The organism is Vibrio agarivorans, from assembly GCF_030409635.1.
In the GTDB taxonomy this organism is placed as follows: domain Bacteria; phylum Pseudomonadota; class Gammaproteobacteria; order Enterobacterales; family Vibrionaceae; genus Vibrio; species Vibrio agarivorans.
On the sequence record NZ_JAUFQF010000001.1, the window covers coordinates 980,415 to 1,211,100 of the forward strand.

The following is a 230,686-nucleotide window of genomic DNA, read 5'->3' on the forward strand; positions in this document are numbered from 1 at the left end:
GTATTTAGCGTCATTAGTTTCATTTATTATTCGCTCATTTACTATTTAGAGATAAAACGCAGCATGAATGCTGCGTTTATCGATATTGTTCTTTGTTAGTCAATCTAACAGAGAGAACGAATTACGCTGGTTGCGCTGAATATCTATCAATTAACTTAGATTTAATTCTATCTACTCCAGGGCCATAAATAACCTGTACGCCCTGCTCTTTAATTACAGCGCCAAGTGCACCCGTTGGTTTCCATAGTGAATATTCAGCCACCAATGCAGGGTCATTAACGGTAATACGTAGACGAGTCATACAAGCATCGATCTCAGCAATATTGCTGCGGCCGCCTAGATTTTGAATGATGATGTCAAGCTTCTCATCTTCCGACATGCCCTCTGAACTTTCGTCTAGGTAGTTACCCTTACGACCCGGAGTTGGCAGATGGAACTTCACAATGAGCACGCGGAACAGCGTGTAGTTAACTACAAAGAAAACAATACACACCAGTGCGAAACGAATTAAATCACCGCCAATGCCCGCTGAAACCATCATTGGGATACGAGTAAGTAACTCAATTAAACCAAAGGAATGTATACGCAGGTCCATCACATCCACTAATGCAAAAGCAACACCAGTTAACAGCGCATGAGCAATATACAAGACAGGAGAAATAAACATGAACATGAATTCAATCGGTTCAGTCACGCCGGTCAACAAGACTGCAAGACACGCTGACAAAAACATGGGTTTATATTGCTTCAGCTTATCTTTATCAACACAGTGGTACATCGCAAGGCCAATACCAATCAATGATGATGCTGCGATAATAACCTGACCCGCTTTAAAACGTGCAGGGTGAACAGTATCCAGTAGATGCTGATAAGTTGCTGGATCGCTCAGTTTAAGGTTGTTCAAATCACTTACCCAAGCAAGCCACAATGGATCTTGACCATAAACACTTGTGCCTGCATTCGCGCCTGTTAGAAGCTCATAAGCACCACCCAACTCGGTATAGTTCATTGGAATGGTTAGAGTGTGATGCAAACCAAACGGCAGTAGTAGACGCTCTAATGTACCGTATAGGAACGGAGCCACGATAGGCGCAGTGTCTTTAGAGGTTGCAATCCATTGACCAAAGTCATTGAGTGCACCTTGGATTAAAGGCCATACAATCGACAAAATGAGAGCAATGATTACCGAGTAGTAAATCACAACAAAAGGTACAAAACGCTTGCCATTGAAGAAGGCTAATGCCTCAGGTAGGCGAGCGAAATCGTAATAACGGTTGTATAAGTTGGCACCTAGATAGCCAGACATAATACCGATGAACACACCCATATTGAGCGCCGGTGCGCCTAAAATATTGGTAAAGAATTGGGATACAGGGAGTTCAGTGCCAAACAAGCTCATCACAATCGCATCAGGATCAGCGAGCATAGCGTTATCTACGCCCAATATAACCCCAGTGATACGGTTAATCAGTATGAAGGCGATAAGCGCGGCAAATGCGCCACCCGCACGCTCTTTTGCCCACGAGCCACCAATAGCGACAGCAAACAAAAGGTGAAGGTTAACAATGATGCCCCAACCGATGTTTTCCATAATGGCGCCAAGGGTTTCTACGGCTCCAACACCACCGGCATACATTGCGACAACTTTACCTAGCGATATCATTATACCCGCTGCAGGCATCACCGCGATTACAACGATTAGGGATTTCCCAAATCGTTGCCAAAAATCAAACGACAGTAACTTACTCACAAATAACTCCTCGATTTAAAAACTGGCGGACGTTTTTTAACGCCTTGCCATAAATACTATTTAGTGCGTCCTTACAACCATTACGCCAAACATACTTAAAGCTATCATTGTTCTCTTGAGACTTGATGAACCAGGGGTGCTCATCGTTAGCGTGATTGTTCACTGAGTCCATGATAGTGCGAATGTCACCATTAGCGCTTTGGTTTGTATCATTAAAACTACGGGGATAGATTTGGTGGTCGGTTGCTTTCTTCCACCACGCGAGTGGCTTTGAGCGCATATTATTGGTGCGAGTCATTTATGCTGCTGTGCCACTTCATGTGTTATCGTTAACACAAGAGGTTAAATGGAATTTATTTTGACTCAATACAATTTTGAAGAAACTGTGAGGTATCCCTCACAACCTCAAAGGAGTTGTGAGCTTTCTCTCATTTTTAATTCAAAGGTGCCTTCAACTGAACTGAAGTCGCGCTTGATCAATTTTTTAACCGCTTGATAGCCCACTTGATAATAATTAAAGGCAACAGTAGTCAGGCTAGGGACTAATAGATCGCTGTAGTCATAGTCTCCCATGCCTACAATCCATATGTTATGACCAATCTTTAATTGCTGCTCTTTGGCACGACGATATAAACGAATAGCTATATTATCAGTGGCACAAAAATAGACATGATTCGGCTGTAATTGAATCTCTTGGTAGCAGGATTTTTGCTCCGAGTTGGCCAGTGCTTGTAACGAAAAATCCAACTCTGGGACGGTGTCAGTTATGGTGGTTTGCATCAATTGAGTACGGCTCGACAGCATACGTTCATCATAAATGTAATGTGCGGCTGCGAGCGGTGCCTGCTGCTGTTTTAACTGAGTGATGGTTTGTGATACCAGTGCTTGAATCGCATCATGCTCAGGATAATGTAAACAGCAATGGTGGGGGCTGTTTTTACCAATAAATAGCACGTTATCTAAGCTTTGATAAAAAGTCTCTTCAACACTGTGCTTTGAAGCGATGATGATAGTGCCCAATGCATTGAGGCCATTAAATTCTCTCACAGCTTGGCATTCTGACTCATGGTTAAACCCTGAGGCATGAAAGAGCATTCGCACTTGTGATTCATTAGCAGCAGCAAGCGCGCCTTTAATCACCAAGCTAGTTGTATACGACTCAATACGAGGGGCGACGAAACCAATAATATTAGATTGGCTACGGATTGAACGAGCAAATATATTAGGTGTGTAATGACTTTCTTTGACGATAGCATCAATTTTACGGCGGTTTTCTTCCGATACATAACCGTCATTAAAGTAACGTGACACGGTCATTGTCGAAATCCCAAGTTGTCGTGAGATCTCTGCCATAGTCATTTTTTTACTCATCAATATTTCCTTCAATAATCCATCATTGCCATATTATCCAATAATATTGGCAGACAACACAGTAAATTAAACATGGCAATGGCATTGGTGTTTAATTTTTAGCCACCATATTGAAACTTCATTCAAGACGTCCACTGATATCGCTGTGTTCATCATGCTATGCCTCTGTATGCCTCTGCTTTGCAACGATGCTAAGTTTCGTTTGTACGGCGCATGATACCACGTGAAGAGTATAAAATGGGCTAAGCTAATGGGAAGTAAAGAGTTTGCACCCTCTCTATTACTAATCCCTGATGTTAGGTGATACCTAACGATAAAGGCAGTTGAACTAATAACACTTAAAAGATCCACTCACCAAAATCCTATTTTGCCCAAGACCCGCTATCCTTAATAGTCAATTAACGGCTTTTCAATGAGTTGCTATGGATCCAATAACGCAAGGTGTACTTGGTGCGACTTTGTCACAATCTGTCAGGGATAAACGGCACGTGGTTGTCGCTGGGGCACTTGGTTTGCTTGCAGGCATGTCGCCTGACTTGGATGTATTGATTCGTTCATCCACTGATCCGCTGCTGTTTCTTGAATATCATCGCCAATTTAGCCATTCACTGATTTTTATTCCGTTTGGGAGCTTGCTCTGCGCGTTAGTTTTTTACCCTCTGTTTGCTAAACGTTGTGGCCTCTCTTTCAAGGCAAGCTGGCTTTATTGTGCGCTTGGTTATAGTACTCATGCACTGCTCGATGCTTGTACCTCTTACGGGACACAATTACTGTGGCCTTTTACTGATGAGCGATACGCTTGGAATATTCTTTCTGTGGTCGATCCGCTCTATACCCTGCCGCTTGTTGTTCTTATTTTGCTCGCTACTCTGAAACGAGAGCCCAAGCTCGCCCGCGTTGCTCTTGTTTGGGTGCTTATTTACCCAATGTTCGGCATGATTCAAAAAGAGCGCGCAGAGAACGCTGGATGGGAATTAGTGAAATTGCGCCAACATGAGCCTGTTCAGCTTGAAGCGAAACCGAGCTTTGGGAATTTGCTGGTTTGGAAGGTTGTGTATGAAACTGAGGACCACTATCACGTTGATGCGGTGCGTGTGGGTATATCGATGAAAACGTACTCAGGCGATACGATCAATAAGCTGGATATCAATAGAGACTTAGCCTGGCTTAATTCCCAATCGCAGCAAGCGGAAGATCTTGAACGATTTCGACATTTCTCTGATGGTTTTTTAGCCCAAGATCCGAACAATGAATTACGCATTTTTGATGTGCGGTATTCGATGGTGCCAAATCAGATAAGCCCGCTTTGGAGCATTACACTTTCACCGAATGCTGAGGATAATGAGCATGTCGAATACGCGACACATCGGGATGGTGATACTGAATCTAGGCAGGTGTTCTTGGATATGTTGCTCGATAGAATGTAGCCCCACTGCCTGATGGCATCAGCTCTATTTCGAACACCATCACTGTACTATCAAGTTTTGAAGAGTGCTCATTGCTGTCTTTGCACTGACTAAAACACCCATATCATTGCTAATTTCACCTGCGGAAACAACGCTCTCATCAGCCCTAGCACTAACCGACCAGCAAAGACACACAAAAGCACAGAACGAAATTATTTTTGTTAGATTCATTTTAATGCCCCCCGAATAAGACTGAATCAAATTTTTTAAGCCCTACAACGACGCCTAGCGTGCTAAGGAATAGAGAACCAAAAATAACCTTCATCAATAGCCAATCAATATCAGCAGCACCACTGAGATACGTTGCGCCGACAGTCATAGAGATAACTACAGACATTAGGATGATAATACCTTTCATAAGTGAGCCTTAATCGCTAGGGAGTATGGGTCAATAATATGGCTCAGTCTAAAGGAAATAAATAAGGTGAAATTAGGAAAACATATAAATCTAGTTGAGGTGAGTCTGGGTTATTGTTGCTGATATCTTAACTACTGAGTGATTTTGGTCGATAAACTAAAATAGATCTCCCCTATTTTACAAGCCATTAGCTTAACGGCTCAACGCTTAGAAAAAGGTGATAGAGCCAATATAGGTAAATTGGCTCTATCACCTTCACTGTCTTCAAAAATTGTTATCAAAAGCTCGCAGGATATGGGTCTACTACATCCAGCTCTAGCGACAACTCGGGTTGCTTGAGATAACGCTGCCACTGCTGGGCTTTGGCACTCCCTACATGAGCATCATGGTCATCAAGCAAACATTTGTCTAATTTGCTCTCTGCTCGTGTTTTACGCTCCAGAAAAGAGGCAAGCTGGTCTTCATCAAACGAGTGCTCTAGATACGGAAAGCTGATCTTCAGCTCTCCCTGCTGCCCTTTTTGATACTGCCGGTTAACCTTACTGAATAGTCGGTCTAATCGTCCAACCCTTTGTTCATGATCGCCAGGGCTACCCGCAATGCCGTAGTGATGAACCTGATTACATTGTAGGTGAAGATTCACCCCCTCTTGGAAAACAGAGGTCGCCACCAATACATTGGGATAAAACGGTGAGTTGAAACTTAACTGCAGACCCTCTCGGTTTGAGGTTTCACCACTTGCAAACGCCGCTGGTGAAGTCTGCCCTTTAAGGGCCCGCCACTCGTTGGTGTAATCATCTAGCTCTGCCCCTGCGATTTTTTTGCAAACATCCTCAAAAGTTTCTAGGGCCGATTTGAAATACCACAGCAACAGTGACTGAGATAGTTTGGGCGCAGTATATTGAATAAAATCAAGATATCGAGCGTGTGCGCCTTCACCACTGACGTGCAGCTTAGGATCATTGTCAAAACGATAGAACCAACAAAACAATTCCACCATGACTGGACTTGCGAATAATACACCTGCCTTAAAATAGTTCGCAAAGTTCTCTTTGGTGGCCTCACTCCATTGACGAAACTTCGCTTGCTCTTGATCTGTTAATTGCTCAAACAAATGCGACCAAATAGTTGGCAGGTATTCAGCAACGGGCTTCTCTTCATCAAGCATGATGCATTCCAGTCTATGTCGCTCCGCTCTTTGAAACTGTGCAGAAGTGGAATATGTCGCACGTTTACGATCGCCCGTTTGATGCTCAAAGTGATAACCATAAGCTTCACGTTCATAATCCAATGCGGGCTCTAAATATAAAGAAAATATGCTGTCTGGCTTTCGAAAACGAAGGCCGACATTGGTGCACTCGGTGTTACGTGTTTCTGCCAACGCATTGGGGTCGCGCTTCTTAACAACAAACAGCTCTGTAATACGCGAGCGCAGTTGGTTGTCATCAACACTTAGCTCGTTGGCTTCATCATCATCTTCTGCAACAAGATCTTCTCGCTCTTCAGCATGGTTGAAGAAACCGTTAAGCCACACTCGGCTCCAGTGGCTTTGTTGCCACGCTTGCTGTTCGGCTTGCGTCAAATTGAGGGCATTCGCAATTTGCTGACCTAATACATTATCGTAACGCGTGTTGACGCGTTTGGTCAGCTCTCGCACAGAAGGGATACGACGCACAAACACTAAGTGTTTAATCTCATCGAGGTTTGAGTGTTCTAAAGTGGTAGGTACGAAACTATCCACCAGCGCTTTATATTTGGGATGCTCTGGGAACTGATTGAAACAGCGATAATACTCTTGGCTCAAGCCATGTAATAACTCCGTATCCGGTGCTTTGCTGAATGCGTCTTTGCTGTGTTCGCTATTCGGTTGTTCAACCTCATGCTGTGCTGTCTCTTGGTCATGTTCACCAAACGATTCAAAACCCTCTAAATAGCCATAAAGAAACTGTCTATTTGACGCTTTAGCTTGGAACTGTTTCACCAACTGGCGCTGATACAGTCCAAAAAACAGCTCTGCATTTTGATTTTCTGCAAACGATACTGGGTGAGCTATTTCTTTACGATATTGCTGCTTGGCGTAGTGAGCGCCATTGTGGCCTTGCAAAAGGCGTAAACGTCGCAGACCATAGCGTTGAAGCAATTGAGCTGCATCGAAAGCCGCTTGCGTAGTGCTCTCTTTCAGCTCTTCTTCCGATGCAAAATATCGCAGTATATTCGCCACATCATTGACTGACGAATGCGTTGGCGTGGCTGTCATCAGCAGGACACGTTTTGCCAAAGACTGTTCGCCTTCCCCTTCTCCAAAAAAGGCTTGGGCTGCGGCGACTTTTTGTGAGCCGCCATCGCGTGCGCGTAGATAATGGGCTTCATCAATCACCAACAAGTCGAACCCTTGCTGATCAAGATAACTCATGACACGTTGCTTGAGCTCTAGTGCCTGTTTGCGTGCTAATCCAGCCTTGTCGCTACTTTCAGACTCTTTGGTTAACCCACTCAACGCGTGGATAGTAGTGAAATAAACGTGATGTTGCCCTTCGCTGACACGAGAGATCATATCCGCTAACTTGGATTCGGGATCGGCCACTTTAACTGGCGTTGATGATTTGTCACACCAATGATCTTTATCAAAACTGCCGAACTCCTTAACCCACTGTTTGCAAATAGTTTTGTTCGGGCCTATCACCAGCACTTTGGCATCAGGCTTACGTTGGTGCAACAACCTAATAATACCAATGGCTTGAAAGGTTTTACCCATGCCGACTTCATCTGCAAGCAATGCAAGGCGATGTTTTTGCAACAAGCGACAAAGATAGGCAACACCCTCAGCCTGCTTAGCAGCCATAGTGCCATTTTGATCCACTTGATAGCGCCAAGAGTAATCCCCTTCCACAAAGCTCATCTGTTGTGACACCAACTCTGGCGTAATGGTGGCCCAATTAGATAGAAACATAATCACACTTACCTTTGATCAGTTTACGGTATTCACCACTGCCGATGCGTTTTTGCAGCCCTTGTGAACGAATAACGCTATCACTGCTTTTGAATCGCAGTTCACTTAAACGCTCTTTTAACTGCGGATCTGTTGCTTGTTTTTTGACGTGATCAACCAACAAGTTGAACTCTTGCTTCATATACCAGTTAAAAACATTGGCATTTTCTGCCAGCTCTTTACGAATTTTTGCTCCCATCTCCACCAAGCAGCCGGGGACGACAAACGCATATTGCTCAATCATGCGATCGGATTTAAGTGCTTGTATACGTTGTTCAAAGCTGTCCATTGCCTGAAACATTCTAAAGTAACTCAAGGTTGGCGACGGCGTTGGCTCAGAAAGTGACCCTGCCTCTTGCTCATCCAGCCAATCATGGTCGTTTTTCAATATCTCACCGCGTAAAGAGGCGTTAGGATTACTTTCTAGTGCGCGCCCCTCAATTAAGCTATTAAAGATATCATCCAAAGATTCAAACTCTTCGACCCGGCGCATCATGCTGTTTCGTTCAACAATAAAACCTCGATAGCGTTGCCCACTGGTTATGACCAGCTCATAGGCATGATTAACCAATAACGCTTGTGGCTCTTGGCCGAGCTTGATGCCACAAGTTACAATGTCACTTGCATTTTCTGTAAAGCGCAATGGTGTATCAAGGTCTGGCAGGTGTAGTGCGATCGTTTGCCAGTTTATATCACTATCCATTTTGCCCAGCTCAATATGATAAATCAGAGTTTGCCAATCAAATACTACACGCGTTTCTATTGGCATCAACTCAGGTACTTCCAGTGCGTCTTGCGTCAGCTCATTGCTGTGCATAAAGTTATCTTGAGTGATACTCATGGGTTTAGAAATCACTTGCTCTATAGGCTGCTTATTGGCAAGGATAATCCCTGCTTCTATGTTGACCTGCCCTTTGCCTTTGGCATCCAAGTCTATATTTGAGCCCGGAGCAGTAAAGTTCCAAGAGCCGATGGCTAATTTGTCTTTGGTCATCCAAATTTTGGCATGACACAGCTCACTTCTGTCATCTTTTTCGATTGGGCTGCGATAAATGCGCACCGATTCATCGTTAAGGAGCGGCTGCAAGTTCTCTGTCCACTCGGTTCGCATCCGTTGGTTTTCGACCAAATCAGGCACAATGTGTATGTTCAATTGATTTGAAGATACAGCACTTTGTAAACGATGAATAAAGCCCGCTAAGTCTGACGGGAAATAAGGCGACCAAACGACTAAATCCTGTTGGTCATGGTCTGATGTATCAAGCATATGACCGAGCAAGGTTTTGTGTCTTCCGTCGCTACTATTTTTTGTAAACGTGTGGACAAAGCTCCAGTCTGAAGGCGTCATATCCGTACGTATGTTGCGAGGAAAGCTGATTTTAAGCGGGCGATTATTTTCATCAACAAGGTTGTTTGCCTCAAATAGTGGCCTAAAAAAAGCGCGAATAGCCTCTACCTGATGCTGACACTCAACCCGTTGAAAGGTAAAGACCTCTTGGTTAGTTGACCAGCCACTGAGTGTTAAGTTTGCACTGCCTGTGCCCAATATCGCCTGCCCCTCTTCATCTTGGAGAAAGATCACTTTAGGGTGAAATAAGGAGCTCTTATTCAATGCTTGTTTACGCCCACCATCGAGCAAAGCAGGGTTAACGCCAAACACTTCAACCACTGTGCGTTTTAAATCACCGGCATCATACATTCGCTGATCAGCAAACACTTTTACATCCATGCTTGAGTGAATCATCGTTTTCCCTTTGCGGCCCTGTTTAATATTGCCGTTCAGTTTTTGCTGCATGAGTTCAAAATCGATGCGGCTGCGCGGTTTTTCCATCTGCAACAGGGTTGATAAAACATGGCGCTCAAAGAAGTCCATGTTGAGATTGAATGTGGTGAACCAAGCGTGCTTGATTTGGCCAAGAGATTGAATTTGCTTCGTGAGCTCCTCGGCCAATTTAAATGGTTTAGTCATTCGATGTGCCCTCTAAACCGCGAATTAGTTGACTGAACTGGTCAAGGTAGTAGCGATTGAACCAGGATTTATACGGTCTTTGCGTGGCCGTGGGTAGCGTTCGCAATTTGATGTGACAACGGTATTGCCCTTGATTATCACGTTCCACCCACGGGCTTTGGCCCCGTTGATTCATAATGACGCGATGGTATTTCAGTAGCTCTTCGACCAACAACATCATATTCGCTTGAGAGTCTTGATCATCCAGTTGTGCTAGAGCTAACAACGTTTCATAACGCTGTTTCGCGACACCTGCAAACTTGCTTTTAACACCCGCCTCGTTTTGCAACTCACGTGCGAGCTGGATAATTGAGCCCACATGGCGGTCTAAACCAAGATAACGTTGATAAATCTCTTCTTCTGTCTGAACACGTTGACTCATTAATACCGAAAACAGCAGCTCACACTCGGCAAGCAGTGGCTCAACACGACAGATATCAATTAACTTCTGTTTTTCAAACTCGTTGTCTTCGTTTGCGATCGCTTGCTCGAAGAATGGCTGTGCTGTCTCTGCCTCTTGCGTTTGATGATAAATGGTTTGGTAGAGAGAGCCTGCTGCGTTTTGATCAAGCTCAGTCACGTTGAGCCAAAACGCTTTACTCTGCGAACCGACAACAGCAGGTGTAGCAAAATGTTCGGCATACGCTTGTTTGATATGATGAGACACCTCTTCCCATGACGTTAAAGGCATCTTTGAATCTTGCTTCATCACTTGCTGAACATGTGCTACCAAGGCAGCGGCCAAACCGTTCAGGCCTACATTTTCGTGTATAAAAATCGTAGCTTTGTCCCAAACCGGCGTACTTTGCGGCTGGTGATAGCGATACTCTTTATCAAAAAACTGCATTTCGGTGAAAGGCGTTTTGTATCGACCACTGACGCCTAACGTCAATTGTCGAACTAACAGCTGACCAGATGGCTCTCGGGTAAATTTTAACGGCTGGCTTGGCTTACCATTTTGGCTAAGCAAGCGCGCCTTGGATGTCCCCAATATTCCTTGAGTCTTTACGTTCGATTGTTGCTGCTCTTCCGCTTGTAGCATTGAATAAACAAACAGGTTCTCAAGATAAATCAGACACGTCTGCTTAAAAGCCAGCGTATCGGTGTGCCCAAAAACCGTCTGTAAACCACGGCTCAACTCTGTCTGTGATTCGACAATTTGTTTAATGACAAAGTGGTGCAATAAGTTCAACGTGTAGTTGCGTACATCGTTAGAGATAGAGCTTACTCGGTTATGAAAAACATCCTGACCTAGACGCGACCAAATCATCGTCATCCCCAAAGCATCAATGTTCAGAGATTGCGTCATTGTGTCATCAAATTCAGTAAAATATTGCTTAAGGTACATACTCACCAGTTCAAAATGTAATAGGCGACTCGCCGCTATTGTAACGGATATCAATATTCTAAATGGAATACTCGCTATTCCGTTATACTTTCCTTTCGGAAGTAATGCAATTATAACGTACCAGTTACGCATAACAAGTAAAAACTATGTATTTTACAAGTTGAAACCTTTGGCTTAGCGGCTCAACGCTTCACCCAGTGGATGAAAATAAGCCAGCAAGGCCTCTTTAATGATGGTTCGGTGATCCAAATCTGGAAATACCGCAATCGTGCCTTTCTTTGCTGTACCAGAGACTAGGTAGCTGTTCTCAATACCGGAGCATGATTCGACAACCGCTTCAAACGCGCGAGCCATCATCTCTGTGGGCTGTGAGAAGTATTTTGTTCCGGCGGCTTTATCTGCTTTCACGCTACGGCGAACAAAGTCGTGCACGTCTTGGCCATCTTCGCTAAGTAACGTTGAATCAAAAATCTTGAGCAGTTTCACATTGAGCGGATGTGGTAAGTGGGAGACGTTCGTTAACCAGCAATCACTGGCAAACATCACCTTGCGTTGTGAGCCCGAACGATCACCGATGTCAAAGGCCTTCTCTGCGATGTAGTGGTCAAATGCATGCCAGAACTCGTGAGCGAGTGCGCCCGCTCCTGCGTTCTTCGCCAGTGCTAATTCTCTTAGATTCGGGGCGTAGTGCGCTTGGACACCTTTTCGGCCACCCGTGCCGAACGCGAGGTTTAGGGTGCCTCGTAATCCCATCGCTTTTGGAGGCAGCGCTAAGATATAGGCAAGGTCAGCGAATGAATCGAAAATCAGGTTTGCTGCGAGATCTTTTTCTTCTGCATTCACCCATTTCCCCACACGAATACTGCCTAAGCCGAAGGTTTCTTTGATATCCATAAAACTCACCTGGTCACCATGTCGATAGTCAGGGCCAATTCGGGTTTTATGTTTGAAGCGGGTGAGTTGCAAAGTAGGCCTTAGGTGTGGTCGTTGTGTAGTGGTTTCTGGGGGCTATATCGTTAATAGCCCGTGAATGCAAAGGTGATTATACCAGTGAAATCCCTTCTACCCTATTCGTTGTCGTATCAGTCTTTTATGGTCTATCCGTTGTGTTTGCACCGGCCTGCTATACACCTATGCTGGCGGCCAATTACCCATTTAGAGTGAGTTGTGTTAACATTTGCGCCGATTTGGTGTGAGTCACCAAATTTATGTGTAGACGCACAATGGTCTAAACCGTCAAAGCTTGGGTAATGTAATACTCGGAGATTAGCTGCTTTACCCCTGGGTTTAAACTCTAGATTGTGCCTCTATTTTGTACAATGAACATGGAGATATCCCATCTGTATTTTTAACCAACAAACTCATTTTTCTGCTATTCCTCTCTTCTCAAAAGATACTGTCTTCACAGCTGTCACCCGTTCCTGCTCCTCCTTTCGCTGACGACACTACTACACGTCGTACTCAACTATAAAAACATAATATTGGCTTACATAGTCAAGAAAAGTAGTACGCATAATTAACGTGTCATCAGGTACTTAAGCCAAATACAGACAACGGCTTATATCTGTAACTTCCCCTATACCAACACTAAATTTCATTCACGTTTTTAAGAGGAGTTAAATCGTGAGCAGTATGAATAACGGCGGGATCCAGCGTCCCGACGGAGAAGTTAACCCAATCAATACTGATTATCAGATTGGTCAAGACAATGTCGCACTAAAAGTCGGCCCATTTGGTCTTGATATTCATAACCGAGTTTTTGCGATCTCTGGTGTGGCAATCATTTTGTTCGTTGTTACAACGATTCTATTCCGTCAGAGCGTTGAACCGCTCTTCAACAACCTAAAAGACTGGCTATTGACTCACATGGATTGGTTCTTCCTTTTGTCAGGAAACCTATTCGTGATTGTTTGTCTGGTACTGATTTTTACACCACTAGGCCGAGTTAGAATTGGTGGTTCTGAAGCCACGCCTGACTACAGCTATGCTGGCTGGATGGCCATGCTATTTGCCGCTGGCATGGGCATCGGATTGGTCTTTTTTGGTGTTTCTGAGCCCATTTCCCACTTTGGTACTGCACTGGGCGGCACCACATTTGAAAACGGCGTCCGTACAGACTGGGCTCCACTGGCTGGCGCAGAAGGCGACATTGCAGGTGCATCTGCATTAGGTATGGCGTCAACCATTTACCACTGGGCACTCCACCCATGGTCAATCTATGCATTATTGGGCTTAGGCTTAGCGATCTTCTCTTTCAATAAAGGTCTGCCTCTCACTATGCGTTCAATCTTCTACCCACTGCTTGGTGAGCGCGTTTGGGGTTGGAGTGGTCATATCATTGATATTTTGGCAATTATTGCCACTGTGTTTGGTCTTGCCACCTCTTTGGGCTACGGCGCATCGCAGGCAATGACAGGTCTAAACTTCTTATTTGATGTACCTATGACGACGTCTGTGCAAGTGGCTCTGATCGTTGCTATCACCGCACTCTCTTTGGTATCTGTAGTTGCTGGCCTCAATGGCGGTGTTAAACGCCTGTCCGAAATAAACATGGGATTAGCAGTCGCGCTGCTGCTCTTCGTGATAATAGTTGGCCCTACTCTGGCGATTGTGCTCGGTTTCTTTGACAATATCAGCAGTTACCTAATGAATCTGCCTGCTTTGTCGATGCCATTTGGTCGCGAAGACGTGAACTACTCACAAGGTTGGACAGCGTTCTACTGGGCATGGTGGATCTCATGGTCACCATTTGTTGGTATGTTTATCGCTCGTGTTTCTCGCGGCCGTTCAGTGCGTGAGTTTGTTATCTGTGTGATTCTAATTCCATCAACTGTTTGTGTGCTTTGGATGACCGCATTTGGCGGCACGGCCATCAGCCAGTATGTGAATGACGGTTATGAAGCAGTATTCAATGCCGACCTACCTCTTCAACTGTTTGCCATGCTTGATGTGCTTCCTCTTGCAAGTATCACATCAATTATTGGTATCGTTTTGGTGATTGTTTTCTTCATTACCTCTGCAGACTCTGGCTCATTGGTTATCGATACGATTGCAGCGGGTGGTAAAGTCGATGCGCCGACACCTCAGCGTGTATTCTGGTGTATTTTCCTTGGCCTGGTAGCGATTGCCTTGATGCTAAGCGGTGGCTTGGCAGCAGCGCAGGCTATGGCGATTACAACCGGTCTCCCGTTCACTATTGTCTTGCTGATCGCAACGGTTTCGTTGATTAAAGGTTTGATGGACGAGCCGCGTGCCAAAGCAACCAAGCTTATGAAAAGCTCCAACGCGTAATGCTGTACTGAGCTTTATCGCATCTAAACGATGTCAATTGAGCTTCATTAACAGATAGGTCAACGGCACTTATTGAGTGCCGTTGCTTATTTCGTCGCTAGGCTGTTTGCATCAGCTAGATTTAATTACAGCACAATAAAATCATTTGTATCATTAAGTTAACTAGAGTAGCGTAAGTAATTAGTTTGATCGTAGCTAGAGAAAGGATGTCTGATGCTGCACTTAACATGCGCTATCGCGGCCGTAGCAGCCACTCTTCACCATAAGTTAACACCGAAAGAAGAGCACGATGAAAAAATACATCGGCTCCAGACTGTAATTAGAATCTTTACCTGGGTTGTTTTTCTTGTGTTTGTCTCATTTGAAGGCACAAACCAAGCGTTAACAGTGGCACTACAGTTATCACTACTCACCACGATTGCCCATGACTTGTCCGAACTTTGCTGGCACAACGCACTATCAAAACTGGCATGTTTGATACTCGCCATATTATCGGTTGTTTTTCGAGCCGGTGGGATGTGGTTTATCGTTGCTGGAGATCCGACTTACGAACTCGAGCTAGTCTATATAGCGACAATAACATCGGTCATCGTGCTCACCTGGCTAATAGTTACCCCCACAATCGACAAAAAGCCAAAACTCCCGCTTTACCTCTTCTCATTTGCTACGCTTATCCAAACTTGGCTCGCTATTGAGGTTGTTATTCACGAAGACAACAGCTGGCATCTTTTGCTTATCGTTGCGAGTGCTATCTATGTTTACTCATTTTGTAGGTTCTACTTATTTAACTACTATAGAAGAAACCGCCAGCATCTCTCGTGCATACCTAGCAGCTTGATTGTCGCCAATCTGGTTATGGTCGTTACTGCCTCGCTTAGTGTGTAAAGACGGTTTTGGAAATATACAGCTTTGCTGTTGCTCGTTTTGACTGGCTTGCTGAACCACATGAAGTCGACAAGTCGCGATCAGAATGGTGCTTCTGGAGATAGCTAAATAAAAAGCAGCCATTTCGCTGCTCTTTTTTGCTTACCAATTACATGTGATTGACCAACATCGTCTTTATAAGTTCTGCACTTGGGCCTCTAATTGCTTTGCGGTTTTCTGGCTCAAAAACTCTTTGTACATAGCAGCCTTGTCTGTCGGATCAATTTTTGCTGTTGTGGGAATAGCTTGATTAAATAGCTGCTCTGATTCAATCTGCGGCATTACAACTAGAGCACACACCTGATCTTTCCCAGCAATATTCACAAGTGCGATTTGCTCAATTTCACTCTTCTTGATAGAAGTATTCGTCACTTGTTTTGCAACTTGTTCGAATGACGATCCTGTTGTTGTTCCATCAATAGACTGGTTAAGTTGTTGATAGGTTTTCTCTAGAACACTAACTTTCACATCTAGATTTTGAGCCAACGTGTTTCTAGATAGCGCCACCGCATGGTTACGATCTAACGAAAAGTTACCTGAAGCTTCAACGCAATTTGATGCAGCCAGGCCATTCGCTGATGCAGGATTAAGGACCCAAGCCGGTACATCGATTGCACTATTAGTTTCGATTTTTGCCGTGCTGCTTTCGTCTTGGTTACTTGCACATCCGCCGAGCATAATTGCGCCAATCGCAGTAACTAGAAATTTATTAGTCATGATTACGTCCTTTTAAATCGTTGAATTGTTGTGAGCTTGGTAGCTTTGCATTCGATTGTTTACTTTTTTCAGATAGTTACGTGTTTCGTCATAAGGTAAATTCGTTATAAGCTGCTGATACACTTGGTCAGAGGTCATCGAGTTGATCTTCTTGATCGCCGCTGAGACTCTGCGTTCACCAAATGCTTTAGCTACGTTACCAGATCCAGTGTTGTAAGCTGCGATAACGCTATATTTAGCACTTTTCGGGTCTTTAATGCCCTTTAAATAACGATTATGCAGAATGTTCAGGTATTCAGTACCTGTTTCAATATTGATTTCTGGATTATAAAGATCCGTTGCGCGCATTGGAGCGTCATTACCGCGATAAAGCTTATTAACATCATGTCCTGCTGTTGTAGGGACAATCTGCATTAGACCATAGGCAGGTACATGCGAACGGGCCTGAGGATTGAAATGCGACTCTTCGTGCATAATCGCTAGGACAAGTGCTGGCGATAACCCTCGTTTTGCGCTTTCGATTTTGATTTGGGGAAGATAACTGCCTGCACGCTCTGATAGTGCTGACGATGGTATTTTTACCTTATATTCCACCATTTTTGTTGGCTGTTGCTGATGAACCGTTTTCTGTTTTTGAATATTCGCCTGCGCAGTAATAATGCGTTTCTGTTTATTCGCTTCTAAAACTTGCTTTTGTTGCTCAACGATACGTTCTTTTTGTGGCGGACTTACCATCACCATATTTTGTTCAGCGTAGATATCCAACTGGCTCATTTGACGTTCTGTTTGAGCAATGATCTCTTGACGCACCTCTTCAAAGGTTTGCTCTTGAACTTTAACCGGCTCGACATAAACCACTTGGGAGGTCGCCGGCTCCGGAATACGAAAGCCAACTTGTTGCCAAAGCTCTTTGTTATCAGTAATGACTTTATTAACGACTAACAAATCAGCATCTGCGGACTCAGAAGTGCTATTTGACGGTGCCGGATAGTTAATCGTAATTTCACCTTTCTCCAAGTCAACGACCGTGCGAGACTCGGTTTCTTCATTGTAAACCACCAAAGTATCTTGTGATGGTGTTTTGGCATCCCCCCATTTTTCGATAGAAGATACTTGCTGTTTATCCCATTGCTCAAGGTAGGCCATTTGCCACTTATTGAACTCACTAAGGTGTTCTGCATACCATTGCTCGAACTCAGCCGTATCATCGACGTAGAGCTGTTCGACTTCATTATCTAACTCTGCGAATGGATCATTAGCAATGACAGCCGTAGAAATTAAGAGTGGCAAAGTGACGGATAACACCGTCATCGAAATTGTTTTCAAAAGACTGCTCCCGATAGCGATTAGTTAAAATAGGATGACAAATCATCCGCAGAGTCTTGTTCAATAACCATCAATTCGTCTTCTAACAACGACGAGAAACGCGCACAATCTGAGCTAGCGCAAGATTGAATGATCGCGTAACTTTGTTGAATATTCCCCTGCTGATATTGCCATTCAGATAGCCAATACTTGATTTTTTCGCTTTGAAGTGACGTGATATCAACATAGCGCTGGAAATATTGGTTTGCTTTTGATTGGTCATCCCTGGCCAATAGAAGTGTCACCAATGCAGCAGCATCGATAGCAACAGCAGGCTTTTGCATCAGATGAGGGAGTAGCGGCTTAATAAGGCCATATTGTCTTGTCGCATAATAAGCCAAAGCATAATTCAGGGCTGATGAATCTAAGTTGTGCTCTGGGTCGGTATCCACAACCGTCGCTGAACACTTAGCATCCGTTTTTGATACCTGGATATACTTAATATCACTCAGTTCATAGTTTAAGCTCGCCATTGGCCAGTCAGAAAGTGGTTCACTTATCCACTGTTTATCTATGAGGATATTTTCGTAATTGGCCCTTAATTGCAGGCCTAGCCCGCGACGACATAAAGCTTTAATCTGACTATTCGCCATTTCAACGTCACGAGAAACCGACGCTGTTGTTGTTTGTTGCTCGAGAGAAACAGAATATATGGCTCCCCCGTATGCCCATTGATTGGAGGTACTCGCGGTAGCAGGAAGGCTAAGCCCTCCTGCTAGCATGATCGCAAGCGCAGGCTTATAGATCATTCGCATTGCTTACCTGACCTGATGGGCCCTGATTGCCACTCGTATCATTGGTTAAACCATTCGATGTAGACACTTTATGATTGGTACCCTGTCTTACTCGTTGCTTTGTTTCTGCGCCAGCTTGAGCCGATGCCGCCTCTAAAGATGGTGCGTACACAGCAACCGCAAGCATCCAGTCACCATCTGTACTTTTGAAGGTTTTGGTTGATACACCCGGTGGCACCTTACCAGAAGCAAAAGACTTATATGAATCAGAAGCTTTTAGGTTGTTAATGAACTCATGCTTGTTGTCCGCCAAAATAATTGCTTCAGCAGGGTCTATGCTTTCTGGTGGATACTCAAACTGTTCGTTCTTTTCTAGCTGGTCTTCGCTAAAGCTACCTTCCCAATACACTTGTTCGCCTTGCATAACGGCAATCAGGCCATTTCGAGCTTTGGCTTGAGCCTGAGATTTAGACATACTTGCAAGCTTGCGTTGAACAGAAGGCGTTTTGTTCTCTCTGATAATAGATGAGCCAAAGCCAAGAACATAAGACTCACCAGTCTCTGGGTTGGTGATAACTTTTGCACCGACGGGAGGCATAACTCCGGCTTGTAAATCGCCTACAATCTGTTTGAAGATATCATTAGGGTTAGTCGTTTGAGTGAGTGCACCGACTTTCCTTTGGGTTTGCTGACGTGTTTTTGGTGTAGAAATAAGGCTGACCCGAACAAGTTTGTCTTCAGGGCTATCGTATACATCGAACGTCACATACCCAGCAAGGGCACCCTGTACAGATTCAGCACAGCTGTCTGATGTTAAGCTGGTTGTATTGGCCGCAGAATCTGTACCAGTGTCAATCACATCTATCGACTCTGTGACAGCAGTCGTACACATATTGCTCATTCCTTCCATATTTTCTACCAGTTGTTTCTTGGCGATTTGGAAGGCTTTCATATATGCCGCACGCTTAGACAGTAACGTAGCATTACGATTTTCATACGACTCGTAACTACCCGACCCGCTTGATAGGATACCGACACCAGAACCGACAGTGATCATTTTGATGCCATCGCCTTCATCCTCAATGAGGCTTTGGTGTGCAACTAAAACCGCAGCAGCAGGGTCTTGTGCGATAACCACATCACCGACGGTCTTTACATCATTTGTATCAATAGCCACAACACTTTCGTTCGGGCCAGTTGCCGGAACAAGGTCATTGAGGTCAAAGTCAACATTGGCGCTGGCTGTGCCGAATACTGAAGCAAGAGATAGTGCAAGTAGAGATTTTTTAAGCATGGAAATTCCTTTTAGGCATCTTAAAGCACGTTAATTTGATAGTCATTTAAGACACTTAACCGAGAAGAGTAGTTAGGTTGATGAATACGCAGTGTAGGCTCGATATATTGAGCGAGTTCATTAGCGTTGCTCATAGATCGAAGTTGTACGACAACTTTGTTTGGATAGGATTGGATCTTAACGTCAGAGACTCCGTTGATAGAGCTAAGCAATGTGTAGAGCTGACCTTGCTTTCCTGCTGCTGGTGTTGACAGAATGACTTCGCGAACCGGTCCACCACGCATCGCCATTGTTTGCACCGATTTGTGCAAAATATCCGTTAAAGCGATTTTGTTGCTCTCGAGAGCGAGATGAACGGTAGCAAGTTCATTGAGCATGCCCTCTTTGTTCGGCAAAGTAATTAATGAGGGATCATTGCTCCACTCACCATATTGGTTGCCTGCCCTATCAAGAACACGAGTGGCCAATGCCAGCTGAAGCCCAGAAGGCGTCACTTTTTCGACTTCATCAATTTGCATGATCACAGTAGATTGCTCCACTGAATGTGCAAGGTCAAAACCCATTTCTGAAAATGCAGCGTTAAATCGAGATTTAACCGCAGGTAATTTAGCATCGACATAAATCGACGGATTGCCCAACTGATCAATGAGGCGCATGACTTTTTCATTCACTTTTTCTCGCTCAACCGTCACATCGAGTGTCAAAAGAAACATGCCGTCGTCACGTTGTTGGCTGGAGATTTCGTTCCACCCAGAAATCATACCTTGAGAGTCTAATGACAGAGATTGGATAGCCACGTCATGTAGATTGAATTCGTCACTATCTGCGCTCGCAGACATCACCGAATGTGACTGGTTGAGGTAACCCGATTTAACCATCACCCCAAGGACTTGGCTAATTGCCCGTCGAAAAGCATCTTGCTCCGCTGCTTGTCGAGCCGTCAAACCGCGATTAGCGTCTGATTTACCCTCACCGATTACGACAATTGAGACAATACCCTCATCATCCCATTCAATTTCGAAACCGTCATCACTTGATTCTGAAGGTGGTGTCAATCTGACATTGACACATGTATCATCCCCAAGAATTTCTGGCGCATCAAAATTAGCATGAATCACACCCTGTTCAATTCCAGAAACGAGGGCTTCACGCTGAGATTCAGAAAAGTGTTCATTAACCAGCGTTGACTCTTGGTCAGTCAACGATAAAGAAGTCTCGCCATTTAAAAATAATCTAAGATTAGAGAACGCCTCCGCTTTGGCGGATTCGATTGCGAGGGCGCCTCGTCCATATGCGCATCCTTGCTCGACAAGAGCCAGGGTATCCTGGCTCAAATCTAACTCAAGGGCAGTAACTGGCGTAATAGAAAACAAGCTACTTAGCGCGATACTCGCTTTTAACCCTCTTGAGCCCATGTGCTACGTTCCTTCATGAATTCAATAGGAACCCCGACGCTCACCGCGAAAATGCGACGTTGACGATCAGGGCGGTAAATTCCTGCTTCGGCCTCATCTTTTACATTCTCAGCAAGCTTGCTGTCTTTCCAACGAACAATCTTGCCTTGTGCGCTTTGCATACTTGGGTTTACTGTTGCGACACCAATAGGCTCTACAAACCCGGCACTGTACTCGAACACCACCATGGTTTCATTCGGTAACACGCCTGCGTTTTGACCACGGTCTAGTGAAATGCGGTCGCCTTTAATTCCCATAACTTGGGCTGTGGCAGGCATTTCTTTAAGTAAGCGGGTTAACATAATGTCGAATCCACGAGAGGCCATCTCGTTCATAACCGAATCGACATCTTTGCCACTTGTATAGTTGAATCCGCGGTAGTATTCGCCATTTGCGATAACAGTAGTGAAGGTGTCTTTTGCACGAACATCGAAGTTCGAAACACGGATTTTACCGATGTTTGGATAGCTAATTTTTTCACGCGTGTATGGATCGATGACTCCGGTAGACATCTCCATTGAGGTTTGGAACAACGATTGTGTCGAACCAAATAACATGTCACCCGTTTTCAGCACATCTACTTTCATAATGTAGTCTGTCGATAAAGGAGTACGACTCCCCATTTTTTCTGCTACTTTCGACGCACCTTCATCAGCGAGAATCTCTTCCATTGCCGCATTAACTGAATCAGTGTCTCGAGTGAGAATTCTGAAACGATTCACGCCAGCAAATTGATTTTCTAGAGTGTTTTCTAGCGCTTTGGTCTGGAAGGATCCAATACTCGAATGCATTGCATTAAAGACGTCAGACGATTTTCCCTCTAGATTCTTGCTCACATCTGTGGCTACATCACCGAAATAGAGTCGAATGGTCTTTTTTGCAAGAGGACAGCGACTGTCTTTTTCTTCAGGCTCATAACTACAAAACTGAAGACCTTGGGTATTAAAATATGCGGGTACTTCAATGTCGTCGTTCTTAAAATCATACGCAGATTTACCGATGATTAGAGAAGAATTTCCAGCATTGCTCTGTTTAGACACCGTTTGTTGACTCGGAGTAGAGTTACACCCCACAAGGCCGATCCCAACAGCAACCAATGTCGCAAGTTTTGTTAATTTCATATTAGTTCACTTGCTCAGATAAGATTTTATCTAGGTTTTCCAATTGTTTAATCGTATTTTGATCAAGAGAAATCAGGTTATTTGCTTCATACGCTAGTGCTGAACGCGAAGTTAGCTCATCGTAGGCAGCAACGATTGGAACGACATCTTTTGCTTCTTCGTCTTCTTCAACAGAGGCGGATGCTAGAATGTTAGAGAACATAGCTAAGCCTGTTTCTTGAGCAAGTACAGTTGCATTATCCGCTGCAATCATGCTGATTTGAGCAGCTTGAACCGCAAGCTCAAGGCCTAGTTCTACGTTGCTATCAAAAATTGAGTCTGATGCTGTTTTATATGCATTCACTTGAGGGGCAATTTTCTTATCTTCAGGCTTATCAGCGTCAAACTCTTCCATTGCAGCCAACAGTTCTTCGTCAGTTAGACCAGAGTTCACAGCCAAGAAGCCAGCAACATCACCGTGCTTTGACGCCAAGACGTTATAACTTTGGAATACTTTACATTGACGATCTTGGATGGAAACCATAACTTCTGATGCTGTATCAACAGCAACAGAAACTGGTGTGTAACTATTACCAAGCTCCTCACACGTTTGCGTAAGTTTTTCGTTCATCTCAGTGCGATTTAATGTCGCTGCATCCTCACCTGAGATAGAAGAACAACCTGCCAGAGCAGTCACGAATAAACTAGCCAAAACTGTTTTCTTAAACATCATTAATTCCTTAATTTAAGAATGAAAAAAGTGACTCATTGGTTAGAGTCTTTATAATTTTTTGCTGCGCTAACTTAGTTGCATGCGCAGCGCTTTTCGAAGATGTCGCTGTTTCAGACACTTCCTTTTGACTGACAGCTGTAGTTGGACTGCTCGTGTCAAAAACTTTGAGAGAGACCGTTTGTTTGGCGATAAACTTATTGGCCTGTTTACCGTTGCGATTGGTCCCTTTGATATAAATGCTGATGCTACCGTTAGCACTAGCAATTGACGTATTGGATAAAATGCTATTTAACTCGGCAGAGAAAGGATCATTTGATGTTAAGAAAGTGACCCTAAATTGACTTTGTTTCTCCTGAGATTTCAACTCAAGCAAATGTTGTTGCGGAGCCAATAGATTGAACTGCTCAAAATCAACCGCAGATAGAACGGTCAACCATTCTGCAGACTGCTCCAAGAGATGTTGTGATTCCCAAAAGCGACGTAAGTCTCGCCATTCAGTTGCTTCCCCAGTGAAACCAATCTCTGATTTTGCATGGTTATTCGATATATCTTGGCTTAGCTTTTCTGCCCATTCTGATTTGTTGATAGTAAAATCATATCGACAGGGTTTGGAGGAACAATCAACGCCCGCAAGTGACAAGTTTTGTATAGCGACCGGAAGAGAGTCAATTTGGCTAGTTTGTTCGTAAGAGGATAGCGTAGATTTTTGGTTATGATATTGATGTGTTTTTTCTGACACTTCAACCTTACTGTATATGTTGAGTGCAAGCTGTTGTTTTGCATCAATTCTAGCAATTTTCTCAGAGTCACCATAACCAGAAATGGCAATGAATGATTCTTGTGCCGATGCAGTAATAGGAAAGCAAACAATCACTACTAATAAGTTGAGATATCGATAGAACAAAAGTTAACCTGTACAACGTTGATCAAATTAAGTTCATTGAAATTACAGTTACTTTTGCTCTATCTCAAGTCTGAGAAACAACCACCAAAGCCATCATGGAATGCATATTTATGCGCAAAACCAAAAAAGTGTGATTTCGATTCAAAATGCACAATACCAAGCTCATCATGCTTTACAGTGCGCTGACATACCTTATTGATTAATCTGATAATAACGCGAATATGAACAAAACCGACCGATATTATGAATATTGATTTCTTTGTATGAATTGCATGTCAATCATCTCTTTTGTGAATCAGATCACCTTGCGTTCATAGTTTGAATTAATCGTTAGCAGCTATCGCTATCTGTACGTGATCCTCTCTTCTATCTTACCTAAAGCGGTCTAATAACCTATTTAGGTGACAGCAATAAACCCTCAAGAAGAGTTCTAGGTAATAGTCAGAGCTTAGGTTGGTGACACTTGTTATTAGAAAGAACGAGCTAAGTCCGTTGTCATATAACTAGGTAGAAAACGCGTAATCTGGTTGGTGAGCGTGTATATAAACGACATAAACCATGTCACCTAATGACCTACACACAGAACATCTGCTTGTTACAATATTCAGCTAAAGAACCTAATAAGCAACTTTAATCAGCATTACGAATTCATAACAACATGGCATACAGACTCACTCTACCCACAATGCTACCTCACTATCAGAATATCTAGGCGCTAGGTGTTTTTGACCCCAAACATTCTTTAGTTGATAGATTCAGACTTCCTGCGCATTACAACGATATTGACTAAAACAACGATAAATCACTCACCCTTCGCCAGAGTCATGATTGGCATATTAAAAAGTGATAAATTGACCTTCATTAGAGACTTATATTTTGACCAACAAGCTCATCAATCATCTTGTACCACTTACCATACTTGCGCTACTCAGTGGTTGTAATAGTGATGCAAATAAAGAATCACACTCAACCGTGCCAGAGAGTTCTACTGTACAATACCAGCATTTCGAAGTTCAAGAAGACAGTTGGATCAGGCGTTATCGCGAAAACAACTACGGCGATGATTTCATGATTTACCTTAACAAAGATGATAGCGGTAATGATAACTGGTTTGCCGATGGAGTCATGAAATTCGATATAAAAGAAATCGCAGATAAAAGCACGATAGAACGTGTCGAACTGGTATTTGATATCTTCTTTGTTAGATATAACCCTATGACCATGGATGTGTTTGTTATTGACGGTGAGTGGGAGGAAAATACCGTCAATGGCCTCACAAAGCTTGAGCGCAAAGCTCACCTAGACAGAGTTCTCCCACCTCAAACCAACTATGGTTTAGTCAACATTGATATTACTCAGCATATCTTAGAGACTGAATCTGACGTTATATCAGTCTTAATTACAGGAGAAGAATCACCGTCTGAAGCTGTAGTTAGGATTCGATCACGTCATATCGAAGATGGCTTGCAACGTGCTCCTCACCTTTCTGTCGTATTGAAACCTGAATTTGTTGAACAGCCGCAAACACACCCAGACATTTTAACGAGATATGAAAATCAAGACTATAGCAGTGATTTCTATCTCAATGACTGGTCATTGGCCGGTATTATTGAACCGGTTTCACAAGAAACTTTAGATGCACTCAAAGTATTCTCGGTTGATGCTTATGGCGCACAACCTAACAACGAGAATGTTGACAATATTGCAGCCGTTCAAGCGGCTATCGACGCTGCTCAAGAAAATGGTGGTGGTATTGTTTCATTTGGCAAAGGCACCTACCATTTCAATCTCTAGTGTAGAAAATGCGCAAGCGTTATATATTACTCAATCAAATATCATCTTGCGAGGTCAAGGCAGCGATACCGTTTTGCGTCAACATCATTCAATGATTGATAGTGAGCTTGTCGCGACAAGAACGCCCCATCTCATCAACATTTTCGGTGATACTAAGTCAAAAGTGTCGAATGTCCTTCTTGTGGATACTCAGCCAGGTGATACCCAGATATTGGTCAACGATCGCGTTGGTTTTACTCAAGGCGACCTCATCAACATCAGTCACTTTAACAAGGATGGTTCAATCTCAGCCGGACAAGAGGTCATCTATCCGTTACTTGCTCGCGATCCTTGGACTAACTTTGGGCGCTTTGTCGCTATGACACACATAAACCGCATAAAACAAGTTCAAAAGGTGAGTGACGGCACTCTATTAACACTCGAGGCCCGTCTGCCCTATGGGTTTAAAGCTGAATATGCCGCTGATATTCGATTGGTGGAAAAGTCGATTAATCACTCGGGAGTCGAAAACCTGACTGTCTCTATGGAGATGCCAGAAGGCTATACATATACCCACTCTTCACCTGAGCCACTTGCCTATAGAAATGCAGCTATCAAGCTCGAGAACGTAGCAAATAGCTGGGTAAAAAACGTTGAGGTCGAAAACTTTACTCAGAGCGTTACATTAGGTAACTCTCACTTTAACCACATCGATAACGTGACTCTCTCAACCGTGGGCGGGGGCGGCCACCACGGGATAGGGCTATATCGCAGTTCTCAGGGTAACCTCGTTTCCAATATCTCCATGAATGCTTATATGTCGCATCACATTTCTTTTAATAGTAATTCAAACGGAAATGTCATCACAAATGTCAGCAATCCAAACTTAAAGCACCCTACTATGATTGATTTCCATGGCGCGGGACTGCCTTCATTTAACTTAGTGGAAGCATCATCAAACATTTATGTTCAAAGCTCTGGAAGTACATTCAACATGCCCCATGCCGGCACTCGAAACACATTCTGGAACCTAGAAACAAGGGGCGGTGAGTTCTTCCCTGCATCGTCTGGTTGGAATAGTGATAGCGACTATAATAGCAACGGGTTTGATCACTATATGCTGCATCCTCGCTCTATCATGGTGGGTCTACGCTCAGAGCGCTTTGGCACCATGATGGAAAAACAAACTCAGCAACACTCTAGTGATTGGTACTACTTAGAAACCTATAATGAAGGGGCAGTTACACCCGATTCCTTGTATGAGTTTCAACGAGGTTTCGCTGATTCTGAGAAACTTGCCAACGAGTAAAATGTGGGGTCAGAGTTATTTTGGGTAAATTGACTCTGATCCCATTGTTCAAAAAATCATAGGCAGCGGTGAGACCGTAATAAGAGACCCTCAATATGTGTTTGTCGTAAGCAATGCTTAATGACAGAAATAACAAAGCGAAGTAGATAACTTTGTTGTTCGAAGAGCATTGGCTGCTCACGTAGCCAACAGAGTGTTATTGCTTATTGACAGGCAGAAGGCTCATATGTGTTATGGCTCGTACACGAGACTGTCCTAAATTCTGTGTAACTGTCTAAACTTAAAGCCTTAATGGCTAAGGATAGGCACATGGATAAGAAAGCACTTGAAGCTTTTGCTAAAGAAGCTGCAAAGGGAATTAAAACTCCCGATGACTTAACTGAGTTCAGCCAGATGCTCAAAAAGATCACTGTTGAGGCGGCGCTCAACGCTGAAATGGAAGAGCATCTTGGCTACGAAAAGCACAAACCCTCAAAATCCCAAAATAGCCGTAATGGAAAGAGCACCAAGCGTGTAAAAACAGAAGACGGCGAATTTGAACTCGATACCCCTCGCGACCGTCTTGGTTCTTTTGACCCCAAGTTAGTCAAAAAGCATCAAACACGATTTACCTCTATGGATGACAAGATCTTGTGGCTCTATGCGCAGGGCATGAGCACACGCGATATAGTGAATGCTTTTGACGAGTGGTACGGAGCAGAGATATCACCCAGCCTAGTTTCGCGCGTCACACATGCAGTGATGGAGGAAATCGTGGAGTGGCAATCTAGACCGCTTGATGCCATCTATCCTATCGTTTACCTCGACTGCATTGTGGTCAAAATCCGCCAAGACAAACGCATTATCAATAAATCGATCTTCCTTGCTTTAGGCATTAACACCGATGGTCAGAAAGAACTCATGGGCATGTGGATAGCCGAAAATGAGGGGGCTAAGTTTTGGCTGAGCGTTCTAACCGAACTCAATCAACGTGGCGTTGAAGATATTCTTATCGCTTGTGTCGATGGCTTGAAGGGTTTTCCCGATGCGATCAACACCGTCTTCCCGCAAACACATATTCAGCTTTGCATCGTCCATATGGTGCGGAACTCATTGAAGTATGTGTCTTGGAAGGACTACAAGGCGGTCACAGCCGACCTGAAGCGAGTGTATCGCTCTGCTACCGAAGATGAGGCTCTACTTGAACTGGAGCGCTTTGGTGAAGTCTGGGATAGCCAGTATCCGCAAATCTCCAAGTCTTGGCGCAATCACTGGCAAAATCTCAACACCCTTTTTAGCTACCCAGAAGATATTCGTAGAGCAATTTACACGACCAATGCAATTGAGTCCCTCAATAGCGTGATCCGCAAGGCACTTAAAAAGCGTAAGATCTTCCCGAATGATGAGGCCGCAACCAAAATGGTATATCTAGCAATCAAAGACGCCAGTAAGAAATGGACAATGCCTATTCAAAACTGGCGCCAAGCTATGAGTCGGTTTATTATCGAGTTCGAGGAACGCCTGGAGAAACACATTAACTAAACGGCAGTTACACAGAATCTGTTACAGCCTCCTCGTACACTGCTTCAAAGTCCATGTGAAACTTCCGATGAGATAACTTCATTTTATAAACTGGGATTCCCTTACCTTTACCGATTTCAATAAGCTCTTTCTCTGAGTCCGACTCTGCTAGGGCGCCAATATATATAGCTTTTACTTTTGGACTTGGTTGATTAAATGATGCTTCATTTGGGCTACTGAGCATAATTAACCTCCACTCCTGTTCATATGCCCAATCTAAAGCCTTATGAATTGATGCGATCACTCCCAACATGTTACTTGATAATCCACCATCAAGACCATGCTCAAAAAACTCTGACGCATCAAACAACTTATCATCATAAATTACGGGCCAGAGCATTCTTGTCAGTATGTTTTCATTAGGTAACTCACTAAAATCATACTCCATTGCAAAACCACTATGTTCTTTTGCATAGTGTGACCACATGAGCATAGAGTCTTCTCGCTCACTCAAAGAGCACACTTTATAACCTGCTTTCAGGACACGGTTGAAGTCAGCAACCATTTGCTCTGTGTTCTTCTCTGTACTTGAATTTAGGAACTGGAACAGCTGTTCCTCAGAGAGTCTTCCTTCTGTTTTTTATGTGCAATGTGAGCCAAATATCTCGTAGGTTCAGCCGACTGTTTAAGTTCGTTAATCTCGGAATCAGTCAGAAACTTAAACTGACCATCTTTTGCTTGCTCTTCAATTGAGTGAATGAGTTGACGATCAAGTATTTCTTTTGAGTATTCAAAATGAATGCTCGTATCATAAGGGTCATTGAACCCGTTTGCAGAGGCGCACCAGAGTGTATTATTTTTCAAATTGTCCAAGCTATATTCATTAAACTCACGATATTTGAACAACTTCGTCGGAATATAACCATATTTCAGGGAAATGGCTTCGTTTACATATACATCATCAAGTTTAGGCGAAAAGAATAATTCTCTCAGCTCGCCTATCCATTGTTTTTTTTCATTCGACCATCCTATTTTAGAGCCATAACGCCTGCTTAAGGGGTGAGTGGACGTGTGCCATGTTTGAGCGAAGCGAGTTCGGCACGCGTTTACGAATCCCTCTTGAAGCACTTGTTATGTTTGTTCTAACGCACTCACTGTATCTAAAAATTCGTCTAGGTCAGATGGCATTACGTCAGGGTACTTTTTCCTAAGTTCTTTTTTATTAGTACCTTTTAGATCTTGGAGCTGAACAAGTTTAGGTCCTAATGTTGCTATACGAAATATAGCCATGCTCAAATTCCTTTCTGATTGCTTTTCGGTAATTGTGTCAGAAGGTAGCGTAAAGGTTCCGTCTTGCCAGTCCGTGTATAAACAAGAGTTTTTCCGGTTATTCTTAAAATCAATACCAGCGAAAAGCCCCTCAAGAGGCAGACCTTGCCTTTTCCATTCGTGACCAAATAACGCTGTTGATATTGCAGAGTCATTAACCAATTTCTGTTTATGATCTCGGAACCTACGGTTGAGCTTTTTCCAATCGACCTTTACTCCGGCAGATACATCGACCAATACTCGAAATAACATGACGCTCTTGCCAAACTCTTCGCGAGCGAAGTGACTCAAAGCAAAGGAACGAGCATATTTGCCATGTTCATGTAAGATTTCTGCCTCATCACACAACTCTTGTGCATTGCGCAAACATTTAATTGCACCGTCAAAAATCGTGTCAAATTTTAGGTTATTTATCTTTGGTTGATTCAATTTTCCCCCTGAAAACATAACGCTTTATACACGACTGCAAGTCGGCATTACCAAACTCGATTCAATTGAAAGAGTTACAGGCTAATTCAATCAGGAAAATATGCAAGTTACCTTATATCTCCAATATAGCGGTAAGACTAGCTTGAGAACAGCAAATCAGCCCCACCAAACTCACATCATCAAACGCAGAAACTGCGGATTAGCCACCTGAATCTGCAATGTGCCTTTATACTCGGTGATCTTGCCTCGTGCGCAAACTCGCTCGTTCTCCATCTCTCGCAAATCACCGAAGCGACGCTCAAAATCAGGTAGATAATTATCCCAAATAAGAATCCCTAAGGTTTGATTTGGATAACGATTATCCATATTCAAATAGGTCGCTTTTCGCCCTTTGGAGACTTGCGCGACTTCACCACAAGCCATTACCGTTTCACCAACGTGAAATGGTGCTTTATAGGCGGGTATTCTCTGTTCTGACGCAGTTGTAATGCCGCTAATTGAAACCAGCATTACCAAAAGTATATATTTCATCTTAATTCTCATAAGTCATTGATTTGGGATGTCTTGTTTAGAGTAATCTGAGCTCTATTGCGATACTCTTCGATCTTGCCCGTCACACAGACGTCAGAATGCACTAATCCCCTTAAATCCCCGTTGGTCTCGGTGATTTGTTGATAGTCAGAATCCCAAATCACGGCAGAAAATGTATGGTCTGGAAATGGATATTCAAAGTTGAGGTAAACCCCTCGGGAAAACCTTGTGACTTGTGCTAAACGGCCGCATACGGTTTGATAGGTGTCTGTATATTCTCTCGCGTCTCTAGCTGAGATAGTCGAGGATTGAACAGTAATAGATTCGTCATAACGATCAACAGAGGCTTGGCTAGCGTCTTGCCAATCACTCACGTCATAAGATAGTGACTCTTCATGAACAATCGTCTTGTTATCCTCAACATGTATTTCTGGTGTTTTGGTAACATTGATAACTGTTAACTCATCCTCACTGCGTATGCTGTGAACACGCGCTTCTGGTTTTACCCCATTGGGTGATGACCGGGTTTGTAGCGTTTGATTTGGCTTACTATCGGTAATAAAACCAAACACAAGCACTAAACCCAAGGCGAAGCATGCGCCAATCCAGAAATTGCTTTTGTCTGATTCCTGCTTTTCTAATCGTTCACCAACAGGCTGATGAGACTTACGCACTTCATCAACGAGTTGTCTCAACTCTTGAATCTGTGTTGCTACTTGTTCGCTGCCCTTGTTCTCTTGTTCAATTGCAGTCAGTTTTTGTTTGTACCAAACCACTAGCGCATCGCGCTCTTTTTGTTTTGTAGATTCAGTCACTTTATTGTTGGCTTGTATATCGAGCGTGTGACGAATCTTGTGGATAACGTTTTGTGGCTCATTAAGCATTTGCATATTGCTAAAACGGAGTACTACGCCAAATTTGGTGATCAGCGAGTTCTGCCTAACCAGAAAATCCTTCCATTTGGCATGCGTTGTATCTTTAGTCGTGCCATCAAGCTCAATTGGTAAATAGTACCCTTTAGACTCATTACGAATCATGAAATCAATGTATCGATTGCCGCCGTTATCATCTTTAAAGTGAAATTGAGGTATCACATCTGAAGGCGTAATTTCTGGAATACGAGCTAACACCCGATCGACAAACTTCTCTTCAAAATTGACGGGATGAGCTATTTTGTCGGCGTAACGAATCTTCCAACTTTTCCAAGTGAGCATAGTGACTTAATCATGGTTACTGGCTTTATCTGATTATCCCTGATCTTGCTAATTTATTTGGAATATTGACTATTCCAAATAAACCAATGCCTTGTTCACAAAAAACAGCTGTGATTGATGATAGTTCCTAGCTTAATGATTATGGGGTCAGAGTCATTTCAGCGAAATAGACTCTGACCCCAATCTCGACTGTATTTGTTACGATAACCAAATACGCGCCAAGATGCCTAGTGGCGTTGTAAAACCGGTAGTGACTGACTGAATTTCCCCCTGATGGATAATGTAGGTGGTCGGTGTAACGGCGATTTGCCACCGCTTCATCCACGACCCATCTGAGTCATTAACAGTCTCAAACTGATAATTATGTTGTTGAACGTACGCACTGACTCTTCTATCACTTCCAGAGTTCAATGCGACGGCATAAGTGGGATAATGGTTCGATACCCAACTTAGTGAGGGGCTCACAAATCGGCACACCGAGCACCACGTAGCCCAGAAATAGATCACGACCGGTGATTCAAAACTCTGTGCAACCAAGTCCACGCTGTCACCATCAAGCATTGTGGCCACCATCGAAGGCGGTAACGTTGATGGGCTATTCGATGTCCTATACCAATCCACTGCGGTCGATAGGGCGATAAACAGCAAACCGTAGACCGCCGCTTTCTTTATCCAGCTTGTCAATTTGATCAATCTTTGCATTAAGACTCTCCTCGCGCTTGCTTGAGAGCGGCAAGTACGGCTTCATCCGTCAGTAGAACGGGAAGAGGAATGCCTTGCGGGGCTCCTGGGCCATAAACCATATTGAACGGCACACCATAGCGCTGATGTTCACGTAAATAGTCCGTGACGTCAGGATGAGCTCGGGTCCAGTCCCCTAGCATTGGGACCACATCGGCAGATTGCAGATGGCTATAGACTGGGTCTTGCAGTAATACCCCTATCTTGTTGGACTTGCAGGTAATACACCAGTCGGCACTCACATCAACAAATACCGTCTTCCCTTGTTTCACAGACTGTTCGATAGTGCTTTGTGAGAGAGGAACCCAATCAGGCTCTGGTGGTAACGGTGTGACCCAATGGTCAGCGGTTACACTCCCCACTAACATTGCGCCTGCAAATAGCGCAATCCCGCCTCCTCCGAGACCGAGTAACCACTTATCGCCGTAGAGTGTTTTCACTCTTGCTAACACCCAAACAAACGTAGCTAAAGCAACTACAGCAACCCAAAACACTGGGATATGGTGTCGCAATAGGGATAACAACCAGAGACTCGTCACCATCATCATCACGCCAAGAGCGAGTTTAAACCACACCATCCAGCGACCCGGCTTAGGCATGTAGCTGACCATGCGTGGAAAGCTGGCAATTAACAGCCAAGGCATCGACATTCCGAGCGCCAGTGACGTGAAAATGACAAACATTGTTGGTATATCAGCACCAAAAGCATACGCAATTGCCGTAGTGAGAAATGGCGCACTACAAGGTGTAGCCAATAAGGTGGCAAACATACCTTGAACAAAGTGCCCCAAGTGTGAACTATCCCCTTTTTGCGCCGCCCAGCTAGACAGTGAACTAGGAAGAGAAATCGTCACCAGGCCTAACATATTAAATGCAAATAGCATGGTTACCGACATCATGAGCAGCAAGAACCAAATGCTTTGGAACTGCATCCCCCACCCAATGGCATGGCCACTAAGTTTCAATACCGAAAGGACAGACGCGATCAACCAGAAAGACGCCAGTATGCCCGCACTGGTGAATAGAAACTGTGTTCTAATCTGCTGTCGAGCCACACCTTGAGCACTGGTGATTGAGCTAAGCTTCATACCCAATACGGGTAGCACACAGGGCATAATATTAAGAATCAAACCACCAATAAGGCCCCACGCAAACACTGTCAGCAGAGAGGCTCCCTGCAATAGCGTTGAGTCGACTCTCACCGCTCCAACAACAGGCTCCACATCAAGCTCTAAAAGCTGATCCCCATCTTTGATATGGAAATAGACCAGCTCATTGGCTAAATCGACCTCCCCCATCCATGAGGAAACATCATAAACAACGCTATAAACCTCAGCCAGGTGTGATTCTGTTAATGGCTTAAAGAGTAACTCTTCAAACTCACTAGACAGAGTGAAAGGTAACACCTCTGGCGATTGCCATAGGCGGTCTTTCTCAATCTCCACCTTCAAGCGCTGCTGTTGTTGATCCCAGATCGCAGACACTGTTGCGGCGTCATTACCCGCAGTAGGTACGAGACTCATTGCTTTTGCGTAATGGTGCGCAGACGATTCAGATCTTACCAACTCACTCGGTTCAAACTCAAAATCTATCGGATAGTCAGTAAGAACACATATTGTGGTACAGGTCGGTAGTGTCAGAATCGAGCGAAAACGTACTGTCTCATTAAGATCTGACAACTGAATATGTACAGGGAACGTCGTATCACCTTGATAGCCAATCGTGCGTATGCCAAACAAACTAAATTGCTCTGGATATGGCCAATACCAATCGATATTCGTTATGTTCTCAGACTGCTGAGCCCAATTCAGTGATGGCGCAACACCACCTTCTCCGGGCTCTCTCCAGTAAGTTTTCCAATCGTCATCAAGACGTACATCAATAAACCCTAATACGGTTTTTTCAACCGTATTCACATCACCGGTCAATGTCATTTTGACCTGTACGGGGGGATGATCTGAGTGAGTCATCCATTCTGTCCCTGCGATTTGCGCATGTACAGAAAGGCTTAATGCCATCAGCATTAAGGTAGCGGCGCAGTATGCCCGCCAAATAAATTTTTGCATAAAGCTATTCCAAAAAAATTGACGATAGAATGCACTGACCTTATGTCAGTTATTCATACGCGGTTTATTCTCTGAAAACGCAATGCCTCGCGTGAAGCCGCACGGGATAACCAATCGGCTCAGTGAAATGAGGAGTAGGATTAGGCAGAGCTTTCAGCCAAGCAACAATCGCAAGGACGATAGCAAAGGAGAATAGAGCGACCCACTCAAGCTGTGAAAACTGTTGTTGCAGTAGCTTACCCGATAGCTCGCAATGCTCACTCACTTCTGAGTGTTCCGCTAGTTCAAGTTCAGCACTGTGATCTCCCTTAACCTGCATTGGACACCCGGCATGACTCACACCCATGTTCTTGGCTAAACACAATAGCACCACCCACCCGACTAGAATCAGGCTAAATTTGGTTTTGGTGTTGTGGTCAAAAGTCATTCAATTCAGCAAGTAAGGAAAGTTATATTCTGGTAACCATAGCGTTATAGAATGCTCACGACAAGTCTTGAATAGGTTGATTTAAGTAATGTTACAAATCCGGTTTTCATTGATGTACATTTTCTTGGCTGATAAAGCACGCGGCAGAAAATACATCCCGTCTTAATTAACCTTTTCCGACAACGATTGTAAAAAGTCAGTAATAAGCACCTCTAACCCATCATTCGACTCGGGCGACAACACATCCCCAGCCAACATATGCTGCATTGGGTCGTTCGAATCCTCAAAGGCAATAATTTGGTTTGCTGGATTGCTCATTCGATTGACGTGCACAATCGTCAGTTCGCTATCCACTACTCTATCTTGCGGTGAGTAGAGGGTTAAAACCGGCACTTCTACTTGGTCTAACAGCTTCCGAGTCGTTTCAACGACACCCATCATAGTGACTAGTGAGCGAGAGTCGTAACTTTGTGTCCAATATTTCGCTTGCAGTACGTTATGAGGTTCAAAAGTGCGGTATTTGCCTAATACTAAACGGGCTAGCTGCTCACCCCATGGGAGAAGCAGTAGTTCGCTGTTGGTATCGGCTGGGCCGAAGTTTGGTGAAATCAAAATAATGGCGGCAACATGATCACTGCACCAAGGTTGGGAGCCCAACCAACTAGCAAGTGTTCCGCCTGTAGATGTGCCAATCAGTATGACCTCTTCGCCTAATTGTTGCGCGACTTTACAGGCTTGTGCAGCATCATTAAGCCAATCTTTAACACTCGGTTCGCCCATGGCGTCGCGGTCACGTCCGTGACCCTTTAAGCGGGTTTCGATTAATGTCGCGTTTATTCGATTGGCGATCCGCTCTGGTACTGGGGCTAAATCTTGTCGAGAAGAGGAAAAGCCGTGTAGATAGACGACTGAGTACTTAGACTTTTCGCCACTCTCATTAGGTTTAAGGATACGCTTTTCGGTGCCCTCAACGAGTTTTAATGAGTCTTGCTCGCTGGCCAATAACGTCTGCTCGGTGATGGAGGGCTCAGAAATGTCGTGTATGGTAGAGACTTTGGGCCCAAAAGCCACTGTTGCTGAGACGACGAGACAAAAAATAAGAGCAGATCTTTTCACTGTGAACCCCTTCAACAACCACGCTTAATGCCCGGCTAAGTCTTTTAAACTTAAAGTAAACCTCATTCAAGGTTACAGCACCCTGATGTCACAAATAATATGCACTACTCAAAGCCCAAAGGAAATAAATATGAAATCTAGGTCATCTCATTTTAGACTGAAAACACTGGAGAAATCCCCGACGCATCCCCACCCAATAGCAACAAACCAATCAATATCAGTAACACCCCGCCAAACAGCTGTGCGTAGTATCCTGCAACTTTCATTGACTTGCCTTTGGCATCATTTCCAGCGGTTAGGTAGCGCTTAACGATCTTCTTGCCTGTCAGAGTGAGAACGGCAATCAACGAAGTGGTCAGTGCTGTACCACCTGCCATAGCGAGTGCTGAGATCACGCCCATCCAATACATGCCGACAATGTTTGCAAACAGCAACACCATAATGGCACCAGTACAAGGCCTTACACCGATGGTCACGACAATACCGATGTATTCACGTAGCGTTGAGGCTTTATTGATCGCTTCTGGATCAGCTACATGCTGGTGACCACACCCGCAATCAGTATGTGAATGTTCTGTTGTATGCTCGCTGTGTGAATGAGTGGGGTTTGCAGTCATAGAAAACGACGTCACTGGCTTCATTGCACTCATATTTGAAGGCTGCGCAGAAAGCGCGGTTAAGGTTTTTATCTTCATCTTCGGTTTGCGCATGACTTGAACAATCTGCTTCAATGCTTTCCAGCACAGCAGTAACCCCATAACGACAACAAGCAGAAAGCTCAGAGAGACAAAACTGGTCGCTTTCTCGTTAACGGTTTGCATTGATGCCTGAAAACCCCATACGAGAATACTCACAAGTGCAATCGCCACCAGCGCTTGAGCAATTGCAGAAACGATTGTGAGCACCAAACTCGCCTTTACCTTTGTTGGGTGGGTCGCGAGGTAGGTCGAGACAATGACTTTGCCATGGCCAGGACCGAGCGAGTGCAGCATGCCATACACAAAGCTGAATGCAATCAAATAGCCACCAGCGACCAAAGGGTTGGCTTTGGCGTCATAAAGTAAATCAGCTAACTCTGCATTCACATCACGCTGCCAGCGCCCGGTTTCGATGACCAGAGAAGGCCACATTTGCCACAGCTGATAGGCGCCCAAAGACAAAACAAGCATTACCGCCAGCGCGACCCATCTTTGATTGCTCATCATTGATTTTTGTTTCATGGATTCATGGCTCCTAAACGTTAAATCTCAAATCCAAGGTTATTGAATGGCAGTCACAGCTGCGCAATGAATTTTGGCGGTTTGGGTGAACAGCTCGCCTAAGGTGTTATCCGGATCAGCATCCTCTGGCAGGTTGAAAGCGTAGCTCATCTGCTCGGCAGTTGGGTTAGGTTCAACCATTTCTAGGGCACATTGCTTAGCCAGCTCGGCAGATAAAACCACGTCGCTGTTTGCACGCCAAGACATATCAACAAAGTGGGTTTTGTCGTAAATCATTAATCGTAAAGAATCGCGTGTGACTGCTTTGGGTTCAGCTAGTGGCAAATAAAAACTCAATACGAGCTTGGCTCGGTCTCGCTCCAAGCTTTCACTATGGCCCACGCTGTATCGAATCGGGGTTTCACCGTCATAGAAGTAAGTAAAGTAATGCTCATACATGATGTTTTCCATCAGTGATGCCGCGATGGTGCGAAAGGTCTCTTCTTCATTTTCGGGTGAGACATCTTCACCATCTAATACATACGCTGATGTCATGGCGTCGAACGCCCATTCCATGTTTAACCCCGTAATTACACCGTTCTCACCTTGAACCGTGGTTTTCATCTCTATCCATGAATGCGGGTGTGCCTGAAGGCTAGACGATAGAAATAACGCCATCAGCCCGAAAAGGGGCTTCTTGACAGCAAAAAAAGGAAGTCTTTTGTAAAGATGCATTGGAAAATACGCGTTACGAATTTGCCAGGTGTTATAACATAACAATATCGAAATTGCATGTTAGCTTTGAAGGCCTAAGCTCAATATTCCATTCACCACCTCATGCATATCTTTTCCACGTACATCGGGTTGTCTATAAAGAGGATGATAAAATGCGTTACTTCGCTCAATAAACGCGGCATTAAAGCCACAGCTCATTGCCCCGTGGGTATCCCAATCATGGGTAGCGACAAGCAAAAGCTGTTGCGGGCTGCGCTGAAGTTGCTTGGCGACAAAATGGTAGACCTTGGGGTCGGGTTTGAAGCTGCCTGTGGACTCGACTGAAACTATCTCATCAAAGTGCTCAAGCAGTCCTGCCTGCTCAATTTGTCGCTCTATCAATGATTGAGATGAGTTGGAGAATGCGATGGTGCGGAATCCGCTTTGGCGCAGCTTAGTGAGTGCGGGTTTGATATCGGGGTAAGGTTGAAGACTAGCAAACCCTTGCAGCAGCAAACTTCGCTGCTCTTCACTAACATCCACTTTATAATGCGTTGCTAAGTTATCAATCATACTGCTTGCAAGACTAGCAAAATCACTCGTCACTCCCGTTACAATGCAAACATTTGAGGTGTGTAGTAAGCGCGCAAACCAAAGTGACAGCGCTTCTTCAGAGCCAAATACTGTCGTAAATTCCGTTTTGAGTGAGGACAGATCTAAAACGGTTTCATTGATATCAAAGAGAATGGTTTGAGTTTGCATCGCAAGTTCCTGAATAGTAAAAGAGAGCCTCGCATTCACGTAGGCTCTCTCTATTTATAGCTTAATGCGGGTTATTTGTAATTTGATGGGAATAGAGCACGTTTTGCACTCTCATCAAACTCACTCTTGAACTCGACATCCTGCCCAACTTGACGGGCGCGCTGAACAGCAGGGCGACTATTAATGGATTCAAACCAACGAGCAAGGTTTGGATATGGCGCTAGCCCCTCTTCGCCCAATACGACTTGAGCTTTATCAATCCACCCCCAAGCCGAGATATCAGCAATGGTGAATTGGTCACCAACAATGAAATCTCTACCTTCCATATGGGTTTCAAGCACTTCATAGTGGCGTTTTGCTTCGTTCAAATAGCGATTTACCCCATAGTCGTTGCCTGCTGGCGCCACGTTACGGAAATGCACAGATTGACCAGAGAACGGCCCTAAACCACTGGCAATGAACATCATCCAAGACAATAGCTCTGCACGGTCTTGTGGCTTTCCACCCAGCTTGCCCGTTTTTTCAGAGAGGTAAAGCAAGATAGCGTTAGAATCGAAAACGCGCTGTCCTTCATCTTCGATGGCTGGCGTTTTACCGTTAGGGTTAATCAAACGATATTCTGGCGTGTGCTGCTCCCCTTTGAGGGTATCGACCGGCACTAGCTCAAAGTCGAGTTGCGCTTCCTCAAGAAACAAAGCCACTTTCATTGGGTTTGGGGTTTTATGAAAATAAAACTTTAGCATCGTAAACATCCTTTCCTTGTATGTTGATGAGGTACACCTAAAAACGCTGATTTGTTCCGCAGCTATTCGCTGGTATCTCAAGATTTATCGTTGATACAAAATAAAAGTAACCCAGCATGAACAATCGCTCAAGGTTAATTTGAACATTTGTTCAAAATGACCTTAATCAAGAGAATAACCAGCACCGCTCTGCCCCCTTTTCAAAGCCGGATAAAACAAAAGTCTCGTTGAAAATGAGACCTTTGTTGTTGTGCTAACGAGCTGTCACTTGTGTGCGCTGCCCTTATGGAATCAAGACCTCAACATGATAGGTCTTGCCCGGTTCAATAGAGTCAATACGTGTTGAAGCCAGGGTTTCTCCATCAACAATCACTTGTGTATGCATAACGTCTGTGCGGGTTATTGATACCTCAAATGTGGCCCCTCGGAAGTGACGTACTGCGCTGGCTTTTTGCCAGTCGGTTGGCAGTTGTGGATCTATTCTCAGCCCACTTGCATCACCTTTAAGACCAAACAGACCCTCAACGATGCAGCGATAAACCCAAGACACCGTTCCCGTGTTGAATAGCTGGCTTGAGCGCCCTGCTGTGCGCGGGTGCTGATAATAAGCGCCACGATAGTAGTTAGGTATAAATACTGGAAGCTGACCGCGTTGAATGTAGTCCGCTTCATCAGGACCGGTAAGCATTTGCGACATCAGTTTGAAGGCGCGATCGGTTTCACCAGCTTGATAAAGGCTGAAGATATAGAAGATCGCCGCGTGGTTATACACACTGCCATTTTCAGCGGAGCCCGGATGCTTTTGAGTCACTCGCCCTACGTCATCACGCATCGCGGTAAAGCTTGGTGCGAGCATCATCACACCGTAAGGCGTCTCTAGCTGCTGCTCTACCTGCTTGATCATCTTCTCGCGCTTATCGCTGTCTGCGGTTTGCGCCAATATTGCCCAGCTTTGCGGGTTTAAGAAGATTCGCCCTTCTTCGTCTTTACTCGTACCAAATACCACACCGTCATCGGTAATGCCACGGGCATACCAATCACCATCCCAAATATGCTTATTGATGGCTTCATTAAGCGCTTCTGCATTAGATCGGAACTCTTGAGCCAACGCCGTTTCACCAAGATGAGCACAGATGTCAGACCAAATATTCAAGGCATAGGCAGCGGCCATAGATAGCCAACCCGACACACCTTTGCCTTTGTAACCCACCATGTTCATCGGGTCACACCAGTCGCCTTGCGCGATGAAGCTCAAACCGCGATGGTCACGCTCGTTGAACAGCCAGCGCATCGCTTTATTGATTCGCTCAAACACTCTAGCCGTTTGTGTGCCTTTAAACTGCTCCACTTCCTCGGCAAAAATAGAGTAATCATTGGTTTCATCAAGGTATGCACGCAAGCAAACTGGGAACCAAATACAGTGGTCTGTATGCGGGATTTGGTTGATGTATTTCAGTTCTGCTTCTTCTGTCAGTAAGATCCCGTCAGGAATGGCACCTGACTCCTCTTGTTGCGCTAGCGCATGAAGAAACGCGTTGCGGGTGACCGCTGGTTTGATATACACCATACCCATCGCATCTTGTAAGTAGTTGCGGGTTTGTGGGTCAGTACTGAGTCGGTTCACGTCACCATGATAGAACATCTGCCTTGGCAGCCAGCTGTTTACAAACTCATTCAGCTGTTTGTCTGGCGTTTGTATTTCAATGCTGCCTTTGCCTTGCGCGACATATTTGCTGTAGCGAGCTTTGGTTTGAGCAAACTCTTCATCTAAGAAATAGTGGTCGCGTATGGCTGCAATTTCTATATCACTGAAGGCAGGACCAAGCAGGAATCGGTAGTCTTCTTGTTGCTCGTTGACGAGTTCGATTTGATATTGCAACGCAGCGGTCGGCGTTTCGTAAAGCGCATCGCCGTTTTCTAGTGTTGCTAACTGCACGCCGGTTGGGTTATGCAGCCCCCCTTCACCTTCAAATTGTTCACGAATAGTTTCGTAGGCGGTTGGCTCTCTATCATGAAGGAAGAAGGTTTTATCTTTTAGGTCTTTATTTTTAAAGTAGTCAGCCACTTTTTGGTACGGCGTGACACAGCTTGCTACCACCCCTCCAAGATCTGAGCGGTATTTCGCAGACTGATTCATCCAGCTCATGTAGCCAATCGGGAAGTACGGGTAAACGCTTATCTTTCGCTCACGACCTGAGACATTTTTTACTTTTAATTGCCACAGCTCCACCACATCATTCTCAGGTAGGCTCAAGCATAGCTCTACTTCAATACCTAAATGCTCGATATGCCAACGAATATCCGACTGACCTAATGAGAAACAGTACTTATCCTGCTTCTGTCTGACTGGCTCATAAGGCGCTGAAAAAATTTCGCCCGTTTCTTCGTCTTTGATATAGAAGAAACGACCAGGGTGATGTGCAAAATATGGCTGCTCTGGTTGCATGAAACTCTTAGCTTCAAGATTAGGAGCATGCATGTATTTCGCAGGCTCAGGCTGCATAAACTGGGCAGTGGCATAACCACGGCAGTTCACCTGAATCATCATTTGTTTGTTCCAAAGAAAACCAGACGCTCTTGGCATTTTTGTCGGGCTCAGTAACTCCACACGTCTTGCCTGTTGTTTAGTTTCTACTAGCACTCTTTGTCATCCTTTGATCACGTTTAACGTATGCTTCAATCAGTCCACTTTTATCTATTCCGTATATTGAAACAAATGGACTCGATGACGTTTCTCATACGATATTGAATTCTTTAGGTATTAGCTTACGCGATAAGATGCCCCAAAAGCGGCCGAAAAGAGAATTGTGTTGGTGGTATCAAACAATTTCTCACCGTGCAGAAACTCAGTGAAACTCTGCAAATTCGTAGCTTCACTTGGTGGTTATCTGCGCAAAAATGATCACTGACAGGTTTTGTACGAATATAAATACCCTTATCTGCAACAAGGTATAACTCCCCTATTTTAAAGGCTATCCATAAGGGGTAGAATGCACGCCAATTTTATATTGGCACACGTAGCACGCATTAAGGGGCTTCTTATGACTACACCTACCCAGTTCGAACTTTATGATATTCTCAAGACTTACGAGGATAACTACCAAAATGGGCCTTTCTTCGATGCTAAAATGCCGACTCGTCCTGCGATCAAACAAACTCATAAGGTGTTTGATTTTGAGGTGAACTCTCGCCTAGGTGTTCCAGCCGGCCCACTGCTAAACAGCCACTGGTGTGATGTCTACGCGCAGCTTGGTTTTGATATTCCTGTTTATAAAACGGTTCGCAGTGTTGAGCGTGCATGTCACCCAGCACCAAACTGTATTTTCCTAGATACAGACAAGCAGTTTGGTAACGGCGACATCAATACCAACATTCACCCTGGCTTGCGCCCAGCACGTGACGAGCAAATCACCATCACTAACTCTTTTGGTGTGCCATCACTTGCACCTTCTGTATGGATGAAAGACATCGAAGAAGGTAACCGTAAGATGGGTAAAAACCAGCTTATGATCGTATCTGTAAACGGTACTCCAGGTCTTGCTGAGCGTGACCTTGTTGAAGACTACGGCTACGTTTCTGCAATGGCCAAAGAAGCGGGTGCGAAAGTAGTAGAAGTAAACTACTCATGTCCGAACCTTGGCGGCAGCAAAGAAGGTGCACTGTTCTCTGACCCAGAAAACTCAGCGCTAGTATCGAAGAAGATTCGTGAATCTATCGGTGATACGCCACTGATGATCAAACTCGGTTGGATGCCAGCAGAGCAACTAGAAAAAGTGATTGAAGCGAACCGTCCATACGTTGATGGTTTTGCAGCAATCAACACGATTCCTCGTAAAGTGATCACGTCTGAAGGCCAAGCAGCGCTACCAGGTGAAGGTCGTCTTTCTAGCGGTACGTGTGGCTTTGCTATCGGTGACCTTGCTGAAGAAGTGACGAGCAACCTTATTGACCTGCGCACAAAATGGAAGGATGACTTTGTTATCTGTTCTGTAGGCGGCATGATGAATGCTGAAGATCTGCACCGCCGTCTTGATATGGGTGCTGATATGGTAATGAGTGCAACTGCAGCAATGTGGGACCCATACCTAGCGCAGAAATTCCACGAGTTCAAATAAGCGCTAAGCGAAACACTATGATGTTGGTCTGACAGTCTGCCTGCAGGCCAACTTTCAATCTATTGTTATTCCCGTCACTCAAATCACTATACCTTTACTTAGACGCTACTTCTTATGCCTCTTACTTTAAAGTAAGGGCTAATTGGCCTATCAACAAAATACTCCCAAACATGCTTAAATACCGCGTGCTGATTGGGAAACGGCGCAAGCTCAAGTGCCTCCTCTAAAGAGCACCATTGATAATCCGTATGCTCTTCATTCAATACGATGACTTGATCAGGGGGGCACATCACCACAAAAACAGGGATCAACTGCATTACATTCACTTGGGGTTCGAAAAATCGCTGTATGTAATCGGAATTGTAGAGCTCTGAAACTTGGATTTTGGTCTCTTCTTCAAATTCTCGAATGATGGCGTCAACCCCAGTTTCGCCTGACTCGATTGAACCTCCTACATGACACCAATATCCGCCCTTTACTCGCTTCATGAGTAGCATTTTCATCTCGCCTTGGATACGTGACAACGCAACGCCAGCGACTATAGCTGTACTTAGTGGGATCACGATTTTCTCCTAAAGTCGGTTTAGATAATCGTACGCTGTAAGACGTAAACAATCTCTTTTGGCGTAAAATGGTAAATATTTACCCCACAGAAACGCCATAATATCGGTCTCATTTTCGCACCAATAACACTCTGAATTTATTAAAAATGTAGTCTAATTTTTTCTTAATGCCCTGTTATTTTCGGTCTTAAAGACTTTCCAAGTAACTAGGCATCAAGGATGGGTACATTTATAAAAGGTTAACTGATGAAAAACGACGTCGATTTAGAAGCAGCGATTTCCAAAGCTTTCACCAAGTCATTAATACGATTTTCAACACTGGCATTTATTCTGATTGTCTGTTGTTGGGCATTTTTACCCTTTTTGCCTATTTTGCTCTGGGCATTAGTGCTGGCGATTGCACTGTATCCAGTGCGACTCTTTGTTGAGCGAAAAACCCAATAGACCCCTGCAAGAAGTTCAACGGTTATCGCTATTGTGGGTGTTCTAGTGCTTGGCGTACCGACCGCTCTAGTGGGCAATGCATTTGCTACCAATACTATGGTGGCGTTCGAAGCCTATGAAGCGGGGACATTAGCTTTATCTGCTCCAAAAGAGACGATTAAAGATCTGCCCATCATCGGTGAGAGCCTGTACCTATCATGGCTTGAAGCCAATGGTGCTCGGCCGTGGCTTAGCTGTGCCAATGCCGATTGTTTTGATTGGTGCTATCGGAGGCATAGCAGCCGGAGGAATCCTGGGTATGTTTATTGGTGCTGCGTTCTTAGCTGCGGGTTACCAAGTCTTTATGGCATGGGTCGAATCAGAAAACCTCAATTCTGAAGGCCTAGGCTCTGAAAATATCAGCCCCGAAATCATAGAGCCTAAGCATGCTGAAACTGACAAGGCGCAACCTAAAGACGATGCCCTAAGTCATACTCAAAGTTGAGTTATACTTTCGCCATCACATTTAACTCACTAAACACTGCCCCATAATGGCAAACGAACACCCCATTGCGATAATCCAAGACAGAGAACGCAGTATGCCAAAATTGAGCAAATACAAAACATGATAAACAAGCCGAAAGGCGATGTGAGTCCAAGCGAGTAGTTGTATGTTCTCATTGATCGTTCCTGTCGCGATAGCGAGCAAAATTGCGGTTGCGAATATGATCAATGATTCAAACGCGTTTTGATGGGCTGCAAGTGCTCGTGCGCCGAAGCCCTGTAATCGAGCTTGTTGATCGCGGGGATGGTTATTGTCGTATCCACCCGCTCGACTCATCGCGATACCCAGCGGTATTTTTGCGGCAAAGGGTAAAAAGGCGGCGATAACCAAGCACACGATTAGTCCATTCATCTGTCATCTGCTCCTTGAAAAGTGATTAAAGGTCGTCAAAGTAAAGACTACACCATAATCAAAAGCAGCTCAGGTTTGATCTTCTTGTTGATTGTTTCAGGTCGTAGCAGAACAAGATAGATTGATTGATTACGAATCATTATTAGTAACTCGGAATCTTCATTACCCCTTTCACAACCATAACAGCAGACCCTATCAACTTAGTGCGTCTATCCGACAATTGTTGAGTTGTCACATAACCACCACGTTTTGACGCTTGGTAACCACGTAGCTCTGTCTTTTTGAGTTTTTCTGACCAATACACACTTAGCGCACAGTGCGCTGAACCCGTTACGGGATCTTCATTAACTCCGACCCAAGGTGCGAAGTAGCGAGAGACAAAATCGACATCTTCACTGTGGGCTCGAGTGGTGATAACAACGCCCCGCCCTTTGAGTTTATTCAATGCATCAAAATTAGGCTGTAGGCTGATAAGAGTATGCTCACTATCAATTTCAATAAACTGTTTATTATCAAAGATGCCATAAGCGATGACTGCTTTAGTGTCGATACCCAGATGCTCCAGTAATTCAGCCACAGGCGTCACCTCAAAATCGATAATTGGTGAAGGAAAGTCCAATTCAATTGAAGACTCGTTGATGAAAGCCGTTAGCTGTCCCGATATGGTATTAAAATGAACTTGCTCCCCCTTCTCGACTAAACCTCGCTCCTTGAGTACATGGGCTGCTGCCAATGTGCCGTGACCGCACAATTTCACTTCAGTTTCCGGCGTAAACCATCTTAACGTCATATCCGAAAGCGATAGAAAGGCCGTTTCAGAAACCGCCATCTCTTCAGCAATCGACAGCATCAAGCTTTCGGTCAGTTGGTGGTCTGTTATACACACACCCGCTGGATTGCCTTTGAATGGTTCCGTCGTAAATGAGTCTACTTGATAGATGTCGATATCCATTGGGTGCCCTATGTATGATGACGTCGCTGATCGACGTTTAGAAAAGCTGATGAGGCACAGGTTATTTTCTTTCTATTGATAGGACAAGCGTAACTTAAATAGAAATTACACCGATTTTTTATATACTTAATTTCAACATACTGGCTAAGTTGAGGTGAAAGCAATGAGTAAGCTTGATAAATGGGTTTCCAACAACATTACACTGACCAGCATCATAATGATGGTGGTAGGCATTACACTTGGGTATGTCCTTTTCTGATGGCTCTTTCGCTAGTATTCTATTGAGCTAGCCTTCTATTGATACGCTATCCTTTCGTCATCAGACAGACACAAATCTCTTGTATTCTTACTGCCCTCTCAAGTTAACCATACAAAGTTCGCGACATAGTCCTTACTAAGGCGTTAGTCCTACTCTTTGGTAGCTCGCAGCTTTACTAGAACACATACTTTGCATCAATGATAAAACTAGACGAAAACTGGAACTCTGTTGAGTGGGTTCTCACCGATGTTGACGATACGCTCACCTGTCATGGTCACCTGCCTCCTGAAACATTAATCGCATTACAGGCACTTGGAGACGCTGGGAAAAAAGTCGTTGCTGTAACCGGTGCTTGCGCTGGTTGGGGGGATCATATTGCTCAACTATGGCCTGTTGATGCTGTGCTCGCCGAGAACGGTGCGGTGATCATGGAGAAGCAAAATGGCTACTTAGTGACTGATGGCCTCACGACTATGGCTGATTTAGCAAGTAATCAACAGCGTCTAAAAGCCCAAGTAGAAACCATTCTTATCGATTATCCCGACTTGAATTTTACGCTTGATCAAGCCTATCGAGTGTGTGAAGTCGCGATTGATATTGGTCAGAACCGCCCTGCAGTTGAGAGCGCCATCGTAGATGAAGTCATCACTAAAATTCACCAATTAGGTGCTAACGCTACGGCTAGCTCTATCCACATTAATGCTTGGTATGGGCAGCACTCAAAGCGCATTACCGCTGAATACTTTTTGAAGAAGAAAGGCCTCAGTGATGAGCAAATCCAATCACAATGTTGCTATGTTGGTGACTCTCCTAACGACACTGAGATGTTTGGCTGGCTGCCAAACAGTGTTGGTGTCGCGAATATCGAAAAGTACTGGGATAAGTTAGCCCACAAACCATCATTGGTGATGAGCAAGCCCGGTGGGTATGGGTTTGCGGAGTTTGTGGATTTGTTGTTGTGTAAAAATCAGTAATCATTCTGGCTAAAAGTAGAGCTAAGTAGACTGAGATGAAAAAACCTCTAGCTTACGAAGCTAGAGGTTTTATTTTTATACTACGATATAAATTAATCTTCGTATTTATCGTGAGACACGTCTAGTTGGTAGAACGTTGCCTGTGAGTAGTCATCTAGATCGCCGCTGATGTTTTGGTTGTAAACACCGGCTTTGAAGTACATGTACTTTCCACCAACATCGTATCCGCTATCGCTCATATCCACGACTTGAACTACGTCGTCATGGCCTTCGCGCATTAGAGTGACTGTCATTGTGTTGCCTTTCACTTCAATGCGGTAGCTGAACACTTCGCCAAGTGCGATGCCATCTTCACCAACTTCAGCCGTCATGTCGCCCACTAGAGGGTAGAAATCCTCTTTTGTTGCATCTTGGCTTTCGTGCGCAAAGTAAACGGCACCTGTTGCTTGGTTTGGCAGTTTGCGGTAGTACAGACGAATTGGCTCATCGTTTTGGTCGTGGATCTGACCAATGATAAAGCGACCAACTTCGTTTGCGTTACCCGTTGTTGTTGCGTGGTCGATTTTCAGTGTTGCTTCCAACACGCCGTCGATACCTGCAGCTGCTTTTAGGTCTGCTTCCGGTGCGCTAGAGAATACCCAGTTGTTCTTGTTCACACCTTTAGTGCTGATAGACTGGTCACCACGACGCATCATTTCACGAAGCTCAGTACGCGCGTATTTAGTGTTTTTCGAAGTACGAACGCCTTTCACGTAAGACTTGAAGACTAGACCACCGTCGTCAGCTGTGTAGAAGATTTCTGGGTGTTGGTAACCGTTTGCAAGGTTCCACTCAGAAACATCATCAGGCTTGCCATTTTTGTCATGGTCGAATGGTTGAGATAGGTACCAATGCGTCAAATCAAAGTTTTCACTTGGCGCGTTACCTGCTAAAGGCTTAGCTGGTAGATTCGTTGGGACTGGAAGTGCACTGCGCGTGTCACATTTTACTGTCGTCTCACATGGGTAGACAGCAGGAGCACCGAAGTTACCTGAGCGTAGGTCTTTGCGCGCTTCTTTACGTGCTTTCTCTGCTGCTTTCATTTCAGCGATCATCGCTTGCTCTGCAGCGACAACTGCTGGTGTGATGATATGACTAGCAGGACAAGCATTTACGTTACAGTTAACCGCCGCTAGCTCTGTTAGACTGTTCCAACCACTTTTCGTGTTGCCGTGACCAACGTATCGAACATAACGAGCTTGAACGGCAGGCTCAAACTGAAAACGCTCTAGACCAATCGCTTTACCTGAGCTCATTTGGTTCTCTAGTACCGTTGTCCAGTTTTCACCATCAACACTCACTTGGATATCAAATATCGATTGGCGCTCATTACCTTTGCTAAATGCTGCCTGAACAGCGTCAAACTCTTGCACAGAGCCGTAGTCCAGCATTGCCCACTCACCGTCACCCGCTGATGACCAACGTGTTGTTAGGTCTTGGTCGAATAGACGATCTGGCCCATTGCCATCGTGACTGCTCGCGGTAATCGCAACAGGAGTCAGAAGTGCTTCACCCGTTTCTTTGTTATTAGGAAACTCGACCGTTGGTTCGCTCGTGCTGGCACAACCAACCGCAAGTAAGACAGAGGAGGCTAGTAAGGTTTTTATAGTAATTTGTTTCATATTCAATCCATGGTTTGACTACAAAAGGCAGCATTTGTACTTGAAAACAACATTCGCAATCAGGTTGTATTGGTTCGTTCAACCAACCCTGCTTTCGATGAAACAAAATATTACATAATTTAATAATACAATTGAAAGGATGCGTGAAATATATGAGATGGAGGCCACTATTTGGTTCATTCATATACCAACCAGATCACAGTTTTGTCATATTTTAGGAAGATAAGTGTGATCTAGATTGATTAACAAATGGGGGTATTTCCGCAGCAGGGCGGTTTTGCATAGGCTATGCATGACCCAACTTGATTACTGAGACACTCATGTTAAACATTGCTTTATTGAACGGCGACATTACTCAAGCCGAAGTTGACGCTATTGTAAATGCTGCAAACCCCAAAATGCTGGGTGGTGGCGGTGTTGATGGTGCCATTCATCGTGCTGCTGGCCCTGCTCTGCTTCGAGCCTGTTTCGATGTTGAAGAGAACAATGGAAAACGTTGTGGCTGGGGCGATGCAAAAATCACCAGCGCAGGAGAATTAAATGCTAAATATGTTATCCATGCCGTCGGGCCGATCTATCATCAGTTCTGTGATCCCAAAGCGGTTTTACAATCTGCATACCGCCAAGCATTAAACCTTGCGTTAGAAAACAACTGTGAGAGTGTGGCACTCCCTGCAATATCATGTGGAGCTTATGGCTATCCTCAGCCAGAAGCGGCTCAAGTCGCACTCTCTGTTTGTAGTGAGCAGAAATACAAAGGAATGCAGCTGACGTTTTACCTATTTGGTGAAGATATGCTAGAGACTTGGCAGAGTGAACTCGATAAGATTAAAGAGTAACCTAAGTCTTCACAGCGTATCGCTCAGTGATATCGCTGTTGTCGCGATGGCTTGCTTTGACTTTATCAGTCCGCAAAAAACTCTACTCACTAAACCCTGACTTTAACCACTGCTTAAACTTCAATACTTTGTATTGATGCTCACGTGAGTGATTCACAATAACATAGTGATGGCTCTGACTTTTCAAGCGGGTGGGATGGGCAACGATGAGATCTCCAGCTTTAATCGCATCCTCAACTAAAATGCTCTTAGCAAGCAACATCCCTAATCCTTGGCAGGCAGCTTCCATCGAGTTCTGAGTGTTATCAAATTCTATTTCAGGCTGAGTAAACGGCATCCCAGCGTTATGAAGATTAAACCATTCACGCCAACCTTCGCTATATCCCATGGTGGCTAGCTTAGGGTAGTTGGCAATAGTCTCTATCGATTGGCTGAAATCATGCTGACGCATAAAGCTTGGGCTCGCAACGAGAACCCACTCTTCTCGCTGTGTAATTCGCTCAAAATCACGGCCTTGCCAGTTTCCGTAGCCATTGATAATTTCGATATCAACGCTTTCACTGGCATCAGGGAACAGATTTACCGTGGAATAAAACTTTAGTTTTATATTAGGCTGTTGGCGACGAAAATCCGCCAACCTCGCCATTAACCAAGCACCACAAAAACTTTGCGAAATACGTATCGTTAGAACGTGGTCAACCTTGTTTCCGAAAAGATTTTGCGTACCAATCTGCAGGTTATGGAATGTTTCAGTCAACAAAGGCAAATACAACATGGCTGACTCTGTTAGCTCTAACTGCCCTCCTTTGCGGACAAAGAGCTGATCATTAAGAAAAGTCTCTAAGACCTTTATTTGTTGGGAGACTGCCCCTCTACTGACATGCAACTCCTCTGCCGCTCGTGACACACTAAGGTGACGAGCGGTTGATTCAAAGGCTTTAAGAGCAGTAAAAGGAGGCAAGGCATTCAGTGCCGCTTTTTCTATTTTAATCATCGTTCTAGGCCTATTCCCTATAAGCTCTGTCAACTGACGGCTTAGCTCGCCTGACTTCCTTCTATGCTATTGAAAACACAATCATCATTCGCTAGTTCACCAATATGCACTACCCGCGTACATACTTGGTGCAGCATAGAGATATCGTGACTAATCAACACCGTAGCACATCCTAGCTGTGAGACTTGTTCAAAAAATAAATTCATTGTGTTGTACCCCACTAAAGGGTCTAAACGCGAGGTAGGCTCATCAGCAACGATCAGTTTTGGCTGCATCATGAGTGCGCGTAGCATAGCAAACCGCTGCAACTCGCCACCCGAAACCTGAGCGGGCTTGCGCTCAAGCAAAGCCTCATTGAGCTTTAACTGAGTAAGCAAGGCAGGAACTCTACTCTGATCTAGCCCATGCAAGCGACATAAATCCAAAAGATTCTTACCCAACGTCAGTGTGCTAGGAAATGCCGCTGGTGGATCTTGATAGAGCTTCAATGCCTTACCTTTTACTAGTGAGCTGTCGCGCCACACTTGGCCACTATCTGCATTGGTTAAGCCAAGCAAGATGTCTGCTAACGTCGATTTTCCAGCCCCGCTGTCACCACTAATTCCGACAATCTCACCGGAAGATATAGTGAAGCCTAAATCGCTAAATAACTGCTTTCCGCCACGTTGCTTTGACAAATTAGTCGCTTTGATAAGCGCTTTCGTTGGCTTTTTCTCTGGTTGCTTGAGGTGGCTATGTTCAAGGTGTTTGGCGTGGTAGTGAGCTTGATGAGCGTCAAGCAACTGCTGGGCATACTCTGACTGAGGCTGGCTTAATATCTCATTACTTTCACCCCGCTCAACGATGACACCATGACGCATAACAATCACTTCTCCACCGATTGCTTTTGCTACGTCGATATCGTGAGTGATGGTCAGCAGTGCCTTATTGTCTCCATGCTGTTTGAGCAGCTGGGTAACCTGTTGTGCTCGGTCACGATCGAGGCCCTTAGTGGGTTCGTCAGCAATTAGAATCTCACCTCCCGCTGCGGTAGCACACACATAAGCCGCTCGTTGTGCCATGCCGCCGGAGAGCTGGGCTGGCACTTTATCGCCATCACGATGGATACCAAGCTTAGTGAGTTGACGCTCGACTCTTGTCTTAGCGTGTTCTTTCTCATGATTAGAAACTAGGGTCTCAACCAAACCAATCTGTTTTTCAATTAGCATAATGGGGTCTAACGATAGCCACGGCTCTTGTGGCAACATTGCTACCTTTTTGCCCCACAGCGATTCGATGTAAGCCTGATCTTTTACATCCTTACCATACACTCGCACCGAGCCTTTTGATTCAAGCCCCTTAGGTATTACGCCCATTATCGCCTGAGCCAGAATACTTTTGCCCGAACCCGTCTCACCAAGAATCGTGACTGGCTTACCCAGTGCTAAGGATACTGACAAGTCATCAACGATTAACGCGGATTTAGACCAGATTGACAGTGATTGTATCTCGACAACAAAATTAGACACGTTCGACTCCCGCAATCAAATGAAAACTTAACACAAGCAATACAACAGCAAAGAGTGGCTGCAACAGAACCCATGCAGCATCGCTGTAGTATGGAAACAGCTCTACCATCATTAATCCAAGTTCAGCATGAGGCGGCTTGAGACCCACATAAACAAAACCAATAGAAGCTAACGCTAGTACCGAGTTACCAGCGCCAAAGCACGCTAAAGTAAACACATCTTTACGGAAACTTGGCCATAAGTGGTTGCGAAAAATATACCAACGACCAAACCCATACAGTTGGGCAGCTTCGATCTCTGGAGTGTTAACCAATGCCATCGTTCGAGCACGAATCACTCGGAAATACTCGACCCAGAGCACCATTGATATGGCAACATAAAGAATAAAGAAAGAGCCTGGGACTAAAGCGCCCAAAAGCAACACCAAGATCAACCCGGGTAATGCAAGCAGAACATTGACGACGAATGATAAAGCAGAGTCTACCCAGCCCTGATACCAACCTGCTAAGACACCAAGCAGCACACCAAGAGATGCAGAGGTGACAACACAAAACAGTGCCATCAATAACGAGGTTTGCAAGGCGCTCGACAGGCGTGCAAGGTTACTACGACCAAACTGGTCAGTACCAAGTGGTTCAGCCAACGATGGTACTGAGAATACAGCATCAAGGTTTTGCAATGCCGGATCGCCTCCCCATAGCAGTACTTCTAGAGAAATAAATACTATTACACTGACAATGATGGCCAAACCAAATCGTTGTGAAAGCGCTAATTTGTTCATGCTAGTGCCTCTTCACGTTGTCTTGGATCAAGCGCATAGCCAAGTAGGTCAACCAGCGTATTCAACATCACGAAGATTAAACCCATAGTGAGTGCAGATCCCTGAATCATAGGTACATCACGACCAAAAATCGCGTGCGCTAAAGCATGCCCGATCCCCGGCCAAGAAAAGAGCGATTCAATCATCACGATTCCCTCAATCAAGCCGACAGCCTGGATACCAACAAAAGCGAGTACGGGTAAGGCAATATTGGGCTGAGCATGATGAGTGAAAGCTTGATCCTCAGTTAGACCTTTATAGCGAGCAAAGCGGTAGTAGGCTGAGTTTACGACATCAAAGGTCGAGTTACGGATCATTCGACTCGAAAGTGCAGCCATGGCAAGCGCCAAAGAGAGAGCTGGTAAAATGACATATTCACTGCTGCCGAATCCTGCAACAGGGAATAATTTCAGTTTGAGGGCAAACACTAATACCATCACTAAGCCAATAACGAAGACAGGCTGAGCACGAACTAGAATCGCAAACACTAGAGAGGCTTTATCCCCTTTAGAGCCCGCGTTTCGGCCGGCATAGAGCCCTAAAGGAATCGCAATAATCAGAGAGAAGAAGCTGGCAAATAGGGCCAGTTTCAAAGAATGCCCAAGCTGGTGATACAGTTCTTGAGTTACAGGATTGCCACTAACGAGTGACTCACCTAGATTAAATTGGACAAGGTTGACCAACCATTCAAAATATTGAACGATTGCAGGGCGGTCTAAGCCTAGCTCAGCCGTCACAGCCTCTGCTGCAGCCTGATTGACATAGTCGTAACCATAGCGTCCAGCGGCGATACGATAAGCAAAGTCCCCTGGTAACAAGCGCATTAAGATAAAGGTTAAGGTTCCTACCGCCCAGGCTACCAAACCTGCCTGCCCCAGTCGACGCAATAAAATATTAATCAGCAAAAGACATCTCCGATGCACGGTAGTTGTTTTCAAATGGGTCGAACACAAAGTTATTAACCCGCTTATTCACCGCGACCTGCTGGGTGTAAAAAACAACCGGGATCAATGGCATCTCTTGTGCGAGGATTGCTGCTGCTTGTTGAGATAGAGACGTATAATCTTTCCCTTGCGCTGTCATCATTTGAGCAAACATGTCGTTAAGACTCGCTGATGACCAGTTCATATGGCCCCAATCACTCCCTTTATGGCTCGCCGTATCTTCTAGTAAAATCGCTAACGGGTCAGCAATCGTACCAAAGTTACGTGCCACCAGCGCAAGCTCTAAGCTGCCATCATGATGCCTTGCTGGGATCGCACTAGAGTTATCAACGCTGATACTCACGTCAACGCCAACTTCTCTAAGCTGTGCTTGAATTGCCGTGGCAATTACCGTCAACTCAGGGCGGTCGGCATAAGTCACCATATTGAGCTCAAAGCGCTCACCTTCTCTTTCAAGGACCCCCGATCCGGTTCGATGCCACCCCTGTGCACTAAGTAATTCCTGCGCTATTTCAAGGTTGCGGTTTTGGTGCTCTATATCGCTAAGGTGCCAGTCTCCTAACGCTGGAGGAAATAGCTGGTAAGCCTGTGAATCTGGAACTCGAACGATGTGCGATGAGATACCTTCACGATCAAGCGCAAGGCTTAGCGCCTGACGTACTTCTTTAGTATCGAGGAAGCGGTGCTGGTTATTTAGCTTGATAACCACGGTTCTCGGTATCGACTCACTCACAACATCAACCTGCTCTGAGCGGTGCAACATATCTAAGCTCGCCGGGTCTAGTGTATAGATCAGATCGGCCTGACCGCTTTCTGCTTGTAACGCTCGGCTTTCTGCGCGATGCCCCGTGAGATAATGCAACTGCTCAATCTCAGGTAAATCTCCGTAATACTCGCCAAATCGTGCAACATTCAACTTATGTGGTGGCGCAAGCACAGCGACTTGATAAGGACCAGTACCATGGATATCCACAACATTGCCATCACCGTCATAAGAGCCCGGCGACAATATCGCCAATGAGTAGTGAGCCATTATCGACAACAATGGTCGAAATGGCTGCTCGAGTTCAAGAGTGACCGTATGACCGACGCCTGAAATTGATTTGAGTGGTAACTGTCGAATCACTCCCGGCTTTTCCAATGCCTGTTCAATGGCGTTGACCACTGTGCTGGCAGTCATTGGTTGGAGATCGTGAAAAAATACATCATCGCGCAGTGTAAACTGCCAAACCAAACCATCGTCACTCACGTTCCAAGACTGAGCAAGCTTGGGGGCAAGCGTGCCATCTGGCTGAACCTCAACTAAAGACTCTGCTACTTGCAATCGGGTATAGATATAACCATCTTTCGCCAAATCTTGACTGGTAAACTCAAAAGGCCCGCCAATGGTCAAGGTATTGTCTCGATCGACCGCTTGATAATCTAATAACAGCCATACCATTAATCCGAACGCTACGGCGAAAAATCCATGTTTTAACATCAAAAACTATCCAAAAATCAGACTCATACCACCAGCGACTATAAAGCCATAGCCACTAAAAATCACCCCTTGGTGATACCGACAATACTGTTTAGGCACCATGCCTAACATAACCCCAACAACATGGATCACCACCGAGCCCATAAAGAAGCCCTTGCGAAAGCCGGTCGGGTTGATTAAACCGCCAATCTCGATACCATGGGCATAACCGTGAAACACGCCAAAAAAGAGCACAATGGGAAGCATGACAAACAGTGAAGGCGTTGCTCGATAAGCTATCAATGCACCAAACAGCACTAACGAAAGCGCTATCGCTGGTTCATAGTAACGAATAACCATACCCGCCTCGCCAAGGTACAACCCCACTAGCATTGAAGCGATGAAAGCTGCCGGTACTTGCCAAATTGTTGAGCCGCCGTAGCGACTGCTCAACACGCCAACAGCGATCATTGCGAGGAGATGATCCCAACCCGTCATTGGGTGAATCACTCCACTAAGAAACCCTGCCGTGCTTTCTGCACTATGCGCGAAAGCGACCGCTGGAAAGAGGGACAATATTAAAACCAATAACCGATTCATGTTACTTCTCCATGTTTGTGGCACACGATAAAGCATCAATATGATAATTTTATTTCAACTGGAGTAGACCTGCTTAGGTACCAAGCTAACATTTAAATAAGATGACTAGACTATGTCACACTGATTAATGAATAACGTATGTGTTTAGAAAACCTAAACACAGATTAATTTCATGTTCATACACTTCACATAACCTCGCTACTCAAATTTAAGTGGATTCCAAAAACAAAGTATTCCAGAGCAAAGTTATGAGTAGTCAATTAAGAAAAAAGTTCAATGCGTTAATAAAACAGCCAATGATCATATTCTCTTTAGTAGCATTGGTTATTTTAATTGTTGATGAGACTCTATTATTTGATGCACAAAGTAGAAACGTGACTGTAAGTAATGAAAACTTGAGAAAGTATGTCAATGTTAACTATGGGTTAGATAATGTCTCTATGATCCAGTCTTATATCGACTCTCTTGATAGTGTAGATAAAGATGCATTGATTAATGAGTACCTAGAAAACGAAGCGCTCTACTACTTCGCATTAAATCGTTCACTCGACAAAGATGATGAAGAGTTGAAATCGGTGATCACATCCAAGTCTAAAAATGTCATCGAGATGATGGTTAACGCTGAGCAAGCACCGCCAAATGATCGCGAGGCCAAAGCATACTTTAATCAACATAGAGAGCGTTACGACCTCGGTCAGACATACAACTTGATGATGGTGAACCGCCATGATGAGAAAGCGGAATTGACCGAAGAGCTCAACAGTAAAAAACATACTCTCAGACAAATCGTTTCACTCTCAAACAACCACGGCTTAGATAAGGTATACCGAGATATTAATCAGCAGAATATCATTGAAATCTTTGGTGAAGAAATCGCGAAGAATATTTCTCAGCAAGAGCGTGATATTTGGCATGGCCCCTATCAATTGGAAAACAGCCATCATTGGATAAAGCTCGAAGAGAATGAATTACAATCTGTCGAATATGCAGATGTTGCAGATAGAGTAAAAAATGATCTTTACCAAGAGTTAGTCGATTTAGGTTATCAAACAATCATCAAAGATCTTATTAGTCAGATGCGCGTGAGAAAGAGTGTTTAGTATGAAGTCTCTATTTACTCATCTTCTATCAATGTTAGTGGGAACATTGATTTTAATTTCATTTAACGTTTCTGCTCATGGCTTAGAACCTATTTTTATTTCTGTCGTAACGAACAATGATAACAATTATCGCATAGAGCTAAGACTTCCCGATGAATTTAAAGAAGAAAATAGTCCCTACTTCGCCTTTCCGGATGATTGTCAGCTCACTCAATTTAACAACTATATTTCTTCAGTCAAATGTGATGAAAGTCTGATTGGCAAAAGATTAGACATTAAATTTGACTATTTTGTACCACAAACGTCAACGCTCATAAATTATTATGACATTAATGGCAACAACAATCTATATGATGTAACCGCGAAACCTTATTGGGATGTTCCGGAAAACATCGTACAAGAGCTGCAATACAGTAAGTTTCTACTTGTTGGGTTTGAGCATATTCTTGGCGGTTTTGATCATGTGCTATTTATTATTTGCTTGCTAATGGTGGTGAATTCAAAGTCTCAACTTATCAAAGCTATTACAGGCTTTACTCTCGCACACTCCTTAACATTGGTCTTAGTCAGTGTTGGTGTTTTCCAACCAGCGATAGAGCCTATCGAGTTGATCGTCGCGTTAAGCGTCCTTCTGCTCGCTTATGAGGTAGCCACTAATAGTAATAGCCTTACGCACCGTTACCCCATCGTTGTATCACTGATCTGTGGTCTATTACATGGGATTGGCTTTTCATCAGTGTTGTCCGAGGTGAATACCTTTGGAGCGCTGAATCTCAGCAGTATTTTGTTCTTCAACATTGGCATAGAACTTGGTCAATTGTTGATCGTTGCTGCTTGGCTCATTGTGATTAAGATTGGCCAACTCTTATCCTTTGACCAAGCCGAGGTCTACAAGGCAAAACTTACCTGTATCTATCTCACCGGTGGGCTCTCATTATTTTGGGTGCTTGATCGATTGTTTATATGGCTCGAGTCACGAGCTGTTGTTCTATTTGTTTAAATTCAAACCATATAGGAAATATCATGAAAAAGTCGCTTTTATATACTGCGATGTTAATTGCTCTGCCAATTCTTGGTGGCTGTAATTCTTCATCAGACGACCAACCTTCTGGTGATGGTGTTTATGACCGTGAAGGCGAGGTAGCTAATTTTCTAGCCAATCCTTACCTACAATATCCAACAACTGATGGCATGACAGTAATGTTTGAGCCTGAATTACTTGAAGGTCATAGCGCTGAGTCTACGGTTTATTACCGTGAGCAAGGGAATACCGGGCCTTACACACCGATGACAACAGTAAGCTCAGATTATGATGATTTAGGTCTAGTCCAAAGAGCGCGTATTACTAACCTAAAAAGTGATACTAAATATGACTATTTTGTCCGTAGCGCAGGTGGAGATTCCAAAGTTTATCACTTCCGCACTTGGCCAAACGAGAGCGACCTTGATCAACATAGTGAATTTAGTTTTATCGCGATGTCAGATACCCATGCCAGCGATCGCGATCGATGGGGTGAAGGCTTAACGGGTTTACGCGATATCTACGAGCACGGAATCATTAAGCACGAGTGTTTGAATGATGTCACGCTATGTAATGATTTACACGCTGGCGTGCTCATCGCTGGTGACCTCGTGTATGCATCGAATGCGCGTAAAGCTTACCGAGACTTCTTCAACTCATCTCATGAGCTAGCCTCATACTTACCAGTCCTGCCTACTCCTGGTAACCATGAATACGATGGCGGCAACATTGAGGCATACGATATCTATATGGATTGGCCAGATCAAATGGGATGGCATAAGGCTCGCTATACCTATTCATTGGATTTCCTAAACCTTCGTATGTTCTTCTTCAACAGCTTTGTTCAAAGTGACGGTGGCCAAGAGTACCAATATGATTGGACAATGGAAGAACTGGAAAATACAGCCAACGATGGTAACTTTGACTACGTATTAGGTATTACTCACGCACCATGTAAGTCTTCAATGTGGACACCAGGAGAGTCTAAAAAGTCTTGTGACTTTGTAGGTCTACTACATAACTACTCAGAAGAGACCGGCAAACTTTCGAGCCATATTTTCGGTCACACGCACTCTTACACGCGCGCCAATGAAATGGATGTACCTCACGTAGGCCTAAACGTTGCGACCTCTGTTGGTCGAATTGACCACTTCCACGAGTTTGCTCAAAAAGACTACGACACAGTGGCGGTTTCTAATGACGAAAACGGCTATAACATCATGACGTTTACCGCAGAGGGTGATAAAACTATCACCGTTACGCGTCGCACTGGTGGTAGCTTCTATCGTGGCTTCCAAATGGATTTCCCTGAACTTGAAACTATCGTGATGCATGTCAATGATGGTCCAACAACGCCTTCTATTGAGAGCTTCGAAGTTGTTGATAGCGGTGAGGTTGCTCTTGCAGCATCGGCATTCGACAGCCGTAAAGAAACCAAACACTACGAGTCTCACTGGCAACTTTCATCGAGCGAAGATTTCTCCCAAGATGTCACCAACATTTGGGGTAACACAACACGTGCCTATAACTGGTGGTATAACGAAGAGGACTTCTACGACGAAGAAGGCAATCGTCTGGGCGAATGTAACCCATACGCTGATAAAGATGATGCTCTAGAAGACTGTGTTCACTCTTACCCTGTTGACACGCAAGACGGCGTGGACATCACACAGTACAAAACGTTTGCAGCCATCAACCCTGGTCAAGACATTCATGCCCGTGTTCGTTATCGTGATGAGCAGTTGAACTGGTCTGAATGGTCAGCGCCTGAGTCTATCTTCTTTGACGGTGTTTCGACTGGAAACCTAGTCATCAATGGTGATGCGGAAGCAGGTCACGAAGAAGGCTGGACCCACTACGCAAAAACTGATGAGCAAAGTGAAAACGCACTACGTTCGCTAGAGAAAGGTGCCTGTGGTATCCCTGACGCACGTGGCGAGCGCGTGTTCCAGTTAGGCAACCTTGGTGGTTCTGATTGTAACGGCTATGGCTACGGATTTGGTGGTGTTGCTTACCAAACGATTGATGCGATTGAAGCGTTCGAGCGATACACTGGTGAAGAGCCACTTTACGTAAATTACTCTTCGTACATGATGAACTGGAACAATGAAAACGATGACCCAATTTGGATGTTCGTTGAGTTCTATGACGGTGACGAAAACTTACTAGGTGCAACGGATCATATCAAAGCAAACTCGCCAAAGGTACTCACCCGCTACGCAGGAACAACGCTTGCGCCAATCGGCACACACTTTATCCGTATCGTGATTGAGTCTGAACACAACTCAGGAACTGATACAGATTCGCAATTTGATGATGTTGAATTAACATTATCAATGCCTAATTAATTAACTGTATTGTGAATGATGAACAAACCGCTGGCATGATGCCGGCGGTTTTTGTTTCTTGATAGCGAATTTGAGCGATGATTTGATAGCATGTGTGGGATATGGCTATCTTTTGTCGGCCTTAGAAACGACAAAAGGCCTGATAAAATCAGACCTTTTTGAATGTGGCGGGAGTGAGGCAGTCGACAAACATAAATAAGCCATTGAAATAAAAGAATTATTACCATGCAAAAACCACCAATGGTACATGTGGTGGTACAAAAAATTCCAGTCAACAAATGGCATTCTTTTGACCTTTTCTACATTGCACTAATGTGACCTCCCTAAGAAATTAAGAATCACCATATAACGTACTCATAAATACTGAAGGAAGCTTATGCAGTTCAGGCTCAATAACGTCTCTATGAACTAAAGATATCCTCTTGCCAAAGTCAGACACCTCAGCGCCTGACCTAGCAATACTATCTGACACCATCGAAGCTACTGCCCTATCAGCCAAGCCAATGGCATACAGTTCCTTCGCTATGTGATCTGACAATCCTATACGTAGAGACAACTGTAGGTCATGTACTGAATCAGCAAGCAATTGGTTTCCAATTAAAGTCTCGATTAAGTCAGCGCAAGCACCAACTATCAACATCACTTCGTACCCCAAAGCACTATCACAAATGTCAGTAATGTTTTCAATTTTCAAATTTCTTTGCTGACTACCAGCCCTAAATTTAAAACCATCTCTACTGGCTTGCAACAGGATCTCGTTGTACGAAACGCCAGAACACCATTGCTTAGCGACAGACAGTGGAGCCTTTTCACCAATAAGCTTACCTAGACTATTATTCAACCCTAGGTTTTCTATCACTGGCCAGAGCGACTCTAGTGTACCTAAAACATCCGAATCTGCATCTAGAGCTTCTATGTTGTCCATTAGCCAATTTTCAAGAAACTCTAATTCATTGATACCCAAAAGGGCTTTGCCAAAACAAGGACGCTTTTCGACTTCAATTTGCTTTACTCGCTCCGCTACCATCTTAAAAACTTGTAATAGCTTTTCTTTTTCAGTATCAGAAGCAAGGTTATAAGCAAATGTTCCATAGCAAAGTTCGATCAAAGCCTCACCATCAAGCATCTCATCGCTAACGAGGTTAGCAAGTAGATAGCTTTCAAGACTTTCTATGTAGCCTACCCGTTGCTGCATTTGTCTCAATAGGCTTGTAATATCAATCCCCTGACGCTCAGCTGCCTGAATACTAAGTCTTTCATATTTTTCAGGTGACTGTATCTGCTTGATAGGATCAATGTTGAATGGGTCTTCAACAAAAGGCTGAACCAACGTCAGGAGGCTGCTTAAGCAGCTCTCTGATTGAGATGGGTCCAATAAGTTATTCATTTGGGCCCACTGTCTTCTCTTGGAGCCAAGTCGACCATCGAATAATTCGGTGTCAGCAAAAATAATACTACCTTCTGTGTGCTTTCCAGCCCTTCCGGCTCTACCCAATAGATTGTGAAAATCTCGAGTGGAGATTAACTCCTGACCTTGAAATACACCTGAAACAATTAGGTATTTAATCGGTAGGTTAACACCTTGAGCTAAGGTTGATGTGCAGACTACGCAACGGCCAAGCCCATTTTCCATTGCATATTCAACAGAAACCCTTAAACCATTTGGAATGTTTGCACTGTGTGGCAGCACCCCACGCTTTATCGCCTTCGTGACAACAGAGCTACTCCCTAAATGAAGTTCCGACAGCCTTCCAATTTTCTGTATTTCATCTTGATCGCTAAAACGTATTGGGCCATTGAGCTGCTCAATTCTCTCCAATGGCTTGAGGACTTCTCGGCAAATCTTTGTAACCGAACTTTTTTGACCACAAAAAACTGCTACAGGACCATGTTCGGATAGTTTGATACCCAAATAGGCTGCAACTAGTGATTTATCATCCTTAGGAGGAAAATACCGTTGAGCTGTTTCATTGCCTCGTTTAGGAAGCTCCAGTGATTCCATTACTCTAGGGACAAAAAATTGTTCTTCATTAATGTTGAAAGGCTCAACATAGTGGAACTGCCCTCTACCTCTTCGCCAGCTAGCAAAAGCTATACTTCGCTCTGTAGATAGGCACTCTGCACCATTAACGACACTACCTTCTCCAGCATAAAGCCAGTCGCCTATAGACTTCGCATTTGATAACACGGCGGAAATCAATACGTGCTGGGTCTGCTCTCTCAACTCTCTTTTCAAACTCGTTAGAAGTAGCTCGTAAGTCACCCCTCGGGCACCAGTATCAAATTGATGTCCTTCGTCGTATATAACTAACGAAATAGCCCCTGCTAATTCTGGTTTATGTCTTAGCAGATAAACTAACTTTTCGGGTGTAGCAACCACAATAGTTTGTGTCTCACTCAGGGTTTCTTCTGCCTTACCAAAGAGCTGTGAGAATAATTCCACATCAAAATCATCAATCTGGGGAACATCGTTAAGTTGATTAACTAACACGTCCTCGCCAGCAAACGCCAAAGAGAGTGAGGAACTAATCTCCCTACATAACGAACGAAAAGGAGCAATGATTACCGCAACAGTCGCTCTACCAGACAAAAAAGATGAGCGAATTATTAGCTCTGCTGATTTTGTTTTTCCCGCGCTGGTGGGGAGCTGAACTACCGCAGACTGCCCACTCAAAACCCCTGCCTCTCCTAGTAACCTTTGAGCAGGCCAAAACTCACTAACAAACGTCTTCTTAACCAAGGATGGAAGCCAAGCCTCAACTGGTAAACCTGTATAAGCAGGAAGTAGATTGATTGAAGCATTAATCACTTTCCGTTCGACAACCGAAGCAACTATATCTGCTATCAATAATTCTCGATCACTGCCATTTTCGTGACAGAATCTCCGAATACTCTTAGATGTATTGAGAGTGTTAGACCGAGCACTCATGTCTGAACCAATATAGGCACTAATCGACTCAGATAGTTCTAACATCAAAGGGGATAATGTGGTTTCTTCATCCAAACGTAGAGGCTCTGCAAAGCTTCCTTTTAACAACCACTCCAACAACTTCTCAATTCTTGAGGCAGTTAAATCAACTCTCAATTCATCAAGCTTGTTGGATAAAACAACGGCACTTCCAGGCATATCTGCAAGGTAGTATGATGCTGCACCTAACAGACAAAGGTAATATTCATATTCAGTTTGTAGTTTTGAACCAATCAGAGCATCGAAATACCTGGCTACATTTCGGATTTCGCCCTTTCTCAGTTCGTAAGTAGCGGCGTCTTTTTCAGCAGAAAGTTCTTCTCGACATAAATCGCCTAAAATACCAACTGTCATCAACAGTAATTTGGTTGGCGATTCAGTTAAACGAATATGGTGCTCTTCATCTAAACCAAACTCGTGCATCTTTGCTTTAGACTTAGTAATAGAGAGTAGCTTTGAAGATTGATTCTCAAATCTCATGAGCAGCCCTCTCGTAAAGTGCGTGAGCAAGTGACATCAACTCGCTTCCTTGAATAGCTAATAACTCCAAATCTTGTGCATGCGGATGTGCAGTGGTATCAGCTTCGGCAAGTAAAGTTGCATCATACGCGCTATCAGAACAGACCGCAGCAGCACCAAACCTCAATTGATAAGGCTGATTTACAGAATCCTGAAACCTATTGATCATACCAACACTAGTCAGCTCATTGCGATCAATCATCCTTTGTTTTATCCCATGCAGAGATTCCGCCAACCGTAAATGGTCTTTCGCTGAGTGATCTATGGCTTCTTGAAGCATTGATTTAGATCCCGCACTTAGCTTAGCTTTAACTTCATAGACTAACAGCGCATCATCGACTGGGCTGGTTTGGTTATACTTAAAAGCCAACACATCAGAGCCCTTGGTAGATTCATTCGGCACACCTTTTCGGTCATAACGTGTTCTAGGAACCGTGTAGTTATGTAAATACGTCAAATAATCTGCGACCAGTATTTCAGCAAAATCTCCTGCTCGAATACTAGGGCCTGGTGCGGTTGTACTACTAGGAAACCTCATCGACAGTAAATAATCAGCTCGTGATTGCCCTGGAGCCTTGAATAAATCTATTTGATTGTCATCACAATAGTGATTCCTAAAATGCTTGGCCCACGCAGCCATTTTAGTTTGATCATTTACATCGTGATGAAAACGATAAACAGGTGCTTGCTTACCACATGCTAGTGTTAAAACACTTCCTGTATCTTGTAGCCACTGAATATGCGCATTAGTCCACGGCATTTTTTATTTCCTAATAATGCTCTTCAATATAACCGTACGCCTTGGCGAACAGCTCTTTGTCCTTTCCTAAACCAAACTGGGCAAGTGTCAGTAACAATGCCTTTTGAATCTCTCTTGGGCCACTGTTCGAGCTCTGCCAGCCTTTAAAGCGTTTGGCTTTTACTATCTTGTCTATCTGCTCTACAACATCACCAATAAGCTTTGGTGTGCTTTCGGGGCGTGTCTCCAGGAACAGCTTGGTCAGTGCTTGTTTGTTATCTTCTTGAGTTACAGGAGAGTCGCCCGTTTCACGCTCCACTTGTACCGTATCTTTGGCTGTATCAAGCAGCCCTTTAAGCCAGTCGATCGCTTTGATTACACCGGCTTCATAGTCCTGGCGAAGCTTCTCTAGGCGCTCCCCCAAAGCTACAAACTTAGGATTGCCACTACCACGTAAACGGCCCATTAAATCAATTTCAAGCTGACTTGCTCTCTTCTCTTGCTCTTTTTCAGTCAGGGTGAAGATCGCATGTTCATCCATGATTAACTCATCGATATCATCGCGTATGCGGTTGATATCAGTATGTTCATGGATCATCTTAATGGTTTCTGGACCTAACGCAGCCCATACGAGAGAGCCTGTCTGACCTACTGGACGAACTGATTCATAGATTTGTACTAGCCACTTATAATCAGCTCTGTAAGGCGTAAGGAAAGCATCAGGGTTAATCGCCGACCACAACTTAGCTAACACACCAAAAGAGGCTGCAAACTCATCGCGCTTTTCGTTAGTCGGTAAGCAAGCTTGCGCTGCCATAATCCCTTCAAAGCCGTCGATGGTTCTGTCAACGTTAGGGAAGAAGCTTAAACACTTATCTAGCTGAGCTGGCAGTAGCTCTTTAAAGGCCTCAATGCCTTCTACCACGCCGTCGATCTCTTCAGGATCATACGCGAGTGCAGTACGTAGATTTTCAAACACACCAAGGTAATCAATGATGAGGCCCATTTGCTTGCTAACATTGTCAGTCTCGTACAAACGGTTAGTACGACACATTGCCTGCAACAAGGTATGGTCGCGTAATGGCTTGTCTAAATACATGCAGTAGCAGATAGGCGCATCAAATCCCGTCAACAGTTTTGCGGTAACAATCAGCAATTGAAGCGGTTGCTTTGGATCTTTGTAATCCTCAATCAAGCTCTTCTGCTTTTGGTCATTGCCATCAATCTCTTGCCAACGTTCAAAGTCTGACTCTTTGATAGGAAGCTCAAGGTCTTGCTTCCACTTACGCCAGTCTTTATTGACCTTACCTTTCTTACTTACATCTTCATCTTTGAGCGGTGCTTGGTCGACGTTCATGACCACTTCTACCGCATCAAAGCCCAGTTTCCTACCGAGTAAATAATACATCTGAACACAGGCATCTCGGTCATAGACCACAACCATGCCTTTCATCTGCTTCGGCTTTACATGACTTATAAAGTGATTGGCAATATCTTCGCTTACTGCCGCCATGCGCTTTGGCGCCTTCAACATAATCGCTAAGCGGCCAGCACGTTTTGACAATGCCATTTTCTCATCAGCGTCTAGGTCGTTGTCTTTGACCATTTGTTCAAAGGCTTCATCAATTGCGGCACGATCCACACGAAGCTCAGCCAAACGAGGCTCAAACTTCACTGCATTTGTCGCTTTATCTCGTATAGACTGCTTATAGCTGTAGCGGTTCATGTAGCGACCTTCATCCTCTTCGGCACCAAAGAGTTTAAAGGTATTGCGATCGATACCAGAAATTGGTGTACCAGTTAAGCCATAGAAGTGAGCGTGAGGTAGCGCCCAGCGCATTTTGTCGCCGAGGGAGCCCTCTTGAGTTCGGTGCGCTTCATCCACCAGCACGATAATGTTGTCACGACTATTTAGACCGTTTTCATTACTCTCATCGATATCAACATCTTTAAACTTGAAGACGGTGGTGATCAAAATACCGCGACTATCTTGTTCTATATGCTCACCAAGCTTTCTACAGCTTTGTACTTTGATGAGGTTTTTGACATCGGCCCCACCAAAGGTTTCATTGATTTGGCTATCGAGATCTCGACGGTCTACCACAATCAACACGGTTGGATTTTTCAACTTGTTATCCGCACGGAGCATACGAGCGGCATAGAGCATAAGCAAAGACTTACCAGAACCTTGGAAGTGCCAGATAAGCCCTTTCTTCGGATAGCCTTTTTTTACACGTTCAACAATTTGCTTTGCGGCTTCAAATTGCGGATAACGCGGTAAGATTTTAATGCGTTTAGGTGGCGTGTCTTTACCTGTCTTCACCGTTGAGAACAACGCGAATGATTCTAGCATTTGCAGCAAGGTTTCTGGGTTTAACAAACCTTCACAGCTATCAAGTACGGTAGCTAAGCTAGCTGGAATCTCATCTCGCTGATCGGTTTTATGCCATGGCCCCCAATCTTTCACTCGAGCATTAATTGCACCATAAGCAAAGGTGCTTCCCTCAGAAGCAAAGCACAGAAGGTTTGGCACGAAGAACGGCTCAACATTTTTCCAATAGTGCTTTTGACCACCCATAAAATCAGCAGCACCATCTTGCCAAGTGACACTTGGACGAGTGGCAGATTTTACTTCCCCCACCACCAACGGAATACCGTTTACATAGAGAACGATATCGAAGAACACCTCTGTCGCAGCAATGAAGTGAACCTGTTGAGAAACAACAAAGTGGTTGTTTTCAGGGGTATCAAAGTCAATTAGCTTGATAGTAATATGGTCGCCGCTCTCACCAAACGGTAGGCTTTTCTCTGCCATTAACCATTCATGAAAATTCTCATTGGCTTTGACCAATCCGGTATGCTTGGCTTCTTGCATCAAGCCGCGAATCTTATAGATAACCTCATCGGCATAATCAGGATTTTTACCAATATCCGGGTTTAACGAACAAAGCGCATCTTTTAGCCAAGTATCAACAAAGATATCGTGTGTTTGCTTGGGTAAGCTCTCACCGTGGCAGTAATTCCACTTTACTCCGCTTAAGCCTTTTAAACGGTCAATAATCCCATTTTCTGTGACGGTTTGTTCGTTAAACATATTACCTCAACTATTTAATATGGACTTTTGCACTTTTCTGATACTGTTCAATTTTTCATTCAAAATATCTATTACCGACGAAGCACTACGTAAAAGGCTAGATATTTCCTTTGCCCTTGCCACTGAAGGGAGCATTATTTGTTGGATTTCGAGTGACTTTTGGTTAATGTTAGAATTTGCACTAACTGTAACAAAAGCAGAAATCCTATGCTTAAATACTTTACTGTTGAATAGGAAGTTCAAAAACTCTGAATATTCGGAGTTATGAGGTCTAAATCTTATTAAAAAGCCTGAATAGACAGTTTTATCTAGGTTATTTGTAATCAATGTCGTTTTTGCAACTCCACTTGGTTTAACTGAAGATCTTACAAACAAAATGTCCCCCTTTGTCATAGAGTAACTAGTTAGCTCACTCTCAGAACACTCAACTAAACCTTTAGGTGCCTCACTTAGAACATCTGCTGCAAAGACATCGTCTAAGTTCACAAAATTATTTCCTCTACCGAAAGACTCCTTCCCTTTGTTTATTCCATTTTTGAATTCACCTAGTTTAGACAAAGGGGTGTAGCCTTTCTTGGCCGCGATTTGATAACTGACTAAACTGCCCAATAAATCTAACTCTATAGCACCTCTAAGTTCGTTCGCAGCCTTTAACTCACCATCTATAAGGTCTTGATATGATTCAATATCATCAAGAACCTTCAGCATGACTCGTTGACTTTTTTCGTCACCTAGTTTGAGTCTATACTCAGCCAAGTCTTTATATTTGGTTCGAGGCGAAAGAGAACCAGAAGATGTTTTAACTGCCCAATCCCAAAAACCATCACTTTGAACCAAGAATGGAAGTAAACGAGGATATGGTAAGTTTGATGTCGGCTCCAAAACAATGATGTCACTCGAACATATACCATCAAATTCAGCAATCGCTGCTTTCTTCAAGTAGGGACGACGTTTTCCAAAGAGTATCTGTCCCTTTTTAAACACTCGGGTAAAGCTAGGTGAATCATCAGCAATCATCCCCCAACGTTTTATTTTTAACGAACCAGAATCTAAGTGTTCAAGGCCAATGTAACGCTCGTAACCATCACCAATCGGGTCTTTAGTCGTTAACTTTACCTCTTTACAGATATCGCCGAATTTTACAGTTTGCTTATCAGTCATCGTTCATTACCTCGTAACCTAACTTCGCGAGGCTATTAAATAGTTTGTTAGTTTGCTTCTTAAGTTGTACTCGGCTCATTTTCCATGACTCAATAGCATGTTCGATATCATGTACTTCCTCACTAACCTTCGCTTTCACGTAAAGTGGAATAGATAAGTTGTATTGGTTTTCACTGATTGTGTTTAAATCAACCAGCGCAGTAATATCACTTTGGTTGTCTGGTTTGAAATAAGCTTCACAAAGCACATCTAAATCATTATCAGATAAGCGGCTGTGAGCACGCTCGCGGGTTACATGTTCTACACCGTTGATAAAGAGAATCTTGTTTTTGCGCTCAATAGGCTTATTGCAGTTAAGCACCACCACACACGATTCCATTGGCGAGTTGTAGAACAGATTCGGGCCAAGTCCTATTACCGCTTCGATGATGTCAGATTCAATCACCTGTTTACGGATCGCTTGCTCAGAATCACGGAACAACACACCATGAGGCCAAAGCATAGCCGCACGGCCAGTATCGGGGTTTAAGCTTTTAATGATATGGGTATAGAAGCCGTAATCAGCACAACCTTGTGGTGGCACACCGTACATATTGCGCCCATACGGGTCAGCGGCGAACTTTTCACGGTTCCATTTTTTAATGGAATACGGCGGGTTAGCGAAAATAACATCAAACTGTTTAAGCTGATCATTCTCAATAAACTTGGGGTCGCCTAAGGTATCACCACGCATAACATCGAACTCTTCAATGTCGTGTAGGAACATGTTCATACGTGCAATGGCAGAAGTTAGCAGATTCACTTCTTGACCGTACAAATGAACACCGCGCCACTCTTCACCTTGAGAGCGTAAATCCATAACAGCATTTAACAGCATACCCCCTGTACCACAGGTTGGATCATACGCACTCTCGCCAGGCTTAAGCTTCATAATACGGGTCATCAAATGCACAACAGTACGATTGGTATAGAACTCGGCAGCAGTGTGACCTGAATCGTCAGCAAACTTTTTAATCAGGTACTCGTAAGCCTCACCTAAGTCATCTTGAGCAACAGATTTAATACCTAGTGGTATTTTACTAAAGTGCTGAATAAGATCTGACAACAGGTGGTCAGGCAAGCGCTCTTTGTTGGTCCACTGCGCATCACCAAATACACCATGTAGTCGTTCATTCTTTGCTTCAATCAAACGCAGTGCATTTTGAATCGCTTCACCAATGTCTTTACTGGTATTGCGAACTTTCTCCCAGCTAGCTTCTTCAGGAATATCGAAACGGTGATACATTGACATCGCGGCGTACTCAGTGTCACCCTCGTGCAGCTCTAGCGCTTCGTTATACTCTTCTAGATATACATCCGATAGACGCTTAAAGAACAGCAATGGGAAGACGTATTGCTTGTAATCAGACGCATCAATTTGGCCACGCAGGAACTCGGCAGCGCCCCACAGTAGGTCTTCTAGTTTGTTTTTGTTCATTGTGTGCGATATTCCAAGTATTCAAGGCCTTCAAGCCAGAAATTGATGTATTTGTCCTTGCAAAAAGGTCCTGTTTCACTAGCAATAAAAACTAGCCTTGGTTTTTTATCCAATAGCCCATTTAGCTTTTTCTCTTGAAATAGTCGGTAAGATGTCTCTTCTATCAAACTATTAGGAATGAAAAATGAAGGGCGTACAACATTTTCGTCATGCTCTAGCCTATTTGCAAAAACGACTGAATAGCCAGCTTCATGCTTATTGAACCATGCTTTGCCAAAGTAGATTCTGAACTCATCAGCAAAGCTTTCTATCTTTTGCCCATCAATTTCAACGAACAACTCTTGAATTGGCATAGTACCAATTTCAGGCAATTGCACTAAGATGCTTTCTTCGTTCAAAAATGAATCAACCATGGATGAAAGTACTTTCGAAGCTTGCTTTTTCCTTTTGCCCTCTTCTCCATCACTTTCACGTATCGGTCGTCCTTTAGTGATAAACTCATCTTCCGACACGCCGTCTTTTTCAACAGGTCTCTTCGTGCTGTGAGGACGCAAGTTCAACCTAACTGCATTTGAAATATATTCATCAGTCTCAGAATAATCGGAATATTTAGATTTCTTTCTCTTAACACCAGAAAGATCTTTTCCTATCAAACATCGTTCGGAATGCACCTCAACAACTTTGTAGTAAGGCTCTACTTTTCTTTTTTCTTTTGGTCTATCCAAATTGGCGCATGTTACCGCTGCATTGCAATTGTCATCAGGACATTCAAATGCGAACTTGGATGTAATTTTACCTTCACGATATTTAAGATCTGCTTCTACAGGAGAAATGTTTCGTTTCAGCTCTATTGAATAAGATTTTTCTAACTTCATATTTCAAAACCTTCCTTGATCAACAAAGCTTCAAGCTCCTGTTCAGCCGTTTCTAAGGCTACTAGCTTTTGCTGGAAGTCTTTCAACGCTTCTTCTACGGTAATGGTTTCTTCTTCTAGCGGCTTTTGTACATAACGAGCGATGTTCAAGTTGAAATCGTTCTCTTCAATCTCGCTATGTGGTACCCAACGTGCAACACCTTCAACGTCGTCTGCCTTAGGGCCTTTGGTGCGCATGTTTTGATAGATGTCGTAAATTTCATCAGCTTGAGGCTCTGACAAAGTGTTTTGCGCACGACCTTTAGTAAAGATCTCTTCCGCATTCACAATCAGGACATGGTCTTTATGCTTTTCTGGTCTTGCTTTACGCAACACGAGAATACAAGCAGGAATGCCCGTGCCGTAGAACAGGTTTGATGCCACACCGATTACCGCCACAATGCGGTTCTCTTTTAATAGCTTGGTCCTAATTTTGCCTTCTGCTCCACCACGGAAAAGTACACCATGTGGCAGCACTACTGCCATGCGCCCTTTATCATTCAATGAAGCAAACATATGCTGAACCCAAGCAAAATCTCCGTTGGTTTTTGGTGCTAGGCCAAAACTTGCACGGCCATAAGGATCACTTGTCCAATAATCATGTCCCCACTCTTTTAAGCTAAATGGTGGGTTTGCGATTACGCAGTCAAAATCTTCTAGTCGGTCATTTTTTAGGAACTTGGGGTCACGAAGCGTATCACCACGCACAATTTCAAAGTCTTCTTGCCCGTGTAGGAACAAGTTCATTCGAGCAATGGCTTCGGTAGTCAGGTTCTTCTCTTGACCTTTGATTTTTAGAAGACGTGGGTCACCACCGCTCTCTTTAACATGGTGGATGGTTTCAAGCAGCATACCACCTGTACCACAAGCCGGGTCATAAACACTTTCATTAGCTTGTGGGTCTAGAATATTGACCATAAGACGAACAATGGTACGTGGCGTATAGAACTCACCTGCTTTCTTGTTTGCTTTATCAGCAAAGCGCTTGATAAGGTATTCGTAAGCACGGCCCATATCATCATTACGCACACTCGAAACGCCAAGGTTAACCTTGTTGAAATGGTTGAGTAGTGTCGATAGCAGTTCGTCTGATAGGCGCTCTTTGTTCGTCCAACTCGCGTCACCAAAAATGCCATGCAGCTGTGGGTTTTCTAGCTCAATGCCACGGAATGAATCTTTTAGGGCTTGGCCGATATCCTTGGTTTCTGCAAATACATCTTTCCAATGGCAATTAGCTGGAATTTGGATGCGGTGAAACATATCGCCTTTCGCAAGCTCTTCATCACCCACTTGCTCCATCGCGTCTTCGAACTCTTCATCGTAAACATCACAGATGCGCTTAAAGAATAGGATTGGGAAGATGTAGGTTTTGTAGTCTGAAGCGTCAATAGGCCCCGTAATGATGTGGGCCGCATGCCAAAGGTGCGCTTCTAAGTCTTTGAGATTTATTAATGTCATTGCTTGCTCTTATTCTCTTCTATCCACGCTTCAAGGTCTTCACGTTTGAAACGCCAAGAACCGCCGACTTTGAAACCAGGAAGCTTTCCTTCGCTTGCTAATCTATATGCTGTTTTTTCGGCCAACTTTAGGTAAGCAGCCACCTCTTTCAAGGTCAAAATTTGGTCTACCATTCAGAGTGTTATCTCATATTGGTTTTATTCATCAGAATCGATAGTGAGAGAATATGGGAAAATTGGGGAATGGGCAATGATGCCTATGCGTAAATGTTAAACTCATTGTCTTTTGCGCGTTCTGTGATGGAAACGACAATCCCATATTGTATTACCAACAGCGACCACTTTAGGTCTTTAAATTCAGCCTGTTAAACCACCTAAATAACTAACATGCAAATTTAAACTAAGGTGAGTCCTAAATGGGATAGAAAACGCACCAGGCAAACAAAAAACGACACTGCTTACTCTGATTCTGCTAGATCCAATTTTGACGACCCCACTATTGGTGACCGACTAAATATAGCTGAAACTTATCACCGAAAGTCCTAAGACAGCATAGAGGGAGCTAGTCGCTCCCTCTATGCTAATTTGCATGATTATCCTGCTTGCTGATCTCGCTCAGCTATTCTTTCCAAGATCCAATCTTGGACCTCCTCTTCAACCCAAGCAACCGAACGTTCACCTAACGAAACAGACTGTGGAAACTGCCTTTCATCCATGTACTTATAGATGGATGAACGTGATAGGCCTGTTACTGCGATGACTTCTTTTAGTTTGATTAATCTCATGATTCTGTCCTGTGTGGTTTCACTCATGAGATGAAGAAAAAATGCGCAAATTTACGTACTGGCAGAAGCAACTACTCAACAATTTTTCAGATACATATCACTCCTATGCATTTTCAAACATAGGAGAAGACCATGCTGATATGCCCCCTCAACATAGAGCACAAGAACAAAGCGCTATTTTGGCGTTTGATCCGACACCAGATGCCGCACAGCACAATACAATCGGCCCGCCTAAGTAAGCTTTCGGAGAGCCGCATGTACCTAAGAGCAACATTACCAACCAAAACCAGTCACCTTGCCTATTTATAGCAGGCGCTCGGCTACATGCTTCCCCTCGTATTTAGACTAACTTCAACTTAGGTGAGCATATGAGTAAAACGACTCATGTGAGCACTCGCCAGCATATGGTTCTCGCTCTAGAGCTCTATAAGCGCATTCCTTATGGGCACAAAGTCACCGCCTCCGAACTTAAAGCACACTTAGAAGAAGTCGGTATTCATCGTGATATTCGAACTATTCAACGCAACCTTGATGTGTTGCTCGAATACTTTGATATTGAACGCGATGATCGTGATAAGCCCTATGGCTACCAACGAAAACAGCATAAAGCGCTTATTGGATTCACCATTCACGAAGCATTACTGCTATGCTTGGCTGAGTCTCATATTCATTACTTAATCCCTCCAAACGTATCAAACACTCTTCATACTTTGTTCGAAGACGCAAACTATCGCCTCAGATCGCTAGCTCAAGATTCAAAAGAATCTCAATGGCTCAAAAAAGTGGTCTTCCAGAACACTGCTAAGTTAAGCAAGAATATCAGTGCTGATATCTATGCTGTCATAGGCCAAGGACTCTACCACAATCGCTGGTTAAGCCTGCAATGTGGTACGAAAGAGAGCCCACATCGAAAAAATGTCATGCCTTTGGGCCTTGTACAGCAAAGTAATACATTGATGTTGGTGTGTTATAAACAAGGAGCAAAAAACACGACTTTTATTGATATTGGCCAAGTACACAAAGCAACACTGTCAACGTTCATATTCGGCTACCCTCGTGATTTTGATCTGCATCATGAACTTACGGCATACGCTCGCAAGTATTGCGACAGTTACACGATTGAGTTCACCATTACCAAACAAGCGGGAGAACACCTCTACCATGCTCCGCTTTCTGAAGATCAACGCATCTTAGATCAATGTTCGCTCTTACATGTGACTGCGACGGTTTCAAATACATTGCCATTTATGGCCTGGCTAGAGGCACACAAAAAGCATATCACTAGTGTCAAGAAGGTAACATTGCCATCGATAGACAGGTCTCAACCTCAATCTCGACCATCAAGCACTCTAAGCTAATCACCTCTAGCTGCGACACCAGATGCCTAACCAACTGATACCCTCAGTAACTGTGCAGGCATTACATTAAATTTATTGTTTTAAACCTGACTCGTAAATTCACGTCTTCGAACTACGACTATTAGTCATTGATTCATAGATGATTAGTTAATAGCTCAATTATCCTGTTTTCCCTAAATTAAAAGGACCTTTCTATGCGAAAAACTCTCGTTTCTGCGCTTGTTACGAGTGCTCTTATCTCTGGCTGTGGAGGTAGTGACGGCGACACGAATCCTAGTGAGCCGCGCACCAATATATCGGGCCGTGCTATTGATGGGTATATCGTCGGTGCTACCGTGTTCTACGATTTCAATGGTGATAAAACATTCGACCCAACTATGCCTTACTCGATTACTACCGAGGGTGGGGCTTTCGACATTGATATAAGCAACCTGACTACTGAGCAGCAAAGCTGTTTAGATTATGTTCCACTCATTGTTGATGTCCCTGTTGGAGCTGTCGATGAAGATCTCGGTATTGTAAAAGAGCCATATACGCTGCGTTTTCCGCCCACGTTCGTATATGACAGCGATAAGCATGGAGAGTCACTCAATATCACCCCACTCAGTACCGTTCTTTGGGATAGTGCCGCTCGTAGCGTCGAAATTCAAAAAGAGGAAGCTTACAGCTGTGAGCTGGTAAAAAATGATGAGTCAATGAAATCAAGCATCAGTAGCGCTATGCGCACTCTCACTGATGATCTTGTACACAACTTCAACATGAGTGAAGAAAAACTGTGGAGTGACTATATCGCTTCTGGTCACCCTGAAGTTTACGAACTTGCGCAAGATCTGATGATTGCAATCCGTAAGTCTTTCGATGAAACCTTACAACTGGAGCAAAGTCACCCAGATGCCGATGTCAGTGTCGCATACTACATTAACGATCCTCGAAACCTCAACCAAGCCAGCGAGCTTTTATGGTACAAGTCAGCCATTATCGATGATGGATTGAACTATCGTGAACGCGTCGATATTTTAGACGATGACTGGGAGACCGTAGTTAAGTGGTATCTAAAACGGTACGATATTAATGAGCTCCATGACTTTGGAACGGTAGGGCTTCGTCGATACTTCACTCAGCACAACGACTTTTCGTCAACTTGTACTATTGGGGAAACCATCTTTACCGAAGACACCCCTCACTTCTACTTTATTGAAAACCAAAAAGCTAGGAATGGCACAACCTTAAAAGAGTGTGAAGAGTTTGGTTACAGCGACATGAGCTTTTTCAACTCTACCTTACTAGAAACTGGGATTCGTGATTTGGGGATCAATCAACTGAGGACTTGGTACTTGTGGGAGAAAGAGGCTCCTTCCGAGTATACTCACTGGACCAACTTTCATGACAACCTTGCAGGCTTAGACCGTGATGCATTTATCGCAGACATGTCTCAATTGCCTCTAGAGTGGGGTAATCAAAACAGTGTGGGCTCTGATAAATGGCAATGGGATGAGCGAGCTAACCATGAAGATGGCGGCTTTACCATCGAGCATCGCCTGAACTTTTATAAGACAATGCCCAATGGAGGCTACTCGGATTATTTCTTCTATCATGAATTTGCCGATGGCACATTCTGGTATGAGTGTACCAATGGTAATGGTGGATTCTACGACTGTACCAAATAGAGTCGCTCCACCCCGTTAAGTTGCCATGGTAATAACCAAAATTGACATAGAAAGTAGCGCAGGCTTCTTTCTATGTCGTCTACTACACCAAGTTAGAGTTATAGACAATTGAACAACATTAACCGTTGCTTTCTGTTGCCACAATTTCAACCCGATCTGCATCTACCATTTGCTTCTTAATCAACGATATAAAGCGTTTATCATTGATTAACTTCAAGAATAAATCGATATTATTCTCGTCAACGATAAACTTACCATCATCATCGACGTCGATCCTCCATTGATGCTCTGCAATGATCAGTTTCATATCTTCAATGAACTGTTGGTCTTCAAAGTAACGTGTTTCTTCCGCTGCAACTAACCTACGTAAGAGCGTTTTATTGGACCCTATTGCTATTTTCAAGTCGTCAACTGAGGTAATAATGCCGTTCTCAGCAAGAGCATCCACTAGAAGGTCGCGCTTGGCTTCAAGACCCTCTCGGATATTTAACCCTAGCTCATAGTTTGCCTTATCACGGATAAAGACATCGTCACCATATGAAACAAAATCAAAATAATCTCTAAACGAGAAAGTATTTCCAACATCAATTTTTTTAAAGTCACCATCCGCAAACGTCCAACTGGAAACTGTCGAGACCCTTTTCAGGTTCCAGCCCCCCTTGACCTTAGAAAAGGCAAAAAACTTATGCTCGCCGAGGGTAAACTCTACGACTAACGCCCAGGCATTATGAAACTCATTAATATTTGTAACTGGCTCATTATCTGCTCCTAAGCGTATCTTCTCTATAACAGTGGAAAAATCAGTGTCCATTACAGAGTGAACCAGAGCTCTGTCCTCATCAGTATCGACTGTTAGAGCGCAGTAGGCTGATAATTCTCGAATTGGCTCTACATGATTTTCTACGCCACAAAAAAACTTACGCAACGTTGAGGCTAAATCTGAGTCTAAGCCACTAATTGAGGCGCTAAGAACTCTGTATGAGTGCTTTCCCGCCTTAGTGCTTTTTTTAACCACCCACAACCTAACAGAGAGTGCATCAAAATCAATCCCTTGAATACCCTCTAAAACTTGCAACTTTTCTTGCATCTAATCACCTTTACTAGAAACGATTCCCATATAGTTGTTGAGCTTTACATAACTTTCGCTATTGCCTGCCAACAAATCATGCTTCGACAACATTACGCATTCCTTTTCATTGCCCGCCTCATTGTACTTACAGTCATACAAGCCATAGCCAAGTGCCGCCAAGATAGGGTTGATAAACACACTCTGACTGCGCACAGATAGCAAACATAAAACTGACAAAAACAAAAATAACGAAACAATGTCTTGCCACTTGCCAAGGTCAAAAGCGACAAAAGAAATCATGTATGGAATGGTATAATTCACGACTTCACTAGACCTACTTTTGGCGGCAATCACCTCTATATCAAAAGGCATTTTTGTGACATTGCGCAGTATATAGCCAAGGAAAATCAAGCTACTCACGGACAAAATTAAGAGTGAAATAACGATTCCATCATTTCCAAACTCAACGAAGTAAGGCACCTTAATCTTTGTGAGCATAAAAAATGGATTTTCCAGCACATGCTCGAACCAAACTACCTTCTTCACATCCTTGATGATCATGATGAAAAACAACGGTGTATAGCCACTAAGAAAGATAGCAACGGAAGAAAAGAGCCTGGTCTTACTTTTTCTTTTAATAACGCTCTCCCTTATAATAACCATTGTATTTTGAGGAAATCATATGCAACATAGCTACTCTAGCCCTACGGCATGGACACTAACATTTTCCCCTACCTAACTATTGACTGAAAACCGGATATAGCCGCCCCAAGGCAACGCTCTTTTCAACGCAGTAGTAAATAATGAATCGAACAACATGTTAATGTCATTACTCCACTTTTTTTCAGTCACATATTACCTGCTTGTAGTCACCATCCTGGACTACTGTTTCACACCAGATTATTTCTGGTACTATTCAAATTACCAAGGAGGTATCCATGCCTTTCGCATTTCTAGCTGGCTTTGTCGTCGGTGCAGGTTTCTACTACATGAGTAAGGAGGACTGGTATGGTCCATATCGCCGCGACTAAGAGCCTTGTTGAGCTTTTTGTTCTCGGGGTCATTGCTGGCTACAACTGGGCTCAAAAGCAGGACGGTAAGTAAACCTAAGCAGCTTTGCCTTTTATTGTACAAAGCACGCTGCTTTTCTATATCGACCCATATTTTTAAGATACACATTACCTGAGTGCAATGACCCAAAGGAAGGAAAACTCATGCACTCAGAACCTCACCTAGTTATTTTAATAGTCGGCCAACCGAACTACGACAAATTCTAGAAACTGTCGCATCTATGTTGCCTGCCAAATATACTCACCAAGACACCTTCCCGAACCTGGAATCCATCAAACTTAACCTTCAAATGAAACTGGCACACCATGATAAAGAGGTGTTTGGAATCATACTACTCGACAATCAAAACCAACTGATCTGCTTCGAACAGCTGTTTACTGGCACTATAGCCCTATTGATATCAATCCCAGAGAGGTTGTTAAAGCTAGCTTTAGAGCTAATGCGCTGCTATGGTCATTGGCCACCCATCAGTAGTACCCGAACCTTCCCAATCAGGCAAACGAATTACAACACGCTTATGTGATGAGCTCACTCTTATTGACGTTAGAACGCTGCATCATATCGTAGTCGGTGAGCAGTGCTTATCCAGAAAAGTCGCTACTGTGTCTAGCATAGAAACATAAAGCGATGATACAACAAGGCCAAAAAATAGAGCATGTAATTACTAAAACTACACTCTACGAGATGGTCATAGTGGAGGGCTCCCCTCGAATTAAAGTAATTTCTCAAAGTCAATTACAACACATGAACATCATCTTTCGACAATTAATAGTGTTGCTATTACAAAGTACATTTCCACCTTGCGATAAGACAATGCCCACCACTAGAAAGTCAAAAAAAACAAGAACAAAATCAATAACAAATATAAAAAAACTGAGGCAACACTAACTATAAATGAATATACTTTTCTTTTTTCCATAAATTCAATAGACAATTCCTTGTAATTTAATTTCAACAGTCAAGTTCATCTATTGTCAAAACCATAAATGCAACTAAATGGAAACTGGCTTGCCTAAATCAAAGTAGTATCCTTGCAAGCCATAAACATTAGAAGAAAAATATGATATTGACTTTAATACTTCCGCCGACTCCACCATCTCCAAAATCACACGTTCTTTGATATGCTCTAGACTTGAAACCACTTTACCAATTTCATAACAGGTTTTGGGAGCACGGATTTTTATATAATCATATATCCCCATACTTACTTCTTCCTCCCTAAAATCACCATTATACACATCAAAATCGTCAGCAGCTAAAGAAATGCCATTATCCTTAAGTAAAGCCAATCCAGAAAGTATTCTCACACAAGCACCACAAGTATTTCTTTCTGTAATTTCGACAACTAAGGCTGAGTTATAGCGAACTAACAAACCTTTCAACTCGATCAACCTAGCAATTAAAGTAATATCACATAAGTTACTCCGCTCTATATTAATAAATACTTTCTTGCCATTAAGATCCACAAAATCACTATTTATAACTGCGTCTTTTAACCTATCAATAAGATTATTTGCAGAAGATGAAAAAGTTATATCTTTATGTACATTCATACCCAAAACAATCTCAACTTCTATACTGGAAGAGTTATCTATAAGTAATTCATATCCTAGAACACCTCCATTAAAATCACATATACTTTGAGTTTTATATTGATACAGAGTACTTTTACTGCTAAACCCTTCAATAAATCTATTAATTTGCTGACACATTAACTAAACCTTCCTTATTAATAAGGGCATATCCCAATCCCCTGACATTAATTATTTCTAAATTACCACCATACAAGTTCCTCCTCACCAAGTGTACTACTTGCAATAAACTGCTCTCACTTATTGGCTCACCAAACCATATAAAATCCTTTATTTTACCCTTACTGAAAATTGTACCAACCACTTCATGAGACAATAAGCATAAAAACCTAACTGATGACTCACTCCACAATATCTCACTATTATTATCGATGATACGGCCATTTACCCTCTCGAGCACTAATGAAAATCTATCTTCTATTTCTTTTATTTCTGGACATACAGTACAGTCCATGCAATTCTTACATTCCATTGTACACCTTACGAACAACTAGCCAAAAATGGTTGACCTTTAACTAACCTAGCTTCCTCTAAAATGTTAGCATGACAAATATTATATTTAATAAATCACAGGGCACAATTAATAATAATTATTATTGATTGTGCCCACTACAAACCTTAAGCAAGGGCTAGAAAACAGTGTTTTTGATTGACTTAGTCTACATCTACACTTAAGCATGGTACATATATAACACTATAGCAACCACTAGAATAGGTCATAACGCGACACCAAAGCGGGAAACGAAAATTCATAACCTTGAAGAGAAAAAATTAGAATCTGCGGGAATAGTAATTAAAATGTAATATAAAGCATTTATTCAAGCGCATGTGCGCTGACTTTTTCTGCATTAAGATCCGTTTCGAGACTGTCCTAAATTCTGTGTAACTGTCTAAACTTAAAGCCTTAATGGCTAAGGATAGGCACATGGATAAGAAAGCACTTGAAGCTTTTGCTAAAGAAGCTGCAAAGGGAATTAAAACTCCCGATGACTTAACTGAGTTCAGCCAGATGCTCAAAAAGATCACTGTTGAGGCGGCGCTCAACGCTGAAATGGAAGAGCATCTTGGCTACGAAAAGCACAAACCCTCAAAATCCCAAAATAGCCGTAATGGAAAGAGCACCAAGCGTGTAAAAACAGAAGACGGCGAATTTGAACTCGATACCCCTCGCGACCGTCTTGGTTCTTTTGACCCCAAGTTAGTCAAAAAGCATCAAACACGATTTACCTCTATGGATGACAAGATCTTGTGGCTTTATGCGCAGGGCATGAGCACACGCGATATAGTGAATGCTTTTGACGAGTGGTACGGAGCAGAGATATCACCCAGCCTAGTTTCGCGCGTCACAAATGCAGTGATGGAGGAAATCGTGGAGTGGCAATCTAGGCCGCTTGATGCCATCTATCCTATCGTTTACCTCGACTGCATTGTGGTCAAAATCCGCCAAGACAAACGCATTATCAATAAATCGATCTTCCTTGCTTTAGGCATTAACACCGATGGTCAGAAAGAACTCATGGGCATGTGGATAGCCGAAAATGAGGGGGCTAAGTTTTGGCTGAGCGTTCTAACCGAACTCAATCAACGTGGCGTTGAAGATATTCTTATCGCGTGTGTCGATGGCTTGAAGGGTTTTCCCGATGCGATCAACACCGTCTTCCCGCAAACACATATTCAGCTTTGCATCGTCCATATGGTGCGGAACTCATTGAAGTATGTGTCTTGGAAGGACTACAAGGCGGTCACAGCCGACCTGAAGCGAGTGTATCGCTCAGCTACCGAAGATGAGGCTCTACTTGAACTGGAGCGCTTTGGTGAAGTCTGGGATAGCCAGTATCCGCAAATCTCCAAGTCTTGGCGCAATCACTGGCAAAATCTCAACACCCTTTTTAGCTACCCAGAAGATATTCGTAGAGCTATTTACACGACCAATGCAATTGAGTCCCTCAATAGCGTGATCCGCAAGGCACTTAAAAAGCGTAAGATCTTCCCGAATGATGAGGCCGCAACCAAAATGGTATATCTAGCAATCAAAGACGCCAGTAAGAAATGGACAATGCCTATTCAAAACTGGCGCCAAGCTATGAGTCGGTTTATTATCGAGTTCGAGGAACGCCTGGAGAAACATATTAACTAAACGGCAGTTACACAGAATCTGTTACAGCCTCTCCGTTTCAATTCTCCGATAATTCTTGTAATTGCCAGACCACAAGTTATTTGTATCAAATTGACAGAGATTAGATAACTGGATTATAGACAAAAAAATCAATGCATGTTGCGTAAGGCATTCAAATACTCAAGGTCACTAACTTGACCCAACGGAGTTATATATAATGTAACTCACTTCATTCAAATAGAATTTAATAATTATTAAATTCTATTTGAATTTTGTTATCTCAAAGACGCATTTCGCCAAGTAATCATTTTTGTACTCACAAATGTGGGCATATAGAAGACTCTGTTGCCTAATTGAACTTTGAGATTTAACACTAACTAAATCAAACATATATAAAAGAACATACTAAATTTCGAGCGTACTTATCCCAGTTAGTTTGCTGAGTGTTCTTATCATGAAGTGAATATCTACTTATTTAAGATAAGTAGATATTCACCAATGGATACCTGTAATAGTATAGAACCAATTTTATTTGCCGTTCGAGCTTAGACAGTTTTCGAATTTCTTTATAGGAAGCACGTACGTATAAGTTACGTGTACAACTCTATTCCACAGCAAAATCTCATCTGGTGGATAGTACATTGCTATTGATTTATTAATACGCATTATCGTATCAAATTAAACCTAACGCTATAATAATACTCATTAATCAACAATTAAAATCATTACACTGTATCATCAATTTGTCTTCATAAGACACCTTAAATTTTAAGACAACCTTTGGTCTTTGCCAACTCATCTATTTCAATTTTAGATGAGTTTTTTTTTGCATATAAACTATCATACGGCTTAATTGCCGACAATTTACACTAGTTATTATTAACATTTACATCAATAATCATCACACTTTTTTCGATTAGCTTTCTATAAAATGTAAAATCGCAACACTAGGCGCCTTCATGCAAAAAACTGTGGCTGATGTAAAGATTAGCCAATTAATTTTTATCTAACACTATACTTCCTTGCCATAACATTAACACAATGCGTGACTTTAAACACCCTCCCACATAGGCTTAATAACACCCACAATAAGCCATATAGTATATTTTTCTTCTATTTAACCACCCCACCCATGCGATCCCATACTAATTTATCTCTAACCACGTTGCATCTGATATAACAGGTAAGATAATTAGTCTAATCTCTTCTATATTTCCCTCTTCCGACACTCTATAGAACTTACTGTTACAATTGATACATTGACACTTTATCCAAGTGGAGAAAAATAATTTCTCTGCAATATTCTTGTCAGAAAATTTGTAGAAACTAAAATTACTACAAATTGGACAAAAAACGAAACTTTCTAATGTTAATCTCATTCAATACTAACTCGCCTCATAGTACTCCCAATAAAAAACACCAACTGAACATAGTCAATACTCCTCACGACAAAATACTCCCGACAAAAATCGATCCTACTTCTACCTTGTTTACCATCCAATTTCGCGCTTTATCACCCTTAACAAGTTAAATTATCAACCGATAAACTCACCAGCTAAATTTATACCCCCCCACATACTAGAAATCAAAGCATGAAAAGCCAGAATTATATAAACACCACATTCAAATATACAAGAACTTCATCTTAATACATGCTTAGCTCACTAACTAACGCGCTTCCATTATGTACACTTAACCTTTACCTCAGTGTAATGCTAACTATTTAACCCCCATTTATCCAATAAAATATCGAAAATTACTTTTAGAAAAACCAATGTAAAAATCCATTTAAATAAGGAAATTTTGATTATCTTAATTAGATAGAAGAAAAACACATTGTAATGACCACTGTTTGTAGTAGTAAACAAATTCCGGACACTAGTTTACGACGATTTTCTGCGGTAACTGGCGACAGCCCATCGTTTACTTGATGAGGCCGTTCCCTGTTGTAGTAATCCATTAAGTAATTGCTGATATCCTTCTTTGCTTGCGTTTGGGTCAGGTAGCCAGTTGCTGGTATCCATTCGGTTTTTAAGCTTCTAAATAGTCTTTCCATAGGAGCATTGTCCCAACTATTACCACGACGACTCATACTCTGAGTAATGCGATATCGCCAAAGCCTTTGACGGTATTTAAGGCTACTATATTGGCATCATTGGTCAGAATGGAACATCACACCGCTAGGTCGGCCTAGTTGTTCTCAAGCCATATCTAAGGTTTTGCAAGTCAACTCTGCATAGGGTTTATCTGTTAGTGCCCATCCCACTACACGGCGGCTAAATAAGTCGAGTACAACAGCCAGATAGATCCACTTTGAACCTGACCAGATGTAAGTAATATCGCCACACCAAACTTCATTTGGAGTGGTAACAGAGAACTCACGCTTCAACTTATTAGGGATATCTGGTCGCTCTAGCTTGGCCTGCTTATAGCGGTGTGAGCCAGGTTGTTTGCTCATTAGCTCTGCTTCTTCCATTAACTTTCGTACTTTGAATCGTCCCATATCGAAGCCTTCAGACTGCAGCATAAAAGTAATAGTCCGACTACTAGTTGTCCACGACTTATGTTAACGAGCTGCTTTACTCGGCTAGTCAACTGATTGCGATTGGCATCCGGTTTACGCTGTTTAAACTCGTAGTAACAGGAGGACGCGACATCGAACAGCTTACAAAGCATTTTGATCGGCTCATGCTTACTCAATTGGTCAAATTAGCGAGAACATTCTAGCTCGTCCGACATTAAGAGAGCTGTAGCTTTTTAGTATCGATTTTTCTCTTTCTAAGCGACTAATCCTAGCTTCCAACTCCTAGATCTTCTGCTGCTCAGGCTTCAGAGCTTTAACCGTTGTCGTTTTGTCATTGAACACCTAATTTGTGGTGGAAACTTTACCACCTAATTTGGTGTCCTGGATCATTAAACCACTACAGTTTTCCCTCATACAAAAGCTATAATCATAATCTGTAAGGTTATTTCTTTTTATGACTCCATTAGAACCATCTTGATAAGTAAAATATAGCGTATGTTTATACTATCAAACCTACACTCAGCTCAAAATAATAATTATTATTCGCACTTTTACTTAAGATAAATGGCTATTTTTTATTTGGGTAATGTCTATATCTGCTCCTAATTTCTTTGGCATCATACTAAGGTATCCCCGAATTCAACTGCGAAGTGCGACACTTGACTAAGTCAATTGAACCTTTTCTCAGTCCTACGATCTGAACCCACTTTGCAGAAGTATGGTGTTGTAAAGAGTAAATCTAAGAAGACGATAGCGAACTGGAGTGAGAACAATGAAGCCATGTGGAAAAGAGGCTCAGCGACATTTTGGATTGATGACTCAGCCGTTTGGGCTAGGCAATGCAAAGCCACTATGGCAGTAAACGCTGTAGAGGCTTTCAATTTTCGAACACTGCTATTGAAACAATTTGGATGATTAAAGGGATATTCTCTCTCCCGTTAAGTGCACTTCAAGGTTTTATCGACTCCATATTTACTTTGATGAATGTCCCGTTACGCTCCCCTAACTACACCAGTATTAGCATGCATTTAAAGACCGTCCCGGTAAAATACCGCTTTGTCGCGCAATTCGATGTAACCAAATCAAGAAGCTACGATGTGATCGACTAAGACAGCTAATCTTGGTAGCCGTATGCCGAAACCTCGTTATAAAACACCTAACTGGAAACAGTACAACAAAGCCCTAATCAACCGAGGCTCTCTAACTTTTGGGATTGATGAGGAAGCGATAGCTGAGTGGAAACAAAACAAACAAGGCAAGCGTGGTAGACCTCGCCAATTCAGCGACTTAGCTATTATTACTGCTCTGATGGTGAAACGCGTATTCTCTCTACCATTGAGAGCGCTGCAAGGTTTTCTAGACTCAGTATTTAAGCTGGCTAACATTCCGCTTGTTTGCCCGCACTACACCTGTATTAGTCGACGAGCCAAGGAAGTTGAGGTTTCATTTAAAACCAAAACCAGAGGAGCAATACAGCATCTAGCCATCGATGTTACTGGACTGAAGATTTATGGCGAAAACGAGTAGAAAGACAAAAAGCAAGGTAAGGGGTGCCCTTCTCAGAATAGGGGCATCCTAGCAATTTAGCAGTAGGTTGTCAGAAGCTCTACGGCTCCAACAAGAAGTGGAAAAAGCGGTATGGCTATCACAAACGCACGCTGTTAGAGACAGCAATGCATCGAGTAAAACAGTTGTTGGGTGGGAAACTCAGCCTCAGAAATTACAACGCTCAGATTTGGTGAGACTTACGCAATGATTAAGGCGCTGAACAAGCTTACAGGACTTGGTATGCCTAAAACTCAGTGCGCTGTATGAAAATCACTCAATTTTAGGCAATTTTGTTTCTCATCTGAATTACGCAACAAAGCCTGATTAAAGCTCTAAACAGTCTGAATAGGCTTGGTATCCTGAAACTCAGTATATTGTATGAATGGTCAAACTTTAGACCGTTGGGTTTCCCATCTGAATAGCACTACAAACCCTTCCACGCGCTATCTGGCTCCAAAACCTACTTACTTTTTCCCTTTAAAAATCATCCACTAAATCACAAAAAAACGTGGAGCAAGTAATTAAGTACGATATAAAAACCAGATCTGACTGATACGTTAAGCCGCATAAGACCTTGACAACTAAAATCGAAAACTGGGCCTAGCGATAGGCAAAATCATGCGTAGGCCCAAGGAGAGACTCTGCAGAGGAGTCAAAATAAATATACAACATACTTCTTCAAATTAAATTTTTAATAATAATTATAGTCGCACAAAATTTATTAATTTTGGCATCGGTGCAAGTTTCTACTACATGAGTAAGGAGGACTGGTATTGTCCAGAGCCCTGTCGAGTTGTTTGTCCTTGAGTAGTCGCTGGCTATAACTGGGCAAAGAGCAAAAGAGGCATTAGGGTAAACCAAAACAGCTCCGCTCAGCACTAGGCTGAGTCGGGCTGCCTTTTTATACCAGTCCATTTTTTTTCAAATACATATTACCCGGGTGCAATTACTAAACCAAAGGAGTTACCATGCACTCATCACCCTGTTTTAACTATCACCAAAGCACCCCTACCGAGTTACATGAAATTTTAGAAACAGCCGCATCTATGCTAGCTGCTAAATATGCTCGTCAAGGTTCGTTCGCTAATCCTGAAGCCAGTAAGCAATTCCTGCAAATGAAACTTGCTCATTACGACAAAGAAGTCTTTGCTGTGATGCTACTGGATAATCAAAATCGACTAATACGCTTTGAAGAGCTGTTTACTGGCACCATTGATGCTGCAAGCATCTACCCTAGAGAAGTCGTAAAGCTAGCTTTAGATGCTAATGCCGCTGCTGTAATCTTTGGTCACAATCACCCATCAGGAGTACCCGAACCTTCCCTGTCTGATAGAAGAATAACCTCTCGCTTATGTGATGCACTCGCTCTGATTGACGTTAGAGTGTTAGACCATATCGTAGTCGGTGAGCAGTGCGTATCTTTCGCTGAGCGAGGCTGGCTATGAGTCAAACTAAGCCGCATCAGCTCTTAGTGAGGTATCTCAATGCTCTGACTAAGCAATTAGACATCCCAAGTTTTGCAAACCGAATCGCCCTTAATTTTCGTGTATCAAGCTATTACCGAGACCGTTGTGGATTTCACCCTGTTGAGATACAGCTGTATCGCACTAGCGACCAATTAAATGACCACCCTTGGCATATCGTCTTTGTCACCAGCTTTGCTTATCCAGATGAGCAAGCCTCAAAAGTAGACGTTGAGCTCTACTTCAACTTCCTTCGTGGATGGTTTTATCAACCGGATATTCAACACTGTGAAATCCACCAGCCTCAAGTGACCGAGTTATATAAGAGCTATGAGCGTGCTTTCTTAGCACAAGTCCGAAATGGCTCATTTGACGATATCCAAGCAACGCTTGTTGATATCAACACGCCCACTCACACATCCATTCAATCTAGTTAACCCAAGGAGGTCTACAATGCCAAATGAAACCCAGAGCCAAATGATTCAATTCCAGCCTTGTTGTTTACCTGTTTCCAATCGCTTATGCAACGCTATCGATAAACACATTCAGCAAGCGCATCCATCCCCACTCTCATCCAACTCTTTAACCATTAACTTTCGTGACTCCAATTACGGTGCTGAAAGCGGCGGTTATCACCCAGTCGAGATAAGAGTTCAACGCGACGAAGCGCAACAGTGGCACTTCTGTTATATCACTGACTTTGCCTATTGCGGTGGCCCCTACCCCGAGCTAGAGGTTGAAATCGATTTTAATATTGAACAGAACAGCTTTCGACAAATGTTTCTCGCCCCTAGTCCACTGAACAAACATGAAGTGACCGAGTTCTACAAAGTGTGGGAAAGCAACTTTCTAGAGTACCTATCTGACGGAGCATTCGATCAAATCGAGGTTTCAGCCTGACTAGAAGCTCAAGTTCCCATTTTGCTATTTTGGGAACTTGCTAACCCTTGCGCTGAAAGGAAGTGTGATTTTCTAGTCTGCTGAAGATCCCAAAAACTGCATTTCAATCGAAAAAAGGAACCAGCCCATGGCAGAAGTACAAGCGGTCAAAAGTCGCGAGACTATCAAGCTCATCAGCCACCTTTTAGAAATACGGCATAGTAAGCAAATGGCCGACATCTGGAATGTCGGTTTGAATCTAGCCCTGCGTATATCTGATTTACTGTCGATTAAGTTCAGTGACATCGACGAAGACAAACTGACTATTCGAGAGCAAAAAACAGGTAAGACTGCACAGATCATCTTAAACCCCAAAAGCCAGGAGATCATCCATCGCATCAAAGAGGAGAACCCTCACCACATCTACTTGTTCCAGTCATACCGGAATCAACAAGCCATCAATAAACCAGCATCACCACTTAGCCGACGCTCAGTAAGCAAAGCCTTCGCATCTGTAGGTGAAGAAGTGAAACTGCCGCTCGGTACGCACTCCATGCGTAAAACACGGGGTTACCACCTTTACCAAAGCACCAAGGACATCGCCCGAGTAATGCGTATGCTTCGCCATAGCTCTGAGGGTATCACCCTGCGATATATCGGTGTAACCCAAGATGACATCGACAATGACTTTAGGGAGTTAGTCTTATGAAAGCGAAAACCATTGAACAGTTTCCAGTAACAAGTCGCCTCATGCGTGTGAAAGAGATTATTCGAATTACTGGTCTATCACGATCTTCTCTGTACAAATGTATTAGTGAAGGGCAGTTTCCTAAAGCAGTGTCACTTAGCGAACGCTCCGTTGCTTGGGTTGAAGAGGAAGTCCAAGATTGGATTACAGCAAAAATTCAGCAACGGAATCTCAATATCGTAGCGTAGGCCAGTGGGCCTACGAGTGCCCTTCAAAGAGGTTAAACAACCTCTTTTTTTGTGTTCTGGCTCATTTTGGGACAAAAGTTACTTAGAGCATTCACTTAAATTAGAAAAATACGGATAACTTTTGGTATGGCAAAAGCACTGATAGTAAAGTTCCACATTATTACACCGTCATAGAAACAGCTAAGTTTAGACGCTTCTTTAATTTCGCTTGCAGAAGCATTAGCACCACTGAATTGTAATACCACTTTTTTCCCTGCAAGCTCTTGTCTCAACTTTACAGAAGCCATTATCGTTGAGCTACCAGCGCCCTCGACTAAGTTCTTTGTATGAAAAGCGGCAAGGGCGATCCCTTGAACAATTTCTTCTTCGGACAGCAGTATGAAATCATCTAGCTTATCTCGGTAAAGATCAAAAGTGGTTTCGTATGCGGTACCTGTAGCGAAACCGCCAGCAAATGTGTGATTAGAGCTGCTGACTATTTTGTTTCGACACCATGATTGATAAGCAGCGCATGAAAGTTCAGCTTGAACTGCATAAATACTTACATGGGGAGCAATTGATTTTAACGCTACAACAGCCGAAGCAACTTCACTCCCCCACCTAATGGCAGCACAATTGGGTCAAGATCGGGAACTTCATCAAGTACTTCGAGAAACTCTGTACCAACTCCATTTACGAGTAGTGGCTCATTTGCTGGATGTACATAGTAATAACTTTTAGATCTGATTGATCTCAGAGACAACCTCTGCCGCTTCGTCAAAATTCCTACCTGCTTCAATAACTTCAGCACCAGCTCTTTTTATAAGGTCAATCTTTATTGGGTTTGCCCCAACAGGCACAACAACAATCGATGGCAAGTTAAACAACTTTGCAGAAGCAGCAACAGATAAACCATGGTTCCCAGTTGAAAAAGTTACAACACCGCTGACCTTTTTCTCTTTGAGATGTGACATTACATTGATGCCACCTCTAATTTTGAAACTACCGGTCATATTCTGGTTTTCGTGCTTAATATATGCCTCAAACCCTAGTTCTCGTGAGAGACTATCATACTTGATAAGAGGCGATGGTTTCATAAACTTACCAATTACCTCTCGCGCTTTATACATTTCATGCAGGTTTATCGGGTATTCTTTAAGCGTGTGCATTTTTTACCTTTTTTGACTATATCCACTAGCTATCATGAGTAGTTTGGCTTCAAGCCAACCCAATCATCCGGCTTAGCTCAATTACGACAGGCACTACCGACAAGAGCAATAGACTAGCCATCGTGATATTGAAAGCCTTTCTGCTTTTGGAAGAATTTAGTGCGTTCTTTAAGATCGACCCAAAAGCCAACCACACCCCGACACAAGGAAATGAAACGAAGAAAAAAATCATAGCTATCATCAAGTTCTGGGCAAAAAAGTTAGAATCAGCAGTTGTATATGTTGCAATAGCACCCGTAGCCACAATCCACGCTTTCCCGTTTACCCACTGAAATAGAGCGCCATTCAGAAAAGTTAACTGCTTACCTTCTTTAGCTGATTCAACGCTACCTTTAGATGTTGCGATTAGAAAAGCCAAATAACCAAGATATATAACACCGAGAAATTTAATGATTAAGTGAATGGAAGGAAACGCTTCGAAAATCGCAGAAAAGCCTAATCCAACTAGCAATAACATGACTGTAAAGCCAATACAGATACCGGTTAAAAGAGGTAATGTTTTCTTGACCCCGTGATTAACGCCTGACGTCATTACCAATATGTTATTGGGGCCAGGAGTTATTGAGGAAGATACGGCAAAAAAAACGATAGCAAGAAAGAAATCCATCCCAATACATCACAACATAAAATCAATTCATCGTTGAATTAATATGCAATCAATAACATAAAATATCAAAGCATCATATTCTGTATTGTCTTGCTTTATAGCATGTTGTCATGAAGTTAGGTTTACGACTAGCCCTTTAGAATCCAACTTCCTCACAAGTGGCAGGCATAAAGAGGTGTTAGTCAAGGAAGCTCTATCAGCCAGTAGCCCCTAGATAGCCCCAGCACATTTTGGGGCAAACATGCATTACAAGTCACTATTATCTAAAGACTGCTGAGGTCCAAGGGGTTGTGAAGATGACCAGCCTTCAGAGAATGCGCCCTCGGTATAGCTTGATATAGTCCTACGCCAAAAGCACTGAGCCACTTTGTTAGATTCTAGTTGCGAGACACTCCATCTTCCCCGGTGCTGCTCAAATACTTCTTGAGCAAAGTGAGTTGCTATACCCCTTCGCCTTTTTGAGCTCAAAATGAAGAACTCTGAGATTGAAAATTGGTTAGGAGTAATTTCTCGTACCAGAGCAAGCCCAATAGGCTCATCTTCGTGAAAACAGATATAAGCAAAACGGTCTTTGTCAGTCCAATATAGGTCGAAGTACTTTCCTAGGCTGTACAAACCTTTCTCATCTGGCCGCTCACCAGTATATGGCGACATATCATGCAAATAGGCTTGCATTAGGTCTTTGACGACATTTTTTGTCGAGTATTCAGACTTTAGCAATTTCACAGAGGTCCACCGATCTCATTTAATCCTAACTATGACTTGAACCCATAAGACTTATGAAGTCAATTTGATTACTGCTCAAAGACCACTTCCGTCGTAACTAACTTAAAAAGGGGCACAGGCTTTTCAGAAGAAAAGCCTGTAGTAGCTCCTGTCTGTCAGCAATCTGTTCTCTCAGACAGCCTCAGAGCGTCTTCTAACTCAACGCCAAGGTATCGAATTGTGTTATCTAGCTTCGAATGTCCAAGTAAGGTCTGAACGGCCCTGATGTTTTTCGTTCTGGCATAGATTAAAGTGGCTTTAGTACGGCGCATGGAATGAGTTCAGTAATAGTCAGCATTCAATCCCAGTTTTGCAGCCCACTTCCTGATGATTGAACGATAGAATGAGTAGCTGATAGATTGCCCAGAGCGTCGGATACTCGGGAATAAAAAACTGCTTGCCTCTAGGGATGCTGCAAAGATCCATCGGCTAATACTCTGCTGTGTTCTCGGAGTAATCTCATAGTGGACATCGGTACCCGTTTTTTGATGGATGCACTGAACCCTTTCATAAATAACTCCTTGCGAAGAAACATCGTAAACGTGTGTTTCAGCAAATCACTCGCTCTTAACTTGCTATCTATAGCTAGGTTCAGTAGCGCGAGCTGCATCAAATCGTTTTCAATCTCCAGCCTAGTTCTGATCCGCCATATCTCTTCAAGCTTAAATGGCCTTTTTATGCCACTGCATTTTCCAGAAGATAACTTTCTCATGATGACCTCCCCCCAGTGTTTTTGGTCAACATGAAGTTTGGGAGTCATATTTAATAGGGTTTAGGAAGAGCTGAAACGTTGGTGGACAGAAACGTTTTAGGCGTACTGATCTAAACCACTTCATTCAGATTAGAAAAAGTATCTTGAAACCTTAAACGTTTCTATGAGCGGACTGAAACACCCGCTGAACCTTACTGTTATCAAAACCAATGCTTTCGTAAAACTTGTGAGCATCAAGTCTCTTTTCGTTACAACGTACCCTGAACGTACCTAAATTTTTAGCCTGAGCATACTGGACTAAAGCTCGACCAACACCGTAACCTCGATTTTCAGGAGAAACAACTAAACCACCAATTTCAAAAAAGTTGCCTGATGCGAGACGTCTAGCATAGATAAGATGTAGCCAACCTAAAATTCGGCCTTGCCGCTCTGCTACGAACACTTAGTCTTGAGTAGAATTGAGTAACTCTTGAAGTTTTGTAGCCGATTCAGCGGAGGATAACTGAGAGTAGCCAAGGTGTTCTGAGACTTCTTTAATACCAGCCGCATCCGATTCTGAAGCAGATCTGATGATGTATTCCATGTAAAATTCCCTCCTAGCTCATAACGCTCTGTTAGCGGACGATGACAAAGTGTACTCAAAACCTGTTGTATTACACTGTTTTATAGATTTTTTATTTTTGAACGCCATCACAAACCAGCACCAAATAACACGATATTCTTTTTGCTCCTAAACCGAAGTAACAAGGAAACAAAATGTCAATTAGTGTTCAAGATCTCCATTACAAAACTCAAGCTCTAGAGGGTGTTATGTCTGTCCTTATTGCCGGACTTTCAGTAAACAACCCAGGTCTAGTGGATGAAATAAAACGCATTACTGATGAAAACATAGCTCGACCGGGTCAACCAGAAGGCTTTGTGAAAGCGCTTAAAGAGGTACGAAATTCCATGGATAATATTAACGTCCAACGCTAATGGATTACGTGATCTCATTTACGATAGGCATTTTGACAGGATGGGTGTCTAACTACCTATGGCACAAATGGCAATCACGCCGAAAAGACACACATATACAAGTTCAAGCAGATAGTGAAGGTTTCACATTCTCTGGCAGGTTTAATGCTAATGCCACGGCGAGGGATGATGACAGCAGAGACCTTTTAAGTGCCATTAACAATGCTGTTAAAGTAAACTGACCGCCTTCTGAGAAGGCGGTTTTGCTTTGAGCCCCCTATAAGGGGGCAAACGAGATGGTTAGTCCATCTTCATCTCTAACTGAGCCTCGTGCTCCAACTCTTTCTTCTCTTGGTGACGTACATACCTTCGTATAATTTGCTCGTTAACACCAATCGTGTCCACAAAGTAACCTTTTGCCCAGAAATGATTTCCCCACAATCGTTTTCTTATATGTGGAAATTTGTTGAACAATCGGATTGCAGCCCTTCCCTTTAGTACCCCCATTAGAGTCGATATCGAGACTTTAGGCGGCACTATTATTACCAGATGAACGTGATCTTCTTGGATACTCAGCTCTAGGACTTCGCAATCTTTCATATTGCACAAAATGTAGATTGACCGGTAAAGCTCTTTGGCTACATTACCTTTCAAAATCCTGAACCTATACTTTGGCGTCCATACAATATGGTATTTGCAACGCCAATATACATGTGATGAACTTCTATAGTCGCTCATGTTATTTGTTTCCTCTTACTTGTGGTGAATAAGAGATTAACTTTTAACATGGGCACTCCTTCGGGCAAGAGCCCAAAGGGACAATCACCACCGCCCTAGGCGGTGGTTTAGGGCCTATAATAAAAAGTAGCCTACAGAGTTAGGCTACACTCTTCGTCAGCTAAGGCTTAATATACGGCAATAAGCCGCCTTTTCCACTCGCATCCTGCCGCCTATTATCCATATGACGGCATAGACTGCCTTTACTTATGACCTGCAAACATGAAGATTCAATTTCCCTTTATGGAAAAATCGCTGGTTTTGTATTTGCTCCGGCTCACTGACAAACGAGCATTAGCTCCACAAACACAGCTAGCGAACCCCAAGTTGCTAGAGGTTGGATAGATAAGAAAATGTAGGTCAAACCACTTCACTTTAATTTTTGAGATTGAGTTCCGCTGACAAACAATGGGGCAAAGGCGTGTCAGGTGAGACGAGGCAATGTAAACGCGACCATGAACTTGCTAAAAACAGCGGCCAGTACGTAAACAATTTACCCAATCATTTCGACGTCTTACCGAGGCTCGCTTTATTGCTTCGCCGTAATCATAACCAACTCTGTGCAAAGAGATCTCCCAGTCTTCACCCTGCTCCCTTCTGAGAGTGGCGTAAGACGCTTCAGGTGTACTATTCTGGATTGTGTGGGGAAAAGGTTCCTCGTCAGCATACGCCTGAAGTCCGACACTGCCAGGGTTAACAATAACATGGCCTGAAGATAGGCTAAGTATTCGCGGGGTGTGGCTGTGTCCACACAGGATTATTTTCGAAGAGACTGTACCTAACAATTCAATTATCTCTTCCTCGCTTCTCAATAAGGCAGTACCTGAAGAGACATCTTCCATCAAATAAACCAAATCGTCACTGGGTGTACCGTGACAGGCATAGATGTCATTATTGACCACTAGGTCGAAAGGTAGGCTTTTCATCCACTCTATCGGTCTTTCACCTAGGTCATCTAACACAAACTTCATAGTGGGATTGGATGCAATTTCAGTCTCAGTTGACTGATAAATTTGTCTGTCTTGATTTCCGGAAATCGTCAAAACATCTAAACCACATAAATAGTCAAATGTTTTTTTTGGCTCTATCGGGCCGTAAAAGATATCTCCCAAGTTAATAAAAGTGGTAATTCCCTTTGCGTTGGCATCTTTAACAACCGCTTGTAATGCATAAATATTACTATGAATATCAGAAATAACAGCATAAGCTTTCATTTTCACCACCCTCACTAAGCTTACTTTAATGCATATAAAATACACAATGTCGTATATTTATGCAACTACTGCAGTAAGACTTCACTGTGTAGTGGCATAGTTAATTTGGCCACCTGATTAGAGGTGTTAGAATGCACCTCGTACACAACAGGTGAAACTATGACAAAACGTACAAGAAGAACTTTCAGTCCTGAATTTAAGCTAGAGGCCGCTCAATTAGTCATTGACCAGGGCTATACCGTTGTTGAAGCAGCGAAGGCGATGAACGTAAGCAAGTCAGCAATGGACAAGTGGGTGAGACAACTCAAGCAAGAGAGGCAAGGTGTCACGCCAAAAGCTTCACCACTCACCCCTGAACAGATCGAGATCCGTGAGCTCAAAAAGCGGATCGCTGAGCTGGAAGAGCACAATGAAATCATAAAAAAGGCTACTGCTCTGTTGATGTCGGACTCACTGAACAATTCTCGATAATCGAGAAACTCAAACAGAGCTACAGCGTTGCAAAACTGTGTAAAGTGTTCGGCATCCATCGAAGTAGTTTTAAATATTGGAGCAAAAGGCCCAAGAATCACTCTGCAGAAGAGGTTCGTTTACGTGCCCTAGTTCAAGAGGCTCACAGTGTCAGCAATGGCTCTGCAGGTGCTAGAACGATTGCTAGTATCATAACGAAATCGGGCATCAAGTTCTCTCGCTATAGAGCGACTAAGCTAATGAAAAAGCTGGGGCTAGTTAGCCGACAACTTCCTAAACATCGCTACAGTAAGGCAGCTCAGGAGCACATTGAAATCCCAAATCATTTAGATAGACAGTTCGCTGTGACTGCTCCTAATCAGGTCTGGGTCGGTGACGTGACCTATGTTTGGGCTGGAAATCGTTGGAGTTATCTTGCAGTTGTAATCGACCTATTTGCACGTAAACCTATAGGTTGGCTATGTCATTTTCACCCGATAGCCAACTGACAGGCAAGGCGTTGAAGATGGCCTATGAGTCACGTGGTAAACCCTCTAATGTGTTATTCCACAGTGATCAGGGCAGTCATTATACGAGTCGCAAGTACCGCCAAGCGCTTTGGCGATATCAAATAAAACAGAGTCTATCTCGTCGAGGAAATTGCTGGGATAACAGTCCGATGGAACGTTTCTTTAGAAGCCTTAAAACTGAATGGGTGCCAGCTTGCGGCTATCCAAGTTTATCCGAAGCTTGGAAAAGCATTGTTGGCTACATCATTAGATACTACAGCCAAATCAGACCGCACCAGTACAATGGTGGCCTAACACCGAATGAATCGGAGAGGCAGTACTGGGAAACTTATAAAGCGGTGGCCAATTTTAGTTGACCACTACACAGTTAACTTTGAGCAGCAAAATGTCGCTTATTGTAGTGTCCAATCTTGCTGGAGCAGATCAGTTTTATCTGCACCAGCTACACTGACCATCGTTTGACCACCAGCTATGGCCATTTTCTTAACTTCAATGCTTCCTCACCAAGACAGTTAAATTGCTAAGATAACCAACTTTTCCTTTTACTCGTTCCATAAAACCGCCTCCTCGTATTACTGCCATAAGGTTTTGTCTTGAGTTTTGCCAAATAGCTAAGTCTGAACAGTACGGCATTGATATCTTCACCAAATGTGAGAGAATTTTTATCAAGCTTATAGACTGAGTTTTTCGGAAGGTGGACAAGTCCCAAAGCATCATTTTCAGAGCATTCTATAGCGCTAGCCCAAGACGCCAATATTCTTTTGTACATATTATTATTCTTACTGCCGATTTTTCCAAAGCAGTTATATACATCATAGTTTAGCACTAATACAAAGTGGTAATGCCAGCCTTCACTACCACTTAATTCTTTGACCCAGAGATAGTTAATTACGCTATATATTGCTCTACCTCTACTTTTGCTTTTCTTCGATAGATCACGTTGAGTTCGAAAACGGAGTGAATCAATAAACTTAGATATAACCTCTGCCGTACCTATATAATCACCAGGGAATTTCAGCTCAAAGCGAAAAACCGCTAGACGCTTATGTTCACAAAATGACTTAGCCATCATCAATTCTATAGCAATCAATATATCCTGGACTAACGGCCCATGTTGATGAATCACAGGATAACCATTAAATTCCTTATCATTAATTAGAAACATACAAATCTTTCCAGCAAATAACAGCACAGTATATTGTTATATCAACAACAAACGTATTAGCATTAATCATTAGCAATCAGATTAATATATAATACTATAACCGACAATTTGAATAGTTATACAACAGAACGAAGTGGAGTATAAGACCTTAAACTAAAGTAACAGTCACCACTCTAACCACTGATTATTTGTAACTTTTCACTCTGGAGTTATAAATTAATATCAACCCGATAATTTAAACTTTTGATATGCAACTTACCAATATACTTAGCACATTAATATTCATACTATTAACCACTACTTTTTACTAAATACCAATTCCCAAATCAAACCTCAACCTTGCATCATCATATTGGCAATTTGGGTATAAGTCTATTACCCTTGTCTTAGGCCTAACAATCAATTCTTTAAGCACATAATTCGGTTTTAAGTGTTCCAGTGCCTGCTCTAAACTTTTTTTATTTCTAGTTCCACTTGGTCCGAATTGATAAATGTCGTTTCTTTTAATGTATCTAACTCCTGAACTTGCAAGTGTATTAAGCCACTGTACTAGATTATGAGCGTCTACTGCACACTTCGGCGGTGCAGAGAACACTTTAACAAACTGACCAGAGTAATAACTTACTAAGCCAATTGACTCAAGGAGTGTGCTAGAAGAAATTTCGCCATCTAAATCACCATCAAAACAATGAATTAATGCCGCCAACCTTGCGATGTTTTCTGGTAGCTTTGATGCATGATCCGCAACTTGATGAAAAATACCACCAGGCCTCATCTTTAGTTCAATATCATTGTAAATGTCCTGCCATATTTTTTTTGCTTCATTGGAGAATCTAATGATTTTTCTGTTTTTGTAATTAGACATACATTGAGATTCTGAAAGCCAATGATAAAGCTTGCCGTTAAACTCCTTTATACTCTCTCGTGAATAATCTATCCCTGAGGACTGCCTAAACCCAATATTGGATGCTGGAGCACAAACAAGAAGACGAGCCAAGAACCCGTTACCACGCACACTATCTTTAGATGTTTTAATAAACCGCTCTAGCGCGCTTGATTGAGTCATTATATGAACGGTCAATCGAGCACCTTCGACTGTATATGACCCTGCTATTTTTCTGTTGACAGTAACATCGTCACCACTCCAAATTGCATTCAGGCTAGCTGTTTTCGCCATCGCTCGACTGTTAAGTAACACTCCCCCTTCACTAGAACCAAGGAAAGCATTCGGTACATTTTCACTCAAACCACTTAGCAATGCCTCAATAGTACTGTCTTCATATGTGAGCAAATTGAGTGTTGGTTTAATTGGTTTCTTTTCCTCCAGTTCAAGTAACTGGCTTGCCATTGACTCACATTCAAGTTCATCATCCAAGTTTACTAGCTTTTTTATACGAGCGACTTTTTTGTCATGTAATTCAAGTTGAATTTGGTACTCCCTTAACTGTGATTGATAACATTCGATATTTTCTTTCTGAAACGATTTGATTCCTTTTGTGAATAGATTCTCAACCGATGATTTACGCTCTCCTGATTCAGCAATCGTTAGACCCATTAGTGAGACTGGGCTTATTTTGCCCGTGGGTATTTCTACATCAATAACGCCTTGTAATGCGAGTGAAACGGCGCTGATAGCAGTCATATAGACCATAGGATCAGGGGCTTGCGTGATGAGTCTAGCCTCCATATAAGCTTTAGTGATTAATGATGACGAAGAGGTTATAGGAAACATCTCCGATGAAATTGGAAATTGATATAGCATGAACACTCCCATCGTTCAGGACGTAAAAAGACCAAACAATAACTGTAACCGCCCACACTACTCAGACTCTGCTACAGAGTTAGTTTTCATCAAGTTTAACCAAGTTTGCATATCCCCCATCAGCCAACCTACCGCTCTTGCGCCTAGTTTGATTTTTTTAGGAAATGAAGGATCAAAACGTTTTGATGAAGGGTTTTGTTTGTCATAGATAGTCGACCGCGAAAGGCCCGTCATTAGCATGACATCTTTGAGTCGAAGAATTTGGTTTGAACGAAGGTCTGAGTGAGTAGATAACATTTAAAGCTCCTTAGTTGATTTAAGGTGCCATTAAACATTACGGGATAAGATTACCAAAAGGAGTGGCGTTAACTTTTCAGCACAAAAACTTGTCTGAGCCCTTTATACAAAAGGGCTCAAACTCTTTTAAGTTTTTACATGTTTGTACTTATCTGGTCTGATGATCAGCTCTATTGAACGAATATACGTCTCATTTGTTTTAATAGTGCTATGCAATTCGTCTAGAACATTTTCCGTTATTGCTTTTACTTTTGTCTTGCTTAGCTTGGTTTCTGGTAGCCAGTGATGGCTAAAAACCTCTTTTACACGATTAAAGTTCTTTCCGTCCCCGTCTTTGATCAAAAAGGCTCCAGCTTCATACCACCCTTTTGTTTTAAAGCTTTTCGTATTCCGTGATAGATAACTAGCACGGCCACCTGAGCCTGCGGGTAAGTTTTTAACACACAGCTCATACCCACACCTCGAGAGTTCTAGTAATGCAGTGGATACATGGTATTCTGGCTCTAAGTGATATGCACTCAGTTGATAATCTTCCTCATCGAACACTAGCTTTGAAGCGTCACTTTCTCTGATCACGACTTCTAACACGCTCACAGAGAGATTGAGTTCACATCCTATTGGAAAATTAAAACTATTGTTATTACTAATTACCTTATCACAGAGTACGAAACGCGAATTACTCACCCTGTTTCTTATTTTCTGCATTATAGGGTGACCTGAATTGCTATTGCTCTCAAGCTTAAAATCGAAAGGAGAAACAGGCACCGACTCATTTAGGACAAAGTGTTGCTCTTTTTTATCAAAAACAACCACGCCTCCGAACTGATCAGTCGTGATACTTTCAGAAGCTAATAATTTTTCCATATCACTTTCTGTTACTTTTAGGTATTCAACACCAACGACTAATGTTGATGCACCTAAAAAAAGTGTATTAACTTTAGGTGGGTCAACTCGAGAGAAGTACTCACCTCCCAAAAGATGATGCATGAGCATGATTTTTTGGGAATAATCACGTTCACTTAGAACAATATCTTGCTTTGTAAGTTTAGCTAGTTCCTTGTCGATGGCCCATACGTTATAGCCATCAGGCAGCTTAACTAACAGCGGTATATCGAGCTTAAGACACGTTCTCAGCTTATCTTTCATTGATACTTTCGTATCAATATCACTTAACTTATAGAAAACCTTATTGATAAATCTCAAACTATCATCCTTGCAAGCGACTGATAAGTAGGGCTATTAATGCTACTAATAGCAAAAATAGCAGGGTCAATCACCCAATATTTGAACACGACCGATTCAATCCCATCTATCAAACCAAACTTGCTCTCGGCAAACTACCCTATCTTGATAATGTTATTAGTAATGCTCAAACTCCCTTTGGATGCATTCTCTATATGATTCGACCACCAGTTCATCAGTTCTGTCCGATGTTTTAGGTAGTCAGATCGGTTATACGCTTTACGCACAGCATTTTTGTCAACATGAGCTAATGCTGCTTCAATAACATCTGGATTAAACTCTTGCTCATTCAACGTTGTACTTGCCAATGCCCTAAATCCATGAGCTACCAACTTATCTTGATATCCAATACGGCGAAGTACTTTATTTACAGTCTCTGTATGAATATGTTTTTTAGGATCTCGATTGGAAGGGAATAAGTATGGGCTCTGCGGGCGTTTAAACCCTTCTAATATACTCAGTATCGCGATTGTCTGCTTTGTAAGTGGAACTATATGTTCACGTTTCATTTTCATACGCTCTGCTGGAATGACCCATTGTTTTTTATCTAAATCGATCTCAGACCATTCAGCCTTAGCCGCTTCATTTGAACGTGTCATCGTATGCAACTGCCATTCAATTAAAGCACGTGTCACTATTTGTAAGTTAGAAGCGTTTAAGGTGCGTATCAGCTCAGGTAGTTCATCAGGCTTTATAGTGGGCATATGTTTAACAGCAGGCTTCTCAAATGCTGCTCTTATACCACTCAAGGGATTAGCATGAATAAGACCGGTATTGACTGCAAAAGTCATCACTTCATTTAAACGTTGCCCTAAACGCCTAACTGTCTCAAGACTTCCTGATTTTGCAACATTTTTCAAAACCGCAATTACGGTTGGGGCTGTTAGGCTAGAAATTGGATACTTACCTAGTGAAGGAAAGATATGTAAGTTGAAAGATCGCCAGATGTCCTTAGCGTAACCCTCCGTGATCGACGACTTTTTGATTGCGAACCAATTCTCAGCAACAGCTTGTAGGGTGTTACTGAATTGATCTTGTTGCCTTAGGCGTTGTTCATCTTTGTAAGCTTTGGGATCAATGTTTTGAGCAAGTAGCTCTCTGGCTTGTTTTCTTTTCTCTCTTGCTTGCGCTAGAGAGACTTCAGGATAAACCCCAAAACCAAGGTTTGTGCGATTCTTCGTGAAAGGCTTCGTGTATTTAAAGACCCACGTTTTCGAACCAGAGGGCTTGATTTTAAGCTGTAGGCCATCACCATCAGATAAAGTATATTCTTTCTCTGAAGCCTTAGCTTGCTTGACTTGAGTATTGTTTAAGGGTGCTATTTTCTTTGCCATGATGTACCACCGAAAAAGCCAGCTGTGGCACAATCCGATGTACCACCGATACATCAATGGTACATTAGAAAAGACTAGTGGTACATGAGGTAGTACAAAAAGTGTCGGATGAAAAAGAGCAATATTGGATGTTAAAGCATCTTAACTTATTGAATTGACGTATTTCAGATAAGAAAAAAGACGCTCTGAAGCGTCTTTAAACTTGAATGTGGCGGTGAGTGAGAGATTCGAACTCTCGATACGTTGCCGTATACACACTTTCCAGGCGTGCTCCTTCAGCCACTCGGACAACTCACCGTATTTTGATTTTGGTTGGCTTTGTGTGCCAACGAGGCGCTAATTTAATGATTCAGGCCTTGTTGGTCAAGGGTATCAGCGAAAAAAGTTCTAATTTGTGGTTCAAGTGGTGATAAATTAGCTATCTCGCTGATTGAGTGACCAATTTATGCCGATTGGCGCTGGTAGCCAGGAACTCGGAACCAGCGACGGCACATATCTAGGAAGTAACCGTAGAGAACGCCCATACCGCATGAAACCACGGCATTACTTGATACTGCAGTGATGATTTGATCGGTTGATGCACCTACTGCAAATAGTATTGCTGCGTAAACTGGCGATTGGAACAGAACGTAGGCAATCAAGTCAGCGATGTTACGCATAAGTCCTGATTCAGATACACGTTTTCCTTGGCGTAAGCAGAAGTCACGGAACACGCCATATGGCCATGCGATGGCGATATTTACGGGGATTGAAAGCGTTCGCGAAGCCAGCGACTGCTGGAAGGTCATGCCAGAAATCATGATTTCAATGATCATTCCGGTGACAAAACAAAAAACAACCATAGCAAACGTATCTGCTGCGGCATTGCGAATACAAAACGGCGCACGCGCTTTCATTCTGGGCTAGCTCCAATTACACGACATCTATATAAAAAAGCCTGCAAATCTCAGTAAATCACTGAATTACAGACATAAAAACGCCCGGCCATTACTGACCAGACGATGGCGCTATTAGAACATAAAAATATTGGTTTAGGATTTCAAAGTTTTAGATAAAACCAGCTTATATCACTACTTTTAACTCTAAATGCAGTGACTACCACCATCAAGCCAATAATTGTACAACCAGATTATCCATGTCATCTTTTGATGGTGCTTGCTGGTGTGTGACTTGTGATTGAATCGATTCCAACAGCTGTTTTCCTTCCAGGTTGTCTGAGGGCATCATCGGTTCAATGCTGTGCAATGCAATGAGAGCTTGATCATAGGCTTGGTTGTCAATGGCAATACTTAAATCGATCACTAGAGACTCTAGCGCATCGTCAAACTGGTTTAACTCTTGGTACGCTTTGTCGAGGTCCTGATATTGACGCAACTTATCAGCATAGAAATAAAGAGCATCATCAAACTCTTTGTCTTTTACTGGTTTGGCAATGATGTGGTCAACACCTGCAGCTAACATGCGCTGTTTGGTTTCTTCAAAAACGTCGGCTGTACAGCCTAGAATCAACACTTCTGCATTACGGGAGTCTAGTTTACGAATACGACGTGTGGCTTCGACACCATCCATAATGGGCATATGGTTATCCATTAGCACAAGATCATAGGTGTCTGTTTCTAAGCGCTCTAGCGCGACTTCGCCGTTCTCAGCGCAAAACACCTCAAAGCCTTTTCCTTTCAATAATGCTTCTAAGATGATGGCATTGGTCCGGTTGTCTTCAACGACTAAAGCCTTTAATCCGTCACAATTTTTACTGTAGGTTGCAGATAACTGCGGTGTGGTTGGTGTTGCCAGCTCAACACGTGCAACCACTTCAAAACTTGAACCTATACCCAGCTCGCTGCTTAAAGTAATACTGCCGTCCATGAGCTCGGCTATCTGCTTGACGATTGCTAGGCCAAGCCCTGTGCCTCCAAAGCGTCTTGTGGTGCTCGATTCTGCCTGTTCAAACGGAGAGAACACTTTACTCTGGGCATCTTTAGCGATACCTATGCCAGTATCTCTAACACGAATGCTTAAATAATGTTTGTCACCGACGTGGATTTCCTTGAAATACACTTCCACAAAGCCCCGTGCCGTGAACTTAACCGCGTTGTTCAATAGGTTAAACAAGATTTGTCTAACACGCGCTTTATCGGCGAAATACCAGCGGTCAACTGGCACATCCGAATGTACACGAAAATCCAGACCTTTTTCAGTACATAGCGTGTGATAAACACTGTTCACACTGCCAATGATGTTTTCCAGCGGGAACGCGCTCTTGTCTAATTCCAACTTACCCTGCTCTATCTTAGAGAAGTCGAGAATCTCATTAAGCAAGGTCATCATATGATCACCTGACTCATACAGAGTGCGCATCATTTTACGCTGCTCTGGGTTCAAATCACTTTTTAGCAAGATTTGTGCAGTGCCGAGTACACCGTTCATTGGTGTTCGTATTTCATGAGACAGTGTCGCTAGAAAAGCACTTTTTGCTTCAGTCGAGACTTCAGCTTTACGGCGTTCTTCTTCCAAATAGAAGGTTTTCTGGTTAAAGCTATCAACGAGGAACCGTATCTCATCATTGCTGTTGTATTCAAAATCGATGGTGCCACTCTCTTTTGAGTTCCTGACATTCTCAGCGATCGAGACAATAGGACGAATAACGTACTGATTGAGCATGTAGTAGCCGAGTAAAATACAACAGAGCAAAATCGGAATAAGGGCAAGTTCGACTTGCGAGACAAGGTTGAACACCTGATCACTAACAAGGTATTTCGAGTTGACGACATCCATTTGCCAGTTAAACGCACCAAATTCGCGCTGGCTTATATAGATATCTTTAACGATGTTGAAATTATAATGGGTGATGGCTTCGCCAAAGCCATCTTTTAAACTCACACCGAGGTTGTACTGCTCAGCGTGTTCTAGGATGTAAGAAACCAAATCCACTAACGATAAATCGACGGTAGCAACACCAGCAAACTCACCTTGAACGTAATAAGCGGATGAGGCTGTGATCATTTGTACGTGCGTGAATGGGTCAATATAGACAGGTGACCAAACAAATTCGCCGGGGGGTAGGTTAACGACACTTCGATACCAATCTTGCTGGTCATATCCGCCATTTTCGGGGTTATCCCACGAGTAGATCTGCTCTACTAAACCATCACTAGCACGATTGTAAAACAGGCTTTGATAGGGAGTTTCAGAATTTACGCTATAAGGCTTCGGCCATAAACCGCCACTCACCACAATACCATCGATGTGGATAAACATTGAATACAGGCTATCAGCTTGGTCTTGAGTGGTTAAACCCGCAGAACCTACACTAACTATGCTACTGAGAATGCTTAACGAGTTATTTAGTTTGTCTTCGACTTGTGAAGCTAGAAGCTGGGTTCTTACGTCCAAGTTTTGCTGTAGTTGCTTGCGAATGGGTGGCTCTACTACTTGAAATACGACAGTACCTATAACCGCAATAAACAATATCAAATAGATGGTGAGCGCAATTTTACTCTTACGACGCAGCGAGGACGTGTGCTTCATTAGACTATTGTTATCCTTATCAATACCGCAGCGTTAGGCTGCTCTTAATCAGTCCTTAATTCAAAGCTAACCATAGACTTAGGATCTGGCAAGGAATTTTCCTGATTTTTGGGCATTGGCTTGTTACACTGTGGCGAAATGTAGGATCTAACCAATCGATAATATATAACCAATGGACAGCAAATTGACTCTTTCTCAACTGATCGCAGACTATGAACTGCAAGACAAACTGCTCAGTGAAGCTCAAACTCGTGGCTTTATTACTGCGATGGCCTCTGCGCCTTATCTGCTTGAAGTAAATGATTGGCTGCCCTTCTTGTGGGGTGGTGCTGAGCAAGCACCTTTCGCCAATGGTGAGCAGCTCGAAGAGTATATCCAGCTAGTCATTAATATCTGGAATGAGACGGGCCCTTTACTCATTGAGGGTACTTGGCAGTGGCCAGAAGGCTGTGAGCTCGACGAAGAAGATATTGTTACTGAGGCAACGCGTGAGTTCTGTGAAGGCATGCTTCAGGGCTGGCAGATTTGTCGTGATGATTGGGAAACATTGATGCCTGAAGAGAGTGAAGATAACGCGCTGCTTGGCGGTGTGCTTTTGTCACTTTCTATGCTTTATGATCCACTGACGTCGCTTGCTACACTGAAAGAGCAAGGTCTTGAAGGTTTAGAGCAGTTTGAAGAGATCTTTAAGGCGATGCCAGTGATGCTATGTGGCATTGCTCAACGTGGTCAAGCGTTGGCGCAAGCTGAAGAGCAATAGGCGTTTAGGTTTAAGAGAATGGAATATAAAAACGGAGCACGATTGAGTGCTCCGTTTTTTTGTTTGTCGCTGGTGTTTGGTTCTCTAAAATATCAGCAGGGTATTTGCTGTTTTAGAGATTAACCCCCTCCCAGCCTCCCCCTTGAAAAGGGGGAGGAGCAAGAGCGAGTTCCAGAAGTTACGCGTTGCCTTTCACTTGAACATTTAACTGCTCAGCGAAATCTAGCATGCGATTCAATGGAATAAGCGACTTAACGCGTACTGCTTCGTCGACAAAGATCTCATGCTCTGCGCCGCCTTCACGTAGTGCTTGCTCAATAGCTTGGAGGCCGTTCATCGCCATCCAAGGGCAGTGTGCACAGCTGCGGCATGTGGCACCCGCGCCTGCGGTTGGGGCTTCAATCAGCTCTTTTTCAGGCACTAGTTGCTGCATCTTAAAGAAGATACCTTTGTCTGTTGCCACAATCATCTGCTTGTGCGGAAGCTCTTTAGCTGCTTTGATAAGTTGGCTTGTTGAGCCTACTGCATCAGCAAGAGCAACAACGCTCTCTGGTGACTCTGGGTGAACGAGAATAGCAGCATCTGGGTACACGTTTTTCATCTTACGTAGTGCATCTGCTGAGAACTCGTCGTGTACGACACACTCAGCATTCCAAAGCAGCATCTCTGCGCCTGTTTTGTTGGAGATGTATGAACCTAAGTGACGGTCTGGTCCCCAAATGATCTGCTTACCTTCATCGTCTAAGTGCTCGACAATTTCTAGAGCAATACTTGATGTCACCACCCAATCTGCTCGAGCTTTTACCGCTGCTGACGTGTTCGCGTAAACCACAACAGTATGGTCAGGGTGTGCATCACAGAATTCTGTGAACTTGTCTTCAGGACAACCTAAATCTAGTGAGCATTCCGCTTCTAGTGTTGGCATCAAGATACGCTTTTCAGGGGTCAGAATTTTCGCTGACTCGCCCATGAAGCGAACGCCGGCAATGATCAAAGTGCTGGCACTGTGGCGATTACCGAATTTCGCCATCTCTAGTGAATCCCCGACAAAGCCGCCAGTCTCTTCTGCCAAAGCTTGGATCTCTGGGTCGGTGTAGTAGTGCGCAATCAATACCGCGTCTTTTTCTTTTAGAAGCGTTTTAATCTTCGCTACGTACTGTGCCTTTTGCTCATCCGTTAGTGGAGTCGGCTTAGGAGGAAAAGGATACACAGTGTCGATTTTATCTAGGATATGGCTCATTGCCAGGGCTCTCAATCTTCCAGTAATTCGGGAATTGTACACCTAGAGAAAAGCGGGATCAAAGGTTGTGCGAAGGGTGGTCAATTTGGTCTAAAAAAACAAAAGGCAACCGAGGTTGCCTTTGGAATTTATCTTAAACTATGCGTTACTTAATTCGCTGCTGCGCCAAGTTAGCTGAGGCACTGTTTGGGTGCTCTGAAATAACTTGTTGGTAGTACTTGTTTGCAGCATCAGCATTGTTGTTGCGCTGTGCAATATCACCAAGCTTCAATAGCGCATCAGAGCGCTTGTTTGAATCTTCATAAGCGACAACCGCAGCAAAGCTTTTCACCGCGTCTTTGTCTTGCTTCTTAGCAAAGTAAAGCTGACCTAACCAGTAATGTGCATTAGCACTGTAAGTCGAATCTGGGTAGGTTTCTTGAAACTCTTGGAAAGCGATAATCGCAGCGTTGTAATCACGCTTTTTCAATACGAGATCAACTGCGTTTTGATACGCTTCTTGCTCACCAGCATTCGATGAGGCTTTACCGCCAGCAGGCACGTCTGGTGTCTCGTCAGGGACGATAGCCACAGGCGCTTGGTTGCGGACTTTATCAAGTTCTACATACAACTCACGCTGACGTTGCAGCATTTGTTGTAGCTCGTAACTATTTTGCTCAAGTAGACCACGAAGTTCACTGATCTCCAGTGCCATGTCGTCCATCTGTAGCTGCATGCGCGCTTGGGTGCGGTTACGGTTTTCCAGCATGCGCTCTAATCTTGCTACATCTCCTTCAGGTGCTGAAGAGACAGCACGCGTTGATGTAGAAGATGAAGTATTAAGGTCTGCGACAGGAGCAGGTTCTGCGAAAGCAGTCCCTGACAGCGCAAGAGCTAAACCAGAAAGCGTAAAAACTCGACCCGTTGTAATGATGCGTTTAACCAACATAAGCATCACTCTCCTTTTTATGTCTTGTACCTAAACGTCGTTTAGTAACTTGTATCTAGAAAACAGGTAATTAGTAAACTAGAACTGCACGACGGTTTTTCGCGTAAGCTTCTTCAGATTGACCGAAGACTAGTGGCTTCTCTTCACCGTAGCTTACGATTGAAACTTGCTCTGGTTGAACACCTAGTGCTTGCAGGTATTTAGCAACCGCTACTGCACGGCGCTCACCTAGTGCGATGTTGTACTCTGGAGTACCACGCTCATCAGCGTGACCTTCGATAGTTACGTCTTTTGTCGGGTTAGATACTAGGAAAGAGGCGTGCGCTGCAAGCACTTCTTCGTAATCACCAGCAATAGATGCATTGTCAAAGGCGAAGTAAATTGTTGATGTCTCTGCTAGTGCTTTCTCTTGTAGCTCTTGCTCAGATAGCGCGCCTTCACCGCCTTCGATAGGAGAAACAACTGTGTTGTCAGTTGTTGAACCTTCACCTGCTGGTTGGCTTGTTTCGTAATCTGTAGAAGAGCCCTCTGCGTTTACAGCATCGTCAGTTGAGCTACACGCTGTCATCGCTAGTACTGGCACTGCAATCATCAGGCCTTTGAACACTTTGCTAAGTTGCATCTAAATATTCCTTTTATATTATTTCAAAAATGGGGACCAAGCAGGCGCACGAACGCGACCGTTAGTCAGAGGTAAACGAGCTTTGAAACGTCCATCAATAGAAACCATCGATAGGACATTTGCCTGGTTATACGTTGAGCTATAAATCACCATGCTGCCGTTTGGCGCGATACTTGGTGACTCATCGAGCAACGTTTCAGTCAAGATCTGCACTGCACCCGTTTCCAAATCTTGTTTGGCGAGGTTGAACTGACCAGAGTTGTTTTGGTTAACCATAACCATAAAACGACCATCTGGTGTGATTTGTCCACTTAAGTTCTGCATGCCTTGCCAAGTAATACGTTTGGCTGTGCCGCCGTTTTCAGACATTTGATAAATCTGTGGGCGACCGCCACGGTCAGAGGTGAAGACTAGGTTGTCACCATCTGGCGTCCAATAAGGTTCGGTATTGTTTGAGCGCCCTTTCGTCAGCTGCTCAAGCTTACGTGTTTTTAAGTCCAACGTGTAAAGATGAAGGCTACCTGATTTCGACAGAACTAAAGCCAGTTTGTCACCGTCTGGAGAGAATCGTGGTGCGCCGTTATGTCTTGGGTAAGAAGTCAGTTTTTCACGTTTGCCAGTGTAAATATCCATCATGTAGATTTCTGACTGGCCATTTTGGAAGCTCACATACGCCAGTTTGCTGCCATCTGGAGACCATGCCGGAGACATCAGAGGTTGCTTTGAGCGCAAAACAAGACGTTCGTTGTAACCGTCATAGTCCGCTACGCGAAGCTGGTATGGGTAATCAGCCTCTTCTTGAACAACAACGTAAGCGATACGCGTACGGAATGCGCCCTTCTCACCTGTAAGCTCTTCGTAAATCAAGTCAGAGATACGGTGCGCGTATTCACGCATGCGGTTCTTAGGCACGGTCGCGACTTTATTAAACAAAATGTGATCACGAGACGAAACCAGTTGGCCGTCTGCAGACAATGCTTGTGCATCACCTTGGGTGAGCTGGCCGCGAACAATATCAATCAGTTGATAGTTAACACGGTAATCGCCCGTCTCTGTTGGGGTCACAGTCCCTACTACAATGGAATCAACGCCGGTATTTGTCCACTGGTCAAAGTCGACATCACTTTCACCATAAGGTGTTTGTGGCATGTCGTTGACGCGTAGTGGGTTGAACTTACCACTACGCTGTAAGTCAGAGGCGATAACCGCAGATATATCTTGAGGTAGTGCCTCTTGGCCTTCCCATTTAAAAGGGACAATAGCAATTGGACGCGCAGAATTGATGCCTTCAGTGATCACCAATTCCAATGCAGCATGTGCAGTCGAAACTGCTGCTGTGAGGGATAAGATAAATCCTAAAAATACTCGCTTTAGCACAAGCTTGTTCCTTACTGTTGTATTTTTATTCCAATCAACGCTGCTTTAAACAGCGCTTACATTGTTGAGTAAGACTGGCTTACTCTTCCCTAAACAAATGTATTTACAGCTCTACTGTTAGGTTGATGTTTTTCAACTGCTCAACCACGGCAGGCTGGTTATTTGGCATTGGGAAAGTCGAGACCTGAGTAACCGCACGTTTCGTTGCATTACAAAGTCTTGAGTCACCGTTAATAATAGACAGATTACCCAAAATCGCGCCTGTTCCAGTTGGAATTAAGCGCAGGTTAACCTGACATGACTTTCCCCGAAAACTGTCCTCCACAAGCAGGTTTTGCTTAATCAGCTGTTTATAGATTTCACCGTAGCGCGCTGCTTCAGATTGGTTATACTGAGATTGAGCCGCTTGGTTAAGCTGCGATTCTGCTTCCATGCCTGCAAAGATATCGTTCAGTGCCGCCTCTTGTTCTTGGCGCTCTCGCTCTAATCGTTCAAGACGCTCTTGCTCTTGACGGGCTTTCTCGGCCGCTTCTTTCGCTGCTCGCTCTTTTTCGATTCGCTCTTGCTCTGCCTTTTCAGCAGCTTCATGCTCTATACGCGCTCGCTCTTCGGCTTCGGCTGCAGCTTTTTCACGTGCTACTCGCTCTTCTTCTGCTTTACGAATCGCTTCTTCTTTGGCTTTTCGTTCCACTTCAAGTGCGGCTGCACGTTCTTGCTCTTGGCGAACACGCTCTTGCTGTTGACGTACGCGCTCTTCTTCTGCTTTACGCTCTTGCTCTTTTTTCTGACGAGCAGCCTCAGCTTCACGTGCCGCTTTTGCTTCTCGGGCTTGTTGCTCTTTCAGCTTACGAATACGCTCTTCTTCAGCGCGACGGTTTTTCTCTAGCTGCTCACTCTCGCGGCGCAGCTTGTCTAAACGGTCTTGCTCACGCTTCGCTGCGGCTTCACGTTCCGCGCGGATCTGTTGTGCCTGTTTACGAACAATAGCGGGATCAACCACCACGGCTTGTACCATCTGTCCTTGAGGCTCAGGTTTAGACACAGAGAAGTCAGTACCCACAAGCAGTGCAATAATCACTGCTGCATGGATACCAAAAGAGATAGCCAGTGGCTTGCCCAATCCGTGTTTCTTGGTTCGTCTCTCTCTCATGATAGACTGCATCTACTCCTTGATGTCCGTTAATAGGCCAACCTTGTCGATTCCTGCTCGGCTTAGTTCATCAAGCACGAGAACAACGTCAGCATAAGGTGTCGCAGCATCGCCACCCACGGCGACAGGTGAGTCAGGCTTGATTGCCAACTCTGCTTTGACACGGACAATAATGTCTTGAATTCCCATGCCGCGCACGACATCTTCGTCGTTGACGCTCAAGCCTAAGTTACCATCGCGATCAATTTCGACAATGATAAAGCTTGATTCTGAATCTCCAGCCAACTCAGTTGCTGGTTTGGCATTGGAAGTTTTTGGTAACTCTACATCAACCCCTTGTGTAATAAAGGGAGAGGTCACCATAAAAATGATCAGCAGTACCAACATTACGTCGATATAAGGTACGACGTTGATCTCTGCTGTCATTTTACGTTTTTTAGGTTGATAACCCGCCATGCTCTTTCCTCAGCGCTTCAGCTTACTGCTGTTCCTTAGAAGCCATCGCTTGGCGATGCAAAATAGTATGGAACTCTTCTGAGAAGGTTGCGTACGAATGCTCTAATTTACCTACTTTGTTACTTAAGCTGTTGTAGGCCATAACCGCAGGGATAGCGGCAAATAGACCCATTGCTGTTGCAATCAGTGCTTCTGCGATACCTGGTGCAACCATCGCTAGCGTTGCTTGCTTTACTTCACCCAGTGCGATGAAGGCATGCATGATGCCCCAAACCGTACCAAACAGACCAATGTATGGACTGATTGAGCCAACTGTAGCAAGGAAAGGCAGGTTAGTTTCAAGATCGTCAACTTCACGAGCCACGGCAACACGCATTGCACGGCCCGTTGCTTCCATTACGAAAGCCGGTGAATCAGGGTTACTTTTACGTAGACGAGCAAACTCAGTAAAACCAGAGTAGAAAATCTCTTCGTTACCTGAGAGTTCGTCTTTACGCTTCTTCACGCCTTGATAAATAATCGATAGGTCGTTACCCGACCAGAATTTGTCTTCGAACTCTTCAGCGTCTTTTTGTGCCTGTTTAATCGCTTTGCTGCGTTTTATGATCATGGCCCAAGAAATCACAGACATACCCAATAGGGTCAGCATCACAAGTTTTACGAGTAAGCTTGCTTGTAAAAAGAGATCGAAAAAAGAAATATCAGCAGTCACTTGCGGTTAACTCCAAAAGTAGCTCATTGGGGATGGCCTTTGGCCTCATTTTGTCGGTATCGATACATGCTATCTTAACCGTGGCTCGGCACAATGTTTTCCCCTCGGGATTGACAATCTCTTGACAGAAAGACAGCGAAACCTTCTTAAATTCACTGATATATGTCTTTACTGTTAGATGATCGTCAAGTTGTGCACCTTGCAAAAAATCAATATCCATGTGTCGGACAACAAAGCCAATCTTTTGTTCCAGTAGTACTTGTTGCGAAATATTAACAGAACGTAATAGCTCCGTTCGCGCACGCTCAAAGTACTTTAGGAAATTGGAATGGTATACGACACCACCAGCATCTGTATCTTCGTAGTAGATCGTTACAGGCCAATGAAAGGGGTTATCGACAGTATGCAAAATAACATCCGAATTTGGTTTACACGAATGAGTTACTATAACCCAAACTTTTATTGAGTGTTTAGCATTTAAGTCATTTTTTGATAAGAAATACCAACTTATCGCACTGATATTGCATAAAAAAAGCGCCAACGTGACCGTTGGCGCTTTTTTGTTAAATTAAATTTGTTACTCGGTTACTTATTAGACAAAGTAAGCGATGGTTAAATAGCCTAATACAGATAACGATAGGTATGGGCTGAATAACAGCTGCCAAAGCCAAAAACGCGGCTTAAAACCAATACCAAATACCATGCTGCTGCACAGCGCGAGGATCATCAGTGGCGCAATAATCGCGTTAAACCCACCGATAGCTTCACTATAGAGTTGAGGCTCCCACATCAACAATGCAACATGCATAAAACCGAGTAGCAAAGATAAGACTCTAAACAGAGTCTTGTCTACTGGTTGGTGCAAAGACTGAATCTGATGATTCAGATTACTCACTGTCTTTGTCCATCATTTCAGAGTGCTCTAGCCACAATGCGTTAATAATACCGAACGCACAAGCCAGCAACACACCTAGAATCCATGCAAAATACCACATAGTTCAGACTCCTTAGTACAGTGAATTTTTGTTTTCCTCGATGAATTTCTCATCAAGGCGACCAAACATCTTGTAGTAAGACCAAGATGTGTAAGCAAGGATAACCGGAACCATCACAGCAGCAACGGCTGTCATTAGGTTCAACGTCAATTCACTTGAAGTTGCATCCCACATAGTCAAGCTGTGACCTGGCATCATGTTCGAAGGCATCACGAATGGGAACATCGCAAAACCAGCCGTTAAGATAATACCGGCAATACCTAAGCTTGAAGTCAGGAATGCAAAGCCACACTTCTCAAATCGAGAAGCAACAACAGCCAATAGAGGCATGAACACACCAAGTGCTGGCGCTAGCCATAGCAATGGGTATTTCTCGAAGTTGTTCATCCAAGCGCCCGCTTCACGAATCACTTCTTTGTTCAGAGGGTTTGATGCAGCGTTAGTGTCGATGCCACCAACAATCACGTAACCTTCGATAGACTGAATCCAGAAACCCGCTAGAACGAAACATACAACAGTAAGGATACCCGTTAGCTGCGCTACATTACGTGAACGGTTGTGAACGTCTGCTGTTGTCTTCATTTGAAGCCACGTCGCACCTTGCATCACGATCATGAACACACTTACTAGACCACATAGGATAGCAAATGGGTTAAGCAGACCGAAGAATGAACCATGGTACGTCGGCATCAAGAAGTCGCTTAGCTGGAACGGTACACCTTGTAGCAAGTTACCAAACGCCACACCAAAAATAAGCGGAGGAACAAAACCACTAACAAAGATGCCCCAGTCACACGCTTCACGCCATTTTGGATCATCGATTTTAGAGCGATAGTCTAGGCCCAGTGGACGCAACCACAACGCCGCTAGCGTCAGGATCATCGCAAAGTAGAAACCTGAGAATGATGTTGCGTAAACCAAAGGCCATGCCGCAAACAACGCACCACCTGCGGTGATAAGCCAAACTTGGTTACCATCCCAGTGTGGAGCGATCGAGTTGATCATCACTCGGCGCTCATTGTCGGTTTTGCCAACGAAAGGTACTAGCGCACCTACGCCCATATCAAAACCGTCGGTAATTGCGAAACCAACAAATAGGACACCAATCAGTACCCACCAGATAAATCGCAATACTTCGTAATCAAACATAACTCTCTCCTTGTATTACGCTTCTACTTGACGGCCAATTTTGTCTTCAGAAGACGTGCCGTTCTGTTCAAAGTGGTAGCGTCCCGTTTTCAGGCTGCTTGGGCCTTTACGAGCGAACTTAAGCATTAGGTATACTTCAGCGATTAGGAACACTGTGTAGAGTGCGATAATCGCAAACAATGATGTCCATAGCTGACCAACGGTCAGTGCTGATGCAGCAACATGTACAGGAAGGATTTCACCTACCGCCCATGGTTGACGACCATATTCAGCAACAAACCAACCTGCTTCTACTGCAATCCATGGTAGCGGTAAGCTCCATAGTGCTGCTTTAAGAACCCAAGGTTTCTGCTCGATTTTCTGACGACATGTCTGAACAAATGCCGCACCGAAGACGAATAGCATCACAACGCCACATGCAACCATGATACGGAATGACCAGAATAGTGGCCAAACTGTTGGGATAGAGTCATCCGCTGCCGCTTGGATTTGATCTTCTGTCGCATCAACCACGTTGTCTGTGTAGCGCTTAAGCAATAGGCCGTAACCAAGATCTTGCTTCACTTCATCAAACGCCGCCATGTTGTCTTCAGATTTATCACCCGCACGCAGTTTTTCTAGTAACTCATAAGCGTACATGCCGTTGCGGATACGATCTAAGTGCTCATCGCGTAGATCACGCAGACCAGTCACTTCAGTGTCTAGTGAGCGAGTCGCGATAATGCCCATAACATAAGGGATCTTAAGTGCGTAGTCGGTTTCCATCGTTTCTTGGTTTGGAATACCAAAAACGGTAAATGCAGCAGGTGCTGGTTCTGTGTGCCACTCTGACTCAATCGCCGCGAGTTTCACTTTCTGAACGTCACCAAGCTCATAACCTGATTCATCACCAAGCACGATTGTAGACAGGATTGCAGCCATACCAAAAGACGCTGCAATAGCAAATGAACGACGTGCAAACGCAATGTCACGACCTTTAAGTAGGTAGTAAGCACTGATCGATAGAACGAACATTGCACCCGTTGTGTAGCCTGAAGCAACAGTGTGAACAAACTTAACTTGAGCAACCGGGTTAAGAACAACTTCAGAGAAGCTGATCATTTCCATACGCATGGTTTCAAAGTTAAATTCTGCGCCAACTGGGTTTTGCATCCAGCCGTTTGCCACAAGAATCCAAAGCGCCGAGAAGTTTGAACCTAGAGCAACTAACCATGTTACTGCTAAGTGTTGGCGTTTAGACAGGCGATCCCAACCAAAGAAGAACAGACCAACAAAGGTAGATTCAAGGAAGAAGGCCACCAAGGCTTCAATGGCGAGCGGAGCACCAAATATGTCCCCAACATAGTGAGAATAATAGGACCAGTTAGTACCGAATTGGAACTCCATGGTCAGACCCGTGGCGACGCCAAGGGCAAAGTTGATCGCGAAAAGCTTACCCCAGAACTTGGTCATGTCCTTGTAGATTTGCTTGTCGGTCATTACGTACAAAGACTCCATGATGGCGAGTAGGAACGCCAAACCTAGAGTCAATGGTACGAACAGGAAGTGATACATCGCGGTTAATGCAAACTGCAACCGCGACAGATCAACTACGTCGATATCGAACATTGATTACTCCTTTGTGCCGGCTGAAAGGCACTTTCTATAACACTAAATTTTATTAGCTATTACCTAGCGACAAGACAATGTTGCAATCCTTAAAAACAATTGTTGCCACTATGTATTGCAATAGTTGTATTTTTGTTAAGCAATAACTAATATAGCTGCCGCTAATATTACTGATTAATCTGTCTTGTTTCAAAAGATTTATGCAGCAAAGCTGCTTTGATAGAGATCAACGTTTGCAGGATAAGGTAGTTCAAAAAACGTTCAACTTGATTTAAATCAAACGTAGAACTGAAGGTATGTTAATAAGGTGATAACCAATAAAGGGTTGAGCGTTCTGTTTAACACAGTATTGCAACAACCCCTAATGTTCGGTTACTACTTTCTGGCTAGGATAAGATGTAACAACGTGAAGCTGATCACGTTTCGTTTTAACTGTAATGTTACTTTTCAATACCGAAATGAAGATAAGCGCGATCGGTCGCAATACGTCCACGTGGTGTGCGCTGTAAGTAGCCTTGCTGAATTAGGTAAGGCTCCAATACATCCTCGATGGTGTCTTTCTCTTCACCAATCGCTGCTGCCATGTTATCTAGGCCAACTGGGCCACCACCGAACTTCTCCATAATGGCCAGTAGAAGCTTTCTATCCATGTAGTCAAAGCCCTGGGCATCAACATCAAGCATATTCAAAGCCTTGTCTGCAACGTCAGCGCAGATATGGCCATTGCCTTTTACTTCCGCGTAATCACGTACACGGCGAAGCAAGCGGTTAGCGATACGCGGTGTACCACGAGCTCGGCGAGCGACTTCAAGAGCGCCCTCTGCTTCCATTGATAAACCCAGGCAATCGGCACTGCGCTGAACAATGTTCTGCAAATCTGGAATTTTGTAGTACTCAAGGCGTTGAGTGATACCAAAGCGGTCACGCAAAGGCGATGTCAATGAGCCTGCACGAGTCGTGGCACCAATCAAAGTAAATGGCGGTAAGTCAATCTTGATAGAACGTGCTGCTGGTCCTTCACCGATCATGATATCGAGCTGGTAATCTTCCATTGCAGGATAGAGCACCTCTTCCACCATTGGGCTTAAGCGGTGAATTTCATCGATAAACAACACGTCGTTTTCTTCAAGGTTGGTCAGCAGCGCTGCAAGGTCGCCGGCTTTTTCTAATACTGGGCCAGATGTGGTGCGAATATTCACTTCCATTTCATTGGCAACAATATTGGCTAGCGTGGTTTTACCTAACCCCGGAGGACCAAAGATCAATAGATGATCAAGCGCTTCATTGCGCAACTGCGCGGCTTTTATAAAGATTTCCATTTGGCCACGAACATGGTCTTGGCCTTGGTAATCTTGCAGTTTCTTTGGTCGTATTGCTCGATCAATCACGTCTTCTTCTTTGAAAACAGGACTCTCAGGTGCAATTAAACGATCGGCTTCTATCATGAATTAACTCTACTTATACCATCGACTTTAGGGCTTCACGGATCAAGTCTTCACTCGACATGCCATCTTTAGCAATTTGTGATACCACTTTAGAAGCTTGGGTCGGCTTGTAGCCAAGTGCAAGTAATGCACTGATCGCTTCTTCTTCGTTATTTGGGCTGCTAGATGCGGCAGAGTCCATTGGCGCGGCATCAGTGTGAGGCGTAAATAGATCACCCTCACCCCACCCTTTCAGGCGATCTTTCATTTCTACAACTAAACGTTCTGCCGTTTTCTTACCGACACCCGGTAGCTTAACTAAGGTAGAAATGTCTTCACGTTCAACGCAAGCAACAAACTGCATCGCTGTCATGCCTGAAAGAATACCCAAGCCCAATTTAGGACCAACACCATTAGCTTTGATCACTTCACGGAATAGAGCGCGCTCTTTTACTGTGTTGAAACCATACAGCAGTTGAGCATCTTCACGGACAACAAAGTGTGTATAGATAATCGCTTCTTCACCCACATTCGGCAGCTCATAGAAGCAGCTCATCGGCATTTGTACTTCATAACCGATGCCATTAACTTCAATCAGTACTTCAGGTGGGAGTTTTTCAATTAGCATTCCGCGTAGACGTCCAATCACGGTGTGTTCCTGTGTTTATTCGAAAGTTGTGCTGATGATAATCAATAACTGGATGGATAGCCAGTACAAGAGCCAGAAAACACGCACTTGATTAGACTAGTTCGAGTGCGCTGGATTAACGATAGCGTCCACGACGGGCAGAAGAGGCTTTACCCGCTAGAGCTACCAGCGTTTTGTTGGTGTTAGCATGACAAATTGCGACGCCTAATGCATCGGCAGCATCCGCTTGAGGTTTAGAGGGGAGTTTAAGCATGTGTTGCACCATATGCTGAACTTGGGCTTTGTCTGCCCCACCGGTGCCAACAACGGCCTGTTTGATTAGGCGAGCAGCATATTCGTACACTTCGAGATCCGCATTCACAGCAGCAACAATGGCACTACCTCGCGCTTGACCAAGCTTGAGCGCAGAGTCTGCGTTCTTCGACATGAACACCTGTTCTATGGCAAACACATCCGGCTGGAACTGGGTAATGATTTCACTAACACCGGCGTAAATCTGTTTGAGTCGCCCCGGTAGCTCTTTTTCAGACATACGAATACAACCGCTCCCAAGATATTGCAGGTGGCGACCTTGCTGTCGAATGACACCGTAACCGGTAATACGTGAACCTGGGTCGATGCCGAGAATAATGGACATAATGCTATGAGCTACTTTGTGGATGCGTTGTTGTTAGTTATAAGCGTAACACGACTTCGAACAGGCGAGAATCTTGAAGGGTTTAAGCGGTGAATAATCAGGCGCTTTCTGGCGTAAGTTGGGGCTTTAGTGACTCCCCTGGCTAGATGTTGAAACTAGTTCAACATGACGACGATTTTTGTCTCCGCAAACCTATCCACACCATCATCCTATCCACACTGTCATCCTGAGCTCGTCTCAGGATCTACCCAAAGCGAACACCAAACTCAAATGATTCCCCTAGTGTCCCAAAACCAAAAAAGCCCTCTAACTCGAAAGCAGAGGGCAAAACTTGGGGGTAATTATTCTATTAAGCTGTTACAGACTGTTTCTCTTCTGAACGTCCTTTCAACAGAGCATAAGTAAACCCAGTCACAGCAGTACCCGCTGCAATCGCAACCAAGTACATCAACACAGGAGTAATGGCATTTGGAATCAACAATACGAACAGACCACCATGAGGCGCCATTAACTGAGAACCAAATAGCATGGATAGCGCACCTGTTAGTGCGCCACCCGCCATACATGCTGGGATAACACGCATTGGATCTTTCGCGGCAAATGGAATCGCACCTTCTGAGATAAAGCAAAGGCCCAATACAAATGACGCTTTCCCTGCTTCACGCTCACTGGCTTCAAACTTGCTCTTCGCAATGAAAGTCGCCAAACCCATACCCAGCGCTGGTACCATGCCTGCAGCCATGATCGCAGCCATCGGCCCATAAGTTTGAGAAGCGAGTAGACCAACACCGAACGCATAGGCTGCTTTGTTGACTGGTCCACCAAGGTCGAAACACATCATTGCGCCAAGCACGATACCAAGTAGGACTGCACTATCAGAGCCCATGTTATTTAGGAAATCAGTAAGTGCCGTCATAATGCCTGCAACCGGGCCACCGACCACATAGATCATGGCTAGACCAGTGATTAGCGTTGCGACAAACGGAATGATCAAGATAGGCTTGAGCGCTTCCATTGACTGAGGCAGTGATACTTTATCTGCGATAAGCTTAGAGGCATAACCTGCAATGAAACCCGCGGCAATACCGCCTAAGAAGCCTGCACCTGTTGAGCTTGCAAGCATGCCGCCTACTAAGCCTGGAGCTAGACCAGGACGATCAGCAATTGAGAAGGCGATATAACCCGCCAACACCGGAATCATGAGTGCGAACGCCGAGCCACCGCCTATCTCCATCAACGCTGCCGCTAATGTGCCTTCTTCTTGGAAGGCTTCGATACCAAAGACAAATGACAAGGCGATAATCAAACCACCTGCGACAACCACTGGCAGCATGTGTGATACACCTGTCATTAGGTGTTTGTAGACACCCTTTTTCTCTTCTGTTGCCGCTGCACTTGCTGCTCCTGTATGTTGATAATCTGTCGCTTGTTCAAACGCTTTATCCATCTCTTCTGACGTTTTCTTTAGAGCTGGACTTGTTTTAGTGCGGTACATCTTCTTACCGTCAAAACGATCAAGTGGCACTTCGATGTCGGCGGCGATGATCACAAGGTCTGCTTCCGAAATGTCTTGCTCTGTCAGTTGGTTCTTCGCCCCAACAGATCCGCGCGTTTCCACTTTGATTTGATGACCGCGACGCTTAGCTTCCTCTTCAAGCGCTTCTGCTGCCATGAAGGTGTGAGCAACACCTGTCGGACAGGCGGTAATCGCAACGATTTTCTTCACACCAGTTGAGTCGCTTGCATCAACAACGACTTCCGCTGATGTAAGCTCTTGAGCTTGTTTTACAGCTTTCTCTAGAAACCCGACTGCATCCGATACGACTGATTTGATCTCTGCTTGGTAAACTTTCTTACCGACAAATCGCGAGGTATCGACAAGCGTGTTCGCCGCGATAATGATGGCATCAGCTTGCTCAATATCAGACTCAGTTAGCAACGTCGCTTCAACAACGCTCGACTGGCATTCAATTTTCGTATTCCAGCCCAATTTGGCTGAAGCTTGTTCTAATAGACCTGCAGCAAGAATGCTATTGGCTACGCCACTTGGACAGGCTGTAATAATGGCTATATTCATAATAATGACCTTCTGTTCCTTTGTTCGTGCCTATTACAGGCTATCTGGGTTTGTTATTGGAGAAAGCTCGCTGACTTTCGTTTGCAGCTCAATTGATTCCAGCTCTTTTTGACTGGTTAAGCCCACACCGACTTGACTGACTGCCAATGCAGACAGCGCCGTGGCGAAGCGTAGTAGATCCTTTTTAGGCATTTGTTGCATGTGGCCCCAGCAAAGACCGGCCACTAAGGTGTCGCCCGCACCTACTGTGCTGACAACTTGCATTTTAGGGGGCTGTGAGCGCAGCCATTGGCCTTCGTTTAGCCACATAACACCTTCAGAGCCCATTGAAACAACGATGTTTTCAATGCCCTTTTGACTAATGGCTTGTGCCGCTTGCTGGCACTTTTCAGCGGTATCTAAAGGTTGACCAACAAAGTCACTAAGCTCTTCATCATTCGGTTTTATCAGCCATGGAGAGGACTCAATACCCGCACTCAGTGCCGCTTTGCTGCTATCAAACAACACGCGCTTGCCCAGTTGATGGAGTTTTTCTATCCAATTGGCACACTGTTCTGCAGTCACACCTCTTGGAAGACTGCCTGCCAAGACGAAATAGTCATGCGTTTCAGCCAGCTCAAACAAAGTACTTTCAAAGCGCTCTATATCCGCTTGTGAAACCTCGACACCCGGGAAGTTTATGTCACTAACCGCACCGCGTGCTTCCACCAGTTTGACATTGATACGCGTAGCACCTTCTACTTCCACAAAGCGATCCGTGACTTTGATGTCATTAAACAACTGGTGGAACAACTCTGGATTATCTTTGCCAAGAAACCCGGTAACTGTCACGTCTGCGCCCAAGTCACTGAGCACTTTTGCCACGTTCACGCCCTTGCCCGCAGCGTGAAAACTGCTGTTGTTCACCAAGTTGACCGTGCCAAGATTGAGCTCGGATATGCTGCCTGTTAAGTCCAAAGCAGGGTTTAAGGTGATGGTTACGACTTTGGCCGTTTGGGAAATGTTCATCGACTTAGCCCTCACCTAAACCTGATGCAATCGCTTTGCCGATCGATTCAAGAGCCTGAGGCGCATCATTACCCTCTGCGGTAAACTGCAGGCTGTGGCCATGTTTAACACCCAAAGCAATCACCTTCATTAGGCTCTTAGCATTCACGGCTTTGCCATCCCCATCTAGGTTTACAACACGAATGGTTGAATCAAATTTCTTCGCCTCAGCTACGAGCATAGCGCCAGGGCGAGCATGCAACCCGTGTGCATTTTTAATTCTAAAGGTCGCTGTGTTATCGCTATCTGATTCAGTCGTTGTTGCGACCTCTTCACCTTTGAGCATCGAGATAACTTGGTCTGTTGTTGCGCTAAGCAAAGCTTCTTGCTGATTATTGAAAACAATCTTAGACAGGGCTTTCAACACTGATTCATGCGCGGCATTGCAAGCTGCAAAGGCAATTAAACCGCGAACTTGTTCGCCTTGATATTGGCAATCATTGGCGGTAGAGACAAAAGCGACACCTGTACGCATTACTTGCTTATCACTTCCTATTAGCCATAGGCCTTTGCCTAAATGCGTTGGCGCTTTAGTAACAAGATCCGCCACAAATTCACTCTCAGTGCAGCCAGAGTTCTTCAACAGACCACCAGCTACGGCGCTCATTTGAACCATGTCACTTGCAGGGAACTGCAACTGAACTAGCGCTGCATCCAATTCCGCTTCAAGTTGCACATCACCATGAAGCAGTGAAATGATTTCTTCAGCGCTCTGTGCACTGCGCAGACGTTGCTCTACACCATCAGCGCTGAGTACTTTGGTTAACTGCTTGAGAATACCTAGGTGCTCATCTGATTTTGCCGCGATACCTATCGCCACAAAAACCGTGTTGCCATCACCCCAATCGACCCCTTGTGGAAAATGGTGAACAGCCACACCGGTGGTTTTCACCATGTCACGCGTGTCCGTTGTACCGTGCGGAATCGCAATGCCATTACCAAGGAATGTCGAGTTCTGGTTTTCTCGGTTTAGCATTCCTTCTACGTACCCCTGCTCTACCAAATCTCGGTCGGACAAGGACTTGGCAATGCTCTTAATCGCAGCGAATTTGTCTTGCGCTACCTGTGAAAGCGTAATGTCGTTGTTGTTTAGCTTAAGCATGGGCTCTCCAACATAAGTTATTTGTCTGTGTCGATAGCAATTGTAATGACTATCTTTTCTCTTGCTTTGCTGAACAGCTAAATCGATTCAGCAAAACGATAAATAAAAAGGTTCTCACCCCCAATCAAAGGGTTCAGCAAAACTCCTCGCACTAAAATAGACTCATTGTTAGACAACATGCCTATTTAGGTGAGCCAGCTCTAGTTTCAATCTTTGCTGAATCCTTTCAGCTTTTATACTGAATCGGTTCAGCTTATAATTCAACTTATCTGAGGATCGCATACTGATAATTATGATCCTGCGCACACAACAAGGCTTAATCAATGACACTAGATGAGATAGCAAAACTGGCTGGCGTATCAAAAACGACGGCAAGTTATGTGATTAATGGCAAAGCTCAGAAATATCGCATTAGCGAGAAGACACAACGCAAAGTAATGACAGTGGTTGAAGAGTATAACTACAGGCCAGATGCTGCGGCTTCTGCGTTGCGCGCCGGGAACTCGCGTTCATTTGGTTTGATCATCCCCGATTTAGAGAACACCAGTTATGCACGTCTGGCTAACCTATTAGAACAAAACTCTCGTAAAGCGGGCTATCAGATATTGATTGGTTGCTCTGACGATGATCCTCAGACTGAAAAAAAGGTCGCTGAAGCACTCATTAGCCGCCGTATTGATGCGCTTTTTGTCGCAAGTAGTATGCCTGACGCAAGTGACTATTATCTTACACTACAACAATCTGGCACACCTATCATCGCCCTCGACCGCCCTCTTGATGATGAGCATTTTAGTTGTGTCGTCAGTGAAGATTTTGATAGTGCTTATGAGTTAACAACGTCGATCCTCACTAACCAAATTGAGCAAGTGGGCTTAATTGGAGCGCTACCCGAGTTAAGAATTTCAAAAGAGCGTGAACAGGGTTGTCAGTCGGTATGTAACAAGCACCTGATTAAGGTTCAAGTTGGGTATGGTGAGCACTTCTCTAGAGAGGAGGGACAACGTATTTTCAATCAATGGATTTCTCAAGACAAGGTACCGGACGCCATTATTACCACTTCGTATACACTACTAGAAGGTGTTTTGGACGTAATGCTTGAGAACCCTAGTTTGATGGACAAAGTAAAGCTCGCCTCCTTTGGTGACAATCGTCTTCTCGACTTTTTACCGTTTAAAGTTAACTCGCTACCACAACAATTTGAGCTGATCGCAGATAGCGCAATGGCGCTTGCACTCAATGCTTCAGCGAAGCGTTATGAAGCTGGTGTGGAGTTGATCGCGAGGAAGATTATTATTAGAAGCTAATGTCAATCTAGTTCTTCAACATCAATAATTAAGTGTCGAGGTGGAAACGCCTCGACATTTTCATTTTTGTATTCAAAAACAATCCAACTCCCTCCATACCGGCCAATTTTGAACAGCGAAACTGGTTAATCCCGTTTCTTCACCTAGTCTCTGTTTAGGTCAGACTATCAAGGACGCTAACAATGAAAATTAACCCCTGTCTTATTGCTCTTGCTGCAGTAACGTTGCCTACAACGAGCTTTGCTCAGGAACAAACAGTCAAAAGTTGGCATCATAGCTTTGAGATTTATGGATTGCTGTTGAATATTAGCGGTGATACACAAGTAGGCACAGCAAGCCTTGATGTGGATGTTGACCCTGACTTCATACTTGATCACCTTGAGATGACCGCAATGGTGAGATTGGAAGGAATCTATCACAATCAATGGGGTTACTATCTCGATTATAGTTTTATGAAACTGGGTGGCGATAAAGCCTCGGTTACAGATAAAAACCTTGGTTTACTTGCCGCTGACCTTGATATTAGACAAGGTGTTTTAGAGGCAAAAGGTTTTAAGCGATACTCATACGACTTCGGTTCAGTTGACTACATGTTTGGTGTGCGTTGGTGGGATAACGATATTGATTTAAGGCTTACAGGTCAGAATGGAAATATCAATCTATCTCCTAGCATCAAAGAAGATTGGGTAGATTATGTTGTGGGTGCTCGCTGGATTACCGACTTAACTGATAATTGGGTTTACCACCTAAGCGGCGATATTGGATTAGGGAAAGATACTCGGCTCACAAGCTCAATTCAAACTGGTTTCCGTTATCGATTCAATGATTGGTCTGATCTAAACCTAGCCTATAAATCAACTTGGGTGGATTATGATAATGAGGATGACTTTGCTTATGATACAGCGTCGTATGGGTTGTTGATTGGCTTGGGACTCTATTTTTAGTCTTGTGAATATTTTTGGATTTATGCTTCCCAACGATAGATCAGATTGAATGCTATTTGATGTCTATTATTCACAGGGCGACTGACGGGATATTAACTCCTTAAGTTAGATACTGAGTCGAGCTCAGCATGACGAAGTTGTAGGGTTTCTCTATCTCAATGAAAATGGGGTGCATTTCTGCACCCCATTTCTATACGAGACTCTTCACAACTGCTCTAGAAGTTTGCTGTCATACCAACATACCATGTACGTGGGTCAACACTGTAGCCACGTTGCGTGATTTCAATATCGTCAAACTGCTCATCAGTTAGGTTACGAACGCCTGCACGTAGTCGCCAGTCGTAGTTGAAGTGGTAGTTCAAACCAAGGTCAACCGTCGCTACTGAAGGACGAGTAATATCGTCATCGACATCAACCACTGTTTCACCGATGTAGTTAACGCGAGCAAACGTGTCTAACCAATCTGTTGCAAACCAAGTTAGGCGAACATTCGCTTGGTGTTCAGGGCGATTTTCTAGGACTTCACCTGTTTCCTTGTTTTCTGAATCAAGGAATGTGTATGCACCGTTGAATACAATTGAATCAGTAATATCAACGTGACCTGACAGCTCAACACCTTGCGTCATTGCTTCGTTGATATTCCAGTAGGTATAGATTGGCGTACCATCTGGAGCTGTTCCCACTTCGCTACCTTCAGACGTATCGCGATCGATCAGGTTTTTAATGTCATTGCGGAACAGACCCGCTTCTAGGCCCCAACTAGACTCATTGTAAATTGCCGAAATCTCGTAACTCACGCTTGTTTCAGGATCTAAGTCCGGATTACCCCTTAACTTACAGTCCCCTTTACAGCTGTTAATGATGTTTTCTTCCGAGGTTTGCAGAAGCGTTGGTGCATTAAAGGCCGAGCCTACACCACCTTTGATCGTCAACTTGTCATTAACTGTGTTCACAAGATACGCTCGCGGGCTCCAGTGACTACCGTAGGCGTCATGGAAGTCTAGTCGGGTTCCGTAGGTTAGAGTGTATGCATCACTTAAATCCCATTGGTCTTGAACAAACAGAGCTTGCTGATGTACATCAGCTTTACCAGTTTCTGTTAAGCTTTCTGGGTTTATCAGTTCAGAGTAAGTCCATTCACCACCAAATGTTAGGGTGTGGTCTGCAATATAGGTTGTTGCATGGCCATAAACTTGTTGGTTGGTCTCTTCAATATCGTTGACACCATTATCGACTTCCGCTGCATCTTCACTTGTCACGGCATCTCGGTTATAGCGTAGTTGTGCTTCACCCCAAGAGAATGAGCCGTTGTACGTAAGTGCCTGCATATCACGTTTTACGGTCGCTTCTGTATCTGTCAGTCCTGATGTTGATTCAATAACACCTTCACGCTCATCGTCGTTAAATGCAAAGTCAAACGCAAGATCATGATTTTCATTGATATACCATTGCAAGTTACCACTGATTGAAGTGGTATCACGATCTTCTAAAGTCGTTGCTTGTGAGCGATCATATTCGTTGCCTTTGCTGTCTGTAGCTGTACCAGAGAAAGCATGATAAGCATCACGTGCACTCTTGTTCACAGAAAGAGAAAGGTAAAGCTCATCTTCAATTAGAGCCCCAGAGGTGTTCAAACCTAGGGTATATTCACCGCCGTTATCGTCATCACGGTAGCTGTAGTCACCACTGATTTGCGAGTTCCATTCGTTCGTTGGCTGCTTTGTGATGACATTAATTACACCACCTAACGCCTCTGAGCCGTAAAGTGCTGACATAGGGCCACGAATCACCTCAATACGCTCAATACTTTCTTTAGGAATTGTCGCTAAGTCAAAATCGTTACCACGGAAGATTGCGTTTGATGAACTTAGCTTACGGCCATCAACCAGAATCATCGTGAATTTTGTATCCATACCACGAATGGAAATCTGCTCACGACCAGCACGCCCACCTTCCATCTGGCTTTCTACACCTGCGACGTTTTTAACTAGGTCATTCAGCGCTAGACCTGGTTCAGACTGAATATCCTCTTGTGTAATCACCGAAATCGATGCTGGAGCTTGTGCGATGGTTGTCTCAGTACGAGTCGCTGTTACTACCATCTGCTCATCAAATTGTTGGTTTTCTTCTTCCGCAAACGCAGACACTGACAACGTTGATGCAATCACTAAAGCAAGAGGCTTTTTGATAAATGAAGTTCGGCTTTCCACTGGTGTCCCTAGAATTATTTACTAATGATAATGGTTCGCATTACATATCTCATTACAATTCTAAGCAACAAAAGTTTCATTCAATTTTGTTATTGTCAGTATTCACTATTTATATAACCACCCGCTTCTATATGCACCATGTTAATTAGGTAAACGATAAACTAATCATGATAGGTTTGGCGAAATAGCTCCCTGACCCATAAACACATAGGATCAGAGTGGAAGCGTTTATGCCAATATAAGTACGTATCTTGGTAGGGTGATTTCAAAGCATCAGGCACTTCGCGTGTCACTAGATTACGGCTGGTTGCGACTTCGTTGGCAAAAGGCGTTGGTAAATGGAAGATTAAATCTGTTTGCTCAGCAACGCCGGCAGCGGCATTGAAGTTCGACAGCATGACTGGCGTTGAGAGCTTTTCATGTTTGTCCAAAAGCCCGAGCTCTCGGAAACGTGGTTCAATCGAAAGGTTCTTTCCACCCTGAATAGAAATTTGACCAAAATGAGCATGCCTCAAGTTTTCTGGAGTCAGCTTTTCGTTGGCTAGTGGATGGGTATCGCTCATCAGTAATCGGAAATCACGTGTTTTTAAAAACATACGATAGAGGTTTTGATCGCTACTACTTGGCTCAAGGTTAGAGAGAACAAAGTGGACACTCCCATCATTGAGACCATCAAAATGCCTTTTGGGAATCGTATCGATATCAACAATTAGATTTGGAGCTAATTGGCGAATCTGCTTCAACAAAGAAGGTAATATCCAATTCACCTGTGGTACCAAGCCAAAGAATCGCACGGTTTGAGTCGACTGGGCTGGGTCAAATTGATTACCGTTCACAAACTTCTCTAAACCGTGAAGGATATTGTCCAGCTCTTGTTTAAGCTGTTCTGCTTTCGGAGTGAGTTCATAGCCATGTGTTGTGCGAACCAAAAGCTCATCCTCGAACATCACTCTTAGCTTTTGTAGCGAGCGACTCACGCTAGGCTGACTGGTTTGCATCGCAAGCGCTGCGTTTGAAACATGCTTTTCCCCTAGCAGATGTTTCAACACCACCAATAGATTTAAATCAACTTTTCCTAAATTCATTTAGCGCATACCTAATATAAACAATATCCTCTTGACGAATAAATACTAGCTGATATGCTGCTTTGCAATCAAGAATCATTATTGTTTAGCTTTACATTGAGTATTCAATGTAACCATTTTTTAGGCGGTATTTCCGTATGACAATGTTCAAAGCCCTATCCAAAAAAGTGTTATTTGCATCACTTATTATGTCAGTGAGTTCTCTTGCTATCGCAAAGACTATCGAGCATACGCTAGGTACAATTGAGATTAACGAACAACCGCAACGTGTTGTTGTTCTTAGCCATGGCGCTCTCGACTTTTTAGACGAAATCGGTATTGAACCGGTTGGCGTTGTTAAGCAATTGCTCCCAAATAACCTTGAGCAGTACGGCGACAAAAAATACCATGCGCTTGGCAGCCTAAAAGAGCCAAACTTTGAAGAGATCTTCATGGCAAAACCTGACCTTATCATTGCGGAAGGTCGCCAGGCTGAACTATACAAAGACCTCTCTGCTATCGCACCAGTTTACATGTACCAAATTGATAACAGTGACTACTGGAAAACCACTCAACACCACTGGCGTGTGCTTGGTGACGTGTTTGGTCAAAGCGAGCAGGTTGAAGGGATGATCTCTAACATTCAACAGCAGTTCAACGACATTGAAGCGAAGACTACTGCACAGTCGATGAACGCGATGAGCGTCATGAACTCTGGTAACCGTCTGTCTATGTTTGGTAGCAACAGCCGCTTCTCAGTGATTTATGATGAGCTTGGCTTTGAGACGCGTGAAAGCAAAAATGTTGAGTCCGTTGCGCGTTCGCACGGCAACCTTATCTCCTTTGAGTACGTTGCTGATGCACAACCTGACGTGATCTTTGTCCTAGACCGTCAACAAGCCATTGGCGCTTCCAACGCCAGCTCTGAGCAGTTTTTCGACAACCCGCTTGTTAACAGCACGCCTGCAGCGAAAAACAATAAAATTGTGTTCCTTGATTCAGCTGCATGGTACTTAACTGCCGGTGGATACAAGTCGACACAGACGATGATTAACAACGTCAAAGACGTTTTGTAAGCTTTGCTTATCGCGGATGGGTTACCATCCGCTTTGCCTTATCATGAATGTAAATAAAACTCTTATTGCTATCGCCTGCTTGGTTATTCTGAGCAGCGCTTCTTTGTTTGTTGGCGTGGCTAATATTAACCTGCAGTCTCTGATTGCGGGTGACACACATGCCATCGAAATCCTTGTTTCCAGTCGCCTCCCTCGCTTATTTGCCATTGGTCTTGCCGGAGCGGGTCTAAGCGTCGCGGGTTTGATCATGCAACAGATCGTACAAAACCGCTTTGCTGCACCCTCAACCACCGGAACGATTGATTGTGCGATGCTCGGCTACATCATTGGCTTGGTTTTCTTTGCCCAGCTAGATAACTGGATTCAACTTGCCATCATCATGGCTTTTTCTGTTTTTGGTACGTTGCTGTTTGTGCGATTTATTCAGCGAATGCAGTTCAAAAGTGCGATGTTGGTGCCTTTGATTGGTATCATGTACGGCAATGTGGTTTCCTCTTTAACCACATTTATTGCGTATAAATACGACTTAGTACAAACATTAAACTCATGGACTGTCGCCAACTTTGCCTCGGTGTTAAAGGGGAATTACGAGATTTTGTACCTCGCTATCCCAACCTCTATCTTGGCATACATGTATGCGAGCAAATTCAGTGCAGCAAGTATTGGTGAGACGTTCGCCAAAAACATCGGCCTTAACTACCGAAGAGTGGTTATGGTCGGCGTTATGCTGGTCGCGGTGCTCTCTTCATCGGTCGTAATGATTGTCGGGGTGATCCCATTCTTAGGGCTTATCGTGCCTAACATTATCTCTCAGTTTATGGGAGACAACATGCGTCGCAACCTGCCTTGGACCGCCTATTGGGGGGCGCTGCTGGTACTAATTTGTGATGTATTGGGGCGCATTATTATCTTCCCTTATGAAGTTCCTATCTCGATGATCATCAGTATTTTTGGCGGTATCATTTTCATCGGCCTAATCTTAAAGGACAAATCGAATGCGTAACTCGTTAAAAGTCCTTATTTTGGCTGTCGTGTCTGTCCTATTTATCGGGTTCTTCTTAGGTAAAGGGTTAACGGTTGATAACTACCAGTTTTTCCTCTCTCGCCGTATTCCGAAAGTACTGGCTATCATCATTGCAGCGGTCGCAATTGCGGCCTCTTCTTTGGTATTTCAGACTATCACTAACAACCGTATCTTGACGCCAAGCATCTTAGGTTTTGATTCTCTCTACGTGATGCTTCAAGTGCTTATGGTGGTCCTGTTTGGTAGCACTAGTGCTCTGGTCATCAATAGTGGGCTCAATTATGTAGTTACCACAGCCATCATGCTAGCGCTTGCTATGACGCTATTTGGCTTCTATTTCCGCCGTGGAAATCGCAATATCTTTACCCTTCTTCTTATTGGTATTGTCTTGAGTAGCTTGTTCAGTAGTGTTACAGGCTTCTTCACTATGCTGGTTGATCCTAACGAGTTCACGATGATCCAAGGGGCAATGTTTGCGAGCTTTAATAACGTCAACAGTGACCTTGTCTATTGGAGCCTAATTCCACTCACTCTTAGCACACTTTATCTGGTCAAACTGGCGCCTAAATTGGATGTATTTTGGCTTGGGGTAGATAACGCTAAAAGCCTTGGTGTCGATACACAAAAAGTCACCATGCAGGTGATGTTTGTGATTACCATTCTGGTCTCAGTTTCAACGGTACTTGTTGGCCCAGTTCTGTTCTTTGGGTTGATTGTCGTGGCGTTGACTCGTCAAATATTCTCAGGCTATCAGCACCGATTTTTGCTGCTGGCTTCCAGCCTACTCTCTATCGCGATGCTGATTACAGGTCAGTGGGTGGTTGAGAACTTGCTTGATTTCGAGACTACCATCAGTGTCATCATCAACTTCGTTGGTGGTGTGTACTTCCTCGTGCTGTTGAGCAAACAAAAGTTTAATTAGGATTAAGTAACATGATTAAGATTAATGGCCTGAGTAAAAAGTACGATGAAAAGTACGTGGTTAGGAATGCTGATGCGCTTTTTCCTCTCGGAGAAGTGACCAGTATCATCGGCCCAAACGGAGCGGGTAAAAGTACCCTACTCTCCATGGCAAGCCGTTTAACTGAGAGTGACGCGGGAACCGTTGTGATTGGCGATAAGCCACTCAATCAATGGGACACACAAGAGCTCGCAAAGCACCTTGCGGTTTTACGCCAATCAAACAACATTAATATGCGCTTTACTGTGCGTGAGCTCGTGGCCTTTGGCCGCTTTCCCTACTCTCACGGCCGACTGACAGATGAAGACAACCGCATCATTGATAACGCCCTAGAGCAACTTGAAATCACCTATATTCAAGACCGCTTTATTGACCAGCTTTCTGGTGGTCAACGTCAGATGGCGTTCATTGCAATGGTCGTGGCACAAGATACTGATTATGTATTCTTAGATGAGCCTCTAAACAACCTTGATATCAAGCACTCGGTCGACATGATGGCATCGCTAAAGCAGTTAGCTCACGAGCATAACAAAGCAATTGTGATCGTGATTCACGACATTAACTTTGCATCCTGCTATTCAGACAACATCATTGCGATGAAGAAAGGTGAAGTGGTGATCAGCGGTAAGAAGTCAGAGGTGATTCAAGAAGCGGTACTGAGCGAGATCTACGAGATCCCATTCACCATCCGTGAAGTAGACGGTAATCATATTTGTATGTATTACACTGGCCAGTAGCTCCTTAATCTTGTCTGGTCACTAGTCTAACGTACACAGAAATAGCCTGACGATGTCAGGCTATTTCTTGACTTACCGCTTGCTCCGCCTTACTTAACGCATCCGATATTGAACGCTCAAGGGTATTCTTTTTGATTGGTTTATAGATAACATCGGTCGCACCATTAGCAAAAAAGTCGCTTCTTGCTTCTGAACCGGTATCTGCCGTGCAAGCAATCACCACTGATGGAATTTTTTTCTCCTGAACGATGATTCGCGTTGCATCGAGGCCGGTCATATTTGGCATATGGTTATCCATTAGGATCAAGGGGTAATAATGGCTTTCCGCCATTGCAACGGCCTCTTGTCCGTCTTTAGCAACGTCAATTGACTCATAGCCAAGAGACTTGAGAAGCTTGGTTAGGACGATCACGTTAACCTTATTATCTTCTGCAATGAGAACCTTTTGCTCAGTATCTTGGTCTGGAGCACTTTGTTCAATCAATTGATAGTTATCAAACATCGCTAGGCGACTGACATCGCCGTCATGATCGATTGCAATACGACCACCATCAGCCTCTAGCATGTCACGAATCAACTCATACCCTGCGTGCAAGCCTGATCTAAAAGAGGTATTGCTGTCATCACTGAAGGATTCAAACTCTTTGATGAGATTGACCGTTTCGCCGCCATCAGCAAGCAACAACTCAAAGCCAACCAATGCATCCTCATTCTTGGCTTGAACATTGACCCTTAAATCAATCGACTTTAGCTTTTGGGTGGATAGTGCGAGCAAAGTTAGAAACACGAGTCCCGCTTGTGTTTGATTAAGATCTCCAGCGATTTTCAGCCCTTGTAAGGCAGCAGACTCACTGTAGCTAAACGGTATACTGTGTGATTCTGCAAGTAGTAATAGCTTGTTCGTTAATTCCTTAACGCTAGGTTCGGCCTCGAGAATTAACTTTTCTATCGAGTGTTTTTTGGCATCAAGTAGTGATAGGTAGTGTAGATTATCAGATATCAAAGCAAGCGCATCAGCCACACCACTAAGTTGATAGCTGGTCACTTTAATTTCATCAGCATCATTGAGTGATTTAACGTTTTGCGTCAGTACCGATAAGTCATTAAGCGGCTTAGCAAGCACATGAAGCAATAAAGAAAATAGATGACTGCGCTGTGCACTGCCTTCAAGTGCAAATCTCGTATCTTGCTGCAACTCTGTTTCAAGTTTTTTTCTATCAGTGACATCACGCTCGACGGCAACAAACCGCACGACATCGCCATGCTCTTTTACAGGAACGATGTCCATATCAATCCAGTATGGCGTGCCATCTTTATGATAATTGATGATTTCACTTTTAATCGACTCGCCTGCTCGAATAGCATCTGACAGTCGCTTGATTTCTGCAATTGAGGTTTCGTGACCTTGAAGAACATCTCCAGGTTTTTTCCCCTGTATCTCTGAGAGCTCATAGCCGGAGAGGTGTGTAAATCCTTTATTCACCCAAGTGACAACGCCCGCTTTGTCTGTAATAACAATTGCGTCGCGAGCATACTCAGCCACCTGCCCTAATGTTGACCGATAGTCAGCGATAGTGAGCTCTGATTCAAGCTTCGCCACTTTCTCAGCTCGCTGCTTCAATATGAGCGAGACGATGGCCACCGCCCAAATTGCATATATGGCAAGAACTCGATTCGCGACGACTTTCCAAACCTCCCCTCCAACAGGCGAAGAGTAATAACCAACCAAAGTTAAAACTGTACAAACCGTGGCCCAAATAATCGTTGTATCCCGACTTTTGGCTAGTAAAGAAACCAAGATAACGGTCACATAAGGCACGCCCGCTGCGATCCCTAGCGGAATGGCGAGATCAACAAATAAAACCATGATAGCAATCAAGCCTAAACCAAGGTTGAGTACGACTCCATCAGGTAAAGAGGATGATTTCATTTGCATTAGTCTCCATTGCTCGATTGCAGAGCTAGCTCTCCGCTACGAATAATTCTATCTGCTTGGTGAACATTCACTTGGACTTAGTTAACCAACATTTTGTATAGACTCATCATGTGCTGGTCCACCTAGGGCACACTCATCAACTTCACGCGGGGCTGCAACATGCAGAATTACTTGCATCGGTAGCTTGATAACGACTTGGGTCCCAACATTAGGCTGGCTAAAGATATCAATTGTGCCGTCCATCAATTCAACCAGTTGTTTGACAATCGCTAGCCCTAACCCCGTTCCTCCGAACTTACGAGTAGTAGATAGATCTGCTTGCTCAAACGCATTGAATATACTGTTCAGTCTTTCTCTCTCGATACCGAAGCCTGTATCCGTTATCGTGAAGTGAACATTCTCTTTTTGCTGTTTATGGTAATCGATTGATAGGGATACTTCTCCCTTTTCAGTAAACTTAATACCGTTTCCTACAACATTATAAAGGACCTGTCTTAGCCGAGCTGAATCCCCTATCACCCTCATATTACTCGGAATGTGATTATTTACATTAAGCTCTATTTGTTTGTTTACCGCAAGCGAGTGTAAGGTACTCTCAATACTCTTAGTGACATCAGACATATCAAACTCACTGGCCTCAAGGCGCATCTTTCCTTCCTCAATTTTTGAAAAGTCGAGGATGTCGTTGAGCAATGTGACGAGATGCTCCCCAGAATCAACAATGGTTTGTGCCTGTTTTTTAACTTCAATCTCACTAGACTGCTCTTTGATCAGCTCCGCGATGCCTAAAACACCATTCATTGGCGTTCTCAACTCATGACTCATGGTGGCAAGAAACAGCGATTTCGCTTTGCTTGCCTGCTCAGATTTTTCTACGGATTCTTTGTAGGCGAGGTTGTTTCGTTGAAGCTCCTTAGCGCGATGGAAACCAAGTACACCAAGGATTAAAAACAAATTAAGTAGTGACAGCAACAACAATACATCATACCGATTACTTATATCAGTCGCTAACTCACTCAACCGGTGTTCAGCGACCTCAACAAAATCAGCATTCTTACCCGATAAAATAATGCTAAACAGCTGTTGCTTCTGCAAATGTAAGTCATTAAAAATAAAAGCAAGGCGATTCAGATTCTCATCACCCAACTCTGCTCGGCTCTGCTGCGACAATAACGACTCTACCAAGACACTCTGCTTGGCTGAATTTTCATTTTGTACATTCAGACCAATATCAAAAGACGATAACACCGACTCTCTTGCGACGATCACGCCAACCAAACGGTCTAGAGCTTGTGCCACTTCTAATGCCGCATCATGAAACGAACGCACCGCATCATAGGTTTCTATCCTATTGAAAAATACACTTGTGGTGACATTCTCTGTATTGACTAAGCCCAGATTTCGGACGTCTTTCTCGATGGCGACAAGGCCTCGATTTAACTCATACGACGATTGGATGCCTTTAATAGACTGGAGAGTGATGCTGTCTCGATTCGCAACAAGTTTATGTCCTAATTGACTGATAGCAGTACGATATTCAGTGATCGCTTTGTACTCAATATTGTGAAGCACAGTAAAGCTAATAAGTGTGAACAAAGTTAGGACTAAGGCCACTAAGGTTATACGCACTTTACTCATTCTCGAACTCCTCTAAGATTGAGGGTCTCTTTCCTGACAGAGTGATTAAAAATTGCTGAATATCGTCTACCGTCTTGTCATCAAGATCTTTTCCTAACTGACTTTTGCCCATTATCCGAATAGCTTCAGACAGGTGCTGTGTTTGACCGTCGTGAAAGTAAGGGGCGGTATCCGCGACATTTCTCAAACTCGCCACTCTAAATAAATGACGGTCTTCAGGCTTAGAGGTCGTCGCAAACCGACCAAGGTCACTACTGCGTTCACTGCCCGTTTTATCTTGTCCAAAATAACCGAAACGCATAACGAGTCCGCCACCGACATTGGGCCCTTGATGACAGGCGATACAGCCTTCACTTTGGAATGCGAACCAACCGCGTTTCGCTGAATCACTAATTGCATCTTCTTGACCATACAAATAAAGGTCGAAAGGAGCATCTAAGGTGGTTAATGTGTTTTCGAACTCAACCAATGCGCTTTTTATCGTATGTACTGTGATATCGAGATTCGCCTCTGCAAAAAGCTGTCGATAGAGTTCAGAAGAAGCGACATATTGATGAATATCTTCCCATGACGAGTCCATTTCAACTGGGTTATGTATCGGTCCCTCCAACTGCTCTTCCAGTGTGTTAACTCGACCATCCCAGAAAAGTCGGTAGTTATTCATCGCATTGAAAACTGTCAAGGAATTACGTAACCCCACACCATTCACCCCAACCGAAACTGGGATATGCTCCGCCCCATTTGTCTGCAAGTGATGGCAGCTTTCACAGCTGACTTGTTTGTTTGATGATAAGTTCGGGTCTTTGAATAGTCGCCAACCGATCTTGGCTTTGGCTCGGTCGATGTTTTCAATCGGTAAGATGGGTTGGATAGGGATACTCGGGTCTACGTAAGTACGCTGGATATGTTGAGCCGTATCAACAACTGGACTGCTGTTTGACGCAGTGGTTTCTGAAACATCACTAGCCTTAGAGCCCGATAAAGGTATGTTTGTATCCGCTAATGTTGGGCTTTCATTTAAATATGCTTTTACACCATCAAACATTAACAGCCCTACTGTTACACACAGTATGGTTACACAGCAGATCACCAATCGATTTTTTTGCATAATAAATCTCTGTCGAGCCTATACGCAAAGATTAGGATAAAAAATAAACTTTTCTATAATGACCATTCATTTAGCCACCAGCTCAAGCCGATAGTTTGGAGCAAGGCAATAGCTATGACCATCACAATATATAAGGGAAAGGTTTTCCGATGAGGTTTATTTAATTAAGATCTCCTGAAAAGCACGCGCCACTGATGACATGCGACTTGAATGGCTATTAGACACCAAATAAAAATGACTTTCGAACACCCACTTATCTGGTTGCAGTGCGGTAAGCTGTGCATAGTTTGGGTTATTTTCTATCAAATGATCCGGGAGAAAACTGAGGTGGGTGCCTGCTAATGTGAGCATCAACCCTGATTCTACATGCCAGCCGTCAATCAACTTAGCCTCTTTGACTCTATCCAAATCAAGCAGTTGATACATTACCTCTTTGGCGTATCCCCCCATATTGATCCGCTGCCCATCTAAGCAATAGTTCGCTTCCATTATCGACTGCGCCTTATCATTTCGGGCATAAAGAAAGCTCTTCTCACTGAACAAAGGCGTGACGTGATCGAAGCGATTGAGCTGATGATCTCCTAATACCACCACCATCATATCTAGCTGCTTTTTGCTCAGTTGATCATTAAGTTGAGTAAAGTCTCCTACCTCCAGCGTTAACTCTACACCGTCACTCAATTGGTAAAACTTCTCTATTGCCTTAGGTAAAGGGTTACTCTTTAGAGAGACGGTATTGTCCAGACACCCGACCCGAATATGGCCGGTGAGTTTGTGGCTAACGCCCTTTAGCTTAAAAGCAAAGTCGGTCAGTAATCGATCCAGTTCATTTGCATAATCATACACTTGCTGACCTTCTACGGTAAGGTCAAAACCACTGCGTCCGCGCTCGCATAAACGTAAGTTAAGGTTCTTTTCTAACTCAATGAGCTGACTGCTCAATACCGGCTGACTTAAACCTGTACTCACGGTTGCGGCACTGATCCCGCCTTGGTCAACGATTTCTCTGAACAATTCCAACCTTCTTAAATCTCGTTTGTCGAGTCTTTCTATCGAAATTGCCATCTAAACCCTAGCATCTAATTTTCCAAATGTTTATATTCAATAATATACATTTATTTCAATGTAACAAGCTGCTAACTTTTTTTATGTTGCATTTCTGGATAATTATTGAGGAGTCATGGATGACCCAACAAGCACATAAAAAAATCAACTCTATCGAGCAAATGACCGTGGCATTCGAGGCAATGGAACTCGCTCTTGGCGAAAAGATTGACGCGACTTTTCCAATCGAAGTGGGTGGGTTTAATTCACTCATACCGATTTTAGTGGCCGCACAGAAAGGGATTCCGGTTGTTGACTGTGACGCAATGGGGCGTGCATTTCCTGAATCCCAGATGGTGACGTTCTTCCTAGATGGTCTGCCATCTGCTCCGAATACGTTAGCGGATGAAAAAGGCAACGTTGTCACCATTCATCCACTCGATGGGGTTTGGTCAGAGCGCTTCGCCCGCCCGATCACTGAACAGATGGGTGGTTCGGCACCAATGTGTTCTATGTTGATGGGATGGTTAGCATTGGCCCAGAAAGTGTTGGCCATCAACTAACCTCACAAGCACTGAGCTTTGGTGGTGAACAACTGACATTGACCGATATTGCATTATCGAAAAGAGTAATGACCTGGAAAGGGCAAGCAGAGCAGCGCCAAATCTCACTCGACCCAGCACTCATTGAGACTTGCTATAGAGATATGATCCAGCAGCTCGAAGAAGGCATCGACAAGATGAAAACCTCGGCACAGGATATTCCCGTTATCCTAGTCGGTGGTGGCAGCGCGATTTTACCTGATCACTTTCAGGGGGCGAGTGAAGTTATTCGGCCAGAACACTTTGAAGTGGCGAATGCGATAGGTGTCGCTTTGGGAGAAGTATCGGGCCAACTCGACAAGGTGATTGCTATCCCCACTCCTCAAAGGAAAGCAATTATCTCGGAGTTAGAAACAGAAGCAAAAATGCTTGCTATCAATGCAGGCGCCAGCCCAGACACTGTTGAAATGATTGAGAAAATTGAGGTTCCACTCAGCTATCTGCAAGGTGGTATGTGTCACATCAAGTATAAAGCCGCAGGCTCTCTGAAATAGTCCCCTAGAAAACAAGTGGATGGGACAAGCCGTTAGTTGTCCCATCCACTAAACTAGTTCTTTTAATTTTGACTAAATAACCTCTTAGGCACGTAGGGCACTAATAATCTGGCGATTTTTGGAAAGCTAGGGGTTACGATATAGACCACGGCGACAAAGGCGGTAGAAGCAAATAGATCTTCCGGCCGGTGCATACCTATCCATAAGCGGCTGTAACACACACCACCAGCCCATGTCATGAGTATTACTAGGCTTGCCCAGTGACGATGCTGCAAGAACAATCCACCGAAGAAAGCAACGCAGATGGCGACAAATATGGTGTGGCCTGATGGAAATGAGTAATCTTTTTCACCCTTCCAGTGCAACGTTCGCCAAGTGTTGACATGATGTGAGGCGTTTTCAATGACCTCATCACGTTGTGGTGCAGACAAGTGGTAAAAATCCTCGGCTGAATCGATAAGCTCGGCTTGCGCGAGATATTCAGTATAAGGACGTGGGCTTTCTGTGAGCTCTTTTAAGGCGGTTTTGCTGGCAAAACCGATAAGCAAAATCACTGCAAGTTGTAAGCCTTTGGCGAGAACCGCTTCTCGTGATAGGGGAAGTCTAAGCATCGCCACACCTAACACCGCTAATGTGATGAGAAAGCCTTTATGTCCTGCGGAATCTGTGAGTAATGTGATTAGCAGTCCAGACATTTCTCCAACTGATGCCGTAAGCGCAACCGTATCGTTAGCTAATGTGATAGCCACAAGCATCAAGCTCATCAATAAAACCACCAATAGCCCAGCTTTCTTGTTCTCTAACACAGCGACCCCCACTTAAGATCCAACTTTAAAGGCGCTGATGATACGTGACACCTAGTGAGAGGTGTATCAAATAAATGTCAAAATCGTTACCAAATATTTATGGCATTGCGCTAATGCAAAATCCACTCCTCGGTCTCCCTATTCCAGCATATAAAAACTTTGAAATTGGTAACGTTATCAGGAAATTATTTTTTGCATGTTCATTTTTTTCGACTCTACACTCAAAGTGAAGTTGTTAAGCCCACCAATAAAATGAGGAGAGCAATATGCGTATTTTATTACTTGTTCTAGGATTACTTGCTTTTACACCAACCTTGTCTGCGAACCCAAGCACTACGCCACCAGAAGTGCCTTGTTACAACGCGGATGGTTCTTTAATTGGTAGTAATGTTCCCATTGTTGATTGCAAAATTCATCATATGTAAGTGATATGCGTAAAATAAATAAAGCTGGTACCCCCTTGTACCAGCTTTGCTTTTTCAATGGAGAGCAATTAAATGACTAGTCCGCCAATTTCCAAGCACGGATATATTCAACTTCCATTGTTGTTGGCAGGCCTGTCTCGCCTTGTAAGTCAACAGGGTAGAACTGGTTACAATCCCAACGGGTAAACTGATCACCGCGCATACCCAATGACAGCGCAACGTTCATATCACGGTGCCAGTAAAGGTTCTTCTTATACCCCACCGGTTCTCCGTTTACATACCACGTAATATCCTCAGGCGTCACATTGACGGCGTAAATCGCAAATTCCTCACGTGGGTCAAAGTCCAACTTGTGTATATTTTGGTTAGTCTCTGCGAACGGTTTAGGACGCATCCACTTGGGTTTGCCATTTTCAACAATCACGTTGTGAAGGTTATGGTCGCTATGGAATACATCGTCAGACTCTTGCTGCAATTCCACCACATCAATTTCAGAATATTGAACATCTCCATCTTCTTTGAGCGTTCTATCAAATGCTGAATACAACCAGAATGCTGGTGATACGCCAGGGTGAAGATCTGCCCCTTTCATTTTGGCTTCATAATAACCATAGACACCCGTGGCTTTCGATTTCGCCATACCGGATTTGAAATACAATGGGAAGTCGTCCACTGGCTTTTTATTACAACCATCCCAGAACTTACGAGTATGTTCTTCATGTACGGCTGATAGCTTCAAAATACCATCTTCGACGACCGCATTTTTGTCATCCCAAGTCCAAACGCCAAATGACTCGGGTTTAAAATTCCATTTGTCCATATCACGAGTTGCAAACTCATCAGACAGTTCATCAATCAACACCCATGTTTCGCCGGCTTTAGCCGTATGAGGTTGAAAAATCTCCTCAGCAATAGCAGCGCTTGAAAGTACACATGAAGCCCCGATAAGAGCCAATGATAACTTATAGCTCACGCTTGTTTTATTTGTCATAGTTTATCCTTTATTAATTTACAGCAAATAAGTAACAAACCCAATGTAAAGCTAACACGAAAGAATACAGTATTAGCCACATTGAAATTAATTATGTTGATTTTTAAATGTATTAAATTAAATATCAGTACGCTCTGACACTCAGCACACCAATCTCTGAGTTTTTCACGACTAATGTATAGTCTCGTGGGTAATCAGTGCCATTTTCTTTGTAATAATTATATCTTGCATCCCAAGCAAAATTATCCTCACCTATTTCATTGGAGTCATAAAAAACAAGAATGTATTTTGCCAAACTAAACTGATTATCCATTTTAATATTAGTATAAAAGTAGTTTGCAATCTCACCATCACGCTCTACCCAGTTTGCGACTATCTGATCACTTACTGGCGTAAACTGAGCATCTGCAAGAACCACTATCGGTTTAAATACTCCATCATCATGTGAGTAGCTATAAATCTCAGCATTATAGGCTTTAGTAATATCGGGAAGCTCCACCACAAATACTTTTTTTACTTCCTCATCTCTTACCATATAAGGGACTGAGTTATCGAAAGTAAAGAATGCCGTCTGCTCAAACTCTAACTTCAACGGTTCAAATATTTGAACTTCATCATTATTATTGTTTCTCGTCATTCCGCGCCACATCTCAGACACATTCACACCTTTATAGCCTGGGACATCTTCAAGTTCAGGCTTCTCAACGTAAACATCGCGAGACACACAACCATAAATTAATGAAAGTGATATCAAACAGCTAATCTTATTTTTGTATGACATATTATTCATGGCAAAATCCTTTTAAGGTCAGCAACAATCTAGCATGTATCCCATTTGTTTTTTTGTGATCCATGCCTACTTAATACTTTTATTAAACGAACATCCCAATATATGGGAAAAGAAATTAAAACAATATCATTAACTTGAACACAAATAACAGACACCCCTATTATACATCCTGCAATCATATTTAAACGAACACATCAATCTTTCGTCATTGACTATCCATCGAGGTAACTCCAATGAATTTAATCCACAAATGACAAGGACTAAGTCATGCGAAAAATATTTACACTATCGTTGTTAGCATTAGCAACACTCCCCTACCAAGCGCTTGCAGATGACAACTTTAAACTAACGGGCTATGCGCGTTATGGTATGGGCTATACAGAAGATGACCCGTTATGGAATAACTCCATTATGAACGGTATAAACGTGATCAAAACGGCTGGTAGTTACTATGCGTTAACTGGTCACCTAGCAAACCAAGGTATGGGAATGGAGTTGGGCCTCCAAAAAAGCTGGGCGGTAAACGACTCAAGGTGGCGCGCACTATTTATGGTTACCGATAACTATAATGCGAGCCCATGGAAAACTGCGCAGATGTTTGCAGGCGGGTCAAATGTTATTGATGGTAACCCGACTGCCGAAGTTTGGGCGGGTCAGCGTTATGCCCAGCGTGTACAAATGCTACTGAATAACTACAAACCTCTTCTGAACGACGGTGTCGGTGGCGGTATCAAAAACTACGACGTCGGCTTTGGTAAATTAAGCGTCGAAGCTATTTCAGGTATAAGACAAAACGGCTATCCGAGTGATAGTAATGGCCGCTACGCATTAATGACCTCTCTTAAAGGTATAAAGATCGCTGACAACCAGACTCTAGACTTTTACGCCAACTATGGTTTTGGTGATGGACGTGAGCGAAACTGGGGAACTGTTGACGATGGCTCCGCATATCAACTCGGTGGGATGTATAACCTTAATAGGAAAGGAAGCTACACCAAATTTATGGTTCGATATGGTGACAAAGTCAAAGAAAATATTGTCCGTCATGCAGGACCTGCTGAAGACGGTGGCTCGCTAGGTGTTTTCCTATATGGCCATGAGAAGCTCACAGACAAGTTCGCTATGATGTATGCATTCAGTCATGAAAATAGTGACTTAACGACTAACTGGAGTGGTGATAAAGAGAAGTGGTACCAAGGCGTGTTAAGGGGTGGTTATTACTACAATAAACATCACAGTACTTGGCTAGAAACTGCATACGACACTGTCGATTTTGGAGAAAACACTAACTCATCATGGAAAGTAACATTATCACAAAACGTTTCCTTAGCTGACTATCTATTCGCTAGACCAATAGTCCACTTCTATGTGTCTTATGGCGGCCTTGATACCGAACTCGTGCGAAACTCAGGAGCTAAACAAGGTGTCAACGAAGCGGTTTCAGTAGGTACATATTTTGAAGTGTTCTTATAATATACCTTTCTGATACGTTATATCACCCCCGTTATTTCCACATCTAAAATAAGACAAATAAAAAGCAACCTCTCAAGTGGTTGCTTTTTTTATAAACAAACTCGGTAATATGACTGTCATAATGACCAATATATGGTATGCCATGTTTTATTCCATGTTCGATTTATAGCGACCGCCATAAATCTTCCCGCTTCCCACTAGGTGGGAATAGTAATCCACACAAAACCTGCGTGATCTGTGTCGACTATATTATCGAACCACTGTGCTAATTTAACTCTCGATGAAAAGATAGATTGCGTGTTCGAAATATAAACTAAAACAAATAACCATTTTGGATTAACAATTACCAGCAGTGGTTACAACACATATACACAAGGATTTGTTTACCATGAAACAAAATAAAAACCTCCTATTCTACATGGCCATTATCGTCTTGAGCGGATTCGTATTTGGCGTCGATGCTGGGATTATTTCTGGCACAGTAAAATTTATTAAAGCGGAGTTTGGTTTAACCGACCTTCAAATTGGTACAGTCGTGAGTGCACCAGCCTTCGGTGCCATCATCGCACTCTTGTTCAGCGGCAGTATTGTTGACAAGATTGGTCGCAAAAAAATGATGCTGGTTATCTCAGGCCTGTACTTGGTATCTGCGATTGCCTCTACGTTTGCCAACAGCTACGAAGTATTAGTCGTAGCACGTATGCTTGGCGGTATGGCATTCTGTTGTCTAAGTATCGCTTCTATGTATATTGGTGAACTAGCACCAAGTAAAATGCGCGGCAAATTTGTAGCCTCAAACCAAGTAATGATGGGTATTGGTTTCTTTGTCGCTTACCTAATCAACTACGGTTGTGTGTTAGTCGTTAATGAACAGTCTTTCCTATTCTCAACTGAGAATGTGTGGAGAACCATGTTCGCAACAGAAATTCCAATCGTAATTCTTTGGACATTTACTCTGTTCAAACTGCCTGAATCACCTCGTTGGTTGATGAAGAAAGGTTACAAAGAAGAAGCAGTTGCTGTTATCACTAAAGTAACTCCAGAAAAAGAAGTCAGCGGTGTTGTTCAAGAAATCCTAGAGAACTTGTCAAAAACAGATCACAGCATCCCGCTGAGCTCTCAACTGAAGATTCTTTTCTCGCCACGTATGAAAACTATTTTGACGATTGGTATCGGTCTCGCTTTAGTTCAATCATTCAGCGGTATGGGGGCGGTTTCTTACTACTCTCCAATGATCTTTGAGCAAGTCGGCCTAGGTGAAAATAATGCTTTCTTCCAGACAACGCTTCTTGGTCTGATTAGTATTGTATTTGCACTAATTGCAATGAAACTCGTAGATAAAACCGGACGACGCACTCTACTTCTGATCGGTCTTCTTACTATCGCACTTAGCCACCTGACAATTTGGTATGGCTTTAGTAGTGCAAAATATGAAATCTCTGCAGAGAAAGTCGTTGCTCTAGAGCAAAAAGTCGACACCACACCACTACAAACACTAGTAGGCAACACTTACGAATCTGACCGCGAGTTTAAGAACGCTATTCGTCCACTATATTCTGAGCATGAGATGGCTCTTAATGAAGGTGCGTTTATCAATGCTTTCATCAAACTTAACCCATGGATGATTGTTACAGCAATATTCGTCTTTAAGGCGGCGTTCTTCTTCTCAATCGGTCCGATGATGTGGGTGGTGTTCTCTGAGATCACTCCAAACCTAGTGCGCTCAGTCGCTATCCCATGCTTTGGCTTAATCGCCAGTTTGGCGGCCTTCTTCGTACAACGTTTCTTCCCATGGCAGCTAACCACATTTGGCGCAGCAAATACATTCCTAAGCTACGCAATTTGCAGCTCTATCGGTATCTTACTCGTGATGTTCATTCTTCCTGAGACGAAGAACAAATCGATTGAAGAAATTGAGGAAATCTTAGTCGACGGTGACCTGTCTGACCTATCTCCAGCTCCGGTTGAAGCTCAAGCTAAGTAATCAATATAAGGCCCACATCGAGTGGGCCCTCTTTTCTATTTGGGAACACTTATGAAAAAAAACATTATTATTCTACATACCGACCAACAACGCTTCGACAGCCTTGGTTGCAACGGTAATGATCATGCACAAACCACAAATATTGACCAACTCGCTTCAGAAGGCTGTAACTTTTCGCGTCATATCTCAACCAACGCAGCTTGCATGCCTTCAAGAGCAAGTTTGATGACCGGGCTGTATGTCCCTGGTCATGGTGTTTCCTCAAACGGAATCCCACTATGGCGTCGTGATAACGGCTGTGAAGACAAGAATAACGTCATTAGTCAGCGTCTATTTGGTGTTGATGTGATGGACAAAATTCCAACTATCGCAGATATGCTTTCTGAAAATGGTTATAACACTGCTCTTTTCGGTAAGCTACACCTTGAACCTATGCTGGCAGACCGCTCGTATGACTTTTACGACTCGTATGCAAGATGGGAAGAAGAAGAGACTGAATTTGATGAAGCGCCCTACTACGGCTTCGCGAAAAAGAAACTGATCCTTGGGCATGGCGAAGCCCCTTGTGGGTACAACCGTGGTCACTATGGTCGCTGGTTACACAAGAACTTCCCACAGTACTTAGATAAGGTGTTCCCGGGGGCCGATATCAACACCAAAGAAGGCTCAATCGCTGACGACATCTATGCATCTAAGTTACCAGAAGAGCTGCACAATACCATGTGGTTAGCCGATGAAGTTTGCCAACACCTAGAGCAGCAGCAACAGAGTGACAGCGACAAGCCCAACTTTATCTTTGTTGGCTACCCAGACCCGCATCACCCATTTACGCCACCAGAATCGATTGCGGCAGAGTTCCACGATATTCCTCTCCCAGAATTTACACGGAAAGAGGATTTAGTGGGCAAAAAGCCGGATGCGGTCGAACAAACGATGCAGAACTTTAGTGCGAGTAAAGAAGACCTTGCCAAAGCGTATCGTTACACAGCCGCTTCAGTAAAACTTATCGATAAATCTGTGGGCAAAATCATCGAGAAAACCAAAGAGCTTGGTATCTATGATGACACCATTATCGTGTTTACATCTGACCACGGAGATTTCTTAGGCGACCTCGATATGATCTGTAAATACGATGTTGCGTTCAACAACCTGCTGCATTTACCGTTTGTTCTCAAGCCAGCCAAAGGAATGAGTGTGCCAAGCGACTGTTCGACTCCTATGAGTAACGCTGATGTTGTCCCTACCCTGCTCTCTTTAGTAGGAGTCGAGGTACCAACATTTGTCCAAGGTGTTGATATATTCAGTGAGGCTGCACAGGATAATACACCTATGGTCACGTGTTACACCGCGAGAGAACAAAATCGTAATATCTCACTGTTTGATCATCATTTCAGATACACCTATTACCTCGATACTGGTGAAGAAGAACTTTATGATCACAGAGAGGACATTAAGGAAACGGTTAATCTTGCTGTTAGCACTGACCCTATTATCCGCTCAATTTGTGATTCATTTAAAGGGCGACTGTTCCAAAAACATATCGAATGTGATCTGGGTATATTTAATCACTATGCTTTATGGTAATTAATTAGAGTTAGTTAAGAAAGCGAGCTTAATTGCTCGCTTTTTTGCATATACAACAATAATAAACATTAATTCTATCCCACATGTCGGGATGATTAATTAAGCACTCCATGTAAGGATATAGATCACAATATAAAATAATAGAGGTGTTAAAATTTAATCATAGCTCGAACGAAGGCAATTAACTAACCTGCTTGCTTTGATTATTTGTCTCACAGAACTATTTATCAACTTCATTTTTATAATTCATTAAAATAGAAACATAAGGATATATATATGGCTTTAAACTTGTCTAATAAACGGAACTTGGTCCCCTTATTAATGGGCGCTTCATGTCTGTTCGTTGGTAATGTATTTGCAGCAGATGTTCTTCCACATACTGCAAAGCCAGGCGAGAAATGGGTTCTTCAAGATGACCGTTCAGATGAATTCGAGTTTGAAGATACTCGTAAATGGGATTTCCAACCAAACCCATTCCAAATTTGGACTTGGGAAAAAGACAACGCAATTGTCGAGGATGGTAAACTTAAACTCACTGCTTCTTATGAAAAGCACAATCGTAAGTTCGAAGATGGCTGTAATGAGAAAACAATCTATGATTTCCCTCTGTTCTTCAAATCTGGGATGGTGAAATCAAAAGCGTCTGGCGTCTATGGTTACTACGAAGCGAAAATCAAAGGTACAGACTTACACCCTGGCGTCTCTCCTGCATTCTGGATCTACAGTAATATCGATACTGCGCTTAAGAAAGAAGGTGATATTCAATACGCTGAGATCGACGTTGTCGAGCTGCTTCAAGACGAAGAAGATCCAACGCACAGTGACCATAACCTGCACAACATCATTGTCAAAGATGGTAAACCGCAATGGGTGCGCCCTAAGCCAAACCCAGAGACGCACCAAAACTTGCATAACCTAGGTTTTGATCCACGTAAAGAGTTTGCTATTTACGCTGTTAATGTCACGCCTGAAGATATTACATGGTATGTGAATGGCGAAGAGGTAGGTCACAAGAAGAACCTATATTGGCATAAAGAGATGAACGTTGCTCTGTCATTAGGTATGCGTGGCAAAAAGTTCACTCGTTGGGATTGTAACCAATTCTACCCTGTTGATGTAGCAGAGGCTGATAGCGGTTTACCGACAACAATGGAAGTTGAATACGTTCGCGTATGGAACAAAGAAGAATAATATAACTTCTCGACTTAACGTTTCATTCCTTTCTTTCGTAATTATTTAGCATTTTAGCTATATTTGGAGTTAGTTTTGGCATTACTGCATTGGGGGCAGAAATGCTGAGCCTAGCTCTTTTTTTATTTATACCTCGCAGACAAAAACACTCAAAATCATATAGTAATCCCACCCTTCGGAATATTTAATTGAGCAGCAACATCTTCAACGATGATCACATTATTCTCTTATTCTCACCCTATTATTATTCGGTGAACATACACAATCCATTTACAATTAACAAAACGAGAATACAGAATATGAAATTACGTTACCTCTTGCTGTCTACTCTTGCTGTGGCAATATCTAGCGCTCATGCTAGTCCCGTTCGTCCAACCGGCTTCCATCCTGGCGAAGTGCGTTGGCAAGAACTAGGAGACAAAAGCGATGACTTTACATCAGGATCACTTAACCCTGCAAAGTGGGTCAGCGCACCTGCAAGCCTTAATGTAGGGGCATGGACATTTGACCCTGCGAATGCCTATGTCCAAGATGGCAACCTAGTTATCGAAACGACTCAAGACACACATATTCGTCGTTTTGCTGACAGTTGTTGGGATGGAGTAGCGGGTGGCCCACCTCAGTTTGTAGACCGAGAGTTTTACTACAAATCTGGAGCAGTTCATTCGATTGCAAAAGGCGTTTATGGTTTCTATGAGGCAAAAATTAAAGGTGTCGAAATATTTCCCGGCCTAAGCCCTGCCTTTTGGCTTTACAGTGATGACCATCCTTACGACGACCGCAATGACCCAACCAAACAATATGTAGATTACAGTGAAATTGATATTGTTGAGTTGCAACAAGCCGATTGGCGAAGCCCTACGGATTACGATGACCAATATGATATGGACCATAATCTTCATGCTCGTGTAGAAGAAAACGGTCAGATCGTTTGGAAACGACCAAAGCCAAACCCAGAAGCCCAGCTTCTGCATTATCGAGCACCTTTTGATCCACGTTTAGATTTCCATACCTATGCTGTAGAAAACCGCCCGGATCGCATTACATGGTATGTTGATGGTGTCGAAGTGGGCTCAAAACCAAATAAGTGGTGGCACCGACCAATGCGCGTCACCTTCTCTCAAGGTCTACGTCGCCATCTCATTAAATACAACCCTGACTGCCAACGAGCCGACCCTAATCCAGACAACATCATCTCAGAGGGGTTTCCTGAGAAAGCTCGCATGAAAGTCAATTATGTCAAAACATGGAAAGCCCAACCCTCTGTTTGGATAGAAGATCAAGATCGCTACACTGGAACTGCGTTCCCTAACACTCAACCAATGAATGTGAGTGTTAACTATCACGGTGGCAGCGACTACTTCGTTGATTCAGGTAATTACGATGGCATAACCCTTAACTTGATAGAAAAGAATGCCTCTGGTTTAGTACAAGTAGTTCGAAGCTCTAACGACCCTAGTACAACATCTGATGCAAACAAATATGCCGGTAAAACCACCTTGAGTCTCAACCTTTCTGGAGTGAAGCCGAGTGACCAACTTCCAAACGGCCACTACTATGCTCTAGCGCCCGTCTTTAGTTCCTCAAATGGTAACCCCATCTACGCTCAAAGCCCAATTGAGCCAATACAAATCACGGGGAATGGAGATGGTAATGATGTGCCGGTGACTGGTGTTGAACTAACACCAAAAACAACATCAGTAAAAGTAAATGAAACCGTCAAGTTAACAAGTACTATTACACCCTATAACGCCAGTGACAAAGGCGTCTATTACTACTCTGATGATTCAGACATTGCTTCGATAAATAATTCAGGCATCGTCACAGGCAAGAAAAAAGGGTCGACTTATGTCACGGTGACCACTAATGATGGTGCATACACCAGCCAAAGTGCTATCACGGTCACCGAAACCAGTGGTGGTTGGACACCTGTGACGGGTGTAGAAGTAACACCCTCAAACCTAAGCCTTACACTAGGACAAAAGAAACTGCTTAATATTTCAGTGATACCAAGCCACGCAAGTAATCAAAGCGTAACGTTCCAATCTAGCAACCCTACCGTTGCGATTGTCAACGCGCAAGGTCAAGTTACAGCAAAAGGAAAAGGCACAGCGACAATAACAGTCAAAACCAAAAATGGGGGCTTCACTAAAACGGTTAATGTCACCGTAAAATAGTTATCAATTAGTTTAAGCGCATGGCAATTAGCTGTGCGCTTAATACCTACCCAAGATCAATTTAGCGCCAATCCTCGATTCACACCAATACCAAGCCATAAAAGGAACAACACAAACAATGCCAGACAGTAAACCACTCAACACCCCCAAAGAAAACGCTCCTCTCGACTATCGCTTCTCTCTTGCCAATGAACGTACATACCTAGCCTGGGTGAGAACGGCTTTGGCATTAGTCGCAGCGGCTATTGGTATTGACCAGCTCACCCCTGACCTTGCAGAGCCTGCTGTTCGAATCGCGCTATCAACATGCTTATGCCTGCTTGCCGGCACCATTGCCGTATATTCCTACTTAAGATGGCAAAACAATGAAAATGCGATGATAAATCAAGTGCCATTAGTTCGGAATAAACTCAACATTATTATCAGCGTAGTGTTACTTACGCTCATATTCACCATTATTACCTTGATCCTGTATTGACCCCTTCCTATTTAGCAAGCGCTCAGTTAATGGCATCACCACGCAGTCCAAGGTCGCATAGATACATCAAAGATACATGCTAAATAATCAGCAAACTCTATCGCTCAAAGCGCTTGTCGTCTCTCACTTGGCCACTACTAATTGTGGCCAAGGCACCATTTTTCAATTCTCTTTAGAGGCAGAGCACTGTATGACAGGCAATAAAAAAGGACCTGAGTAAATCAGGTCCTAAACGAGTTGCCAGTATGAAGCATGAAAATAACCGGCTACCTTGGGAGGGTGTTCTTTAGCCTCTTGGGAACCAAATACTCATATCTTGCTCCTCTCTATTCGCCCAAGCAAAGTAAGGGATAAGTCGAACATTTACCTTCTTGTGCAGGTCTGGCGTAACTTTAAAGTATAAGGTGTCTTGCGTTGGACGTACATCCATTTGGGTCGTCAAACCTATCATATCGTAGGGGAGATCTTTGATGGTTTGCTCTTCAAATTTTGCGTCAATCGGCATAACGAGGTCATCAATTGTGTATTGTTCACTGTCTATGTCTGAACCTTCTAAGCAGTACACAACAGGACCACGCTTAACCGCCACCATGCCATTACTCTGCTCGAGCATAGGATTCGCACCATACAGCTCGACTTTCATTGGTAGCACGATATCAATTTGCTCACCTGATTTGACAGTTTGCTTCTTCATGCCTGAATTCGTCGCCACGCCATTAACGGTTGCACTATCACACCAAGCCGGGATTCGGTAAGTAAGCTCAAAGCCATCTGCTGGGGCATCCAAAACCTTAATTGTGACAGACTCTGTCCAAGGATAATTGGTGTCTATAGCCACTTTAACTGTATCACCGCTTGTAAGCTCAGTTTCGATTTCACTGCCTGCAAACAAGTTAATCGCTATTCCCTGCTCATTTTTAGAGTAGATAAATTTTGGCATCCCCGTGTATGTGCGAAGCAGTTGAGGAGGACAACACCAACAGTCAAACGTGAAGAAACGTTGGTTAGGCACATGAGAAAACTGCTCAAACGTTGGCTCAATGTGGTGATCTCGACGATGTGCACCTGGGTTTGCATAAAAATAACGTTTCATGTCTAAGCTAGAGCCAGAAATGCCAGAGTTGAACATGATCGTTTCGAACCAATCACCAAACTCCGCTTCACCTGTTACATTAAGCATGCGTTTCGCCCACATTGCGCCCGCGATATTGGCACACGTTTCGTTGTATGCAACACGGTGTGGCAGGTTATATTCTGAAGTAAATGCTTCGTATACGCGGTCACCTCGGTCAGAGATACCTACGTACTGAGGGCCCAATGCACCAGTGATATAGATACGACGCTTAACGAGATCTTTCCAGATGCGTGTGACTGAATTCAATAGCGCAGGCTCTTCAGTGTGGGAGTAAACATCCGTTGCACCCGCATACAGATACGCGCCAGTTACCGCGTGACCAACAGCCTGAGTTTCTTCTCTCAACGGTGTTCTGTTTTGCGAGCAGTCTTTACCAGAGTGCGTTTCACTCGCGGCTTCTAACTTTCTACCACGCATCGATACAAATATATCTGCCAGCTCTAGGTAGCGATCATTGCCCGTTGTTCTATAAAGATCGACTAGACCCATGATTTGGCTTGGGTTAAAGCCAAAGTTTGCTAACTCATAAGGCTGTGGAGAGAATAAGTCCCATAGATAGTCTGCATTTTTGATGGCCACTTTCAGCAAACGGTCATCCCCCGTTGCTTCAAAGTGAACACAACCTAATGTATGCAAATGTCCCATGTTGTAGAGTTCGTGAACTTCAATGTCCACCCAACGCTCCACATCGGTGAGAAGTGTTTGCGTACCGATGTATCCGTCTTCTTCTAGGCTCGCTTCAATCCATGGGATGTATTTATTAATGACATCTAAGATACGATCATCTTTGGTCGTTGCATATTGGTTACAACAGCCTTCAAGGAATTTGTAACAGTCACCATCTGACCAATAATTGTCATGAAACTTGCCGTCGACTTCTCCAGCAGCGATACCGAAGTTCAATAGACGTGCAGCATTGGTTTCATTGAGTAAAGCGGCTTCGAGGTTGTAGATGATTTCCATGTAGTTTTCGACACGATTTGCCCAAAACCCGCTCGTGAGTTTAGCCTCACCTGTTTTTATGTTAGAAAACATGCTTAATCCTTCAATGTTTTTATTTGGAACGAACTGAATCTCTCACTGAGTTACACGAAACCTAATTACTAGATTGAACCTATAATAATTAGCCCCTACAACTTTAACCAAAATATAAAACCAACATCGATAGCTATTTCTTTCGACGATTATGTGAAGATAAGTAACACTCACATCATTATTCTGTGCTAAGGCTAGAAACTCAAGTGTAAATACATATCAAACAGTAATTTAACAAACCACCCAACAATTAAACTTTTACTTAAATGGGTTACTACTCGTTGATTAGTTTTCATTTTTACCATTAACCGATTAATATTCCGTGAACCAAGTCACACCAAATATTAATCGGTAAAACTGTCCCGTATTATGGAATTGTTTTCTCACATATATGTAAAACGCTGCACTGCCTCTATGCTTTAGTTCACTACCGCTAACCTACAAATACAAACATGACCAAGCTAATGCTGATCACCGCTAAGGTAATTGCATAGATCGCTCGTGTCGTTAGCCTTTTCAGTACCCATGCAGACAAAGGTACACCAACGAATGAACCAACAACAAACCAAATCGCAGTCGCACTATCCGCTTGTCCGCCTTTCGCATAGCCGATCGCGGCTGTCGCGGATAAGAAGAGCGCAAGGACAACGGATGAACCGATAGATTTTTTGATATCTAGTTTAAGAACATTGTTCAACACGGGTAGCAGCAGTACACCCCCACCGACCCCTGTAGAACCGAGTACCGAGCCACAAAACATGCCAGACAATACCGCTTTACCAGGTTTGACTGAATGATGACTTTCTACCATAGCACTCGCCCCAGTTTTCTTGGCACCATAAACAACTGACATCAGTGACCCTACCATCACCACTATTACTAACGTTGAGATGAGGGATTGTGTTATCTCTGCATAAGTTGGGTGTTGATTAAAATGCACAACTATTTGCGTCACTAACACCGTAATAGGCACGGCTCCGATAAATAATAGCCCCACTTGACGCCATGAAACGTTGCTTGCCTTAACATGAACAATCGACGCATTAATTTTTACCATGGCAGAAATTAAGCTTGCCGTGCCCACCGCCAAGACGGTCGACATGCCGCAAAAGAGTTGCAGCATAGGTATTAGTAATACCCCTCCTCCTACCCCTGTTAAACCTAAACAAAAACCAAAAATCCCACCTAGTAGGATTTTTAATAAAATGAATTCCGTTAGAACTAACTCGGCCATTATATTGGACATTATATCTACCTTTAATTACGCAATATTGTAAACGTTACCATGGGTAGATAGTAATACTGAACTCAGTTCAAATTTTATAGCTCAGACCATATTCAAAGTGAAATAGTGACGATAGTATTTAATACTCAATTGAGATGTGCTTTATGATAAATATAAAAGATAACAATCAACACTCATTGACCTTTGGTCGGTACGACAAAAGAGAGGCGATCTATCAGAGCGGAACACCATCAAGTGGTGTCTATTATGTCGACACCGGATTGGTTGGCCTTTATCAAGTATCAGAGACAGGTAAAGAATCTCTTTTACGTATCTATGGGCCTGGCTCCTACTTCGGTTATCGCTCTCTGTTTACCAACCAAAACTACCCTGCAACGGCAAGGGCTATGCTCAAAAGCACGGTGGTTCATACACCAGTCAATAACTTTAAAGAACTTGATAGGCACTCGAGTGAACTTGCAAGCAGACTGATGAAAGAGGTGTGTTATGAACTCGGTGAAGCCGAAAAGCGCTTAATGCAATTTACTGCCTTCAGTGCTAAGAAGCGAATACTCGATTCCATCTTGTACGTCTTCGACCTCTACCCCAACTACCCATGGACATATCGTGAGATCAGTGAATACAGTGGCACCGACATCAGCACCGTCATTCGATACTGTAAGAAACTGAAAGAGCTCGGTTATCTCATAAAGGACAGCAGAAAACCTGTGCCGGTTGATCTACCCCAGCTTGAACATTACAAAGAGAGTTTGCTGCAAAACTCGCTGTCATCAGATTAGAGTAATGTCGATTCACCCACATTCATTATTATCAAATTCGACAAATAGGATACCTATGGTTCAAGTCAATCAATGTCACGTTATGGCCAAACCTTCCGGCTCAGTCTGCAACATAGACTGTGAGTACTGTTTTTATCTGGAAAAAGAGCAGCTTTACCCAGAGAGACAAGCGAATTGGCGTATGTCTGACGATACATTAGAACGATTCATCCAACAGTATATTGAAGCGCAAAGCGGGCCTACCGTTGAGTTCGCATGGCAAGGTGGCGAACCGACTCTCCTTGGATTAGATTTTTACCAACGTGTGGTTGAACTTTGCGCCCAACATGCTCAAGGAAAACAGATTTATCACTCCTTTCAAACCAATGGCCTGTTGATTGACGACAAATGGTGTGAGTTTTTCAAGCATCATAATATTTTGGTCGGTATCTCTATCGATGGTCCACAGCATCTTCACGATCAATACCGCGTCACACGCAGCAAAAAAGGCACACACGCAAAAGTGATGCAGGCGATCGAGCTGCTTAAGAAGCATCGCATTGAGTTCAACACCCTTACGGTTGTCAGTTCTGGTAATGCAAATTCACCGCTAGAAGTCTATGAGTTTCTCAAATCTATAGGCTCCAAATACATCCAATTTATTCCACTGGTCGAACGCCTGTCTACTGACGACAATCAATGGCGGTTAGATCTCGCCTCACCAAATGATCACTCAAAAACGGTCACTTCATGGTCGGTATCCCCGCGAGCTTATGGCGATTTTCTTGTGACTATTTTTAAAGATTGGATAACCAAAGATGTCGGATCGACGTTTGTTCAAACATTCGACTCGACGCTTGCAAGCTGGCTCAATCAGCCAGCGGGTATCTGCACATTTGCTGCAGAGTGTGGCCACTCCTTTGCCTTAGAGTCCAACGGAGACCTTTATCAATGTGACCACTACGTCTACCCTGAATACAAACTTGGCAATATTCATCAGACAACCATCGAAATCATGAATAACAGTCCAAAAGCGGTTCAATTCAGTCGTGCGAAATCTTCCTCTCTAAATAGCAAGTGTAATGCATGTCGCTTCAAATTTGCGTGTCATGGTGGATGCCCGAAGCATCGCTTTATCACAACAAATACTGGTCAACACCACAACTATTTGTGCGAGGGTTACTTTGAGTTTTTCAAGCAGTCAGAGAAAGCGATGATGATCATGGCGAGGCTACTAGAGCATCGCCGTCCTGCTACCGAAATTATGACGCTGTCAGAAGAAGTTGACTTATTTACTGAATAAAAGTTTTAACAGAAGGCAGATTCCACAATATGGGAAAAGTGTAACGAAATATATTAACTCTGCCGTTATCACAATTCTTTGGTTACGTTTCCACTAACATATTGAGCATTCACGTAGTTATAGATTAAATCTATTCGCTTGCTTGATGTAACTGTCACCCTATAGGAAATCAAAATGAATAATAATAGTGGGAATCAATCACTCAACAAAGCCATCGACGTTGTCGATGCTGTGTCTGAAGGGCACCGACAACTCAAGGCTATCTGTGAGGCAACCTCTCTACCCAAGTCAACGGTGCATCGTATTCTTCAAGGCCTTATCGACGCTCGCTATATCCGTGAAGTCAAAGGAATCGGTCTTGTACTTGGCACCAAAATGATTCAGCTCGGCAATAAAGCACAAAAAGACATGCCTCTCAAAGAGATTGCTCACCCTATTCTGTCAGAGTTGGCTGAACAAACGATGGATACTGTTCATCTTGGCATTAAAGATGAGGATCACATTTTTTATTTAGACAAGATCTCAGGTCAACGCCCAATAGAGCTTCGATCACGCATTGGCGATAGATTGCCTCTCGCCTCAACAGGAATTGGCAAATCGTTAATGATTGATATGCCACAAATGGAGTGGCAAAGGCTGATAAAAAAGAATGACAATATTGACTTACCAAGCATGCTCAAACGAATGTCAGCCTATTCTAAGCGTGATTACAGCTATGATTTAGAAGATAATGAAGAGTTAGTTCGCTGTGTCGCAGTGCCGATAAGAAATAAGTATGGCAATATTATTGCGGCGATGTCCGTTACCAGTATAAAGCCTTATATGCCAGACCAAAGAATGGAGCAACTTATTCCGGTACTAACCAGATACAGCAGAATGATTACCGACAGATTAAATTAACCCCTCCTCGTTCAAGTATAAATCGCGTGGCTTAATTATATATTTAGGCCACCTATTTCCAAAATACCCCTTCATACTATCAATTATCATCACTTACGTTTATAACAGTTTATATACGTTAAATCGATAATGTAATTTTCAAATCCATATCCACCAACGATAGATTAATTGCCAAGAAAAAATAAAGCTTTGGCGACATCCATTTATATTGAGCACAAGAAAAGGACCCATTGATATTAGGTCCTTTTCTATTAACCACTACTTTATTGCATACTGTGTGAAGGCGATGATTAGGCCAAGCTTGTGTACGTTTCTACAAACTGCTTCGCGTTACTTTTTATTTGTTCTAAGGTCATTTGAGGTTTGTATAACGCTGATCCCAAGCCAAAACCACTTACACCGGCTTCTATCCAGGGCTGCATCGACTCAGCGGTTGGGCTTATCCCACCGACAGGCAAACATATCGTCTCTTCCGGCAACACAGATTTCAGTGCCTTATATCCATCTAAACCGATAACATCAGCAGGGAATAACTTGATGCCTGTTGCACCATGATTTAAAGCACTGAACGCCTCTGAAGGCGTAATCACACCAGGGAAGACACAACAATCGTGAATTCTCGCCAAGTCAATAACTTCCGGATTCACATTGGGCGTCACGATGAGCTTTGCACCAGTTTCTAATACGGCTTGGGCATCTTTAACATTAGTCACTGTGCCCGCACCGACAAGTGCTCTATCGGCCATGTTATCTACCAGAATTTGGATACTCTCCAACGCATTCGGGCTGTTTAGAGGCACTTCAATAATGGTAAACCCTTGCTCGAGAAGTGCTTCTGCGACATCAAGTACATCACTCGGCTCTACACCACGAATAATCGCCACCAGTGGTACTTGATGATCTTTATGAAAGGACGTCCATTTCTTCATGTTGTTGCTCCATTTGTAACTGCTTCATTCCCGCAATAAAACACTCTTCTCCATCTAATACTTGAGAGATAAATCCCAACGCATTCAGAGCCATTTCGTATTTTTTGCTCAACTGATAACTACCAATTAGATTCAACGGCTCTTTACGGCAATTGATGTGCCCAATGATTGATTTCACCTCATGACCAATCAATAGCCCTGATAGATAGTCCAAAACATCATCATTGTTGAGTTGTTTAAACAAGCGATGTGTCCGCACCAAGAACAGTTGATTGGTTAGACTTTCAACGTTGCTCTCTTCAACCCCTTTCAAAAACGCAACAGAATCAAACTGTGCTTTACTGGGGCCTAAGTCTTTTCCAAGAATGGTATGTTTAGAGAGTACTGAAAACATCTCACCAGTCATGTATGTAGAAAAACTTTGAATAACACCATCGGTGACATTAGCGTATTTACTGTGTGTTCCTGGCAGTACAGCATGAAAATTGACTTTACCCAAGAGCGCTTTAGCACCTATAAGCTGAACTTCCTCACCTCGCATAACATCAAACTGGCTTTGTTCATTTTTGTGTTTTATACCTGGATAAATGGTCGCCTTTGCGCCCCACTCAAGCTCAAACGAAAACGCTTTTTCTGTAATACCCTCAAAACTTGCTGGTGTCTTAACATAAGGCACATCATGCCACCCCTGCTGTGAACCAACCATCCCTGCCATCACAATAGGTAGTCGTTGATAATCAGTAATCCATTCGCTTAACACTTGCTTAAGCGCTTCAGAAAACTGTCCATTTTCAATAGAAAGTAAACCTATATGTTTTTCAATTCTCTCAATCTCTCGACCATCTTCGGTCATAGCAAAAGCACGGAAATTGGTGGTGCCCCAATCAATAATTAACCATGCGGCCTCATTAAGCACATCTCCCATAATTTATCTCTCTTTAAACTTAATTTACTTTAAATTTGTCAATCACTTCGGTATTCACGTCCACACCGATACCCGGCTTATCAGAGATAGAGACTTTTCCGTTTGAATAGTGAATACCATCAAAAATCAAATCAGTTCTAAATGGATGCGACGACTGGTCGAACTCGAGCATAGGTTCAATCGGATTGAGTGAAAGCGGCGTTGCAGGTATTGAGGCAAGGAATTGCAGTGACGCTGCAATTCCAATTCCTGATCCCCATACATGAGGTATCAGAGTGGTATTCGTCGCCTGAGCCATTGCGGCGATTTTCTTACACTCTGTAATACCACCAGAGGAGCATAAATCAGGCTGAATGATGTCTAAGGCACTTTGCTCGAGCCAAGGACGATAGCCATGTTTACCAAAAATTTGCTCGCCTGCGGCAATGTTAGTTTTTGATAGATTCTTAATCTGTTTATAACCAACAATATCTTCAGGGGCGAGCAACTCTTCTAGGAAGTAAGGATTACAATCTTCGGTCTCTTTAATGATTGTTCTCGCAGCGCCCAAATTATATGCCGCATTCGCATCCGCCATGATTTTTATGTCGTCACCAACAGCCTCTCGCACCTGATGAATCAGCTCAATATCACTGTTAACACCAAAACCAATCTTGAGTTTTAGCGCTTTGAGCCCTTTGGCAACATAACCTTGCGCTTCAGAAATTAAATCTTGAGGATAGTTTGCACCTTCTATGCGGTAGAAGCCTGTTGCATAAGGCGTCACCTCTTTTCTAAAGGCGCCACCAATAAGCTTATGGATAGGCTGCTTAACGGCTCGACCTATCGCATCCCACAATGCGATATCAACACCACTGATCGCATTCACTGCAGCGCCAGCTTGGCCATAAGGTCGAGTACGGTTGTACATTTCTTCCCATAGTACTTCGACATCGAACGCATCACGTCCAATCAGCATTGGTTTGAACACATGCTCTATAAATGAAGCTGCAATGTGTGGTGACTGAAGTCCATGACACAAGCTTTCCCCCCAGCCAGTGACACCATCTTCAGTCACCACTTCCACTATCAGAGAGCTGCGCGCATTAACCCAACCTTGAGAAAAATAAAATGGCGTCTCTAGGGGTACTGATATGGCGTGCGGAATAACATTCGTGATTTTCATACAAACTCTCTTATTTATAACGTCTTCTAATAAACTGGACCAGTCATTAATAACGACTACATTTAAATGTCGGAAATCAATATTTTAATTGATTGTTACTTTAATTAAGATAAATTCACTTATTGCCATTGTTCTTCCAATCCCAACGGTCTAAGCCACTGGTCTCTCGGGACATTTTTATCGTCTTCGATTTGCTTATACATTAATGTGATCCAGGCGACATTTCCATCTGAGTGAAACGAGTTCCCATAATCTGGGATAAACCATTCCAGCTCTACTATTAATCTAATTCTCTATGTTAATTTAACCATAAGTAATCTGTTCCAGGCTCATGATTTATTTTTGTAGCGTGGTGGTCATGTCAAGGTATGAAGAAGTAGGAACGCATCAAGATGTATATAGACGGAAAATTAATCGAAAATAACTGTAAGTACTCGGCAATCAACCCTGCCACTGACGAAGTCATTCGTGAAATATCGGTTGCTAACCAAGAGACTGCACAACAAGCGCTTGAATCAGCAAAAAATGCGGAGAAAACGTGGGGTAAGACAACGATAGCGGAACGAGTTGAGTGGATGAAACGGTTGCGAAGTGCACTGATTGAGAATCAAAAAGCGCTACGTATGGCTGTTCATCAAGAAACAGGCAAAAGCTGGGCGTGCACCGAAGAAGATTTCCAATCATTAATCGACAGTTTAGAGTTTTACGCTGACGAAATTAAGCGCTATACCCCGCCAACCATTGTTGATACGAAGGGCGAGTTCAAACATCAGCTTCGTCACATGCCTATCGGTGTGGTTGTCGCTTACCTCTCTTGGAACTTCCCATTACTCAACCTTGGCTTTAAATTGGGACCGGCTATGGCCGCAGGATGTCCAATCATTTTAAAGCCGAGTATCAAAGCCCCACTCTCAGCCTATCTAGTTGGGAAAATTTGTCATGATATTGGTCTTCCTAAAGGCGCGGTGAGCGTATTTGCCGGCAATGATCGTGAAGTGGGTAACTATCTTTCCTCTTCAACCATCCCGCAGATGCTTACGTTGATTGGTTCCATCTCTACTGGCGTTAAAGTGATGCAAGCGGGAGCAACTTCCATCAAGCGATATTCTATGGAGTTGGGTGGCAACACACCATTCATCGTTTTAGAAGATGCTGACCTTGATCTAGCTGCCGACATTCTGTGTGGATTGAAATACAACAACAGTGGACAAATCTGTGTGGCACCAAACCGAGTCATGGTGGCTAAGTCGGTTCAACAAGCCTTCCTAGAAAAAGTGACTGAGCGTGCTGACCGTGTTGCTGTAGGGTATGACATCGAATCTGATTTCGTGATGGGTCCCGTAATTGACAAGTGGGAACGCGACCGTATCCATAAACTGGTAGAGTCAGCATTGTCTGCTGGAGCAACACTCGTACGAGGTGGTCAATTTGACAGAGATGAAGTCGGCGCTTTCTACCCTCCTACGGTGATTACTGATGTCACTCCTGAGATGGATATCTATCAAGAAGAGATTTTCGGCCCCGTTATTAGCATCATGACGATTGAAGATCATCAAGACGTCATCGCAATGGCCAACGAGACCGATACTGGCCTTGCTTCCTACATCTTTAGTCGAGATACCGGTAAAGCTCAACGCATGGCTGATCAGCTAGAGTTTGGCGAGGTGCAAATCAATGGGGTTAAATATGGTATTGACCTACCCCATGTAGGCATCAAGCAATCTGGTATCGGCTGTGATTGCTCAAAGTATGCATTAGATGACTACTTTTACTTGGCACGTATAACTCAAGCAATGTAAACCATTCGCCTCTCCAGCTGTCTTCATACTCGTTTAGTTGGAGGGGTCTTTTTCATTCCACATTGATAAACAACTTATCGACTTCACAACGTTTATGGTTGTGCCAATAACGAGTAAGATAGACTTTTTCTAGTTCAAGTTATTGGCGTAATCATGGCACAACCTACTGCAACCAAACGATGCCCGCTTTGCAACCAACCTAATCAATGCGGTCAGCCTGCAGACTCTAATCAGCCTTGCTGGTGTTTTAACAAAGATGTGCAATTTCCCAAGGGGTTGCTTGATTCTGTGCCTGAAGAGAAGAAAGGAAAGGCGTGCATTTGCAAACAATGTGCGGATGATTATGCCCAGAAAAACGCTATTATCCATAGAAGCTAAGACATACTGCCTCTATGGATAACGCGTGGCGATACTAGTGAGGGGAGCGGCATTCCGACGCTCGTCATTTACTCGTCTGTGGAAATCACTCTTAAACTGTATTGCTCCCGCATTAGTTACGCTTTAGGTTTTTCTCACGAGGTGGGTAAGTGTAAAGATCTGATTGATCGGGTGACCACAATTGCCCACCACCGCGACGTTCTGCGGGATCATCCCACTCATAATGAGTTGCGTTGTCGAGTGATAACATGCCTGAGTTAAGTACATCATCTTGTGCTACGACACTGCTTGCTGAGAACAGACCAAAAACTAAAGCTGCTGCGATTGAGATTGTACGTTTCATAACGGCTTTCCTTAAAGGCTTATTGAATTTATGTTTCTGTCCGGACACCTTTAATCTAGTGCAGGCGAGTCAAGGATGATATAGGGATTTTTCGGCGATCTCGTTCGAATTTTTCGTTGAAATTTTTTGTGTTAAATCTCGTTCGTTTATTAAGCGTATTGATTAATCACAGAAACTTAATATCCTAACTTCTCTCAGTTCCCTCCTTCACTCCACCATCGCCTAACCAATACATGCATTTTTTGCATACGATATAACACAAATAATCATTTGCCTCATAAAGACAAGCTCTTTACTATGCGCGCCACACTATGCGTATCACCATTTAAATGAATCAATGATTATGTTTTCGCAGACATTAAAAGCTCAACTAATACGAATGACCCTATTGCTGGTTGTCGTTCTGGTGGGTGTCCACCACTCCCCCTACTTGCTTGAGGTTTTAGCCCAGCAAGCGATGGATGCCGGATGCCACACTCATGAGAGTATGGATAGCCATGATTCACACCACCATCATCACAATCACAACCATTAAGAGTCAAACATGAGTATTTTTCGTTTTCCTATTTTAGTTTGGCTAGGGATTGGCACACTGATTATTAGTCTAGGGATCAGACAATCATTTGGTATCTTCATGATGCCAATTTCAGAAACCTTCAACACGGGACGTGAGTTCTTTAGCCTAGCTATTGCACTGCAAAACCTGATGTTTGGCGCATTCCAGCCGTTTGTTGGTATGGCGGCTGACAAGTGGGGCTCAAAGCGCATCATTATGGCAGGCGCGGTGGCTTACGCGCTCGGTCTTGTTTTGATGTCGATGACACAATCAACCGGTATGGCCTACTTGTCGCTAGGTGTACTTGTTGGACTTGGCTTAAGTGCCACCAGCTACGTGATTGTGCTTGGCGCAGTGGCAAAAGTAGTACCAGCAGAACATGCAGCGAAAGCGTTTGGTTTGACGACGGCGGCGGGTTCATTCGGTATGTTTGCGATGATCCCAGGCGCACAAGCCATGCTATCGACTTGGGGCTGGCAAGGTGCGCTGCAAGGCTTCGCTCTGCTCTGTACCTTAATGGTAGCCTTTGCTGCGTTTATGAAAACGGCGAAGCCTTCCGACACTGCAAACCAAACCTCAACACAAAATGAGCTGACACTGAAGCAAGCGCTGAAACAGGCTTTCAATCACAAAGGTTACTGGCTTATCCACGCAGGCTTTTTTGTGTGTGGTTTCCATGTGATGTTCATCGCGACGCACCTACCAAGCTACTTAGCGGATAAACAGCTGCCAGCATCAAGTGCTGCGATGGCGCTAGCGTATGTCGGTATCTTTAACATCTTTGGCTCTTATTTCTGGGGCATCATGGCGGACCGTTACAACAAGCGTCATGTCATGTGTTGGTTGTACATGCTGCGCGCTGTGGTTATCGCAAGCTTTGTGGTATTCCCAATCAGTGAATACACCGCAGCTATCTTCGGTGCGGCCATTGGTTTTGTTTGGTTAGGAACTGTTCCGTTAACCTCTGGCCTCGTGCGTCATATCTTTGGTGCCAAATATATGTCGACGCTTTACGGTTTGGTGTTCTTCACTCACCAAGTGGGTAGCTTCTTAGGCGCTTATGCCGGTGGTCTCATCTACGATTACTACGGCACCTATGAGCCAATTTGGTACTCGACTGTAGTGATGGCGGTGATTGCTGGTCTATTGCACCTGCCAATCAACGACAAACCAGTAGAGCTGCAAGCTCAAACCGCTTAACGCTATTAAACCAAATTAATACCTATCAACGCCTCAAGTCTGCTTGGGGCGTTTGTCGTTTCCATAATAAATTTTTGTTTGCAGTTCACGGTTATTTCCCTAAACTCCGCTCTGTTGTTTGGGGAGTAGTCCCGAATACCATGCCCGTTCCTTCCTCCTTTTGCATTGGTATTCGTTTTATTTGTCGTCATCTCGTTAGTGCAAAGCCACTATTCGGCAAATAAGGTTGTTTATACAACTCGACGAGACCAACGCATTCATCAGCCAGAATTTCTGGTTTGTATTGTTTGCGGTTGGTGTGTTGATCCCTACCTTCCGCTATGGAGGTTTTCATGAATTCGATCGAAACCGTGACCACTCTTTCATCATCCAACGATTCTTTGATGATGTATGGAGTATTTGGCCTGTTAACCCTGCTAATGGTCAGCCTAGATATCTATCAAACTCGCGGCGGCAATGTGTCTATGCGTAAAGCGATCAACTGGAGTGTCTTTTGGTTTGCACTCGCATTTTTGTTTGCTGCAACGATTTACCTCTACTGGGATTTCTACGCGCCAAACAGTGTTTATACACCTGAAAATGCGACTGTGGCTTTCCTCACTGGCTACTTGCTTGAGAAGTCATTGAGTGTCGATAACTTGTTTGTATTTGCAATCATCTTTGCGCAATACAAGGTCCCTGAGCATTTGCGCCCACGCGCTCTGCTTTGGGGTGTGATTGGCGCTCTGGTTCTACGTGCAATTATGATTGCTGTCGGTGCACAGCTATTGGCGACTTACCACTGGATTCTGTATCTATTTGCAACATTCCTAATTTGGACAGGTATTCAATTAGCGCGTGAAAATGGCCATGATGATAAGGTCAATAACATTGCTGAGCGTATGATCCGTAAGATCCTACCTATCAGCGATAGCTTTAAGGAAAACCAGCTGTTCTCGCGTCAGAACGGAAAATTGATCGCGACGCCGATGCTATTGGTTGTCGGTGTGATTGCGGTGATGGATGTGATGTTTGCGCTTGATTCAATTCCAGCGATATTTGCAGTCACTCAAGAACCGTTTTTGGTGCTAGCAGCAAATGTATTTGCTTTGCTTGGCTTACGCTCGCTGTACTTTGTATTGCAGGCAATGTTGGACAAGTTCGTGTACCTAAAGCCAGCGCTATCGGTGATTATGATCTTCATCGGTATTAAAATGCTGCTCGTCGATAGTGCGTATGCAATCCCGACGGTGTGGTCACTCGGCTTCCTCATCTCTGTGATGATGATTGCTGTCGTGGGCTCAATTCTTCAGCAGAAGAAAATCACTAAAGCAATGTAATTGCTGATTTCCTGACACGCTAAAAAGCTCGGGGCCACTCCCGAGCTTTATCCAATCTATTCGCTTAAACTTGCGCCATGAGTGCGGATTACTTCTTGATACCAGTAAAAACCCTTCTTGCGTTTACGTTCTAACGTACCGGTTCCATCATCATGACGATCAACGTAGATATAACCATAGCGTTTGCTCATTTCTGCTGGTGAGTCGCCACCCAAATATTTACGCTAATTTACAATGATATTCATAGTTTAGAAATGAATACCATTACATAATAGAGGGATAAAAAATCATCAAAAATAACTCGGAGAAACTTTATGCTCAACTCTCGTTCTTTGTCGATACCGACAATTGTGTTGCACTGGCTTATCGCTATCGCCTTTATCGGTGTTTTTGCCCTCGGCCTCTATATGGTCGACCTTCCTCGCAGTCCTGATAAATTTGCCCTTTACGATATCCATAAATCTATCGGCTTTCTGATTTTACTCGTAGCTGTAGTGCGTATTGTTTGGCGAGTGAAGGAAGGCGCACTACCTGCGGCTTCAGAGATGCCAGCATGGCAAGAGAAGCTCGGTAAAGCCGTTCATGGTTTACTTATGCTCGCGACATTGGCAATGCCACTGTCTGGGATTCTAATGAGCATCGGTGGCGGCCGCGCTATTGAAGTGTTTGGTTTACAAATCATTGCTGCTGGCGAGAAGACACCTTGGCTACAAGAAGCTGCAGGCACGCTGCACGGCATGGCAGTTTATGTTCTGGTCGCTCTGTTTGTTCTACATGGCGCTGGTGCACTTAAGCATCAATTTATTGACAAAGATGGCACGATTACCCGCATGTTGGGTCGCGCTTAGTCGAACGTCGAGCAAAACAGACACACTCGCTGAGTGTGTCTGTTGATTTTTCACTACCTCTTTAAGAGCACGATAGTAAAACGAAAAAATGCAGCTCGAAAGCTGCATAATTCAGAACACTTTGATTTGATATGGATGTTGAGCGTCTTACGCCACTTGCATTGGACGAGTCTTGAAATAGCTACCTAAGCGAAGCGCGATATAGTATTTATCGTAGTTCTTCAACTTAGCGTCATCACGTCTTATCTGTTCAGATATCGTGTATATCGAGCGCGGCTTCTTGGTTGACAGCATCCCCGTATTCAAGATGTTACGATACTCTTTAAATACGTTACGGATATAATTTTCGCTACAAGCAAACGTCCCCGTATCAAGCTGTAGTGGACTTAGATCATCTAAAATGCACTGCTCGATTGCCCATGAACAGCCATCAATATGAGTAACGTATTCCCATTGACGGTCTGAGGTACGATTAACTTGAGCAAGCTCTGAATCCACATCGTTAGACATGCCAACTTTGAAAACAAATGGGTTTTCACTGCTCCGCAGTAAATAGACACCTTGCATCATCAGTCCTTATAGCGGTTTGCTTTTTAGCTGCTCAAGATGAGAGTTTTGCGTTCTCAGTAGCAAGATAATATCCATATTCTGGATCACTTGACGCTCTAGAGATTTACGAATTTGATAAAGACGGATGCCGCCAAAACCAAAACCTAGAACGACCAAGGTCGCTAACACATACACAATGACTTCAACACTCATGACTCTTCCACCCTAATGGGACTTATTCCTGCATAGATTCTTGTGCCTGAATGCCTCCTAACTCAAAGACATGCAAACATTTTGATCTTATTCTGTTTTCTCTTTGTTACAATTTAACGAATAATCAGGACTTTAGTGCGATAATTATCATTTGTTTTTCGCCACTAAAATCCATGCGTCTATATTAAAGCCGAAAACGTGAAAGAGTTGTTGTCGACATTTTTTTCACATTAGCAGCGAATAATATTGCCATCAGTGTGCTCATAATTGCCGTTGGGAGAGAACGATGAAAAAGGTGCTGTTGATCGAAGATAACCGAGAGATTGCCAACATGCTGTTTGATTATTTTGAGTATGTAGGAATGGAGCTCGACTATGCGGATAATGGCGAATTGGGCTACAAACTCGCCAGTAAAAATAGCTTTGACATCATTCTGTTAGACCTTATGTTGCCACGTATGGATGGGCTCACTGTGTGTGAAAAATTACGTGAGCAAGGAAATAACACCCCGATACTCATGCTGACGGCACTCGACAGCCGTGAAGATATGCTCAAAGGCTTTAATTATGGAGCCGACGACTACCTCACCAAGCCTTTTGACCTCGACATTTTAGAGGCTCGTATGGGTGCACTCATAAGACGTTATCGTGGTGCTGTGGCCACCAGCAACCTTGAGTATGGCGATATCATGATTAAATCGGCCACTCGACAGGCCTACCGCCAAGATAAGTTGCTGGCCCTCAACCCAACCACCTACAAAATTCTCGATATGCTGGTACGTAAAGCGCCGGACATTTTGACTCGTCAAGAAATCGCTGAAGCTCTTTGGGAAGAGCAAGAGCCTAATAACGATGTGCTTAGAAGTCATATTTACCAACTGCGTAATCAACTTGATAAACCCTTCGACAAAGCGGTGTTAATGACTGTCCCTAAAATTGGATTCCGCCTGGAGTATTAATGACACGACACTTATTTGCTAACACACACAGCTTAACCGGGCGTTTAGCTTGGTTCTTCGGCCTCTTCTCTGTTGTGATTGGAGTAGTCTGTTTTATTTTGATTGCAGGCTCTCTCTACTGGTCTGAAGATCGTGTTGGTGAACGTCGAATTATCATTGATCGCGATGATGCCATCTCCTATTTTAACGTCTTTCCTCAAGCATTATCGGTAAAACTAGACTCCCTTACCTCTGCTTATAGCAGTGTTGACGCTGTGCCAGAAGAGTATAGACATTTACTGCAAGGCAAAGACTCATTTTTGGGGGAAGTGGGCTCAGATCCTGATTCTCATATGATTTACATGGACAGCTTTTATTCACAAGGAGAGAAGCGACAGATCATTGTCATTTCATTGGTGGATCAAGTCGAGATCTCACAGCGTGAGTTTGTCTTTGTGGTCGGTATTGCCCTTACGTTAGTCAGTATTATGCTGGTAGTCTTTGGCCTTTTACTTAATCGCCTATCTACCCGACTCATCGAGCCCGTCAATCAACTTTCGACTCAGCTCCAAGCTCGCGAAGGTGACACTTCACAACAGTTTGAGGTTTCAGAGAGCGCGGCTTCCGAATTCCAGATCCTCTCTCAGCAACTCAATCATTACCGTAGGCAAGTCAATACGCTGATCAAGCGTGAGCAAGCTTTTGCCCGTTACGCTAGCCATGAATTGCGAACGCCACTGACGGTCATGAAAGGCTCTTCTTCACTGCTTGCACGGGGAGATCATAACGAATTCGAACAGCGCCAAATCGAGCGGATCAAAGAAGCCACAAACACCATGTCGAGCATGGTAGATGCACTGCTTAGCCTTGTACGCTACGAACGAAATCAAGAAGATACGCCACTACGAATCATCTCTGAGCAAGAGATCGACTATGTACTCCAGCAACATCAAGCGCAGGCTGATCAAAAGCAAATCGCTTTCTCTACCGATTACCAAGGCTCACCAGAAACAAAGGCCTCTAGCGCTGTCATTCATATTCTGTTGAGTAATCTAATCAGAAATGCGATTGCCGCCAGCTCTGAGGGTGAAATCCAAGTTTTAATCGACTCGAATAAACTTCAGGTCGTTGACCAAGGACGGGGGCTCAATGAAAGCGACGCCACCAAAGAGAGCGCAACAGAAGGTCACGGGCTGGGACTTCTTATCATCCATGACCTATGTGAGCGCTATCGATGGCACTTTGAATTAACTAACTCTGCTAACAAAGGCTGCATCGCTACAATCCACTTTCAGCGCGACAACTGATCAATTGGCCTGCACTAAACACACCGGAGCATGAGAAGTGATTCGATAACCCGTTGCTTGCAGCGAGCCTGTCTCGGTGCAACGCGCAAAGCTTTCGATATCATTGGAGTGTTGATTGGCAACAATCACCCACTGTCCATCACTTGAGATAGCGAAATCTCTTGGAAAGTCACCGTTCATCTTGTATTCAGCAACGCGAGTAAGAGACTCAGATTCGATATTGAACTGCACTAACGTATTTTGCGCTCGACAAGACACATAGACAAAGCGCCCATCTGGAGACATTTTTATCGCAGCCGCGGCTTCTCCAACTTCGCTATCAGGCATTAGCGCCTGCTCATCAACAATCTGCCACTGTGATTGAGAGTAAGTTAAACTCACTAGGGTCTCGGTTAGCTCACAGACAACATACGCCTGAGTTTCATCAGCAGAAAGTACCATGTGCCTTGGGCCACTGCCTGCTGGCAAAGTGATGGTTTGAACTAATGAAACAGCATCACTCTCGGCATCTAACTGGTAACAATGAATAGAGTCCGTTCCAAGATCAACGGTCATCAACTCTGAACGGTGCTTAAGAAACATCACCATATGCGCGTGAGAAGATTCTTGTCTGCCCTTATTGGGCCCATCACCCGCCATTTGCAAACAAGCTACACGCTCAGACACTTGACCTTGTTCATCTAGCTTATAGAGATTGACATTACCCGAGACATAATGAGCCAGTGCCAGCCAATTCTCGGCCTCATCGATATCAATATGACATGGGTAATCACCTTGGCTAGCAGACCAAATCAATACTCCACTTGGCGTCTGATGGATAAGTCGAGACCCTTCTTGTTGAGCAATTTCATTAAAGGTGTAGAGGCCATTGGAGCTCGTCGCGAGGTAAGATGGGTTCTTAGTGTCCACAATAACACCGGAATCACTCAGCGCTCCGGTGTGAAGATCCAACAGGATTTTACTGATTCCTGATGCTTGGTTTGGGTCTGAATAACACCCAACGTAAAATGAAATTTGATTCTGGTTCATGATGCTCAATTGAAAACGATAGAAATGACCATCAGATTGCCCAAGCATCAAAAGACACGCAATGACAGTAAGTTGAAATGTGAATACGCTCCGATAAGCGAGTGAAATATCGAGAAACTCGTACCTGTTCGCGGCGGTTTATGCTCGCATATTACTATCGTCTTTGATAAGTTACGCGCGATCCTGAACGCTGCCTCTCAAAAGACTAGAACGCCACTATGCCTTCACCATATAAAATTAAAAAAATCGTTGAAATCGGAGACACGCTTCACCGTTGTGGCTGCCCTCCGTACAAAGTAGAAAAATACGCACAGTACTATGCCAATAAGCATGGTGTTGATGTCATGGTGCAAGCCACACCGACAGCGATCAACTATCAGTTTCCTGATAAAAATAACACTGTCGTGTTGAAACGTCTCAAGCCTGCCTCAATCAACTTAGGCTTATTGGCAAATACCATCGACCGCATCAATCGCCCATCGAAAGAGCCTGTCCCTGAAGCGGTGACGTATCCGAAATGGATTGTCGCTTTGGCTAACATGGGTATTCCACCAGCATACTTAATGTTAGTAGGCAGTACCCTAGAAGCCGTGGGGTACTCCGCTATTCTTGGCTTCATTGTTTGGTTGGTGCAGCAAGTTTGCCACGGCCGCCGCGCGATAGCTGTTGAGTTTATCTCTGCCCTGCTCACCGGTATGTTCGTCGCCTATATCGTGAGTGTTGGTGCCAATGTGCCGGTTTGGGCTCTTTGTATTGCCTCTATAGTCCTTTTCGTTCCCGGTTTATCCATCGCCAACTCACTCGAGTGTTTGGCCTTTAACGATCTGGTTTCTGGCACCGCTTTGCTTGGCCAAAGTGCCTTAACCCTGATTAAGCTGTTTGTTGGCGTAGTGATTGGTCTCAACATCGGTGAATCATGGTGGGGGCAAGTCGACTCGATCTCCTACACCAACGAAGTGCCACTCTGGATGCACTATTTTGGTTTGTTACTGATCTCAACCTCGATTGGTGTCATGTTTAACGCTAGACCAAAAGACATTCTATTAGGCTTACCGGTCGCAGTATTAGGTATGTGGGGCCCCTTTTATCTGGGCTTTGAAAGTGGCTGGGTGGTAGGCACTTGGGTGACCACCGTTCTGATCACCCTATACGGCACATGGATAGCGAAACGCCTTGATCTCACGGGTTCGATTTATATCGTACAAGGGATCATTATTCTGGTTCCGGGTAGCCGCGTGTTGGTAAGTGCCAGCCAATCTGTGTTTGAGCAGTCAGTCTTACCCATTCCAGATATTGGGCTCTCGGCGGTCTTTATGTTCTCAGCCATCGTTGCTGGGCAAATTACGGCCTATTCCATCTATTCGCCAAAAATAGACCGTTAAAATCGATTACTCTTTAAGGAGCGTGCTGTTGTCGCGCTCCTGCATCTGCTTCAAAAACTCAAATCCCGCTAATTGGCCGTTCTCATAATCGGCCATGATGTCATCTTTACTGCTCAACAACCCTTTAGTCATCAGTCCATTTTGGGGCGAAATCTCATGAATAATCACCCCTTCTGGTGGTGTTCTCATAAATTCTTTCACTGCCTCATGATTGGCGTAGTGATTGACCAGCATATCCATCTTCTGTGAGCTCGGTTTCGAGAAGTTGAGCTTATCTTTCTGCTCACTAAGCATTTGTGTCAGCTTTTCAGTATCTGGCAACCATTCTGGCGAGATGCGATCAAAGAGATCTTGCTTTCGGCTCTCCTGCCAAAGCGAGAGTTTATCGAGAAATTGATTACGAAAGTCCACCAAGGTATCACGGTGCCCATGCAAACCGTATTTTTGAATCAGTGGTTCGAGCCCTGTGTCTAGCTCATGCTTGAAGCGCTCTATCGATAAGTCGAACTTGTCTTCTTTATCCTGCTCAAGGATGGGTGCTGTGGTGATAACCACAATCTCGTTCGCCCCCCGGCGATAGGCTTCTTGCACGGGTATGGATGCTGTGACCCCACCGTCAACCCAAGTGGCCCCATCAAACTCAATATCATGAAAATAGAGCATCGGAATGGCACATGTGGCGCGTAATACATCAAACCAGTTGTCGGCGAAGATCGGGTAATAGTAGTCCTTCATCTCTTCTACATGGGTAATACACGCGAGTGCCTGACGGTTTCGGCCAAGTCTTGATTTACCCTTTTCAATATCTAGCGGAAACTCTCCAGTTTCGACAAACTGAAACGCCCAATCTAAATCCATAGGTTGCTCTTTGCGCAAAAACTTATTGAAGTCAAAAAAGCGGTCTTGCGTCGAATAGTTGAGGATAAAGTCCAAACCTAACCCGGGTTGGCCTGCGACATAAGCGGCAACATTTAACGCGCCTGCTGATGTTCCTAAATAAAGAGAAAACGGGTCAAACTCCTGCTTTTTGAAATAGTCTAAGACCCCGGCAGCAAAAGCCCCCTTTTGCCCACCACCTTGAACAACTAATGCAAAACGACTGTCCACTTACGCTCCTTTTATTACCCTGTTTGTCTATGATTCTACGAAGCACGAAACAAGTTTCACTCAACTATTTTTGAATGGTCATTTACTAAACACAATAGAGTGTGTATGAGTGCATAACCCATTGCCATAATGCTCAATTTATCACGATTTATAAATTTTAGGTCATTCTTGATTGATTAATTCTTATCTCAAAACAAACATGTATCAATAAAACTAATATCCACATAAAATCAGTGGTTTATTGAAAGAATGAGCACACTAGTTGTTTCTAAAACCCTCTAAAACACCGCCATTTTCAGCGATTTCACAGCAATTCTTCGTTTAAACCTCGGAAATAGATGAAAATAAATTCGGATTAGACGAAAAAAGAGATTCCAATCACATTTATATTGGTTATAATCCGCGCTCGTTTGCGCCATCTGTTGATAAACGCAAACAAAATTTGAGTAATGACCCCTTTGACTTTTAACCCGCCGCTCATTTCATGAGCAGCACAGACGAGATAAACGATGAGCAAGTTTGATAAAGCGACTCGCATCCTTCTAGCAGGATTCAGTATCAACCTTTGTCTTGGCATTCTTTATGCCTGGAGTGTATTTAATAAAGCCCTAGTGACTGACTTTGGTTGGGACGCGGCTGACGCTTCTTCACCTTACGCGGTAGCCACTGTTGTTTTCTCAATTTCTCTACTTGTCGCGGGTATTCTGCAAGACCGTATGGGTCCTCGTAAGATTCTTATTCTAGGTACGACTCTAACGGGTCTAGGCATGATTGCTTCTGGCTTTGTTGATTCAGTACTTGGTCTTAACATCACGTTCGGTGTGATCTCTGGTATGGGTATCGGCTTCGGTTACGCGTGTCTATCACCATCTGCAATGAAGTGGTTCCACCCAAGCAAGAAAGGTCTAGTAAATGGTCTTATCGCTGCGGGCTTTGGTCTAGCTGCTATTTACCTTGCACCACTAACGTCATGGTTGATCTCTACAATGGGTATCAACACTGCATTCCTAATTCTTGGTGTAGGCGTTCTTGTTGTTGCAGTACCTCTAGCGTGTACTATCAATAACCCACCAGCGGGTTACACGCCAGAAGAGCCTAAAGTAAAAGAAGGTCAAGCACCTAAAGCGGTTAAACGCGCTGAAGACCTAACTTGGACAGCAATGCTGAAAACGCCTCAGTTCTACTCTCTATGGGTAATGTACGCGTTCGCGGCTTCTGTTGGTCTAATGATCATCGGTAACATCACGAACATCGCAAGTGTTCAAGCAAATCTGCCAAACGCGGTTTACTTAGCGTCTATCCTTGCAGTATTTAACTCAGGTGGTCGTGTTGCAGCTGGTATCCTGTCTGACAAAATCGGTTGTATGCGTACGCTACTTCTTGCTTTCGCTCTACAGGGCGTAAACATGGTGCTATTCGCGACGTTTACCTCTGAGTTCACTCTGATTATCGGTACAGCTATCGCTGCGGTAGGTTACGGTACGCTTCTAGCGGTATTCCCATCTATCTCTTCTGAGTACTACGGCCTAAAGAACTACGGCACAAACTACGGCATCCTATACACAGCATGGGGTATCGGTGGTGCAATCGGCGCAGCTATCGTAGGTTACTCTATGGCTCAAGGTGGCGGTAGCTACACTCTATCATACACAATCTCAGCAGCTATGATGGGTGTGTGTGTGGTACTAGCACTGATCACCAAGCCAATTTCAGAGCAAAAAATGACTCAACTAAAAGCAGCGACTGCTAGCGCTTAGTCATTGGATTCTTGATGAGAAAGGCTTAACCTTAGGGTTAGGCCTTTTTTGTATCTGCTGATTATGACTGACCCTGTTGAACTCGCCCCTGATTACTATCTTCATAACTTTTTCAAGCTCACTCAACATGCGACAGAGTTCTATCCTGACTTTCTAACGCCAGACGAACACCACTGGATTGAACAATTCCATACCCTCAACCATGATGCTCAATGCCTACTCGTAAGACTGCTTTCTCGTAAAGGCCAATGGTTTCGCAGCGACAAACTCAACTACACAGAAATCAGCGACTTATCCGCCGCAATCCACGCCCTCGCTCTGCAACGCTTTATTTCTGTTTCCAGCACGCTTACTGAGCCAGAGGTAGTATCTGCTCTACTAACAAAGCCTGAATTGTGCATAGCATTTCCTGAATTAAAGCGCTCCCTTTCTAAATCAGAGTTACTGGCTCAACTGCCCAATACCTTTGCCATCTCATTTGATAAGATCGAGTTTATCGAACTTCAAGACGCAGCACTTATCCATACTTTGCTTGCGCTGTTTTTCGCAAACACAAGGCAAGACCTTAGCCAGTTCGTGCTAGATGATCTCGGCGTCCATCAGTTTGAACAATGCGCTTTACGACCAGAGTCCCGTTATTTTCAACAACGTGCCGAGTTAGAAGCCTTGCTTGTGATAAGCCAACTCAAAGAGCAGTTCTACTCTCTCGAAGATAAGTCTAAAGAACAGCTAATTGCGATACTGGAAGCGATCCCTCACTCAAGCCATCCAAGTATCCAACGAAAAGGCGAAGCACTCATCAATACCATAGCGCGGGACCTAGAACGGTTAGGTGCCTATCAAGACGCTTTAACGTGGTTTGCCAAAAGCTCGCTGCCACCGGCACGAGAAAGACAAGCACGCATCTTTGATAAGCTTGATGATATAGAGCGTATGGCCTCAATTGTAACTTCAATCCTTGATACTCCCTACAATGTCGAAGAGCAGGAGATAGGTGAAAAGTTACAAGCAAGACTACTTCGCAAGCAGAAAATCAAAGTCCCAAGAGCCACTAAGCCCACAGTAGAAGAAGACAGATTATGCTTAGACCTGACGACACAGCGTGTCGAACTAGCGGCTAAAAGCTATTATGAATCCCAAGGCTGGCAAGTATTCTACAGTGAGAACCTGTTATTGAACGGCTTGTTTGGTTTAGCTTTTTGGGATGTTGTCTTTGCTGACATCGACAAAGCGTTTGTTAACCGCTACCAACACAGGCCTCTCGATCTCTATCACGCCGACTTCGCTCAAAAACGCACCACGCAAATAGAAGAAGTGTTGACCCAAATACGCTCTGGCAACCACGACTTTATTGTGACTACCTTCGAGCAAAAACAAGGCATCGCAAACCCTTTCGTACACTGGAAATGGCTATCACCTGAACTGATCGAGCAAGCGCTAAAGCATATTCCAAGCCACACACTTGCAGAGTTGTTCAAGGTGTTTCTATCAGATATCAAACTCTTTCGCACTGGGATGCCAGATTTGATTTTGTTTAATGAGCAAGGCTATCGATGGGTGGAGGTCAAAGGCCCTGGGGATAAACTGCAAGATAACCAATGGCGCTGGATCAAAGAGTTTCAGCGCCTTGAGGTGCCTGTTAGGGTATGTTGGGTTGAGGGGGGCTGATGGTTTATTAGTCTGTGACAACAAATCAAACATCAGGCTTCAAACACGGACACCCATCAGGCAACACCAAGTTAATCGACCCTGGTTGAATCTCAAACCTAACTTTCTGACTATGGTAGGGCTCACCATCAAGGTTAATCGGTAGAATCTGCGGGAAGTCTACTTCAATCCACTGGGTTTGGCCGTGAATGACATATTCGCCGTCAGCATCAAAACGTTTAAGCTCCTCAACAACTTGAGGAATGGCTAACGGAGGGAAGTGCTTGATTAGTGAAATATCCATTAATCCATCGTTGATATAGGCATTTGGGGCGAGCGGCTGACCACCACCAGCAAAGCGCCCGTTACAGAATGCACCGACGAGAACATCGCCACTCCAACTGCCGCGTTCGGAGTAGAGCGTGCCATTGTATGGCTGAAATTGTAAGGCTTTAAGCAGGCCCGTGAGTGTATAAGCACCGCCACCCAAAAAGTTCTTTAACTCGACTGGGGTTTCAGCAGTAACTTGCGCACCGAAACCCGCTGACGCCACATTCATCACATAGCGGTCGTTTGCTTTAATGCTATCGACCCAATATGACTCGCCCGTCAGTGCCAACACCAACGCTGAGTCAATATCAATCGGGACTTCACACGCTGTCGCAAAATCGTTGGCGGTACCCATCGGCAATACAGCAAGCTCAGGGCGTTGCTCCTTCGGGAATTGACATAGTGCTGTCACCGCCTCATTCACACTACCGTCACCACCTGCGACAGCAATACGAGTCACGCCTTCATTAATCGCTTCGGTGACAAGGCGAAGCATATCAGCTGATTCCCATGTGACACGTACTTCGATATCAACACCCTGCTCTCGCGCAGAGAAAATCGCATTTCTTAGTTCAGGCTGGCCTGCTTTCTTACCATTGAGAATCGCTCTTAACTTATTCATATCCTTACTCCAAATTCCTTCATGGTATTTTGGCTTCCCTTAACAAAGAAGTTCGCTAACCATTTGCCAGTGCATTTTTCTGATCGTTATTGAATTGCTTAACTATAATCGAAGGGAAAATGGGAAACACGCTTTCCTTGAAGCAGTAACCACAATTTGTTCGATTCAGGAGGCTATGATGAAATTACGGGAAAGAATCGAAATGCTTGAGCAGGAGATCTACATTGCCAGCTCTGAAGGGGACTACGACACGATCAACATGCTTGAGCAGCAGTTGGAATCATTGAAGTCAAAAGCCGACCACCCTTTTGATGATGATCCGTATGCGCCAGAGGGACAATACTTTATGGACGATTGGTATGGCAGTTAACAGTCTGCAAAAACGATAAAGAGCGCTCAACATCGATTGTAGCGCTCTTTTTTATTACAAAAGTTAATGACTAAATCTTTGACTTACCTTGCACATAGCTGCGGCTGGTATCAATCAACGCAACATCATTAAAGAAGCTACGCCCTAGCAGAACAGGGAAATCCATGTGAGTACGGTCTGTCAGGGTAAATTCCGTTTGCTCTTTCAAGTCACCGATTTGAATCCAACCAGAAACTACTGCGCGGCGTTGGGTCTCTTCTTTTTCACTTGATTGTTTAATCTTCACCCAACGCTGAACTGGCGCTTCTAGTTCACCTGTCTTTACACCCTCATGCTGAATCTTAAACTTAACCCAGTCTTTACCATCACGCTCAAAAGGAACGACGTCGACTGCGCTAATTGAGGAAGTGGTTGCCCCTGTATCAATACGCGCCTTCACATGCTGCTTAAGGCCAGGGAAGAACACCCACTCTTTATCACCTAAGATCAACTTACCGTCTTCCGTTTTGACAGGTAGCGGTTTTGGTTCAGGCTTTGGCTCTGGTTTCACTTCCGGCTCTACCGGTTCAATCGGTTGCTCGACTTCTGGCTCAATCGGCAACTCAACATCGGGTTGCTCAATCGGCTGTTCAATTTCTGGCTCTGGTGTATCTGGCTCTATTGGTGGCGGCGGCGTTGTAGTACAAGCCACTAGGCCACCAGTTAGAAGTAGAGTCATTAAAAGTTGACGCGATTTATTCATTCAATCCCTCATGAATCAGTCTTGTTGTGCAACGTCAAAGATAGCTTTTGCCACGTAAGGAACATGCTTTTCAGTAAGTCCTGCGATGTTAATACGGCCATCTCCCACACCGTAAATTGCATACTCTTCGCGCAGTCTAGCCATCTGCTCTTGAGTAAAGCCTAGCACAGTAAACATCCCCTTGTGCTGCTTAATGAAGTCAAACTGTGAAGTTTGGAAGTCATTTCTAAGTGTCTGGCAAAGCTGAGTTCTTAGTGAGACTAAGCGTTGTTGCATCTGAGAAAGCTCTTGCTTCCAGGTGTGCGTCAGAGCCTCACTTTGAAGGATCGTTTTAACCAATGCCGCACCATGATCTGGCGGCATAGTGTAAGTAGAGCGAGCAAGTGTTAGTAACTTCCCTTTTGCGTTCGCCACTTCTTTTTGGTTTTGTCCTACCACAATCGCAGCGCCTGTGCGCTCACGATAAAGGCCGAAGTTCTTCGAGCACGATGTCGTGATCAACATCTCTTCAACGTTGTCAGCCATGTAGCGTAGCCCTTGGGCATCTTGCTCTAAGCCATCACCGAAACCTTGGTAAGCAATATCAACAAACGGCGTAAAACCATTTTTTTGGGACAGTGCAGTGATCGCCTGCCAAGTAGCAAAGTCGATATCTGCCCCCGTTGGGTTATGGCAGCAACCATGCAGCAATACAACGTCATCTTTACCTGCTGTGGCAAGGTCTGCCATCATGGCATCAAGATCCACCTGCTTGGTTTCTGGGCTAAAGTAGCGGTAGTACTTCACTTTAAGGCCAGCCGCTTCCATCACTGGCTTGTGGTTTACATAGCTAGGATTAGACAACCAAATCGTCGTATTTGGCTGTGCCACCGCCATCAAATCACCCAGCATACGCAGTGCACCACTAGCACCGGGGGTTTGAATCGCAGCAACGCGATCCATCGCTGACGTGCCGCTAAGCAGCAAATCAATCATCGACTGATTGAACTCTTCACAGCCTGCTAAGCCCACATAGGCTTTGGTTGTTTGTGTTTCTGCAACAATTTTTTGCGCTTGTACAATCGCTTCCATAATCGGCGTTTCGCCTTGGCTGTTTTTGTACACGCCGATACCAAGATCGACTTTATCTGCGCGAGCATCGTTTCGGTAAGCCACCGAAAGAGAGAGAATAGGATCCAACGTTGGTGTTGGTAATTGGGAAAACATGAAAGTCACAACCCTTTGAAATTCAAGTAACAGGCTTCAAGTTAGCATTGAACGATAACCAACTGCAACATGAATGTAATGGGGAGAACAATTTGTGGCGATAATACCGCCAGCGTTGCGCTAGCGGCAGAAATTAAGAGAGTGATGACTAACAAAAAGTTTGAATATAAAGTGCTTCGACTTTGTCTCTTGCCCATTGTGTGCGGCGCAAAAACTTCAACGACGACTTGATTGACGGGTCGTTATAAAAGCAGTTGATATTGATTTCATCATACAGCTCATCCCAGCCATAATGCTCAACTAAGCGCGTTAAGATCTTTTCCAAACTAAGACCATGCAAAGGGTTATTGGGTTGTTCTGAGCTCATAGCGCAGTGTCCTTGGAATTGTATTTAGTGTGAGCAGTGTTTACCGCTCTTGTCGTGGCAGAGAGCTTAACAGATTATTCTGGCTGACACACAATATCTCTATCTCATACCGCCCTTTCAATCGCCGCTACAAATATGTGTGGCCTACCTTTATACTCTCGACATCGAAACCGCATATCGGACACTACTATGATTACCCTGCACACTAATTTTGGTGACATTCAAATTGAACTTAACATGGAAAAAGCGCCAGTCAGCTCGAAAAACTTCATAAAGTATTGTGAAGATGGCTTTTACAACGGCACGATTTTCCACCGTGTGATTAAAGACTTTATGATTCAAGGCGGCGGTTTAACTGAGTTGATGGACGAGAAGCCGACGCGTGCGCCGATTGCAAATGAAGCGAATCGCGGTTTAAAGAATACTATCGGTACTATTGCTATGGCACGTACTGACGCACCTCATTCGGCGACTGCGCAATTCTTCATTAATTTGCAAGACAACGATTTTCTCGACCACACTGCAACCACAAACTTAGGTTGGGGCTATGCGGTATTCGGTAAGGTTTCTGCAGGTATGGATGTGGTGAATTGCATTGCTGAAGTCCACACGCTTTCTCGCATGGGTCACGATGATGTGCCTGCGGAGACGATTATGATTGACCGTGTCACTGTAGAGGAATGATGAGCTCTATTTTGCTCACAAAGGCTTCGTCATGCTGAGCTTGGCTCAGTATCTAGTTGAAGGAATCGTTTGACGTATCACGCGTGGTGATTAGACCCTGAAACCAGTTCAGGGTGACAAAGCTTCGCTTGATTTTCTACTAAGAAAAATTGTGTTGCCGCAAACTAAAAAAACGCCAGTTGTATCAAGCAACTGGCGTTTTCATTTTCAACTTACTATCGATTATCTGACGATATTACTCATCATCAAGTGGAACCAGCTTCGTGCTGCCACCGTGGATCTTCTCACGCTTGCGCTGAACAATCGCGTAGAAGCCAGGGATCAAACAGGTACCTGCTATAAGAACACAAAGTAGACCACCAACTAGGGAAATACCTAGTGAGTTTTGGCTCACATGACCCGCACCTGCGGCGAAAATCAGTGGGAAGATACCCAAGATAAACGACCAAGATGTCATGTTTACCGCACGGAAACGTAGCTTACCACCTTGTACTGCTGCTTCATCGAGATCCACTTCCTTCTCTTCACGCTCTTGCTTGGCAAATTCCACAATCAAGATTGCGTTCTTCGCCGCCAGCGCTATGAGTAGAACCAGACCTATCTGCGCGTACAAGTTCAACGGTGTGCCTGTCAGATTCAGTGCCAAGAAGGAGCCGAGTGTTGCCACCGGCACGACCAAGATGATCGCGAGTGGAATTGACCAACTCTCGTACTGTGCCACCATGAACAGGTAGATGAAGATCAGGGCTAGAGCAAACGCGTAAATGGCTTGGTTACCGGCAAGAACTTCTTGGTATGCCATACCGGTCCATTCGTGTTGATAGCCTTGCGGCAGAATATCTGCAGCTACACGCTCCATCGCAGCAATCGCATCACCACTTGAGTAGCCCGGCGCGGCTTGACCTTGGATGACGGCACTGCGGTACATGTTGTAACGCCATGCCACATCCGGTTCAAACACTTGCTCGTAGCTCACTAAAGTACTTAGAGGGATCATTTCACCCGCCGATGAGCGCACGTGGAACAGCTCAAGATCTTCCATGCTGCTACGGTGCTGACTATCTGCCTGCATTGTCACGCGGAAGTTCTTACCAAACATAGTAAAGTCATTCACATACATTGAGCCTAGGTTGCCCTGTAGCGTCTGGAAAATCGACGATAGCGGGATGCCAAGCTGCTGCGCTTTCTCGCGGTCAATATCGACATAGTAGTGAGGTACGTTTGCACGGAACGTACTGAACGTAAAGGCAATCTCTGGCTGTTTGTTCGCTTCTGCCATTACGTCAGCCATCACCATTGCTAGGTCAGTACGGCTTCGGCCTAATGTATCTTCCAATACAAATTCAAAACCTGACGCAGCACCCATACCCGGAACCGCTGGCGGCCCCATTGCAAACACGATAGCTTGTGGCAATTCTTGCGCCGCAACACCGTTAATACGCGCTGCAATCGCATCTGAAGAATGATCGCCATCCAGTGCGTTACGCATATCCCAGTCATGCAGTTTTATAAACAGTGAAGCACCGTTCGATGCCGCTGCACCTGTCATAAACGCATAACCGTTCGCAACAGTAACACCATCAATACCCGGCTCATTGTTCACGATATCCATTAGCTTTTCAGATACTTCTTCTGTACGAGACAGAGACGCTGAATCTGGAAGCTGTACGTTCACCAACAAGATACCTTTGTCTTCTTGTGGTACGAACGCAGAAGACGTCGTCTTAGCGAAGAAGGTTACTGCTGCTACCGCAACAATAAAGAACGTAACCAGTAGCAATGATTTCTTCACTAGGAAGCCTGCAATTTGACCATAGCGAGTGGTAACACGCTCAAGACCACGGTTAAAGGCTTTGAACCAGTTTGCAGTGTTATCGCCACCTTGCTTCAACACTAATGAACACAGTGCTGGAGAAAGCGTTAATGCATTAATCGACGAGATCACTACCGAGATACAGATCGTCAAAGCAAACTGACGGTACATGATACCTGTGATACCTGGAAGCATCGCAACCGGTAGGAATACCGCAAGCAGTACTAACGTTGAGGTAATGATCGGGCCCGTTACTTCTTTCATCGCAAGTAGCGTCGCTTTACGCGGTGTTAGCGTTGGATCTTTCGCCATCGTGGTATCAACGTTCTCGATAACCAAGATCGCGTCATCTACTACGATACCAATCGCAAGGATCAAACCGAACAGAGTTACGGTGTTAATCGTAAAGCCCGTTGCCTGCATAATCGCAAACGTACCAATCAATGATACTGGGATAGCGACAACAGGAATCAAAGTAGCACGCGCACTACCTAAGAACAGGTAGGTTACTGCGATTACAAGCAAGATCGCTTCAATCAGCGTTTTCACAACGCCTTTGATCGATTCAGCAACGAAGATCGTTGTGTCGTAACTGGTTTCGTACTCCATGCCTTCAGGGAAGTTGCTGCTCATGTTGTCGAGCATGCTCATGACAGCTTGACCACTTTCTAGCGCGTTCGCATCCGACTGAAGTGACAGCGCTACGATTGAAGCATCTTGACCACGGAACTTACCGTTACCGTCATAGAACTTTTTACCTAGCTCTACGCGCGCAACATCTTTCAAGTAAACCGTTGAACCATCGGCGTTAGCACGCAAGATAACGTTTTCAAATTCAGAAACGCTCTCTAGGCGGCCTTTGGTCACTAGGTTGAACTGAACTTCTTGTGGGTTCGCGTAAGGCGCGGCACCTATACGGCCCGCTGCAACCTGAACGTTTTGCTCTGCAAGTGCGCCATAAACGTCTGTCGTCGTCAGCTTGAGGTTAGCCATTTTCTCTGGGTCTAACCAAACGCGCATTGCGTACTCACCACCACCAATTACGTTAACTTCACTGATGCCTTTAACACGTGCAAGTTGGTCTTTCACGTTCAGGTTAATGTAGTTAATCAAGAATTGGTCATCGTAACGACCATCCGGTGAATAGAAGTTCAATACCATCAACAAGTCAGGAGAACGTTTCTTAACCGTTACACCAACCTGACGCACTTCTTGAGGGAGCTTCGATTCGATCTGTGAAACACGGTTCTGTACGTTAACCTGAGCCATGTCAGGATCTGTACCGACATCAAAGGTGACATTGAGGCTGTAAGAGCCATCATTCGCACTCTTTGAGGACATGTAGATCATGTTCTCAACACCATTGACCGAGGTTTCTATCGGGTCGGCAATGGCTTGTTCAACAACCTCAGCACTCGCCCCCGTATAGTAAGCGGTGACACTGACCGAAGGTGGACTGATTTTTGGGTATTCTGCTACCGGCAGGATCATCAATGAGATCGCACCCGCTAGCGTTAGAATAATAGAGATAACCAAAGCGAACTTTGGCCTCTGAATAAAGAAGCGACTTAGCATACTAGAGCTCCTTATTCAGCTTGCGCTTCTTGCAGACGTACTGGTACGCCATTACGAATGCGCTGCAATCCTTGAGTGATAACCTTATCCGTTGGCTCAATACCCGCCTTGATGATCACGCCTTCTTCAACCTGAGTACCCAGCTCTACGTTACGACGCTCTGCGATATCGCCTTCAGCCAACACCATCACGAAGTTGCCTTCCAAGTCAGTTTGAACTGCACGACGTGGCACAACTGTCACGTCCGCCGTTTCGCGATCAAGCAGACGAACTTTAATATGCTGACCTGGCAGCAGTTGCTGCTCTGGGTTTGGAACAACCGCACGCATCGCAATCGTACCAGTTTGAATGTTGATTCGGTTGCCAAGGAAGTCTAGCTCACCAAAGTGCTCAAATGTCTCACCGTTCTCTAGCTCAACACGTACCTGAACCGCTTCCGCTTCAGCACTACCATCACCTTTGACTTTATCAATACCAAGATTTAGGCGCTCACGCTCACTCACACTGAATGCAGCGTGAACCGGGTCTAGGCTGACTAGCGTGGTTAACACACCCGCAGAAGGAGAAACCAGATCACCTTTACTCGCTTTGCTGTCAGCGATACGACCATCAAACGGTGCACGGATCTCCGTGTAAGAGAGATTCACTTCAGCAAGGTTTAGCTGTGCAAGGCTTGCTGCTAGTTGCGCTTCAGCACCGAGTTGAGCAGCCGTTAGTGCATCAAATTCAGACTGAGAAATACTGCCACGAGGAAGTAGACCTTTACCTCGTTCAAAGTCGAGTTGCGCTTTTTTTAGCGCCGCTTCTGCTTGTGCGACAGCCGCTTTCGCATTGGCAACTTGAGCCTCAAAAGAGGATGGTTCAATCGTGTAGAGTAAGTCACCTTTCTTAACCATTTGCCCTTCTTGGAAGTGACGGTCTTGTAAGTAACCTGTTACCTGAGCAGTAACTTCAGTATCTTCGACAGCTTCGACACGACCAATGTAAGACTTACTTGGTTGAAATTCGATCGTTTCTACATTTTGCGCTGAAACGAGCGGGAGAGCCTGAGCCTGTTGGCCTCCACCTTGCTGATCACAGCCCGCAAGAGCGATAGCTGCCGCAAGCAAAGCGATTTTGCTTTTAGTTTGCATATATGTCCGATAGTACTTGTTGTAGTTGAATTATTATTGGTGCAACCACTGGTTTACACGCTCAAAAAGACTGCTGAGCGGTTTTATAGTTATGAGTCACATAATTATCTTAAATGATTCACCGTGCAAACATAATCTGTTGCAAGGTGTAACTAAAGATAGCGAAACATTTGTCTAGTGAATACCAGGAAAGTTCCAAATTATTTAACTAACTGAACCAAATCAACAAATATCAAACACACTACGACCGATGAGGCGCATCCCACGCCATTAATTAGCGATATAAAACCTCGCTAATCACGCCGCATTGCTGCGACTTTTTTGTCTATATTTAGGGTGTGTTATAGGAATCGCCGATAACAACTTTTGTGTATATTCATGTTGCGGTGCTCGATAGATGTCCATCGCAGGGCCATACTCAACAATGGTTCCTGCATTCATCACTGCAACATGATCGGACACGTGCCGCACCACAGACAGATCATGAGAAATAAAGATAATGGCGAGATTCATCTCTTGCTGTAGTGTCAAAAGAAGATTCAAGATCTGAGCTTGAACAGAAACATCTAAAGCCGACACCGACTCATCACAAACAAGCAATTTTGGTTTTAGTGCTATCGCCCTTGCTATACCAATACGTTGTCGCTGTCCTCCCGAAAACTCGTGAGGGTAGCGTCCTACTGAATCAGTGGACAAGCCCACTTTGGTCAGCAGTTCAATTACCCACTGCTTTCGTTGTGTCGTATTTCCAAGTCCATGAATAATGAAAGGCTCTTCTAGGATTGTGCCTATAGTATGTCTAGGGTTAAGGGACTCTAAAGGGTCCTGAAACACAATCTGCATCTCTTTACGCAGTGGACGCATCTGTTTAACGGTTAGCTGGGTAATATCTCTCCCCTGAAAGTGAATTTTTCCCTCTGTAGGCTCAAGCAATTTCAATATGGTTCGGCCTAATGTGCTTTTGCCACAGCCTGACTCCCCCACCAAACCTAACGTTTCCCCTTGCCTTACACTCAAAGAAACGCCATCTACCGCTTTAATTGTATATCCACTGCGGAACAGCCCTTTACCTGACACAAAGTGCTGCTTGATACCTTCTACTCTGAGCAACTCGTCTACGCGCTTTGTCATGTTCGCTCCTATATAAAGGCAATATCAGTCATAGGTTTAATCTCTATCATCTGCTTGGTCGGTTTATCTAAACTCGGCATCAGACTCAGCAGTCGCTTGGTATAAGCGTGCTTAGGGTGATCAAACAATTCAAAAACGTCAGCTTGCTCAACGATTTTCCCGCCGTACATCACTGCAACATCATCACAAATTTCGGCAACGACGCCGAGATCATGAGTAATAAATATCATCGCCATGCCTGTTTCCTGCTGAAGTTCATTCATCAGTTGTAAAATTGACGACTGCACCGTCACGTCTAGAGCTGTCGTCGGCTCGTCACAGATCAAAACGTCAGGACGGCAAGCTAAAGCCATCGCAATCATGATCCTCTGACGCATTCCACCTGATAGATTATGGGGATACTCGTCCATTCGCTTCTCTGGGAGAGGAATTTTTACCTTGTTCAGCATCTCTATACAGGCTGCATAACGTTGCTTGGGCTTCATTTCAGGCCGATGAAGTATCAACACTTCACAAAGCTGTTGACCAATAGACTGAACGGGATTCAGAGCCGTCATTGGGTCTTGAAAGATAATGGAAATCCTATCACCACGCATCTGACACATCTCACTGGCTGACAACGCAACAAGATCTTTTCCTCGATACAATATCTCGCCGTCTGTCACTGCGCCATAAGGCTTAGGCAATAGGCCCATAATGGACATTGCAGTCACACTCTTGCCACTTCCCGACTCTCCTACCAGACCTAAAGTTCGACCGGCTTTGACCCCAAAGTTCACTCCGTGAAGCACCTCGGTCGACCCCTCATCAGAATCAAACTTAACCTTGAGGTTGTGTACCTGCAATATCACATCTTTTGACATCGTTTTCCCTAGAGTTTGTAGCTATCGTCTATCATTGTGACTGTCTCAAAAGCGTCACCACTTTTCATCGCTTTCTTAGTTTGCTTTTTGATATCGGTATCAATCCAAAAGTTCGCTATATCGGTGACCGAAAAAATCGAAGAAGTCTGTTTAGTCATGGCATTCGTTGGGTATTTAATCCAACGCCAATGAGCTTCACGGGTATAAGGCACCATATAACCCGGCACGATTAAATGCTCTTCAGACACTTTTTTCTGAATCTGGTGCGAAAGTGCCTGCTTCGCTTCAACATCAAACTCTGCAACATACTGTTCAATCAGCTCGTCCATCTCTTTATTGCTGTAGAAAGTATGGTTGTTGGTTTGGGGCTTGGCGTTGTCTGAGTGCAGATACTCCCAATACGCCGGGATCTCTCCTCCTCCCATATGAAGAAAGGCAAGTTCATGCTTTTTTTCTAAGATGTACTTAAAAGCGGATGAGCCATCGACTAAGTTCAAATTAAATTCCAGACCAGCTAACTTAGCTTGCTCCTTCAAATACGCCACCCTTGGCGTGTGCGGTGGATAACCATAGGTAATATCAAAACTTAGTCGTTCCCCTTTTTCGTTCAAACGAATACCGTCGGGGCCCACTTGCGAAAACCCTGCCTGCTCGAAATAAGCAATCGCCTTTTGTGGGTCAAAATTCGGAGCTTGATTATCTGGACGGTCGTAACCGCCATGACCAAATCCCATCGCATGAGGCATACGCAAATAGTCACCTCGTAACACCTTCTCTAACATACCGTCATAGTCGGATGCATGGATAATCCCAGCTCGGACATTCTTATCTTGTAATAGTTGACGTGCGGTGTTCATCCATAACCCACCCGCTCCCTGAACCGTTTGATTGAAACCCCAGAACTTATGAATATAACCTTGCTGATAAGGCTTCGTTGACGACTTCTCATGCCACAAACTTGGCAAGACTAGGCCGTACACATCTAAATCACCCTTTTCAAAGTGCTTTCTAGCGATGTCTGAATCTCGTATTACCGTTAAACGTACCCTCTCAACGTTATAGCGGTTTTTATAGTAAGGATTGCTGTAGCCCCACCATTCTGGCCCCACATGTTTGAACGTAACACTTTTCCCTTTTTTCACCTCTGACATGTAGTAGGCCCAAGTTGTGGGTTCCGCTTTGAAATTAAAACGACGTACAAAGTTGTCATCCATTCCATCATGATTATCGTCTTTTTTGGGGGCTGCATAAAAGTGCTCGGGACGAGGCTGCACACCATTACTCGGTAAGTTTATTTGAATCATCAACTCATCGTTGGTCATCTTGGTGCCTGATTTAATCGCTATTGTGAAGTCGTCAAACTTTTTGACCTCGACAATCTTATTGGTGAAAAAGTCGTTGTACCACGGGTCAACGATATCTTTTGAGCGGTTATACGTCAGCATAAACAGGTAGTCATCTGCCGTTACCTTTTCACCATCGGACCATCTTGCTTTGGGATCCAATTGGAAATACACCGTCTGGTTATCATCAGCAAAAGCCCACGCTTTAGCCAACTGGGGAATCCACTTCCTAGTATTGGGGTGACGAGCGGCAAGCTTTGGTGTGCCATCCATAAAATAGTGCCTTAAACCGGAGTTCGCATCCGGTCCAACACTGCGCAAAGTTTGCGGGAAACTTGCCATGTGAGATCGTAATGTTCCACCAAACTTTGCCTCTTCAGAGGCGAACAATGGCTCATTTAGGTGGCTTTGCCAATTTAGGTTAGCCGGAATGCTTTGTGCATTCACCATGCCAGACGCCATTAACAGGCTGCTGGCAATAAAATAATGACGCTTGTACATATCTATATCCCTATAGCGGTTTCTTATGTCGTCGACCATGTAGCGCAACTGTTCAACTTACATGTATCGAGTGAATTTTCTTGGATCAAAAGCGGCCCTAATGGCTTCACCAATAAAGGTCACCATCACAAGTACGGACACAATCGCCACAACCACAGATGTCACTATCCAAGGCGAGTCGAGATTAGACTTTCCTTGCTGTAGTAGCTCCCCCCAACTCGGTGTCGGAGGCATCAATCCAAGCCCCAAGTAATCTAAAGCAGTTAATGCCGTAATATTTGCGGCAATAGTGAACGGTGCCAAGGTGACGATCATCACCATGGTATTTGGCAATATATGATGGAATATGATCCGCGCAGTGCTTGCACCGAGTGCTCGAGCCGCCATCACATATTCTCGAGCTGACTCTTTATACGTCATTGTGCGCATGTACCATGTCATCCCCATCCAACCAAAGAGAACGTTGATGCCAACGAACAACATAAACGTGGGTTGTATAATCGAGACTAGAATCATAATCACGTAAAGAAACGGCACCATCGACCACACCTCAATAAGCCGCTGAACAAACAAATCAAACTTGCCTCCAAAAAATCCCATCGCACAACCAACTGCAGTCCCTATCGCATAGGAAGCGAGCATGGTCAGTAAGGCGAATCCCATCGCAGTTCTAAAGCCATAAACCAAACGCGCTAATATATCTCTCCCGATAACGTCCGTACCTAGTAAGTGGCGCTGCTCCAAATCTGGGGCATTAGGAGGGTAATTCCCTGAGAAGTCTTGCTCATAAGGGTTCCACGGGATCAGTGGCATAATCACATAGTTGCCCGTTTGTTCATTGTGGAACTGCGATTGAAGTCGACGATAATCCGCCTCACTTTGCGTACTTTGACCAAATTGAGTCCCCAAATAAACATCACTCATCACGGGGAAATAATAGTCACCTTGATACTTCACAACCAAGGCTTTGCTGTTGATAAATAACTCTGCAAATAGAGATAGAACAAGCAATAAACTAAGCAAAATAAATGACCAATAACCGCGTTTTATTCGCTTAAAGCTATTAATTTTCTTGAGTGTTAGTGGGCTAATGTTAAACATCGATTATTCTCCAAACTTTACTCTAGGGTCCACTAATGCGACGCACATATCAGACACAATATTCCCGACAAGCAAAAGTAAGGCATTGATGGCGACAATACCCATAACAACCGGGTAATCCCGTTCCATTATCGATTCGTACCCGAGTAGCCCAATACCATCAATATTGAAAATAACCTCAATTAAGAATGCACCCGTCATAAAAAACAAAAGAGAGTTACCAAAATGACTCGCGATAGGGATCAAACTATTCCTCAATGCGTGTTTTCTCACTGCTGTTTTAAACGGTAGACCTTTAGCAATCGCAGTTCTTATATAGTCAGAAGAAAGATTTTCCATCAGGTTATTTTTCATCGTCATTGTTAGTGTGGCAAAATCACCAATCAAATAGCAAATCAATGGCAAAATTGCATGCCACATAATATCGGCAACCCTCTCAGAAACAGTGTCATAGTCGTCAAAATCATCACTATAAAAACCTCCCATGGGAGTCCATTCAAGATGATAGCTAAAAAGTGTTATCAGCAGGACACCGACAACATATCCTGGCAGTGCATAACCGATGAATATGGCGATAGATGAACCAGAATCAAACACTGAACCATGTTTAATTGCTTTGAAATAACCAAGAGGGATTGAGATAAAATAACTAATAAAAAACGTCATTCCACCGTAAAATAGAGAGACAGGTAGCCGCTCTGCTATCATGTCTCCTACTGGTTCGTAATAACGAGTCGACTCACCAAGATCAAGTGATACTAGCTTTACAATCCAATCAAAGTAGGCCTCATGCACCGGCTTATCTAAACCATAAAAGGCATTCAGCTCCATCATCTGTTCTTCGGATAATGCAGAATTACCACCCGCAATGGAGAGAGAAGCGCCTCCATCCCCCTGGCTTTGCATTTTAGATAACATTCTTTCTACCGGGCCTCCAGGTACAAAGCGTGTAATCGCAAAGATCAATAGGGTTATTCCTAAAAATGTTGGTATCACCAACGCCAATCTACGTAGAAAGTAAGACAGCATATTTCAACGGCTCCATGTTTAATCTGCTGCTTATTTTAGTCAGGCTTTCCTGCCCTCCTATCAATAACCTTATAAAAGATACTGAATATAACAACAACTCTAAATCCATCTATATTTTCAGCCCACAACTCTGTCAGCCGCAATATTTAATTAATCTAATTTAAACTCTATTGCAACTCTTTCGAACCAATCTAGCATTCTTGAAATAAAGTACAAAAAACTACTATTTTTCAAATTTCAAAATAGAACTCATTCAACTAGAGTAAAAACTCTCACCACTTTTCGCCTGAAAATTTATTTTATTAGCATAATTAGTCTATCTCACATTCGTGAACTAGAGTACTGAAATACTGCTATTACGTGCATTCAAACCCGTAAAAGTGTCATGATGATCACCACATAGATTACGCATAATTAGATATCACTAGTTTAACCTGTCATTTTCAGTGAATAATTCTGCCATTCTCAAAAATCCAGAAAAATTGCTCAGAACCTACGCTTACGAAACTTACAAAAATAAAGTATTTAATAATTCCATTTTGTAAGGATACCTCATGATGTTGTATTACCTTTAACCGTAACAGGCAGTATAAAACGCCATCTTTTAATTAAATTCTGTTTTTTTATACGCTTTGCAATTAAAAGGGATTCAGTGGAGCGAAATTTGACATTTTTTTGAACGATCGTGTTTAGTGAAACAGCTTGTACACATTTTTTTAACAAGCAGATGCAGTTATCAATGACAAACAACCGGTAGAGAACTGGACGAATGGAGTACATGGATGTTAAGGAAAAACAGCTGTTTATCAGTAGCAGTGAGTATCGCATTAGGCACATTGACGTTCACCGCAGCCCCTCTTGCATTAGCAGAAGAAAGCGGACAAGAAGTCGAAAAGCTACAAAAAATGAAAGTGACGGGTTCACGTATTTCTCGAGTCGAGATGGAAGGCGCTGAACCTGTACAAGTATTATCGTCTGAGTATATCGAAAACACTGGCTTAATCGCCTTGGGTGACATACTCAACCAACTCCCAGGAGTGGGTGGCGATGTTCAAAGCACATCAGTTAACAACGGCAGTAATGGTGCAGCAACCGTCAACTTAAGAGGCTTAGGCGCTGAGCGTACTTTGGTTCTGGTCAACGGCCGTAGAATGGTTAATGGAGGAACCGGTGCTGACGCGTCGGTGGATCTCAACATGATCCCAACTGCGATGGTTGAGCGCATTGAAGTATTGAAAAACGGTGCCTCATCCGTTTATGGCTCTGACGCTGTAGGCGGTGTGGTCAACATCATCACAAAACAGGACTTCGAAGGGTTTGAAGTCAACCTAAAACAGGGCATGACCTCAGAAAGTGACGGCGAAGTTACTGACATTAGCATCCTAGCGGGTGCGTCGAATGATCGAGGCAATGTCACCTTCTCCGCTGGTTTTACCAAAGAGAATGAAATCATGGCTGGAGATCGTGGTTTCGCCAATACGGATTTACAACATGATGGCTATGGTGGCCAATACGTCAGCGGTAGTTCAGCGCCTCCGTGGGGTTACTACGACGGAAAAACCTTTGGCCCAGAGGGCAGTGACACACTGCGTGACTTTGAGTCTCCAGGTGATCTCTATAACTATGCGCCTGACAACTACCTAAAGAGACCCGCAGAAAGAATGTACCTATCTGCACAGGGTAACTATTTAGTTGGTGAAAATGACTATCTTGGTCCTGTTACAGCAAGTTTTGAAGCACTCTATTCCAACTCACAATCAGATTACCTACTAGCAGCTGAACCCATTTTTGGAGCTTTTCAAGGCTACTCTCCTATCTCGGCCGACGCGAGCTTTAATACCACTGGTGAAGAAATCACAGATTGGCGCAGACGTATGGTCGAAACCGGCGGGCGAAACCGCTCATTTGAGTCAGATACCGCTCGACTGGTGTTTGCTCTCGATGGTGAATTCCAAAATGGGTGGCTTTGGGATGCCAGCTACAATTTTGGCAAGACCAAAACCGTTCAACTTGAAGACAACGTCTTCATGAAAGATAGAGTCAGCAACGCCATCAGCGGATGTAAAGACGCTAGCGGCAATGCCATTGATGGCTGTTCTGAAATGGATCTATTTGGCACTGTGAGTCAATCTGCTCTGGATTACACCACATTTACACGCCAAGATACGGGGGTTAACCAGCAGCAAGTCATCAACCTTAATGTGGCCGGAGATATCTATGAACACGATATGGGTACCATTGCCTTCGCGTTAGGTTACCAAAACCGCGATGAAAAGGGCTCAAATCAACCTGACGCACTCGTTGTTGCTGGCAATGCGAGTGGTAATGCAGAATCTGCGACTGATGGTGGTTATGATGTCAACTCAGTGTATGGTGAGTTGTTGATTCCTATTCTCTCAGACCTCGCCTATGCGCAATATCTCGAAGCACGAGTGTCAGCACGATACGATGACTACTCAACCTTTGGTGGTGCAAACACTATGGGTTATAGCTTCTTGTATCAACCAATCGATGATCTCATGTTGCGCGGTACCTACAACGAAGTGTTCCGTGCGCCTTCAATTGCCGATCTTTATGGTGGCGCGCAGGAAAGTGCCGATGTACTGACTGACCCATCTGGCCAAGATACCAGTGGTCGAACCCAGTTCCCAGTATTCTATGGCTCTAATGAAGAACTTCAGCCAGAAGAAGGTCATACTGCTTCCCTTGGTTTTGTGCTTTCCCCTTCGTTTGCAGAAGGCTTCTCAGCAACCGTCGATTACTGGCAAGTTGAGCTTGAGCAGTTGATTGATGCCGTTGATCCTCAGTTGATGCTTAATCAATGTTATGAAACGGGCGAGTATTGCGACAAGATCACGCGTGATGGCAGCGGTAACATCGTGGGTATCGATGCTAGAACCACCAACCTCGGAAAACTCGAAACCAGTGGTCTTGACTTTAACCTACGTTACCTGCATGACTTCGATGACCTTCGATTCACGGCAAACTGGGATAATACCTACACCTTTAACTATGAGGTCACTCAAGCCGATGGCAGCGTTGATGACTACGCGGGTAAATTCATTAGTGACCAAATCGGTCTTTACAGCCAATATCGCTCAACGCTTAATTTGGGGTTAAGCCAAGATAAATGGCGCACTAACTGGAACACTCGCATGATCTACGGTGTTGACTATGAACTGCCTGGTGCTGAGGACGCTGCTCAATCTACCTATACCTTTAGCGTCCCTACTGTGTTCTACCACGATATCAGCGCAGGTTATGCCTTTGACAACGGGATTACGTTGTCTGGCGGTATCAACAACCTGTTTGATGAAGAGCCTCCTCTCATCCTCAATACCATTTCAGGTAACACTGACACAATGACTTACGACGTTGTGGGACGCTACTTCTACGCCAATTTAAACATGAAGTTCTGATTGTTCAATTGAGTCCTTAGCTTAGAGCATCATGCTTTAAACCATAAAAAGGGCAAGTTTAAACAATTAAAAAGGACAGGCTCGATACACAGTCAACCGTGTGTCGAGCCGACAAATCCCGACTGACATTACACAAGGATGCCACAATGATAATCAAAGGAATGACGCTCTCTGTTTTAACAGCGTCTCTTTTTGCCGTTTCGGCACATAGCTTCGCGGCAAACAGCGGCCAAGTAATTGCAACACAAGCCAAGGCCAACAAAAGCGCGGAAGCGTCACAAAATAAAATCGATGACTACGCAGATAACACCGATGCGATGCTCGGAGAATATAAAGGTCTGCTCCGTCAGATTGAGAGTATGGAAGCATATAACACTCAAATTTCTCGCATGGTTGACTCTCAACAAACTGAGCTGGATTCACTTAATGAACAGATCGCTCAAATAGACCAAACCGCAATGGAAGTTGTACCTCTGACTCTCAAAATGGTCGATGCGCTCGATGAATTTATCACCTTAGATCTTCCATTCCAAATTGAAGAAAGAAACAAACGCGTCGCTGAACTAAAACGATTGATGAACCGCGCAGATGTCACAACATCAGAGAAGTTTCGTAAAGTGATGGAGGCCTACCAAATTGAGGAAGGATTTTCTCGCTCCATAGAGTCTTACAAAGCGAGCCTAGAGCGCGGGGGTGAAGTGGTCACCTATGACTTCTTACGTATCGGACGCACGGCCCTATTGTTTCAATCGCCTGACGGCTTAGAAACCGGAATGTGGAACCAACAAACCCGTGAGTGGGAAACCTTACCTGACAGCTATCGTCAAGCGGTACAACAAGGCATCCGTGTAGCGAAGAAGCAGGCTCCACCAGCACTGATTAAGCTACCTATCTACACAGGAGGAGAGCAGTAATGAAAGGATTCAACACTGTAGCCGTTGTGCTCACAACACTATGTGCTTATGCGCCATTTTCCCACGCTGAGACACCTAAAAACATGAGTGAACTCCTCAGTGAGGTGAAATCACAAAGTATTATCGAATCAAAGGAAAGTAAGGCCCGGGAAGCAGAGTTTCTCTCGGACCGAAACCAGCAAGCGACGTTATTGGAGCAAGCGCGTGTAAAACTCGCCGCTGAGACGGCGCGCGGTGACGCACTAAAAGCCACCTTTGATAGCAATGACCAACTATTGACCGAATTAACAGAAACACTGCGTCAGCGCTCAGGGACATTAGGAGAAATGTTTGGAGTGTTACGTCAGTATGCAGGCGAATTTAAAGGTTTATTCAACGCCTCACAAAACTCGGTGCAATACCCTGAACGCGAAGCACTGTTAACCAAGCTTGCCGAAAGCAAAGCACTACCCTCCACCCAAGAGCTTGAAGCATTTTGGTACACCATCTTGCAACAAGTGGTCGCATCTGGAGAAACCAACACGACGCAAGCGACGGTAGTCTTAGGCGAAGGCACTGAGGTGACATCAGATGTCACTTTGATTGGCGAGTTTAACGCTATTGCTAACGGTAAGTATGTCACTTTCGTCCCGGAAACAGGAAAGTTTGAAGAGTTGTCACGTCAACCTGAAAAAACGATGACTGGTTTACTCAGTGGATTTGAAGCAGCAAGCGGTGACTATCAACCTCTCTTTATCGACCCATCACGTGGGGTGATTTTGTCCTTAATGGTACAAACGCCAACGGTTCAAGAGCGTGTCGATCAAGGGGGAATTGTGGGTTATGTCATTCTTGGTATGGGCGCTATTGGCGCACTCATCGCCCTTTTCTGCTATCTACGACTGTTGGTGATTGGCGAGAAAATGCGTAAACAAGCTAAGTCAGAGCAAGTTCTTAAAGGCAACCCACTTGGTGAGGTGATTGAAGCATACCAAACTCATAACAGCGACAACCTCGAAGATCTTGAGGCGAAGCTCGATGAGATCATTATGCGTAATGGACCACGAATTGAACGCTTTGTTGGTTCAATAAAACTGTTCGCCTCTGTGGCTCCGCTGTTGGGGCTGCTTGGTACAGTCATGGGGATGATCGGTACATTCCAAGCCATTACTCTATTTGGCACGGGCGATCCAAAGCTTATGGCGGGTGGTATTTCCGAGGCACTGGTAACCACAATGCTTGGTCTCGTGGTGGCTATTCCACTGCTGTTCCTTTACACCATTGTACACAGTAAAGGTCGCCGTCTAGTGCAGATGCTAGAGGAGCAAAGTGCTGGCTTTATTGCTCGCTATCAAGAGAAGCTCCATACGGTGCAAAGCTAAGGAGTGCTTATGTGGTGGTTACTGGATGAATTCGAATCTATAAAACGATTCATCGGTGTAGGAGGCGACGTTCTCCTTGCCATATTTGTTCTTAGTCTTCTGCTTTGGACTCTCTTATTAGAGCGATGGATATATTTTGTCGCTATTGCCCCTCGAGTCGCCAAGAAGACCATAGAACAATGGAAAATACGTACTGAATACAAAAGCTGGAATGCGAAGATGATTCGTCAAGAGTTGGTGTCGATGCAAGATGTCGAAAACAAACGGGGGCTACCGATTGTTAAGGTATTAATCGCGCTTTGCCCACTACTTGGCTTGCTCGGCACTGTTGTCGGTATGATTCAAGTGTTCGATATTCTCGCCGTCGTGGGTACTGGCAGCCCAAGAGCCATGGCATCAGGGATTTCTAAAGCGACTATCCCCACTTTAGCGGGAATGGTCGCCTCTCTCTCTGGCTTATTTTTCAGCTCTCGATTGGATCATTTAGCAAAAATCAGTACACAAAAGCTTGAGGATCAACTCAAGCACATCGCCTAATGAAATGGATTTTAAGGATATAGGCTATGAAAAGACGTTATAGCAATAGCAGTAATGAAGAAGCAGCAATCGATATGACACCTATGCTCGATATCGTATTCATCATGTTGATCTTCTTTATCGTCACCACCTCTTTTGTCAAAGAGGCCGGTATTGAAGTCAGTCGACCAAGCGCGAACACCGCTCAGGTCGTAAAAAACGGCAATATTATGGTAGCAATTGGCGCCGCTGGTGATGTTTGGGTAGACAAACGCAGGATCGAGGTGGATGCCGTCCGAGCGAATATTGAACGCTTGCGAGCAGAGAGCCCTGAAGGCGCAGTCGTTATTCAAGCGGACACCGAAGCGAATGCCGGCACTGTAGTAAAAGTGATGGACCAGATAAAGATGGCAGGTGTTGAAAATATCTCTATCGCCGCAACGGATAAAGGGTAATTTATGCGGTATCTGGCCTCAATGGCACTGGCGCTCATTGTCTCCCTCGGACTTTTCTGGGGAATGGACAAGCTAGTAAACAAAGAGCGCCACGAGCTGACATCGAGTGAAGATCTCCGCATGGTGGACTTTATTCGCGTCAAACCACAAGAAAGTGTTCAGGAGAAAAAGCGAGAACTACCTAAACCACCACCGCCTAAGCGCCCTCCTCCACCTCCGGAAATGAAAGTGGCGGCAACAGTGAAACCGGTGATGGAACAAATCGCAATGGATATGCCAGACCTAAACCTGCCCGTGAATGTGACTGGGGGCTCTGTGCTGGGTCACTACTCGCAAGGCGGGGGCGCAAAAGTTGCCGGGGGTAGCAATGGCGCAGTCCCACTCGCGACTTTCCAACCTCAAATGCCGAGAAAGGCAGCAAGAGCGGGAATAGATAAAGGCCTCGTTCTAGTGGAGTTCACCGTGACAGACCGTGGAACCGTCGAAAACGTCAAAGTGCTCAAAGAAACTCCGCGCAAACTTGGTCTTGGAAAAGCTGCGAAGAAAACCATCTCGAAATGGACCTTCAAGCCGAAATTGGTAGAGGGGCAAGCCGTGAGCACTCGAATGTCACAAGAGATTGAGTTCTCTACCAACTAAGGAGTCAAAGGATGACATTGATGAACAAACTGACTTCAATACTTTTGATTGTGGGCTGCTTTAGCAGCCCTGTATTCGCCAGCTCTCCCGAGCTCTCTGATCGCACATTCCGTACGGTCAATAAAGTGCAGAAGTGGATAGCGGAAGAGAAATACGATACGGCAATCAATAAGCTAAACGATGCAATCGCTTCGACTTCATCGAAGAAATATGACCGAGCCGTCTTGTTGCAACAGATGGGCTTCTTGCACTCTTTAAAGGAAGACTACAACCAAGCCTCTCACTTTTTTGCTCAAGCTCTAAAGGTGGGTGCGCTGCCCGTTCCTGTCGCTCAACAGGTTCGGTATAGCTTAGCTCAACTCTATTTAGCAGAGGAGCAGTATCAAAAATCGGTGAAGACTATGGTGGAGTGGTTCAAAGTCGCCGAAACAACAGAAGATAAACCTAACGCCCATGCTTACATCACATTAGCCAGTGCGTATGTTCAAATGGAGGACTACAAACGAGCTATACCACCGACGCAAAAAGCGATAGCAATGAGTAAACAGCCAAGCGAGTCTTGGTATCTACTTTTGCTCGCTTCTCATTATGAGCTTAAGCAATTCAAAAGCGTTGCGGGGGTGCTTAAAACCTTAACCAATAAGTACCCAGCGAATAAGCGCTATTGGATGCAGCTCTCTAGTACCTATATGGAACTCAACCAAAATCGAAATGCACTTGGTGCACTCGAGTCCGCTTACGATCTTGGCTTACTAGAGACAGAAAAGGAGTATTTGAGACTCGTTAACTTTATGGCCTATCAAGGTATTCCCTATCGGGCGGCGAAAACACTCAAGCTTGAGATGGAGCAAGGCAATATTGCCTCAACGCAAGCGCATATTGAAAAACTCGGCAGTTTTTATCACCAAGCAAAAGAGTTAGATGAGTCTATTCAAGCATATCAAAACGCTTATCAGATGAATCCAACCGTGAAAAGCCAACTACGTATTGCTCGTTTGATGTTGCAAGACAAGCAATACACTGAAACGGCACGATTTGCGACAAAGCCTGCCCCTGACGCATCACGTGATGAAGCCGCGGAGCTCCATTACATCAAGGGGATGGCACACTTTGAATTGGAACAAAACACACTGGCATTAACTTCAATGCGTCAAGCCAGTCAATCGGCTCAGCTCAGTAGCATCGTAAACCCTTGGATTGTTTTCTTGGAAAACTGAGAAATGACCTTATGCACCTTTAACGTTTTATCGTTAAGGGCGGCATGAGTTTGAATATTAGAGAGTCAGCCCTGAAGTGACTCTCTAATTAAGTGTGAGTCAGTCGCACTTTAGGGGAAGCCTCAGCTTCCCCTTTTTTTCTTTTAAGCGTTAGAACGATAAAACTCTGGAAAACGAAACCTTTCTAAAGGTTTGTTTTCATTCAAAAGTTTCATGCCTTGATACATGCGTACAAACCACAATAATATCGCTAGTGCCGCGATAAACATGCCAATATACGGTATGTAATAGGCGATATCATCAATGATATGGCTGCGATACCAATAGTCGTTAATGCCTTTCAAGATGCCATTTGAGGTTGCTACCGTGATGATCAACACAACGAAGAACGTCAAGTTCAAGAAAAAGGTACGAATCAATCCATAGTAGTGCGAATCTAGCACCTCTCCATCTTCGCCTTTATCTAAACGATATCCCGCATAAACAATCGCGATCACCCCTGAGATCAAACACGTGAAAGGGGTAAAACAGCTGAGTATATACGCTACCCAAATCCCTTTATGAGGTTTGTTCATCGTTGGATGCTCCTTTTACTTGTTCTGTCTTGGCTGTCACTGAATCACTTGTCTCAGTGCCCTCTTTGGCTTTGACCTCTTCATACCAAATGTCGTGGTGCTCTTTGGCCCATGTCTCATCTACTTCGCCTGTTACCATACCTTCGAGTGCCCCTTCCATACCAAACAGACCGATATAGATATGGAACACAAAACCACAGATTAGAATTAGTGCTGCGAGCATGTGAACTAGGTTAGAGAGTTCCATATCACGGCGTGTCTGACCAAAGATAGGGAAATCGAGAACTAAGCCACTAAACGCGACAACGGTACCGACCACAATTAGCATCCAAAACAGGATTTTCTCACCTGCGTTAGAGAACTCCGCTGAAGGATGACTGCCTTTGTGCTTACCCACCATACCGCCGAGTTTGAGCATCCATTGAAGGTCAACTTTGCTTGGGATCGACTTACGCCACCATTTGATCAAAATCCCCAAAAGGAGGACATAGAAAATCGGACCAATATAGTTGTGGTAATCCTTTGCCAATTGAATAATAAAGCCCCAAAGATCCGTCGGGATATAAGGCTTCAAGAAGTGTTTACCGTAGACCAGCATCAAACCACTAAAGGCTAATGTCAGGAAGGTAAACGCCATCGACCAGTGCAAGGCGCGATCCATTCGTGACCAGCGTTTAATCTTGCGTCCGGTTCTCGGCGCACTGAGCTTGAGTGGGCCGACCACGATATACATCAATGTCACCATGGCGATGCTACCGAAAATCGCCACCGCACCCGCCGGAGACATCCATTTCTCTTTCAAGATGTACCACGTTTGACCCGGCGTACTGATTAGCATACCGTGCTCAGGGAATGTTGACGACGTTGTACCTGTCTCACCTTGACGCACTTGACGCCAAAAGTCTGCGCCTGCCATCTGAGTCATTTCACGTTGAGCAACATCGTTTTGTGCTTGCTCAGCGGAAACGGGCAGTGACAGTGTCAACACCATTGCTGCCAGCATTGGCAGCAAGGCGAGAGAGACACGTCTAAGATATTGAATCATATCTCTCTCCAAAGTTAGCTTTTCGTTGCATCGTATGACAAGTCTTCACCGTTTGACCAACCTGCTTCTTTGGCACCACGCTCTACCACACGTTGGCTAAAGATATCAGACACTTTCGCCGCATCACCAGCAAGAAGCGCCTTGGTTGAACACAGTGACGCACACATTGGCAATTTGCCTTCTGCAATACGGTTTGCACCATACTTCATACGCTCTTCTTCTGAGCCAGGTTCTGTTTCAGGACCACCAGCACAGAAGGTACATTTGTCCATCTTGCCACGCTCACCAAACGCTGATTGTTTAGGGAACTGAGGCGCGCCAAACGGACACGCAAACAAGCAGTAACCACAACCGATACACAGGTCTTTGTTGTGTAAAACAATACCGTCTTCTGTTTGCTCAAAACAGTCTGCCGGGCAAACGGCTTTACATGGCGCATCGGTACAGTGCATACAGGCAACTGAAACTGAGCTTTCACCCGGTTCACCGTCGTTAAGGGTCACTACGCGGCGGCGTTGAATCCCCCACTCTAGTGCGTCGTCGTTTTCGTTCTTACATGCCGTGACACAGCCGTTACAATCGATGCAACGCTTGGTATCACAAAGGAATTTCATTCTAGCCATTGTCTATACTCCTCAAGCCTTGCGAATATTACAGAGTGTCACTTTGGTTTCCTGCATAAGCGTCACAGGGTCATAACCATAAGTGGTTGCTGTGTTGGCAGCCTCGCCAATCACATAAGGGTCGGCACCTTCAGGGTATTTCGAGCGAAGGTCTTCACCCTCAAACTTACCGCCGAAGTGGAACGGAATGAACGCCAAACCTGGCTTAACGCGGCGTGTTACCAGCGCTTTCACCTTGATGCGTCCTTTTTCTGCCCCTTCAACCCACACTTCATCACCGTCTTTAAAGCCGATGTCATTTGCGTCTTTCGGGTTCACCTCAACAAACATCTCTTGCTGAAGCTCAGCTAGCCAAGGGTTAGAACGGGTTTCTTCACCACCACCCTCGTATTCAACCAAGCGGCCCGATGTCAGAATAATTGGATACTCTTCTGATTTATCTTGAGCTTGAATCGATTTATAGAGTGTTGGAACACGGAAGATCGCGTCTTTGTCATCCCATGTAGGGTAATCTGTCACAAGGTCGCGTCGCGGTGTGTATAGCGGCTCACGGTGCAGTGGCACGCGGTCTGGGAAAGTCCAAACAATCGCACGCGCTTTTGCGTTACCGAAAGGAATACAGCCATGCTTGATAGCCACACGTTGGATACCACCAGATAGGTCAGTCTTCCAGTTTTTGCCTTCAGCAGCCACTTTCTCTTCTGCAGTCAGATCGTCCCACCAGCCCAGCTGCTTCAATAGCTTGTCACTGAACTCTGGATACCCGTCTTTGATTTCACTGCCTTTCGAGTAGCTGTCTTCTGCCAATAGGCTTTGGCCTTCAAACTCAACACCGAAACGTGTACGGAATGTACCGCCACCTTGTGCGACTGGCTTCGAGTTATCATAAAGGATATGCGTACCTGGGTGCTTCATTTCCGGCGTACCCCAACATGGCCAAGGAAGACCATAGGTTTCGCCGTTCGCAGGGCCGCCTTCCCCTTCGAGTGTGGTTTTATGGAATGTATGCCAGTTTTGCTGGTGCTCTTTGATACGCTCTGGGCTTTGACCAGAGTAACCGATCGTCCACATACCCTTGTTAAACTCGCGCGTCAGGTCTTCAATCAATGGTTGATTGTTTTCAACTCGAATGTTCTTGAACAGCTGATCGGCATAACCCAGTTTCTTACTGAGCAAGTACATGATCTCGTGGTCAGGCTTAGATTCAAATAGTGGGTCGACCACTTTGTCACGCCATTGAATAGAGCGGTTTGATGCCGTCACGCTGCCGTAGGTTTCAAACTGAGTTGTTGCAGGCAGCAGGTAAACGCCATCGGTGCGATCGTTCATTACTGCTGCCACCGTTGGATATGGATCGACAATCACCATCATATCCAACTTCTGCATCGCTTTTTTCATCTCAGGGCCGCGAGTTTGAGAGTTCACCGCGTGACCCCAATAGAACATGGCGCGGATGTTCTCGCGTTGACGAATGTTCTCTTTGTCTTCGAGTACACCGTCAACCCAACGAGAAACAGGAATACCTGCACTGTTCATTGGCTTTTGACCACCGTACGCAGTGTCGTCAAAGCGCTCTTTGATCCAATCAAAGTCTACGTCCCAGACTTTCGCCCAGTGACGCCAAGAGCCTTCCGACAAGCCGTAGTAACCCGGAAGCGTGTCAGAAAGAACACCAAGGTCAGTGGCACCTTGTACGTTATCGTGACCACGGAAAATGTTCGCACCGCCACCTGATTTGCCCATATTACCAAGAGCAAGTTCAAGCACACAGTATGCGCGTGTGTTGTTGTTACCCGTGGTATGTTGAGTACCACCCATACACCAAACCACACAACCTGGACGGTTTTCAGAAAGGAGTTTCGCGGTTTGATAAACGTCAGCCTCACTGACACCTGTTACACGCTCAACTTCAGCAGGGTTCCACTTCGCGACTTCTTCACGGATTTCATCCATACCGAAAACACGCTGGCGAATAAACTCTTTATCTTCCCACTGATTAGCAAACACATGCCACAATACACCCCAGATAAACGCCACATCTGAGCCCGGACGCAGAGAAACGTAATGATCAGACTTAGCCGCTGTACGAGTACGACGCGGGTCAGCCACAACGATCTTACAGTTGTTCTTCTCTTTCGCGATAAGAATGTGCTGCATCGCAACTGGGTGTGCTTCAGCAGGGTTCGAACCAATGAAAAGCATCGACTTACAGTTGTGCATGTCATTGAACGAGTTGGTCATGGCGCCGTAGCCCCAAGTGTTTGCCACACCAGCAACTGTCGTTGAGTGACAGATACGTGCTTGGTGGTCAACGTTGTTCGTGCCCCACAATGAAGCCATCTTACGAAAAGCGTATGCTTGCTCGTTACTGTGTTTCGCACTACCTAAGAAGTAAACAGAATCAGGGCCAGATTCTTTACGCAGCTCTAATGCTTTATTACCAATCTCTTCAATCGCCTCATCCCAAGAGAGCTTTTTCCACTTACCGTTTTCTAGCTTCATTGGGTATTTCAAGCGACGTTCGCCGTGGCCATGCTCACGCAGCGCTGCGCCTTTCGCACAGTGACCGCCGGCGTTGAACGGGTGGTCGAACGCAGGCTCTTGGCCAGTCCAAACCCCGTTTTGCACTTCCGCGTAGATGCCACAACCTACCGAACAGTGAGAACAAATAGTACGTTTTATCTCTGTTTTCGCATCAGGGTCGACCGATTTCGCTTGTGCTTTTTTCATCATGCCCGGAGCAAATAGACCGGCACCTACCATTGCGCCACCAGCGGCAATGGATGTGTTTTTCATGAATGAGCGACGTGATACGCCGAGCTGGTTAGTTTCTTTGCTCACACTGTCGGAGCGTTTGACTAGTTTCATCCTTTATCTCCTAAAGTGTGTCGTAGTAGTCGCGCACATGTTGAGTCTCACGATAACCGGTTTTATTGGTCTCTTTGTCTGCCACTTTCACTGTCTCTGAAGCGGTCGCCACTTTCGTAGTACCCGCAACAACAGCGCCAGCCACAGCAGCCGTGGTTAGGCCTTTGAGCAAGTCCCTACGGCTTGTGTTTACTTCTTTATTCTCTTTCATCTTTGCTTCCTTACCTTCCGGTAGATATTTTGCGGAGGCTAGAGCCCCTCTATCGAGCCTGCTGAGTGGAAATCAACTACTCGTAATCCGTGACGTTTTTCACGTCTATCTTCAATTTGCTTTTTGCGCTTTGCTTATTCTCACTAAAACGCACTTGTTCAAGCGTTAAATAAGCCTGACATAGCTGTGCGACGGCCTTATAAAACACCGCACTCTGCGCTTGCTGTATTTGCTCGGTGAATGACGAGAACCAAGGGGCAATATGCTTGTTGAACACCACTTGTTGCAGCGCCTCTTCTTCACCAGTCAGCATCGCCATTACTTCACACAACGCAGCGATATGATCCTCGGGCTCTTTCACATTGTCTTCGCGTTCAATGCCCAAAAGCTCAAGATCGTGTCTGATCTCTGCTAACGGCTTCTCCATCATTGAGCCTGTTAGATGCCACGAAGCAAACGGCACCGCCTCTCCGCGACCAATACCAATAAACAGGTCTTGGTACTCTTCTGCTAGTGACAGCTGATCCGATTCTGTTGCCGCTTGCTGAAGTGCAATCCACGCATGCTGCATATCACTCTCTGCTTGCTCGACGTCTAAAGACGTCAGAAAGTCGATCACTTCAGGGGTTGGGGCGTTACGGAATAAAGCCGAAAGTACCAAGTAGATCTCGGTTCTTAATGTTTGCTCTTGTTCCTGATGTTGTTCTTGTCGATTTTCCAACTCCGGCTCCTAGCTAGTATTTCAATTGTTTCATTGGATCTTTGGCCATAGCGTCAAAAACATCAATCACCCGACAGTCTTCACACATCGCAATGCGATTTAGTGCCGCTTCGTCAGCATAATGTGAATGATTGCGCAGCTTGTTCTGCAACATGTCGATCATCGACTGCGGAGCAAACGGTTTTTGGCAGCGAATGCACTCTGCCGCTTTCTCTTGATGAATCACAACAGCGTTTTGACGTTCTTCTTGCACCCAGTTCATGCGCGGCGTCAGTGTCAGAACTTTTTCCGGACACGCTTTCTCACATAAGCCACACTGAACACAGTCTTGTTCAACAAATTTAAGTGACGGTGAGTTGCCATCAGTATGTAGGGCACGAGTCGGGCAAACGGCGACACAGCTCATACACAATGTGCAGCCTTGGCTGTCACATGAGACATTGCCATAAGGTGCGTTAGCTGGGAGCGAAACGATATTTTCTACCGGGATACGTGACGCAGACATAGCATCTAGTGCGCTAAACAGGCGCTGACGCTTATTACCCGGCAAATCACCAAGTGAAAGGTCAAAAGAATCCGTACACAGTATCGGCGCTTCTTCACGCAGTGACTCCAAATACAGGATATCAATAGTCTCTTTAGCAATGCCCAATTGATCTAACAGCTCTTGTGCAATCGCTACTTCATTGCTTAGTACGCGGATGATGGTTTGTGGCATGTGCTTTGAGGCAGCAAATAGCACTTGTGTCGCGCCATTCACTAAAGCCGCAAACCAAGTATCAATACCGATAGAAGGCAACTCTTCGACAACGACTGGGATCACATTATCAGGCAGTGCTTTGAGTGCCATAACATTATATGACTCGTGACGTGAGCTACAGATCAATACGATAGGGTCGATACCGCCTTCTTGTTCATAATTGGCCAATGTACGCTCTATGAATTTCTGCGTATCGTCTGGATTTGGCAGGGCGTAATGAATCGCTTCGGTTGGGCAGCTTGTGGCACACGTCCCCACACCTTGGCATAGGTATGGGTTAATCTCGATACGATGGCCAATTTTGTCATTGCCTTCACTCGACAGCGCGCCAGCAGGACACGCATCAACACAGCGCTCACACCCTTTAACCCCGCGCGAGCTGTGTGCGCACATGTCGGTATCAAGGCGGAAGAACTTGGGTTTATCGAACGTGCCCATTAGGGTTGGGATCTCTTCGAGCGCCTCTGCCAGTTTCGGATAACCGCGGCCCACTGGGTAGTAGCCGGGTACTGGTACTTCTTCGGTCATGCAGCTGTTCAGGCATAGGTCGAGAACCACGTCAAAGCAGTCACTATTAATCGCTGCATTCGCAAGGTTATTCGTTACACCATGGTTTTCGATAAGCACTTCAAAAGTGCCAAGAAAGCCAGAAACCTGCACTGCGCTTGCAAAATAGATATTGTCCTGCGCGCCCTTTTCACCATCAGTAGACAGCAGCGTTAGGCTAGTAACCTGTGACAGTTGCGCCGCAGCACTTTCAATAATCGCAGTGGGGCCGATGATCAACGTATGACCACCACTTTCATAGCTCACAGTAGGCGGAATTAAGTTGGTCAACTCAACGGTATTTTCAAAAGCGTAGCGTCTTGCCAGACCATTTTTTGATGTTGCTTGTTGTAATAATTCTTTCAGCATTGCTCAGTTCATTCTGTGTGTAGGTCGCTTGCTTAACCTTCATTTTAGTAGGCTTTTAATGCCCAAGGCTGACTATCCACCTTGTCCTGATTAAAGGTGACTTCAGAGTGCCTAAACGCCCTTCAACTAAAATAGGTAATCAACAACTTATAGCAAACCCCATGCCAAACACTTTTTTGTTATTTTTCAATCAACTAGCTCATAGCCATTAGGCGTGAAAGCAATAAAAAAACCACCTGCGACAAATTGTCTCAGGTGGTTCAGTCACGAATTAGTCAAAATGTACCTATTTTTTGTGTGGTATATTTTGTCTCACATTTAAGTCTTCATCTTCTGTTAGAGCATTAGACTCGGGCACTTCCACTGGATCAGGCTCGCTGTCTAACAAGTCAGAGTTTGCTTCTTGGGGAGGCTCTTGAGCACTTTCCGTTGAGTGAGAATGATCGTCTAGTAAAGCATCTTCTGCGTACTCTTCACTGACTTCTTCTTCGGGTTTATCGTTGACCCAATCTCTTAGTTTATCTGCAACACCTTCTGACAAGGTTTTCAGATTACTGTAATCATCATCATAGTCATCTAAACCATCACGAACATTAAACTCCTCGGAGAGAAACAGCTTTCTAAGCGCGGCTTTCTTGATGCTTTCCGATGCCTCTGATACCAGCAGGTTAGCAATTGACGTCTCTTGGGGGACGTCTGTTTCCGTAGCGCTTGCGGTCTCTGCAACACCAGCATCCTCGACGTTGTCAGTACTTTGTTCTCGTTCCAAGTTTGATTGCTGTTCTGCTTCTTCATTCACAGAATTAACAGGTTCAGCTTTGACGATTTCAGCCTCTGAATTTAGCTTTTCATCTCTAACGTGTTCACGGAGTTGCTCACTGACATGTTCACGAGCATCTTTGCTCTCATGCTGTGACTCTTCTATTTTTCGCTGAGACCAGCGGCTTATAAAACTACTTGCCATTAGCGCGCCCTGCTCCCTTACGCTTCTTACGTCTTACCTCCAGTAGCTCACCATGACGGCCAATGTAGGCCTCCATCCAAGCTTGCACAGCAAGGGGCATATCGCAGGAAAGAACCTGATTATCACCGTCCATATACTGCCCAGCTACGGTTTGAGAAGCAGTAAGCAATTGAATAATTGGGCGCTCTCCTGAGTCAACATTATCCATAATTAAAAACAACTTAGGTTGCTGTGAGCTCAAGTTGAAGCGGTAGTCGGTGCGTTCATCTTTGTGCAGTTGTAATAAGCACACATCAATTTCATTGGGTTCTGGATTCAAGTTAAACCCATCAAGTGTCCACTGTGTGGTTGTCCACATGCCGGTTTTTATTTCATGCTCGACTCTAAGTACACCGATAGCCCAGCTAGTGTCGGTTTTCTCATTCTCTTGTGTGATTTCTTCGCTCACTGACATTATCCACTCACTTTGTTAAACAATACGCATAAGACATTGTGTCTGCTGATTGGCCACTCTTTCTCTAATGATCTTGGTAAAGCAATAACTACGCCATGCTTTTATTCTAGACCGTAAGTTATCAAAGCGACTAGTGAGATGACTTCAGCTCATAGATTGCTCTCAATTGGAATAAGACTTGCTAACAGTTTGATTTATTGATACCGAAAAAGCAGCTAGGGTTATAGATAGAATGAGGAGGGGTGTTATAGTCTGTGATTCTGTTCCTCGCCCTACTCCACCATTCAATTAGGAAATAACTGTGGCCAAACCAAACATAATAAAAACCAGCGAAAACCCACTACAAACCATCGAAGTTGACGTGTTCGATGAGTATGGCGAAAAGCTTACTAAACAGATCGCGTGTGAACGCCCGTTAACCGTTATGCTTAATTGGAAAGAGATCGTCACACTGATGACGCTTGGCTCTCGCCCTGAAGCTTTGGTGTTGGGTTATTTAAAAAACCAGAGCTTTCTATCTGATCCAGAAGCGATTGAATCAGTGATTATCGATTGGGAAACGCACAGCGCGGCGGTCATCACCAAAGAGAATACAGATCATTTAGACAAAGCGCTGACGAAGAAAACCGTCACCTCTGGATGCGGACAGGGCACCATGTATGGCAATGTAATGAAGCAGCTTGAGAACTACAAAGTACCTCAAGTGACACTCAAACAGTCAGAAATCTATTCGGCACTAGAAGCGCTCACCCATTACAACGATACGTATAAAAAAGCGGGAGCAGTTCATGGCTGCGCGGTATGCAAAGGCGATGAAGTGCTGTCTTTTGTTGAAGATGTCGGTCGTCACAACGCGGTTGATACTCTTGCGGGAGAGATGTGGCTTAACCAAGATTTAGGTGACGATAAGATTTTCTACACCACGGGTCGACTGACATCAGAGATGGTGATCAAGGTGGCTCAGATGGGGATTCCAGTGCTGTTATCTCGCTCAGGCGTGACCCAAATGGGGCTCGACCTCGCAAAACAGTTTGGGATCATCACAATTGCTCGCGCGAAGGGCTTGCGCTTTCAAGCATTCCATGGCGCAGATCGCATTGTGTTTGATGTGAAAGGCGGCACTGAGGACTAATATCACCGTGGTGTGTATTTCGCCAATCAAGCTGCAACGATGTGCGAGTTAGCTCGAATCAGCGTATAGTGACGTACATCGAAATACGTAATGACTAGATACAGAGTAAGACTATGATCAACGATCCTAAAGTTATTGATACCCTTGAAGAGCTTGAGAGCTTTCTTATCACGGTAGAAAGCGGCGCACTAGGCCTATCAGACGTGGCTGGCATTGCACTAGCGACTACCAACAGCGATGGCCGCCCTTTTGTTGCTGTGCTTGATAGCAAACATCAACTGCTTCTTGGCCGCTGGGTGTCTGCAGACGTGTATGAAAACGGCAAAGACCTAGTTCGTAATGGGCCAAGCAAAAAGCACTAATCTTTGCGTAAGCTAATTAAGATAGATAAAACCAGAAGTTGTTATTTCACTTCTGGTTTTTACTGTTTATCTGAAAATTAAATCCGCACGACGCGCTAGCCCCGATGTGACAGAACCAAAAAAGTCACCGCGTACCACAGGTATCTCTCCCAGAACAGATTTCACTGCATTGGTTAAGATTGGCGAGCGTGCTGAACCACCTGTCATAAACACCATATCTGGATTGATGCCGCTTTGAACTACTGCCTCTTCCACCAACGCTTTGATTTTACTTGTTGGAGGCTCAATCGCCGCTTCTAAGCTAGATTTCGTCACATCTATCCGGAAGGTTTCAGACAGTAAGTTGAGATTGGCACTGTAGTGTTCACTATCACCCAATGCGATTTTGGTTTTCTCGGCTTCTCGAATCACACTGTAACCCAGTGTCTCTTTATGCAGTGTGAGCAGACGACTGACCTTTTCAGGCTCTTTCGCTTCTCGGAGGAACTGTTGTAGTACCGCTAGGTTATCGTGCGCATAAAAGCTACGTTGTGCTTGAACATCACTAATAACAATAGGGTTCCAAAATTGAATCAGCGGAATGTCTAACCCAGATTGACGTTTCGTACCCATCCCAAATTCTGACATAAAGCACTTAAATGCGGTGTAGATATCTAGGTCGTTACCGCCTACCATTTGCCCCGAGTGAGCCAGCAGTGAATCGGTACGGTCCAATTGTTGCGCCCAACTCGGGCCCATTTGGATCATAGAGCAATCGGTAGTACCACCACCAATATCGACAATCAGTACGTTTTTATCCTCGGTTAGACTCGATTCAAACTCTAAACCCGCAGCGACAGGCTCAAACTGAAATTCAACGTCTTTAAAGCCTGCTCGGTTGGCAGCATTGCGAAGAATACCCTCAGCTTGAATATTAGACTTATCTCCCCCACGTCCAAGAAAGTTTACTGGACGACCAATCACCGCTTGTGTCACTTCCTGATTTAAGTGGGTCTCAGTGCGGTTTTTGATGTTACTCATCATGGCACACACCAAGTCCTCAAAAAAGGACAACTGCATGTCTCGCAAGCCCATCGCGCCAAGGAAAGACTTGGGTGATTTCACGTAGTAGACATCTTTTGGATCTTCTAGATAGAGCTCAAGCGCCTCATGTCCAAATTTCACGTCATCAGAACGAACATCAAGCCCCTCCTCGTGATTCACCTTAATTGCGCGACGAAGTAGCGCTTCACCAGAAGCATTGACTGGCTTTATCTCTTTGCAACGAAATAGGTATTCAGAAACCGTTTCTGAATTGGGTGCACACAGAGTAGAAGGAACATATAGGTCATCACCAACAAGTGGGATCTGTTGGACAACACCGTCAAATAACTGAGCAACCGAGCAGTTTGCTGTACCGTAATCGAAACCTATCGCCATTATGCACCTCTACCGAAAAATTTGGGGCGCATAGTAAACCTGATACCGATAGACAGATCAAGTTAGATAGCGAATAAAGCGTGGCTTAGTAAGCAAAGCGAAGACATAGGAGAAAATAAGATGGTGGGGACGTTTCATCCGTGAAACGCGAGTTCCCAAAAAAAAGACGAGCCTGTTAGGGAGCAGAGCTGGTGATACATGGAGAAGCTATACTCACCTAAACAAGGTTTAGAAACCGTCTGCAGACATGACGAATTGGACTCATTTAGTGTGCCCAACAGACTCGAATGTTGTAACGACTCAACAACTTTAGCCATTATAAATTCTGGGTTGAGATTAAATAGGTCATTTAGCGACAGTTTAACCATCTAAACCAGCACGGTTACTTTTTACGCGATATACTTATCAACGTACTTTTTTATATTGCCCCTTTTTTATGCTCGAATCTTCAAAGCAAAGACAAATTCGTCTTTCCTCAACCCAAAACCTCATTCCGTTCATCGACTACTGTGAAGAGAACGATATCAACTGGCAACGTATCGCTAAAATCTGCGATATGCCGACAGATGTCTTGCTCAATCGAGACTGGTTGTTGTCTCGGCACATCATGCGTTTTATTGACATGCTAGAAAGAGAAATAGGGCCGACGATTGGTGTGGAAATAGGTCAAAGGTTCGAGATTTCTTCGATAAAAAAACTCACCGATATCATCGAGAGCAGCCAATGTGTTGCAGAAGCCCTACATCAACTGGTCGAGTTCATGACCTCGATGAACAACCACGTTCTATTGTGGACCGAATTCATTGATGGGCAATGGTGGCTTTGCCATCGTAACGGTCATAAGCCAACCACACCCGGCGTTTCCCAAACTGAGTGGTATCGTACCTGTCAAATGATCACCTTTTGTCGCGAGTTCTTTGGCGCTAACTGGACACCAAAGAAAATCAAAATCATGGGCATGGAGAACACAAAAGTAGCAAAACACTATTTTGCACACTCACACGTTGAGTTTGATTGTGCCTTTGGGGCGATCACAATTGAGATGAAGGGGAAAGGCGAGTTTATCAGAGGGATTCAAAACCCTTGGGATATCAAAGGGGGGATTACCAAACTTATTCAAAGCTACGCCTTGTTGCCTTGGTTTACCATTGAGTGGTTTTCTAACATTCTGGGCACGACCCCAAGAACACTGCAAAGAGAACTGAAAAAGCAGTCTTTATCGTTCAAGCAACTAAAAGAGCAAACTCGAAAAGAGCACGCGACACAACTGTTGGTCACCAGCACTCTGCCTACCAGTGATGTCGCTTGGGAGAGTGGCTATAGTGATTTGAGTAACTTTAACCGGGCATTCAAAACTTGGACGGGCATGACCCCATCCATGTACCGCAAGCAACACCGAGCCTCATCGACTTAATTAACGCAACTGTGGCGCTTGTATTGACTCACTAACTTATGTGCAATCTTGGCACAGTTATGTTCTGAATTATCACGCTCAACGCAGTAGTAGTATCTCTCCATCAACAGCAGATACGTGCAAAGCTGCTGCGGATCGCACGCACAAACCAACTTGACGACATCCTCTTCAATCGCGCTGTATTCAGTACGCAACTCGTCATTGAAATACTCTGGATCATACACCCCAATCGGGTCCCACTCAGTAAACAAGATCTCCGATACCCAACTTTCGAGATCTACAGATGGTGTAACCTGGGGCAGTCCCTCAACCATCTGATCGACCATTTTCATTACCCCTTCCAGCGCATATCGATTGGGTATCACTTCATTGACGTAACAGAAATGCGCTTCTGACAGAAGCTCTAATGGTGAGTCCCACCAAGACTCTGGGCTCACATAATACGCCATCAAGGGATAGTCACCTTTTGCAGCATTGTAGTCCACGCAAACGACCTGATCGCTGCGACGCTCAGGGAATGGCGTAGGATCCATTGTGTAATGACCAACAATAACTGGAAATAGTGGCGTTTGGTTGTAGCAGAGTGCGTCATCCGCTAACTCTAAATCTGGAATCGCGTCATCTTGACCTGCCGGTACCACCGCTATGTCTCGATAACGATAAACCGAGTCAGCGCTCTTCCACCAAGCAACCCTGATATTCGTTCTGATGTTTCCATGCTTATCTTCAAAGTGACCGCCTTCTGGCAATGAGACCTCAGGGCCTTTTAGCAGTGTTTCAATCAAATGGTAAAGCTCGTGGTGCTCATCAAACGCATCTCGCCAATGCTGCTCTTTAAGCGTGTTATCTGAGTTCAGATAACACGTTAAACGCTCGATACTCTCTTCATGCCAACAGGCGTGAATCGCTCGCACATCACCAAAATTCAAAAAGAGGGGCAACGTTTTAAACCACTCAACCCACTCTTTATGCAACACTGAATCTTCAACTACCTCACCCAAAAATGTTTGATGCTGGCGAAGATTCCCTGCTTTGCTTCTATCTCGACAATATCGACCATCCTGTCGCTTTATCATCCAGCCAATAGCATTAAACTCGTGATTCCCCATGACACACAAGGCTTGCCCGTTATCCATCAACTGCTTAACTTGGTTCAATACCTCGAGTTGCTGCGTTGATGAGCAATCAGAATTATCAATCAAATCGCCTAAGAAGACCAACTTGTCATCTGTTGCTGAGATAGAAAGATCCTGAATAAGCGCTTGTAGTTTTCTGTTTTGACCATGGATATCACCCACAAAATAAAGCCCATCAAAGTTGGGATTCACCGTACGCGACATGCCGTTGTTAACCCTGAACTCCAGCCCCTTTTCCAGTGCTCGACAGCGTTTTTCCAAGGTCGGGTGCATCACTTTCAACCAAAAATCATGATCAAATTGACCTATCGAGTCAGCGTAACTCTCCTGTAAACCCGCAGTATGTGTAATACTCGCTGCACAAATGAGCTCCTCTATGTATTGCTGGACCCAGCCGAGAAGCTCTGATGCAGAAAACGCTCTCTCTTCTGCAATCAGTGCGTTTTCAACTTTTTGCCACAACACCCAATTGCTACGACAGCCATAACTCGGCAAATCAGAAAAGAGTGTGTGGATGTATTTTGTTTCAATCAGCGCCATTGGGGCTCCAGAGTAGGTGCGAAAAATTGTTCAGTTCACTATCCATTTATCAGTTCACTATCCATTTAACAATCAAACCACCGACATTTTGATATAGACATACTTGCTTACAAGTCGATAGCTCTAACAGCTACTCGGATTACGGCTCGGCATGTATATTCACTGAACGGTTTATTGCCTACAAAAATCGCAGGGGGGCATCACAATCATTAAACGATGAAGGTATTTTAACGGCTATATCTCGTTGATATGGAATATCACCAATTCCCTGAGTAATAATCATGAAAATAGTGTTAACGACCATTAAGGAAAAAGACATCAAATACCCTTATATACTAATACACCGTAGCCCGTCTTTGAGGATAAAGTCAGAACATAGGGATATAGAATGGCAAGCTCTTCGACAAAGAGATGTTATCGAGCTAAAAGCGCATGAAGCGCTCTCGAGCCTTGCTGTGCTTTCGAGCGCCAAAGAGATGATTGAATACTATATTCGCTTCAACCCTGACTATTTATCACCACTCGCCCAGCTCCAAGGTTTTGAGTTAAAGCTATCTAACACCCAAAGCGTGATGTTTAGCCCCTCTGGTAAAGTAGCAAAACCAGCGCTGCCTCTATCACCCTAGGCAATACCTCGAGGCAATAGTGACAGGCGAATGGGTAGTATGTTTCTACTGATGAGTGTTCTACTGATGAGTAAACTTCTCATCGTACAGCTCCATGAAATCTTTGCGTATATCCTGCTCTAAATGCACCGCTTTATCTGTTGGGCAAAACAACGTGATATGAACGTTTTGTTCGCCGTTTGGCATGCTCGAAATATGGATATGCGGCTCAGCACTTGGCAAATCGACACCTGAATGTTTTTCAATCATGATGTTGTAGCGACGCGCAACTTCGATGAAGTATTCACAGTGCGCTTCGATGCGCTTTTCAAGCTCATCCAGCAGTGGATACAAGTTAACAAAATTCGGTACGATAATCCCAAAGTTATGGAACACATAACGCTTCATGAAGTTGAGGTTCTTGACTGGATGAGTAAAGAACAAACTGTTGGGTAAGGTGATGGTTTTACCCGTGTAATCGTATAAGCCGTGATGTAAATCGATCTCCTGAATGACGGTCGCCATCAAGCTGTGATCAATCACTTCACCACTGTATTTACCCACTTCAATCCAATCACCGATCTGAAATGAGCGCGAGCTAGCACGTTGAAAAGAGCCGGTGAAACAGAGAATGATCTCTTTTGAAGCGACCACAATAGCCACCGCAATCGCTGTCACCGACAGGGCAAACTCATTGATCTCTGATTGCCACAGATAAAACAGAACAACCACTATCACCAACAAGTTGATGTTTTTGGTGGTGGCCATCCACTTACGTTGCTCTTGCGTCACAAAGACATCATCACCACGTATCTGCGCCAGCACCAGCTTGCGAATCCCATAAATGCACACCAACACGAAAATCGTGAAAACAAATTTGTGAGTAGAAAAGAAATCTATCGCTTGATGAATAACGTCCACTGTCTTTACAACCTACTAATAAAACGATGGTTTATGGTAGATGGGATATTAGCTGGTAGCAAGTGGAGAAACGTTGAAATCACACTGCCCAAATTAACCCTAATCTACGGTTATAATGCTGTGCTCAACGTGCTAGTATCAGCGGCTTTTTGATCAGCCTCACACTTTTAGTACCATTTCGTGAGGGAAATGCACGGCTTTCGAGCCTAAAAAAGCGAACCAACTATGTCAAATTTGACAAGCTCCGCCCCTCAAGCTCCTGTTCAGGAAGCTGATTACGCTGCGACACCTCCCCTTTCGTTTCTAAAAAAACTTGAGCTCGATAACCCTGTATTTTGGTTAAGCGGCAGCTTTCTGTCTCTCTTTGTCCTGCTTGCACTTACCAATACCGATGCTCTGACGGGTTTTGTAAACTCTGGTTTCGGCTACGCAACTCAATACTTCGGTGCCTTTTGGCAAGTATTGTTGTTAGCAAACTTTCTGATTGGCCTTGTCATTGCATTTGGCCGCACGGGTTATGTGCGTCTTGGCGGGTTAGCGACACCTGAAATTGATACCTTCAAATGGCTATCTATCGTACTGTGCACCCTATTAGCCGGTGGTGGCGTTTTTTGGGCGGCAGCAGAGCCTATTGCCCACTTTGTATCTTCACCACCCGTTTATGGTGATGCTACACCTAAAGCAGCTGCGATCAACGCGCTCTCTCAATCCTTTATGCATTGGGGATTCTTAGCCTGGGCTATCCTTGGCTGTTTGTCTTCGGTTGTTCTGATGCATTTGCATTACGATAAAGGTCTTCCTCTAAAACCAAGAACACTGCTTTATCCCGTATTTGGCAACAAAGCGATCAACGGTAAGATTGGTGATATTGCCGATGCGTGCAGCATTATTGCGGTCGCTGCAGGAACAATCGGTCCTATCGGCTTTTTGGGTCTGCAAATTAGCTATGCGTTGAATACGCTATTTGGTTTGCCTGACACCTTTATGACACAAAGTTCAGTGATTCTCGCAGCCATTGCGATGTATACCGTCTCTGCGCTAAGCGGTGTAAGTAAAGGCATACAAATTATCAGCCGATACAACATCATTCTGTCTGTGGCACTTATTGGCTACATCTTATTCTTTGGGCCAACGAGCTTTATTGTCGATGGCTATGTTCAAGGTGTCGGTCGCATGATCGATAACTTCTTTCCAATGGCGTTGCACCGTGATGACACCGAATGGCTCAGTTGGTGGACCGTGTTCTTTTGGGGATGGTTTCTAGGCTACGGCCCTATGATGGCTATTTTCATTGCGCGTATTTCTCGTGGTCGCACCATTCGTCAACTCATTCTTTCGATCAGTATTGCTGCACCGCTCATCACCTGTTTTTGGTTTAGCATTGTTGGTGGCAGTGGCCTGGCCTTCGAATTAGACAACCCTGGATTGATTTCATCCGCTTTTGAGGGCTTCAACCTGCCTGCAGTACTGCTAGCCATCACCTCTGAGCTACCTTACCCAATGGTAATTTCCGTATTGTTCCTTATTCTGACCACCACGTTTATTGTCACAACGGGTGATTCAATGACATACACGATCAGTGTGGTAATCACCGGCTCTGCAGAGCCTAACGCGATGATTCGCTCTTTTTGGGGCATTGTGATGGGGGTTGTGGCAATTACACTGATTTCTATTGGCTCTGGTGGTATCTCGGCACTTCAATCTTTTATTGTGATAACTGCCGTACCGGTCTCTTTCATCCTGCTTCCAAGTCTTTGGAAAGCGCCTAGCATTGCCAATACAATGGCGAAAGAGCAGGGTCTTGTTTAACGTAGCTAAGTAAGAAACAATAGATGATGAGTGCCTATGTTTATAGGCACTCCATTAACTTCAATGCAAGGACTACATTGAAACGTTAGTCACCATCTCGATAGCGTTGTTCTTCTTCATCTTGAGCTTCAAACTCTTGATAGTCGACTTCCACTACCTCGTCACTACTAAAACTGTTACGGTCGTGGCTCTACTGCTCATTTGGCTCAAATAGCCGGTTATAAAACATCACGATCATTAGCACGAAATAGATAACTGTCAGCATCGTAAATGCCTGAGTCATACTATAACTTGGTGTCGTGCTCAAAGCGGACGATGTAAAGTTTGCGAGCATGTTTCCCGAGATGATCTTCAATGGCTCTAGGCCTGGTTTTCCGCCAATGAACCACATAATGAACACGTTGATAAAATAAAAAATAAATAGCTGCCAAGCCCCTGTGAATTGAGGCAACAGAGTCACATACTGTATTAAATACAGCGTGGCGAAAATGGCTGTAAAGATTCCCATCAACTTTGTTGCCTTATTCGGCATCGATGATACTGAGTTGGCAAGAACACCACTCATCAAAGGCATTACATAGCCACCCGGCACAGGAACGTAGATCCACAGCAACACGCCGGTGATAAAAATACAGCACGCTTTAAGCGAGTAGTCGAAGCGTTTGGTGTGATCATCTGAAAATGCGCTCTTTGGTGCCAAAAGCGGTTGGTAAACCGAACGATAGTTCTTCACCCATTGGTCTAAACTTGCAGAGTCAGAAAAACCGTTGTGCATCTGATGCTGAACGAGCTCAATCGCTTCTCTAATGCCCTGCTCTTTATTGCTTTTTGATTTGGCCGCGCCATTAAGTAGCTCGATACAATCAAGAGCGTCAAGCAAACCAGCTTTTTGAATGGTGAGCTGCCGGTAACCCCGCAAATTTGAACTCAACATCAGACGCAGTGTTTCAATATCACTTTCAATTGACGCTCGCTCACTGGTCTTAAAGTCATAAAACTGACGATTAACTCGAGACCACACACTCTCTATTGTTTGCCAAAACAACTGTTCTTTCTTTTCTGGCCATAAAAGTGAAGACACGAGTGAATACACCCCAAGCGCCAACAAGGTTTGTTCCATTCTAAGCACTGCTAGCAGAAACGTACTATCACTATCAAACTGCCCTGATGAAGCGATCACCGCAAACACGGTAAAAGTCATTCTGAACATATAACCAAATTTGATATGTGAGCTGAGGTAGACACAAACAAACAAAAGTACGGTCGTGACAGTCAAAAATAACTCACGACTTTGTGGAAATAGACTGACGAGACTAAAGGCGGTAATAATGCCAAGCCCTGTACCGAGTATCCGGTTTTTGGCTTTTTCTACTGACTGTGAATAAGACTCGGTCGCGGCAATCACACTCACCGCGATGATAGTCCAATACGCGCGATCCCATCCCCACGCTAATGCAATGATAATCGAGAGGGCAATTGACAGCGCAACCTTGAATGCCTCTTGGGCTCTTTGCTCTAACATCGTCTAATCGCTACTTCTTAAACACTTGAACAGACGCCGTTGTTCCCACGCGCAACTCCAAATCCTCAGGCAGATGGGTTAACTTCACTTTCACCGGAATACGTTGAGCTAAGCGAATCCACTGAAAGTTTGGGTTCACGCTTGGCAGCAAATTCACGCCTGTACTACCGTCTTGCTTAGCGATGCCATAGCCAACACTCTCAACATGACCTTCTAAGGCTGTATTTGAGCGCATCATCAATGTCACCATCGCGGTATCACCCACTTGAACGCCTTCTATCTCTGTCTCTTTAAAAAAGCCTTCGATCCAAAAGCTCTCTTTATCAATCAGAGCCACAACAGCATTATTGGCCACCACTTGAGACCCTTCTCTAAGGTTAAAATTGGTGACATATCCGGTCGTCGGGGCATAAACCTTTGTAAACTCAAGATCAAGCTTCGCACTCTCTATCGATGCATTAGCAGACTCTAAACTTGCAACTGCTGTCTCAACCGCACTGGTTAAGTTGTTCAATTGCAAAGTCGGCACCGAACCCGGCGTTTTCTGCTCTAAGTTAAACGAACGTCTTTGTTCGTTTTTTGCTTTCTTTACTTGGGCTTGTGCTTGGCTTTGAGCGGCAATCGCTTTGTGTAATTCAGCTTGATAAACACTGTCGTCTATCTCAAACAGTAGTTGTCCTTTTTCCACCAGCGTATTGTCTTTTATCGCGATGTTCGTCACGGGGCCAGTCACACGTGGGGTGACGGTGATGATATGTGCGCGTACTTGACCATCTCGAGTCCATGGCTGACTCTCATGATGTATGTATTCATGGGCAACGACCAAGCCGGTCGCTATCACCATGAGCGCTGAAAAAATTCTACGTTTGCTTTTCACTCTAATAACCTCAAAACTGAATCAAGAAACGGCCCAAAAGCACAGACAACAGACACACAATACAAATATCCACCAAAGCGGGGTTTACTGTGCAGTTGTAAATACCTAACTTAGCCAGAGGCTTACTAATTAGTAAGTTGATAAAAAAAGCGATCACGACGACCAACAGCAAAGGAGGAAAATAGATCTCTCCCCATACGAGTTCGTGTGGCATGTTCAAGATTGTCGTTTGCATCTGTGGCCTATTGCTAGCTATGGGTGTTCTGTGAATAAACGCTATGGTAGGTGTCTTGATTGAACGATCAAAATCAACATTGCAGGATAAAACCCTACAAGATTAGATTCGCGTTACTTGTATCGCTGTAAACAGATGAACTAGGAAAGGCTGAAGCACAGGTAGTAGAGGATGGTTAATTCGCCAAAGCATAACCATCCATTGTTTTATAATGTTTGAATTTATAGATACTTCTCAATCGGGAATAGCTGCAAGAAACCCGACTTAAAGCGATCCCACTGGCCAGTATCTGGCTCAGTATCCCAGCTTTCATCACCAGAATACCAACGTACATCACCCTCTTCTAAGCCAAGCGACCAACTATTGTTTACGTCCATCGCATGCTCCATTTTTTCTGCTAACTCTAGAGCTAAGTTCTCGTCACGGATAATCAACAAGGACTCTGTATTAAGATAGGTTGAGCGTAAGTTGAAGTTAAATGATCCGATACCCGCCACTTTTCGATCGAATACCGCCGATTTAGTGTGCAAACCATAGGCAGAATGGGGGGCGCATTTTGATGCATCACGTGTCGACTCTTCACACACCTCTGAATCAGGCTTCAACTCGAATAACTGCATACCGCTTTCAAGCATGTCTTGACGACGGCCCGCATAAGCCGAGTGGTTAGTGATCAGATCGTTCGAGGCCATTGAATTGGTAAGCGCTTTCACGTGAACCCCTTTGTTTGTTAGCGCCTTCATCTCTTCTAGCTGACGATCATCCATCACCAGATAAGCGGACTCCCAAATCATTTCTTGTTGTGATTCACGGGCTAACTCTGATAAAGCACGAGCCGTTCTCTTCGGTGTGTCTGTGTCCGAAAGGTCTTCTGGAACTGGCTGATCGTAGACAAAATCAGCATCAACTGGCGTCATTTTCTCAAGGAGCTCGCCAAGAAAAAGCTCAGCACTGTCTTCGCCTTGAGGAAGTGCGGGATAGTCGGCATAAATCGGGGCTGAAAGAGCATTCATCTTGCCATAATCCTGTGTTGAACCACCCAACATGTTAACGGGATATGACCATTCGCTGTCCCAGTACATTAAGAAACTGGTTTGAATTTCCGGTACCACTTCCCCTGTGATAAGCGCATCGCGGTCGCGAAAGTTGATGTCATCCGCAAGGTCAAAATACTCATCGCCAATATTACGCCCTCCGACGACAGAGAACGTGCCGTCCACGGTAAATGACTTATTGTGCATACGACGATTTAAGCGAGAGAAGTCACCTAATACGCGAACGAACTTAGCCATGCCTGTACGTGTTGGAATCGGGTTATAAATACGGATTTCAATATTGGGGTGAGAATCAAGCGTGGTCAAAAGATCTTCACGTTCATCAAGGTTGATATCATCTAGCATTAAGCGAACGTTCACCCCACGATCAGCAGCCGCGACTAAGCGACTTCCAAGGTAGTGACCCGACTCGTCCGAGTTCCAGATGTAGTATTGAATATCAATGCTCTGCTCTGCCATTTCAACCAACGCAACACGCTGTGCAAGCGCATCCCAACCGGTATCTTGCAGTGTGACTGCACTTTTACCGTTCGACAACTGGTCGCCAAAATGTTCCTCACTCATTAAAGATAATGAAGACTGGGTTTGAGGAGCAACACTCTCTTGTGAATGTTCTACAGTTTCTGGCAGTGACGAACACCCCGCAAGAGTGATCAAAAGTAAAAACGTAAGACTAATGCGTTGAAGCGCAGGCATTGATGATGGTTCCTTAATTGTCACCGCTATTTCTACTTCTAAAGCAGCGGTATATTTCTATGGGTTGCAAGTAATTTCAATACTTAACGAATAGAAACAGTATATCAAACCGATCGTTATTCTGCGCGGTAGCTCACCTAAAACTGAGTGCCTAAAGAAAAATGGACGCGAAACTCATCCCCTTGCGGTGCATCTAGACCATAGGCAAAATCGAGTTTAATCGGTACAAATTTGGAATCCCAGATCAAACTTAAGCCAGTGCCTCGTTTAGGCTCTGGCAACTTATCAAAAGCATCCCCCACATCAAGAAACGCCCCTAACCAAAAGTTATTGTAGATGTTGTATTGATACTCTAACCCCATGGTGGCCATATAAAGTGCCCCCGTCAGCTCGCCATTATTGTTGGCCGGGGAAATTGACTCGTAATCATAGCCGCGAACACTGCCATCACCGCCAACGAAAAAACGCAGTGATGACGGAATATCTGAGAGCTCATCGGTAAAGTTAGCCCCTGCATTCACCCGTAAATGAAACTTCTGTTTATCCGTAATGTTCCAAGACAATACCGATTCACCGAGTAAACGCAGCACACGACTATTTGAGAATAGATTTGGATCAGAATACTCCACCGACAGCATATGACGATGGCGTATCTCATTACTATCAGGCTTCTGTTCTAGATAGCTAAACGATATCCCCGGCATTAGAAACTGCGTCGTGTCAGACTCTGAAGCCTGGGTGTAATCCTCAAACAGATATTTCACATACGCCGTGGTCTGCCAATCTTGGTCCAACTTCCAATGCTTTTCGAATGTGAGATCACTGGTGAAACGCTTGGTATCGAGATAGTCAACATGATTGACACCAAACTGCACGCCATAGTAATCCGTTAATACATCATGATTGGGGATTTTGTAGCCCAGATTAAGTAGCTGCTCAGGTCCTGACAGGCTCACCTCACTATCAAAGCTGTGCCCCTTCTCGTTATACCAAGGTTGAGACCAACGTAAAGAGGCTCTTGGACCAACGTCAGTAGCATAACCCCCACCTACTTGTATTACGTTTTTTGAACGCGGCTCTACATCCACCTCAATGGGTAATTCTAGATTACTGCCCGCATGGTCAATGTCAGCTTTTACTGACAGTTGCTTAAACCATCCCGCCTCAGAAAGTTGTACCTGATATTCATTGAGCTTCTGCGCGTCAAAATATTCTCCAGCCTCAAAAGACTTGAGGTTGTTCACCCTATCCTCTCTAATCTGCGAACCATTCACTTGAACATCACCAAATCGATAGCGAGGGCCACTATTGAAGTGAATAATGACATTAGCACGCAGCTGGCTTGGGATCACCTCTAAGCGCGCCTGCTCAAATTCGCCATCAAAATAACCCTTACTTAACGCCAATGAGCGCAGCCGATTTTTTAAGTTGTCATACTTGTCATGTTCAAGAATTTGTCCTGATTCTATACCGGCATTCGACACTAACTCGACAAAGTCGTCATCGGTTATCGCCTCACCCGCCAACTGAATGTCGACAATTTGCAGTCGTACCGGACAGCCTTTATCCACCGTTAGCGTCGGTGTCTCTGTGTCCATACCGTTAATGACAAATGTTGGCTGATAATAACCAAAAGGGTTCAACGCTTGATTGAGCAGTTTATCGATGTGGTGACGAGAAACGTGAGACAGGGAATCACTATCGATACCCGTCATATAGTCAGTGACATTTTTCGACAGTGTGGCTGATAAACCTTGTATTTTGAGCTCTGATGCTGACGAAATCGGCGTATACAGAACAATGAGTGCAACAAAGGCACCAAGTATTCGGCAATATCTTTTCATACGATTAACCATCAGAGCTGACTTCGGGCGGGTACTATACGAGTGTTTAACGCAAGGTGATAATCCGGTTTGTAGGACAATATCCTCTTGGTTATCAGCATAAAAAAGCCCCGCGATTGATGGCGGGGCAAAAGCTCAACTATACAGACAAGTCTGTATCGGACTAGTTGAAAACAGCCGTGTTACGAATGGCTTTACCTGGATAGACGCCTTCCAGCACTTTTGAGTCTTCTACGACAACCGTGCCATTCACCACAACATATGGAATACCAGTTGAAGGAAGCCCAGGCTCTTTCAGCGTAGAGTTATCAGTGACGGTATTTGGATCAAACAGGGTAATATCGGCATCTGCACCCACTTGAATTCGGCCTTTGTGACTCATCTGCTCAACCCCATTCTCTTCTAAGAACTTAGCGGGCATAAAGCTCATTTTCGCGATCGCAGACATCAATGGCATGAGGTTGTCTTCTCGGACCATTTTTAACACTTTGGCTTGAGTTCCCGCTGCTCGAGGATGACCTTGTAAGCCTTCATAAGGTGTTTTCCAACTGTACGCCATCATGCCATTTGACATCATTAACGGGAATGAATCGCTACCAACAATCGTCGACTCATGTGATAACGCCAACTTAAGATCTTCATTGGTCGCACCATAAAACATCACACTCGCACCCGGATCGTTTTCAAGAAGATATTCATAACGCTCTTTGGTCAAAGGCTTCATCGTCGCGGTTTCAATAATGTCAGAGTAATCTCGGCCCATGTTGCGTTGATAGTTTTCAGGCACCAAGTAGTCTGCGGCGGCGATGGTTGCACCATAGTTATAAGGGTAAATTTCAGCCATCACTGTCATACCTTTCGCGCGCGCATCATCCAGGAGTTTGAGGGCTTCTGGCGTCTCATTTAGCGTTTGTTGATGCATATGTTGAACTAATAAACCGCCACCATATACACCAACACCGGATAACATTTCTTCTATTCCTAACATGCCAGAGGTTGGCGGGAGCTCACTTGAAAAACGACCGTGTAGATACGTTGAAACACCGAACTGCCCTGCCAGACGCTGCCACTCTTTAGTTTCAGTTGTTGTCGTTGCTTTAGACATATAGCCCACTGGCACACCAATACCCAGTCCGCCCGCTTTAAGCTCTGCTTCCACCATCTCTGTGATTTTCTCAATCTGTTCATTGGAGGCTATTTCTGTCAATGCATCGTGACTGATATTCGATGCCTTTGTTTCTTCTGCATCAAAAACATCATTGATCATAGTACCGGTGCGCGACTGGTACTTATTGTTCAATACCTTGGTGCGAATACCAGCAGCAGAAACACTCGCGCCAAAGTTGGTTTGTGAACGCCCTTCTAAACGTTGATACCAATCAGAAACCGGGTAAGCACCCACTTCAAGTGCAAGTGGCGTGGTCACACCATTTCGTAACTGCAATTTTTGCATAATTGGCATCGCGACAACATGTGAGTGTGTGTCGATAAACCCTGGTGCAACAACAAGACCTTCAGCGTTGATCACTTTATCACCAATAAGAGGTTCCGAAGTGATCTTGACGATCTTGCCTTCTTCAATCGCTACATTCGCTTGTTGATCAAAACCGGTTTCTGGGTCCATCACTCGTCCATTATTGATCACTAAGTCATAAGCAAAGGCCGTTGGTGAAAGCGCCAAGGTTAACGCCAAAGCGGTACGTGAAATTGACATCGAATAGATTGTTTTCATAGCTACTCCAGAGTAATTTATATAAAAAGGGTATTAGGGATTAAACAGTTAAAAATAGAATTTGTAGGCCGCCCATACGACCGTATCGTTGCTTTTTATTGCTTCAATACCGTTGTTAGCTGATAGCTTCACATCCGTATTTTCAATACGAATTTGTCCCCAGCGAGTTTTGTCTTGCGAAAATGGAGTCGCAATCATTAGTGTTGACTTAAGAACTGAAGCATCAACATCACCCGTCATATAGTTATACTCTGGCCAAGCACCGATATACGTTCCATCTTGACCTATATTGTAGATAACATACATTGCGGCAGAACCACCGATAGCGTCATCACTAGATGTGTTGAACCTTTGAGTGGTCTCATCTGAGTACTTTCCGCCTAATACACCTATGCGTGGGAACAGGTTTAAGCCTTTCACTCCAGAATTGATCGCCAGAGTTGCACCAACAGAAGCAGAGGTGAACATCGCGTTATCAATCACATCAAGTGAGACTGCAGCTCTTGGTACCGTCGTATTGTCCGTCGAAAACACATGGAAATACTGGAGGCGACTGTCTGAATATCGACCTTCCTTATTCATTGTCCCCTCAAGAGTCAACATACCGGTCTGACGTTCTGAAATATGAAAATCACCAGACACCGATGCTTTAAAGTCTCCTTGATTACTCATTGAAACATAAGCAGATGTGTTAGTTTCGGTTAGATCTGAAGGGTTTGGTTCTTTCTCTGTTGCCATCGTTTGCGTTGATAATGCAGCGGTCATGACTGAAACTAATGCCTTAAAATTGTGATTCATGTGCCTACCTTTTTTTGAGAGTATCTTTGTGTATCTTTGGACTTGCACTCCCTGTCCTAGTGGCACCATTATTGACTAATACAAACCTTCTTAAAAATCACATATGACGGACCTAACTCGTCATAAACTAGCTTTGCAAAATGAGAAATACACGTTATTTTTAATAGACATCCTCTCCTCTAGGTTTGTAGAAGATGTAGATCACAATCAATAAAGCCCGTCTATAATTACTCCAAGCTACTGTTTTAGCTTGAAAACAAATTAAGAAATAACAAGAGAGAATAGTGAATGAATTTCAGCATCGAACAGCTTCTCGCCTTTGTCACCGTGTATGAAGAGCGTTCATTCAGTAAAGCTGCCGCAAAGTTAAACAAACACCGCACGACCACTGGGCAAGTCATCACCAACCTAGAAGACATTCTCGCAATAGAACTGTTTGAAAGAGTTGGTCGATCCGTTGAGCCTACCGAAGACGGTGAACTCCTCTATAATTACGCAAAATCTGCATTAGAACAGACACGATTATTGGATAAAGTCGCACTAAGTCTCTCGTATAGCGGACTAGAAGAAATCACCATTGCATACCCGAGCTATTTCCCACACCGCTTACTGTCTGACATGCGCTTGCAACTAGCTGAAGACTTCCCAAACCTTCGTGTCAACCTTGTAGTGAGAAGCAGAGATGATATCCGTGCAGGGATGGAATCTGGTGAGTTTCAGTTCGGTTTTGTTAACGCACAAAACCTAAAAGGAATTCACAGTATGGACTCCACCTTAATTGGGGGGATTGAGTTTGCACCCTTCGTTAGCAAAGACAGCCCTTTAGCGAGTTGCTCGCCAAAAGACATGCTAAACCAACTTAAGCTCTCTCGTCAGTTTGTCCTGAGATCCTTCGTTGAAGAAGGCGTTGAAGCGAAAATGATCGTTGCAGCTCGCTATGAAGAAGTCGACCAACTGGCAATGGCGATCAAACTCGTTCAGCAAGGTGCCGGTTGGGCATGGCTACCCAGGGTTTTGACCGAATCTGACTACGTTACTGACGGGCTAATACCACTTGAGATTGCGGAGCTCAATGAAGGCTGGAAGTTCCAAATTGTACTTTGGAGTCCTCATAGTAAACCGATTACCAAGATCAAAAACTCGATCGTTAGTGTTGTTGTCAATTACGCAAAACGATTTAAAATGCTGCAACATTAGCAGACTGTGGGTGGCGTCCGTCATAACGCATTTCGACTAAGGAAAGGATAAACGTAACCTGAATGAACTCACTCTAACCAATTAAGCTTATTCATATGTTTACTCCTTCTTTTATCATCGACACAATTACCGTGTTAGGCACTGCGGC

The 230,686-nt window shown here is 44.2% G+C and carries 205 protein-coding genes, 1 tRNA gene and 7 pseudogenes (2 of these 213 only partly in view); 75 read left to right on the top strand and 138 right to left on the bottom strand.

Annotation, left to right across the window (positions count from 1 at the left end; genetic code table 11):
- From QWZ05_RS04270 to QWZ05_RS04285, 4 genes are all read right to left on the bottom strand, one after another.
- Positions 1-23, bottom strand: partial view of an endonuclease/exonuclease/phosphatase family protein gene (locus QWZ05_RS04270; protein ID WP_290296753.1) — the beginning only. 784 nt of this gene lie to the left of the window's left edge; only the first 23 of its 807 coding nucleotides appear in the window; it begins with the start codon at positions 21-23; its stop codon lies off the left edge, out of view.
- 98 nt (positions 24-121) lie between these two features.
- Complete coding sequence (locus QWZ05_RS04275) at positions 122-1,750, bottom strand: PTS transporter subunit IIBC (protein ID WP_290296755.1); 1,629 nt, start codon at positions 1,748-1,750, stop codon at positions 122-124.
- Positions 1,743-2,048, bottom strand: coding sequence for an alpha-amylase family glycosyl hydrolase (locus tag QWZ05_RS04280; protein ID WP_290296757.1), 306 nt, complete (start codon positions 2,046-2,048; stop codon positions 1,743-1,745). The genes QWZ05_RS04275 and QWZ05_RS04280 overlap by 8 nt, the downstream gene beginning before the upstream one ends.
- A gap of 107 nt (positions 2,049-2,155) precedes the next feature.
- A complete protein-coding gene (locus QWZ05_RS04285; RefSeq protein ID WP_264876638.1) occupies positions 2,156-3,121 on the bottom strand; it encodes a LacI family DNA-binding transcriptional regulator in 966 nt (321 codons plus the stop codon).
- A gap of 422 nt (positions 3,122-3,543) precedes the next feature.
- Between QWZ05_RS04285 and QWZ05_RS04290 the strand changes: the two genes are divergently transcribed.
- Entirely contained in the window at positions 3,544-4,548 is a 1,005-nt protein-coding gene (locus QWZ05_RS04290) for a metal-dependent hydrolase (protein ID WP_290296761.1), read from the top strand.
- Positions 4,549-4,759: 211 nt separating this feature from the next.
- Here the strand turns inward: QWZ05_RS04290 and QWZ05_RS04295 are convergent, their stop codons facing one another.
- The 5 genes from QWZ05_RS04295 to QWZ05_RS04315 form a co-directional block, all read right to left on the bottom strand.
- Positions 4,760-4,945 (bottom strand): hypothetical protein, encoded by a 186-nt coding sequence (locus tag QWZ05_RS04295; RefSeq protein WP_290296762.1) that lies wholly within the window; start codon positions 4,943-4,945, stop codon positions 4,760-4,762.
- 277 nt (positions 4,946-5,222) lie between these two features.
- Positions 5,223-7,895 (bottom strand): DEAD/DEAH box helicase, encoded by a 2,673-nt coding sequence (locus tag QWZ05_RS04300; protein WP_264876640.1) that lies wholly within the window; start codon positions 7,893-7,895, stop codon positions 5,223-5,225.
- Positions 7,882-9,903 (bottom strand): phospholipase D-like domain-containing protein, encoded by a 2,022-nt coding sequence (locus QWZ05_RS04305; protein ID WP_290296765.1) that lies wholly within the window; start codon positions 9,901-9,903, stop codon positions 7,882-7,884. The genes QWZ05_RS04300 and QWZ05_RS04305 overlap by 14 nt, the downstream gene beginning before the upstream one ends.
- Positions 9,896-11,290, bottom strand: coding sequence for a hypothetical protein (locus QWZ05_RS04310; RefSeq protein WP_290296767.1), 1,395 nt, complete (start codon positions 11,288-11,290; stop codon positions 9,896-9,898). Before QWZ05_RS04310 ends, QWZ05_RS04305 begins: the two co-directional genes overlap by 8 nt.
- 174 nt (positions 11,291-11,464) lie before the next feature.
- Positions 11,465-12,256: a CLCA_X family protein gene (locus QWZ05_RS04315; RefSeq protein ID WP_290296769.1), complete on the bottom strand. Its 792-nt coding sequence runs from the start codon at positions 12,254-12,256 to the stop codon at positions 11,465-11,467.
- A gap of 657 nt (positions 12,257-12,913) precedes the next feature.
- On the opposite strand from QWZ05_RS04315, the gene QWZ05_RS04320 reads away from it, so the two are divergent.
- Positions 12,914-14,581: a BCCT family transporter gene (locus tag QWZ05_RS04320; protein ID WP_290296770.1), complete on the top strand. Its 1,668-nt coding sequence runs from the start codon at positions 12,914-12,916 to the stop codon at positions 14,579-14,581.
- 213 nt (positions 14,582-14,794) lie between these two features.
- Complete coding sequence (locus tag QWZ05_RS04325; protein ID WP_290296772.1) at positions 14,795-15,466, top strand: hypothetical protein; 672 nt, start codon at positions 14,795-14,797, stop codon at positions 15,464-15,466.
- Positions 15,467-15,640: 174 nt separating this feature from the next.
- On the opposite strand, the gene QWZ05_RS04330 is transcribed toward QWZ05_RS04325, so the two are convergent.
- The 8 genes from QWZ05_RS04330 to QWZ05_RS04365 are packed head-to-tail and all read right to left on the bottom strand — an operon-like array spanning position 15,641 to position 23,806.
- Positions 15,641-16,222: a hypothetical protein gene (locus tag QWZ05_RS04330; protein ID WP_290296774.1), complete on the bottom strand. Its 582-nt coding sequence runs from the start codon at positions 16,220-16,222 to the stop codon at positions 15,641-15,643.
- Between the two features lie 12 nt (positions 16,223-16,234).
- Entirely contained in the window at positions 16,235-17,548 is a 1,314-nt protein-coding gene (locus QWZ05_RS04335) for a transglycosylase SLT domain-containing protein (RefSeq protein WP_290296776.1), read from the bottom strand.
- 20 nt (positions 17,549-17,568) lie between these two features.
- Positions 17,569-18,342, bottom strand: a complete 774-nt coding sequence (locus QWZ05_RS04340; RefSeq protein WP_264876648.1) for a hypothetical protein — start codon at positions 18,340-18,342, stop codon at positions 17,569-17,571.
- Entirely contained in the window at positions 18,326-19,615 is a 1,290-nt protein-coding gene (locus tag QWZ05_RS04345; RefSeq protein ID WP_264876649.1) for a hypothetical protein, read from the bottom strand. Before QWZ05_RS04345 ends, QWZ05_RS04340 begins: the two co-directional genes overlap by 17 nt.
- 20 nt (positions 19,616-19,635) lie before the next feature.
- Positions 19,636-21,030: a hypothetical protein gene (locus QWZ05_RS04350; RefSeq protein WP_264876650.1), complete on the bottom strand. Its 1,395-nt coding sequence runs from the start codon at positions 21,028-21,030 to the stop codon at positions 19,636-19,638.
- Entirely contained in the window at positions 21,012-22,190 is a 1,179-nt protein-coding gene (locus QWZ05_RS04355) for a hypothetical protein (RefSeq protein ID WP_264876651.1), read from the bottom strand. The genes QWZ05_RS04350 and QWZ05_RS04355 overlap by 19 nt, the downstream gene beginning before the upstream one ends.
- Before the next feature lies 1 nt (position 22,191).
- A complete protein-coding gene (locus QWZ05_RS04360) occupies positions 22,192-22,899 on the bottom strand; it encodes a hypothetical protein (protein ID WP_290296779.1) in 708 nt (235 codons plus the stop codon).
- Positions 22,900-22,909: 10 nt separating this feature from the next.
- Positions 22,910-23,806: a hypothetical protein gene (locus QWZ05_RS04365; protein WP_264876653.1), complete on the bottom strand. Its 897-nt coding sequence runs from the start codon at positions 23,804-23,806 to the stop codon at positions 22,910-22,912.
- 876 nt (positions 23,807-24,682) lie between these two features.
- Here QWZ05_RS04365 and QWZ05_RS04370 point away from each other — a divergent pair.
- The 3 genes from QWZ05_RS04370 (at position 24,683) to QWZ05_RS04380 (ending at position 28,409) form a co-directional block, all read left to right on the top strand.
- Positions 24,683-25,600: a CBM96 family carbohydrate-binding protein gene (locus QWZ05_RS04370; RefSeq protein WP_290296781.1), complete on the top strand. Its 918-nt coding sequence runs from the start codon at positions 24,683-24,685 to the stop codon at positions 25,598-25,600.
- Positions 25,560-26,888, top strand: a complete 1,329-nt coding sequence (locus QWZ05_RS04375; protein ID WP_290296783.1) for a hypothetical protein — start codon at positions 25,560-25,562, stop codon at positions 26,886-26,888. The genes QWZ05_RS04370 and QWZ05_RS04375 overlap by 41 nt, the downstream gene beginning before the upstream one ends.
- A gap of 309 nt (positions 26,889-27,197) precedes the next feature.
- The gene (locus QWZ05_RS04380) at positions 27,198-28,409 is read left to right on the top strand and encodes an IS256 family transposase (RefSeq protein ID WP_290296716.1); all 1,212 of its coding nucleotides are present in this window, start codon (positions 27,198-27,200) and stop codon (positions 28,407-28,409) included.
- A gap of 7 nt (positions 28,410-28,416) precedes the next feature.
- Here the strand turns inward: QWZ05_RS04380 and QWZ05_RS04385 are convergent, their stop codons facing one another.
- From QWZ05_RS04385 to QWZ05_RS04445, 13 genes are all read right to left on the bottom strand, one after another.
- A complete protein-coding gene (locus QWZ05_RS04385; RefSeq protein ID WP_290296785.1) occupies positions 28,417-28,953 on the bottom strand; it encodes a DUF2971 domain-containing protein in 537 nt (178 codons plus the stop codon).
- A 566-nt stretch (positions 28,954-29,519) separates the two neighbouring features.
- Positions 29,520-30,146 (bottom strand): AbiV family abortive infection protein, encoded by a 627-nt coding sequence (locus QWZ05_RS04390; protein ID WP_290296787.1) that lies wholly within the window; start codon positions 30,144-30,146, stop codon positions 29,520-29,522.
- A 171-nt stretch (positions 30,147-30,317) separates the two neighbouring features.
- Positions 30,318-30,677, bottom strand: a complete 360-nt coding sequence (locus QWZ05_RS04395; RefSeq protein ID WP_290296788.1) for a hypothetical protein — start codon at positions 30,675-30,677, stop codon at positions 30,318-30,320.
- Between the two features lie 8 nt (positions 30,678-30,685).
- Positions 30,686-31,891 carry a PDDEXK family nuclease gene (locus QWZ05_RS04400; RefSeq protein ID WP_290296790.1) on the bottom strand — a complete coding sequence of 402 codons (1,206 nt, stop codon included), beginning with the start codon at positions 31,889-31,891 and terminating at the stop codon, positions 30,686-30,688.
- Between the two features lie 198 nt (positions 31,892-32,089).
- The gene (locus QWZ05_RS04405; RefSeq protein ID WP_290296792.1) at positions 32,090-32,593 is read right to left on the bottom strand and encodes a protein disulfide oxidoreductase; all 504 of its coding nucleotides are present in this window, start codon (positions 32,591-32,593) and stop codon (positions 32,090-32,092) included.
- Positions 32,593-34,698, bottom strand: coding sequence for a protein-disulfide reductase DsbD family protein (locus QWZ05_RS04410; RefSeq protein WP_290296794.1), 2,106 nt, complete (start codon positions 34,696-34,698; stop codon positions 32,593-32,595). The genes QWZ05_RS04405 and QWZ05_RS04410 overlap by 1 nt, the downstream gene beginning before the upstream one ends.
- A gap of 64 nt (positions 34,699-34,762) precedes the next feature.
- Complete coding sequence (locus tag QWZ05_RS04415) at positions 34,763-35,125, bottom strand: hypothetical protein (RefSeq protein WP_290296796.1); 363 nt, start codon at positions 35,123-35,125, stop codon at positions 34,763-34,765.
- Between the two features lie 162 nt (positions 35,126-35,287).
- Positions 35,288-36,241, bottom strand: a complete 954-nt coding sequence (locus QWZ05_RS04420) for an alpha/beta hydrolase (RefSeq protein ID WP_290296798.1) — start codon at positions 36,239-36,241, stop codon at positions 35,288-35,290.
- 152 nt (positions 36,242-36,393) lie between these two features.
- Positions 36,394-37,461, bottom strand: coding sequence for a nickel/cobalt transporter (locus QWZ05_RS04425; protein ID WP_290296800.1), 1,068 nt, complete (start codon positions 37,459-37,461; stop codon positions 36,394-36,396).
- 39 nt (positions 37,462-37,500) lie between these two features.
- Positions 37,501-38,175, bottom strand: a complete 675-nt coding sequence (locus tag QWZ05_RS04430; protein WP_390216453.1) for a DUF1007 family protein — start codon at positions 38,173-38,175, stop codon at positions 37,501-37,503.
- 60 nt (positions 38,176-38,235) lie between these two features.
- Positions 38,236-38,916, bottom strand: coding sequence for a haloacid dehalogenase type II (locus QWZ05_RS04435; RefSeq protein ID WP_264876660.1), 681 nt, complete (start codon positions 38,914-38,916; stop codon positions 38,236-38,238).
- A 71-nt stretch (positions 38,917-38,987) separates the two neighbouring features.
- Positions 38,988-39,659 (bottom strand): glutathione S-transferase family protein, encoded by a 672-nt coding sequence (locus tag QWZ05_RS04440; RefSeq protein ID WP_264876661.1) that lies wholly within the window; start codon positions 39,657-39,659, stop codon positions 38,988-38,990.
- Between the two features lie 283 nt (positions 39,660-39,942).
- On the bottom strand, positions 39,943-42,300 hold the full coding sequence (locus tag QWZ05_RS04445) for a GH36-type glycosyl hydrolase domain-containing protein (protein ID WP_264876662.1): 2,358 nt from the start codon (positions 42,298-42,300) through the stop codon (positions 39,943-39,945).
- A gap of 400 nt (positions 42,301-42,700) precedes the next feature.
- On the opposite strand from QWZ05_RS04445, the gene QWZ05_RS04450 reads away from it, so the two are divergent.
- Entirely contained in the window at positions 42,701-43,774 is a 1,074-nt protein-coding gene (locus tag QWZ05_RS04450; protein WP_264876663.1) for a beta/alpha barrel domain-containing protein, read from the top strand.
- A 98-nt stretch (positions 43,775-43,872) separates the two neighbouring features.
- On the opposite strand, the gene QWZ05_RS04455 is transcribed toward QWZ05_RS04450, so the two are convergent.
- Positions 43,873-44,337, bottom strand: coding sequence for an NUDIX hydrolase (locus QWZ05_RS04455; protein ID WP_264876664.1), 465 nt, complete (start codon positions 44,335-44,337; stop codon positions 43,873-43,875).
- Between the two features lie 246 nt (positions 44,338-44,583).
- Between QWZ05_RS04455 and QWZ05_RS22365 the strand changes: the two genes are divergently transcribed.
- On the top strand, positions 44,584-44,781 hold the full coding sequence (locus QWZ05_RS22365) for a hypothetical protein (RefSeq protein ID WP_415852289.1): 198 nt from the start codon (positions 44,584-44,586) through the stop codon (positions 44,779-44,781).
- Between the two features lie 211 nt (positions 44,782-44,992).
- A complete protein-coding gene (locus QWZ05_RS22370; RefSeq protein WP_415852290.1) occupies positions 44,993-45,265 on the top strand; it encodes a hypothetical protein in 273 nt (90 codons plus the stop codon).
- 21 nt (positions 45,266-45,286) lie between these two features.
- Here QWZ05_RS22370 and QWZ05_RS04465 read toward each other — a convergent pair whose 3' ends face one another.
- Both QWZ05_RS04465 and QWZ05_RS04470 read right to left on the bottom strand, forming a co-directional pair.
- On the bottom strand, positions 45,287-45,676 hold the full coding sequence (locus QWZ05_RS04465) for an MAPEG family protein (RefSeq protein WP_264876665.1): 390 nt from the start codon (positions 45,674-45,676) through the stop codon (positions 45,287-45,289).
- 142 nt (positions 45,677-45,818) lie between these two features.
- Positions 45,819-46,628: a PhzF family phenazine biosynthesis protein gene (locus QWZ05_RS04470; RefSeq protein WP_264876666.1), complete on the bottom strand. Its 810-nt coding sequence runs from the start codon at positions 46,626-46,628 to the stop codon at positions 45,819-45,821.
- 456 nt (positions 46,629-47,084) lie between these two features.
- On the opposite strand from QWZ05_RS04470, the gene QWZ05_RS04475 reads away from it, so the two are divergent.
- Positions 47,085-47,861: an HAD-IIB family hydrolase gene (locus QWZ05_RS04475; protein WP_264876667.1), complete on the top strand. Its 777-nt coding sequence runs from the start codon at positions 47,085-47,087 to the stop codon at positions 47,859-47,861.
- A 92-nt stretch (positions 47,862-47,953) separates the two neighbouring features.
- On the opposite strand, the gene QWZ05_RS04480 is transcribed toward QWZ05_RS04475, so the two are convergent.
- Positions 47,954-49,522 (bottom strand): polysaccharide lyase family 7 protein, encoded by a 1,569-nt coding sequence (locus QWZ05_RS04480; RefSeq protein ID WP_264876668.1) that lies wholly within the window; start codon positions 49,520-49,522, stop codon positions 47,954-47,956.
- Positions 49,523-49,842: 320 nt separating this feature from the next.
- Between QWZ05_RS04480 and QWZ05_RS04485 the strand changes: the two genes are divergently transcribed.
- Positions 49,843-50,361 (top strand): macro domain-containing protein, encoded by a 519-nt coding sequence (locus tag QWZ05_RS04485; RefSeq protein ID WP_264876669.1) that lies wholly within the window; start codon positions 49,843-49,845, stop codon positions 50,359-50,361.
- Between the two features lie 82 nt (positions 50,362-50,443).
- Here QWZ05_RS04485 and QWZ05_RS04490 read toward each other — a convergent pair whose 3' ends face one another.
- The 6 genes from QWZ05_RS04490 to QWZ05_RS04515 are packed head-to-tail and all read right to left on the bottom strand — an operon-like array spanning position 50,444 to position 56,686.
- Complete coding sequence (locus tag QWZ05_RS04490; RefSeq protein ID WP_264876670.1) at positions 50,444-51,355, bottom strand: LysR substrate-binding domain-containing protein; 912 nt, start codon at positions 51,353-51,355, stop codon at positions 50,444-50,446.
- A 41-nt stretch (positions 51,356-51,396) separates the two neighbouring features.
- A complete protein-coding gene (locus QWZ05_RS04495) occupies positions 51,397-52,863 on the bottom strand; it encodes an ABC transporter ATP-binding protein (RefSeq protein ID WP_290296807.1) in 1,467 nt (488 codons plus the stop codon).
- Positions 52,856-53,644 (bottom strand): ABC transporter permease, encoded by a 789-nt coding sequence (locus QWZ05_RS04500; protein WP_264876672.1) that lies wholly within the window; start codon positions 53,642-53,644, stop codon positions 52,856-52,858. The genes QWZ05_RS04495 and QWZ05_RS04500 overlap by 8 nt, the downstream gene beginning before the upstream one ends.
- Complete coding sequence (locus tag QWZ05_RS04505; RefSeq protein ID WP_290297118.1) at positions 53,641-54,585, bottom strand: ABC transporter permease; 945 nt, start codon at positions 54,583-54,585, stop codon at positions 53,641-53,643. Before QWZ05_RS04505 ends, QWZ05_RS04500 begins: the two co-directional genes overlap by 4 nt.
- A complete protein-coding gene (locus tag QWZ05_RS04510; RefSeq protein WP_290296808.1) occupies positions 54,578-56,107 on the bottom strand; it encodes an ABC transporter substrate-binding protein in 1,530 nt (509 codons plus the stop codon). The genes QWZ05_RS04505 and QWZ05_RS04510 overlap by 8 nt, the downstream gene beginning before the upstream one ends.
- Positions 56,108-56,113: 6 nt before the next feature.
- Positions 56,114-56,686, bottom strand: a complete 573-nt coding sequence (locus tag QWZ05_RS04515; RefSeq protein WP_264876674.1) for a HupE/UreJ family protein — start codon at positions 56,684-56,686, stop codon at positions 56,114-56,116.
- 248 nt (positions 56,687-56,934) lie between these two features.
- Between QWZ05_RS04515 and QWZ05_RS04520 the strand changes: the two genes are divergently transcribed.
- Genes QWZ05_RS04520 through QWZ05_RS04530 form a run of 3 tightly spaced genes read left to right on the top strand, consistent with a single transcriptional unit; the run spans position 56,935 to position 61,155 of the window.
- On the top strand, positions 56,935-57,786 hold the full coding sequence (locus QWZ05_RS04520; protein WP_290296811.1) for a hypothetical protein: 852 nt from the start codon (positions 56,935-56,937) through the stop codon (positions 57,784-57,786).
- A 1-nt stretch (position 57,787) separates the two neighbouring features.
- The gene (locus QWZ05_RS04525) at positions 57,788-58,786 is read left to right on the top strand and encodes a HupE/UreJ family protein (protein ID WP_290296813.1); all 999 of its coding nucleotides are present in this window, start codon (positions 57,788-57,790) and stop codon (positions 58,784-58,786) included.
- Between the two features lie 23 nt (positions 58,787-58,809).
- Positions 58,810-61,155 carry a purple acid phosphatase family protein gene (locus QWZ05_RS04530; protein WP_290296815.1) on the top strand — a complete coding sequence of 782 codons (2,346 nt, stop codon included), beginning with the start codon at positions 58,810-58,812 and terminating at the stop codon, positions 61,153-61,155.
- 331 nt (positions 61,156-61,486) lie between these two features.
- On the opposite strand, the gene QWZ05_RS04535 is transcribed toward QWZ05_RS04530, so the two are convergent.
- From QWZ05_RS04535 to QWZ05_RS04575, 9 genes are all read right to left on the bottom strand, one after another.
- Positions 61,487-64,603, bottom strand: a complete 3,117-nt coding sequence (locus tag QWZ05_RS04535; protein WP_290296817.1) for a DEAD/DEAH box helicase — start codon at positions 64,601-64,603, stop codon at positions 61,487-61,489.
- Positions 64,593-65,402 (bottom strand): Hachiman antiphage defense system protein HamA, encoded by an 810-nt coding sequence (locus QWZ05_RS04540; RefSeq protein WP_290296819.1) that lies wholly within the window; start codon positions 65,400-65,402, stop codon positions 64,593-64,595. Before QWZ05_RS04540 ends, QWZ05_RS04535 begins: the two co-directional genes overlap by 11 nt.
- A gap of 10 nt (positions 65,403-65,412) precedes the next feature.
- Positions 65,413-68,475 carry a type I restriction endonuclease subunit R gene (locus tag QWZ05_RS04545; protein ID WP_290296821.1) on the bottom strand — a complete coding sequence of 1,021 codons (3,063 nt, stop codon included), beginning with the start codon at positions 68,473-68,475 and terminating at the stop codon, positions 65,413-65,415.
- Positions 68,476-68,481: 6 nt separating this feature from the next.
- On the bottom strand, positions 68,482-69,636 hold the full coding sequence (locus QWZ05_RS04550; protein ID WP_290296823.1) for a restriction endonuclease subunit S: 1,155 nt from the start codon (positions 69,634-69,636) through the stop codon (positions 68,482-68,484).
- Entirely contained in the window at positions 69,629-71,113 is a 1,485-nt protein-coding gene (locus tag QWZ05_RS04555; RefSeq protein ID WP_290296825.1) for a type I restriction-modification system subunit M, read from the bottom strand. Before QWZ05_RS04555 ends, QWZ05_RS04550 begins: the two co-directional genes overlap by 8 nt.
- Positions 71,110-71,988, bottom strand: a complete 879-nt coding sequence (locus QWZ05_RS04560; RefSeq protein WP_290296827.1) for a hypothetical protein — start codon at positions 71,986-71,988, stop codon at positions 71,110-71,112. Before QWZ05_RS04560 ends, QWZ05_RS04555 begins: the two co-directional genes overlap by 4 nt.
- On the bottom strand, positions 71,985-73,484 hold the full coding sequence (locus QWZ05_RS04565; RefSeq protein ID WP_290296829.1) for a type I restriction-modification system subunit M: 1,500 nt from the start codon (positions 73,482-73,484) through the stop codon (positions 71,985-71,987). The genes QWZ05_RS04560 and QWZ05_RS04565 overlap by 4 nt, the downstream gene beginning before the upstream one ends.
- Positions 73,481-73,657, bottom strand: a complete 177-nt coding sequence (mads1, locus tag QWZ05_RS04570) for a methylation-associated defense system helix-turn-helix domain-containing protein MAD1 (RefSeq protein WP_009842282.1) — start codon at positions 73,655-73,657, stop codon at positions 73,481-73,483. Before mads1 ends, QWZ05_RS04565 begins: the two co-directional genes overlap by 4 nt.
- Positions 73,658-74,076: 419 nt before the next feature.
- Positions 74,077-74,268: an AlpA family transcriptional regulator gene (locus tag QWZ05_RS04575; protein WP_290296831.1), complete on the bottom strand. Its 192-nt coding sequence runs from the start codon at positions 74,266-74,268 to the stop codon at positions 74,077-74,079.
- A gap of 41 nt (positions 74,269-74,309) precedes the next feature.
- Between QWZ05_RS04575 and QWZ05_RS04580 the strand changes: the two genes are divergently transcribed.
- The 3 genes from QWZ05_RS04580 to QWZ05_RS04590 all read left to right on the top strand — a co-directional run bounded on the left by QWZ05_RS04580 (position 74,310) and on the right by QWZ05_RS04590 (position 77,293).
- Positions 74,310-74,507, top strand: coding sequence for a hypothetical protein (locus QWZ05_RS04580; RefSeq protein ID WP_290296833.1), 198 nt, complete (start codon positions 74,310-74,312; stop codon positions 74,505-74,507).
- A gap of 129 nt (positions 74,508-74,636) precedes the next feature.
- Positions 74,637-75,626, top strand: coding sequence for a helix-turn-helix transcriptional regulator (locus tag QWZ05_RS04585; RefSeq protein ID WP_290296835.1), 990 nt, complete (start codon positions 74,637-74,639; stop codon positions 75,624-75,626).
- Positions 75,627-75,820: 194 nt separating this feature from the next.
- A complete protein-coding gene (locus QWZ05_RS04590; protein ID WP_290296836.1) occupies positions 75,821-77,293 on the top strand; it encodes a hypothetical protein in 1,473 nt (490 codons plus the stop codon).
- A gap of 118 nt (positions 77,294-77,411) precedes the next feature.
- Here the strand turns inward: QWZ05_RS04590 and QWZ05_RS04595 are convergent, their stop codons facing one another.
- Both QWZ05_RS04595 and QWZ05_RS04600 read right to left on the bottom strand, forming a co-directional pair.
- The gene (locus tag QWZ05_RS04595; RefSeq protein WP_290296838.1) at positions 77,412-78,380 is read right to left on the bottom strand and encodes a Kiwa anti-phage protein KwaB-like domain-containing protein; all 969 of its coding nucleotides are present in this window, start codon (positions 78,378-78,380) and stop codon (positions 77,412-77,414) included.
- Positions 78,381-79,025, bottom strand: coding sequence for a KwaA family protein (locus QWZ05_RS04600; RefSeq protein ID WP_494338385.1), 645 nt, complete (start codon positions 79,023-79,025; stop codon positions 78,381-78,383).
- A 697-nt stretch (positions 79,026-79,722) separates the two neighbouring features.
- On the opposite strand from QWZ05_RS04600, the gene QWZ05_RS04605 reads away from it, so the two are divergent.
- Both QWZ05_RS04605 and QWZ05_RS04610 read left to right on the top strand, forming a co-directional pair.
- Positions 79,723-79,956, top strand: coding sequence for a JAB domain-containing protein (locus QWZ05_RS04605; RefSeq protein WP_290297120.1), 234 nt, complete (start codon positions 79,723-79,725; stop codon positions 79,954-79,956).
- Positions 79,883-80,056, top strand: a complete 174-nt coding sequence (locus QWZ05_RS04610) for a JAB domain-containing protein (protein ID WP_290296841.1) — start codon at positions 79,883-79,885, stop codon at positions 80,054-80,056. Before QWZ05_RS04605 ends, QWZ05_RS04610 begins: the two co-directional genes overlap by 74 nt.
- A gap of 369 nt (positions 80,057-80,425) precedes the next feature.
- Here the strand turns inward: QWZ05_RS04610 and QWZ05_RS04615 are convergent, their stop codons facing one another.
- Together QWZ05_RS04615 and QWZ05_RS04620 are read right to left on the bottom strand one after the other, a co-directional pair.
- Positions 80,426-81,145 (bottom strand): EAL domain-containing protein, encoded by a 720-nt coding sequence (locus QWZ05_RS04615; RefSeq protein WP_290296843.1) that lies wholly within the window; start codon positions 81,143-81,145, stop codon positions 80,426-80,428.
- Positions 81,129-81,497, bottom strand: coding sequence for a hypothetical protein (locus QWZ05_RS04620; RefSeq protein ID WP_290296845.1), 369 nt, complete (start codon positions 81,495-81,497; stop codon positions 81,129-81,131). Before QWZ05_RS04620 ends, QWZ05_RS04615 begins: the two co-directional genes overlap by 17 nt.
- A 453-nt stretch (positions 81,498-81,950) precedes the next feature.
- Between QWZ05_RS04620 and QWZ05_RS04625 the strand changes: the two genes are divergently transcribed.
- Positions 81,951-83,162, top strand: a complete 1,212-nt coding sequence (locus QWZ05_RS04625) for an IS256 family transposase (protein ID WP_264876611.1) — start codon at positions 81,951-81,953, stop codon at positions 83,160-83,162.
- A 1,795-nt stretch (positions 83,163-84,957) separates the two neighbouring features.
- Here the strand turns inward: QWZ05_RS04625 and QWZ05_RS04630 are convergent.
- Positions 84,958-85,992: pseudogene (locus tag QWZ05_RS04630) on the bottom strand (IS3 family transposase); the annotation flags it as partial.
- Positions 85,993-86,576: 584 nt separating this feature from the next.
- Between QWZ05_RS04630 and QWZ05_RS22375 the strand changes: the two are divergent.
- The 7 genes and pseudogenes from QWZ05_RS22375 to QWZ05_RS04665 all read left to right on the top strand — a co-directional run bounded on the left by QWZ05_RS22375 (position 86,577) and on the right by QWZ05_RS04665 (position 90,491).
- Positions 86,577-86,774 carry a transposase gene (locus QWZ05_RS22375; RefSeq protein WP_435433659.1) on the top strand — a complete coding sequence of 66 codons (198 nt, stop codon included), beginning with the start codon at positions 86,577-86,579 and terminating at the stop codon, positions 86,772-86,774.
- 22 nt (positions 86,775-86,796) lie between these two features.
- Positions 86,797-87,480: pseudogene (locus QWZ05_RS04640) on the top strand (IS5 family transposase).
- A gap of 701 nt (positions 87,481-88,181) precedes the next feature.
- The gene (gene radC, locus QWZ05_RS04645; RefSeq protein WP_290296847.1) at positions 88,182-88,658 is read left to right on the top strand and encodes a RadC family protein; all 477 of its coding nucleotides are present in this window, start codon (positions 88,182-88,184) and stop codon (positions 88,656-88,658) included.
- Positions 88,655-89,113: a DUF2787 domain-containing protein gene (locus QWZ05_RS04650; protein ID WP_290296849.1), complete on the top strand. Its 459-nt coding sequence runs from the start codon at positions 88,655-88,657 to the stop codon at positions 89,111-89,113. The genes radC and QWZ05_RS04650 overlap by 4 nt, the downstream gene beginning before the upstream one ends.
- 16 nt (positions 89,114-89,129) lie before the next feature.
- Positions 89,130-89,576, top strand: coding sequence for a DUF2787 domain-containing protein (locus QWZ05_RS04655; protein ID WP_290296851.1), 447 nt, complete (start codon positions 89,130-89,132; stop codon positions 89,574-89,576).
- A 127-nt stretch (positions 89,577-89,703) separates the two neighbouring features.
- Positions 89,704-90,264, top strand: a complete 561-nt coding sequence (locus tag QWZ05_RS04660) for a tyrosine-type recombinase/integrase (RefSeq protein WP_290296853.1) — start codon at positions 89,704-89,706, stop codon at positions 90,262-90,264.
- A complete protein-coding gene (locus QWZ05_RS04665) occupies positions 90,261-90,491 on the top strand; it encodes a helix-turn-helix transcriptional regulator (RefSeq protein ID WP_290296854.1) in 231 nt (76 codons plus the stop codon). Before QWZ05_RS04660 ends, QWZ05_RS04665 begins: the two co-directional genes overlap by 4 nt.
- A 95-nt stretch (positions 90,492-90,586) precedes the next feature.
- On the opposite strand, the pseudogene QWZ05_RS04670 reads toward QWZ05_RS04665, so the two are convergent.
- The 6 genes and pseudogenes from QWZ05_RS04670 to QWZ05_RS04690 form a co-directional block, all read right to left on the bottom strand.
- Positions 90,587-91,639: pseudogene (locus QWZ05_RS04670) on the bottom strand (threonine ammonia-lyase).
- Between the two features lie 49 nt (positions 91,640-91,688).
- Complete coding sequence (locus tag QWZ05_RS04675; protein WP_290296855.1) at positions 91,689-92,306, bottom strand: LysE family translocator; 618 nt, start codon at positions 92,304-92,306, stop codon at positions 91,689-91,691.
- Between the two features lie 246 nt (positions 92,307-92,552).
- A complete protein-coding gene (locus tag QWZ05_RS04680; RefSeq protein WP_290296856.1) occupies positions 92,553-93,032 on the bottom strand; it encodes a GNAT family N-acetyltransferase in 480 nt (159 codons plus the stop codon).
- A gap of 155 nt (positions 93,033-93,187) precedes the next feature.
- Positions 93,188-93,783 (bottom strand): annotated as a pseudogene (locus QWZ05_RS04685) (tyrosine-type recombinase/integrase).
- Between the two features lie 151 nt (positions 93,784-93,934).
- Complete coding sequence (locus tag QWZ05_RS22295; protein ID WP_353958874.1) at positions 93,935-94,225, bottom strand: GNAT family N-acetyltransferase; 291 nt, start codon at positions 94,223-94,225, stop codon at positions 93,935-93,937.
- The gene (locus tag QWZ05_RS04690) at positions 94,226-94,366 is read right to left on the bottom strand and encodes a hypothetical protein (protein WP_290296857.1); all 141 of its coding nucleotides are present in this window, start codon (positions 94,364-94,366) and stop codon (positions 94,226-94,228) included.
- 173 nt (positions 94,367-94,539) lie between these two features.
- On the opposite strand from QWZ05_RS04690, the gene QWZ05_RS04695 reads away from it, so the two are divergent.
- On the top strand, positions 94,540-94,758 hold the full coding sequence (locus tag QWZ05_RS04695; protein ID WP_239942360.1) for a hypothetical protein: 219 nt from the start codon (positions 94,540-94,542) through the stop codon (positions 94,756-94,758).
- A gap of 279 nt (positions 94,759-95,037) precedes the next feature.
- On the opposite strand, the gene tnpA is transcribed toward QWZ05_RS04695, so the two are convergent.
- Positions 95,038-95,475: an IS200/IS605 family transposase gene (gene tnpA, locus QWZ05_RS04700; protein WP_290296862.1), complete on the bottom strand. Its 438-nt coding sequence runs from the start codon at positions 95,473-95,475 to the stop codon at positions 95,038-95,040.
- Between the two features lie 503 nt (positions 95,476-95,978).
- The gene (locus QWZ05_RS04705; RefSeq protein WP_290296864.1) at positions 95,979-96,728 is read right to left on the bottom strand and encodes a metallophosphoesterase family protein; all 750 of its coding nucleotides are present in this window, start codon (positions 96,726-96,728) and stop codon (positions 95,979-95,981) included.
- A 159-nt stretch (positions 96,729-96,887) separates the two neighbouring features.
- Between QWZ05_RS04705 and QWZ05_RS04710 the strand changes: the two are divergent.
- A pseudogene (locus QWZ05_RS04710) lies at positions 96,888-98,064 on the top strand (IS3 family transposase).
- Positions 98,065-98,228: 164 nt separating this feature from the next.
- Here QWZ05_RS04710 and QWZ05_RS04715 read toward each other — a convergent pair.
- From QWZ05_RS04715 to QWZ05_RS04750, 8 genes are all read right to left on the bottom strand, one after another.
- On the bottom strand, positions 98,229-98,873 hold the full coding sequence (locus QWZ05_RS04715; protein WP_290296866.1) for an inovirus Gp2 family protein: 645 nt from the start codon (positions 98,871-98,873) through the stop codon (positions 98,229-98,231).
- Between the two features lie 307 nt (positions 98,874-99,180).
- On the bottom strand, positions 99,181-100,635 hold the full coding sequence (locus QWZ05_RS04720) for a YfjI family protein (protein ID WP_290296868.1): 1,455 nt from the start codon (positions 100,633-100,635) through the stop codon (positions 99,181-99,183).
- Between the two features lie 57 nt (positions 100,636-100,692).
- Positions 100,693-100,932 (bottom strand): AlpA family phage regulatory protein, encoded by a 240-nt coding sequence (locus QWZ05_RS04725; RefSeq protein ID WP_290296870.1) that lies wholly within the window; start codon positions 100,930-100,932, stop codon positions 100,693-100,695.
- A gap of 126 nt (positions 100,933-101,058) precedes the next feature.
- Positions 101,059-102,135: a hypothetical protein gene (locus QWZ05_RS04730; protein ID WP_290296871.1), complete on the bottom strand. Its 1,077-nt coding sequence runs from the start codon at positions 102,133-102,135 to the stop codon at positions 101,059-101,061.
- Between the two features lie 134 nt (positions 102,136-102,269).
- On the bottom strand, positions 102,270-103,508 hold the full coding sequence (locus tag QWZ05_RS04735) for an integrase domain-containing protein (protein ID WP_290296872.1): 1,239 nt from the start codon (positions 103,506-103,508) through the stop codon (positions 102,270-102,272).
- 209 nt (positions 103,509-103,717) lie between these two features.
- Positions 103,718-103,805: transfer RNA gene (locus QWZ05_RS04740), tRNA-Ser, on the bottom strand.
- Between the two features lie 146 nt (positions 103,806-103,951).
- Positions 103,952-104,404 carry an L-alanine exporter AlaE gene (locus QWZ05_RS04745; protein WP_264876678.1) on the bottom strand — a complete coding sequence of 151 codons (453 nt, stop codon included), beginning with the start codon at positions 104,402-104,404 and terminating at the stop codon, positions 103,952-103,954.
- 208 nt (positions 104,405-104,612) lie between these two features.
- Positions 104,613-107,036, bottom strand: coding sequence for a hybrid sensor histidine kinase/response regulator (locus tag QWZ05_RS04750; RefSeq protein WP_290296875.1), 2,424 nt, complete (start codon positions 107,034-107,036; stop codon positions 104,613-104,615).
- Positions 107,037-107,208: 172 nt separating this feature from the next.
- Here QWZ05_RS04750 and QWZ05_RS04755 point away from each other — a divergent pair, with 172 nt between their 5' ends.
- Positions 107,209-107,796 carry a UPF0149 family protein gene (locus QWZ05_RS04755; protein WP_390216072.1) on the top strand — a complete coding sequence of 196 codons (588 nt, stop codon included), beginning with the start codon at positions 107,209-107,211 and terminating at the stop codon, positions 107,794-107,796.
- Between the two features lie 178 nt (positions 107,797-107,974).
- Here QWZ05_RS04755 and nadA read toward each other — a convergent pair whose 3' ends face one another.
- The 18 genes from nadA to fruB form a co-directional block, all read right to left on the bottom strand.
- Positions 107,975-109,036, bottom strand: coding sequence for a quinolinate synthase NadA (gene nadA / locus QWZ05_RS04760; protein ID WP_264876680.1), 1,062 nt, complete (start codon positions 109,034-109,036; stop codon positions 107,975-107,977).
- A 145-nt stretch (positions 109,037-109,181) separates the two neighbouring features.
- Positions 109,182-109,964: a tol-pal system protein YbgF gene (gene ybgF / locus QWZ05_RS04765; RefSeq protein ID WP_264876943.1), complete on the bottom strand. Its 783-nt coding sequence runs from the start codon at positions 109,962-109,964 to the stop codon at positions 109,182-109,184.
- A 70-nt stretch (positions 109,965-110,034) separates the two neighbouring features.
- A complete protein-coding gene (pal, locus tag QWZ05_RS04770) occupies positions 110,035-110,586 on the bottom strand; it encodes a peptidoglycan-associated lipoprotein Pal (RefSeq protein WP_264876681.1) in 552 nt (183 codons plus the stop codon).
- 18 nt (positions 110,587-110,604) lie between these two features.
- The gene (tolB, locus tag QWZ05_RS04775) at positions 110,605-111,963 is read right to left on the bottom strand and encodes a Tol-Pal system beta propeller repeat protein TolB (RefSeq protein WP_289963599.1); all 1,359 of its coding nucleotides are present in this window, start codon (positions 111,961-111,963) and stop codon (positions 110,605-110,607) included.
- Positions 111,964-112,066: 103 nt separating this feature from the next.
- Positions 112,067-113,113 (bottom strand): cell envelope integrity protein TolA, encoded by a 1,047-nt coding sequence (tolA, locus tag QWZ05_RS04780; RefSeq protein ID WP_290297124.1) that lies wholly within the window; start codon positions 113,111-113,113, stop codon positions 112,067-112,069.
- Between the two features lie 12 nt (positions 113,114-113,125).
- Positions 113,126-113,569, bottom strand: coding sequence for an ExbD/TolR family protein (locus tag QWZ05_RS04785; protein WP_264876683.1), 444 nt, complete (start codon positions 113,567-113,569; stop codon positions 113,126-113,128).
- Positions 113,570-113,591: 22 nt separating this feature from the next.
- Positions 113,592-114,281: a protein TolQ gene (tolQ, locus tag QWZ05_RS04790; protein WP_264876684.1), complete on the bottom strand. Its 690-nt coding sequence runs from the start codon at positions 114,279-114,281 to the stop codon at positions 113,592-113,594.
- A complete protein-coding gene (gene ybgC / locus QWZ05_RS04795; protein ID WP_290296881.1) occupies positions 114,271-114,690 on the bottom strand; it encodes a tol-pal system-associated acyl-CoA thioesterase in 420 nt (139 codons plus the stop codon). Before ybgC ends, tolQ begins: the two co-directional genes overlap by 11 nt.
- A gap of 183 nt (positions 114,691-114,873) precedes the next feature.
- Positions 114,874-115,176: a cyd operon protein YbgE gene (gene ybgE / locus QWZ05_RS04800; protein ID WP_290296883.1), complete on the bottom strand. Its 303-nt coding sequence runs from the start codon at positions 115,174-115,176 to the stop codon at positions 114,874-114,876.
- Positions 115,169-115,276, bottom strand: coding sequence for a cytochrome bd-I oxidase subunit CydX (gene cydX / locus QWZ05_RS04805; RefSeq protein WP_000270284.1), 108 nt, complete (start codon positions 115,274-115,276; stop codon positions 115,169-115,171). The genes ybgE and cydX overlap by 8 nt, the downstream gene beginning before the upstream one ends.
- Before the next feature lie 12 nt (positions 115,277-115,288).
- Positions 115,289-116,425, bottom strand: a complete 1,137-nt coding sequence (cydB, locus tag QWZ05_RS04810) for a cytochrome d ubiquinol oxidase subunit II (protein ID WP_289963605.1) — start codon at positions 116,423-116,425, stop codon at positions 115,289-115,291.
- 15 nt (positions 116,426-116,440) lie between these two features.
- Complete coding sequence (cydA, locus tag QWZ05_RS04815; RefSeq protein WP_289963606.1) at positions 116,441-118,033, bottom strand: cytochrome ubiquinol oxidase subunit I; 1,593 nt, start codon at positions 118,031-118,033, stop codon at positions 116,441-116,443.
- A gap of 440 nt (positions 118,034-118,473) precedes the next feature.
- A complete protein-coding gene (gene ruvB, locus QWZ05_RS04820) occupies positions 118,474-119,478 on the bottom strand; it encodes a Holliday junction branch migration DNA helicase RuvB (RefSeq protein ID WP_289963607.1) in 1,005 nt (334 codons plus the stop codon).
- A gap of 13 nt (positions 119,479-119,491) precedes the next feature.
- Positions 119,492-120,106 (bottom strand): Holliday junction branch migration protein RuvA, encoded by a 615-nt coding sequence (ruvA, locus tag QWZ05_RS04825; RefSeq protein ID WP_290296887.1) that lies wholly within the window; start codon positions 120,104-120,106, stop codon positions 119,492-119,494.
- 115 nt (positions 120,107-120,221) lie between these two features.
- Positions 120,222-120,743: a crossover junction endodeoxyribonuclease RuvC gene (gene ruvC / locus QWZ05_RS04830; protein WP_264876691.1), complete on the bottom strand. Its 522-nt coding sequence runs from the start codon at positions 120,741-120,743 to the stop codon at positions 120,222-120,224.
- A gap of 349 nt (positions 120,744-121,092) precedes the next feature.
- Entirely contained in the window at positions 121,093-122,820 is a 1,728-nt protein-coding gene (gene fruA / locus QWZ05_RS04835) for a PTS fructose transporter subunit IIBC (protein WP_290296889.1), read from the bottom strand.
- A gap of 33 nt (positions 122,821-122,853) precedes the next feature.
- Positions 122,854-123,828 (bottom strand): 1-phosphofructokinase, encoded by a 975-nt coding sequence (gene pfkB, locus QWZ05_RS04840; RefSeq protein ID WP_290296891.1) that lies wholly within the window; start codon positions 123,826-123,828, stop codon positions 122,854-122,856.
- Positions 123,829-123,832: 4 nt separating this feature from the next.
- The gene (fruB, locus tag QWZ05_RS04845; protein ID WP_290296894.1) at positions 123,833-124,969 is read right to left on the bottom strand and encodes a fused PTS fructose transporter subunit IIA/HPr protein; all 1,137 of its coding nucleotides are present in this window, start codon (positions 124,967-124,969) and stop codon (positions 123,833-123,835) included.
- Between the two features lie 323 nt (positions 124,970-125,292).
- Here fruB and cra point away from each other — a divergent pair, with 323 nt between their 5' ends.
- Together cra and QWZ05_RS04855 are read left to right on the top strand one after the other, a co-directional pair.
- Complete coding sequence (cra, locus tag QWZ05_RS04850; protein WP_264876695.1) at positions 125,293-126,273, top strand: catabolite repressor/activator; 981 nt, start codon at positions 125,293-125,295, stop codon at positions 126,271-126,273.
- Positions 126,274-126,455: 182 nt separating this feature from the next.
- Positions 126,456-127,217, top strand: a complete 762-nt coding sequence (locus tag QWZ05_RS04855; protein WP_290296896.1) for a hypothetical protein — start codon at positions 126,456-126,458, stop codon at positions 127,215-127,217.
- Positions 127,218-127,432: 215 nt separating this feature from the next.
- On the opposite strand, the gene QWZ05_RS04860 is transcribed toward QWZ05_RS04855, so the two are convergent.
- Both QWZ05_RS04860 and QWZ05_RS04865 read right to left on the bottom strand, forming a co-directional pair.
- Entirely contained in the window at positions 127,433-129,427 is a 1,995-nt protein-coding gene (locus tag QWZ05_RS04860; RefSeq protein ID WP_290296898.1) for a TonB-dependent receptor domain-containing protein, read from the bottom strand.
- A gap of 161 nt (positions 129,428-129,588) precedes the next feature.
- Entirely contained in the window at positions 129,589-130,512 is a 924-nt protein-coding gene (locus QWZ05_RS04865; protein WP_290296900.1) for a LysR family transcriptional regulator, read from the bottom strand.
- A gap of 137 nt (positions 130,513-130,649) precedes the next feature.
- Here QWZ05_RS04865 and QWZ05_RS04870 point away from each other — a divergent pair, with 137 nt between their 5' ends.
- Genes QWZ05_RS04870 through QWZ05_RS04885 form a run of 4 tightly spaced genes read left to right on the top strand, consistent with a single transcriptional unit; the run spans position 130,650 to position 134,289 of the window.
- Positions 130,650-131,567: a siderophore ABC transporter substrate-binding protein gene (locus QWZ05_RS04870; RefSeq protein ID WP_290296902.1), complete on the top strand. Its 918-nt coding sequence runs from the start codon at positions 130,650-130,652 to the stop codon at positions 131,565-131,567.
- Positions 131,568-131,610: 43 nt separating this feature from the next.
- Positions 131,611-132,570, top strand: a complete 960-nt coding sequence (locus QWZ05_RS04875; protein ID WP_264876700.1) for an ABC transporter permease — start codon at positions 131,611-131,613, stop codon at positions 132,568-132,570.
- Positions 132,563-133,513: an iron chelate uptake ABC transporter family permease subunit gene (locus QWZ05_RS04880; RefSeq protein WP_290296905.1), complete on the top strand. Its 951-nt coding sequence runs from the start codon at positions 132,563-132,565 to the stop codon at positions 133,511-133,513. The genes QWZ05_RS04875 and QWZ05_RS04880 overlap by 8 nt, the downstream gene beginning before the upstream one ends.
- Before the next feature lie 11 nt (positions 133,514-133,524).
- On the top strand, positions 133,525-134,289 hold the full coding sequence (locus QWZ05_RS04885; RefSeq protein WP_264876702.1) for an iron ABC transporter ATP-binding protein: 765 nt from the start codon (positions 133,525-133,527) through the stop codon (positions 134,287-134,289).
- Between the two features lie 55 nt (positions 134,290-134,344).
- On the opposite strand, the gene QWZ05_RS04890 is transcribed toward QWZ05_RS04885, so the two are convergent.
- From QWZ05_RS04890 to QWZ05_RS04905, 4 genes are all read right to left on the bottom strand, one after another.
- Entirely contained in the window at positions 134,345-136,225 is a 1,881-nt protein-coding gene (locus QWZ05_RS04890; protein WP_290296908.1) for a response regulator, read from the bottom strand.
- A gap of 81 nt (positions 136,226-136,306) precedes the next feature.
- A complete protein-coding gene (locus QWZ05_RS04895) occupies positions 136,307-137,863 on the bottom strand; it encodes a sensor histidine kinase (RefSeq protein WP_290296910.1) in 1,557 nt (518 codons plus the stop codon).
- Positions 137,856-138,971, bottom strand: coding sequence for a cytochrome-c peroxidase (locus tag QWZ05_RS04900; protein ID WP_290296912.1), 1,116 nt, complete (start codon positions 138,969-138,971; stop codon positions 137,856-137,858). Before QWZ05_RS04900 ends, QWZ05_RS04895 begins: the two co-directional genes overlap by 8 nt.
- A 156-nt stretch (positions 138,972-139,127) precedes the next feature.
- Positions 139,128-140,036, bottom strand: a complete 909-nt coding sequence (locus QWZ05_RS04905) for a LysR family transcriptional regulator (RefSeq protein ID WP_290296914.1) — start codon at positions 140,034-140,036, stop codon at positions 139,128-139,130.
- Positions 140,037-140,140: 104 nt separating this feature from the next.
- Between QWZ05_RS04905 and QWZ05_RS04910 the strand changes: the two are divergent.
- A pseudogene (locus QWZ05_RS04910) lies at positions 140,141-140,566 on the top strand (S-methyl thiohydantoin desulfurase domain-containing protein); the annotation flags it as partial.
- Positions 140,539-141,111, top strand: a complete 573-nt coding sequence (locus tag QWZ05_RS04915; RefSeq protein ID WP_290296916.1) for a hypothetical protein — start codon at positions 140,539-140,541, stop codon at positions 141,109-141,111. The pseudogene QWZ05_RS04910 and the gene QWZ05_RS04915, both read left to right, overlap by 28 nt.
- A 62-nt stretch (positions 141,112-141,173) precedes the next feature.
- Here QWZ05_RS04915 and QWZ05_RS04920 read toward each other — a convergent pair whose 3' ends face one another.
- Positions 141,174-141,875, bottom strand: coding sequence for a phosphatase PAP2 family protein (locus tag QWZ05_RS04920; protein WP_290297126.1), 702 nt, complete (start codon positions 141,873-141,875; stop codon positions 141,174-141,176).
- A 308-nt stretch (positions 141,876-142,183) separates the two neighbouring features.
- Between QWZ05_RS04920 and QWZ05_RS04925 the strand changes: the two genes are divergently transcribed.
- Entirely contained in the window at positions 142,184-142,342 is a 159-nt protein-coding gene (locus QWZ05_RS04925; protein ID WP_290296918.1) for a hypothetical protein, read from the top strand.
- Positions 142,343-142,418: 76 nt separating this feature from the next.
- On the opposite strand, the gene QWZ05_RS04930 is transcribed toward QWZ05_RS04925, so the two are convergent.
- The gene (locus tag QWZ05_RS04930) at positions 142,419-143,333 is read right to left on the bottom strand and encodes a family 16 glycosylhydrolase (protein ID WP_290296920.1); all 915 of its coding nucleotides are present in this window, start codon (positions 143,331-143,333) and stop codon (positions 142,419-142,421) included.
- Positions 143,334-143,457: 124 nt separating this feature from the next.
- Complete coding sequence (locus QWZ05_RS04935) at positions 143,458-144,123, bottom strand: hypothetical protein (protein WP_264876712.1); 666 nt, start codon at positions 144,121-144,123, stop codon at positions 143,458-143,460.
- A 267-nt stretch (positions 144,124-144,390) separates the two neighbouring features.
- On the opposite strand from QWZ05_RS04935, the gene QWZ05_RS04940 reads away from it, so the two are divergent.
- The 6 genes from QWZ05_RS04940 to QWZ05_RS04965 all read left to right on the top strand — a co-directional run bounded on the left by QWZ05_RS04940 (position 144,391) and on the right by QWZ05_RS04965 (position 153,010).
- A complete protein-coding gene (locus QWZ05_RS04940) occupies positions 144,391-145,596 on the top strand; it encodes a carbohydrate porin (RefSeq protein ID WP_264876713.1) in 1,206 nt (401 codons plus the stop codon).
- 388 nt (positions 145,597-145,984) lie between these two features.
- On the top strand, positions 145,985-147,580 hold the full coding sequence (locus QWZ05_RS04945) for an MFS transporter (RefSeq protein ID WP_264876714.1): 1,596 nt from the start codon (positions 145,985-145,987) through the stop codon (positions 147,578-147,580).
- A 51-nt stretch (positions 147,581-147,631) separates the two neighbouring features.
- Entirely contained in the window at positions 147,632-149,164 is a 1,533-nt protein-coding gene (locus QWZ05_RS04950) for a sulfatase family protein (RefSeq protein WP_264876715.1), read from the top strand.
- A 276-nt stretch (positions 149,165-149,440) separates the two neighbouring features.
- Positions 149,441-150,355, top strand: a complete 915-nt coding sequence (locus tag QWZ05_RS04955; RefSeq protein WP_264876716.1) for a family 16 glycosylhydrolase — start codon at positions 149,441-149,443, stop codon at positions 150,353-150,355.
- Between the two features lie 299 nt (positions 150,356-150,654).
- Positions 150,655-152,532 carry an Ig-like domain-containing protein gene (locus tag QWZ05_RS04960; protein ID WP_290296923.1) on the top strand — a complete coding sequence of 626 codons (1,878 nt, stop codon included), beginning with the start codon at positions 150,655-150,657 and terminating at the stop codon, positions 152,530-152,532.
- Positions 152,533-152,650: 118 nt separating this feature from the next.
- Positions 152,651-153,010, top strand: a complete 360-nt coding sequence (locus QWZ05_RS04965; RefSeq protein ID WP_290296925.1) for a YidH family protein — start codon at positions 152,651-152,653, stop codon at positions 153,008-153,010.
- Positions 153,011-153,296: 286 nt separating this feature from the next.
- Here the strand turns inward: QWZ05_RS04965 and QWZ05_RS04970 are convergent, their stop codons facing one another.
- Together QWZ05_RS04970 and QWZ05_RS04975 are read right to left on the bottom strand one after the other, a co-directional pair.
- Complete coding sequence (locus tag QWZ05_RS04970; RefSeq protein WP_264876719.1) at positions 153,297-155,180, bottom strand: glycoside hydrolase family 127 protein; 1,884 nt, start codon at positions 155,178-155,180, stop codon at positions 153,297-153,299.
- Positions 155,181-155,613: 433 nt separating this feature from the next.
- Entirely contained in the window at positions 155,614-156,426 is an 813-nt protein-coding gene (locus QWZ05_RS04975) for a sulfite exporter TauE/SafE family protein (protein ID WP_290296928.1), read from the bottom strand.
- Positions 156,427-156,569: 143 nt separating this feature from the next.
- Here QWZ05_RS04975 and QWZ05_RS04980 point away from each other — a divergent pair, with 143 nt between their 5' ends.
- The 3 genes from QWZ05_RS04980 to QWZ05_RS04990 all read left to right on the top strand — a co-directional run bounded on the left by QWZ05_RS04980 (position 156,570) and on the right by QWZ05_RS04990 (position 159,387).
- Complete coding sequence (locus QWZ05_RS04980; RefSeq protein WP_264876721.1) at positions 156,570-157,205, top strand: Crp/Fnr family transcriptional regulator; 636 nt, start codon at positions 156,570-156,572, stop codon at positions 157,203-157,205.
- Between the two features lie 55 nt (positions 157,206-157,260).
- On the top strand, positions 157,261-158,487 hold the full coding sequence (locus tag QWZ05_RS04985; protein ID WP_290296930.1) for an anaerobic sulfatase maturase: 1,227 nt from the start codon (positions 157,261-157,263) through the stop codon (positions 158,485-158,487).
- A gap of 174 nt (positions 158,488-158,661) precedes the next feature.
- Positions 158,662-159,387, top strand: a complete 726-nt coding sequence (locus QWZ05_RS04990; RefSeq protein WP_290296932.1) for an IclR family transcriptional regulator — start codon at positions 158,662-158,664, stop codon at positions 159,385-159,387.
- A gap of 290 nt (positions 159,388-159,677) precedes the next feature.
- Here the strand turns inward: QWZ05_RS04990 and QWZ05_RS04995 are convergent, their stop codons facing one another.
- The 3 genes from QWZ05_RS04995 to QWZ05_RS05005 are packed head-to-tail and all read right to left on the bottom strand — an operon-like array spanning position 159,678 to position 162,406.
- A complete protein-coding gene (locus QWZ05_RS04995; RefSeq protein WP_290296934.1) occupies positions 159,678-160,316 on the bottom strand; it encodes a 2-dehydro-3-deoxy-6-phosphogalactonate aldolase in 639 nt (212 codons plus the stop codon).
- The gene (locus tag QWZ05_RS05000; protein ID WP_290296936.1) at positions 160,291-161,241 is read right to left on the bottom strand and encodes a 2-dehydro-3-deoxygalactonokinase; all 951 of its coding nucleotides are present in this window, start codon (positions 161,239-161,241) and stop codon (positions 160,291-160,293) included. The genes QWZ05_RS04995 and QWZ05_RS05000 overlap by 26 nt, the downstream gene beginning before the upstream one ends.
- Positions 161,242-161,260: 19 nt before the next feature.
- Positions 161,261-162,406 (bottom strand): mandelate racemase/muconate lactonizing enzyme family protein, encoded by a 1,146-nt coding sequence (locus QWZ05_RS05005; protein WP_290296938.1) that lies wholly within the window; start codon positions 162,404-162,406, stop codon positions 161,261-161,263.
- Positions 162,407-162,798: 392 nt separating this feature from the next.
- On the opposite strand from QWZ05_RS05005, the gene QWZ05_RS05010 reads away from it, so the two are divergent.
- Together QWZ05_RS05010 and QWZ05_RS22300 are read left to right on the top strand one after the other, a co-directional pair.
- Complete coding sequence (locus QWZ05_RS05010; protein WP_264876727.1) at positions 162,799-164,205, top strand: aldehyde dehydrogenase family protein; 1,407 nt, start codon at positions 162,799-162,801, stop codon at positions 164,203-164,205.
- Between the two features lie 153 nt (positions 164,206-164,358).
- The gene (locus tag QWZ05_RS22300; RefSeq protein ID WP_353958876.1) at positions 164,359-164,583 is read left to right on the top strand and encodes a cysteine-rich CWC family protein; all 225 of its coding nucleotides are present in this window, start codon (positions 164,359-164,361) and stop codon (positions 164,581-164,583) included.
- Positions 164,584-164,695: 112 nt separating this feature from the next.
- Here the strand turns inward: QWZ05_RS22300 and QWZ05_RS05015 are convergent, their stop codons facing one another.
- Positions 164,696-164,926, bottom strand: a complete 231-nt coding sequence (locus QWZ05_RS05015; protein WP_264876728.1) for a hypothetical protein — start codon at positions 164,924-164,926, stop codon at positions 164,696-164,698.
- Between the two features lie 343 nt (positions 164,927-165,269).
- Between QWZ05_RS05015 and QWZ05_RS05020 the strand changes: the two genes are divergently transcribed.
- The 3 genes from QWZ05_RS05020 (at position 165,270) to QWZ05_RS05030 (ending at position 168,001) form a co-directional block, all read left to right on the top strand.
- Positions 165,270-165,461: a hypothetical protein gene (locus QWZ05_RS05020; protein WP_290296941.1), complete on the top strand. Its 192-nt coding sequence runs from the start codon at positions 165,270-165,272 to the stop codon at positions 165,459-165,461.
- A gap of 9 nt (positions 165,462-165,470) precedes the next feature.
- Positions 165,471-166,682 carry an MFS transporter gene (locus tag QWZ05_RS05025; RefSeq protein ID WP_264876730.1) on the top strand — a complete coding sequence of 404 codons (1,212 nt, stop codon included), beginning with the start codon at positions 165,471-165,473 and terminating at the stop codon, positions 166,680-166,682.
- A gap of 332 nt (positions 166,683-167,014) precedes the next feature.
- Positions 167,015-168,001, top strand: coding sequence for a TerC/Alx family metal homeostasis membrane protein (locus tag QWZ05_RS05030; RefSeq protein ID WP_290296945.1), 987 nt, complete (start codon positions 167,015-167,017; stop codon positions 167,999-168,001).
- Positions 168,002-168,057: 56 nt separating this feature from the next.
- Here the strand turns inward: QWZ05_RS05030 and QWZ05_RS05035 are convergent.
- A pseudogene (locus QWZ05_RS05035) lies at positions 168,058-168,216 on the bottom strand (family 1 glycosylhydrolase); the annotation flags it as partial.
- A 99-nt stretch (positions 168,217-168,315) separates the two neighbouring features.
- On the opposite strand from QWZ05_RS05035, the gene QWZ05_RS05040 reads away from it, so the two are divergent.
- Positions 168,316-168,849, top strand: a complete 534-nt coding sequence (locus QWZ05_RS05040; RefSeq protein ID WP_289963637.1) for a cytochrome b — start codon at positions 168,316-168,318, stop codon at positions 168,847-168,849.
- A gap of 147 nt (positions 168,850-168,996) precedes the next feature.
- Here QWZ05_RS05040 and QWZ05_RS05045 read toward each other — a convergent pair whose 3' ends face one another.
- Positions 168,997-169,416 carry a GIY-YIG nuclease family protein gene (locus tag QWZ05_RS05045; RefSeq protein WP_290296948.1) on the bottom strand — a complete coding sequence of 140 codons (420 nt, stop codon included), beginning with the start codon at positions 169,414-169,416 and terminating at the stop codon, positions 168,997-168,999.
- A gap of 9 nt (positions 169,417-169,425) precedes the next feature.
- Positions 169,426-169,611 carry a hypothetical protein gene (locus QWZ05_RS05050; protein ID WP_264876734.1) on the bottom strand — a complete coding sequence of 62 codons (186 nt, stop codon included), beginning with the start codon at positions 169,609-169,611 and terminating at the stop codon, positions 169,426-169,428.
- A 286-nt stretch (positions 169,612-169,897) separates the two neighbouring features.
- On the opposite strand from QWZ05_RS05050, the gene QWZ05_RS05055 reads away from it, so the two are divergent.
- Both QWZ05_RS05055 and QWZ05_RS05060 read left to right on the top strand, forming a co-directional pair.
- Entirely contained in the window at positions 169,898-170,569 is a 672-nt protein-coding gene (locus QWZ05_RS05055; protein WP_290296950.1) for a response regulator transcription factor, read from the top strand.
- The gene (locus QWZ05_RS05060) at positions 170,569-171,855 is read left to right on the top strand and encodes a sensor histidine kinase (RefSeq protein ID WP_290296952.1); all 1,287 of its coding nucleotides are present in this window, start codon (positions 170,569-170,571) and stop codon (positions 171,853-171,855) included. Before QWZ05_RS05055 ends, QWZ05_RS05060 begins: the two co-directional genes overlap by 1 nt.
- Here QWZ05_RS05060 and QWZ05_RS05065 read toward each other — a convergent pair whose 3' ends face one another.
- Entirely contained in the window at positions 171,856-172,884 is a 1,029-nt protein-coding gene (locus QWZ05_RS05065) for a lactonase family protein (protein WP_290296954.1), read from the bottom strand. It abuts the gene before it with no gap.
- Positions 172,885-173,102: 218 nt separating this feature from the next.
- On the opposite strand from QWZ05_RS05065, the gene QWZ05_RS05070 reads away from it, so the two are divergent.
- Positions 173,103-174,266 carry a threonine/serine exporter family protein gene (locus QWZ05_RS05070; protein WP_290296956.1) on the top strand — a complete coding sequence of 388 codons (1,164 nt, stop codon included), beginning with the start codon at positions 173,103-173,105 and terminating at the stop codon, positions 174,264-174,266.
- A gap of 6 nt (positions 174,267-174,272) precedes the next feature.
- On the opposite strand, the gene QWZ05_RS05075 is transcribed toward QWZ05_RS05070, so the two are convergent.
- Positions 174,273-175,373: a patatin-like phospholipase family protein gene (locus tag QWZ05_RS05075; protein WP_264876739.1), complete on the bottom strand. Its 1,101-nt coding sequence runs from the start codon at positions 175,371-175,373 to the stop codon at positions 174,273-174,275.
- A 509-nt stretch (positions 175,374-175,882) separates the two neighbouring features.
- Here QWZ05_RS05075 and QWZ05_RS05080 point away from each other — a divergent pair.
- Together QWZ05_RS05080 and QWZ05_RS05085 are read left to right on the top strand one after the other, a co-directional pair.
- Positions 175,883-177,130, top strand: coding sequence for an L-lactate MFS transporter (locus QWZ05_RS05080; protein WP_264876740.1), 1,248 nt, complete (start codon positions 175,883-175,885; stop codon positions 177,128-177,130).
- A 63-nt stretch (positions 177,131-177,193) separates the two neighbouring features.
- Positions 177,194-178,798 carry a VRR-NUC domain-containing protein gene (locus tag QWZ05_RS05085; protein ID WP_290296957.1) on the top strand — a complete coding sequence of 535 codons (1,605 nt, stop codon included), beginning with the start codon at positions 177,194-177,196 and terminating at the stop codon, positions 178,796-178,798.
- Positions 178,799-178,823: 25 nt separating this feature from the next.
- Here the strand turns inward: QWZ05_RS05085 and yegS are convergent, their stop codons facing one another.
- A complete protein-coding gene (gene yegS / locus QWZ05_RS05090; RefSeq protein WP_290296958.1) occupies positions 178,824-179,729 on the bottom strand; it encodes a lipid kinase YegS in 906 nt (301 codons plus the stop codon).
- A gap of 178 nt (positions 179,730-179,907) precedes the next feature.
- Here yegS and QWZ05_RS05095 point away from each other — a divergent pair, with 178 nt between their 5' ends.
- Positions 179,908-180,099 (top strand): hypothetical protein, encoded by a 192-nt coding sequence (locus tag QWZ05_RS05095; protein ID WP_264876743.1) that lies wholly within the window; start codon positions 179,908-179,910, stop codon positions 180,097-180,099.
- Positions 180,100-180,169: 70 nt separating this feature from the next.
- Here QWZ05_RS05095 and QWZ05_RS05100 read toward each other — a convergent pair whose 3' ends face one another.
- From QWZ05_RS05100 to QWZ05_RS05110, 3 genes are all read right to left on the bottom strand, one after another.
- Positions 180,170-180,841, bottom strand: coding sequence for an ATP-dependent zinc protease family protein (locus QWZ05_RS05100; protein ID WP_264876744.1), 672 nt, complete (start codon positions 180,839-180,841; stop codon positions 180,170-180,172).
- Between the two features lie 15 nt (positions 180,842-180,856).
- On the bottom strand, positions 180,857-182,047 hold the full coding sequence (locus QWZ05_RS05105; RefSeq protein ID WP_290296960.1) for an amino acid aminotransferase: 1,191 nt from the start codon (positions 182,045-182,047) through the stop codon (positions 180,857-180,859).
- 148 nt (positions 182,048-182,195) lie between these two features.
- The gene (locus QWZ05_RS05110) at positions 182,196-182,414 is read right to left on the bottom strand and encodes a VF530 family protein (protein WP_264876746.1); all 219 of its coding nucleotides are present in this window, start codon (positions 182,412-182,414) and stop codon (positions 182,196-182,198) included.
- A gap of 189 nt (positions 182,415-182,603) precedes the next feature.
- Between QWZ05_RS05110 and QWZ05_RS05115 the strand changes: the two genes are divergently transcribed.
- Complete coding sequence (locus QWZ05_RS05115; RefSeq protein WP_290296963.1) at positions 182,604-183,098, top strand: peptidylprolyl isomerase; 495 nt, start codon at positions 182,604-182,606, stop codon at positions 183,096-183,098.
- A gap of 235 nt (positions 183,099-183,333) precedes the next feature.
- On the opposite strand, the gene QWZ05_RS05120 is transcribed toward QWZ05_RS05115, so the two are convergent.
- From QWZ05_RS05120 to QWZ05_RS05150, 7 genes are all read right to left on the bottom strand, one after another.
- A complete protein-coding gene (locus tag QWZ05_RS05120; RefSeq protein ID WP_264876748.1) occupies positions 183,334-186,486 on the bottom strand; it encodes an efflux RND transporter permease subunit in 3,153 nt (1,050 codons plus the stop codon).
- Positions 186,487-186,497: 11 nt separating this feature from the next.
- Positions 186,498-187,619: an efflux RND transporter periplasmic adaptor subunit gene (locus QWZ05_RS05125; protein ID WP_264876749.1), complete on the bottom strand. Its 1,122-nt coding sequence runs from the start codon at positions 187,617-187,619 to the stop codon at positions 186,498-186,500.
- Between the two features lie 297 nt (positions 187,620-187,916).
- Positions 187,917-188,750, bottom strand: coding sequence for an ABC transporter ATP-binding protein (locus QWZ05_RS05130; RefSeq protein ID WP_264876750.1), 834 nt, complete (start codon positions 188,748-188,750; stop codon positions 187,917-187,919).
- Positions 188,751-188,758: 8 nt separating this feature from the next.
- On the bottom strand, positions 188,759-189,613 hold the full coding sequence (locus QWZ05_RS05135; protein WP_264876751.1) for an ABC transporter ATP-binding protein: 855 nt from the start codon (positions 189,611-189,613) through the stop codon (positions 188,759-188,761).
- 8 nt (positions 189,614-189,621) lie between these two features.
- Positions 189,622-191,457 (bottom strand): extracellular solute-binding protein, encoded by a 1,836-nt coding sequence (locus tag QWZ05_RS05140; protein WP_290296988.1) that lies wholly within the window; start codon positions 191,455-191,457, stop codon positions 189,622-189,624.
- 57 nt (positions 191,458-191,514) lie between these two features.
- Positions 191,515-192,558 carry an ABC transporter permease gene (locus QWZ05_RS05145; RefSeq protein ID WP_290296990.1) on the bottom strand — a complete coding sequence of 348 codons (1,044 nt, stop codon included), beginning with the start codon at positions 192,556-192,558 and terminating at the stop codon, positions 191,515-191,517.
- Positions 192,559-192,561: 3 nt separating this feature from the next.
- Entirely contained in the window at positions 192,562-193,587 is a 1,026-nt protein-coding gene (locus QWZ05_RS05150) for an ABC transporter permease (RefSeq protein WP_264876754.1), read from the bottom strand.
- Positions 193,588-194,369: 782 nt separating this feature from the next.
- On the opposite strand from QWZ05_RS05150, the gene QWZ05_RS05155 reads away from it, so the two are divergent.
- From QWZ05_RS05155 to QWZ05_RS05185, 7 genes are all read left to right on the top strand, one after another.
- A complete protein-coding gene (locus QWZ05_RS05155) occupies positions 194,370-197,006 on the top strand; it encodes a TonB-dependent receptor (protein ID WP_264876755.1) in 2,637 nt (878 codons plus the stop codon).
- Positions 197,007-197,167: 161 nt separating this feature from the next.
- A complete protein-coding gene (locus QWZ05_RS05160; RefSeq protein ID WP_390216085.1) occupies positions 197,168-197,920 on the top strand; it encodes a DUF3450 domain-containing protein in 753 nt (250 codons plus the stop codon).
- Positions 197,920-199,281, top strand: coding sequence for a MotA/TolQ/ExbB proton channel family protein (locus QWZ05_RS05165; protein WP_290296995.1), 1,362 nt, complete (start codon positions 197,920-197,922; stop codon positions 199,279-199,281). The genes QWZ05_RS05160 and QWZ05_RS05165 overlap by 1 nt, the downstream gene beginning before the upstream one ends.
- A gap of 9 nt (positions 199,282-199,290) precedes the next feature.
- Entirely contained in the window at positions 199,291-199,818 is a 528-nt protein-coding gene (locus tag QWZ05_RS05170; protein ID WP_264876758.1) for a MotA/TolQ/ExbB proton channel family protein, read from the top strand.
- A gap of 26 nt (positions 199,819-199,844) precedes the next feature.
- Positions 199,845-200,252 (top strand): ExbD/TolR family protein, encoded by a 408-nt coding sequence (locus tag QWZ05_RS05175; RefSeq protein WP_264876759.1) that lies wholly within the window; start codon positions 199,845-199,847, stop codon positions 200,250-200,252.
- Between the two features lie 3 nt (positions 200,253-200,255).
- Positions 200,256-200,891, top strand: coding sequence for an energy transducer TonB (locus QWZ05_RS05180; RefSeq protein WP_264876760.1), 636 nt, complete (start codon positions 200,256-200,258; stop codon positions 200,889-200,891).
- 11 nt (positions 200,892-200,902) lie between these two features.
- Positions 200,903-202,108, top strand: a complete 1,206-nt coding sequence (locus QWZ05_RS05185; RefSeq protein WP_373875553.1) for a tetratricopeptide repeat protein — start codon at positions 200,903-200,905, stop codon at positions 202,106-202,108.
- 143 nt (positions 202,109-202,251) lie between these two features.
- Here the strand turns inward: QWZ05_RS05185 and QWZ05_RS05190 are convergent, their stop codons facing one another.
- The 9 genes from QWZ05_RS05190 to QWZ05_RS05230 form a co-directional block, all read right to left on the bottom strand.
- Entirely contained in the window at positions 202,252-202,683 is a 432-nt protein-coding gene (locus QWZ05_RS05190) for a hypothetical protein (protein WP_264876762.1), read from the bottom strand.
- Positions 202,667-203,728, bottom strand: a complete 1,062-nt coding sequence (locus QWZ05_RS05195) for a formate dehydrogenase subunit gamma (RefSeq protein ID WP_264876763.1) — start codon at positions 203,726-203,728, stop codon at positions 202,667-202,669. The genes QWZ05_RS05190 and QWZ05_RS05195 overlap by 17 nt, the downstream gene beginning before the upstream one ends.
- A 14-nt stretch (positions 203,729-203,742) precedes the next feature.
- Positions 203,743-204,351 (bottom strand): formate dehydrogenase FDH3 subunit beta, encoded by a 609-nt coding sequence (gene fdh3B, locus QWZ05_RS05200; protein ID WP_264876764.1) that lies wholly within the window; start codon positions 204,349-204,351, stop codon positions 203,743-203,745.
- A gap of 12 nt (positions 204,352-204,363) precedes the next feature.
- The gene (locus QWZ05_RS05205; protein WP_264876765.1) at positions 204,364-207,219 is read right to left on the bottom strand and encodes a formate dehydrogenase subunit alpha; all 2,856 of its coding nucleotides are present in this window, start codon (positions 207,217-207,219) and stop codon (positions 204,364-204,366) included.
- 10 nt (positions 207,220-207,229) lie between these two features.
- Positions 207,230-207,430 (bottom strand): twin-arginine translocation signal domain-containing protein, encoded by a 201-nt coding sequence (locus QWZ05_RS05210; protein WP_264876766.1) that lies wholly within the window; start codon positions 207,428-207,430, stop codon positions 207,230-207,232.
- 76 nt (positions 207,431-207,506) lie between these two features.
- Complete coding sequence (locus tag QWZ05_RS05215) at positions 207,507-208,151, bottom strand: TorD/DmsD family molecular chaperone (protein WP_264876767.1); 645 nt, start codon at positions 208,149-208,151, stop codon at positions 207,507-207,509.
- A 13-nt stretch (positions 208,152-208,164) separates the two neighbouring features.
- The gene (locus tag QWZ05_RS05220) at positions 208,165-209,826 is read right to left on the bottom strand and encodes a 4Fe-4S dicluster domain-containing protein (RefSeq protein ID WP_290297003.1); all 1,662 of its coding nucleotides are present in this window, start codon (positions 209,824-209,826) and stop codon (positions 208,165-208,167) included.
- Between the two features lie 286 nt (positions 209,827-210,112).
- Positions 210,113-210,790, bottom strand: coding sequence for a DUF3306 domain-containing protein (locus QWZ05_RS05225; protein WP_264876769.1), 678 nt, complete (start codon positions 210,788-210,790; stop codon positions 210,113-210,115).
- Positions 210,780-211,244, bottom strand: coding sequence for a DUF3305 domain-containing protein (locus QWZ05_RS05230; RefSeq protein WP_264876770.1), 465 nt, complete (start codon positions 211,242-211,244; stop codon positions 210,780-210,782). The genes QWZ05_RS05225 and QWZ05_RS05230 overlap by 11 nt, the downstream gene beginning before the upstream one ends.
- 301 nt (positions 211,245-211,545) lie before the next feature.
- Between QWZ05_RS05230 and QWZ05_RS05235 the strand changes: the two genes are divergently transcribed.
- Positions 211,546-212,376 (top strand): formate dehydrogenase accessory sulfurtransferase FdhD, encoded by an 831-nt coding sequence (locus QWZ05_RS05235; RefSeq protein ID WP_264876771.1) that lies wholly within the window; start codon positions 211,546-211,548, stop codon positions 212,374-212,376.
- A 113-nt stretch (positions 212,377-212,489) separates the two neighbouring features.
- Positions 212,490-212,738 (top strand): hypothetical protein, encoded by a 249-nt coding sequence (locus QWZ05_RS05240; RefSeq protein WP_264876772.1) that lies wholly within the window; start codon positions 212,490-212,492, stop codon positions 212,736-212,738.
- A 66-nt stretch (positions 212,739-212,804) separates the two neighbouring features.
- On the opposite strand, the gene yegD is transcribed toward QWZ05_RS05240, so the two are convergent.
- On the bottom strand, positions 212,805-214,157 hold the full coding sequence (gene yegD / locus QWZ05_RS05245) for a molecular chaperone (protein ID WP_290297006.1): 1,353 nt from the start codon (positions 214,155-214,157) through the stop codon (positions 212,805-212,807).
- Between the two features lie 436 nt (positions 214,158-214,593).
- On the opposite strand from yegD, the gene QWZ05_RS05250 reads away from it, so the two are divergent.
- On the top strand, positions 214,594-215,571 hold the full coding sequence (locus QWZ05_RS05250; protein WP_290297008.1) for a helix-turn-helix domain-containing protein: 978 nt from the start codon (positions 214,594-214,596) through the stop codon (positions 215,569-215,571).
- On the opposite strand, the gene QWZ05_RS05255 is transcribed toward QWZ05_RS05250, so the two are convergent.
- Positions 215,568-217,247 (bottom strand): metallophosphoesterase, encoded by a 1,680-nt coding sequence (locus QWZ05_RS05255; protein WP_290297010.1) that lies wholly within the window; start codon positions 217,245-217,247, stop codon positions 215,568-215,570. The two genes, QWZ05_RS05250 and QWZ05_RS05255, sit on opposite strands and share 4 nt — an antisense overlap.
- Positions 217,248-217,528: 281 nt before the next feature.
- Here QWZ05_RS05255 and QWZ05_RS05260 point away from each other — a divergent pair, with 281 nt between their 5' ends.
- Positions 217,529-217,873 (top strand): hypothetical protein, encoded by a 345-nt coding sequence (locus QWZ05_RS05260; RefSeq protein ID WP_290297012.1) that lies wholly within the window; start codon positions 217,529-217,531, stop codon positions 217,871-217,873.
- A 60-nt stretch (positions 217,874-217,933) separates the two neighbouring features.
- On the opposite strand, the gene QWZ05_RS05265 is transcribed toward QWZ05_RS05260, so the two are convergent.
- Complete coding sequence (locus QWZ05_RS05265; protein WP_290297014.1) at positions 217,934-218,773, bottom strand: mechanosensitive ion channel family protein; 840 nt, start codon at positions 218,771-218,773, stop codon at positions 217,934-217,936.
- Between the two features lie 225 nt (positions 218,774-218,998).
- On the opposite strand from QWZ05_RS05265, the gene QWZ05_RS05270 reads away from it, so the two are divergent.
- Positions 218,999-220,582, top strand: a complete 1,584-nt coding sequence (locus QWZ05_RS05270) for a BCCT family transporter (protein ID WP_264876779.1) — start codon at positions 218,999-219,001, stop codon at positions 220,580-220,582.
- A gap of 190 nt (positions 220,583-220,772) precedes the next feature.
- On the opposite strand, the gene QWZ05_RS05275 is transcribed toward QWZ05_RS05270, so the two are convergent.
- The 7 genes from QWZ05_RS05275 to QWZ05_RS05305 form a co-directional block, all read right to left on the bottom strand.
- Entirely contained in the window at positions 220,773-222,104 is a 1,332-nt protein-coding gene (locus tag QWZ05_RS05275) for an FUSC family protein (RefSeq protein WP_290297017.1), read from the bottom strand.
- A gap of 10 nt (positions 222,105-222,114) precedes the next feature.
- Positions 222,115-222,948: an HlyD family secretion protein gene (locus tag QWZ05_RS05280; protein ID WP_290297128.1), complete on the bottom strand. Its 834-nt coding sequence runs from the start codon at positions 222,946-222,948 to the stop codon at positions 222,115-222,117.
- 43 nt (positions 222,949-222,991) lie between these two features.
- The gene (locus QWZ05_RS05285) at positions 222,992-223,216 is read right to left on the bottom strand and encodes a DUF1656 domain-containing protein (protein ID WP_264876785.1); all 225 of its coding nucleotides are present in this window, start codon (positions 223,214-223,216) and stop codon (positions 222,992-222,994) included.
- Between the two features lie 221 nt (positions 223,217-223,437).
- Positions 223,438-224,967 carry a phospholipase D family protein gene (locus QWZ05_RS05290; RefSeq protein ID WP_290297020.1) on the bottom strand — a complete coding sequence of 510 codons (1,530 nt, stop codon included), beginning with the start codon at positions 224,965-224,967 and terminating at the stop codon, positions 223,438-223,440.
- A 137-nt stretch (positions 224,968-225,104) separates the two neighbouring features.
- Positions 225,105-226,823, bottom strand: a complete 1,719-nt coding sequence (locus QWZ05_RS05295; RefSeq protein WP_290297021.1) for an autotransporter assembly complex protein TamA — start codon at positions 226,821-226,823, stop codon at positions 225,105-225,107.
- A gap of 151 nt (positions 226,824-226,974) precedes the next feature.
- Positions 226,975-228,543, bottom strand: a complete 1,569-nt coding sequence (locus QWZ05_RS05300; protein WP_264876788.1) for an amidohydrolase family protein — start codon at positions 228,541-228,543, stop codon at positions 226,975-226,977.
- A gap of 48 nt (positions 228,544-228,591) precedes the next feature.
- A complete protein-coding gene (locus QWZ05_RS05305) occupies positions 228,592-229,341 on the bottom strand; it encodes a hypothetical protein (RefSeq protein ID WP_264876789.1) in 750 nt (249 codons plus the stop codon).
- Positions 229,342-229,629: 288 nt separating this feature from the next.
- Here QWZ05_RS05305 and QWZ05_RS05310 point away from each other — a divergent pair, with 288 nt between their 5' ends.
- Both QWZ05_RS05310 and QWZ05_RS05315 read left to right on the top strand, forming a co-directional pair.
- A complete protein-coding gene (locus QWZ05_RS05310; protein WP_264876790.1) occupies positions 229,630-230,538 on the top strand; it encodes a LysR family transcriptional regulator in 909 nt (302 codons plus the stop codon).
- A gap of 95 nt (positions 230,539-230,633) precedes the next feature.
- Positions 230,634-230,686: the 5' end (the start) of a trimeric intracellular cation channel family protein gene (locus tag QWZ05_RS05315; RefSeq protein WP_264876791.1), read on the top strand. It continues 586 nt past the right edge of the window; the window shows 53 of its 639 coding nt (coding positions 1-53); the start codon lies at positions 230,634-230,636; the stop codon falls past the right edge of the window.

What these genes read in the sequence shown, in the direction of transcription:
- QWZ05_RS04280 (WP_290296757.1), bottom strand. Translation starts at nt 2,048, where the DNA reads ATGACTCGCACCAATAATATGCGCTCAAAGCCACTCGCGTGGTGGAAG.
- QWZ05_RS04285 (WP_264876638.1), bottom strand. Translation starts at nt 3,121, where the DNA reads ATGAGTAAAAAAATGACTATGGCAGAGATCTCACGACAACTTGGGATT.
- QWZ05_RS04290 (WP_290296761.1), top strand. Translation starts at nt 3,544, where the DNA reads ATGGATCCAATAACGCAAGGTGTACTTGGTGCGACTTTGTCACAATCT.
- QWZ05_RS04295 (WP_290296762.1), bottom strand. Translation starts at nt 4,945, where the DNA reads ATGAAAGGTATTATCATCCTAATGTCTGTAGTTATCTCTATGACTGTC.
- QWZ05_RS04300 (WP_264876640.1), bottom strand. Translation starts at nt 7,895, where the DNA reads ATGTTTCTATCTAATTGGGCCACCATTACGCCAGAGTTGGTGTCACAA.
- QWZ05_RS04305 (WP_290296765.1), bottom strand. Translation starts at nt 9,903, where the DNA reads ATGACTAAACCATTTAAATTGGCCGAGGAGCTCACGAAGCAAATTCAA.
- QWZ05_RS04310 (WP_290296767.1), bottom strand. Translation starts at nt 11,290, where the DNA reads ATGTACCTTAAGCAATATTTTACTGAATTTGATGACACAATGACGCAA.
- QWZ05_RS04325 (WP_290296772.1), top strand. Translation starts at nt 14,795, where the DNA reads ATGCTGCACTTAACATGCGCTATCGCGGCCGTAGCAGCCACTCTTCAC.
- QWZ05_RS04330 (WP_290296774.1), bottom strand. Translation starts at nt 16,222, where the DNA reads ATGACTAATAAATTTCTAGTTACTGCGATTGGCGCAATTATGCTCGGC.
- QWZ05_RS04340 (WP_264876648.1), bottom strand. Translation starts at nt 18,342, where the DNA reads ATGCGAATGATCTATAAGCCTGCGCTTGCGATCATGCTAGCAGGAGGG.
- QWZ05_RS04345 (WP_264876649.1), bottom strand. Translation starts at nt 19,615, where the DNA reads ATGCTTAAAAAATCTCTACTTGCACTATCTCTTGCTTCAGTATTCGGC.
- QWZ05_RS04350 (WP_264876650.1), bottom strand. Translation starts at nt 21,030, where the DNA reads ATGGGCTCAAGAGGGTTAAAAGCGAGTATCGCGCTAAGTAGCTTGTTT.
- QWZ05_RS04355 (WP_264876651.1), bottom strand. Translation starts at nt 22,190, where the DNA reads ATGAAATTAACAAAACTTGCGACATTGGTTGCTGTTGGGATCGGCCTT.
- QWZ05_RS04360 (WP_290296779.1), bottom strand. Translation starts at nt 22,899, where the DNA reads ATGTTTAAGAAAACAGTTTTGGCTAGTTTATTCGTGACTGCTCTGGCA.
- QWZ05_RS04380 (WP_290296716.1), top strand. Translation starts at nt 27,198, where the DNA reads ATGGATAAGAAAGCACTTGAAGCTTTTGCTAAAGAAGCTGCAAAGGGA.
- QWZ05_RS04385 (WP_290296785.1), bottom strand. Translation starts at nt 28,953, where the DNA reads ATGGTTGCTGACTTCAACCGTGTCCTGAAAGCAGGTTATAAAGTGTGC.
- QWZ05_RS04395 (WP_290296788.1), bottom strand. Translation starts at nt 30,677, where the DNA reads ATGAAATATATACTTTTGGTAATGCTGGTTTCAATTAGCGGCATTACA.
- QWZ05_RS04400 (WP_290296790.1), bottom strand. Translation starts at nt 31,891, where the DNA reads ATGCTCACTTGGAAAAGTTGGAAGATTCGTTACGCCGACAAAATAGCT.
- QWZ05_RS04405 (WP_290296792.1), bottom strand. Translation starts at nt 32,593, where the DNA reads ATGCAAAGATTGATCAAATTGACAAGCTGGATAAAGAAAGCGGCGGTC.
- QWZ05_RS04410 (WP_290296794.1), bottom strand. Translation starts at nt 34,698, where the DNA reads ATGCAAAAATTTATTTGGCGGGCATACTGCGCCGCTACCTTAATGCTG.
- QWZ05_RS04415 (WP_290296796.1), bottom strand. Translation starts at nt 35,125, where the DNA reads ATGACTTTTGACCACAACACCAAAACCAAATTTAGCCTGATTCTAGTC.
- QWZ05_RS04425 (WP_290296800.1), bottom strand. Translation starts at nt 37,461, where the DNA reads ATGAAACAAAAATCAATGATGAGCAATCAAAGATGGGTCGCGCTGGCG.
- QWZ05_RS04430 (WP_390216453.1), bottom strand. Translation starts at nt 38,175, where the DNA reads ATGCATCTTTACAAAAGACTTCCTTTTTTTGCTGTCAAGAAGCCCCTT.
- QWZ05_RS04435 (WP_264876660.1), bottom strand. Translation starts at nt 38,916, where the DNA reads ATGCAAACTCAAACCATTCTCTTTGATATCAATGAAACCGTTTTAGAT.
- QWZ05_RS04440 (WP_264876661.1), bottom strand. Translation starts at nt 39,659, where the DNA reads ATGCTAAAGTTTTATTTTCATAAAACCCCAAACCCAATGAAAGTGGCT.
- QWZ05_RS04450 (WP_264876663.1), top strand. Translation starts at nt 42,701, where the DNA reads ATGACTACACCTACCCAGTTCGAACTTTATGATATTCTCAAGACTTAC.
- QWZ05_RS22365 (WP_415852289.1), top strand. Translation starts at nt 44,584, where the DNA reads ATGAAAAACGACGTCGATTTAGAAGCAGCGATTTCCAAAGCTTTCACC.
- QWZ05_RS22370 (WP_415852290.1), top strand. Translation starts at nt 44,993, where the DNA reads ATGGTGCTCGGCCGTGGCTTAGCTGTGCCAATGCCGATTGTTTTGATT.
- QWZ05_RS04465 (WP_264876665.1), bottom strand. Translation starts at nt 45,676, where the DNA reads ATGAATGGACTAATCGTGTGCTTGGTTATCGCCGCCTTTTTACCCTTT.
- QWZ05_RS04470 (WP_264876666.1), bottom strand. Translation starts at nt 46,628, where the DNA reads ATGGATATCGACATCTATCAAGTAGACTCATTTACGACGGAACCATTC.
- QWZ05_RS04475 (WP_264876667.1), top strand. Translation starts at nt 47,085, where the DNA reads ATGATAAAACTAGACGAAAACTGGAACTCTGTTGAGTGGGTTCTCACC.
- QWZ05_RS04480 (WP_264876668.1), bottom strand. Translation starts at nt 49,522, where the DNA reads ATGAAACAAATTACTATAAAAACCTTACTAGCCTCCTCTGTCTTACTT.
- QWZ05_RS04485 (WP_264876669.1), top strand. Translation starts at nt 49,843, where the DNA reads ATGTTAAACATTGCTTTATTGAACGGCGACATTACTCAAGCCGAAGTT.
- QWZ05_RS04490 (WP_264876670.1), bottom strand. Translation starts at nt 51,355, where the DNA reads ATGATTAAAATAGAAAAAGCGGCACTGAATGCCTTGCCTCCTTTTACT.
- QWZ05_RS04500 (WP_264876672.1), bottom strand. Translation starts at nt 53,644, where the DNA reads ATGAACAAATTAGCGCTTTCACAACGATTTGGTTTGGCCATCATTGTC.
- QWZ05_RS04510 (WP_290296808.1), bottom strand. Translation starts at nt 56,107, where the DNA reads ATGTTAAAACATGGATTTTTCGCCGTAGCGTTCGGATTAATGGTATGG.
- QWZ05_RS04515 (WP_264876674.1), bottom strand. Translation starts at nt 56,686, where the DNA reads ATGAATCGGTTATTGGTTTTAATATTGTCCCTCTTTCCAGCGGTCGCT.
- QWZ05_RS04520 (WP_290296811.1), top strand. Translation starts at nt 56,935, where the DNA reads ATGAGTAGTCAATTAAGAAAAAAGTTCAATGCGTTAATAAAACAGCCA.
- QWZ05_RS04525 (WP_290296813.1), top strand. Translation starts at nt 57,788, where the DNA reads ATGAAGTCTCTATTTACTCATCTTCTATCAATGTTAGTGGGAACATTG.
- QWZ05_RS04530 (WP_290296815.1), top strand. Translation starts at nt 58,810, where the DNA reads ATGAAAAAGTCGCTTTTATATACTGCGATGTTAATTGCTCTGCCAATT.
- QWZ05_RS04535 (WP_290296817.1), bottom strand. Translation starts at nt 64,603, where the DNA reads ATGAGATTTGAGAATCAATCTTCAAAGCTACTCTCTATTACTAAGTCT.
- QWZ05_RS04540 (WP_290296819.1), bottom strand. Translation starts at nt 65,402, where the DNA reads ATGCCGTGGACTAATGCGCATATTCAGTGGCTACAAGATACAGGAAGT.
- QWZ05_RS04545 (WP_290296821.1), bottom strand. Translation starts at nt 68,475, where the DNA reads ATGTTTAACGAACAAACCGTCACAGAAAATGGGATTATTGACCGTTTA.
- QWZ05_RS04550 (WP_290296823.1), bottom strand. Translation starts at nt 69,636, where the DNA reads ATGACTGATAAGCAAACTGTAAAATTCGGCGATATCTGTAAAGAGGTA.
- QWZ05_RS04555 (WP_290296825.1), bottom strand. Translation starts at nt 71,113, where the DNA reads ATGAACAAAAACAAACTAGAAGACCTACTGTGGGGCGCTGCCGAGTTC.
- QWZ05_RS04560 (WP_290296827.1), bottom strand. Translation starts at nt 71,988, where the DNA reads ATGAAGTTAGAAAAATCTTATTCAATAGAGCTGAAACGAAACATTTCT.
- QWZ05_RS04565 (WP_290296829.1), bottom strand. Translation starts at nt 73,484, where the DNA reads ATGACATTAATAAATCTCAAAGACTTAGAAGCGCACCTTTGGCATGCG.
- mads1 (WP_009842282.1), bottom strand. Translation starts at nt 73,657, where the DNA reads ATGGTAGACCAAATTTTGACCTTGAAAGAGGTGGCTGCTTACCTAAAG.
- QWZ05_RS04575 (WP_290296831.1), bottom strand. Translation starts at nt 74,268, where the DNA reads ATGAGATTAATCAAACTAAAAGAAGTCATCGCAGTAACAGGCCTATCA.
- QWZ05_RS04580 (WP_290296833.1), top strand. Translation starts at nt 74,310, where the DNA reads ATGCGCAAATTTACGTACTGGCAGAAGCAACTACTCAACAATTTTTCA.
- QWZ05_RS04585 (WP_290296835.1), top strand. Translation starts at nt 74,637, where the DNA reads ATGAGTAAAACGACTCATGTGAGCACTCGCCAGCATATGGTTCTCGCT.
- QWZ05_RS04590 (WP_290296836.1), top strand. Translation starts at nt 75,821, where the DNA reads ATGCGAAAAACTCTCGTTTCTGCGCTTGTTACGAGTGCTCTTATCTCT.
- QWZ05_RS04595 (WP_290296838.1), bottom strand. Translation starts at nt 78,380, where the DNA reads ATGCAAGAAAAGTTGCAAGTTTTAGAGGGTATTCAAGGGATTGATTTT.
- QWZ05_RS04600 (WP_494338385.1), bottom strand. Translation starts at nt 79,025, where the DNA reads ATGGTTATTATAAGGGAGAGCGTTATTAAAAGAAAAAGTAAGACCAGG.
- QWZ05_RS04605 (WP_290297120.1), top strand. Translation starts at nt 79,723, where the DNA reads ATGAAACTGGCACACCATGATAAAGAGGTGTTTGGAATCATACTACTC.
- QWZ05_RS04610 (WP_290296841.1), top strand. Translation starts at nt 79,883, where the DNA reads ATGGTCATTGGCCACCCATCAGTAGTACCCGAACCTTCCCAATCAGGC.
- QWZ05_RS04615 (WP_290296843.1), bottom strand. Translation starts at nt 81,145, where the DNA reads ATGTGTCAGCAAATTAATAGATTTATTGAAGGGTTTAGCAGTAAAAGT.
- QWZ05_RS04620 (WP_290296845.1), bottom strand. Translation starts at nt 81,497, where the DNA reads ATGGAATGTAAGAATTGCATGGACTGTACTGTATGTCCAGAAATAAAA.
- QWZ05_RS04625 (WP_264876611.1), top strand. Translation starts at nt 81,951, where the DNA reads ATGGATAAGAAAGCACTTGAAGCTTTTGCTAAAGAAGCTGCAAAGGGA.
- QWZ05_RS22375 (WP_435433659.1), top strand. Translation starts at nt 86,577, where the DNA reads ATGATTAAAGGGATATTCTCTCTCCCGTTAAGTGCACTTCAAGGTTTT.
- radC (WP_290296847.1), top strand. Translation starts at nt 88,182, where the DNA reads ATGCACTCATCACCCTGTTTTAACTATCACCAAAGCACCCCTACCGAG.
- QWZ05_RS04650 (WP_290296849.1), top strand. Translation starts at nt 88,655, where the DNA reads ATGAGTCAAACTAAGCCGCATCAGCTCTTAGTGAGGTATCTCAATGCT.
- QWZ05_RS04655 (WP_290296851.1), top strand. Translation starts at nt 89,130, where the DNA reads ATGCCAAATGAAACCCAGAGCCAAATGATTCAATTCCAGCCTTGTTGT.
- QWZ05_RS04660 (WP_290296853.1), top strand. Translation starts at nt 89,704, where the DNA reads ATGGCAGAAGTACAAGCGGTCAAAAGTCGCGAGACTATCAAGCTCATC.
- QWZ05_RS04665 (WP_290296854.1), top strand. Translation starts at nt 90,261, where the DNA reads ATGAAAGCGAAAACCATTGAACAGTTTCCAGTAACAAGTCGCCTCATG.
- QWZ05_RS04675 (WP_290296855.1), bottom strand. Translation starts at nt 92,306, where the DNA reads ATGGATTTCTTTCTTGCTATCGTTTTTTTTGCCGTATCTTCCTCAATA.
- QWZ05_RS04690 (WP_290296857.1), bottom strand. Translation starts at nt 94,366, where the DNA reads ATGGAATACATCATCAGATCTGCTTCAGAATCGGATGCGGCTGGTATT.
- QWZ05_RS04695 (WP_239942360.1), top strand. Translation starts at nt 94,540, where the DNA reads ATGTCAATTAGTGTTCAAGATCTCCATTACAAAACTCAAGCTCTAGAG.
- tnpA (WP_290296862.1), bottom strand. Translation starts at nt 95,475, where the DNA reads ATGAGCGACTATAGAAGTTCATCACATGTATATTGGCGTTGCAAATAC.
- QWZ05_RS04705 (WP_290296864.1), bottom strand. Translation starts at nt 96,728, where the DNA reads ATGAAAGCTTATGCTGTTATTTCTGATATTCATAGTAATATTTATGCA.
- QWZ05_RS04715 (WP_290296866.1), bottom strand. Translation starts at nt 98,873, where the DNA reads ATGTTTCTAATTAATGATAAGGAATTTAATGGTTATCCTGTGATTCAT.
- QWZ05_RS04720 (WP_290296868.1), bottom strand. Translation starts at nt 100,635, where the DNA reads ATGCTATATCAATTTCCAATTTCATCGGAGATGTTTCCTATAACCTCT.
- QWZ05_RS04725 (WP_290296870.1), bottom strand. Translation starts at nt 100,932, where the DNA reads ATGTTATCTACTCACTCAGACCTTCGTTCAAACCAAATTCTTCGACTC.
- QWZ05_RS04735 (WP_290296872.1), bottom strand. Translation starts at nt 103,508, where the DNA reads ATGGCAAAGAAAATAGCACCCTTAAACAATACTCAAGTCAAGCAAGCT.
- QWZ05_RS04745 (WP_264876678.1), bottom strand. Translation starts at nt 104,404, where the DNA reads ATGAAAGCGCGTGCGCCGTTTTGTATTCGCAATGCCGCAGCAGATACG.
- QWZ05_RS04750 (WP_290296875.1), bottom strand. Translation starts at nt 107,036, where the DNA reads ATGAAGCACACGTCCTCGCTGCGTCGTAAGAGTAAAATTGCGCTCACC.
- QWZ05_RS04755 (WP_390216072.1), top strand. Translation starts at nt 107,209, where the DNA reads ATGGACAGCAAATTGACTCTTTCTCAACTGATCGCAGACTATGAACTG.
- nadA (WP_264876680.1), bottom strand. Translation starts at nt 109,036, where the DNA reads ATGAGCCATATCCTAGATAAAATCGACACTGTGTATCCTTTTCCTCCT.
- ybgF (WP_264876943.1), bottom strand. Translation starts at nt 109,964, where the DNA reads ATGTTGGTTAAACGCATCATTACAACGGGTCGAGTTTTTACGCTTTCT.
- pal (WP_264876681.1), bottom strand. Translation starts at nt 110,586, where the DNA reads ATGCAACTTAGCAAAGTGTTCAAAGGCCTGATGATTGCAGTGCCAGTA.
- tolA (WP_290297124.1), bottom strand. Translation starts at nt 113,113, where the DNA reads ATGAGAGAGAGACGAACCAAGAAACACGGATTGGGCAAGCCACTGGCT.
- QWZ05_RS04785 (WP_264876683.1), bottom strand. Translation starts at nt 113,569, where the DNA reads ATGGCGGGTTATCAACCTAAAAAACGTAAAATGACAGCAGAGATCAAC.
- cydX (WP_000270284.1), bottom strand. Translation starts at nt 115,276, where the DNA reads ATGTGGTATTTTGCATGGATTCTAGGTGTGTTGCTGGCTTGTGCGTTC.
- cydB (WP_289963605.1), bottom strand. Translation starts at nt 116,425, where the DNA reads ATGTTTGATTACGAAGTATTGCGATTTATCTGGTGGGTACTGATTGGT.
- cydA (WP_289963606.1), bottom strand. Translation starts at nt 118,033, where the DNA reads ATGTTCGATATCGACGTAGTTGATCTGTCGCGGTTGCAGTTTGCATTA.
- ruvB (WP_289963607.1), bottom strand. Translation starts at nt 119,478, where the DNA reads ATGATAGAAGCCGATCGTTTAATTGCACCTGAGAGTCCTGTTTTCAAA.
- ruvC (WP_264876691.1), bottom strand. Translation starts at nt 120,743, where the DNA reads ATGTCCATTATTCTCGGCATCGACCCAGGTTCACGTATTACCGGTTAC.
- fruA (WP_290296889.1), bottom strand. Translation starts at nt 122,820, where the DNA reads ATGAATATAGCCATTATTACAGCCTGTCCAAGTGGCGTAGCCAATAGC.
- pfkB (WP_290296891.1), bottom strand. Translation starts at nt 123,828, where the DNA reads ATGAACATTTCCCAAACGGCCAAAGTCGTAACCATCACCTTAAACCCT.
- fruB (WP_290296894.1), bottom strand. Translation starts at nt 124,969, where the DNA reads ATGCTTAAGCTAAACAACAACGACATTACGCTTTCACAGGTAGCGCAA.
- cra (WP_264876695.1), top strand. Translation starts at nt 125,293, where the DNA reads ATGACACTAGATGAGATAGCAAAACTGGCTGGCGTATCAAAAACGACG.
- QWZ05_RS04855 (WP_290296896.1), top strand. Translation starts at nt 126,456, where the DNA reads ATGAAAATTAACCCCTGTCTTATTGCTCTTGCTGCAGTAACGTTGCCT.
- QWZ05_RS04865 (WP_290296900.1), bottom strand. Translation starts at nt 130,512, where the DNA reads ATGAATTTAGGAAAAGTTGATTTAAATCTATTGGTGGTGTTGAAACAT.
- QWZ05_RS04870 (WP_290296902.1), top strand. Translation starts at nt 130,650, where the DNA reads ATGACAATGTTCAAAGCCCTATCCAAAAAAGTGTTATTTGCATCACTT.
- QWZ05_RS04875 (WP_264876700.1), top strand. Translation starts at nt 131,611, where the DNA reads ATGAATGTAAATAAAACTCTTATTGCTATCGCCTGCTTGGTTATTCTG.
- QWZ05_RS04880 (WP_290296905.1), top strand. Translation starts at nt 132,563, where the DNA reads ATGCGTAACTCGTTAAAAGTCCTTATTTTGGCTGTCGTGTCTGTCCTA.
- QWZ05_RS04885 (WP_264876702.1), top strand. Translation starts at nt 133,525, where the DNA reads ATGATTAAGATTAATGGCCTGAGTAAAAAGTACGATGAAAAGTACGTG.
- QWZ05_RS04890 (WP_290296908.1), bottom strand. Translation starts at nt 136,225, where the DNA reads ATGCAAATGAAATCATCCTCTTTACCTGATGGAGTCGTACTCAACCTT.
- QWZ05_RS04895 (WP_290296910.1), bottom strand. Translation starts at nt 137,863, where the DNA reads ATGAGTAAAGTGCGTATAACCTTAGTGGCCTTAGTCCTAACTTTGTTC.
- QWZ05_RS04900 (WP_290296912.1), bottom strand. Translation starts at nt 138,971, where the DNA reads ATGCAAAAAAATCGATTGGTGATCTGCTGTGTAACCATACTGTGTGTA.
- QWZ05_RS04905 (WP_290296914.1), bottom strand. Translation starts at nt 140,036, where the DNA reads ATGGCAATTTCGATAGAAAGACTCGACAAACGAGATTTAAGAAGGTTG.
- QWZ05_RS04915 (WP_290296916.1), top strand. Translation starts at nt 140,539, where the DNA reads ATGGTTAGCATTGGCCCAGAAAGTGTTGGCCATCAACTAACCTCACAA.
- QWZ05_RS04920 (WP_290297126.1), bottom strand. Translation starts at nt 141,875, where the DNA reads ATGAGCTTGATGCTTGTGGCTATCACATTAGCTAACGATACGGTTGCG.
- QWZ05_RS04925 (WP_290296918.1), top strand. Translation starts at nt 142,184, where the DNA reads ATGCGTATTTTATTACTTGTTCTAGGATTACTTGCTTTTACACCAACC.
- QWZ05_RS04930 (WP_290296920.1), bottom strand. Translation starts at nt 143,333, where the DNA reads ATGACAAATAAAACAAGCGTGAGCTATAAGTTATCATTGGCTCTTATC.
- QWZ05_RS04935 (WP_264876712.1), bottom strand. Translation starts at nt 144,123, where the DNA reads ATGAATAATATGTCATACAAAAATAAGATTAGCTGTTTGATATCACTT.
- QWZ05_RS04940 (WP_264876713.1), top strand. Translation starts at nt 144,391, where the DNA reads ATGCGAAAAATATTTACACTATCGTTGTTAGCATTAGCAACACTCCCC.
- QWZ05_RS04945 (WP_264876714.1), top strand. Translation starts at nt 145,985, where the DNA reads ATGAAACAAAATAAAAACCTCCTATTCTACATGGCCATTATCGTCTTG.
- QWZ05_RS04950 (WP_264876715.1), top strand. Translation starts at nt 147,632, where the DNA reads ATGAAAAAAAACATTATTATTCTACATACCGACCAACAACGCTTCGAC.
- QWZ05_RS04955 (WP_264876716.1), top strand. Translation starts at nt 149,441, where the DNA reads ATGGCTTTAAACTTGTCTAATAAACGGAACTTGGTCCCCTTATTAATG.
- QWZ05_RS04960 (WP_290296923.1), top strand. Translation starts at nt 150,655, where the DNA reads ATGAAATTACGTTACCTCTTGCTGTCTACTCTTGCTGTGGCAATATCT.
- QWZ05_RS04965 (WP_290296925.1), top strand. Translation starts at nt 152,651, where the DNA reads ATGCCAGACAGTAAACCACTCAACACCCCCAAAGAAAACGCTCCTCTC.
- QWZ05_RS04970 (WP_264876719.1), bottom strand. Translation starts at nt 155,180, where the DNA reads ATGTTTTCTAACATAAAAACAGGTGAGGCTAAACTCACGAGCGGGTTT.
- QWZ05_RS04975 (WP_290296928.1), bottom strand. Translation starts at nt 156,426, where the DNA reads ATGTCCAATATAATGGCCGAGTTAGTTCTAACGGAATTCATTTTATTA.
- QWZ05_RS04980 (WP_264876721.1), top strand. Translation starts at nt 156,570, where the DNA reads ATGATAAATATAAAAGATAACAATCAACACTCATTGACCTTTGGTCGG.
- QWZ05_RS04985 (WP_290296930.1), top strand. Translation starts at nt 157,261, where the DNA reads ATGGTTCAAGTCAATCAATGTCACGTTATGGCCAAACCTTCCGGCTCA.
- QWZ05_RS04990 (WP_290296932.1), top strand. Translation starts at nt 158,662, where the DNA reads ATGAATAATAATAGTGGGAATCAATCACTCAACAAAGCCATCGACGTT.
- QWZ05_RS04995 (WP_290296934.1), bottom strand. Translation starts at nt 160,316, where the DNA reads ATGAAGAAATGGACGTCCTTTCATAAAGATCATCAAGTACCACTGGTG.
- QWZ05_RS05000 (WP_290296936.1), bottom strand. Translation starts at nt 161,241, where the DNA reads ATGGGAGATGTGCTTAATGAGGCCGCATGGTTAATTATTGATTGGGGC.
- QWZ05_RS05005 (WP_290296938.1), bottom strand. Translation starts at nt 162,406, where the DNA reads ATGAAAATCACGAATGTTATTCCGCACGCCATATCAGTACCCCTAGAG.
- QWZ05_RS05010 (WP_264876727.1), top strand. Translation starts at nt 162,799, where the DNA reads ATGTATATAGACGGAAAATTAATCGAAAATAACTGTAAGTACTCGGCA.
- QWZ05_RS22300 (WP_353958876.1), top strand. Translation starts at nt 164,359, where the DNA reads ATGGCACAACCTACTGCAACCAAACGATGCCCGCTTTGCAACCAACCT.
- QWZ05_RS05015 (WP_264876728.1), bottom strand. Translation starts at nt 164,926, where the DNA reads ATGAAACGTACAATCTCAATCGCAGCAGCTTTAGTTTTTGGTCTGTTC.
- QWZ05_RS05020 (WP_290296941.1), top strand. Translation starts at nt 165,270, where the DNA reads ATGTTTTCGCAGACATTAAAAGCTCAACTAATACGAATGACCCTATTG.
- QWZ05_RS05025 (WP_264876730.1), top strand. Translation starts at nt 165,471, where the DNA reads ATGAGTATTTTTCGTTTTCCTATTTTAGTTTGGCTAGGGATTGGCACA.
- QWZ05_RS05030 (WP_290296945.1), top strand. Translation starts at nt 167,015, where the DNA reads ATGAATTCGATCGAAACCGTGACCACTCTTTCATCATCCAACGATTCT.
- QWZ05_RS05040 (WP_289963637.1), top strand. Translation starts at nt 168,316, where the DNA reads ATGCTCAACTCTCGTTCTTTGTCGATACCGACAATTGTGTTGCACTGG.
- QWZ05_RS05045 (WP_290296948.1), bottom strand. Translation starts at nt 169,416, where the DNA reads ATGCAAGGTGTCTATTTACTGCGGAGCAGTGAAAACCCATTTGTTTTC.
- QWZ05_RS05050 (WP_264876734.1), bottom strand. Translation starts at nt 169,611, where the DNA reads ATGAGTGTTGAAGTCATTGTGTATGTGTTAGCGACCTTGGTCGTTCTA.
- QWZ05_RS05055 (WP_290296950.1), top strand. Translation starts at nt 169,898, where the DNA reads ATGAAAAAGGTGCTGTTGATCGAAGATAACCGAGAGATTGCCAACATG.
- QWZ05_RS05060 (WP_290296952.1), top strand. Translation starts at nt 170,569, where the DNA reads ATGACACGACACTTATTTGCTAACACACACAGCTTAACCGGGCGTTTA.
- QWZ05_RS05065 (WP_290296954.1), bottom strand. Translation starts at nt 172,884, where the DNA reads ATGAACCAGAATCAAATTTCATTTTACGTTGGGTGTTATTCAGACCCA.
- QWZ05_RS05070 (WP_290296956.1), top strand. Translation starts at nt 173,103, where the DNA reads ATGCCTTCACCATATAAAATTAAAAAAATCGTTGAAATCGGAGACACG.
- QWZ05_RS05080 (WP_264876740.1), top strand. Translation starts at nt 175,883, where the DNA reads ATGAGCAAGTTTGATAAAGCGACTCGCATCCTTCTAGCAGGATTCAGT.
- QWZ05_RS05085 (WP_290296957.1), top strand. Translation starts at nt 177,194, where the DNA reads ATGACTGACCCTGTTGAACTCGCCCCTGATTACTATCTTCATAACTTT.
- yegS (WP_290296958.1), bottom strand. Translation starts at nt 179,729, where the DNA reads ATGAATAAGTTAAGAGCGATTCTCAATGGTAAGAAAGCAGGCCAGCCT.
- QWZ05_RS05095 (WP_264876743.1), top strand. Translation starts at nt 179,908, where the DNA reads ATGAAATTACGGGAAAGAATCGAAATGCTTGAGCAGGAGATCTACATT.
- QWZ05_RS05100 (WP_264876744.1), bottom strand. Translation starts at nt 180,841, where the DNA reads ATGAATAAATCGCGTCAACTTTTAATGACTCTACTTCTAACTGGTGGC.
- QWZ05_RS05105 (WP_290296960.1), bottom strand. Translation starts at nt 182,047, where the DNA reads ATGTTTTCCCAATTACCAACACCAACGTTGGATCCTATTCTCTCTCTT.
- QWZ05_RS05110 (WP_264876746.1), bottom strand. Translation starts at nt 182,414, where the DNA reads ATGAGCTCAGAACAACCCAATAACCCTTTGCATGGTCTTAGTTTGGAA.
- QWZ05_RS05115 (WP_290296963.1), top strand. Translation starts at nt 182,604, where the DNA reads ATGATTACCCTGCACACTAATTTTGGTGACATTCAAATTGAACTTAAC.
- QWZ05_RS05120 (WP_264876748.1), bottom strand. Translation starts at nt 186,486, where the DNA reads ATGCTAAGTCGCTTCTTTATTCAGAGGCCAAAGTTCGCTTTGGTTATC.
- QWZ05_RS05125 (WP_264876749.1), bottom strand. Translation starts at nt 187,619, where the DNA reads ATGCAAACTAAAAGCAAAATCGCTTTGCTTGCGGCAGCTATCGCTCTT.
- QWZ05_RS05130 (WP_264876750.1), bottom strand. Translation starts at nt 188,750, where the DNA reads ATGACAAAGCGCGTAGACGAGTTGCTCAGAGTAGAAGGTATCAAGCAG.
- QWZ05_RS05135 (WP_264876751.1), bottom strand. Translation starts at nt 189,613, where the DNA reads ATGTCAAAAGATGTGATATTGCAGGTACACAACCTCAAGGTTAAGTTT.
- QWZ05_RS05140 (WP_290296988.1), bottom strand. Translation starts at nt 191,457, where the DNA reads ATGTACAAGCGTCATTATTTTATTGCCAGCAGCCTGTTAATGGCGTCT.
- QWZ05_RS05145 (WP_290296990.1), bottom strand. Translation starts at nt 192,558, where the DNA reads ATGTTTAACATTAGCCCACTAACACTCAAGAAAATTAATAGCTTTAAG.
- QWZ05_RS05150 (WP_264876754.1), bottom strand. Translation starts at nt 193,587, where the DNA reads ATGCTGTCTTACTTTCTACGTAGATTGGCGTTGGTGATACCAACATTT.
- QWZ05_RS05155 (WP_264876755.1), top strand. Translation starts at nt 194,370, where the DNA reads ATGTTAAGGAAAAACAGCTGTTTATCAGTAGCAGTGAGTATCGCATTA.
- QWZ05_RS05160 (WP_390216085.1), top strand. Translation starts at nt 197,168, where the DNA reads ATGACGCTCTCTGTTTTAACAGCGTCTCTTTTTGCCGTTTCGGCACAT.
- QWZ05_RS05165 (WP_290296995.1), top strand. Translation starts at nt 197,920, where the DNA reads ATGAAAGGATTCAACACTGTAGCCGTTGTGCTCACAACACTATGTGCT.
- QWZ05_RS05170 (WP_264876758.1), top strand. Translation starts at nt 199,291, where the DNA reads ATGTGGTGGTTACTGGATGAATTCGAATCTATAAAACGATTCATCGGT.
- QWZ05_RS05175 (WP_264876759.1), top strand. Translation starts at nt 199,845, where the DNA reads ATGAAAAGACGTTATAGCAATAGCAGTAATGAAGAAGCAGCAATCGAT.
- QWZ05_RS05180 (WP_264876760.1), top strand. Translation starts at nt 200,256, where the DNA reads ATGCGGTATCTGGCCTCAATGGCACTGGCGCTCATTGTCTCCCTCGGA.
- QWZ05_RS05185 (WP_373875553.1), top strand. Translation starts at nt 200,903, where the DNA reads ATGACATTGATGAACAAACTGACTTCAATACTTTTGATTGTGGGCTGC.
- QWZ05_RS05190 (WP_264876762.1), bottom strand. Translation starts at nt 202,683, where the DNA reads ATGAACAAACCTCATAAAGGGATTTGGGTAGCGTATATACTCAGCTGT.
- QWZ05_RS05195 (WP_264876763.1), bottom strand. Translation starts at nt 203,728, where the DNA reads ATGATTCAATATCTTAGACGTGTCTCTCTCGCCTTGCTGCCAATGCTG.
- fdh3B (WP_264876764.1), bottom strand. Translation starts at nt 204,351, where the DNA reads ATGGCTAGAATGAAATTCCTTTGTGATACCAAGCGTTGCATCGATTGT.
- QWZ05_RS05205 (WP_264876765.1), bottom strand. Translation starts at nt 207,219, where the DNA reads ATGAAACTAGTCAAACGCTCCGACAGTGTGAGCAAAGAAACTAACCAG.
- QWZ05_RS05210 (WP_264876766.1), bottom strand. Translation starts at nt 207,430, where the DNA reads ATGAAAGAGAATAAAGAAGTAAACACAAGCCGTAGGGACTTGCTCAAA.
- QWZ05_RS05220 (WP_290297003.1), bottom strand. Translation starts at nt 209,826, where the DNA reads ATGCTGAAAGAATTATTACAACAAGCAACATCAAAAAATGGTCTGGCA.
- QWZ05_RS05225 (WP_264876769.1), bottom strand. Translation starts at nt 210,790, where the DNA reads ATGGCAAGTAGTTTTATAAGCCGCTGGTCTCAGCGAAAAATAGAAGAG.
- QWZ05_RS05230 (WP_264876770.1), bottom strand. Translation starts at nt 211,244, where the DNA reads ATGTCAGTGAGCGAAGAAATCACACAAGAGAATGAGAAAACCGACACT.
- QWZ05_RS05240 (WP_264876772.1), top strand. Translation starts at nt 212,490, where the DNA reads ATGATCAACGATCCTAAAGTTATTGATACCCTTGAAGAGCTTGAGAGC.
- yegD (WP_290297006.1), bottom strand. Translation starts at nt 214,157, where the DNA reads ATGGCGATAGGTTTCGATTACGGTACAGCAAACTGCTCGGTTGCTCAG.
- QWZ05_RS05250 (WP_290297008.1), top strand. Translation starts at nt 214,594, where the DNA reads ATGCTCGAATCTTCAAAGCAAAGACAAATTCGTCTTTCCTCAACCCAA.
- QWZ05_RS05255 (WP_290297010.1), bottom strand. Translation starts at nt 217,247, where the DNA reads ATGGCGCTGATTGAAACAAAATACATCCACACACTCTTTTCTGATTTG.
- QWZ05_RS05260 (WP_290297012.1), top strand. Translation starts at nt 217,529, where the DNA reads ATGAAAATAGTGTTAACGACCATTAAGGAAAAAGACATCAAATACCCT.
- QWZ05_RS05270 (WP_264876779.1), top strand. Translation starts at nt 218,999, where the DNA reads ATGTCAAATTTGACAAGCTCCGCCCCTCAAGCTCCTGTTCAGGAAGCT.
- QWZ05_RS05275 (WP_290297017.1), bottom strand. Translation starts at nt 222,104, where the DNA reads ATGTTAGAGCAAAGAGCCCAAGAGGCATTCAAGGTTGCGCTGTCAATT.
- QWZ05_RS05280 (WP_290297128.1), bottom strand. Translation starts at nt 222,948, where the DNA reads ATGGTGATAGCGACCGGCTTGGTCGTTGCCCATGAATACATACATCAT.
- QWZ05_RS05285 (WP_264876785.1), bottom strand. Translation starts at nt 223,216, where the DNA reads ATGCAAACGACAATCTTGAACATGCCACACGAACTCGTATGGGGAGAG.
- QWZ05_RS05290 (WP_290297020.1), bottom strand. Translation starts at nt 224,967, where the DNA reads ATGCCTGCGCTTCAACGCATTAGTCTTACGTTTTTACTTTTGATCACT.
- QWZ05_RS05295 (WP_290297021.1), bottom strand. Translation starts at nt 226,823, where the DNA reads ATGGTTAATCGTATGAAAAGATATTGCCGAATACTTGGTGCCTTTGTT.
- QWZ05_RS05300 (WP_264876788.1), bottom strand. Translation starts at nt 228,543, where the DNA reads ATGAAAACAATCTATTCGATGTCAATTTCACGTACCGCTTTGGCGTTA.
- QWZ05_RS05305 (WP_264876789.1), bottom strand. Translation starts at nt 229,341, where the DNA reads ATGAATCACAATTTTAAGGCATTAGTTTCAGTCATGACCGCTGCATTA.
- QWZ05_RS05310 (WP_264876790.1), top strand. Translation starts at nt 229,630, where the DNA reads ATGAATTTCAGCATCGAACAGCTTCTCGCCTTTGTCACCGTGTATGAA.